The following is a 172,676-nucleotide window of genomic DNA, read 5'->3' as shown; positions in this document are numbered from 1 at the left end:
GCCGGTATGAGGACAAGTATCAGGCTGCGCGAGACGCTTTCTGGTTCGCGGCAGTCGTTGCAAGCTTCGTCAGAAGCTGGTCGGTCTTGCCTTCTTCCTGCAGCGTCTGATCGAGAAGCGTGACGGCTTCCTTGAAGCCCAGCGTCTGCGCCCAGGTCTTCAGTGTCCCGTAGCGAGCGATTTCATAATGCTCGACGGCCTGAGCCGAGGAGATCAGGCCTGCATCAATCGCGGCAGTACCTTTGAAATCCTCGATGATTTCCTCGCCTTCGGCAATGATGCCCTGGATCGCCTCACAGGTCTTGCCCTGGGCGCGCTTGCCGATGATTTCGAAGACCTGCTGCAGCCGCTCGACATGACCTTCGGTTTCTTCGCGATGCTTCTCGAAACCCGCCTTCAGTTCCTGGGACTGGGCAGCGCGCGCCATCTTCGGCAGGGCGCGCAATATCTGCCGTTCGGCGAAATAGATGTCCTTGAGCGTATCGTAAAACAGATCTTCCAGTGTCTTTTCCTTGGCCATTGTTCCGTTCCTTCGTTGGGGGATTCGCGCCCTTTCGGCGACACTCTTAGAAGCGAATACCGCGCTAATTGTTCCCGGCGCATTTCGGGTGGAACGGCTCCATTTTCCGGGCAATGATGTCTGGAGCAATCGGGGAGGACAGTGCATGAAGAAACCGGGATCGATGAAGGGACTGGAGGATCTCGGTCGGGTGCGCCTGTCTCGGAACTTCTTCTTCCGCGATTTCCTCCATTCAGAGATCGCCGATTTCTATCGCATCCCGAACATCCCCGACGATCCCGATCTTGCCGTCGAAACGGGCCGGCGTCTCTGCGAGGAATTGCTGGAGCCGTTGGAAGCGACGTTCGGGCGCCTTCATATCCGCTCCGGCTACCGCTCGCCTGCGGTCAATCGCTTCGGCAATGAGAACAACCTGAACTGCTCGACCAATGCCGCCACCGCCGCCCATCATATCTGGGACATGCGCGACTTCGACGGCTGCATGGGAGCGGCCGCTTGCATCGCCGTTCCCTGGGTGGTCGATCGTTATAGTGACGAAAGCGATTGGCAGAGGCTCGCCTGGTGGATCCATGACCACCTACCCTATGCCTCGCTCTGCTTCTTCCCGAAACTATGGGCCTTCAACATCCAGTGGCATGAGCGGCCGAAGCGGGTGATCCAGAGCTATGTGCGCCCGCGCGGCATCCTGACCAAGCCGGGCATGGCCAATTGGGAAGGTGATCATTCCGAATGGTATGAGGGCTTTCCGCAACTCAAAAATTGATGCGGTAGCGGATGTGGCCGTCACTCTTGACGTATGTATCGTAGAGCGCGCGGGCCGTCTTGTTCTGCTCGCTCGTATGCCAGTAGAGCCGCGACCATCCGTTCTTCTTGCAGAGGGCCACGAGGTCGTCCATCAGCGCCCGGCCGACACCCTTGCCGCGCACATTTTCTGATACGAACAGGTCTTCGAGATAGCAGTCCCTACCGCGGATCCATGTGCCTTCATGTGTCAGGCAGAGTGTAAAGCCCACGACTTCGCCGTCGAGTTCCGCCACCCGCATGAAGATTGCCGACGCCGGATCGAAGACCCGGCGCCAGGTGGAATCGGTAATATCCGCATCGACGGTGACCTCGTAGAAAGCGAGATAGTCCGCCCAGAGAGCACGCCAGCGCGTCTCGTCTTCGGGTCTCGCATCGCGGATTGTCACGGTCACGTCATCACCTCGTTTTAGGCACCGGCCTCGTCGAGCAGCGCCATTGCCTCGTCGGAGAGCTTGAGCGTGGCCGATTTCACCAGGCTTTCAAGCTGGGAAAGGCTCGTAGCACTGGCGATCGGCGCCGTCACGCCCTTCTTGCGCAGGAGCCAGGCGAGCGAGATTTCCGCCGGCATGGCGCCCGTCTCGGCCGAGACCGTGTCGAGTGCTGCGAGAATGCGCATGCCCTTGTCATTGAGATACTGGGAAACACGGCCTTCGCGGGCCCGGCCCTCCGTATCCGCCTTGCTGCGGTACTTGCCCGACAGGAAGCCGGCTGCGAGGCTGAAATAGGTGATAACGCCGATATCCTCCTTCACGCAGAGATCGGCAAGCGGGCCTTCAAAGCTCGAACGCTCATAGAGGTTATATTCCGGCTGCAGCGCCTGATAGCGCGGCAGGCCTGCCTTGTCGGCGGCATCGAAGGAGGCCTGCAGCAGGCTCGCATCATAGTTCGAGCAGCCCACGGAGCGGATCTTGCCCTGTTCGAGCAGCTTGGCATAGGCGCCAAGCGATTCCTCATGCGGCGTATCGGCATCGGGCCAGTGCGACAGATAGAGGTCGATATAGTCGGTCTGCAGCCGGCGCAGCGAGTCCTCAACTGCCTTCAGAATATAGTTGGCCTTCAGCGTCTTGCCCTGACCCATGTCGGAGCCGACCTTGGTGATGATCACGGCCCTGTCGCGGGAGACCTTTCCCTTCTTCAGCCACTTGCCGATGATCTCTTCAGAGTCGCCGCCCTTATTGCCCGGCACCCAGGCGGAATAGACGTCGGCGGTGTCGATCGTGTTGAGACCCGCATCGAAGAAGCCGTCCAGAATATCGAAGGACGTTTTCTCGTCGGCCGTCCAGCCGAAGACATTGCCGCCGAAGACGATCGGCGAGATCGAAAGACCTGTTTTTCCAAGTCGGCGCATTTCCATGGCGCTCTCCCAAAATGCTGAAGTGATTGAAATCTGAAACGGTAGAACGCCGTCCATCGGTAACCTAGCGCGGAGTGTCCTGGAAGGAAACCAAACTTCCGTGATCGGCCGTCGCGCCATTGCGCCGCAAGAGAGGGCTGAATAAGGTGCGCCCGATGGATTTCAGGAGGACCTTTCATGTTGCGTTTCGGTATACTTTCAACGGCCAAGATCGGCCGGGACAATGTCGTTCCCGCCATTCAGGACGCGGAAAACTGCGTTATTTCCGCCATTGCCAGCCGTGATTTTGCGCGCGCCCGTGACATGGCGGACCGCTTCTCCGTGCCGCATGCCTTCGGCTCCTACGAGGAAATGCTGGCGTCCGACGTGATCGATGCCGTCTATATTCCGCTGCCGACCTCCCAGCATATCGAATGGTCGATCAAGGCTGCGGATGCCGGCAAGCATGTACTCTGCGAAAAGCCGATTGCGCTCAAGGCCTCCGAGATCGACGATCTCATCGCCGCCCGCAACCGCAACAAGGTCATTATCAGCGAAGCCTTCATGGTCACCTATTCGCCGGTCTGGCGGAAGGTCCGTTCCTTGTTGCAAGATGGTGCGATCGGCGAACTTCGGCATGTGCAGGGCGCCTTCACCTATTACAACCGCGACCCCGGCAACATGCGCAACATCCCGGCGCTTGGTGGCGGCGGCCTGCCTGACATCGGCGTCTATCCCGTCATCAGCACCCGCTTCTCCACCGGCAAAGAGCCGTCCTGGGTCCAGGCGATCACCGAGCGCGATGCCGAGTTCGGCACCGATATCTATTCCAGCGTGAAGGCCGATTTCGGCGATTTCGAGCTGAGCTTCTATATTTCCACCCAGATGGCCGGCCGCCAGATCATGGTCTTCCACGGCACCGACGGCTATATCGAGGTCAAGTCGCCCTTCAACGCCAATCGCTGGGGCCCTGAGGAGATCGAAGTGACCAATCGTGGTCATAACGAATCCCAGATCATCCGCTTCCAGGACAGCCGCCAGTACAGGTGCCAGGCGGAAGCTTTTGCCCGCGCTGCTGCAGGCGAAAAGGAAGAGATCGTTACGCTGGAAGATTCCAAGCTCAACCAGAAGGTCATCGACGCCATCTACCGCGCCAGCGAGCAGGATGGTTGGGAAGCCGTTTAATTTTTCTCGGCTTTGCCGCGGAAGACGAAGCGGGAATAGCCGAAGAAGCTGAAGAACATCGACGCTGCGGTCGCGAGCACCATCGCGACAAGCGGCTGCAGCGCCGGTAGCGATAGAAGCAGCGCCGAGTAGAGCCCATAATTGACGAGGGCGGCCGTCACGCCGACCGACCCGTAGCGGAAGCCTTCTGCGGCCAGCGACCGGCCTGATCGGTCGAACGTGAAAGTCCGGTTGAAGGCCCATGTCGTCGCCATCGCGAGCGCAATGGCAAACAGCCGGGCGATGAAGGGACCGAGTGGCGTCACGTGCAGAAGCAGCGCAAGCACGCCCGCATCGACGATAAAACCCAGCCCACCGGCGATCGCGAAACGAACGAGCTTCTTCATGCGGCATCCGCTTTCTTGCCATCAAGCGTTATGGCTGAGGTTTTATCCTTTACCGAAACCGGTGCCGCAAGGCTCATATAATGGATGCGCAACTGCTCAGCCCGCGATCGCGCAACGGAATCGAGGATTACACCGGCAGTAAACAGCATGATGGAGATCATCGCCAGTGCCGTCGAAAGCACCCAGGTCGGCATGCGGCTGACGAGGCCGGTTGCAAAATATTCTGCCAGCACCGGCCCCATGAAGCCGAGACTTGCCAGCATGAAGAGGGCGCTGATCGTGCCGAAGAAAGCGAAGGGCCGCGTTTCCTTCATCAGCATGGCAAACATCCAGAGGATCTTGCCGCCGTCGCGGAAGGTCGACAGCTTCGAATGCGAGCCTTCCGGGCGCCTGCCGTAATGCAGTTCCAGTTCACTGACAGGCAATTTCAGCCGCGACGCATGCACCGACATTTCCGTCTCGATCTCGAAGCCGCCGGAAACCGCGGGGAAACTCTTGACGAAACGGCGTGAGAAGGCTCGATAGCCGGAGAAGATGTCGGTGAAGTCAGGCCCGAAGATCGCGCGATAGAGGATGTTGAACAGCCGGTTCCCGAGGGCATGTCCCTGCCGGCCCGCATCGTCATGCACGCCGCGCCGCGTGCCGACCACCATATCGGCCCGTTCCGTCAGCAGCGTCCGCACCAGCTCTTCGGCATCCTCGGGCGCATAGGTCCCGTCGCCGTCGGCGATGATGTAGATGTCGGCATCGATATCGGCGAACATGCGCCGCACCACATGACCCTTGCCCTGGCGCCGCTCGCGCACGACATGCGCGCCGGCGAGCATGGCATGCAACGCCGTGCCATCGGTGGAATTGTTGTCGTAGACATGGATATGCGCATCGGGCAGTGCCGCCCGGAAACCCCTGACGACAGCCCCGATCGTCGCCGCTTCGTTGTAGCAGGGAAGCAGAACGGCAATATCAGGACTTTCGCTGAGCGATCGCGCCATGGGGTTACACTCGTTACAAAGAAACCGCGGCGAATTTACGCCATGCAGCGTTAACAAGCCCCTATAAGAAACGAAAGCTGTCACGTCCCGTGGTTTACACTTTCTTGACAAGCCAAGGCTAAGGTTTGCCCATCACGCAACGACCTGGCTATCATGATGAACGCAGTGCAGCCGATCGCCAAGGCGCAATCCGCATCAGCCAGGACTGGATTCGTCGGCAGTATCCGGCAGATGCTGACGCGTCTCCTGCCATCCGCTCTCATCTACACCGTTATCCTGATCGGCATTATCACCGTCATGAAATATGCCGGAGGTCCGGTCGATTATGTCGGCCCCGATAATGACGACGGCATGCGCTTGGTGGAGGTCAGGGATTTCCTGAACGGGCAGGGCTGGTTCGATCTGATGCAGTATCGGCTCGGTCTGGGGGAAGGCACGCTCATGCACTGGTCGCGGCTGATCGACCTGCCGATCGCTGCGCTCATTCGCTTCTTCGGCCTCCTCCTCGGCCATGATGCTGCGGAAGCTGCTGCACTCGTAGTCTGGCCCCTGTCGCTCGTTTTTCCTGCCATGCTTGCCATGGGCCTTGCCGGCCGTCGTGTCGGCGGCCTTGCCGGCATGCACCTGTCTTTCTGCTTTGCCGGCATGGCGATCTATACTGGCAATCGTTTTGCGCCCGGCGCCATCGATCATCACAACGCCCAGCTCGCGCTCGTCGCGACCATGGTGGCGATGCTCTTCGATGAAAAACAGCGCGCCTGGAACTACGCCGTCGCTGGCGTGTCAGCCGCATTGGCGATTGCGATCGGTGCGGAAACCACGCCCTTCGTTGCCATCTATTGCTTGGTCGTGGCATTTCTCTGGGTCTGGGAAGGCGAGCCGTTCGCCGCCGCCACCAGGGCTTTCGGCCTTAGCCTCGCTGTTGCGATCAGCATCCTCTTCTTTGCAACGGTGCCGCCACAGCACTATTCGGCGGTGACTTGCGACAATCTCTCGCTCGGCTTCTACAGCCTGGCGACGATCGGTGGCGGCCTGCTGCTCGCCTCCGCCGTCTTTGCCAGCCGTCTCGGCCGCGGCTTGCGTTTCGCCATGCTTGCGGCGGTCGGCGCCGCCGTTTTCGATTCGGCTATGGTCATTGCGCCTGAATGCCTGCGCAATCCGCTTGCCGATCTCGATCCTATGCTGGTCGAGCTCTGGCTGCGCAATGTCTCGGAAGCGCAATCCATTCTCGCGCTCAGCCGGACAGATCCCTTTTCCATCGGCGCATTCTATGCGCCTGGCCTGCTCGCGATCGCCGTCTGCATTTTCCGCTCCGTGCAGGGCGATCGCGTGCAGGTCCATCTCGTCCTTCTGGCGCTCTTGAGCGTCAGCTGGGCCGTCGCACTGGTACAGGTCCGTGGAGCCGTCTTCTCAAACCTCCTGTCCATCCTGCCGCTTGCCTTGCTGATTATTGACGTGCGCCGCATGTCGAACGGCGACAGCGAAAATGCCGCAGCTGCCCTCGTCTATATCGTGACGGTTCTGGCAAGCGTGCCGGCGGTATGGGCCGTCGGCGGCGCACTCGTCGAGATGCAAGTCAACAAGACAAAGAATGCCGACGAGGCAGAGAGGCCTTCATGTTCCTCCCGGCAGGCGCTCGCGCCGCTCGGCGGCCTGCCTGCCGGTCTCGTCTCGGCGCCGTCGGAGATGGGTGTGCCAATCCTGCGCTACACCGCCAACCGTGTTTTGTCGGCGCCCTATCATCGCAACCAGGGCGGCATGCTGACCGAGATGCATATCGGTCTGGCCGAGCCGCAGGAAGCAGAGGCATTTCTGAAGGGAGCGGGCGTCACTGTGCTTGCCTTCTGCCCGGATGATCTGCAGACAAGTGAAATCGCCAGATTGAAGCCCGACGGGCTCTATGCGCAGCTGGGGAAGGGCAATATTCCTGCGTATCTTGACCCGCTGCCGAAAGCTGCGGGCAGCGGCGTCCAGTTCTTCCGTTACCGGCCGGCGTCGGACTGACGTCCTATCTTTCAGGAGTGGACGAGCACAGCCCGCAGGCGATCGGTGGTAAAGAGGCCGCCGAGATAAAGCAGCAGGCCGGCATTGTAACCGATGATCGTGTAGAAAAGCGCCAGGAATGAAACCGCACCGCCCGAGACAATCGCGGCGATGGCAAAGGTTACAGCAATCAGCATGGCGACGATTGCAATGACGCCGGCTGAGCGCATAAGGCCAGCGGTGAGGCCCAGAGTGGTTGCTGTCAGGATGATCATGTCGTCACCTCTTCTTCAGGTCGTTTGCGAGGAGCCTAGGGGCCCTCCGCTAACAAAAGTTTATTGGCCACCCTTAATGAAAGCTGCAATTGCAGCCATGGTTACGGATGCGTTCACCTGACGGCATTTCCTCCGGCTTGCGCCGGGCATGCGTTTCGATATAAGTCAACTCTGTTACAGGCTGAAAAGTTCCGTTACTTTCTCATTTACGTAAACGGAACCCTCCCAACGGCAACGACGTAGAGCGAAGCAGCATCACGCTGACAATTCGATCGGCGCCTGATCGACTGGTTGTTCGGAAAGAGGGCGAGCCGATACCTATAATGGTTGAACATAGCGGCGATGAAAGAAGCGATCCCTCCCGCGCCTTCCATCGGCGGGGAATACTCACTGTCACCAGCATGCTCATTTTTCGGGTCGGTGTTCGCCACTCCCTACGAACGTGAATGATACTAAGATTTTTTTTGGAGTAGCGATATCCCTATTTCTTGGGTCTCCCACCGATTTTTGTATAAAAATTCGCCCTTCTCCTACCCCGACCTTTCCGTTTAGGGGCGATCAAAATAGAAAGGGGGGATGAGCAATGTCTTTGACGGCGATTCGCCTACTAACCTTGCGGAATATTCGGTCTCGGAGCTCTCCGGTTCCATCAAGCGGACCGTCGAGACGGCCTTCGATCAGGTGCGTGTACGCGGCGAGATTTCGGGTTACCGCGGCCCGCATTCCTCGGGCCACGCTTACTTCTCGCTGAAGGACGACCGCGCGCGTATCGATGCAGTCATCTGGAAAGGCACTTTTTCTCGCCTGAAGTTCCGCCCGGAAGAGGGCATGGAGGTGATCGCGACCGGCAAGGTCACGACCTTCCCCGGCTCATCCAAATACCAGATCGTCATCGAGACGCTGGAGCCTGCCGGCGCCGGCGCATTGATGGCGCTGATCGAGGAGCGCAAGCGTAGGTTGGGCGCCGAGGGCCTTTTCGATCCCTCACGCAAGAAGCGCCTGCCTTTCATGCCTAAGGTAATCGGCGTCGTGACCTCGCCGACGGGCGCCGTCATCCGCGATATCCTGCATCGTATCTCCGATCGTTTCCCCGTCCATGTCATCGTCTGGCCGGTCAAGGTTCAGGGCGAAGGCTCTGGCGAGGAGGTGGAAAACGCTATCAACGGCTTCAACGCCCTGGAGCCTGGCGGCGATGTTCCACGCCCAGATGTGCTGATCGTCGCCCGCGGCGGCGGCAGTCTCGAAGATCTCTGGAGCTTCAACGACGAAATCGTCGTGCGGGCTGCAGCCGATAGCCGGATTCCGTTGATCTCCGCTGTCGGCCACGAGACCGACTGGACGCTGATCGATTACGCCGCCGATGTCCGCGCCCCGACACCGACCGGTGCTGCCGAAATGGCCGTGCCCGTCAAGGCCGAGCTTGAGGCCCAGGGTGCAGGTCTCACTGCCCGCCTGCAGGGCTGCATGAGCCGACAGATGGATCAGCGACGCCAGTCCGTCCGTGCTCTGATGCGCGCCCTGCCGTCGCTCGATCAGCTTCTGGCGCTGCCCCGCCGCCGCTTCGATGAGGCGGCCGCTGGCCTTGGCCGCGGGTTGGAGCTCAACACCATCAACAAGCGCCGCGGTTTCGAACGCGTCGCCTCGCATCTGCGGCCGGATGTGCTGTCCAACCGCATCACAGAGCGTCGTCAGCTTCTGAACGAACGCATGGCCCGGGCCGAACGTACCGTCGAGCGCCTGCTCGACCGCTCGAAGTCCCGCATCGAACGCGCAGAGGCTATCTTCGCCTCGCTTCCGGCTCGGCTGAAGACACAGACCGACCGCGGTCGTGAGCGCCTCGGCAATCTGTCGCGTCATGCCGATACGGCAATCCGTCATCAGCTGACGCGTGCCCGCGCCGAGCTTTCCGCGCAGGACCGCATTCTTCAGTCTCTCTCCTACAAGAACGTGCTGAAGCGCGGCTATGCCGTCATCCGTGATGAGGAAAACAGGCCGGTCTCGCAGGCATCAGCACTCTCTGCCGGCATGGGCATCGCCATTGAGTTCGCCGACGGCCGCGTCGGCGCCATGACGACGGAAGGCGGCGCTGCGCCATCAGGAGCCAGGAAGCGCACAGTCAGGGCCGGCGAGCCACCGAAGCAGGGAAGCCTGTTCTAGCAATGCACATTCTGCTGGTTCTCGCCCATCCGCTGTCGGAAAGCTTTGCCGCTTCTGTGGCGCGGACAGCCCGCGAGGCACTCGAAGCCTCCGGCCATACTGTCGATCTTCTGGATCTCTATGAAGAGGATTTTGACCCGCGGCTGTCCAAGGCAGAGCGGGGCGGCTATTTCGATGTGCCTTACGATACGTCCGCCGTCGCCGGTATCGTTGCACGGCTGAAAGCGGCTGACGGTCTCATTCTGGTTTTTCCGCAGTGGTGGTTCAACTTCCCGGCCATATTGAAGGGTTTCATCGATCGCGTCTTTGCGCCGGGCGTCGCCTTCACCCATGATGCTGCCGGCGGCCGTATCGTGCCGCGGCTCACCAATATCAAGCTGCTCTACGCGCTGACGACAACTGGTTCGCCCTGGTGGCTGGTGCATGTCTACATGGGCAATCCCGTCTGTCGCCTGCTGAAGCGCGGCATCGCCAATTTCTGCGCCAAGCGGTTGAAGTTCCGGATGCTGGGCCTGCACGACATGGACCGCGCGACGGATGCCAGGCGCAAGGCTTATCTGGAGCGCGTCCGCAAGGCGCTCGCCGCCGTCTGATTATTCGAAATCCGACAGGAATTTTTTGAGCAGCCGGTCGAGCTCGGCTTTGTCGTCGGCCGTCAGGTTGCGCGTCAGCCGTTGCTGGTTTGCGACATGCGCGCCGACCGCTTCTTCCACCGTTGCCAGACCCTTCTCGGTCAGCGCAATCAGCACGCTGCGCCGGTCTTCGGGGTTAAACAGGCGCTCCACGAAGCCGGCCTTTTCCAGCTGGTCGATCCGGTTCGTCATCGTGCCGGAACTCACCATCGTCATGCCGAGCAGCTCTCCGGGCGACAGCCGGTAGGGCGCGCCGGAGCGGCGAAGCGTGGCCAGCACATCGAAAGCGGAGGAGGAGAGGCCGTGCTTGAGCAGAACCGCTTCTACTTCGCGGCCGATATGCGTCGTCAGCCGCTTCAGCCGGCCGAAGATCCCCATGGGTTCGACATCCAGCTCCGGCCGCTCGCGCCGCCACTGAGCCAGGATCCTGTCGACGTGATCTGATTTCTCCTTATCCATGCTGCATCGATATCAGCAGGTATCTTGACGTCAAGATAAAACACGCTATTCTGAATTTATCTTGAAGTCGAGATTCTTGAAATGAAGACAAATACCCGATATGTCGCCGATGTGTTGATGACTGCGATTGCGCCCGCCATCTGGGGCAGTACCTATTTCGTCACCACATCCTTCCTGCCGCAGGACTACCCGCTGACGGTCGCGATGTTACGGGCGCTGCCGACAGGGCTGCTTCTGCTGCTGATTGTCCGGAAATTGCCGACAGGCATCTGGTGGAGCCGCGCCTTCATTCTCGGCGCACTGAACTTCTCGTTCTTCTGGGCGATGCTTTTCGTTTCGGCCTATCGCCTGCCGGGCGGCGTGGCCGCAACGGTCGGCGCCGTGCAGCCGCTGATCGTCATTGCGCTCTCGCGTCTCTTTCTCGGTAAGCCGATCCGCTTCATTGCCGTTATTGCCGGCCTGATCGGCATGGCGGGTGTGTCGCTTCTGGTGCTGACCCCGAAGGCGGCTCTCGATCCTGTTGGTGTTACCGCAGGTCTCGCCGGCGCGGTCTCTATGGCCTTCGGCACGGTGCTGACCCGCCATTGGCAGCCGCCCGTCTCCAGCCTCACCTTTACGTCCTGGCAATTGACCGCAGGCGGCATTCTGCTCGTGCCAGTGGCCATCTTCCTGGAACCGGCGCTTCCTGTGCCGACGACAGGCAATATCCTCGGCATTGCCTATCTTGGCCTCGTCGGTGCTGCCTTCACCTATCTGCTGTGGTTCCGCGGCCTCTCGCGCATAGAGCCATCGGCTGCGGCGTCGCTTGGCTTCCTGAGCCCCGTTGTCGCGACCCTGCTCGGTTGGCTGGCGCTCGGCCAGAGCCTGACACCAACCCAGCTTTCAGGCTTTGCCATGGTGCTGGTCAGCGTCTGGCTCAGCCAGCGCAGCCTGATGCCGAAGGCGGGCGTTGTTACGCCCACTCGCCCTGTCGCATTACCGGCACCCGCGAGCCATCAGGCTTGATACCGTCAATATCGACCTTGTCGGATCCGATCATCCAGTCGATGTGGATCAGGCTGGAATTGCCACCCTGCGCCTTGATCTGCTCCTGGCTCAGCGAAGCGCCGTCGAGGAAGCATTTCGAATAGCACTGGCCGAGTGCGATATGGCAGGAGGCATTCTCGTCGAGCAGCGTATTATAGAAGAGGATGCCGCTTGCCGAGATCGGCGAGGAATGCGGCACCAGCGCAACTTCACCCAGCCGGCGCGCGCCTTCATCCGTATCGAGTACCTTGTTCAACACTTCCTCGCCGCGCGAGGCCTTGGCCTCGATGATACGGCCGCCTTCGAAGCGGACCCGGATATTGTCGATCAGCGTGCCCTGATGTGAGAGTGGCTTGGTGCTGGACACATGGCCTTCCACGCGCAGCGCATGCGGCGTGGTGAAGACTTCCTCGGTCGGAATATTCGGATTGCAGGTAATGCCGTTCTTCGCCGTCGAGGCGCCGCCATGCCATTCATGGCCGTCTGCGAGACCGACGGTCAGATCCGTGCCTGGCCCGGTGAAATGCAGCGAGGCGAAACGCTCTCCGTTCAGCCAGGACGAGCGCTTGCGCAGGTTGGCATTGTGCTCGGACCAGGCGGCAATCGGATCAGGCACGTCGACGCGCGACGCCGCAAAGATCGCCTTGGCGAGTTTGGCAACGGCGATCGCCTCCGGATCGTCGGGGAAGACGACCTTCGCCCAGGAGGGGTTGGGGTAGGAGACGATGTTCCAGTTGATGTCGAAGTTGGAGATCTTCTCCAGCGCCGGCTTATAGGCCGTGGAATTGGCGCGATTGGCGCGGCCGACCTTGCTGGGATCCTGCTCAGAAAGCAACATCGGATTGTCGCCAGCAATGGCGAGGCGGGCGGCACCCTTTTCGTAGGCTTTCGCCATGCCGTCATAAAGCCAGCCGGAAGCCCGATCGAAGCTTTCGTCGCTGCCATACTGGTAGCGGGCAAGCGTCGTCTCCTCGTCGGAATAGAAGGTCGAAACCAAGCCAGCGCCTGAGAGATAGGCGTGTTTGGTGATCAATCGCACCAGCGGCAGCGCCACGACGGGTGCAGTAATGACGAGATCCTGCCCTTGCTGAAGCTGCAGGCCAACCTTGATGGCGACTTCCGCAAGTTTCTCGAGTTTGCCGGGATCGACGGAGCTGTGGCTCTGGGGCATAAACGTCATGGGTCAACCTGCCTTCTGATATCTGCGACGGGAGGTGAAAGACTTAGACCCCTTTACGGCGAAAATGAAGCGCGCCGAATCCGATTTGAAGGCGGCCGGATGCATGCCGGCCGCTTGTGCGTGCGCGTCAAGCAGCGGCGGGCAGCCTGAGCAGGATCGAGTCATGCTTCTCGAGGAATTCCATCAGGCGCTGCGGATAGTCTTTGCCAACGGCGCCCCGGACGCTTGCCCGCTCCGACAGCGCCTTGCGCCAGCGATTGACCCGCTCGAGCCCGTCAAAGATGGGGCTGTCGCCGAGTGTATCGAACAGATCGAAGTACCGAAAGATCGGCCCAAAGACCGCGTCGACGAGGCTGAAGTTAGCCCCGGCGAAATAGGGTCCCTCCGACAGCGCGCCCTCGATCGTCGCGAATTTGGCGACAAGCGCCTTGTGCTTGGCTTCCAGTTGCGCAGCATCCTGCGCCATCTCATAACCCCAGAGATCGGAAAGCACGGAAGAGCCGAATTCCATCCATCCGCGGTGGCGAGCGCGGGTCAGCGCGTCGGTGGGATGCAGGGCAGCACCCGCCTGCGTTTCCTCCAGATATTCGCAGATGACGCTGCTTTCGAATAACACCTCTTCGCGGCCATCGTCCTCATGTATCCGGAGCAGCGGCACCTTGCCGAGGGGTGAGATTTTCAGGAACCAATCCGGCTTGTCGGCAAGATCGATGTTGATGCGCTCGAATGGCACGCCCTTTTCAAGGAGTGCGATCGCTGCGCGCTGCACGTAGGGGCAGAGGTGATGACTGATGAGGGTGAGCCTGCTCATGAAAGTCTCCTGGTGGTTTGCAAGGATCGGCCGGTTTAATATGAATGCAGATGCATCTAATAACGCTTGCGATGAGATTCAAGATAGATGTAGTTGCATTTATGTCTGAGAATATGAAGAAGCCGAGCGAAGCCGTCGTCTCAGCCTGGACGCGCCTCATGCGCGCCCGCGAGCGACTGCTTGGCATGATCGAAGCTGATCTGAAGGCGGCCGGCATGCCGCCGCTTGCCTGGTACGATGTGCTTTGGGAATTGGCACGCTCGCAATCAGGAAAGCTGCGCCCCTATGAGATCGAGGAGCGGACATTGTTGGCGCAGTATAATCTTTCCCGCCTGATCGACCGGCTTGAAAGAGAGGGCTTGGTCGGCCGCGAGATCTTCGCACAGGATGGGCGCGGCCGCTGGGTGGTGATCACTGATGCCGGCCGGCAGCTTCGGGAGCGCATGTGGACCGTCTATGGCAAAGCGATCGAAACTCATATCGGCCGCAAGCTTGCCGAAGGCGAGGCGAAGACGATTGCCGGCCTGCTGGACCGCTTCCTCTGATCAGGCGATCAGCGGCGCTGCGGCGGCCTTCAGTGCCTTCAACGCTTCCTTCGGATCGAGCCGCACCTGCAGCCCGCGTTGCCCGCCATTGATATAGACGAGCGGTTCGGCAAGGGCGGCTTCCTCGATCGCTGTCGGCACGATCTTTTTCTGCCCGAACGGGCTGATGCCGCCGACATGGTAGCCCGTCAGCCGCTCGGCGTCGGCCGGTTTCATCATATTGGCCGATTTGCCATGAAAGGCGCTCGCGAGTTTCTTCATGCTGACCTCGCGGTCGGAGGGCACGACCACGCAGACCGGTTTTCCGTCCACCTCCGCCATCAGCGTCTTCAACACGCGATGCGGCTCCTCGCCCAGCGCTTCGGCCGCCTGCAGCCCGACTCGCTCGGCGTTTGGATCATAGTCATAGGCATGAACCGTAAAGGTGACGCCGGCCTGCGTGAGAACCTGGGTGGCACGGGTGGTCTTGGACATGGCTCAGCCCTCGAATGTCCGCGCGTAAATCTCCGGCTTGAAGCCGATCAGCAGCTTGCCGCCGGTTTCCAGTACCGGTCGCTTGATCATCGATGGCTGGTCGAGCATCAGGGCGATCGCCCTTTCGCGGTCGAGATTTTCGCGCGCGGCGTCAGGCAGATTGCGGAAGGTCGTGCCGGCGCGATTCAGCACCGTTTCCCAGCCTGTCTCGTCGATCCATCGTTCCAGATGCGCCCGGTCGATGCCGACGGCCTTGTAATCGTGAAAGTCGTAGGCGACGCCGTGTTCGTCCAGCCAGTTGCGGGCCTTCTTCATCGTGTCGCAGTTCTTGATACCGTAGATGGTGATGGCCATGCCGGTTCGATCTCCCTATTTCTCAGGGGAGATATCACGCTGGATGAAAGCTGCAAACGCCGTCTGGCCCTTATCCCTCGAGCTCTTCGATGAGTGCTGGCAGGTCGGCCACGGTCTCGATGACGTAGTCGGCGCCGGCAGCAATCAGCTTCTCGCCGATCCGCTTGTGCAACTCGGCTCGCGCCTCCGGCGAAAGTGCATCCACCTCTTCAGGCGTCAGACCCGCCTCATTGCCGGAGAGCGTCACGCCAACGGTAACGCAGCCTGCGGCGGCACCCTCGGCAATGCCGGGTTCGGTATCATCGACCTTCAGGACGGCAGAGGCCGGATAGACCATCAGGTCGAGGAAGCATTTGTACATGCCGATCGGCGTCGGCCGGCCAAGCGGCAGATCGTCGGCACAGATCAGATTATCGGGTGCATAACCCTGTTCAGCGGCAAGCGGCAGCACGCGCTCCATAATCGAGCGCGTATAGCCTGTCGTCGAGCCGATCTTCATCTGCCGTTCGCGCAGGTATTCGATCGTCTTGATCGCACCGGGCACCAGCGCGCAGTAATCGGTCACGACAGCTTCGTTGAGCGGCACGAAGAGGTCGTAAACGCGGTCGATGGCCGCCTCGTCCGGAAGCGCGCCTTGTGCCGCCTGCCAGCGGGCGGCGATATGCGGTTCGGCCAACATCGCTGCGATATGCGCACGCTTCGGGAGCCCCATCGGCTTGCGTGCGTCGGCAATCGTCACCTCGACGCCGAACTTGCCGAAGGTGTCTACAAAGGCGCCCATCGGTGCGAAGGAGCCGAAATCGATGACCGTGCCGGCCCAGTCGAAGACCACTGCCTTGAATTGCGTCATGCTGCGCTCCCGTAAAGATCTTCGATGGTTTCCTCGCCGATACCGAAGGCGGTCGAGGCACCGCAGCCTGCCGTCACCACGACGATGCGCAGCGCATCGGAAGGCTTGTCGGTGAACCGCCAGCGGTCCGGGGCGGAGGCATAGGTGCCGATCCAGCGTTCGGTGATGAAGCGGCCCGGCAGATTGAGCACGGCATCCATCTCGTCGAGGGTCAGCCGGTCGACCCGCTCCAGCCCAAAGGGATCGGGCGTTTCGGAATAATGGTGGCTGTCGCCGACGATCAGCGACCCGTCTTCCGATTGCGTAACGATCAGGTGGATGCCGTTTTCCCGCTCCGGCTTGAATTCGCGGTCAAGCCGCGCCTTCAAGGCAGTCGCCTCAGGCAGTTCGGCATAACCGAGATAACGCCCGAGGCCGAGGTCGGACATGACGGCGGTGCTGAGCGAAACACGCTGAGCCGGCACGACACGCATCATCTGCAGTTTGCAGCGTGTGACGTTATACGCAGCGATCCGATCCGCATACAGGCTCTTGAAATCGTCGCCGGGGCAAACAACCACCGTCTCCGCCTCGATCAGGCCGGCTGACGTCTCGATCCGCGGCGGCTCGATGGCGCTCACTGCTGTCGAGCGGCGGAACTCGATGCCATATTTGACTTCGAGATAGCGGGCGAGCAGCGGAATGGCTGTGCGGGATTCGACCCGCAGTTCATGTGGGCTATAGAGTGTGAAGCGCCCCGCTTCCGGCCGCAGTGCCGGCACAAGCCGCCGCGCCTCCTCGATCGTCAGTCTTTCGCAGCCTTCTCCCATCTCTGTGCGCAGGAAGGCGTCGATCACGGCTTCGGATTCATCGAGCCTTGCGGCAAGGAGCAGCCCGCGCTGCAGGACGTCGATGCCGGCGTCGTCGACAATTTCAGCCCAGATATCGCGGGCCTGGCGTGCCTTGTCCCAGCAGTCGCCAGCCTGCTGGCCGGTCACCGTCACGAAGCCGAAATTGCGCACCGAGGCGCCATTTGCCTGTGCGTCGCGGTCGACAACGACGACCCGTTTGCCGCGCTTTGCCGCCGCCAGCGCATGCGCCAGCCCGACAATTCCCGCGCCGACGATCGCAATGTCGTAATACGGCATGAAAGCTCCTTCGCAACATGTCTGCAACGGCTTGGCGGATTTTCTTGAAGCCTGTGTGACAGTTGCGCGGAGCCTTACATCCGCGTGTGGAAAAGAACGCCGGTTCAGTCTTCCAGGGTGCCGGCCTTTCGTGTTGCCTTGCTCGGCTTGTCGGCGGCAATCTTCATCAGGTCGCCGCGCCGGCGCACCAGCCGGTCGGAAGTGCGGGTGAGAAATAGCCCGTCCTGCGGCGCCCGGATGTCGATATCGCCCTCGGTAAAACCGGGCCGGGTGACGATCGTCGCCAGAAGCTCTCCTTCCGAGACACGCTCGCCGATATTGCGGTGGAAGAGCACGGTACCGCCCTGCGGCGCACGCAGGATCTCGACATTGTCGAGCGGCACGGCTGGTCCGGAGAAGGTCTTGTCTCCGGCTGCCCCGCCGTTGACGACACCGCGCCCGATCAGGAATTGCAGCAGGCCTTCGGCATCTTTCTCGGCCATATCGGGATAGACGTCGCGGCGACCGCGCAGTTCCACGGTCACCGAAAGCTTGCCCGGAAGCTTGGCCTTACGCTCGCCCGGCACCTGATATTTCCAGGCAAAACCGACCGCTTCTTCGAAGGCGGAGCTTTCGCCATCCGAAAGCAGCACCGCTTCCATGTCGAGCACATTGGCAAGGTCCGCTGCCTCCGGCCAGAAGGCTTCGTCGATATAGGCATATTGCAGCGATTCATCATCGCAATGCAGATCGAGCACCAGATCGGCTCCGAGCGCCATATGAATTAGCTCTCGCTTCAATCGATCCGTAGCCGGATAATCATCAAGACCGTCAAGCAACCCCTCCCGGTCGCGGACCGAGATCAGCGGAAAGTCCCGATTGAAATTGGTCCGCGATCCCAAATCGAACCGACCCTGTAGCTCGCCGAAATGCGATTGCGCCGCACCAATCGGATTTGCCTGCGGCACGAGCGTGATATCGCCGGCGATCCGTCTTTCGCTTTCTGCTTGCCTGAGTTGAAGGCAGAGAAAATGCGCAAGCGCGGTTCCCGGCAGTTCATTGGAATGCAATGCGGCCTGGATATAGACCTTGGGCGCCGCCAGATCGCTTCCCTTGAAACGCATGACCGGCAACCGCCATTCGATGCCGGGCGTATCGCCGGGGATGATGACCTCTGAAACGTCCACTATCTTGCTCCGCATGTGCATATTGAGTGGGGAGTTTTATGCGCATCCCCACCCGCGGTGCAAGCGCAGTTCAGCCAAGCAGAGGCCAGCGGTTGATGACGTGATGCTCGCTCTTCCCGTAGATGCTGTGGATCAACAGGAACTCCTGGACTGTCCAGCGAACGGGTCGGTCAAGCTTTTCAGGCGGAACGGTCTCGCGATCATAGAGCATCGTCATGTGCGGCGTCAGATGTCCGCCGACATTATAGGGTAGTCCAGCCTCGTAGAGACCTTCTTGAATTTGGTTGCGAAGATCCAGCAGGCCTTCGTTTTCTTGCCTGCCGCAGATGACGAAGGCTTGCGGCTGGCCGGGATGCTTGAAGCTCATGGCTTCGTCGAGCAAAATTTCGAACGGCTGGGCACGCACTGCCGCGGCGACTTGTTCAGCGCCGAACACGATATCATCCGGGAGCCGACGGTAGGCGCCGATGCCGTTCAGCGTGACATGAAGCACTGCGTTCGGCCGCGAGGGGCCGGTCAGAGAATGTCCATTGCGATACACTTGCGCGATGTCCAGCGCCTCGGATGCAGCTTCGATGGTTGGGCGAAGCGCGAAGAAAATCCTGTCGTGAAATTCCCCGCCAAGATTGGATTTCTTCTGGGGGCCTGCGCTATTCGGATCGAGTGGAAAATGAGGCATTTGAACTACGGACTACATCGCCCGCCTCCTTGTTTCGACAAGGAGGAGCATACCAGGATTGGCATTTTAGTCAAGAACAAAACATGAACAAATAGCTTTGTGAGGATATTCAAAACAGAAACGGCTACCTTTTCGGCAGCCGTTTGCTGGCGTCAATCAAGCGCTGAGGAATGCCTTACGCGGCGTTCTTGAGGACCTCAGCCGCCTTTTTGGAAGACTTGGCGCGGGCTGCCTTCGGCGGTGCGAGACGAAGAACATCGTCTGCCAACAAGCGGGCATTGTCTTGCGCCTTGTCGAGATTGCTGACACGGGCAGGATCCATCGTATAGAGGCTGCCGCCGGAAACGAACATATCGCGATAGGCGGCGCGCTCGATCAGCGCCGTGTCGATGACATTGACCTGCTGCTTTGCGAGCAGACCCTTGACCGCCAGCAATGCACGCGTGGTGATGATCGAACTGATGCGCGTCAGCACGACCGAATGCGGGATGCGGATATCATGCTGGGCAGCAAGCTGCTTCATGATCTCAAGCACCTGCGCGCCACCGACGGCATCCATGGCGCAGCCCTGCACCGGAACCATCACATGATCGGAAAAGCCGATGGCCTTCGCCATCAGCGAGCTCAGACCGGCCGGCAAGTCGATGATGATATAACCACCGCGCTTCTTGAGGTCCTTGATCTGCTGTTCGATAGTATCTTCGCTGACACCGGAGATGACGGCGAATTCGGCTGCGTCGCCGGTCAGACGATGCCAGCGGCCGGCCCACTGCTGGGGATCGGCATCCAGAACGGAAACGCGATGGCCACGGCGAGCCAGTTCTGTGGCAAGAACGAGAGCGACCGTTGTCTTGCCGGCCCCTCCTTTCGTATTCGCAAATGTAATGATTGGCATCGATTACCTCGGGTTGATGAGTTGGCGGCAGTCATCCCTGGGAGAGACGCGTCTCGGGCTTTAAGGAACAGCGACTTTCACAGTGATGAGATGAAAAGGTCAAACAGCAACCTTGCGTGGCGCTGTTTAGCCATGCTGTCTGAGGTTGATTTTTCTGGGTGCAATCATTGAGGGGCGGGCGATAGGGCGGCCGGGCCTCGGAGTTCTCCGCAAAAGCGGCGTCTCCATCCTGCCAAAAAGACCGTCAGCGATGGTGAAGTCCGTCGCCGTCAGTAGTGTGGCCCTCGCGTCGGTTGTGACACGGCGTAACAGCGCGGATTGAACGACGGCGCTTCAAGCGTCGCGAGGCGACCTGCGGGCAGTCAGTCGCGCGATATGGATAGCCCCCCGAGAAGCGGAGCGTACGCGGCGAGCCTGCCTGATACGAACTCCGTGAAGAGCCGCACGCGCTTCGTCTTGCGTGTCTCCCCCTGTGTGAGAAGGAAGAGCGTTCCGTACATGTGCAGGTCGGTACCCGGCACCCTCACCAGCAGGGGGTCGGCATCTCCGACGAAGCACGGCAGCGTCGTGATCCCGAGCCCTTGCCGCACCGCGACGATCTGCGCCTCACCGTCCGTGACCCTGAACGGAACCTCGGCGGTGCGAACCTCACCCTCGTGGGCCCAGTCCGGGATTCCATGAATGCTTATGACGATCCACCGGATGGGATCAGGCGCGCCCGCACGCCACGCGGCTAGTCGATCGCGGGATATGTAGACGCCGCCGAACAGCTCCGGTCCCTTCAGGCCGTGAAGATTGAGCGGCAGGGTTTTGCGGTCGTAGACGACGCGGATCGCGACGTCGGCTTCTCGGTTGGTCAGATTTACCAGCTCGCCGGACGACAAGATTTCCATCTCGATGTCCGGATACAGACGCGCGAAATCGGAGAAGTCCGGCATGAGCAGGTGTGTCGCGAGGGGCGGTGCCAGTGTCACGCGCAGAAGCCCGCGCACGCTCTGGTCGCGGCCAAAGACGCGCGTCTCCAACTGGTGCGACGATGCCTCCATCTGGTCAGCGAGCTCGAGGACCTCCTCCCCTGCAGCCGTCAGGCGGTAGCCCGAAGGCAGCTTTTCGAACATCTGGGCTCCGAGCCGTTCCTCCAGTTGGGCGACGCGCCGCGCACGGTCGAGTGGTTCACCCCGAGGCGCTCGGCGGCGGCCCGCACCGAGCCTCCGCGCGCGATGGCAAGAAAGTAGCGAACGTCATCCCAGTCGATCATGGTGCAATCCAGCACCGCTGGGGTGCGCCTTCTAAAGCCCGTGTCCAATACGTCGAACAGCATCTCGTATGTGAGTAGCACGGGCGGTCATCATAGCCCATGCCGACAAGCGGGGCGCAATTCCGAACGGCGGACACCGATATGCGGGCTGGCGTCAGTCATCCAGCCGGATCGATTTCGCACCACCGATATGCGCGCTTCCGCACTCAACGCCCGACGCCCGCAGACCCATTTCGAGGGTCTCGGGGGTCTCCCCGAAGGACCAAATACGGAGTCTGAAAGGAAAAGTCATGGGAAAGCTTGAGGGTAAGGTTGCAGTCATCACGGGTGGATCGAGCGGCATGGCGCTGGCGAGCGCCAAGCGGTTCGTTGAAGAAGGCGCCTATGTTTTCATCACGGGCCGGAGACAGGAGTCGCTGGACGAGGCCGTCAAGCTGATCGGCCGGAACGTGACCGGCGTGCGCGGCGACGCGTCCAATCTCGACGACCTCGACCGTCTGTTCGACACGGTCAAGCGGGAAAAGGGCAGGATCGACGTCCTGTACGCGAGCGCCGGCATGGGCGAAGCCGTCCCACTGGGCGAGATTACCGAGCAGCATTTCGATGCGGCCTTCGGCCTGAATACGCGCGGCACGCTGTTTACGGTTCAGAAGGCCTTGCCGCTGTTCAACGATGGCGGATCGATCTTCATGACCGGGTCAGTTGCTTCGGTGAAAGGTTTTCCTGGTTACGGCGTGTATTCGGCGAGCAAAGCGGCGTTGCGCTCATTCGCACGCACTTGGCTCAACGAACTGAAGGGCAGGAATATCCGGGTGAACGTGCTGAGCCCGGGGCCGATCGCCACACCGATGCAGGACCAAGTTCTCACAGAGGAGGCGAAGCAGATGTTCGAATCTCTGATCCCGCGGGGAAAGATGGGTCGTCCTGAGGAAATTGCGGCGGTCGCGCTGTTTCTTGCTTCAGACGATTCAAGCTTCGTGAATGGGGTGGAGTTGTCTGTCGACGGCGGCTTCTCGGCCATCTGAAATCGCGTCGGATCGCGGGAATGGTAGAACGACTTCGGCGCTGAACGGCCGGGCCGGCCGCGCGAAGTCGTTCACGGCGTGACGCCTACGCGAAGGTCGCCATGCAGCCAAACGGATAACCCAGTGCCGTTGAGGCCGGGGAATCAATATCAACACAGATCGGAGAAACATTATGAGCTATGCGATTGTAGGATTCGGTAAGATAGGCCAGGCCCTCGCCCACGCCTTCGCCCGTAAAAACATCGAGGTGACCGTCGCGAGCCGCCGGACGCCTGAGGCGTTGGCGCCGCAGGCTCGGGCGATTGGACCCACGGTCGTCGCCAAGTCGCTGCGGGATGCACTCGAAGCCGACACGATCATCTTGGCGGTCCCGTTCGGGGAACATCGCGAGGTTGCGAAGATCCTGCCGAGCTGGAAAGGCAAGACGGTCATCGACGCGATGAACGCCTTGGTTCCCCTTGAGGAGCTGGACGGTCTCCTGTCCTCCGCCTTCGCTGCGAAGGCGTTCACCGGCGCCAAGCTCGTGAAGGGTTTCAATCACCTGATTGCGGCCACTCTGGCTGCCGATCCGATCGTTGAGGGCGGGCACCGGGTGGTCTTTCTGTCGAGCGACGACGAGGACGCGATCGCTCCCGTGGCGGCCTTGGCCAAACAACTCGGGTTCGCACCAGTCACGCTGGGAAAGCTCAACGAGGGTGGCGCGCTGGTGCACGCACGCGGCAGCACTTGGGGCCAGCTCATCTTCCAGGATTTGTTCAGGAAGGAGCAGTAATCGATCTACGACCGTGTGATCGACGCCGACGACTGGTCGCGCGCGCTAACTTCTTCGAGCGGCGCGCGACCAAATATTTGAAGGCTAAAAACTCGCGAAGGTTGGGCCGGGCCTGACGGCGTATGAGCGCCGCACGAAGAGCGGGGAGAACCCCGACAGAGCTGCAGATCTGCGGGTCGCCTAGAATCTATCGACTGCGCTATCCGATACTACTCCACGGTACTTCCCGTCACTCCCACTCGATCGTGCCGGGCGGCTTGCTCGTCACATCATAAACGACACGGTTGATGCCGCGCACTTCGTTGATGATGCGGGTCGCGGCGCGGCCGAGGAATTCCATGTCGTAATGGTAGAAATCCGCGGTCATGCCGTCGACCGAGGTGACGGCACGCAGCGCACAGACGAATTCATAGGTGCGGCCGTCGCCCATGACGCCGACGGTCTGGACGGGCAGCAGCACGGCAAAAGCCTGCCAGATCGCATCATAGAGACCAGCCTTGCGGATCTCGTCGAGATAGATCGCATCGGCTTCGCGCAAAATCTCGAGCTTCTCGCGGGTGATGCCGCCGGGGCAGCGAATGGCAAGGCCCGGACCCGGGAAGGGGTGGCGGCCGATGAAGCTGTCGGGCAGGCCGAGTTCCTTGCCGAGGGCGCGAACCTCATCCTTGAAGAGTTCGCGCAGCGGCTCGACGAGCTGCATCTTCATGCGCTCCGGCAGGCCGCCGACATTGTGGTGCGACTTGATGGTGACCGAGGGGCCGCCGGTGAAGGAAACGGACTCGATGACGTCAGGATAGAGCGTGCCCTGGCCGAGGAAATCGGCGCCGCCGAGCTTCTTCGCTTCGTCCTCGAATGTCTCGATGAACAGGCGTCCGATGATCTTGCGCTTGGTTTCCGGGTCGGAAACGCCTTCGAGCTCGCCGATGAAGCGGTCAGAGGCATCGACGTGGATCAGGTGCAGGTTGTAATGCTCGCGGAACATGGCGACGACGCCTGCTGCCTCGTCCTTGCGCATCAGGCCATGGTCGACGAGGATACAGGTCAGCTGGTCACCAACAGCCTCGTGAATGAGCAGAGCCGCGACTGAGGAGTCGACGCCGCCCGAAAGGGCGCAGATGACGCGCTTGTCACCGACTTGGCGGCGAATGTCCTCGACCGCCTTCTGACGGTACGCCGACATGGTCCAGTCGCCCTTGATACCGGCGATGTTGTGGATGAAGTTCGCGATCAGCTTGGCGCCATCGGGCGTATGCACGACCTCAGGATGGAACTGCACGCCGTAATATTTGCGCTTCTCGTCGGCGATGAAGGCGTAAGGCGCGTTGGAGGATGTCGCCACGACTTTGAAACCGTCGGGCAGCTTCGTCACGCGGTCGCCATGGCTCATCCAGACCTGATGGCGCGAACCTTTGGACCAGAGGTCTTCGAAGAGGACGCAGTCCTCGTCGACTTCCAGGAAGGCGCGGCCGAATTCGCGGTGATGACCGCTTTCCACCAAGCCGCCGAGCTGCATGCACATCGTCTGCTGGCCGTAGCAGATGCCGAACACCGGAAGGCCGCTGTCGAAGATGATCTGCGGTGCCCTCGGCGATCCTTCATCGACCGTCGAAGCCGGGCTGCCGGACAGGATCACGGCTTTCGGCTGGAGGCGCTTGAAGCCTTCTTCGGCGGACTGGAAGGGAACGATCTCGCAATAGACGCCGGCTTCACGCACTCGTCGTGCGATGAGCTGGGTCACCTGGCTGCCGAAATCGACGATGAGAACGCTGTCGGGATGTGCTGTCTGGGTCATGGCGAGCCTTTAATGAAAAGCGCCTCTTCTTGCAATGCGGGAATTCGGCCGCAGCCGGGTTTTATTGTCCCGATTGTCCCTGTTTTCAGCCCTCAGAACCAGAAAACGCCGTCCTCCAGGGCGGTGAAAAGGCTGTCCACGGCATAGGAAAGCTTGCGGTCGACGATATGCAGATATTCGGTCCAGCCGGAAATATGCTGCAGCTCGACCGCACCGTCGGAAATGCCGCGAAGGCCGATCAGCGGCAGCTTGTAGCCCTGGCAGGCGCGCAGCACCGCATAGGTTTCCATGTCGACCATGTCGGCTGCGATATTGGCATAAGCGGCACCGGAAACGACATTGCCGCCGGTCGAAAGGGTGGCTTCGGGAATGCCGGGAATGCGCAGCGGCAGGTCGAGGTCCGCCGGCAGGTCGAGGAAGGGAGTCTTGCCCTTTTCGAAGCCGAGCGGCGAGGCATCCATGTCACGGTAGGAAACGGAGGTGACCTGATAGACTTCGGTCTGCTGCAGGCGTGCCGAACCGGCTGAGCCGAGCGAAACCACGAGATCGGGCAGGTCGTCTGATGCATCGAGACGGGAGAGCGACTTGGTGATCGCGATTGCTGCCTCGACCGGGCCGACGCCGGTCATCAGCGGCTCGATGCGCGAGCGCAGGAACGGGCCGTATTCGGCCTCCGCGGCCATGACGAACAGGATGGACTTGCCTGCGACCGACTTCAGTTCGAATTTCATCCCGTAATTCCCTCTCTTCCGCGAATGACCATCATCGTCCCGGTCATGGACGCGATGAGCTTGGCAGGCCCGTCGCTGATCGCATAACCTCGCCCATCGGCGACTATGATGTTGGAGCCGGGCTTGGTGATCTCGCCTCTGAAGAGGAAGCGTTCGCCGCGCCCCGGCGACATGAGGTTGACCTTGAACTCGATCGTGAGGATCGAGGCTTCGGCATCGATAACACTATAGGCCGCAAAACCGCAGGCCGAATCGAGCGCTGCGGAAATGATGCCCGCGTGCAAAATGCCGTGCTGCTGTGTCAGTTTGACGTCGAAGGGAAGCTCGATTTCCACCATGCCGTGCTCGACACGCGTCAACTCCGCGCCGATGGTGTGCATGGCCGCCTGGCGGGAAAAACTCTGGCTGATCCGCTCGCGGAAATCGCCCCTGTCGGTGTCGTTCATCATGGTCCCTCTTGCGATCGCGAAAGTGGCATGGCCGGCTGGATTCGACAAGGTTTCAATCCGGCTGACGAAGGTTTTGTCTTTCGATACAAGTTTTCGATCACGCGGCGCCGAGCTGTGTTGCTTGCGGGAATAAGGAATTATTCGTCCCGACTACTTCGCGTCCGGGGCTTCTTTGACGATGTCGCTGATCAGTGTCCGCAGCCAGCGATGCGCGGGGTCATTGCGGTAGCGGACATGCCAGGCCATCTCGACCGGGAATGTGCCGAGATCGACAGGCGTCGGCAGGACTTTCAGACGACGGTCTGCGGCGAGACGCTGGCAGATCCTGTTCGGCAGTGTCGCGCAATAATCCGTCACCGCAATCATCTCCGGCACCGCCAGAAAATGGGTAACGGAGACTGCAACCTCGCGCTTGATCCCCTGTTGTTCCAGTGCTGTAAACAGGCCGACGCGCAGCCGCCCGGGCGGAAGTACGTTGACGTGCCGCACGTGCTCATACTGCTCTCGGGAAATGCTGTCCCCGACCTCAGGGTGATCGGCACGCACCACGCAGGCAAGGCCTTCATCCATCAGATGCTGCACGACCAGATTGTCAGGCGGATCGATGATGCGGCCGAACACCATCGCCGTGGTGCCGGACATCACACCGGTCTCGCCGAGATCGGTGCCGAAGGGCGTGAGGCGAAGCCGGATGCCCGGCGCAACCTCGCGAAGCCGCGCGACGATCGCCGGCACCAGCACGAACTCCACATAGCTGTTCGGCGCAATCGTCATCAGCCGCTCAGCCTGCCTTGGATCAAAATCCTGTTGGCCGAGGATGGCGTCATCGATCCTTGCCAATGCCGCGGCGATGACCGGCGCCAGCTCTAACGCCATCGGCGTCGGCTGAATGCCGTAGCGCTCACGGATGAAGAGCTGGTCCTGCATCATCTCGCGCAGACGGGCCAATGCATTGGAGAGCGCCGGCTGCGTAATGCCCAGCCGATCGGCGGCGCGGGTGACGCTGCGCTCCTCCATCAGCGTGATGAAGACGGGTAGCAGATTGAGGTCATATCGCATGACTTATAATGTCACATGAATATCTGAAATCATAGAAATAAACTTCTGGAATATGTTGTCCCGGAGCATGATCAGGCCATCCAAAAGGATGCCAACCACAGCAAACGGAGATGACAATGAGCAAGGCAAAAGTACTTCTGATCGGCTCCAACGCTACCCGCATCGAAATCCAGGGCGGCCGCACGGGAGCCACCGGCCAGTATCTCAACGAGACTGTCGTGCCGGCGCTGGCAATCGTCGAGGCTGGCTACGAAATCGTTCTGGCAACGCCTGACGGCACCAAGCCCCATATCGACGAGGCCTCGGACACGCCGGATCATTTCGGCGGCGACAAGGCTGCCTACGAACGCGCCAAGACCTTCTATGCAAATGACCCCGCCATGAATGAGGTTCGCGCGCTGCGTTCCATCGTTGAAGAGGGTCTCGACAATTACGCCGGTGTCTTTGTGCCGGGCGGTCAGGCGCCGGTAGTCGATCTGATGCAGGATCCGGATATGGGTGAAGTCCTGCGCCATTTCCATGAGCGCTCCAAGCCGACCGCACTTCTCTGCCACGGCCCGATAGCTGTCGCAGCCGCGATGCCGCATGCCCGCGAGTTCCGTGCCGCTCTGATTGCCGGAGTACCTGCCAAGGCCGCGGAATGGGCCAAAGACTGGCAATACGCTGGATACAGGATGACCGTCTTTTCCAACAGCGAAGAAAAGGTCGTCGAGGACTACATCCTGCACGCCAAGCTCTATTTCAACGTGGTCGACGCGCTGCAGACCGCCGGCGGCAAGGTCATCACGACAGCGACCGACTTCGAGCCGTATGTGGTTGAAGACCGTGAGCTCATAACCGGCCAGAATCCGCGCTCGGACCGTGCGCTCGCAGGAAAATTCGTGGCAGCGCTCGAACGTTCGCTAGCCATGGCATGATCTGAAGAAATCCGTGGGGTGCGACCATTCCGTATCCCGCGGGAACCCGATCTGAGGAAGGAAAAGCAATCATGTCCAATCCCATAAAGATCGTGGCGATCCTGACCGCCCGACCGGGCAAGACCGATGAATTGAAGGCGCTTCTCACCGGCATGATCGGCCCCAGCAGGGCAGAACCCGGTAATATGCGCTGGGATATCTGGCAAGATCAGGCCAATGCTGACATCTTGATCTTGGATGAGCTTTACGCGGACAACGCCGCCGTGGCCGCCCATCGCGAGACGCCGCATTTCCGGGATTATTTCGCTGTCATCAATGACCTCGCCGAACGCAGGGCGCTGGTGCTCGATCCCGTACAGATTGCCTGACAGGTCGATGAACGTTCCCAACTATCTCGAGGACTAGACAATGACACTCAAAGACATTCTCCCGGGCAAGCTCGGCTTCGGCGCCGCTCCGCTCGGCAACATGTTCCGTGATATTCCGGAGCAGGAAGCATTGGCAACCGTGGAAGCCGCCTGGAACGATGGTATCCGCTATTTCGACAACGCGCCCTTCTATGGCGCAGGACTTGCCGAACTCCGCATGGGCGAGGCGCTCGCTGGTAAGCCCAGGGATCAATATGCGATCAGCACCAAGGTTGGGCGTGTGATCCTTGATGAGATCGAAGACGTCAGCACCCGCGATCTCGGCGAGAAGGGCGAAGTCTTCAAATACGGCCGCCCCAACAAGATCGTCAACGATTACTCGGAAGATGCGACCCTGCGCTCGATCGAGGACAGCCTGAAACGCTTGAAGACCGACCATATCGAAATCGCCTGGGTCCACGATGTGGCACAGGATTTTTACGGTGACGAGTGGCTGGCTATCTTCGAAAGCGCACGCAAGGGCGCCTTCAAGGCACTGGATCGTCTGCGCGACGAAAGGGTCATCAAGGCCTGGGGTCTTGGCGTCAATCGCGTGGAACCGATCGAACTGCTGCTGGCCCTGCAAGAACCGCGGCCGGATGGTTTTCTGCTGGCCGGCCGCTACACGCTGCTCGATCATGATCGGGCGCTGCAGCGCGTGATGCCGATGGTTGCCGAACGTGGTCTCGGCGTCGTCGTCGGCGGCCCCTACAGTTCCGGCGCTTTGGTCGGCGGTCCGAACTTCGAATATGCGCCCGCCACACCCGCGATCCTCGACAAGGTCGCGCGTATCAAGTCAATCGCCGATCGTTACGGCATCAGCATGAAAGCGGCCGGGCTGCAATTCTCGCTCGCCAATCCCGCTGTCGCCGCCGTCATCCCCGGCGCAAGCAAACCGGACCGCATAGCGGAGGATCGGGCCGCACTCGACGAGGTGGTCCCAGGTGATTTCTGGCGAGAGCTTCGCAAGGCGGATCTCGTAAACGCCGAAGCTCCGCTTCCCGTATGATCACATTGATCGGCGCGGTTCATCTTAGCATGGTGAGCCGTGTCGCATCCGTCTTGGGATCATCCTAAAACCTCTTCTGAATAAGGCTCCGCAGGATTATGATCAATCAAACCTGAGGGCGAGCCGATGAAGAGATTTTCTCAATCTATGAGCGACTACGAGGCGTGGCTGGCACACGAGCTGCAGGGCGAGCTCGTACAGGAGGGTATCGACGAGAAACACCGGAAGATGCGCGAGGAGGCATTCTCCTTCTTGCGCGCTACCTACTGGCGCTGGGCGGAGATCATCTACGACGTCAGGCCGGAGCTTGCGGACATGCCGCAAGTGCTGTCGATCGGCGATACGCATCTGGAGAACTTCGGCACCTGGCGGGATATCGAGGGGCGGCTCGTCTGGGGCGCCAATGATTTCGACGATGCAGCGATTATGCCCTACGGGCTGGATCTCGTGCGGCTGGTGGCAAGCGCCATTCTCGCTCAGCCGGACGCCGGGGTTTCTGGCAGGGCGATCGCCGAGCTCATTCTCGCAGGATATGTGCGCGGCCTTGAGCATGCGAATCCCATCGTCCTGGAGCGTGATCATCCCTGGCTGCGCGACAAGCTGCTGCTTTCGGAGGATGAGCGGAAGGAGTTCTGGAAGAAATGGGAGAAGCGTAAACCCGATGAAAAGCCGGCTCCCGGCCGTTTCGTTGATGCTCTGAGGAATGCCCTGCCGAGGGGTGCAGGAAGTTTTACGCCCCTACCAGTCAAAAAGAAGGGAACGGGCAGCCTCGGGCGGCCACGTTTCGTCGCCTATGTGAAGGAGTGGCGCGGTGGGCCTGTGCTGCGTGAAGCAAAGGCGCTTGTGCCCTCGGCCTGGTCGCTGGCAAGATCAGGAGATCGCGTCATCAGAACCGGTGTCATCGCCGCCGGGCGGATGCGCAGCCCAGATCCTCATTTCGCAGTGTCGGGCCGCATTCTTGTTCGCCGGCTTTCGCCGAACAGCCGCAAGATCGAGATCGCGACCGATGCGAAGACGCTCCTGGACGGCGCCATGCTGGAACTGATGGGTTTCGAGATCGCCAATTGCCATTCAGACGACGCGGCAGGTGCTGCGGCAATTCGCAATGACCTGCACTCCCGCAGTGAGGACTGGCTCTATGAGGCGGCGCGGGCAGCCGCCGAAGTCATTGAAAAGGAATGGAAAGACTACCGCATCAGCACCGGCTGAGTGATCCGCACGATATGCTGATCCCAGGAGACATCGCTATGAGCCGACAGGAAATCGCCATCATAGGAGGAAACGGCAAAGCCGCGGGGAGCAGGCGCAATGCCTGCGGCATCGCGAACGCTGTCCTCACGCAGCACCTTGCCCGTTTTCGCATCGATGGCGACAGATGCGCCGCCGATCGGCGAGGTGACGCCGACCAGACCTTCCTTTCGGTTGACTGCGATCGCTCCGACATAATTGGCAAGTCGTCGGGTCGTCTCCTCAGGCAGGTCGATGAAGCTTAAGTCTTCGCCCTTGGCGAAATGGCCGACGAGTGGCGGCAGGTCCTTGCGGTGGCCTTCATATTGGCAGGCGAACCAGATGCGGCCACCGGCATCGACATCGACATGGCGTGTCGAGACGGATGACCATTGCGGCGGCAGGGTATGTTTTTCGATCAGCACGCCGGTCGCCGCATCGATAAGCGCCAGCGACGGCTGCATATTGCCGAGATTGAGCTTTGTGCGGCCGAAATCCGGATGTGTCTCGATGCCGCCATTGGCAACAACGAGCATGCGGCCGTCATCGGAAACCGTCATGTCATGCGGGCCGACACCATAGGTCTCATATTCGCCGATACGGACAAAGCGGTTCGTCGCATCATAGAGGCCGATCATGCCCCTACCATTGTCGAAGTCGTTCTCGCTGGCATAGAGCAGCCGGCCATCCGGGGAAAAAGCGCCGTGGCCGTAGAAATGCCGGCCCTCCGGCGAGGTGATGACGACGGGTTCGCCCTTGTTCCAGGGGTCGAAGATCATAGCGAAGGTGCCCGGCCGGCGGGCGAAGGCGACGGTGCGCCCTGTTGCGCTGCTATGGGCCATGCCATGGGCGCGAGCGGGCAGCGGCACCTGATCGACGATCTCCCCACGCTCGGTGACCGTCGCCACGGCAAAGGAGCCGTTGGCGGTGCGGATACCGGAGGCGTAGACAGCATCGGCGCGGGTGAGCGCCAGCAGCGCTTCAGGTTTCAGCGCTGCCAGAAAGCCGATACCGGCGGCCTTGATGAAGCCGCGTCGGTCGATGGCGGCGCTGCGCCACATCGGCTCAGTCTCCGTCCGAGAAGGAGAAGCCGGCCGACAGGCCGATTGCCGCTCCATACTGATCGCTGATCGTGGTGATGAGATCGCGGCTTTCGGTCAGCAACGTATCGAGCTTGGCCCTTTCCGCATCGCTGACCGCGACTTCGATATCCGGGTTCAGCTTCGAGACGCCGTCGATGATCGTCTTCAGCTTAGCGTCGATTGAATCGGCAACCGCCTTCTTCTCTGGCGGCAGCAGTTCGGCCATGCCGGCCTTCTGCCAGAGCGTACGGATGCCCTCGAGATTGGCGGCCATCGATTTCCAGGTGTTCTTCGAACGCCAGTAAATCGCCATGCGCGGGCGAGCGGGCGTATCCTTGCCCTTGTAGAACTGCTCCAACCGCTGGTCGCGGACATTCTCGGCGCCGTGGACGAGGATGCCGAGCAGCGCGGTGACGGCTTCCTTGTTGTCCATGAAATCGTCGCTCTGCGGGCCGGGATGTTTCCAGCTCGCCTGCACACCGTCAGGCTTCTCCCAGGCGGCGACCACCTCGCCGGCCTCGCGCTGGATATTACCGGCGACGGCCTGGCCGTAGAGGCAGCGGAAGCCGCCCTTCTGCTTGATGAGGTCGTCGGAGCCGTTGCCATATAGCACATATTCGAGTGCGGTCAGGCCCTGCAGCGCCACACTCTTGCCGGCAATGGCATCGACGGTCGCGTCCTTCGGATCGGCCTTGGCGATCAGCGCCTGAACCTGCTTGAGGCCGACGCCCTTGCGATCGGGATAGAAGAGGATGTGTTCGAAGAGATTGTCTTGGATGACCGGGCCGGTCTGCACGATCTCGATCGTCGACCAGTAACGGATCACATCGTCGAATGCTGACTTGGCGCGGTCGAGCGTCTGCTGCGTCCCGGAGGCGCAGAGATCGTTCATGGCCGTCGTCAGGCGCGCGGATGATTGCTGCATATTGCGATAGCCGGGGCGGATGACCTCGTCGACAGCGCGCTGCATGACTGAAGGCACAGCATCCTCGTTGAGGCCCGAAGCGGGTGGTGCGGCGCTCTGGGCGGCAGCCGATGTGGCAAGGCCGGTCAAAGCGAGGCAAAGCAGGGTGTGCCAGGGGCGCATCAAAGTGACTCCAGGAATGTAATCAGGGCCTCTCTATCGTCTTTTGACAGCGAGGAGAATGCGCTACGGGCTTTTTCAGCTTCGCCGCCGTGCCAGAGAATTGCTTCGGTGAGATTTCTGGCGCGGCCGTCATGCAGGAAGAAGCTGTGTCCGCTGACAGTCCGGGTCAGTCCTATACCCCATAGCGGCGGCGTGCGCCATTCACGTCCACCGGCCAGTCCTACTTGCTGTCCGTCGGCCAGGCCATCGCCCATGTCGTGCAGCAGGAAATCGGAATAGGGCCAGATGAGCTGGAAGGATTGGGCCTTCTCAGCCGTATCGCGGCGGGTGACGAACTTCGGCACGTGGCAGGAAATACAGCCGGATTCGTAGAAAAGCTGCTTGCCGCGCAGGGTCCCGGCAAAACTTGCTTTGCGGCGCGCCGGCACGGCGAGGTTCTCGGAATAGAAGGTAACGAGATCGAGCACCGGGCCTGGCGCCTCCTCATTGCCGAGCCGTTTTTGCACGCCATCAGGCATGGCGAGGCACTTTGTCTCGGCCGCGGTGCAGTCGCCATCAGCGTTCGGCGCATCCGGCGTCGAGATGCCGATATCGGTAGAGAAGGCATCCGCACTCTGGTCGCGCACTGTGGCATTTTGCGCTTTCCAGCCGAAACGGCCGAGTGCGATCTGGCCGGTGCGATGATCGCGCACGATCGCGGCCCTACCGGAAATGCCATGATGATAGAGATCATCAGGATCGGCATGGGCCAGAATATCTGCCTCGGGAATTGCTTCGATCAGCCCGAGGCCGATCATCGGCGGGGCGACGCGCGCCGAGATCGTTGTCGCCGGGTCGAGCGGGCCGTAGGCGAGGTCTTTGACGGAATAGGCCGGCTTGCGCAGCTTCACCGTCGCGCCGCCGGCAAGAGTGATCGTCTCTTCGGTGTAGGTAACCGCGACCTTGCCCTCGGCGGCAAGCCCGGGAACGGCGAGATCCTGAAGCTGATGGCCGTAAACCGGATCGGGGAAATTGACGACATCGGCGTCGGCGATCGCTTTTTCTTCCTCTGGTGTCTTTGCCGCACGGGCCACGCGAAGGACAATCGAGGTAGCGCTCGGACCGCCATCCGGTGGTTTGCCGCGGCCGTCATTGGCGTGACAACTCATGCAGGAGCGGGCATTGAAGAGCGGACCAAGCCCATCGGATGCCTGCGTCGAGGAGGGCGCGGAAACCCAGAGCTTGCGGAAGAGCGCATTGCCGAGCCGAAAATTCTGCTCTTCCTCGAAAGGGATATTGGCCGAGATGTGCGAGAAACTGTCTTCGGTGACCGGATCGATAGAGGTTGCCGCACCCGCCTGCATCGCCTCGTAGGGTTCGGCCTTGGTGAAATCGCCGGTCGGCCGCGTGACATCGACGACGCGCTTCAAATCCGCATCGGAAAGATCGGTACGTCCCGTCGGAAGATCGAAACTACCGGCAATAGCGACGGGAAGTCCGGCGAGCAGAGCGCAGAAAGCTGCGCTGACAAAAAGACGTCTGGCCGGGTTATGCGACATTTCAAGGGTCCGGGCCACTCCGGTTTCGGAGCGGCCCGCCTTTTTGCTTATTTGAAGACGGCGTTAGGATTATCCAGGCTGTCGGAACCTTCAAGCTCGACGGTGCCGAGGTCAAGTGCGGCAATAACGCGCTGGACCGACTTCGTCTGGTCGATGAGACCGTCGATGGCGGCCTGAACGACGGCGTTGCCTTCCTTGTTGCCCTCGCCGATCATCTGATCGTACTTCTCGACCGTCTCGCCGCGCTTGGCCATAGCGTGCATGGCATCCAGCGTCTTGTTGAGCTTGCCGGTCATCTCGGCGTCCAGAGCCTTATCCTTGGCGGCGACGAGGTCGTGCAGTGACGGGCCGGTCAGCTTGGTGCCGTCGACGCGGGTATATTCGCCCGTATAGGCAGCAGCGATGCCGATCGCGTCGTTCAGATGCGAATTGTAGGTATTGTCCGAGAAGCAATCATGTTCTTCTTCCGGATCGTGCAGCAGCAGGCCGAGCTTCATGCGCTCGCCGGCCAGTTCACCATAGGAGAGCGAACCCATACCCGTCAGGATGGCGACGAGGCCAGCCTTCGGATCGGCTTCGACGTGCTTCGTCGCTTCTCCGTCAGGCGCCCAGTCATCGGTCATTTCCTGCAGGTCGGAAACAAGCAGCGTGGAAGCCGACTTCAGATATTCGGCGCGACGGTCGCAATTGCCGTGCGTGCAATTCTTGAGATCATAGTCAGTAGCAGGACGCTCGCCGGCGCCTGGTCCCGTGCCATGCAGATCCTGGCCCCAGAGCAGGAATTCGATGGCGTGGTAGCCGGTCGCGACGTTGGCTTCGATACCGCCGGCCTCGGCAAGCGTACCGGAGAGGAATTCCGGCGTCAGCTTGGAGGCGTCGACATCCTTGCCGTCAATCTTGATCGTCTTGTTGGCGATGACGTTTGCGACATAGAGGGAGTTCTCGTCGCTTTCCGTACCATAGGAGGGATCGACGTAGTCGATCAGGCCTTCGTCGAGCGGCCATGCGTTGACCTTGCCTTCCCAGTCGTCGACAACAGGGTTGCCGAAGCGATAGACTTCGGTCTGCTGATAGGGAACGCGTGCCTTGATCCAGGCATCCCTGGCGGCCTTCAGCGTCGCATCATCAGGCGACTTCAGAAACGCGTCGATGGCCGCGTCGAGCGCCTTGGCTGTTGTCAGCGAATCTTCATACTTGGCATGCGCGACCTCGGCGTAATGCTTCACGACAGCGGCTGCGTCGGTTGCCGCATACGCGGGAAGGGCGAGCAGGGCGGCGGGGGCAATCGCCAGCGCAGCTGCTCGGAATGTGCGGTTGAGCTTCATAATCCTCTCCTGTGACGGATTTCCGTCTGAATCCGGCATTCGTCTCTTCGCCCAAAAGCAAACTGGTGTCAAACACTCTAGTTTGGAATGGTTTTAAGGATGGATTTCCGCGAGGAGCCTGTCTATTTGAAAAGCATTTGCTTGAAAATTCAGCAAGAGGCGCGCTATTAATTGCGCACCCTGCTTAATTCTTCATCCGATCCTCCTGAACACCTCATCCGACCGGCCTTCATGCGTCATCACATCAGGCATTTCATTCATCGCCACGAGCCGAAGGGCGCGTTCCATGCGCATCTGAAGTCCGGAATTGGTGCCGTCATCGGCATGGTTTCGGTCGGCATCCTTGCTGTTACGACAGGCATTCCGCTGCTGATTGCGCCCTTCGGCGCAACGGCGGTGCTGATCTTTGGGCAGCCGAAGAGCCCGCTCGCCCAGCCGGCAAATGTCATTGGTGGTTACGTTCTTGCTGCGGCGGTCGGCGCCGCAGCCGCTTTCTTCTTTCCGGGTCTCTGGTGGGTCGCGGCAATCGCCGTCGGTATCGCAATCGCCGGCATGCTGGCGCTGAGGGTCACGCATCCGCCGGCAGGCGCCGTGCCGCTTGTTGCTCTCGGCTCGCATCTCGGCGGATTGACGCTTTTTGCAGTCGTCCTGTTCGGCGGCGTCCTGCTGGTCGCGATCGCCGTCGTGCATCACTTCATCCCACCGCGGCATCAATATCCGCTGCGGGCGCCGTCGCCGTAAGGCTCAGCCTGTTCTTTTGAGGCGGCAGAAGAAGAAGCCGTCCGTATCCGTCGAGGCCGGCGTCAGCGTGATCGTCTTGCCGTCGGAAGAGCGTGGGCGCGTCCCATCCTTGCCGAACAGGCTGTCCCAGGCGGGCAGGGCGCTGACGATTTCGAAGTCGCTGTTGTCGGTGGCAAAGCGCCGCACCTGCTCTTCGTTCTCCTGCGGTAGCACTGAGCAGGTAACGTAGATCAGTTCGCCGCCGGGGCGCACGAAGCTGCGCGCCTGCGTCAGCGCGTCCTGCTGCTGGGCAGTGCGCTCGTCGAGGTTCTTGGCCGTCAGTCGCCATTTCGTATCCGGGCGCCGGCGCCACGTGCCTGTGCCGGTGCAGGGCGCGTCGACCAGCACCTTATCGCAGCGGTCGCGCAGGCTGGTCAGGCCTCTGATATCGTCATGGACCTGGACATTGCGTGTGCCGGCGCGCTTCAGCCGCTCGATGATCGGCGCAAGCCGCTTGCGGTCGGCATCATAGGCATGGACCTGGCCCTTGTTATGCATCGCAGCCGCCATGGCGAGCGTCTTGCCGCCGCCGCCGGCACAATAATCCAGCACCTGCTCGCCATCCCCAGGCAAAACCAGATCCGCAACGATCTGCGATCCCTCGTCCTGAACTTCAAACCAGCCTTTCTGGAATGAAAGCTCGGCCGTCACGTTGGGCAAACGTGAGGCACCCTCGCCGGCGGGAATCCGGATGCCGTAGCGTGCGATCTTCGCCTCATTGGCGCCGGCGCGTTCCAGCGCCTTGACGGCCTTTTCGCGGGTGGCCTTCAGGATATTGGCACGCAGATCAAGCGTCGGGCGTCCAGCGAGCGCCTGGGCCTCGGAAAGCCATTCGCCGCCGAAAGCCTGTTCGAAGGAGGATTGCACCCATTCTGGAATATCGCCCTGAACATGCGGGGCTGCGTCGGAAAGAGAGCGGCTCGTAAAGGCCGCGAGTGCGTCGGCCGAAAGCGGCGTCGGCGCGAACTTGTCGTCAGCAAGTTCGGCGGCCAGCGTTTCCGGCGTGAAACCCCATTGGCGGAACATGACGGCATGGGCAATGGCAACGGCGCTGTCGTCGTCCATCAGATAGGCATGGGACAGTCGCATGCGCAGCGCATCGTAGACGATGTTGCCGATCGCCGCCCTGTCGCCGGAACCGGCGAAACGGTGAGCGAGGCCCCAGTCCTTCAGCGCATCGGCGACAGGCCTTTTACGGGCATCGATATCAGCCAGAACCGAAATCGCCCCTTCGAGGCGGCCGCCCAAACGCATTCAAACTTCTCCTGTTGCCTTGGCTAGTGAACGATCCGCGCGGAAAGAGCCTCAGGAAGCCTGATGGCGGGGCAGATTGTTTACAAGTCTCAACCGCGTGGTTACCCGCGATTGACGGCAAGAGCAAGCGCCGCATCCGGCGCAGGGATTTTGCGGAGGACGTAGCCTCAGCTCATGACTTCGTAGCAAACCTTCGCAGTACCTGTAGAGACCATGCCGATATTCTGGGCAGCAGCGCGTGACAGGTCGAGTACGCGACCGCGGATGAACGGACCACGATCATTGATGCGAACGACGACGCTGCGGCCGTTGTTGCGGTTGGTGACCTTCACCTTGGTGCCGAACGCCAGAGAGCGATGTGCGGCAGTATAGATGGCCGGGTTCATGCGTTCCCCGGAAGCAGTTTTGGAGCGAAGTGCGTACCACGAAGCACCGCCACATCCGTTAGCAGCAAATCCTTCCGCCGGGAGGATGAAAGAGCAGGCTGCAATGGCTGCGGTAGTGATTAGAGAACGGCAGATTTTCTTCAAAACGGATTGTCCCTCAACTATTGAACTTGCGCCTTCACAGGCGGTGGGGCTTCAATCCGGGGAAAAGTGGCGAAAAAGTGCCGATCGAGATCACGGAACGTTACAGCTTGTAACATTTGTGATTCCGGTAACATTGCGGTAGCAGGACACCGCTTTGACGAATTGTGGAAAAAACCTAATGAAATCAGCTAAAATCCGAACGATTTTTTCGGGAAAGCGGTAAACATTTGATGGCCGCCGGAAATCACAAAAAATTTTTGCTCATACCGCCATATTTGCTGCCACATTTGCGCAAATTTAGAGGCCGTTAACCATAATGCGGAGCGAAATTCGCGTCGCTAAAATAAGAAAGTAGGAAATTTCTACTCTTTTTGAATTATAGCCCTCTCACCCGAATGGGAGGGTATCGTCAGCCCCGCCACCCCTCATTTTGCCAGAGCTGGGCGAGCGACATCGGATAGTTCGGGAAGGCAAAACGGAAGCCCGTGGCCTTCAGTTTGGCATTGGAAACCCGCTTATTCTCTCCATAAAAGGAGCGGGCCATGGGCGTCATCTCGACCGTCTCGAAAGATTGCTCTGGCGGCGGTGCGACGCCCATCAGGCGGGCGGCTTCGACGATGACATCCTGCGGCGGGCCGGGCTGGTCGTCGGTGACATTATAGATGCCACCGAGCGCATGCTCTGACAAAAAGCGGGTGGAAGCGCCGATGTCCTCCACTCGGATGCGGTTGAAGACCTGGTCCTTCTTGATGATGCGGCGCGCCGTGCCGCGATCCAGATTAATGAAGGCGTTGCGTCCTGGTCCGTAAATGCCGGAAAGACGCAATATTGCGGCCGGTACGTCGCGGGCACGTCCGAGCGCAAGCCAGGCGTCCTCAGCGTCCAGACGTTCCTTGGAGCGGCCGGAGACCGGCACACAAGGGGTTTCCTCGGTCACCCAGGAGCCTTTGTGGTCGCCATAGACGCCGACCGTGGAGAGATAGCCGATCCATTGCAGCTTCGGCAGAAGCACCGTGCTGTCTTTGCCGAGCAATGCAAGCAGCGGATCGGCATCGCGCGGAGCGATCGACTGCACGAGATGCGTAACGCCGGCCATCGCCGCACGCAGATCGTCGCTCAGGGTTTCGCCGTCGAAGATGAAGGCTTCGATCCCGGATCTCCGCAGCTCTTCCGCCTTTTCCTCCGAACGGGTCGTGCCGGAGATGCGCATGCCGCTGTCACCAAAAGCTCTGGCGATCGCCGTACCGGAATAACCGCAGCCAAAGATCATCACATGCATCAGCTTACCCCCGCCAGTCGCCATTCGTTGAGGACTTCTTCGTCCGACTCATTTTCCCTTTGTGCGGCAAAGGCTTCGAATTCACCAGCCTCCATGAGCCGCGACAGTGCCCAAACTGCCATGCCGCGCACGACAGGAGAGGCATCGGCGGCGAGCGCACGACATTGCTCGATCAGGCTACGATCGCCGGAATTGCCGGCAGCGATCAGCACATTACGAATGAAGCGGTCACGCCCGATGCGCTTGACCGGAGAACCGCTGAAGAACGTACGGAAGGTTGGGTCGTCGAGGGTCAAAAGGAAGACGATCGAAGGTTCCTTCAGATCCTCACGCGCCTTCAGCTTCATTTCCGACGCTTCGTTTGCGAACTTGTTCCAGGGGCATGCGGCAAGACAATCGTCGCAGCCGTAAATGCGGTTGCCGATCAGCGGCCTGAACTCGGGATCGATCGGCCCCTTATGCTCGATCGTCAGATACGAAATGCAGCGGCGCGCATCGATCTGGTAGGGCGCAGGAAAGGCAGCCGTCGGGCAGGCATCGAGGCAGGCGCGGCAGGAGCCGCAATGATCGGCCTCCGAGGCATCTATATTGAGATCGGCAGTCGTGAACATCGAGCCGAGGAAAAGCCAGGAGCCATGCTCGCGGCTGACGAGATTGGTGTGTTTGCCCTGCCAGCCGAGACCGGCCGCCGCGGCCAGCGGCTTTTCCATGACGGGTGCGGTATCGACGAAGACCTTCACGTCTGCGCCAGCCTTGGCTGCGAAGCGCGTGGCGATCTCTTTCAGTCGGCCCTTCATGACGTCATGATAGTCGCGGTTGCGGGCGTAGACGGAGATTGCCGCCCTATCCTTCCTGTCGAGAATGCCGCGAGGATCCTCGTCCGGCCCGTAATTGAGGCCGAAGACGGCAACAGAGCGCACATCGCTCCAGAGCGTGCGCGGATCGCCGCGACGCTCGCGCGTTTCCGCCATCCATTCCATTGTTCCATGCCGGCCGGCATCGATGAATTGGCCGAGTCGCTGTTTTGCGTCAGGGATCGAATCCGGACCGGTGACACGACAGAGATCGAAGCCGAGAGCGGCCGATTCCCTCTTCAGGAAGGCGGTCAAATTGTCGCGGCGCTTCCGCTCCTTAATATCTTCGGTTTTCGGTTCGGGCATCAAACGCCCTCGTCAGAAATCCAGGTCGGCGTAATGGGAAACCGGCGTCAGACCGCGCACGCGCTCGGTGAGCAGCGGACGGAAGGAGGGGCGCGATTTCAGCCGCTGGTACCAGTCCTTGGCGAGCGGCGATTCCGACCAGTCGATCTCGCCGAGATAATCGAGAATAGAGATCGAGGCTGCAGCGGCAAGATCGGCATAGCTCATCCGCTCGCCGGCGAGCCATTGGCGCGAGCCGGCGAGCCAGGTGAGATAACGCATGTGTTGGCGGATATTCGCGCGTGCCGTGCGTAACATCTTGGAATCCGGGGCGCCGCCGCCCTGGTCGGCCGTCATTTGCAGCTTGTAGACGCGCTCGCGCGCCAGCGGCTTGGTGACGTCGTTTTCCATCTTTTGCATGAACCATTCCGTCAGGCGACGGATTTCCGCGCGCTGGAACGGATCTTCGGCGAGCAGCCTGCGGTCGCGCTTCAGCACGCCATGCGTCTCGTCGAGATATTCCGAAATCACCGTCGCGCCGCAGAGTGCACGCATGCTGTCGTCCACATAGACGGGCAGCGTGCCAGCCGGGTTGAGCGCCAGGAAGTCGCGGCGTTTCTCCCAGGTCTGTTCTTCGATCAGCTCTGCCTGATAGCCGTATTCCGCCAGAATGAGCCTGACGAAGCGAGACGCGGACGACATGGGATGATGATAAAGCGTGGGCATCGATACTCGGACTTTTGATTGTTGTGCATGGGTTCAGGGGCGCCCCGATTATACCGCCCTAGTCATGACTCATTAGTTGAAGCTATAGGAGCTTGGCCCCTTCAATACAAGCGAATCGGGTCACACCTGCCTGACAAGGGACAAAACATGGCTGCCTGAACGATCGCAACTCCCCGCTCGCCTTTTCTTGCCTCCCGCTCTGGCGAATGATGATTGTGCAGTGCAATATAGCCTGACCGCCATTCCAGTCCGACCGAACCCCAAACCGGAGACACTTTATGGACTACATAAACTCTATAATTCTGGGCATTATAGAAGGGATCACAGAGTTCCTGCCGATTTCGAGCACCGGCCATCTGATCATTGCGGAGCAGTGGCTCGGCGCCCGTAGCGACACCTTCAACATCGTCATTCAGGCAGGAGCGATCCTCGCCGTTACGATCATCTACTGGCGTCGTCTGCTCGATCTGCTGCTTGGCTGGCGCGATCCGCAAAACCGCGATTATGCCTTTAAGCTGATTGTCGCCTTTCTGATAACGGCGGTTCTCGGACTGTTGGTCAAGAAGCTCGGTTTCGAACTGCCTGAGAACGCAACGCCGGTTGCCTGGGCGCTGATCATCGGCGGTATCTGGATGATCTTTGCCGAATGGGCTGCCGCCCGCCGCCCGCCGAGCACTCAGATCACCTGGCTCGTCGCCATTCTTGTGGGCATTGCCCAGGTCGTTGCCGGCGTCTTCCCCGGAACGTCCCGCTCGGGTGCCACGATTTTCGTCGCCATGCTGGCGGGTACGGCTAACCGCGCCGCGGCAACCGAATTTGCCTTCCTCGTCGGCATTCCGACCATGTATGCGGCAAGCGCCTTTTCGCTGCTGAAAACCTTCAAGGATGGCGGTGCGGCAAACGAGGACTGGACCGCGCTCGGTATTGCCTTCGTCGTTTCCACAATTGTCGCCTTCGTCGCCGTCAAGTGGCTGCTGGCCTATATCAGGAGCAACCGTTTCACGGTATTTGCGATCTATCGCATCATTCTGGGTGTTGTGCTGCTCGGCATGGCGATGGCCGGCATGATCAACTGAATGACCGGACACGCGAGTGAGCGATATATATCGCTCACCCCGAGAGAAAAAATGAAGCCGGTTCGAAAGGACCGGCTTTTCTGTTAGTGGGTGATGGAGGCCGTTGAGCAGGGATCGACGCCGTAAGCCGGCGAGCAACTGCCCTTCACCGCTGCGACGGAGCCCGGCGCAATGAAGGAGCCTGCGAGGATTACCAGTGCCGCACACGCAAAAAGAAGCGCGATTGACTTACCCATCAGAAATAGCCTTTCACAGTGATTGCCGCACGCCTGCGAGGCGCCTTGAGTCTGTCTGGAGACGCGCGGGGGTGTTTAGTCAGTGGAATAGCAAATAGCAATAAATGTTCCTGCTAAATTTGGTGTTAATTCCACTAAATTTCCTATGCGTCTTTTATGCAACGTCACACAACATGAGATGCAGCGTAACACGCCAGGCTTGTGCCGGATTGGCGCCTCGCGAAAATGGAAAACGCCGCCCGCGAAAGCTCGCGAACGGCGTTTGAATTGTCTTCTATCGATTGATCAGGCAGCTTTGCCGGAGCCGGTATACTGGCCGTGCGGACGATACTGCACGAGGTAGGAGTCGAGCACCGAAGTCGCCATCGTCGGCGTGATGCCAAGGCCCTTCAGCGTGCGGCCCTCGGCTTCGGCTTCATTGGAAACGACGTTGTCGTGCTTGAGAAGCTTGACCTGGTCCGGCGTGATCGGCGGCGCGATGAACGGCACGAGCGAGGCGATGCTGCCAATCAGCGATGCGATGCTGAAGGGCAGGGAAACGAGCCGATTCTTGCGTACCGTAACCTTGAGTATGGTTTCGAGACATTCGCGGAAGGTAAGGACCTCAGGACCGCCGAGCTCATAGATCTTGCCGCCTTCGACCTTGCCGTCGACGGCACGGGCAACGGCCTCTGCGACATCCTCGACATACACGGGCTGGAACTTCGTCTTGCCGCCGCCGACGAGCGGAAGGACCGGGAACGTACGCGCCATATCGGCGAACTTGTTGAAGAAGCTGTCCTCCGGGCCGAAGACGACAGACGGACGGAAGATCACCGCATCCGGCTTGATCGACAGGATGGCGGCTTCCGCGCGGCCTTTGGTACGGCCGTAGTTGGAGTTCGAACCGGCGTTGGCGCCAATGGCGGAAATGTGGGTCAACGTTGCGCCGGCATTGCGGGCGGCTTCCGCCACAGCACGACCGCCGAACTCCTGCACGGCGTCGAAGGTGTTGCGGCCGCTCTCGAAGAGAATACCAACGCAGTTGATGACATGGTCGGCGCCTTCGACAGCCCGGTCGATCGAGTTGCGGTAGCGCAGGTTGGCCTGGACCAAAGAGATCTGGCCGACATTGCCGAGCGGCTGCAGGAAGCCGGCAAGGTCAGGGCGGCGCACGGCAACGCGGATGCGATAGCCACGCTTGGCGAGCACACGCACGACATGTCTGCCGATGAAGCCGGACCCTCCGAACACGGTAACGAGCGGCGGCAGGTTGGCAAGGGTCATGGCAGGCTCCTCGAAAGGCTTTGGAATGCTGTGATTGTTTTCGTCTTAGCCGAATACCGACGCGACGAAAAGGGCCATCGCGCCGCAGTTCTTACCCGTTCGAAACTGGCTCAGACGCCTTCGACCACGACCATTTCCGCATCAGCCACCTCATGGCGGATTTTTGCGGCGGCCTGGTATTCCGGCGAATTATAGCAGTCGACGGCATGCTGCATCGAGGGAAATTCGATAACGACGTTGCGGGCGCGCGCCTTGCCTTCAAGCTCGGTGATCGCGCCGCCGCGGGCGAGGAAGTTCGCGCCGTACTTCTCGAAGGCAGGCTTTGCGGTTGCAACGTAATCCTTGTAGCGCTCGAGGTCGCGCACATCGACGCGAGCAATCCAGTATCCCTTGGGCATTTTTATCTCCCCTTCAGCGGATGTGTCAGCGGTTCGCCGGCCAGAGCGCGGCGACCATTTCATTGAGGATTGCGCGAGCCGCTTCCCGCGGCTCCGGCGCCTTGACGATCGGCCGGGCGACGACGAGATGGGTGGAACCGGCCTTCAGTGCATCCGAAGGCGTCATGACCCGCTTCTGATCGCCCCTCTCGGCGCCTGCCGGGCGGATGCCTGGGGTGACGATCGCCATGTCAGGTCCGACAATCTCGCGGACGCTGGCGGACTCCTCGGCAGAGCAGACGATACCGCCCATCCCGGCAATGCGCGCCTGTTCCGCACGCCGCGCGACCAATGTTTTCGGATCGTACTGATAGCCGGCCTGGACGAGGTCATCGGCGTCCATCGAGGTCAGCACCGTAACGCCAAGCAGACAGAGGCTGGAGCCCTTGGCCGCTTCGACGGCGGCCTTCATCGCTTTCGGATAGGCATGCAGCGTCAGCATCGACATGCCCATCTTGGCGATGTTCTCGACACCGGATGCGACCGTGTTGTCGATGTCGAGCAGCTTCATGTCGAGGAAGATCTTCTTGCCGCTGGCCGCGAGATCGCGGGCAAATTCCAGCCCGCCGGCAAAAACGAGCTGATAGCCGATCTTGTAGAAGAGAATGTCGTCGCCGAGCGTGGAAACCAATCTTTCCGCTTCGCCAATCGTTGGAACATCAAGCCCGACGATCAACCGCTCGCGTGCGTCCATCTCAATCATCCCCGCCAGTCTTCAATGGGTGTCCAGTCGCATGATAAGCGCCGATCCGCAAGGCCGAAAGCATAGAGATTGCCACCACCGCCTGGCTGGTCGCGATCACGCGCAATCGGTGCGCCCATCAGATGGCACTTGAGCAGCGTTCCGACGCCACCATGCCCGACGAAGGCGATCGGCGCATTTGCCTTATGCGAGGATAGGACGGTCTCGACGGCGGAGACGATGCGGGCCTGCGCATCGGCGGCCCGCTCCCAGCCTCTGAAGCTCTCCAGCGGGTGGGCGAAGAACCAGTTGGCCGCCTCCTCGAATTTGTCGGGCGGCAGGAAACCAGTGGCGGAGCGGTCGTTCTCGTGCATGCCATGCACGATCTCGATTTTCACGCCTGAGGCCGCAGCAAGGATTTCCGCCGTCTCGATCGCCTTCGTCTCATCGCTGGAGACGACGCGGGTCAGCCGCTTCGCCCAGTCGCTCGAGGCAGCCTTGCGGGCGCGTTCGGCGCCGATCTCGGAAAGACCCCACTTGGGAACGGGAACCTGCGGGTCGATCTTGACCTGAGGGTGGGTGATATAAAGTCCAAACATTTATCCGCGCCGATAGATCCAGAGTTGAGCAGGAGGAATATTGCGCACGATGAAATCAAAATGATGAATGCTGTAACGATCGGCATTGGCAACGATCGGCGAGACCGCGCCATAGGAGATCTGTACCATCGGCCGGCCTGCCGGCATGCGGTCGAGCAGGCTTTCCAAGAGCGCAATACGCGCCTGCATGGGGAAGTTCAGGAGCGGTATACCCGAAATAACGGAATCGAATTCCTGATCCTTGAGTGAGCCGAGCGTTTTGTCGAGATCGAAGGCATCGCCGTTGATGAAGCTCACGCCGGGGTAAAGCCGCATAAGGTGTTCGTAGAAGTCCGTCGAATATTCGATAGCGACGAGCTTTTCCGGCTTCACGCCATGGGCAAGGATCGCCTTGGTGATGGCGCCGGTGCCGGGACCAAGTTCAAGCACGGGCAGGTCCGAATGCGGATTTGCGACGCTTGCCATCTTGCGGGCAGTGATCGAGGAAGTCGGAACGATGGAGCCGACGGTCTTCGGCCCCTGCATCATGCCCTTGAAGAAGCGGATCTCCTCGTCAAACTTCCTGCCGAGCCGTTCCTTGAGCCGCAATGCCATGCCGTCCTCCCATGCCTGCCGGTCAACTTTCCCTTAATTGCAGGAGGGTGAAGCAAAAACAAGAGGCGATGTCGCGATCAGGAAAGTTTCAACTGCAAAAGCGACGCGCGTTTAAACGCGCATCGGCATCAGCACGTAAAGCGCGTCATCGCCGGCGGTGTCACGCACAAGTGTCGGCGAACCCGCATCGGCCAGAAGGAAGATCGCCTCGTCGCCGGAAAGCTGCGCGGTGATGTCGAGCAGGTACTTGGCATTGAAGCCGATTTCCATCGGATCGGTGTCGTAGCCGACGGCAACTTCTTCCGTCGCGCTGCCGGAATCCGGATTGTTGACGGTGAGTAGAAGCTGACCATCGGAGAGCGCGAGCTTCACGGCGCGACCGCGCTCGGATGAAATGGTCGAAACGCGGTCGACGGCCTGGGCAAAGCTCGTGCAGTCGACGCGCATTTCCTTGTCGTTATTGGTCGGGATGACGCGCTGGTAGTCCGGGAAGGTGCCGTCGATCAGCTTCGAGGTCATGACGATGGAGCTGAGGGTGACCCGGATCTTGGCATCGGAAACTTCGACGGTGACGATCGCATCAGGCGTATCGACCAGCTTCTGCAATTCGCCAACCGTCTTGCGCGGAATGATGATGCCGGGCATGCCTTCCGAGCCGGAGGGGGCGTCGACATCGGCGCGGGCCAGACGGTGGCCGTCGGTCGCAACGGCGCGAAGCTTCAGGTCGCCGCTGCTCTCGATCGTGTGGAAGAAGATGCCGTTCAGATAGTAGCGGGTTTCCTCGGTCGAGATCGCAAACTGCGTGCGGTCGATCAGCATCTTTAGATCGCTTGCCTTCAGCTTGAAGGAATGCGTGAAGGTGCCGGCGGTCAGATCCGGGAAGTCGGATTCCGGCAGGCACTGCAGCGAGAACTTCGAACGGCCGGACTGAACGGTCATCGAGCCGCCATCCTGAGAGGTGGCAAGCAGCACTTCCGCGCCATCGGGAAGCTTGCGCACGATGTCGTAAAGAAGATGGGCGGGAACGGTGGTGGCACCCGCCTGCTCGACATTGGCAGGCGTCGCTTCGGTGATTTCGAGATCGAGGTCGGTCGCCTTCATGTCGAGGCTCTGGCCATCGGCCTTCAGCAGCACGTTGGACAGGATCGGGATCGTGTTGCGGCGTTCGACCACGCGGTGCACGTGGTTCAGCGACTTCAAAAGGTTTGACCGCTCAATAGTAATACGCATGGGATGCTACCGCTTTCGACCTTTATTGTCCGGGCGCCAGGAAGCGCCGCGTCACTGCTTTCCCCTTCGGGAGAGGGGAGTGGACGGGCAAAATGGCAGAACTTTGCCGGCGATTGCAAGAGGCATGGCCACCCACAGGCTCGCAAATGCCGTTTTGCAGTGCAATGCTCACAGAAATTGCGGGCTCTTGTCGAAGCCGCACCGCTCGCCCATAAAGGGAAAAGCCCGGCGGAATGAAAGCGAATGACATGACGGAAGAGACGACAGCGGAAACCGGCGCCCGGCGCGGTTTTCGCCTGCACAATATCGCGGTGCCGGCGCGCCCGCTCGAACCGGCTCTCTATCTCGTCGCAACGCCGATCGGCAATCTCGGCGATATCACGCTGCGGGCGCTGGAAACGCTTGCCGGTGCGGATGTCCTCGCCTGCGAGGATACACGCGTTACCCGCGTCCTGCTCGATCGCTACGGCATTCAGAACCGCCCCTTTGCCTATCATGAACACAATGCCGATGAGGCCGGGCCGCGGCTCCTGCAGGCGCTCGAAGCCGGCAAGTCGGTGGCGCTGGTTTCCGATGCCGGCACGCCGCTCGTCTCCGATCCCGGCTATCGCCTGGCGCAGCAGGCGATCGAAGCAGGTTACCGCGTCATTCCCATTCCCGGCGCTTCCGCACCGCTTGCGGCCCTCGTCGGCTCAGGGCTGCCGAACGATGCTTTTCTATTTGCCGGTTTTCTGCCGACCAAGGACAAGGCCCGTCGCGACCGTCTCGCAGAATTCGCAAACGCACCGGCCACACTGATCTTCTTTGAATCGCCCCATCGCATCGGCGCAACGCTGGTGGCCGCTGCCGATATGCTCGGTGCTGAACGCGAGGCGTCGGTCTGCCGCGAACTGACCAAGACCTATGAGGAATTCCGCCGCGGCACGCTCTCCGAGCTCGCCACCTATTATGAAGAGCATGACAATGTGAAGGGTGAGATCGTTCTCGTCATCGGCCCGCCGAAGGACGAGCCGGCAACCGCGGCGGATGTCGACGCCATTCTCGCCGATCTCTCAAAATCGCTGCCAACCGCCGGGGCCGCGACCGAGGCTGCCCGCTTGACCGGCCTGCCGCGCAAGGTGCTCTACCAGAAGCTTCTCGACATGAAGGCGGCGAATGGCTGACGGCGAAGCCACGCTCCGCAGGAGAAAGGCGCTGCGTCGCGGCTCGGCGGCAGAATATATTGCCGCCATTTTCCTGATGCTGAAAGGCTATCGCATTCTCGCTATGCGCTACAAAACGAAGCTCGGCGAGATCGATATTGTCGCTCGCAAGCGAGACTTGGCCGTCTTTGTCGAGGTCAAGGCGCGCGCTGACGAAATGGGCGCCGTGGATGCGGTGTCCTACGCCTCCCAAAAACGCATCCGGGCTGCGAGCGATCTCTGGCTCGCCCGCCAGAGGGACTATGCCCGGCTCTCGCAGCGCTATGACATCGTTGCGATATTGCCGGGCAAACTGCCTCGTCATTTCCCGGATGCTTTCTAGGGGTTCGCTAAATTCCACAGGCACCTAAAAACTGACGAATAAGCTTTCGTTAAAATTTTAGCGTCTGCTTGAACGGGCTTTTACGACTCTTTTGTTATCCACGGCTCAGCTAGGGGTAGCAAACTGGGGGTAATACATGGCCTTGAAGATGATGCTTGCAACCGCCGTCGCCATGGCTGCGCGGTCCGTGCCTTACGCCGCGTTGAAAACGGCCGGCAAATCTTTCGTCGCGCAGGCAAGCGACCGCATGGTGCTGAAGTCGACGCCGATCAATCCGGACTGGGTCATCAGCGGCAATCCGCAGGCGCGCACGGCAGAACATTCCCGCGGCCATGACGAAGCATCGCTGACGGCGATCTGGGATTGCACATCAGGCGAATTCCGCTGGCGTTTCGGCTGGGACGAGACGGTCATGATCCTCGAAGGCGAAGTGCACGTCACCACCGAAGATGGCCTGGAGCGCACGCTGCAGGTGGGCGATGTCGCTTTCTTTGCCGGCGGCACCTGGGCGAACTGGCGGGTCGACAATTATGTCCGCAAGGTCGCCTTCCTGCGCAAGCCTTTCCCGAAGCCGCTCGCCATTGCCTATCGCCTGCGCAACCTCTTGCGCAACGGCGGCGGTACCGGCATCGCGGCCTGAAAATTGCGCCGGCGGAGGCGCGCGAAGCCATTGATTGCCGTTGCGTTTGACGCCTGACCGACCTACATCTGGGCGGCATCAGCTCAAGGGACGGAAATGGCCAAGATCAAGAACGTAGCGGTCCAGATGGACCATGTCTCCGGCATCAATATCGCGGGCGATTCCACCTTCGCCATGAGCCTTGAGGCTCAGGCGCGTGGCTACAAGCTCTTCCATTACACGCCCGATCGCCTGAGCTTCCGCGATGACAAGCTCTATGCCGCCGTCGAGCCGATGGTGCTGCGCGACGTCAAGGGCGATCACTATGAACTCGGCGCCCCTGAGCGCATCGACCTGTCGACCATGGACGTCGTCCTGCTGCGCCAGGACCCGCCTTTCGACATGTCCTACATCACCTCGACGCATCTTCTGGAGCGCATCCATCCGAAGACGCTCGTCGTTAATGATCCGGCCTGGGTGCGCAACTCACCGGAAAAGATCTTCGTCACCGAATTTTCCGACTTGATGCCGAAGACGCTGATCACCAAGGATCCGGGCGAGATCCGCCGCTTCCGCGACGAGATGGGCGATATCATCCTGAAGCCGCTCTACGGCAATGGCGGCGCCGGCGTTTTCCATTCCACCAAGGACGATCGCAACCTGTCCTCGCTGCTCGAAATGTTCGGCCAGCTCTTCCGCGAGCCTTTCATCGCTCAGCAATACCTGCCTGACGTGCGCAAGGGCGACAAGCGCATCATCCTCGTCGACGGCGAATTTGCCGGCGCCATCAATCGCGTCCCGGCCGAGCATGACAGTCGCTCCAACATGCATGTCGGCGGCCGCGCCGAGCCGACCGAACTGACGGCGCGCGAAAAGGAAATCTGCGAGCGCATCGGCCCGGCTCTGCGCGAACGCGGCTTCCTGCTCGTCGGCATCGACGTCATCGGCGATTATATGACAGAGATCAACGTAACCTCGCCGACAGGCATTCGGGAAGTGAAGAAGTTCGGTGGCGCCGATATCGCAAGCCTGTTGTGGGATGCGATCGAGCGCAAGCGCGGCTAAAGCAATACCAGCAAAAGTGCAATGCCAACAAAAGTGCATAGTGGTTTTGCGTTCGGAATTGCGGCAAAACTGCGCAGAGATTTTTTTGTGAAAACAAAGAGATAGAGAATTTTCGTGTTTCGAAGAAAAACGGAAATGCTCCAAGTGTTCCGCCTTTGATCGCCTTCGTTCCGGCTTTGCAACCTGCTGCAATTTGATTGCAGCGGATAGCTGAATTCGTTCGCTTATCGTTCTTGTTTTATTCCAGATTCCATGCCAGATTGTGACCGCCTTCATAGGTTGGGGTTCAGGGTTACGGGGCAGGGGCATGGTCGCGCGCGTCAGCACGGTTGCATTTCAGGGCATTGAAGGTGTGCCGGTCGAGGTCCAGGTCATGGTCGCTCCCGGTAAAATGGGAATCCAGATCGTCGGGCTTCCTGACAAGGCGGTGGCGGAAAGTCGCGAGCGGGTGCAGGCAGCCTTGCACGCTTCCGGCCTAGCGCTGCCATCCAAGCGTGTGACGGTCAATCTTGCGCCCGCCGATCTTCCCAAAGAAGGCAGTCATTTCGATCTCCCCATCGCACTTGGTCTGATGGCTGCGCTCGGCGCCATCCCGGCGGATGCTTTGTCAGACTATGTCGTCGTCGGCGAACTCAATCTCGACGGTACAATTGCCGCAATCGCTGGCGCTCTGCCGGCCGCAATCGGTGCCAACGCGAGTGGAAAAGGCCTGATCTGCCCGGCCGAAAGCGGATCGGAAGCCGCATGGGCAGGGTCCGGGGTCGACATTCTGGCGCCGCGCAGCCTGATCGCACTCGCCAATCATTTCCGCGGCACGCAGATCCTTTCGCGCCCGGAACCGTCCATTCGCCCGAATGCCGCCAATCTGCCTGATCTCGCCGAGATCAAGGGACAGGAAAGCGCCAAGCGGGCGCTGGAGGTGGCTGCTGCCGGCGGCCATAACCTCCTGATGGTCGGGCCGCCCGGTTCCGGCAAGTCGATGCTGGCTTCGAGACTGCCATCGATCCTGCCACCGCTTTCGGCTGCGGAGTTGCTTGAGGTCTCGATGATCCATTCCATCGCCGGCCAGCTGTCCGGCGGCAAGCTTTCCGACCGCAGGCCCTACCGCACGCCGCACCATTCGGCGACGATGGCCGCCCTCATCGGCGGCGGTCTGCGTGCCAGGCCGGGAGAGGCTTCGCTTGCCCATCATGGTGTGCTGTTCCTTGATGAGTTTCCGGAATTCGCGCCGCAAGTGCTCGATGCCTTGCGTCAGCCGTTGGAAAGCGGCGAATGCGTCATCGCGCGCGCCAATCACCGCGTCTCCTATCCGGCGCGGATCCAGCTTATTGCGGCGATGAACCCCTGCCGCTGCGGTATGGCTGGCGAGCCCGGCCACACCTGTGCCCGAGGGCCGCGCTGCATGACGGATTATCAGGCCCGGATTTCCGGTCCGTTGATGGACCGCATCGATATCCGCATCGACGTGCCAGCCGTTTCCGCCGCCGACCTGATCCGGCCGACGGTAGCCGAAGCGAGTGCCGATGTTGCCCGGCGCGTTGCGCGTGCCCGTGACATCCAGCGTGAACGCTATGCTGCTGCAGGCGCTGTGGGTATTTCCACCAATGCCGGATGTTCGACCGCAATGATCGAGAAATTCGCAGAGCCGGATGCCGCAGGATTGCAGCTGTTGCGAGATGCCGCGGACAAGATGAAGTTTTCGGCGCGTGGCTACCACCGAGTCCTCAAGGTCGCCCGCACGCTTGCCGATCTCGACGGCAAGGAAATGGTCGGCCGCATTCATCTCGCGGAGGCGATTTCCTACCGTGTTGCCGGCGAGAGGCTTACCGCTGCGGCATGATAAAGGGGCGCCGAAGCGCCCCAGGTACCGGGCGAGAGGAAGAACCCGGGAAGGTTCGATCAGCTTCCAAGGCCTTCAAACAATGCCGTCGAAAGATACCGTTCCGCGAAGGACGGGATGATGACGACGATGTTCTTGCCGGCGTTTTCCGGACGGCGGCCGACCTCGATCGCGGCCGTCAATGCTGCACCCGAGGAGATGCCGACCGGCACGCCTTCGAGCTTGGCGACGAGGCGCGCCTGCTGAAATGCGTCGTCATTGCTGACGGTGACGACTTCGTCATAGATGCTGGTATCGAGAATCTTCGGTGCGAAGCCGGCGCCGATGCCCTGGATCTTGTGCGGGCCGGGCGTGCCGCCTGACAGTACCGGCGAGTCCGCCGGCTCGACGGCCACGACCCGGATACCCGGTTTGCGGCTCTTCAGCACTTGGCCGACGCCGGTAATCGTGCCGCCGGTGCCGATGCCGGCAACGAAGATATCGACCGTGCCATCGGTATCGTTCCAGATTTCCTCGGCGGTCGTCTTGCGGTGGATTTCAGGGTTGGCCGGGTTTTCGAACTGCTGCGGGATGACGGCGTCGGGCAGTGAGGCGGCGAGTTCTTCCGCCTTGGCGATCGCCCCCTTCATGCCCTTCGGTCCTTCGGTCAGCACCAACTCGGCGCCGAGCAGCGCCAGCATCTTACGGCGCTCGACGGACATGGTTTCCGGCATGGTAAGGATCAGCCGGTAGCCTTTGGCAGCGGCGGCGAAAGCGAGCGCGATACCCGTATTGCCCGAGGTCGGCTCGATCAGCACGGTCTTGCCGGGCGAGATCTTGCCCTGCGTTTCCAGGCTATCGATCATGGCAACGCCGATACGGTCCTTCACCGAGGCGATTGGGTTAAAGAACTCCAGCTTGGCAAGGATGTTGGCCACCACGCCCTTTTCCTTGGCGAGTTTATCGAGGCGAACGAGCGGCGTGTCGCCGATTGTGTCCGTTATCGAGGAATAGATGCGGCCGCGGCCCGGTTTGTGCGACATGGTGCTCTCCCTTTGAAATCCATTCTGAAATCTGTGGAGAGAATAGGGTCAAAGTGGTGATGAGACCAGAGTGGCTTCACCCGTCGGCCGCTTGAGCCGGAGAAAAAATCCTTTGAGAACCGTCCGTTGCCGAATGTTTATTTCAGGCTGCACGCGTGGCGATGAAGGCTGCCGTACCCGCCAGGATGCTTGCGGCGACGCGGTTCAGCGCCTGCAATGCACGCGGCTGCTTCAGCATCGTGCGGGCGCGCGACGCAAGCATCATGTAGGGGATGAGCACGATCATAAGCACCACGAAAGTGACGGCGAGCAGGATGAGATACTCACGCATGCCGATGCTGCCGAGATCGATCAAGGTCGGCACCAGCGCCACGTAGAACAACATGGTCTTCGGATTGCCGAGTGTCACAAGCAGGCCGGACAGGAAGGACATGCCGGCACTGCTGGATTTCTTCGCGGCGATATCCTGCGGCAGCAGGCCGGCAGTCCAGAGCTTCCAGGCGATGTATCCGAGATAGAGAGCACCGGCGATCTTGATGACGAGGAATATCTCAGTGAAGGTCTGCGCCACGAAGGCAAGACCGAGAATGACAGCGGTGAGATAGGTCATGTCGCCGAGCACGAGGCCGAGACCCATGAAGAAGGTCTCGCGGAAGTTCGAACCGAGTGCACGCGCCACGATTGCCGTGATCCCCGGGCCGGGAATTGCGGCGGCGATGAACAGGGCTCCAGCATAGGCGATCAGGACGGTAAGGCTCATCTTCGTATCCACTGACTTGCGCAGCCTCTCTATAGGCGCGCAAGCCAGGCCTCATCAATCGCCTGGCGCTGATCTGTCCATAACCATAAAGAATAGGTCGGCTGAACCATGATCTACTTGGAAACCAATCCGGCCTTGCTATTTTCCCTTGCAAGCGGCCGCAGACACGGCCCGCCGCGGCTTCCCGAGGCTGTCGGCGCAGAAGGTTTTCATCACCAAGGAGAGAATGCATGTCGACTACCTCAGCCGAAGCCCGCAGACGTTCACCGCTCAAGACCCCTTCCGACCTGCCGACCAACGCGATCACCGATATTTCGGCCGCGTTGACCGCGCTGCTCGCCGATGTGTTTGCGCTTTATGTGAAGACCAAGAACTTCCATTGGCACATGTCTGGCCCGCACTTCCGCGATTACCATCTGCTGCTCGATGAGCAGGCGGAACAGATCTTCGATATGACGGACGAGGTTGCCGAACGCGCTCGCAAGATCGGCGGCACGACACTGCGCTCGATCGGCCAGATCGCCCGCCAGCAGCGCATTCCGGACAATGATGCTGACTACGTCACCCCCGAGGATATGCTCTCCGAGCTACGCGAAGACAACCTTCACCTCGTTTCAATCCTGCGCGAAGTGCACGAAGTCTGCGACGAGCATAACGACGTCGCAACCGCAAGCCTGATCGAGAACTGGATCGACCAGAGCGAGCGCCGTACCTGGTTCCTGTTCGAAACGACGCGCCAAGCGAAGTAACAGGTAAGCCGAAGTAATGGCTCAGCGTCTGGCCGCCGGCAGGCGAATAAGTCTCGCCGGCGACCAGCCCAGATTCATGCCGGCGGCGGCGAGCAGAATAACTGCCGCCCCGGCAATCTGCATCGGCTGCAGTGCGTGGCCGAAAGCGAAGCGGTCGACCAAGATCGCTGCGACCGGATAGATGAAAGACAAAGCGCCGGTCAGATGCGTCGGCAGCTTCTGGATCGCGCCATAAAGCAGCACATACATGAGACCTGTATGGACGACGCCGACGGCGATCAGGATCATCCAGGAACTGGTATCGGCGGGAAGGTTCGAAAAATCGGTCATCGGCGCCAGCATGACGATGCCGGTGGAAACCTGGATTAGAGCAATCAGATGCGGCGGCGTGCCTTTCAGCCATTTGGCGGCAAGCGCTGCCAGCGCATAAAAGAAGGCGGCACCCAGCGCCATCAGGATGCCGAGACCGTAGCTGCCGGAGACGGCATCAGTATTTGGTTTCGCCTCGACGATAACAGCCATGCCGGCAAAGGAAAGCCCGAGCCAGAAGAGCTTGGTGCCTGTGATCTTCTCCCCCAGAAAGAGTGCGCCGAGCGCAAGCAGCATGAAGGGCTGGGTGTTGTAGACTGTTGTCGCGATCGAGATCGAGGCGTGCGAATAGGAGGCGAACAGCAGCAGCCAGTTGGAGACGATCGCTATGCCGCCGAAGACAGCGATAGCGAGCGACCGCAGGCTGATGATGCCAGGCCTCAGCAGGCCGAGCGCAGTGCAGACAACAAGCAGGGTCAGTGCGCCGAAGAAGCAGCGCCAGAAGACCACGCCACTGACCGGCTGACCTGACATGACGACGAACCAGCCGATCGTTCCCGAGATCAGCATCGCTGCCGTCATCTCTGCTGTGCCTCTTCTGATGTCACTCTGCATCGCCATCTCCATTCGTTAGCGGGAAATTGTATTGCGGCATCGCAGCATTTTCTATAAGCTGAAAAAGGGAAAGGCTGGATAAACCTAATCTTGTTAGGAGTTTTTGCCATGTTGGCTAACGAGATGCAGGCAGTCGACGATATTGACCGCGCAATGATAGAGGCGCTGGCAGGAAATTCGCGTATTTCCCTAAAAGAGCTCGCCCAGGCTGTAGGACTTTCTTCGCCGAGCGCGGCAGAGCGTCTGCGTCGGCTTGAGGATCGCGGCGTCGTGACGCTCTTCACCATCGATCTTGATCCGGCGGCGATCGGTTATCCCTTGCAGGCGATCGTGCGGGTGCGCCCGCTGCCCGGCCAGCTCCACATCGTCGAGCGTATTATCCAGGACACGCCGGAATTCATCGAATGTGATAAGGTGACTGGAGACGATTGTTTCATCGCCCGCCTCGTCGTCCGCTCCATGGGAGAGCTTGACAACATTCTCGACAAGGTCGCCGAGCGCGCGGAAACCAATACCTCGATGATCAAATCCTCGCCGGTCAAGCGACGCCTGCCGCCCCTGATACGGAAAAAATAGCCTCAGAAATCCGCCATTGGCGACAGCATTGCGGGATGATCGAGGCTCATCTCCTCCAGTCCACGCAGCATGAGCCGTGTTCCGCCTCCGTAAGGCGTCGCCTCGCCGGACCAGCCGAGCCTGTCCGGCCGGAACAGCGTTTCGACTGACGTTGCCTGGATGCCGAGACCGGCAAGGATGGCGGCGAGGGACGGGATTTCACGCGCGACCACATCGAGGAGAACGACGTGGCCGGGTGCCGGCATCTTCCATGCGATGACGGCCTCGCTCTCTTCCAGATAGCTCAAGCGCACGTCGGAATCGAGCTGCGCGTTGATGAGGAACATCGCAGAGCTGCTGGCGACAGCAAGCGTCTCCGAAACTGGCTTGCGGTTCCTCAGCAGGCCCTGAAGCAGGGCGAGATCATCGGCATCGGGCGGCTGAAGAGGCCGTGAGGTGGCGGCAGCTTCAGACATTGGTGCAGCGCCGACATACTTGTGAAGCGGAAGCGAGCGGAAGCCGTAGGGCTCATAAAGCGCCGGCTTGTCCGTGTAGAGGATGATGGCCTCGAAATCCCGCGCCTCACACCAGGCAACCGCCTTGCCCGTCACATCGCGGTAAAGGCCGCGGCCGCGCCATGGCGGACGGACTGCGCCGGACTGAAAGGCGGCGGCATTGACGAGCCTGCCGTTGAGGACAAAAGGCATAGCGAAGGCGGAGAGATTGGCGGCGAGCAGGCCTTCATCCGTAAACCAGCCGAACGGCATACTGGCCGGGTCTGGGCCGCCAAGTTCGCGCAGCGGATCAATATCGATGCCGAACGTATCATCGAGAAGAGAAACGAGAGCGCTCCAGGCCGCCGGATCGCTGAAATAATCCTGTCGGAAGGTAAGCCCGTCTGAATCGGCGACGCTCATACCCCGGTCGAGCCGAAGCCACCGGCGCCGCGCGCGGTTTCGGTCGTTTCCGAGACTTCGGCGATGCGGATCTGGATGAATGGTGCAATCACCATCTGCGCGATGCGCATGCCGCGCGTGATGGTGAAATCCTCCTCGCCATGATTGATGAGAATGACCTTCACTTCGCCGCGATAATCGCAGTCGACGGTGCCGGGCGCATTGAGGCAGGTGACGCCGTTCTTGGCTGCAAGGCCGGAGCGCGGGCGCACCTGGCCCTCGAAACCCTCAGGGATTTCAAAGACGAAGCCCGTTGGAACGAGCGCGCGTTTGCCAGGCGCCAGCACCAGCGGCTTGTCCTCGTCGATCGCCGCGCGCAGGTCCATGCCGGCTGCACCACGCGTTTCATAGGCGGGCAGATCCAGGCCCTGGCCGTTCGGCAGGCGGATCAAATTGAGGGTGGGGCGAGTATCTGTGTGAATGGTCATGCGGCATTACTTCGTGCCTCGTGCCGCAAGGTCAATTGCAATGGCGCGCTTTAATCGCTAGATACGCGGCAATTCCACAGGATTTACATCATGGCCGAAAGTCTCGCCGAGGCGGTCTCCCGCCGCCGCACATTCGCTATTATCGCGCACCCGGACGCGGGTAAGACGACGCTCACTGAAAAGCTGCTGCTGTTCGGCGGCGCCATTCAGCTCGCCGGTGAAGTGAAGGCGAAGAAGGACCGCATTCAGACCCGCTCGGACTGGATGAAGATCGAGCGCGAACGCGGCATCTCGGTCGTCACCTCGGTCATGACCTTCGAATATGAAGGCAATGTCTTCAACATTCTCGACACGCCCGGTCACGAAGACTTCGCCGACGATACCTACCGTACGCTCACGGCAGTCGATGCCGCCGTCATGGTCATCGACGCGGCCAAGGGTATCGAGCCGCGCACGCTGAAGCTTTTCGAAGTCTGCCGCATGCGCGACATTCCGATCATCACCTTCATCAACAAGATGGACCGCGAAAGCCGCGATCCCTTCGAGATCCTGGATGAGGTCGAGGAAAAGCTGGCGCTTGATACGGCCCCGGTCACCTGGCCGATCGGTCGCGCCAAGACCTTCTGCGGTTCCTATCACCTGAAGGAAAACACCGTTCGCGGCTCCGATACGGAAATCGCCGTCACCGCCGTCAATGGTCCGCAGAGTGTTGCCGATCGCCTGCCGGAAAACGAGCGGGATGCCTTCATCGAAGAAGTCGAGTTGGCAATCGAGGCCTGCCGTCCCTTCGATCGGGAATCTTTCCTCGAAGGTCATATGACGCCGGTTTTCTTCGGCTCGGCGCTCCGCAACTTCGGTGTCCGCGATCTCATCAATGCGCTCGGTGATTTTGCTCCGCCACCGCGTGACCAGATAGCCGATATCCGCACCGTACATGCCGCCGAAGACAGGATGACGGCCTTCGTCTTCAAGATTCAGGCGAACATGGACCCGAACCATCGCGACCGTATCGCCTTCGCCCGCATCTGCTCCGGCAAACTGGAGCGCGGCATGAAGGCGCGGCTGGCACGTACCGGCAAGCAGCTTGGCCTCACCGCGCCGCAGTTCTTCTTCGCCTCGCAGCGCCAGCTCGCCGATACGGCCTTCGCCGGTGATGTGGTCGGCATTCCGAACCATGGCACGCTGCGTATCGGCGATACGCTGACGGAAGGCGAAAGCCTGGTTTTCCAGGGCGTGCCGAATTTCTCGCCGGAAATCCTGCGCCGCGTGCGCCTGGAAGACGCCATGAAGGCCAAGAAGCTGAAGGAAGCCCTGCAGCAGATGGCTGAAGAAGGTGTCGTTCAGCTCTTCCAGCCGGAGGATGGTTCGCCTGCCATCGTCGGTGTCGTCGGCGCGCTGCAGCTCGATGTCCTGAAGGAGCGCCTGATGGCCGAATATGGCCTGCCGGTCTCCTTCGAAATGTCGCGCTTCTCCGTCTGCCGCTGGATTTCGTCCGACCAAGCTGCTGAACTCGACAAGTTTCTCACCGTCAAGCGCGGCGATATCGCCCGCGATCTCGATGGCGACCCGGTCTTCCTGGCACAGGATGGCTTCTCGCTGCGCTACGAGGCGGAGCGCTATCCGGCGATCAAGATGGTGGCAATCAAGGAATATCACGCGGCCAAGGCCGCCTGATCACCCCGCCAGCCGTTCGGCAAGGAACTCGACGACCGCGCGCACGGAGGGCAATTGTCCTCGTCGGTGCGGCATCAGGATCGTCGTGGTGATACTGCCCGCCGTCCAGCCGGGAAGCAGGCGCACGAGTTGGCCGTTCTTCAAAGCGTCGTTGCAGACCGAGGTCGGCAGAATGGTAATGCCCATGCCTGCCGCAGCCGCTTTCAGCAGCACCATCGGCTCGTCTGCCGCCATGATGGGCTGAGGCGTTACCACAGTCTCAGCGCCGTTATCCGAGGTGAGACGCCACTGCTCCTCGGAGAGACTGGGCATGATTGCCCTGTGGCCGGCGATGTCCTCGGCCCGCTCGGGCTTCCCATATTGCGCTATGTAATCGGGCGAAGCGACGAGTAGGAACGGATGAACCGCGATCCGGCGCTGCACGAGCGTCGAATCCCCGAGTGGAAAGCGGTGGCTGCGCAGCGCAATGTCGAAGCCTTCCTGAACGATATCGACGAAGCGATCCGTTACATGCAGTGACACCTTCAGCTTTGGATAGCGTGCTGTCAGTTCGGCCAGATGGTCGGCAAGCGTGAATTGTGCCGTCGGCACCGCTGCGGTCAGCCTGACGATACCGCTCGGCTCTCCCAGGCGGTTGCGCACGATACTCTCGGCCATTTCCGCTTCGATGATCGAGGCCTGCGCATGGTCGAAGAAATCCCTGCCGATATCCGTCAGCGCAAAGCTGCGCGACGTGCGCTGGATCAGCCGCACGCCGAGCCTCTCCTCCAGTTCCGCCACGCGCTTGCTGATGGTCGATTTCGGAATGCCGAGATGATGTCCTGCCGCCGTGAAGCTGCCGCTTTCCACCGCTTGTACGAAGAGATGGAGGTCGTTGAGGTTGAAGGCGGTCACATTCATCTTCCATGCTTGTGGACTTTAAGATGCATTATCGCCATCTACTGCCTCATCGTCCACGAAATCATATTGGCCGGGTCAACAATTCCTATGGAAAGGACCCGATAATGTCCCTCATATTGTTTTACGGCGTGCCGGAAGGTTGTTCCTTCGGTTCGATCGTTGCGCTGGAATGGTCCGGCCTGCCGTACTGCCTGTGCCGCGTTCAGATGCCGGAAGTCGTCTCCTGTGACGAATACAGGCGCATCAATACCGTCGGCGAAACGCCGTCATTGCTCCTGCCCGATGGCCGGCTGATCAGCGAAAGCATGGCGATCCTGAATTACATAGGCGCGCAATCGATCGATAAAGGATTGGGCTTTGCGCAGGGTACCGCGGATTTCGACCGCCTGAACCAGATGCTCGCCTATTTGAACACCAGCTTCTTCAACGCCTTCAGCTCGCTGTGGCACGCTGTCGAGCATGAACTGGAACCGGCCGAGAAAGACGTTCTTGTCGCCTACGGCGCGGCCAAGGTGGAAAAGGCGCACCGTATGCTGGAGGGTCTGCTTGCCGGCCGGAAATGGCTGCTCGGCAACAGGCCCGGCATTGCGGATGCCTATTTCACCGGCATCGCCCGCTGGAACGAATTCCACAAGGTCGTCGATATCAGCCAGTTTCCTGCGCTGAGTGATCTCTATCAGCGCATGCTGCAGGAGCCGGCCGTTCGCTTCGCGCATGCGACCGAGCACCAGGAAAAGGCGGAAAGCACCGGTCGCTTTCTGGGAGAAATCGATCTGGAAGAAGCGCTCGGCCTGCTGCGCCAGGCTGCCTGAAAATCCTATAGTGCCGCCTTGTCCAGACAGGGCGGCCTTTCACGCGGCAGCGATGATTTCGATTTCCACCAGCCAGTCTTTCTGAAGCGTTTGAACGACGATGGCGGTGGTCGGTACGATATGATCGCCGAGCGCTGCCAGCCGCGCATTCTGGTTTGCTTCGGCATAGTCAGCGTCCTGTAAATAGCTGGTCAGCCGCACGATATTGCCGACGTCCATATCGGCATCCGCAAGGATCGCCCGCAGGTTCGACCAGATGAGGTCGAGCTGGACCGACAGATCTCTGCCCGGCGCACCCTCCGCGTCGAGGCCCATTGTGCCGCTCACGAACAGAAAGCGGGCGGGATTCCTGACCTCCATCGCATGGACATAATCTGACGTTGCCGCGTAGATGCCGCTGCTCGGACTGTGCTTCACCAGTTCCATTTGAAAGTCCCTCCCTCGAATATCTGAAAGCTTGGCGCTATTATCACCGAATATTCTTTGGCGATAAGGCGAGTTTTCCGAATGATAAAAGAAATGAATGGCATTCGACGCCGCAGGCGAGAGGCCGAGCAACTGGACCTTTTCGACCGAAAAATATTAGGCGCGCTGGCAGAGGATGCCCTGCAGAGCTATGCGGCGCTTGGCAAAGCCGTCAATCTGTCGCCGCCCGCCGTGCATGAGCGCGTCAAGCGGCTGCGCCGATCCGGCGTCATGAAAGGCGCGCACGCTGCGCTCGATGGCACGGCGCTCGGCAAGCCGCTGCTGGCCTTCGTGCATGTCGAGGCTGCGGGCTGGGGCAAAAGCGAAAGGCTGACGCAGCTTTGCCGCTTTCCCGAGGTAGAGGAGATGCACTCGGTTGCTGGCGACGCCAGTGTCATCTTCAAGGTGCGGACCGAAAGCCCGCGCGCACTGGAAGCCTTTCTCTCGCAAGTTCATGCCGTTCCCGGCGTGACGGCTACCAAAAGCTATGTTGCGCTTTCCACCTATCTGGAGCGGCCTGTCCAGGCGAACATGACGGCGGACTGGCCGGAGAACCCGTTGCCGGCCTGAAGTGCCGAAACGCTGCATCCCAACTGCTATAGTGCTGTTCTTCCAGAGGGAGCGACCCATGGTGCCGCGCCCGTCAAATTGCTCAGGCGGCGAGATCGCCGAGGAAGTCATCGCACCAGCGCGAGACGTCGTGCTCCAGCAGATGGTCCATCATCCGCTGCCAGCGGTCGCGGCGCTCCTCAAGCGGCATGTTGAGGCCGCGCGCCAGCGCATTGGACGTACCGACGATGTCGTAGGGGTTGACAAGCAGCGCGCCGTTCAGCTCGCGCGCCGCGCCGGCAAAACGGGAAAGGACCAGCACGCCCGGATCATCAGGGTTCTGTGCGGCAACATATTCCTTGGCGACGAGGTTCATGCCGTCGCGCAACGGCGTCACGAGCCCGACTTTGGCAAGCCGATAGAGGCCGGCAAGCACCGGCCGGCTCACCGAGCGGTTGATATAGCGGATCGGCACCCAGTCGACCGTGCCGAGTGCACCGTTCACGCGGCCGGCCTGTTCTGCGACCGTGCGCTGCATTGCCTCGTATTCAGGCACTTCAGAGCGCGATTTTGGTGTGATTTGCAGATAGGTGACCTGGCGCTGATGTGCCGGATTGTTGGTGACGAAATGCTCGAAGGCATCGATACGCTGGGTAATGCCCTTGGAATAATCCAGTCTGTCCACGCCGATAATAAGGCTGCGGTCTTCGATACTATGGCGTGCCTTCAGCACCATGCTGTGCGTGCCGGCCTTCCTGGCGAATTCGGCGAAGGCGGCCGTCTCAATGGCGATCGGATAGGCGCCGCCGCGGAACGTGCGCTCGCCGGCGACGAAACGCCCTTCGCTGATCATGTCGCCCATCTCCTCGCGGCGCAGGCAGCCCGCAAAATTTTCAAGGTCGTGATCGGTCTGAAAGCCGACGAGATCGTAGGCGGCAAGCCCCCGCATGATTTCCTCATGGACGGGCATGGCGAAGAGTACGTCGGCCGGCGGCCAGGGAATATGCAGGAAGAAGCCGATCTTGTTCTTGAGGCCCATCTGCCGAAGTTCGGCGGCAAGCGGGATCAGGTGATAATCGTGGACCCAGATGATGTCATCAGGCTTGATCAGCGGCGCCAGCCGATGGGCAAAGAAGCGGTTGACCCGGAAATAGCCGGCCATCTCGGTGCGCCCGTATTCTGCGAGATCCAGCCGGTAATGACAGATCGGCCAGAGCATGCGGTTGGCGAAGCCGAAGTAATATTCGTCGACATCCTTGGATGTCAGGTCGGTCAGCGCATAGGTGATGTTGCCGCGCTGCTCGATCGCAAGTGGGCCTGGTTCGCCTTCGTCGTTGACGTTGCCTGACCAGCCCATCCAGACGCCCCCCCGTTTCCCGAGGGCGGCCTCCAGTGCCACAGCGAGCCCGCCGGCAGACGCCGCCCCTTTCTTCTCCGGAACGGGCACGCGGTTTGAAACGACGACAAGGCGGCTCATGGCAAATTCCTTTCATTAGAAATAACTGCAAAAATACAATCAGCCGGCAAAACGCGCGACGATCTCGCGGACCGCTTCCGCGGAAGGCAGAGTGCCGCGGGCGGCAGTGTCTGCAGACGGCGGGCCGACGCGGATGGAGTAACCGCCAAGCCGGTTCGCCATGTCGAACATCGCCTCATCTGTGACATCGTCACCGATGGCGATCGGATGACGACCGCGGAAGGCTGGAGTTGCGAGAAAGCTTTCCAATGCATCGCCCTTGTTGGCTCTGGCGGGCCGGATTTCGAGAACCATCTTGCCGTGCTGCAAGGCCCAATCCGGTCCTGCACGGTTCAGGAAACGCTGCATCAGTTTCGTCAGTTCCGCCTGCCGCGCCGGCGCAAGACGGAAATGGGCGGCGACGGCCGCGCCCTTATCCTCGATGAGGATGCCGGTCCAGCCCGCCGTTTCTGCCCGAAGTTCAATCTTCAGCCTCTCGAACTCGGCCGTTGGCTCCGCCTTGAAGATGCTGCCGTCGGGGTTGCGGCGTTCGGCTCCGTGTAGTCCGGCGATGGGAAACTGATAGGGGGTGAAGAGACGGTCGGCATAGGTAAGACCTCGCCCGGTCACCAGAGCCAGTGCCCCGCCGATCCTCTGCGACAGCGTGTCGAGCTGCGCAGGAAGCGACGGCGGCACGAATATCTCATCCGGCGTCGGCGCAAGATCGAGGAGCGTGCCGTCGATATCGAGGAAGAGTGCGCCGTTTTGAAGATAGGAAGAGAGTGTAGAGAGGGTTTCGTCCTGCCGGGAAGCGCTGCCGGATGGCGGAGCTTCTGGTAGCTGATTGCTGTTTGCCATGCCGGAGAAATAGGTCAGCACGCCCCTCCGGCAACCCTTGATCGTCTTCAATCCGCCGGCGGGTTGGCGGGATGCTCGGCATAAAAGGCCTTTGCATCCGCCGTGAATGCGGCGCGCTGGCCGGCGGTCGTGTAGAACATATGCCCGCCGCGATAGAGCTTCAGCGATACACGATTTCCCGCTAGGGACGGCGGCAAGTGATCCACCACATAACGGCTGACGCCGTAGGGCGTCACGAGATCGCTGTAGCCATGAGCGATCAGCAGATGGAAAGATGGGTTGGAGGCGAGCATCTGCCTGATATCATCGGTGGCGCTCGCCTGGAAACGTGAACCGCCGCCACGGCCGCTGCCCCACTCCCAGCGCTGGCTGACATCATTTTCGAGCAGCGTATAGGTCATCTCGGTCTTGAAGCCGAGCTCGTTGCGGGCGTAGTCGGCGAAGGCGCCGCCATAGGCGCGGGTAAAGCCGTCAAGGATCGCATCGTCGCCTCGGTCGTAATCGGATTCCGGATAAGGGTCCGGCGTGGCGAAGGCAGCGTCGTATGGGCTCATCACCTCTCCCGCCTGCTTGCCGGAATGCTTGGCGTAAGCATCGCCGAGGAAGCCGCGATTGCGGGTAACGACATCCTGCGGAATGCCCGTAAGACCGGAGATCTTGTTGTAGAAGGCTGTTGCCGCATCGCCCGTCGGCGTCGGGCCGGCAAGCGTCGTGAGATATTCGCCAAGCGCGAAACTCTCGGCATCGCGCTGGCCGGATTCGCTGAAGCTTTTGCGCCGGTCGGCTTCGGCGGCTGCCAATGAGGGAAATTCCAGCGCAGCACCCAGCGCGAACTGGTCGGCATTGAACATCAGCTGACCTTCGAGCAGCGGTGAGAGCATGACGGTGCCGGCGATGATGATGCCCTGGCTCTGCTGCAGGGCCGAAGCGACCTTGGCGGCGCGGAAGCCGCCATAGCTTTCGCCGAGCAGATATTTCGGTGAATTGCCGCGGTTGTTATGCGCCACGTAGAGGGCGATCGTCTTCGCCATCGACTGCGCGTCGGCACCGACATTATAGTAGTTCGAGGCGTCGTCGGCCTTCACCGTGCGGCTCCAGCCGGTGCCGATTGGATCGATCAGCACGAGATCGGTAAAATCGAGCCAGCTATGCGTGTTATCGACGAGCTTCGCATTGGCGCCGTCGCGGCCATCGGGCCCGAAGTCGAGTATCTTCGGCCCCACAAGGCCGAGATGCAGGAAGGCGGAAGCCGCACCAGGCCCGCCATTGAAGGCGAAGGTGACCGGCCGGTCCGGCCCGGCATCCTTGGCAACATAGGCGGTGTAGAAGATCGCAGCGTTCTGCCCGCCATCCTGACCGAAGAGATCAAGTGTGCCTGCCGTGGCCGTATAGGCGATCTTGCGTCCATCGGCCGTCGTCAACTCGTGCTCGGTAACGGAATCGCCCGGCAGCAGCTTGAGGACGCCCTCTCGGGACGAACCCTGTGCTGCAGGGGCACGGCGTTCGCCAGCCTCCTGCGCAAAGGAGAAGGTGGGTGCGAGCGTAGCGGTCAGCGCGGCGAGCAGAAGCAGGGATCGGAAGCGCAAAGGATTTTCCTCCGGTGGACCAGAATGCGGCTGAGATAGGGTAGCAGCCGCATTCCTTCGATGGAGATCAAGAGATGGTGATACGCAAGTGAGCCTGGCTCATTCATCCTTCTCGATCGTGCGTGCATTCACATGCAGCGCTCGACCGGCCCGCCACCCATTGAAGGCGGCACCAAGGCCAAGCGCGACGAAAAGCACTGCGCACCAGGCGAAGCTTCCCGTCCAGCCTCGGATCAGACCGACGATGAACGGGCCGATGGCGGCAAGCAGATAGCCCACGCACTGCGCCATGCCGGAAAGGTGAGCGGCGACATGCGGATCGCGCGAACGCAGCACGATGGCTGTCATCGCCGCGGCGATCAGCCCGCCCTGACCGATACCCTGTAGCACGGCCCAGACCCAGACGGTGGAAAGCGGCGCAAAGAGCAGGCCGAGAAGTGCGACGACGGCGAAGGCACAGAGCGTCACGTTGATGAGGCGCTGATCCTTGCCGCGTACCGCTATATGCGGCACGACGAGACAGGCGGCGGCCTGTACCATGACGGAGACCGAGACGATGCCGCCGGCCACAACACCGTCAAGACCGCGTTCACGCAGGATCGGCACCAGCCAGCCGAAGACGCAATAGGCAAGCGCCGATTGCAGGCCCATGAAAAGTGTGACCTGCCAGGCGAGCTTGTCCCGCCACAGACCTTCGACACGGAAACCGCTGCGCCGCGCCTGTCGACTGCTCGCAAAGACCTGCGGCAGCCAGATCAGCCCGACGACGAGGGCAGGCAGTGCCCAGATGGCGAGCGCGCCTTCCAGCGAGCCGCCGAGCGCATGTTCGATCGGTAGTGTCAGGCCGGCGGCACTGGCAGCGCCCGCGCAGAGCGCCATCGTATAGAAGCCGGTCATCAGAGCCGTATTCGCGGCGAAGTCGCGTTTCACCAGTCCGGGCAGCAACACGTTGCCGACGGCGATCGCAGCACCGGCAAGCGCGGTGCCGAAAAAGAGCAAAGGGACGGAGGAAAGACCGCGTAGCGCTGTACCGAACGTCAGCAGCAGGAGCACGCCGAGCAGTGTCCGCTCCGAGCCGATGCGCTGGGCAAGTCGCGGCGCCAGCGGCGAGAAGGCGCCAAGGCAGACGACGGGCAGGGTCGTCAGCAGACTGGCGCCGAGCGGCGACAGGCCGAGTTCGGTACGAATTTCCGGCAGCAGGGCGGAAGCGCTGGAAAACACGGGTCGCAGATTGAAGGCGATCAGTACGAGGCTGGCACCGAGCAGGAAGCGAGCCGTCGGGCTCTGCTTCTGCGGCGGCAGTGGCACAGGCACGCTGTCGATTTCGGCATCAATCATCGTCTCGTCGACGGCGTCGAACGAGGATGTGACATTCTGTATGGGCATCCTCATGAAAGAAGCATCCGGTCGAGCGCGGAAAGGATGGGTGCCATGAAGTCGCGCACGGCTGCATCGGCCTTGTCAGGGCTGCCGGTTTCGATGGCGTCGACGATCGACTGGTGCGCCTGCATGTCAGGCTCGGGAATCGCCTTGTCGAGTGTGGCGGCAATCGTCTCCGCGATCGAGGTGGAGAAGAAATCATAGATCTCGATCATCGCCCGGTTGTTGGAGGCGGCGATGACGGCCTTGTGGAAGGCAAGGTCGCGTTCGATGAAGCCTGCCGGATCGCCGCCTTCATAATTGCCACGTTCGTCAAGCAATGCGCGAAGCCCGGCGATGAGGCCGGGTGTCTTGCGGAGGGCGACGAGCCGCGCGCCTTCCACATCGAGCGCGCAGCGCGCCTCGAACTGGTCGCGCAGGCTGGCGCGCCGCGCCATGGTGAGCGGTCGGCTGCTATCGGTGGTCGAAAGCACATAGGTGCCGGAGCCCTGCCGCGTTTCCAAAAAGCCTTGCGAGACGAGAACGCGCACGGCCTCACGCACAGTGCCTCGACTGACCGACAGCATAGCCGAAAGCGAGGCCTCATTCGGCAGTTTCTCGCCGACAGCCCAGCGCTTGGCGAGTATCTCGCTGCGGATCTCTTCAGTGGCCGTATCGGCAAGATTGGTCTTGTTGAGAGGGTGCATGAGCATTATTCATAAAGTCATCAGATGACTTTATGAATAATGCTCTTCCGCTCGAGCGTCAACGGGGCAAAGAAAGCAATAAAAAAGGGCCGCTTTCGCGACCCTTTCCATGAGGTTTGGCCTGTAACTGGCCCGGACCGTCTTGTGCGATCCTAGGAAGGTGGGGTTTTAGAGCGAGGGCTGCCTCGCTTTCATCACCACTTCCATGCCCATTACGAGGTCCGAAAACTCATTAGACATTGGATCACCTTCCTTTCGTTACGTTGACGATAGGTCAAAAGTAGCCCGATTCCTCCGAGATGCAAGAGGAAAACGCATGGCTGTTTTTTAGCCGACGTCTGGTTATCTCATTCAATTACCTGATTTTCTGCCGCTGCGATCACGCAAATCCATATCGTTTTTGCGGAAAGTGATCTCGGTCGGCGTCAAGAATTTGTCATCTTCGCCTTGCAAATCGGGTGGGCGTTAAGTCGTTGTTAGCCGTAGCATCAGACTATCCAAGATGTTTTCAGCATTCCTGCCGCAGCAGGCGGTGGGCCGGAGCAAGAGCATGTGTCGCTGGGCTGCCTATCGCGGAGACCCCCTCTATCTGGAGGAGCTGGTATCTTCGCCCGCCCATTCCCTGATCGAGCAATCCCATTGCGCCACCCGCGCCAAGACGGCGACGAATGGCGATGGTTTCGGCATCGCCTGGTATGGTGACCGGCCTGAGCCGGGCCGCTACCGCGATATCCTGCCGGCATGGTCCGACTGTAATCTGAAGAGTCTGGCGCGGCAGATCCGTTCGCCACTATTCCTCGCCCATGTGCGGGCAGCGACCGGCGGCGGCACACGGCGCGACAACTGCCATCCTTTCACGCATGAAACCTGGTCTTTTATGCATAACGGCCAGATCTCCGGCTTCGAGCGGCTGCGTCGGCCGATGGAGACCATGCTGGATGACGAACTCTTCAATGCCCGCAGTGGCACGACGGATTCCGAGCTTCTGTTCCTGCTCGCTCTGCAGTTCGGCCTGCGGGATGCGCCGATCGCCGCTGTGGCCCAGACCATCGCCTTCGTCGAAGGCCTGGCGGAAAATATTCTCGGCTCCGTGCTGCTGCGCTTCACCGCGGCCTTCTCGGACGGCAAGTCTCTTTACGCGGTCCGCTATGCCACCGACCAGAAGGCGCCGACACTCTATGCCTCGCCGCTTGCCGAGGGTTACTGCCTCGTGTCCGAGCCGCTGAATGACGATGGTGATGCCTGGCAGGAAATACCCGATGGCAGTGCTGTGATTGTCAGCGCCGATGGTCTTGAGATCACGTCCTTCCGGCCTGAAAAGCGCGCGTCCGCAAGGCCAGAGCCTGTCTCTATTCCTGCTTAAGTCGTTCGGCGATCATCGCCGCCAGCCGATCCGCTACCTCGTCCTTGGAAAGATCGGGCCATTGCTCGATGCTGTCGCGGCGGATGAGTTTTACGCTGTTGCGCGTGCCCCCCATGATGCCGGTTGAAGGCGATACGTCATTGGCCACGATCACGTCAGCACCCTTGCGTTCCAGCTTCAGCTTGGCATTGGCCTCGACATCCTGCGTCTCTGCTGCAAAGCCGATCACCAGTTTAGGACGCATTGTGTGATGGCCGACGGTCTTGAGAATATCCGGGTTTTCCGTTAGCGCCAGCGTTGGAATGGATTCGCCCGGATGCTTCTTGAGCTTCTGGTCGGCGGCCGAAGCCACCCGCCAGTCGGCGACCGCAGCCACCATGACGGCGACATCGGCGGGAAGGGCAGCGAGCACGGCATCGCGCATCTCTTCGGCTCGCTCGACATGCACCATCCTGACGCCGGTAGGATCAGGAATGGTTACCGGGCCGGACACCAGCGTCACATCCGCGCCGAGCCGCGCCAGCGCTGCGGCAATGGCATGGCCCTGCCGGCCGGAGGAGCGGTTGGCGATGTAGCGCACTGGATCGATCGGCTCATGCGTCGGACCTGAGGTGACGATCGCTTTTTTGCCGGCAAGTGGTTTCGGACCATCATCGAGTAGGGCGTCGGCGGCCGCGGCGATTTCCAGCGGTTCGGCCATACGGCCTGTGCCGGTCTCCCGGCTTTCCGCCATCTCGCCAGAGACGGGACCGATGAAGCGGATGCCGTCGCGCCGCAATGTCTCGATATTGCGTTTCGTCGCCGGATGCGCCCACATTTTCGGGTTCATGGCAGGGGCGGCAAGCACCGGCCGATCGGTGGCGAGCAGCACCGTGGAAGCGAGGTCATCGGCAAGCCCATGCGCCATCTTCGCCATGAGATCGGCGGTGGCGGGCGCGATCAGCACCAGATCGCAGTCGCGCGCCAGCCGGATATGGCCGACATCCTGCTCGTCCTGCCGCGAAAAGAGATCGGTGAAGACATGGTCGGCCGCGAGCGCGCCGACGGCAAGCGAGGTCACGAATTCCTGCGAACCCTTCGTCATGATCGGCCGCACGGAAGCGCCGCGTTCCCGCAGGCGTCGGATAAGATCGAGGCTCTTGTAGGCGGCGATGCCGCCCGAGATGATGAGGAGGATGCGTTTGCCGCTGAGAGCCATGGTTTTTCCCGCCGCTTCTTTGACCGGACAAAACCCTAAGCCTTTGGCGGAAAACATGCAATCGCGGCACTCAGGCTTGTTTGACCCGCTTCGGCGTGAAGATCGCAATCGCCATGCCGACGCCGATCAGCTGGAGGACCGCACCGCCGGCTTCGGGCACGGTCGGCATGCGCTGTTCGAACAGAAAGCCGTAAAACAGCCCGAAGACGGTTTCCGCGACGATCAGCTGGGCGGCAAGCGCAAGCGGCAGAAGGCGCGAGGCAATCATCCAGCACAGCGTGGCAAGCCACGAGCCGGCAATGCCCATGATTGTCGCCCAGAGCACGAAGTGAAAGGTCTGCGTGCCGGTGAAGCTGACAGTCTCCCCGAGCGAGGTGAAGGGCAGGAGAACGAGTGCGCCGATGCCGGCGCCGATCCCCTGCAAGGCGGTCCAATGCATGGCGCTTGGCGCATCCTGCGACTGCATGACCGCAGCGCTCATCATCCCATAGGCGACCCAGAGCGCCAGTCCGATCAGCGCAGCGACGATGCCGAGCAGGATCTCCGGCTGATCGCTGGCGGATGTCGTGGCGAAGATCGAGACATTCACCCAGCCGATGCCGGCAGCTATCAGGATCAGCGGTAGTGCCAGTGTTCTCCAGTCGATGGATCGGTCCTTGAGATTGGCGATGATGGCAAGCAGTACAGGCATCGTGCCGATGACGAGCGGTGGAATGGCGGTGCCTGCGTAACGCACGGCATAGGAAATACTCATGAAATAACCGACATAACCGATGCTGCCGAGCGCAATGCCGGTCAGAACAAGCGACCGCCGCAATCCCACCGGACGAAAGCGCGGATTGATCATCAGGATAAGGCTGACGACGGCAAAAAGCCCGTAGCGTGCCACGGTCAGGTCGATCGCCGTATAGGGCGCAACGACGCGCGGGGCGACAAAGCTTAGCCCCCATAGCGCACAGGTGGCCAGACCGCAGAGGATGCCGATCAGCATGTGAAACTCCGAAGAGATGGGACTGGGCTCCGGCAGGAAAGGGATGTGGAGCGGTCGCGAAGAGATATCGCCTAGCCGATAGGCCCTATCGCGGGTGGAAACAAGAGTCTGCCTGCGACATCGCGGAGACAGGCTTGGCAAAAACGAGTCCAAATTGCTGCCTTCATGTCATCAATCATATGACGTAAGCGCACTTCAGTCAAAGATTGTGCGGCAGCATAGTGGGCCAACCCAAATAAAGGAGTTGCCCCATGTTTGCTGTAACCGGAATGACAGGCCAGGTCGGCGCCGCCGTTGCCGATCATCTGCTGAAGAATGGCGCCACGGTCCGTGCCGTCGTGAGAAATCCGGAAAAGGCCGCCGGCTGGAAAGAGCGGGGCTGCGAGATCGCTGTCGCCGATATGAACGACGCTGTATCGCTGACATCAGCGTTCAGAGGCGCGGAAGGTGTTTTTCTCGTCATCCCGCCGCTTTTTGATCCCGCACCGGGCTTCCCGGAGGCGAAAGGCATGCTGGCAGCACTGAAGACCGCGCTTGAGGCTGCAAGGCCCGGAAAGCTCGTCTGCCTGTCGACGGTCGGCGCACAGTCCACGCAGCCGAACTTGTTAAGCCAGCTCGGCATCGTCGAGAAGGAGCTTTCGACACTCTCCATCCCGGTCGCTTTCCTGCGCGCCGCCTGGTTCATGGAAAACGCCGCCTGGGATGTAGCGCCTGCACGCGAAACCGGCGTCATCCCGAGCTTCCTTCAGCCGCTCGACCGTGCCGTGCCGATGATTGCCGTGGATGATATCGGCGCGCTCGGTGCGAAGATGCTGCGCGAGAACTGGCAGGGTGCGCGCGTGGCGGAATTGGAAGCGCAGGAGCGCGTCAGCCCGGCCATGATTGCCGCCGCCTTCGCCAAGGTGGTCGGCGAGCCGGTGACGGCGGAAGTCGTGCCGCAGGAAAGCTGGGAAGAGCTGTTCCGTGCCCAGGGCATGAAGAACCCCGAGCCTCGCATGCGCATGCTCGACGGCTTCAACGAAGGCTGGATCGACTTTGAGGCCGGGCGTGAGAAATCGCTGAAGGGTACGACCAGCATCGAAACAGTGATCCGCGGCCTCGTTGCTGGCGCATAAGCGAAAAGGCCGCGGTCAAAAGAAACCGCGGCCATTGCTTGAGACCCTGATATCAAGGGGCTTAGAGGTTGCTCATGCCGCCGTCGATGATCAGTTCGCTGCCGACGATATAGGCAGCCTCATCCGAGGCGAAAAAGACGATGGTCTTGGCGACTTCGCTAGCATCACCGAAGCGGCCGACCGGGATCTGCGACTGGATCTGAGACGCCATCGCCTTGGAATCGGCTTCCGACATGCCGAGCTTGCCATAGAGCGGCGTGGCGATCGGGCCGGGGCTGACGGCGTTGACCCGGATGCCGCGACCGATCAGCTCGCCGGAAAGCGTCTTGGCAAGCGTCAGCAGCGCACCCTTCGTCAGCGAATAGACGCTCGAATTCGGCATGCCGATATGGGCATTGATCGAGGTATTAAGCACGATCGAAGCCTTCTTGGAGAAGATCGGCAGCAAGGCCTGGATCAGGAAGTAGGGGCCTTTGACATTGATTGCGAAAGACTTGTCGAAAGCAGCTTCGCTCCAGCCCTCGACAGGGCCGAATTCGGCGATGCCGGCATTGACGAAGAGGATGTCGAGCGTGCCGAAGGCGTTCTTCACCGTTTCGGCGACGGCGGCCTGACCGGCGACATTGCCGGCATCGGCCTGGATGACTAGAACCTTGTCGCCGAGTTCGGCGCGAGCGGCTTCCACGCTCTTTGCACTGCTGCCGGTAATAGCCACACGTGCGCCTTCGGCGATGAACTGGCGGGCGGTTTCAAGGCCGATGCCGCTGGTGCCGCCGGTAATCAGGGCTGTCTTGTTTGCGAGGCGAGTCATTGTCGTATTCCTTCTGTGTCCGTTTGGCGCTGGGCGCTTTTGATGCTGAGAGAATGCAGGAAGAAGGTCGGCGCGATAACCTGCTTGTTTCAGTAGGGATCATCAACCTGTGGCGGATAATCGCGCTTTAGTTGTCAGGTGCGGGTGATCGAGGCGCCGCCGTCGACCAATGTCGCCGTGCCGGTGACGAAGCTTGCATCGTCGGAGGCGAGGTACAGCACCGACCGGGCGAGCTCTTCCGGTGCAGCAACACGCTTCAGCGCATGCAGGTTGGTAATAAAGGCCTGCTTGTCTGACGTATCATTCATTTCGCGATACATGTCCGTATCGACAGCACCTGGCAGGATCGCGTTGACGCGGACGTTCTGCGGGCCGTATTCGGCGGCGAGCGCCTGCGTCAGGCCGATGAGGCAGGACTTGCTGGCGGCATAGGCGGCAACACCCGGGAAGGCGAAGCTGTAGCCGACGAAAGTCGAGGTGAAGACAACAGAGCCGCCGCCATGCTTGACCATTTCGGCGATCTGATGCTTGGCGGCAAGGAAGGAGGCCGTCAGGTTGATTGCCAGGGCGTCGCTGAAGCCTGCTTCGGAGACTTCGGTGCTTGGGCCGGCTTCGCCGAGCGTGCCGGCATTGTTGAAGGCGATGTCGAGCTTGCCGTAATTTTCAACGGCGGCTGCGACCAGTGCCTTGTGATAGTCTTCCGAGCGGACATCGCCGGCAACGGCCACGGCATCGCCGCCGGCAGCCTTGATTTCGGCAACGAGGCTTTCAAGCTCGGCCTGGCGGCGGGCACCGACCACGACCTTGGCTCCTTCGGCGGCAAAGAGCTTGGCGGTAACACGCCCGATGCCCGAGCTTGCGCCGGTGATAATTGCGACTTTGTTGATCAGACGATTCATTGTTCCATCTCCTGAATTTGATTGGATCGGCATTGCCGTCCCGTTTCGATGACTGGAAGATGGCATTCTTCTTTCGTTCGGATTAGTCTCCTGATCGCGGAGTTCGAATTCGGAAAAGCCGAACGATGATGAAAATCGAAGGGATCGCGGCTTTTGTTGCCGTAGTCGAGGCGGGCTCGGTGAGCGAAGCCGCGAGGCGGCTGCGTCTGTCGAAATCGGTCGTCAGCGAAAGACTGGCGGAGCTCGAAAAGACATTGGGCGCCATGCTCGTCCATCGCACTACACGCAAGCTGACCTTGACGGAGGATGGAGCCGCCTTTTTGGAGCGCGCTGGGCGCATCGTCCGCGAGATGGAAGACGCCGTGGCCGATATGGCCGAGCGCCGCGGCACGCTTTCAGGCCCGTTGCGCATTGCAGCCCCCGTCACCTTCGGTCGCCTGCATCTCGGGCCTGCCCTCTATCCGTTTTTAAAGGCGCATGCGCAGATCGCGCTGACGCTCGACATGGATGACAGGCGTGTCGATCCGGCTTCGGACGGCTATGATGCCATCATCCGCCACGGCGCCATCGCGGATACAAGGCTCGTCGCCTGGAAGCTCGCTCGCAGCCGCAGGCTGCTGGTCGCCTCGCCCGATTATATCGAGCGTCAGGGCAAGCCTGCCTCATTGTCCGATCTCAACGATCATCGTGGCGTCTTCTATACCAACCGCGGCGCAGCCGACTGGCGATTCCAGACGGATGAGGGCACGGTCATCATCCGCGCGATGCTCGGCCTCGGCATCAACAATGGCGACATGCTGCATGATGCGGCGATCGAAGGCCTCGGCATCGCACTCCTGCCGGCCTTCATTGCCGGCCCCACCGTTCGCGCAGGTCGCCTGATGGAGATCGATGTCGGCGCAAAGCCGGAGCCGGAATTCATCTACATGGCCCATCCCGAAGGCCGAAACCCCTCCGCCAAGCTGCGCGCCATCGCCGATCATCTGAAAAAGACCTTCGGTGATCCGCCCTATTGGGATCCGGACTGCTAACTCAGAAGGCCCATCAGGTTTTCGGTCACCGGAGAGCGCTGGCTGCGCAGTACCGCAAGCGCCAGCCGCGCCACGGCCGGCGGCCCCTCGATCGGGCGATAGGCGACACCGGAAAGTTTGATCTGCGAAATCGATGCAGGCACGATCGAGACACCGAGATCGGCGGCAACGAGGTTGACAACCGAAGAGATCTGCGGCGCCTCCTGAGCGACCTTCAAGTCGAAACCCGCCTCGCGGCAGGCGCGCACCACGTCGTCATAGAGACTGAGGCCGACAAGGCGCGGGAACAGGATGAAAGGTTCCTTCGCCAGCAGGGCAAGCGGCAGCGTCTTCTGCTTGGCCAGTGGATGGCTGGCCGGTAGGGCGACGACCATCGGCTCGTCCGGCAGGCGTTTCAGCCTGATGCCATCGGGATCGTTGAGGCCGGGCCGCATGAAGGTCGCATCCAATTCGCCGCGTTCCAGCTTCTGCATCAGGCCGAGTGTGTTCATCTCCGTCAGCGACAGCTGCACATCCGGCCATCGGGCCTGAAAGCGACGGATCGTCGTGCTGACGATGGGATTGAAGGCGGAGGAGGCGGTGAAGCCAAGCGACAGCCGGCCGGTCTCGCCACGATTGGCGCTTTGCGCCGCAAGCCGTGCCTTTTCGGCAGCTGCGAGCGCGGCCTTGGTTTCCGGCAGAAAGGCCGTGCCGGCCGCCGTCAGCTCCGCCCCGTGCGGCACGCGATGAAAGAGCATGGCGCCGATTTCAGTTTCGAGATCGCGGATCTGCTGGCTGAGCGGTGGCTGGCCGATGCCGAGGCGCGCGGCCGCCCGCGTGAAATTGCCCTCTTCGGCCACTGCCAGAAAATACCTCAGATGCCGCAGCTCCATTGCTATCTCCAAAACCTATCAAGATCGCCTGTTTCATATATTGGACAAATAGAGGCGTCCTGACTAAATCGGAGGGCAGGAAGGAATTGAGAATGTCCGACACTGCAATCCAAGACGTTGCCGACCTGAAAACGGCCGACAGGAAACAGTCCAAGGAATATCTGACCCGCGGCACCGGGGCCTATCGCCGCGCCAGCCTGGCGCTCTTCCTCTCGGGCTTTGCCACCTTCTCGTTGCTCTATTGCGTGCAGCCGCTGCTACCGATCTTCGCGCAGGAATTTGCCGTCAGCCCTGCCGTAAGCTCGTTGGCACTGTCGCTGTGCACCGGTTTCCTGGCGATCGCCATCGTCTGCGCCGCCGCTGTCTCGGAAGGGCTTGGCCGTCGCAGCCTCATGTCGATCTCGCTGGTCTGCGCTGCCGTATTGACGATCGCCACCGCCTTTGCGCCGAACTGGCATCTGATGCTGGTCATCCGCGCCCTGCAGGGCTTCGTGCTCGGCGGCGTTCCGGCCGTCGCTATGGCCTATCTCGCGGAGGAAATCGACCCGCGCGGCCTTGGCGCCACCATGGGCCTCTATGTCGGCGGCACGGCCTTCGGCGGCATGTCGGGGCGGGTGCTGACGGGCATTTTCGCCGAATATCTCTCCTGGCGGCCGGCTCTGTTCCTGATCGGCGCAATCGGCCTTGCCGCCGCGATCGGCTTTATCGCGCTGCTGCCGCCCTCGCGCAATTTCGTGCGCCGCGCCGGCTTTGACCCTCAGTTCCACTTGAAGGCATGGATGAGGCATCTCAGTAATCCGGCGCTACCCTTCATCTTCGCCATTGCCTTCTTCGCGATGGGATCCTTCGTGACAATCTACAACTACGCCGGCTTTCGCCTCGTCGCGCCGCCCTATGAGCTGAACCAGACCGAACTCGGCCTGATCTTCACCGTGTACTTGTTCGGTATCGGCGCCTCCTCCGTCGGTGGCATTCTGGGCGATCGGCTCGGCCATTTTACCGTGCTCCTGGCCGGTATCGTCATCACTGCCGCAGGCTGCGCTCTGACGTTGGCGGCCTCCCTGCCGCTCATCATCCTCGGCATCGTCGTGCTGACCAGCGGTTTCTTCATGAGCCATTCGGTAGCAAGTGGTCTGGTCGGTAAACTCGCCGCCGGCACCAAGGGCCACGCCTCCTCGCTTTACATGCTTGCCTATTACGTCGGCTCCAGCGTCATGGGCTCGGCCGGCGGCTGGTTTTGGGCGATGGAGGGATGGGCGGCGATCGTGATCTTCACGCTGGTCATGATGGCATTCGCTCTCCTGTCAGCACTCGCCGCTCGCCGGCTCGCTCGACGCCCGTCTTGACTTCCGGCCTGTGACGATTAATTTAACTTTTAGGTTAAATAAGAGTCGGAGGAGCATTGTGAAGAAGATCTATCATGGAAGCTGCCATTGCGGCGCCGTCGCCTATGAGGCCGGGCTCGACCTTTCGGCTGGCACTTTCAAGTGCAATTGCTCTGTTTGCCGCAAGAAACGCAGCTGGCTGGCGATCGCTCAGCCCGCTGACTTCCGGCTGGTGTCGGGCAGGGACGGGTTGCGTGAATATCTTTTCGGCTCCGGCTCGATCCATCATCTTTTCTGCGAGAATTGCGGCGTGGCTTCCTTTGCCCGCAACGACAACGAGACGATCGGCCCCTTCATCGCCATCGCCGTCAGTTGCCTCGACGATGCCAGCGCCGAAGAGCTTGCCGCCGCCCCGGTCGCCTATTTTGATGGCATGCACGATCGCTATGACGCCGCGCCGGCCGAAACGCGGCATCTGTGACGACGGCGATCAGTCAAGCCGGATATAGGGCACGTCCTTCTTCGTCACCTCGTCCAGCGCTTCGTCATAACCAGCATCGGCATAACGCATGACGCCGAGAGCCGTATCGTTGGTCAGCGCATGGTTTAAGCGCTCGTCGGCGGCTTCCGAGCCGTCGGCCACGACCGTGACGCCGCAGCTCGTCATGTAACCGGCATAACCGCCGCCGCCGGAATGGACGACGACGAGATCGGCCATCGAGGAGCATAGCAACATCGCATCGATGAGCGGCCAGTCGGCGATGGCATCCGAACCATCCTTCATCCGCTCGGTCATGATGTTCGGATGCGCCATGGCGCCAGCATCGAGATGGTCGCGCGAGAAGGCGACCGGACCCTTGAGCTCGCCATTGGCGACCAGCTCGTTGACTCGCCGCGCCAGCGCCGTTCGCTCGCCGTGGCCGAGCCAGGCGATACGGGCCGGCAGTCCCTCGAAGGGAATATGCTCGCGCGCCAGCCGGATCCAGTTAGTGATGATCTTGTTGTCGGGAAACATCTCGAGCAGCAGATCGTCGATACGGGCGATATCGCTCTCCTCGCCCGAAAGTGCCATCCACCGGAACGGGCCGATGGCGCGGGCAAAAAGCGGGCGCAGATAGGCTTCCGTGAAGATCGGAATGTCGAAGGCATTGGCGACGCCGCCCTCGCGCGCCTGGGTGCGGATGAGATTGCCGTTGTCGAAGACCTCGGCACCGCGCTTCTGGAATTCCAGCATCGCGGTAACATGTTCGACGATCGAGGCGCGGCTGGCGGCCATCAGCTGGCCCTGGCCGTCATCGCGCAGGCCCTTCGCCTGATCGATACTCATGCCCTTCGGTACATAGCCATAGACGAGATCATGCGCCGAGGTCTGGTCGGTGACGACATCGGGCACGATGCCGCGCCGGGCAATTTCCGGATAGATCTCGGCCGCATTGCCGACGAGACCGACGGAGAGTGCCCGCTTTTCCTTGACCGCGGCATCGATCATCGCAAGCGCGCTGTCGAGATCGGGCGCAATCTCCTGCAGGTAACCGATCTGCTGGCGCTTGCGGGCGCGTTCCGGATCGATGTCGATGCAGAGGATCGCTGCCCCCGCCATGCGGCCAGCAAGCGGCTGCGCGCCGCCCATGCCGCCAAGCCCGGCCGTCAGCACGAAGCGGCCGGCGAGATCGCCGCCGAAACGACGCTCGGCGATGCGCATGAAGATCTCATAGGTACCCTGGATGACGCCCTGGCTGCCGATATATTGCCAGGCGCCGGCCGTCAGCCCGCCCCAGCAGATCAGGCCCTTGCGTTGCAGCTCGTAGAAGACCTCGGCCTTCGCCCATTGGCCGACGATGTTGCAATTCGCCATGATGACGAGCGGCGCCTTGGCATGGGTCTTCACGAGGCCGATAGGCTTGCCGGACTGGATGAGCAGCGTCTGGTCCTCATCCATTTCGGTGAGCGCCTTGACGATGCCCCGATGCGCCGCCCAGTTGCGCGCCGCCTTGCCGAGAGCGGCATAGACGACAAGATTATCAGGATCTTCGCCGACCGAGAGCACGTTTTCCAGAAGCCGCAGCAGCGCTTCCTGCCGCCAGCCCTTGGCGCGCAGCTCCGGCCCGCCGGGAATCGGAAATTTCGGATGGCGTGGATTGGCCTTCGGCATCTTGGGTTCCTCGTCGTTTCGTCATCGGCGCCTTGAAGGCACCGGTTCATTTACTTGGCGGGCATCGGTTCCACGTAGGCAAGCGCCGCATCGATGAGCCGCCGCCGCATGGCATCGTCGCCATAGACATCGGCGTTGGCGCGTACCCAGCCATGCATGATCCGCTCACCCGACAGCATCTGGATCACGCCCGGCAGAGCCAGTGCCCAATCGTCATTTCCCTTGCCGAGACGCAGCAACATGCCATCCTGACGCGCGCAGCAGAGCAGGTTGCCGTTGAGCATAAAGGCCCAGCCGCCGAACATGGATTTTTCGGTAAGCCCCGGTCGGTCGCCGAGTTCCTCGCGCATCAGTTCTTCCAGGCCGGGATCGCGCGCCATGGCTCAGGCCCTCATCTCCAGTGCATAGCGTGCTATCTCGATGCCCATCGCCTTTTCGACAGACGGATAGACGGTCGGATCGAGCACGCTGGCCGACAGCGGAATGATGTCCTTCGGCACGTGCAGGATAAACACATGCATGCCACCCTTGAGCTGCCCGACGGAGAGCGGCTCGCCCTCCTCGGAAAGCGTGGTGATGACGGCGGGGAAGGTTGCGACGCGCCTGCCGTCGGCATCGTCGACCGCCATATATTCGTTCATCACATGCAGGGTCACGGCCTTGTCACCGGCGCCGACCGTGATCGTGCCGATGTCGAAGGCCTCCTTGGTATAGACCACATCCTTCTCGGTGATTGTACCCTCGGCGAGGATATGGCCGCCCGTCGTCTTGCAGATCGCATCGATGATCGCCGATCCGCCTTTCTTTTCCGCTTCAATGATCGCTTCGCCGAGCTTCAGCGCCATCGAGACGCCGCCGAGCGCGGCATTCTTGCGGACATAGGAGGCGCGCAGCGGATTGCGGCAGCTGGCAATGAAGCCGCCGGACTGGTCGGCCGCCGCCCGCAGCACCGGCGAGATCTTCGCCGTCGCGCCTTTGACGACCAGTTCGATATAGCGGTTTTCAGCCCGGTTGCCGCCAACGGCGGTCTGGATCATCTGTTCCGGCGACCCTGCCATGCCGATCGATCCCATGTCGCCGGTCGGATGGGCGCGGATATCGCCGACGGCATCCACGACCTTGGTGCCGAGGATGGCCGAAGGCAGCCAGCCGTTCAGTGTCGAGGATTTGCCGTTCTGGCCGATGATGAGACCGGAGAGCTTTTCGCCGAGCGCCTCCTGCAGAAGCTGCACGGCTTTCACATAGTCGATGCCCTGCATTTCCCAGGGCGTGGTCGAGGCCGGTGCGCCGATAGCCGCGGCCGTCGCGATCCAGTCGTTGTCGCCGAGTTCCTCAATGGAGACGAGTTCGGGCTTGCCGACATTAACGGCGGCATAACCGAGCATGCGGCCGTGATCGGCCCAGCCACCACCGCCGGCGGCATAGACGGAACCGCCCTTGACGGCGGCTTCCACGTCCTTCTCAACCAGTATGCGTCCCATTATCCTTCTCCGTCGTAAGTGTCCTGTCCATCTCGCGCACCGCCTCGAAAAGCACGGCCGCCCCGAGCGCTATGTCGTCATTTTCAGCCCATTCATCCGGGGAGTGGCTGCGGCCTTCCCGGCAAGGCACGAAGATCATCGCAGCCGGCGCCACGCGGGCGATCCAGGCAGTATCGTGACCCGCACCCGAGGCCATGAAGCGGTGTTTGGCGCCGACAGTCTCGCAGGCCCGTTCCAGAGTCGAGAGCAGGCCCTTGTCGCTCGGTGTCGGAAAATTGTCGGAGATGCGGTTCGGGGGCGCGATCGTCACGCCAAAGGCCAGAGCGAGCTTTTCCGTATGGCCGTCCAGCCAGCGGCAGAAGGCTTCCATGTCGGCGCGGATTTCGGCCCGCCCGTCGATCAGCAACACGACACGCGACGGCACGACATTGGCGGCATTCGGCTCGATGCGAAATTCGCCGACGGTCGCTGCAAAATGGCCGGGCGTCTTGGCAAGCTCGCTTGCGGCATTGCGGATATCGAGCACGATTTGCGAAGCGGCAACCAGCGCATCTGCGCGCGAATCCATCGGCGTCGTGCCGGCATGGTCGGCCCGACCCTCGACGGTGATTTCGATGCGGGTGATGCCCGAGATCGCCGTGACGATGCCTATATCCTTGCGCTCGTTTTCAAGCACAGGACCTTGCTCGATATGCAGTTCCAGAAAACCGGCAATATCGGGCTTGTTCTCATGAGTAAGCACACCCGGCGATCCGCCGACCTCGGCAATCGCTTCGGCGAGATCGCGACCTTCGACTGTGCGAGAGAGCCATGCTTGCGGCAATTGGCCGGTCATGCCACGGCTGCCGATGCAGGAAACGCCGAAAATGCTGACCTCCTCGGCCAGGAAATCGACGATCTCCAGATCATGGTCGAGATGGATCTCCTGTTCGCGCAGCGCCCTCGCAACTTCGAGTGCCGCCGCAACACCGGCAATACCATCGAAGCGCCCACCGTCGGGGACAGTGTCGGAATGCGAGCCGAGCATGATGATGCCCGAGCCTGGCTTTGCGCCTTCGCGCCGGCCGATCAGATTACCTGATGGGTCGATGCGGGTATCGAGACCGATCGCCCGCATGCGTGCCTCAAGATAGGCGCGGCCTTCGAGGAAAAGCGGCGAAAAAGCCCGTCGTGTCCAGGGATGCCCCGGCTCGGTGATGGCGGAAAGGGCTTCGATATCGGCGGAGATCCGGCCGGGATTGACGGGCAGGTTGCGGCTCATGCCAGCACCTGTCGTGGAAGCGGGCGCACGAAGCGGCCGGCGCCGGGCTCGGCCAGAACCTTCGACCCCTCGGTGATCTTTTCGCCGCGCAGCCAGGCGGCAGAAATCGTCCACGGTAGGCGGATGCCGTTATAAGGGCTCCAACCGACGACATTGTTGCCGCTGGACGAGGCGTCGTAGACCATCTCTCTCGGCTCCAGCACGACGATGTCGGCATCCTTGCCCGGCGTCAATGCGCCCTTGATATGGTCGAGACGGAAGTGCTTCGCCGGATTTTCGGCCATAAGCGTCGCTGCCCAGGTCAGGGGAACGCCCCGTTCCAGCGCGCCCTTGACGAAAAGCGGCACCATGACTTCCAGACCCGGAACACCTGATGCATTCACCAGCATGTCGGGATTGGTCTTGCGGTTTTCCGACCAGCTCACGTGATCGGTCGACACCAGCCAGACATTGCCTTCGGCGACCTTGCGCCAGAGCGTCTCGACTTCGGCGCGCGGCCGCACCGGCGGATTGATCTTCGCCTTGCCGCCGAGCCGCTTCACATCGTTTTCTTCATCGAGCGTCAGATAGTGAATGCAGCATTCCACCGTCGCCGCAAAGCCGTCGCGGCGGTAGGCCCGCGCGATATCATAACCGCGTCCGAGCGAGCAATGCACGACATGGGACGGGCAGCCGGTATTGGCGCCGGTCTCGAAGATCGTGTGCATGGCAAGCAGCTCGGTGATCGGCGGGCGCGACAGGCCATGGGCGCGCCAGTCGGTAATGCCGCTTGCCTTCACCTGCTCCATATAGGTGCGGACAGCCTCGTCATCCTCGTTGTGCACGCCGGCCGTCAGCCCGGTCGGGGCAATGGCCGCAAAGCAGGCGTCGAGCAGGGCGGGCGGAATGCGCGGGAAACGTTTGGGGTCGGTGCCGAAGGTCGAGAACTTGAAGGCGGCAACGCCTGCCTCCACCATCTCGGCGATGCGGGCAGCACCTTCTTCGGGATCGACGGTACCGTAAAGTGCGAAATCGACCCGCGCCTGCGGGCCGGCATGATCGACCTTCTTCTTCACCGCAGCAGCCGAGCAGACGAGATTGCCCTCATCATAAGGCATGTCGACGATGGTGGTGATGCCGCCGGCAGCGGCCGAGCGAGTCGACCAGATGAAATCCTCCTGGTCCTTCTGGGAGAGCGAGTGGACCTGAGCATCGATGGCGCCCGGCAGGATCAGTGCCTTGCCGAGCATGTGCCGTTCTTTGGCCGCAGGCGGAACGCCGATACCGACTTCGGCGATCTTTCCGTCGTAAACGGCGACATACCCGCCCTCGACAATGCGCTCCGGCAGCACCACCGTGCCCTGCAGAACGAGATCGAAATCCATGCCGCGTCTCCCTCGATAGGTCGAAATTCAGATGATGGCCGGTTCCCGCGTCAGCCGTTCCTCGATGCGCTCGAGCGACCCAAGTGCAAAGAAATCGTCGAAGGAGGCAATCGGTACCTGCTCGATCAGCTTGGAGAGGAATGCATCCGAGCCGAGTTCCTCTTCGATCGCCTCGACCTCGGCCGAAAGCGGCCGGTCGACCGTATAGAAGGCCGCATGTTTGCGCACGACCTCATAGAGCATGCCAGCAACGCCCTTCGGCGTATCGCCGATAATATCGATCGCCTGTGCCGAAAGCAGGGCTTCCAGTGCGGCGAGACGCTTCAGCGCCCGCATCTGCCGGTCGAAGCGTTCGATGACGAGTGGCAGGAAGGCTGCCTCGTCCTCAAGGCCCGCCGCAACGACGAGCGATTGCGCCGAAACCGGGTTCGACATGGAGAGTACGCGCGAAAAGATTTCGCCCGCAAGCTTGATGATTGGTCCGAAGCCGGTGGCGATACGGCCCGGAGGCACGAGATTGACCGGCAGGCCGCGCCGCTGCCCGTTGCCGAGCAGGACACAGCGGTTGAAGGCGTTGCGCGCCGCATGCGCCATGCAGAGTGCCGCGGATTCCAGCAGGATGGTCACGTCGAGCGGCAGCGATCCGCCAGATGTCATCACCCGTCCCTCGACGACGACGGGATTGTCGTCGGAGCGGCCGGTGGCGGCGAGAATCTTATGGCCCGTCGAAAGCAGGTTCTCGATAACGGCACCAAAGACTTGGGCGATCATGCGGAGACTCAGCGCATCCTGCACATGGGTCGCGACCGGCCATTCCCATTCGTCAGAAGCATTGCACAGCCAGGCGCCGATCAGCGCCTCTCGCGCGGTGCCGACATGGCGCACGGCCCGCCAGGGATCGCGCGATGCTCCAAGCGCACCTGAGGCCATCATGCCGGTTGCCAGCAGCACACGGATTGATGCGGCGGCATTGCGTGTCGTTTCCGCGGCGGCGGCAAAACTGACGGCATTGACGCTGAGCGAGGCGAGGCTGTCGCGCGGCGCCATCCTCACCGGCTCCATGCCGGCGGCCTGGAAGGCTTCAGCGGCCTGCATGCGGTTGCCGCGATAGATCGCCTCGCCGACGCCCGTCAGCACTGCGCCGATCTGGCCCATCAGGCCGATATCGGCACAGCCGATCGAGCCGGTGCGGCGCACGACCGGAATGAGATCTGCCTTCAGCATGCGCATATAGGCGTCGATGAGATCGGGCGTGCAGCCGACCTGGCCGGTCAGGGCCGTGTTGACGCGCATCGCCATGGCATTGCGCACGACATTGCAGGAAAAAGGTGTGCCGGTGCCGAAGTGGTGGGCGCGCACCAGGCCGAGATTGAAGACCTCGAGATCTTCGGGCGACCATTCGACATCCTTCATGGCGCCCACGCCCGTGGTCGCGCCGTAAACCGGCATGCCGGATTCGATGGCATCCTCGACGATCGAACGCGCGATCTTCACGCGCTGCATACCGATCTCCGAGGCCGAAAGCGCAACCTTGCCGGAGCCGATCCTCATCATCTCGGCAAAGCTGAAGGGCTGGCCGCTCAGTTCGATTCCGGGGCGTTCATGCTTCATGTGCTCATCTCCATGGAGGCGAGACTAAGCGAGCCTCATGTCTGGCGGGATATCCCAAATGCCGAACACATCATGCTTTTGTTACTTCCCGATCAGCTCAGTATCCAGGCAATATAGAGAAGCGTGAGCGCAATGATCCAGAGGGCCGCTTTGGCCGAGCGGTTGTGGCGCGCTTCCGCCTTGCCGATGGCCTCGGCCGTCTGCTCATCGAAGCGCAATCCGTGTTCGCTCATATGCAGAAGCTGATGGTGGAATTTCTCTGTCTGGGCGGCGATTTCGGGCGCGGTTTCGGCGAGCTTCACGGCAGCCTTAAGCCCGTCCTTGAGATCGGTGACAATGCGCTTGGGCCCGAGATTGTTCTTGATCCAGTCGCCGACGACCGGCTCGGACGCCTTCCACATGTTGAAGCGCGGATTGAGCATGCGCGAGACACCTTCGACGACGACCATCGTCTTCTGCAGCATGACGAGCTCGGGCCGTGTCTGCATGTCGAAGAGTTCGGTGACCTCGAAAAGCAGCGTCAGCAGCTTGCCCATCGAGATCGTCTCGGCCGGCTGGCCGTGGATCGGCTCGCCGATCGCCCGGATCGCCTGGGCAAAACTCTCGACATTGTGGTGGCCGGGCACATAGCCCGCCTCAAAATGCACTTCCGCCACCCGGATATAGTCGCGGGTGATGAAGCCGTAGAGGATTTCGGCAAGGAAGCGGCGCTCCTTCTTCCCGAGACGCCCGACAATGCCCATGTCGACAGCGACGATCATACCGTCGGAATCGACGAAGAGGTTGCCCGGATGCATGTCGGCATGGAAGAAGCCATCGCGCAGTGTATGGCGCAGGAATGATTGGATCAGCGTGTCCGCAAGCTCATTGAGATCGTGGCCGGCAGCCCGCAGCCCTTCGACATCGGACATTTTGACGCCGTCGATCCACTCCATGGTGATGACGTCGCGGCCGGTGCGCTCCCAGTCAACCTTCGGCACGCGGAAGCCAGGATCCTTTTCGGTATTCTCGGCAATCTCAGAAAGGGCAGCCGCCTCAAGGCGCAGGTCCATCTCTACCTTGGTGGTCTGTTCCAGGGTTTTCGTCACCTCGACCGGCCGCAGGCGTCGGCTGGCCGGCATGAAGCGTTCCTGCATATGGGCGACGAGATACATCGCCTCGATATCATGGGCAAACCGCGCCCGGACACCGGGCCGCACGACCTTTACGGCGACCTTCTTGGGTCCTGTCGGCGTATCGACCTCGGCTGGATGCACCTGCGCAATGGAGGCCGCTGCAATCGGATCGCCGAAGCTCGCGTAGAGATCAGTGATCGATCGCCCGAGCGAGCCTTCGATATTGGCCTTGGCGGCTGCCGCCGGGAAAAAGGCCATCCGGTCCTGAAGCTGTGACAGGTCGTCGGCAAACTCGACGCCGACGACATCAGGGCGCGTCGCAAGGAACTGGCCGATCTTCACATAGGATGGACCAAGCCGCTCGACGGCCTGCGCCAGCCGGTCGCTGCGCTTCTGATACTTGCTGCGATTGCGCGCAAACATGCCGACAAAGGATTTTGCCAGGCTCACGGATGGCGGCAGGCCTTCCGAAGGCAGCGCCGAAATGACGCCTTCACGCACCAGAATCCAGCCGACCCTTACGAGCCTGAAATATGCCCCGAAAGCACTCATGCGGATCAGAGCTTCCAGCCGGAATGCAGCGCTGCTATGCCGCCGGTATAATTGGTATAGGTCACGCGCGAGAAGCCGGCGGTGCGGATCATCGCCGCGAAATTCTCCTGGTTCGGGAACTTGCGGATCGATTCCACGAGATACTGGTAAGGCTCGGCATCACCGGTGATCGCCTTGCCGAACTTCGGAATGGCATTGAAGGACCAGGCCTCATAGACCTTGTCGAGAAGCGGCAGTTCCACTTCCGAAAATTCGAGCACCAACAGACGGCCGCCGCGTTTCAAGACGCGATAGGCTTCCGAGAGCGCCACTTCGATCCGCGGCACGTTGCGGATGCCGAAGGCGATCGTATAGGCATCGAAGCTGTTTGCCTCGAAAGGAAGGTCCTCGGCATTGGCTTCCACGAAGGTAAGGTTGTCCGAAAGCTTCTTCTTTTCCGCCCGCTCGGCGCCGACGCCAAGCATCGAGCCGTTGATGTCGAGCACGGTCGCATGTGCCTGGCGGTTCGAGGCTTCAACGATGCGGAAGGCGATGTCGCCAGTGCCACCGGCCACGTCGAGCACCTTGTAGCCCGGCTCCTTGCGAGGGTTCAGCGCCGTAATCATCGCATCCTTCCAGGCGCGATGCATGCCCATGGACATGACGTCGTTCATGATGTCGTAGCGTTTGGCGACCTTGTGGAAGACCTCGTTGACGAGGCCCTGCTTTTCACCGGTCGGCACTTCGCGGAAGCCGTAGGACGTTTCCATGCCGCCATCGGCGGAGGTCCGGCTGTCTGACATCAAGCTACTCCGTTCACATCAAGAATTCGGCGCGGCGACCATAGCGAAAGCGTGGCTGCGGCGCTATCTGTGGGCCACGGTCCGCCCGCGGCACGTTGGCGCTATAGCGCACATCGCGGGCGGTTGAAACACGTTAGATATAGATGGGTTAAGATGCCGGAATTGCCAGAAGTCGAAACCGTGAAGCGTGGCCTGACGCCGGCAATGGAAGGCGCGCGCATTCAGAGGCTGGAATTGCGCCGCGGCGACCTGCGGTTTCCCTTTCCTCAGGATTTCGAGCAGCAGGTGTCCGGCCGCAAGATCATCGGCCTCGGACGGCGCGCCAAGTACCTGCTCATTGATCTCGACAGCGGCAAGACGATCATTTCCCATCTCGGCATGTCCGGCTCCTTCCGGATCGAACAGGGGCCACTGACTGCCACGCCGGGCGATTTTCACCACGAGCGCTCCAAGGACGAGAAACACGATCACGCCATCTTCCATCTGGACGGCGAGGGTGGCCCGCGCCGCGTTATCTACAATGACCCGCGCCGCTTCGGCTTCATGGATATTGCCGACCGTTCCGAGCTCGATGCCAACCCTTTCCTGTTCGGCCTGGGGCCGGAGCCGACCGGCAACGAACTGTCAGCCGCCTATCTGGCCGAGCGTTTCGACGGCAAGACCCAGCCACTAAAGAGCGCGCTCCTGGATCAGAAGACCATCGCCGGGCTCGGCAATATATATGTCTGCGAGGCATTGTGGCGGGCGCATCTGTCGCCCGTGCGCGCTGCCGGCACGCTGGTGACGAAGACGGGCAAGCCGAAGCAGGCGCTGAACCTGCTTGTGACCTCCATCCGCGATGTCATCGCCGATGCGATCGCCGCCGGCGGATCGTCGCTGCGCGACCATATCCAGACGGATGGCTCGCTCGGCTACTTCCAGCATTCCTTTTCCGTCTATGATCGCGAAGGTCTAGCTTGCCGCACGCCGGGCTGTGGCGGTACGGTCTCGCGCATCGTGCAGGCTGGCCGTTCCACCTTCTATTGCGCCACCTGCCAGAAATAGGAGAGCGCCATGGCCTATGAAACTCTTGTTGTCGAAACCCGCGGCAATGTCGGCCTGATCACACTGAACCGGCCGCAGGCGCTGAACGCCTTGAATTCGACCGTGCTCAAGGAATTGAAATTGGCCTATGCGGCCTTTCATGCGGATGATGCCATCGGCGCGATCGTGCTGACCGGTTCCGAGCGAGCCTTTGCCGCGGGCGCCGATATCAAGGAAATGCAGCCGCTCGATTTCGCCGAAGTCTATAAGAGCGATTTCATCAGCGGCTGGGACGAGATCGCCAAGGCCCGCAAGCCGATCATCGCCGCCGTCAGCGGCTTTGCGCTCGGTGGTGGGTGCGAGCTTGCCATGCTCTGCGACTTCATCATTGCTTCCGAGACTGCAAAGTTCGGCCAGCCGGAGATCACACTCGGCGTCATTCCTGGCATCGGCGGCTCGCAGCGCCTGACGCGGGCGGTTGGCAAGGCCAAGGCGATGGACCTGATCCTGACCGGCCGGATGATGGATGCGGCGGAAGCCGAGCGCGCGGGACTCGTTTCGCGTGTGGTGGCCCCTGAGCGGCTTCTGGACGAAGCGATGGAGGCCGCTACCAGGATCGCATCGCTGTCGCGCCCCTCGGTGCTGATGGCCAAGGAGGCGGTCAGCCGCGCCTTCGAGACGACGCTGGAAGAGGGCCTGCGTTTCGAGCGCCGTCTGTTCCAGAGCCTCTTTGCGACCGAGGACCAGAAAGAGGGCATGGCCGCCTTCATCGAGAAGCGCAAACCGGCCTTCAAGAACAGGTGAGCGGACGGCGGCGGGAAAGGGGCTTTTCCTTGAAAATGCGCGTTGACGTGGCGCGGCTTTAGCGTTATATGCCCGCCCACGGTTCGGAAAGCCGCTCAGGTTTTCCGCTAATGCTCCCGCATTGCTGAATTGAGTGGCCGCAGGGCCAGCGCGGCAATGGCGGAGTTTTGTTCGAATTCTTGAGAGAGGCATCCATGGCCAATACAACTTCGGCGAAAAAGGCGACCCGCAAGATCGCACGCCGCACCGCAGTCAACAAGGCTCGCCGTTCGCGCGTTCGCACCTACGTTCGCCAGGTCGAAGAGGCACTCGCCGCTGGTGATGCCGCCAAGGCAAAGGAAGCCTTCATCGCCGCTGAGCCCGAGCTGGCGCGCGCCGCAAGCAAGGGCGTCGTGCATGCCAACACGGCATCCCGCAAGGTCTCGCGCCTCGCTGCTCGTGTGAAGGCGCTTTCGGCTTCTGCGAACGCCTAAATATCTCATTAACGAATTGCTCGTTATGATTAGCCCGGTAATTTTACCGGGCTTTTTCGATTCCGCCGCCCGCCGTGGGTATGGTTAATCCTGCGACGATTTCGTGTCAGGGGCATGACAGGAAAAATTGTTTTAAAACAATAGTTTACGCAAGGATCTTTTTAAGGCTTGCGACTCTGGTCACGCAACCCGTGGCCTCAAATGAGTCAAGAAGATTTTTTCTTTTTTCTTTTTATGCGTGTCCAAAATAACCCGGTCGGGGAATCTCCTTGATTCAAAAGCGATTCTTTTTTGACGTTGGTGTGACGCCCTAAAGGCCCCGCCGGAGTCAATGGCCGCGTCTTAATTTTGCGTAAAATTCATCGTTGATCTTGCCTTTTGATCCTGCCTAAATGGCGTCCAGCAAAGGGCGCGGACATCACCTGCAGAAGTCAGTCCAAACTGCCAAGTCGGCAGGATGATGGCTCTGTGTCATTTGCAACGGAGCGGACAGCTTCCGTTTTCTCACGCACTCGACGGCATTGTACCGTGACGTGGCTGTCACGGGACGGGGACGTTTTGTGCGCTCCGCGGCCACACGTTTTGCGTGAGGCCAGGAGAAGGGCAGGGGAAAGTGTAGCATTGCGTTCGGGCTTGCGGGCGAAAAACGAGGATCGGCCGCCAGCCTGACATAGAGGCCTTGAGACGGTTGTCGCATGATCGCGACCACCGCAGGGTTTCTTTGTCAGTCCCAAAAGGGACAGTGTTTGAGTGAACCGGCATGCGAGAGCGGCTCATGAAGATGCCGCCGGCTTTGTCAAAGCGGGGAATGATCGGGCGGCTGTCAACGAATGACCGCCCGAGGAAATGAAAGGCGGCATTATGCAGATGAATTCGATGACGACGGGTGCACTGGATAACGGGGAAGCTGCACAGCAGTCTTTCGGTTCCATTCACCTGAGCGCAACGGAAGAAAAGGGCGAGATGAAGCATGGTGTTCTCTTCGAACGCGTCAGCGCGCGTCTGAAGGCACAAGTCGGTCCTGACGTCTATGCAAGTTGGTTTGCACGGCTCAAGCTTCATTCGGTTTCCAAGAGTGTCGTCCGTCTCACCGTTCCCACGACCTTTCTGAAGTCGTGGATCAACAACCGGTATCTCGATCTCATTGTCGGCCTGTTCCAGGCTGAAGACCCCGAAATCCTGAAAGTCGAGATCCTTGTGCGCACGGCAACGCGCGCCGGCACGAAGGCGCTGGACGATGCAGTCTCCGTCGAGCCGGTCACCCAACCCACCCAGCTTCGCCGCCCGGCATCTGCCCAGCCGGCGGGGCAGATCGTCCAGCAGGCTGTTTCGGCCGCCGCTGCGGCGCGCCCGGCAAGTGTCGGTTCGCCGCTCTTTGGCTCGCCGCTGGATTCCCGCTTCACCTTCGACACTTTCGTTGAGGGCAGCTCCAACCGCGTGGCGCTCGCCGCCGCAAAGACCATTGCGGAAGCAGGTCAGGGCGCCGTGCGCTTCAACCCGCTCTTCGTCCATGCGACCGTCGGCCTCGGCAAGACCCATCTGCTGCAGGCGATCGCCAATGCCGCGGTGCAGAACCCGCGTGGCCTGCGCGTCGTCTATCTGACGGCCGAATATTTCATGTGGCGTTTCGCGACAGCGATCCGCGACAATGACGCGCTGACGCTGAAGGACTCGCTGCGCAACATCGACCTTCTGATCATCGACGACATGCAGTTCCTGCAGGGCAAGATGATCCAGCACGAATTCTGCCACCTGCTGAACATGCTGCTCGACAGCGCCAAGCAGGTCGTCGTCGCGGCCGACCGAGCGCCGTGGGAACTGGAATCGCTCGATCCGCGCGTCCGTTCGCGTCTGCAGGGCGGCGTTGCGATCGAACTCGATGGTCCCGACTATGAGATGCGTCTCGAAATCTTGAAGCGCCGCCTTGCTGCTGCCCGCTTGGAAGATCCGTCACTGGAGATCCCGGCCGAGCTGATGCAGCATGTGGCCCGCAACATCACGGCAAGCGGTCGCGAACTGGAAGGCGCTTTCAACCAGTTGGTCTTCCGCCGCTCCTTCGAGCCGAACCTCTCGATCGAGCGCGTGGATGAGCTGCTGGCCCATCTCGTCGGTTCCGGCGAGCCGCGTCGTGTGCGTATCGAGGATATCCAGCGTATCGTCGCGCGTCACTACAATGTCTCGCGTCAGGAACTGGTCTCGAACCGCCGCACGCGCGTCATCGTCAAGCCGCGCCAGATCGCCATGTATCTGTCGAAGACGCTGACGCCGCGCTCCTTTCCGGAGATCGGCCGCCGCTTCGGCGGACGCGATCACACAACGGTTCTGCACGCCGTGCGCAAGATCGAGGAACTGATCTCGGGAGACACGAAGCTGTCGCATGAGATCGAGCTTTTGAAGCGCCTCATCAACGAATAAGCAGTGCACATCCACCGCGTTTCAGCAGCCGGGAGCAATCCCGGCTGTTTTCTTTTATAAGCTTTTTATTCTATACAGCCCCCACGTGAGAAAAATGCGCCGGTGAAGAACGTCGGCGTTCGGGAGGACATCAATGAGTTTTGAACGGATTGCCGTGATCGGCCTCGGCAAGGTCGGACGGCTGGCGGCGACGCTTTTGCATGAGGGCGGCTTCGAGGTCATCGGCGTCGATGCACAACTGCCCGTGGGCGACCTGCCCTTCAAATGCCGGGCCGGCGATATCACGGATACCTCTGTCATCGGCGAGCTGCTGTCGAGCGTCGAGGCGGTGCTGTCCTGCCTGCCCTATCATTTGAATATCGAGTTGGCGCGGGCGGCCCATCTCGCCGGCATCCATTATTTCGATCTGACCGAGGATGTGCCGACCACCAATTTCATCATCGAGCTTTCCAAGACCGCCCGCGGGCTGATGGCGCCGCAATGCGGTTTGGCGCCTGGCTTCGTCGGCATCGTCGGTGCAAGCCTTGCCGATGGTTTTGACCGCTGCCGCTCGATCCGCATGCGCGTCGGCGCTCTGCCACAGCATCCGACCGGGCTTCTGGGCTATGCCTTCAACTGGTCGCCGGAAGGTGTGGTCAATGAATATCTGAACGATTGCGAGGTCATCGAGGGGGGGGTTCGTAAGCTCGTCTCGCCGATGGAATGGCACGAAACGATCTATGTCGGCGGCGTCAAGCTGGAGGCCTTTACGACCTCGGGCGGCCTCGGCACCATGTGCGACACCATGCTCGGCAAGGTCGATAATCTCGATTACAAGACGATGCGTTATCCCGGCCACATGGAGCTGATGAATTTCTTCTTCCATGAGCTTCTGATGCGTGACAAACGCCAGCTCGCCGGCGAAATCCTGACCAACGCCAAGCCGCCGGTCGATGATGATGTCGTCTATGTGCATGTCGCGGCCGAAGGCACGATCAACGGCTCCTTGCGCCGGAAGGAGTTTGTCCGCGCCTATTATCCGATCGAGATTGCCGGCGCTCGGCGTACGGCAATCGCCTGGACGACGTCTGCCTCGGTGGTTGCTGTCATCGAAATGGTCCGCGACAGCCTGCTGCCCGCCAATGGCTTCCTGCATCAGGAGCACATTCCACTGGACATGTTCTTGAAGACACCGACGGGCAGCCTGTTCAAGGCGGGTGCTACGAGCAGGGATTAGAGCAATTCCAGCAAAAGTGTGCAGCGGTTTTGCGTCCGGAATTGCGTTAGAACAAAAAGATAGAGCCTTTCCGTATTTCGAAGAAAAACGGAAAGGCTCTAAGTTTTAGCCTCCGAAAGCAGCCAGCGCCGGAAGGCCGCGACCGCCGGCCGTTCCAGCGCTGTGCCCGGATAGACGAGATGGTAGGCAAGTTTGCTTGTCAGCCCCAGCGGAAACGGAGCGATGAGCCGGCCTTCGGCAAGTTCCTTCTCGATGAAGGAACGGCGCATCAGCGCCACGCCGAAACCTGATTTCATCGCCTCGAAGGCGCCGTTGCCATCACTGAAGATCGGGCCACGGGAGGCATCCACCTTGGTGGCGCCCGCTGCGGCCAGCCAGAGCTGCCAGTCGCGGCGGTAGACGTCATGGATGAGCTGATATCCTGCGAGCAGATCAGGCGAAGGATCGGCGCCAAGGGTCGCCGCAAGCGCCGGCGTGCAGATCGGCACCAGTTCGTCATCCACCAGCCGCTCGCTGATCAATCCCTCATAACCGCCAAGCCCGTGGCGGATGGCGAGATCGATCCCATCGCGCTCGAAATCGAACATGCGATGGGAGGCGCTGATGCGCACATCGATATCAGGATGCATGTCCTCGAACCGCTGAAGCCGTGGCAGTAGCCAGTGCGTTGCAAAACCTGCCGTACAGGTGAGCGCCAGCGCATTGCCGCGCCGCCGTGCGGTCAGCGATGCCGTCGCCTCGCGTACGAGTTGGAAGGCGGTGCGCAGTGTCGCGAAATAGTCCCGGCCTTCGGCCGTCAGCAGAATCTGCCGGGTTCGCCGCTCGAACAGCGACACGCCAAGCGAGGCTTCGAGATCGCGGATCTGCAGGCTGACGGCGCCTGGCGTGACGTGCAATTCGTGCGCCGCCTGCGTCATGCTCAGATGACGCGCCGTCGCCTCAAAGGCGCGCAGCGCCGACAGTGAGGGCAGAGGATCAATCATGCATTAGCTCAACTCAATCATGCGGCCAGAAATGCTCGTTTGTCAGATGCAGGGAATACTAATAAAAACTGATACATCTGGCAAATCGATACGGGTGAGCTGGAAATGACACTTTAGCAAAAATCGACAAAGGAGACTGTCATGTCCATTCAGAAGTCCATGGGAGCTGCAGAATGGGCCATGTTGATCGTGCTGTCGCTTCTCTGGGGCGGCTCCTTCTTCTTCAACGGCATTCTCGTAAAGGCGCTGCCACCTTTCACCATCGTGACCGGGCGCGTGCTGCTTGCCGCTATCGCACTCAATCTGATCGTGCGCGCCATGGGCCACACCATGCCGCGCGACAGGCAGAGCTGGATCGCTTTCTTCGGCATGGGACTTCTGAACAATATGATTCCCTTCTGCCTGATCGTCTGGGGCCAGACACATATTGCGAGCGGTCTCGCCTCGATCCTCAACGCCACGACGCCGCTCTTTGCCGTGGTCGTTGCCCATGTGCTGACGGCGGATGAAAAGCTGACGGCAAACCGTCTCGTCGGCGTGGTCGTCGGGTTTGCCGGCGTGGCCTATATGATCGGTTTTGACGCCTTGAAGGATCTCGGATCGAACGTGCTTGCCCAGCTCGCGGTCCTCGGTGCGGCCTTCTCCTATTCGCTGGCCGGCATCTGGGGACGGCGATTCCGCCGGATGGGCCTTGCGCCACTCATTCCGGCCGCCGGACAGGTGACTGCTTCCACCGTGCTGATGCTGCCGATCGCGCTGATTGTTGACCAGCCCTGGACGCTCGCCATGCCCTCCGCCGAAACTTGGCTGGCGCTATCAGGCCTTGCGATCCTCTCGACTGCCGTGGCCTATGTGCTCTTCTTCCGCATCCTGGCGGCGGCGGGCGCTACGAATCTGATGCTTGTGACCTTTCTGATCCCCGTCAGCGCGATCCTGCTTGGCGCTGCAGCACTCGGCGAGCAACTGCAGTTCAAGCATCTGATCGGCATGGCCTTAATCGCGGTCGGCCTTGCGGCGATCGATGGAAGGCTCGTCAATTTCAGAAAGAGGCGCGCTGCTTGACGCGGCTTAGAGAATTCCAGCAAAAGTGCGCTGCGGTTTTTCGCCCGGAATTGTGTAAAAACAAAGAGATAGAGCATTCCTGTTTCGAAGAATAACGGGAATGCTCTAGCAGGCGAGGTCCGCGACGACGGAATCAAGGATCAGCATGCCTGCCGGCGTACAGCGCAGGCGGGAATTACCGATCCGCTCGATGAAGCCGTGTTCCAGTAAAAATTCTTCGCGCTTCGGATCGAGATCGCGGCCGGAAAGCTGCTGCCAGCGGGCAAGATCGACGCCTTCCTTCAGGCGCAGTCCCATCAGCAGCAATTCATCGGCCTGCTCGTCGAAACCGAGGCGCTCTTGCTCGATGATACCGTGCCCGTCGCTTTCGACGAGGTCCAGCCAGGTTTCCGGCTTGCGCTCCGTAGCGGTCGCGATCTTTTCTGGCCCGCGCGTCAGGCGCCCATGTGCGCCGGGGCCAATGCCGGCATAATCGCCATAGCGCCAGTAGGTGAGGTTGTGGCGGCTCTCGGCGCCGGGCCGGGCATGGTTGGATACCTCATAGGCCGGCAATCCTTCACGCTCGGTGATTTCCTGCGTGGCCTCATAGAGTGCGGCGGACTGGTCCCCATCGGGCACGATCAGCTTTCCGGCCTTGTGGAGGCCGTAGAAGGGTGTGCCTTCCTCGATGGTAAGCTGGTAGAGCGAAAGGTGATCGACTGCATAGGAGATCGCTTCTTTCAGCTCGCTCTCCCATTCCTCAACCGTCTGGTTCGGCCTGGCATAGATCAGATCGAAGGACATGCGCGGGAAGATGTCGCGCGCCAGCCTGATCGCCTTCAGCGCGTCGGCAACGTCATGCAGTCGTCCGAGGAATTTGAGATCGCGATCGTTCAGCGCCTGCACACCGAGCGAGACGCGGTTGACTCCGGCGGCGCGATAGCCGCGGAAGCGTTCGGCCTCAACGCTCGAGGGGTTGGCTTCCATCGTGATCTCGATACCGTCGGGCACATGCCAGTGTCGAGAAATGCCGTTCATGATCGCGTCGACCGTTTCCGGCTTCATCAACGAGGGCGTGCCGCCGCCGAGGAAGACGCTGGTCACCGTCTTCGGCCCGCTCATCTGGCGGGCCGTGGCTATCTCCTTCAGGAAAGCTGCGACGTAGCGCTCCTGATCGACCGGCTGATGGCGGACATGGCTGTTGAAATCGCAATAGGGACACTTCGCCGCACAAAAAGGCCAATGCACATAGATCCCGAAACCGGGTTCGCCGGTATCAGGCAGAAGCTTTGTGTCGGACATCAGCGCAGGCGAATCGATCATGTTCTAAGCTTGGCCTTATGCTTCCAGGCAGGTTTCGACAAAGAGCTTGAAGGCGCGAGCGCGGTGCGACAGCGCCTGCGGCTTGCCGATATTCCAGCCATGCTTTTCCTCCGCACTCATCTCGCCGAAGGTCACATCATAGCCTTCTGGCTGGAAGACCGGATCATAGCCGAAACCCTGCGTTCCACGCGGCGGCCAGGCAACGGTGCCTTCCACTTCGCCGCGGAAAAGCTCCGTGTGGCCATCCGGCCAGGCAAGGCAGAGCACGCTGACGAAACGCGCGGTGCGCTGCTCCGGCTTCGTGGCACCTGCCTTTTCCAGTGCCTTCTCGACCTTTTCCATGGCCATGTTGAAATCACGGGGGCCGTTGCCTGTCTCCGCCCAGTCGGCCGTGTAGACGCCGGGATCACCGCCGAGGGCATCGACGACGAGTCCGGAATCGTCAGAAAGCGCGGGCATGCCGGAGGCCTTGGCCGAGGCGATTGCCTTGATCGTGGCATTTTCCTCGAAGGTCGTCCCGGTTTCCTTGGGCTCGATGAAATTGAGCTCGGCAGCCGATTTGGCGGTGAAGCCAAGCGGCCCGATCAGATCCTGGATTTCGCGGATCTTGCCCTGATTATGGCTGGCGACGACAATAGTCTTGGTTTCAAGCTTACGCATAAAGTATCCTTATCCCATGCCCCAGATTTTCGCCTCCGCGCATTCCAGGCTATTGCCATCAGGATCGCGGAAATAAATCGATCGGCCGCCCTGCGGCCAGTGAACCTCGGATTCGATGCCGATGCCGGCAGCTTTCAGCTTCTCCGCCATCGCATCGAGATTATCTCCCGAAACCCTGAAGCAGGCGTGGCCTTTTCCGATGGTGCCATGTGGCGGAACCTGCAGGCTGTCAGGTGCCGGTGGCTTCACCGTTTCCTCCGGGTTAAAGATCAGGAGCACGCCCGGTCCGCAGCGGAAGAATACATGGCGGTTGCCCGAACGTGCGATCTTCTCAAGGCCCAGCACAGTTCCGTAGAAGCCTTCGGCCGCATCAAGATCGGTTGCGTAGAGCGCGGTCTCAAGAATGCCTTCGATGGGTTGCGCCATTGCCCGCCCCTTGTCCGGCCCTGCCCCCGGGAGCAGGGACAAGGAAATTCAATAGCGAGGCTTGAATAGGCCTCAGGCGATCGCCTGCTTCTGCAGATCCACCAGTTCGGCAATGCCTGCTTTCGCAAGGCCCATCAGCGAGGAGAATTCTTCCTCGGTGAAAGGCGTGCCTTCTGCCGTGCCTTGAATCTCCACAATGCCGCCGGCGCCCGTCATGACGAAATTGGCATCGGTCTCAGCCGAGGAATCCTCGAGATAGTCGAGGTCGATCACCGGCTGATTGGCGAAGATACCGCAGGAGATCGCCGCGACATGATCCTTCAGCACGCGGTCGGCCTTGATCATGTTGCGGGTTTCCATCCAGCGCAGGCAGTCGTACAGCGCAATCCAGCCGCCGGTGATCGAGGCCGTGCGCGTGCCGCCATCCGCCTGGATGACATCGCAGTCGAGCGTGATCTGGCGTTCGCCGAGCGCGGTCAGATCGACCACGGCACGCAGCGAGCGGCCGATGAGGCGCTGGATTTCCTGCGTGCGGCCGCCCTGCTTGCCGGCAGCAGCTTCGCGCTTCATGCGCTCGCCGGTTGCGCGCGGCAGCATGCCATACTCGGCGGTGACCCAGCCCTTGCCGGTGTTGCGCAGCCACGGCGGGGTCTTGTCTTCGAGGCTTGCCGTGCAGAGCACGTGTGTGTCGCCGAACTTTACCAGGCAGGAACCTTCCGCGTGCTTGGAAAAATTGCGCTCGAAGGAGACCTTGCGCATCTGGTCTGTTTTTCTGCCTGAAGGCCGCATTCTCTTCTCCTGAAACATGATGCCGAAAAGCGTAAGCGCTTCTCGGGCAATGTCATGCATGCATTGTATCGTCGCCCGCTTCTACGATTGGCTGCGTGCATTTGCAAATTCCCTTTTGCCACGGGGATCATATTGGCTATATTTCCCTGACATCATTCAGTGCGGGTGCGAAAAGTTCATGAGCTACAGGTCGACATCAATTTCGGATGCCGTGGCTGCGCTGGATGAACGGTCGAAGGAAATTTTCCGGCGCATCGTCGAAGGCTACCTGGAGCATGGCGAGCCCCTGGGCTCCCGCAATCTCTCGCGTCTTCTGCCCATGTCCCTGTCGCCTGCCTCCGTTCGCAATGTCATGAGCGATCTGGAGGAGCTCGGGCTTATCTATTCTCCGCATGTCAGCGCCGGCCGTCTGCCGACTCAGATCGGCCTGCGCTTCTTCGTCGATGCCTTCATGCAGGTCGGCGATCTCTCCGTCGAGGAGCGTGCCAGCATCGACCGTCAGGTCCGGGCCGGAAGCCGCGACAATCCGGTGGAATCGATGATGAACGAGGCAAGCCGCATGCTCTCGGGCATTTCGCGCGGTGCCGGCCTCGTTATCACGTCCAAGAGCGACCCGGTTCTGAAACATGTCGAGTTCATCCGCCTGGAGCCTACCAAGGCGCTGGCCGTGCTCGTCGGCGATCATGATCAGATAGAAAACCGCATCATCGAGCTGCCTGCGGGCGTTACCTCCTCGCAGCTCACCGAAGCCGCCAATTTTCTCAACGCGCACATGACCGGCCAGACGCTGCCGGAATTGCGCTTGCAATTGAGCCGGCTGAAAGATGAAGTTCGCCACGAGCTTGATGCGCTGTCACGAGATCTCGTGGAGCGCGGCATCGCCGTATGGGCCGGCAGCTCGGACGAGACCAAGCCGGCACAGCTCATCATCCGCGGCCGAGCAAACCTGCTGGAAGGCGTAGGTGGGGCGGAAGACCTCGACCGGCTGCGCCTGCTCTTCGATGACCTCGAGAAGAAGGACAGCTTGATCGAACTCCTGAACCTTGCCGAAAGCGGGCCGGGCGTGCGCATCTTCATCGGTTCGGAAAACAAGCTCTTCTCACTTTCCGGCTCCTCGCTCATTGTGGCGCCCTATCGTGATGACGACGACCGTATCGTCGGCGCGGTGGGCGTGATCGGTCCCACGCGGCTCAATTATTCCCGCATCGTGCCGATGGTGGACTATACGGCCCAGCTCGTGTCGCGCCTTTCGCGCGGATCTCTCTGATCCCTTGCGCGAAACCGGCGGAATTTTAGCTTCTTCGTCACGCAGACTTGATTTTTTCCGGCCAAACATCGATATCGGGCGCATCTGAGAATACACGAACCGGAGACCGTCATGACTGATGAAACGACGAAGAACGGACCTGACGCGGCTGCGGCGGAAGCCACAGCCGACGCCGCCGCAAACGTCGAGAATGAAGCCGTGAAGGAAGCAGCTGCAGGCGAACCGGATGCGCTTGAGCTTCTGAAGGCCGAGAATACCGAATTGCGCGACCGCTATCTGCGGCTTGCCGCTGAAATGGATAATCTGCGACGCCGTACAGAGCGCGAGGTCAAGGACGCCAAGTCCTATTCCGTCGCAGGCTTCGCCCGCGACATGCTGGCCGTCTCGGACAATCTGCGCCGTGCGATCGACGCCATTCCGCCCGAGGTCAAGGCTGCCGCCGACGCTGGCCTGACGACGCTGATCGAGGGTGTCGAGATGACCGAGCGTTCCATGCTCTCGGCTCTCGAGCGCCACGGCGTTCGCAAGCTGGAGCCGGTCGGCCAGAAGTTCGACCCGAACTTCCATCAGGCAATGTTTGAAGTGCCGAATACCGAAGTGCCGAACAATACGGTCGTGCAGGTCGTACAGGCCGGTTTCTCCATCGGTGAGCGCGTGCTTCGCCCGGCCATGGTCGGCGTCGCCAAGGGTGGTCCGAAACTCGTGGAAGCCGAGGCCAACTCGGTTCTGGACGAGAAGGACGCCTAAGACAATAAGAATGCTGGACAATTAAGAAAGGCCGCGCGAGCGGCCTTTCTGGCTCCTGTCTAATTTTGGCGGATCATATCCGCGCAAAGCGCTCGATCAGCAGATCGAAAAAGCCGTCGGCATCGACGTAGCGCATGACCTTCGCATTGCGCTTGCGCTCGGTCACATGCCACCAGTCGACAACGGTCATGCCGACGGTCAGCTCCGACGCTACCTCGATCTCGACATTGCAGTCCCGGCCCTTGAAGAGCTCAGGCTTCAGAAGGTAGGCGACCGTCGTCGGGTCGTGTAGCGGGCCGCCATCCGAGCCATATTTTTCGATGTCGAAGCGCTCGAAGAATTCCAGCATCTCCACCATCGCCTTGGCGGGCGCCGTGCCGATTTCGGCCATGCGCTTGACGCGGTCCTTGCGGGTCAGAAGCTGATGCGTCACGTCGAGCGGCATCGTGACGACGGGCACGCCCGAGCGGAACACGATATCGGCGGCTTCCGGATCGACATAGATGTTGAATTCAGCAGCCGGCGTGATGTTGCCGCCTTCAAAGAAGCCGCCGCCCATCATGACAAGTTCGCGGATACGCGGCACGATGTCGGGCGCCTTCTGGAAGGCCAGGCCGATATTGGTCAGCGGTCCGAGCGTGCAGAGCGTAACGGTGCCTTCCGGCTCGCGTCGCAGCGTTTCGATGATGAAGTCGACGGAATGCTGTGCCTGCAGCGGCATCGTCGGCTCTGGAAGGGTAGGGCCGTCGAGACCTGTCTTGCCATGCACGTGCTCGGCGGTGACGAGCTTGCGGGCGATCGGCCGGTCGGCGCCGGCAAAGACCTTGATATCGGTCCGCTCGCAAAGCTCGCAGATGATGCGCGCATTGCGGCTTGTCAGAGACAGCGGCACGTTACCGGCGACAGTGGTGATGCCCAGGACATCAAGCTCTCCCGGACTGCCGAAGGCCAGCATGATCGCGGCAGCATCGTCCTGGCCGGGATCGGTGTCGATAATGATTTTTCTCGGTTCTGCCATCCGGGTAGTTCCATCCTCTGGTGCGTGTCGCTCTAGCATGCACCTTTTCATTGTCTTCACGCTCCCGTCGCAAATCAACACAGTGCACCGGGGCATGTTTTGATGCGGGGCACTGCGTCCTTTGTCAAGGAAGCGGTCCTACGAAGCTTTACCTTACAATGCGGGAGGCCTGGCCGGCGGCCATCACGCCTTGCAGCGAGCAACTGTCGTTCCCATATTAGCGGTACCCGGATGCTGCGTGTTGAGGTCCGGAGAGGTCGCTTGCATCAAGGACTTTGGAATATGAGCCGTATCACCCCTTTCGCCAGCCCGCTGCTTCTGGGCTTTGATGCCATGGAAAAGACGCTCGAGCGGATTTCCAAGGCGAGCGATGGTTATCCACCCTATAATATCGAACGCATCGCCGCAGGCCACGACGCGCCTGAGCGGCTTCGCATTACGCTTGCCGTAGCCGGTTTCAGCGAAGAAGAGCTCGATGTGTCGACCGAGGAAAACCAGCTTCTGATCCGTGGCCGGCAGATCGATCAGGGCGAGCGCGATTATCTCTATCGTGGCATTGCGGCGAGACAGTTCCAGCGGACTTTCGTTCTCGCGGATGGCATGCAGGTCTTAGGCGCAAGCCTCAAGAACGGTCTGCTCTCGGTGGATCTAATTCGCCCGGAACCGGCGCGCATGGTCAAGAAAATTAACATTTCGGTTTCACAGTAGCACAACGGTTTGTTGAACCGTTGGTCCCTTCTCTCGGAGGAACAGGAATGTTGATGAAAGAAGCTACGTCGCGTCTGACCAAGTCCGAACTTGCCGGCATCGGCAATGGCGAGGTCGCCTATATCCGCAAAATACGCAATGAAGAGGTTGCCAGGTGCTTCCCCGAGGCGCCGGATATCGATCCAAGCGTTGATCTCTGGGCATTGTTCGGCGCTGATGGTACACCGATCCTGCTTACGGATAACCGCTCCAGCACCTTCTTCAAGGCTGCCGAAGACGAGCTGAAGACAGTCAGCCTGCATTGATCACGACCGGACTGCCGCAAGGCCGACCGTAAGAATGCATGTGTGAAGAATGATAATGGGCGATGCGAGGGACTCATGCTAGTCCCTTGCCCATGCGTATAGCCGCCTTCCAGCGTTTTCCCATTTTCGACGACACGGAGGCCGCGGCCGAAGTCATATTGAGCGACCTGCTCTGGGCCGATGCACATGGTGTCGATCTCGCTCTTTTTTCGGAATCCTACCTTCAGGGACATAGCTACCGGCAGCATCGCGTTGAACGACGGGCGCTCTCGCTTGACAGCCCTGCATTTCGTTCAATTCTGGAAAAGCTCGCGCCGACAAGGGCAACCGCCGTCATAGGCTGTTTCGAACGCCGTGGCGAAGCGGTCTTCAACAGTGCTGTCGTGATCGAAGCCGGCGTGCTGCGTGGCACCTATGCCAAGGCTTACCCCATCGAGAGCGGCTGTGCTCCGGGAACGGACTTCCCTGTCTGGAGCCGCGCCGGCCGCACCTTCGGCATCAATATCTGTAACGACAACAACTATCCCGATGCCGCTGACAGGCTCGTTGCACAGGGCGCGGATCTGATCTGCTGCCCGATCAATATGGTACTGCGGCCCCTCAAGGCCGAGATCTGGCGTGAGGAATCACTGGAGCATATGCGCTCCTGCGCGCGGCGGACGAAGCGCTGGTACATGTGTTGCGACGCCGTAGGCGCAGTCGACGAAGGCCCAGACCGGTGGTTCGGCTATGGCTGCACAGCCATCATCGCGCCCGACGGCTCCGTCATCGGCCAAGCCGTCGAAGGCGTCGAGGATGTCGTGATGGCTGATCTGCCCTGAAAGCTCACACCTAGGTAGGTCAGACACACTTGAAGGTGAGATAGGCCGAGGAGCGACCTTCGCGGCGAGCCTTGGCTTCATAGCGGGTGCTCGGCCAGCCCTCATAGGGCGTCAGCCAGTCGGCGGCATTCTGCGCCATCCATTCGAAGCCGCCATGGTCGCGGCATTTCAGCAGCGTCCAGTTCACATAGGTGTCGATGTCTGAGGCGAAGCAGAACAGCCCGCCTGGCTTCAGCACCCGGTGAAAACGGTCGAGATTGGTCTTGGAGACGAAGCGACGCTTCCAGTGCTTCCGCTTCGGCCAGGGGTCCGGATAGAGCAGGTCGATCTGATCGAGGCAATGATCGGGAAGCCAGTCGAGAAGCTGCGTCGCGTCATCGTTATAGACACGCACGTTGCGCGCACCCGTTTCGTCGACGCGTGCAAGCAGCTTCTGCATGGAGTTTACAAAAGGCTCCACGCCAATAAAGCCCGTCGAAGGCGTTTCCAGCGCGCGGTGGATGAGATGTTCTCCACCGCCGAAGCCGATCTCCAGCCGCATTTTCTCGACCGGAACAGCGAAAATGTCCTTCGGCGGCTTCGGGGGAGCCGCCGAGAGATCGATGATGAATGCCGGAAGCAGTGTAGCAAGCCGATCGGCCTGCTGTTCACGCAGGGCTTTTCCCTTGCGGCGACCGAAAAACGCTTCGGTCGCCCGGCCCCGGCGTTCCATATCCGTCATGCAGCAGCCTTGGTCTTGACCGCGTCCTTGAGACCCTTCACGAGATCCGTGCGCTCCCAGGAGAACGAGCCGTCGCGGCCAGCCTTGCGGCCGAAATGGCCGTAAGCGGAGGTCTTGGCATAGATCGGCTTGTTGAGGTCGAGGTGGCGGCGGATGCCCGACGGCGACAGGTCCATGTTCTGGCGGATCGCGGCTTCGACCTGATCTTCGGTCACACCCTTGCCGGTGCCGTGCAGGTCGACATAGATCGACAGCGGCTGGGCAACACCGATGGCGTAGGAGAGCTGGATCGTGCAACGGTCGGCAAGGCCGGCAGCTACGACGTTCTTGGCGAGGTAGCGGGCAGCATAGGCAGCCGAACGGTCGACCTTCGTCGTGTCCTTGCCGGAGAATGCGCCACCGCCATGCGGAGCAGCACCGCCATAGGTGTCGACGATGATCTTGCGGCCAGTGAGGCCGGCGTCACCATCCGGGCCGCCGATGACGAACTTGCCGGTGGGGTTGATGTACCACTTGCAATCGTCGGCGATCTTCAGGTCGCCGAGAGCTTCGCGGATATAGGGCTCGACGACGCTGCGAACCTTCTTCGAATCCCAGCTGTCGTCCAGATGCTGAGTGGAAAGAACGATCGAGGTGGCTTCCGCCGGCTTGCCGTCGACATAGCGGACGGTCACCTGGCTCTTGGCGTCGGGGCCGAGCTTGGCGACTTCGCCTTCGCCCTTCTTGCGGGCGACAGCGAGCAGCTGAAGGATCTTGTGGGAATAGTAGATTGGCGCCGGCATGAGATCAGGCGTTTCCTTGCAGGCGTAGCCGAACATGATGCCCTGGTCGCCGGCGCCTTCGTCACCCTGCTGGTCGGCGGCGCTGTCCACGCCCTGGGCGATGTCGGCCGACTGTGAGTGCAGCAGCACGTCGATCTTGGCCTTCTTCCAGTGGAAGCCGTCCTGTTCGTAACCGATGTCCTTGATGGCGCGACGGGCCGCAGCCTTGAACTTCGACGGGTTGATGACGTCCTTGCCGTCCTTGTCCTTCTTCATCAGGCTCGGCGGCAGGCGAACTTCACCGGCGATGACGACGCGGTTGGTCGTCGCGAGGGTTTCGCAGGCAATGCGCACGCCCCACGGATTGATGCCGGTCTTTGCCGCTTCGCGGTAGACCAGATCGACGATCTCGTCGGAGATGCGGTCACACACCTTGTCCGGGTGACCTTCGGCAACAGATTCGCTGGTAAAGAGATAGTTCGCGCGCATTCCGGGATTCCCCTCAAAGAATAAAAGCGGTCTAGTAGGTACTCACTTCGTGCCCCGATGACAAGCACAGAAGGACATAAATATATCTTTATATCTGCGGCGAAATGACAAATTTTGCCCCAAAAACGCAAAAAGGCGGCCTTTTGAGCCGCCTTAAGCTTTTCCGAGCGTGGGGACGCTCAGTCGGAGTCGGCTTCCGCCGCCAGTGCCTTCACCAGTTCGACGACTTTGCGACGAACCTTGGGATCGGTGATCTTCACAAATGCGCGGTTGAGCTGGAGTCCTTCCGAAGAGGAGAGGAAATCGACGACGTAGTTCGAACTCGAGGCTTCCGACATGCCGGTCAAGGCACCGGAATGTTCGCCGGGAGCGTCTTCGAAGAAGAAGGAAACGGGAACGTTGAGGATGCTTGAAATGTTCTGGAGGCGGCTGGCACCAACGCGGTTGGTACCTTTCTCGTATTTCTGGATTTGCTGAAAGGTGATGCCGAGGCTTTCGCCAAGCTTCTCCTGGCTCATGCCCAACATAGTACGGCGAAGCCGGATGCGGCTACCGACATGGATGTCGATAGGATTCGGCTTCTTCTTATTTTCAATCATGGTCGTGCCCTAGCAAAGAAAAATTCAACTCTGTTCTAACCGGCATGCCCTGACCTCATTCCGTAACGCCACGTTGCAAGTCGCGATAACCCACCTTGAAGCATACGTTACTAACGCCGATTGCGACCACTATGCAATTTTAGGGGTTTTCGGTCAATTCAACCTGAAAATAAAACCCCTGCGTGAAATTAGCGCAATGATCATCAGTAACGTTTCAGTCAACCAGAAGTACGTTTGGCGGGGGTATGGGCTTCCCGTGTTTTTTCCGAATCCATCGAGGGTTGCATCAATAAAGCCCATTTCGTCTAATTTTAGACCTGAAACGATTTCGCCGCGCGCGTCTACAACCGCCGAAATTCCACTATTCGCATCGCGAATCAGCGGCAAACCGGTCTCAACCGCCCGTACGCGAGCCTGCTGAAAATGCTGGTAGGGACCCGGTGTTGAGCCGAACCAGCTGTCATTCGTGATGTTGAGAATGGCGTTCGCTTGGCCGATGTCGCCGGTCATTTCGTCTGGGAAGATGATCTCGTAGCAGACGAGCGGGTAGAATTTCAGCCCGCTCGGAAGCTCGAGCAAATGACGGCTGGCGGCCGCCGAAAAGCCGCCCGGCATCTCCACTACATTCTGGATGCCGAGTTCGTTGAGCATGTCCTCGAACGGAAGATATTCGCCGAAGGGAACGAGATGCACCTTGTCGGAGGCGGCGACGATCTGCCCCCGTCCGTCGATCACATAGATCGAATTATAATAGCGGGTGGGATAGCCGGGGCCGAGTTCTTCGGCGCGCACCGCGCCTGCGATCAGGATCTGGTCGTCGTCGAGCGTATCGGCAATCCGCGTCAGCGCATCCTTGTTGTCGGCGAGGATGAAGGGGATCGAGGTTTCCGGCCAGACGATGATGTCAGGTTTCTTGCCGCCTTCCTTGGGAGGCTCCGTCGAAAGCTTGAGATGTGTCTCGAAGATCGCCTCGCGATCCGCATCATTGTCCATCTTGACGGATTGATCGATCGCCGGCTGGACCAGGCGAACCACAGGCCGCTTGTCCTCGGGTAACGCTTCGGGCTTCGGCGTGAGATAAAGGATATAGGCGCCGTAACCGAGATGCGCCGCAAAGAGGATTGCCGCGAGGCTGACGCCGAGTTTCGCTCCCTGCCGCGTTCCAAGTAGGGCAGGGGCAGAAAAGACGAAGACCGAGAGAGCCGTCACCCCCATGGTGCCGATCACATGCGCGGACTGCATCATGACAGGCATGGGCATCATGGCGTAGCCGATGGCGTTCCACGGAAAACCGGTGAAGATGAAGCTGCGTACCCACTCAAGCAGGCCGAAGCTGGCAGCAAGTGCTGCAATCCGCCCCATGCCATCGGACCAGAAGATACGGGCAAGCGCCGCAGCCAAGCCGTAGAAGGTCGCAAGGCAGGCCGGAAGGCCGAGGATCGCGAGCGGCAAGGCCCAGGCAAACTCCTCTGAATCGATCAGCAGCGCATGCCCAACCCACCAGAGCCCCGCAACGAAGTAACCGAAGCCGAACAGCCAGCCCGTGGCAAATGCCGGCCAGAGCCTGCCGGGAAGGCTGCTTTCCGGCGAGGCGGCCGCCCCATCGATCAGCCAGACGAGCAGCGTGAAGGAAACGAACATCGCGGCGAAGAAGCCGATGGGAGGCAGCGCCAGGACGCCAAAGGCGCCTGCTGCGATCGCAAGCAATGACCGTTTGAAACCCCAGACGAGGATAATCCTGTCCGCAAGCCGCTCCATGCGCACTCCCATCAAAGCCGCGAATCAATCCAATCGCAGTCTTTCAAAAAAGCGTGCGCTTGTCGTCTTACGGAAAGGTCAGTTTGCGGTCGATTCCGCCGACCGATCATCGTTTCCGTCGCCGATGGGCGGCCCGTCACCATCCGCCTTGGCGCGGCGGCGGATTGCCTGGCGCTTGCGCGTGATGCGCACTCGCTTGATGCGGCGCGGATCGGCATCGAGGATGTGGAATTCGAAATCCGACAGGGCCTGAACGACTTCTCCGCGCACGGGGATGCGCCCCAGTGCCGAGAAGATCAGGCCTCCCAGCGTATCGACCTCATCAATCTGCTCGCTGATGTCGAAATCCGGACCAATGGCTTCGGCAATCTCCTCGAGCTCGACGCGGGCGTCGGCAACGAAGACGTCCTCCGAAATGCGTTTGAACATGACTTCCTCATCGTCATGTTCGTCGTCGATATCGCCGATCACCATCTCCACAATATCTTCGTGCGAGGCGAGGCCGTCAGTGCCGCCATATTCGTCGATGACCAGCGCCATCTGTGTGCGGTTCACCTGCATGCGGCGCAGAAGATCGGATGCCAGCATGGAAGGCGGCACGAAGAGGATCTGTCTGATGATGCCGGTTTCGGCGAGCGTCTTCTGCAGGTCGACGCGTCCGAGATCGAAGTTCGGCTTGGCCGAGCGCGGCGCCTTCTGGATATTTTCCGGAGAGACCTCGATTGCGGGCGTGCTTGCCGCAGGCTTTGTGCCGCTGCGGCGCTTGTTGCGCGCCTGCTTGGCGACGTAGGAAAGAAGATCGCGGATATGCACCATGCCGCGCGGGTCGTCGAGCGTTTCGGCATAGACCGGCATGCGCGAACGGCCGCTTTCCTCGAAGAGGATCATCAGTTCGCCGATCGTGATGTTCTGGTCGACCGCCTCGATATCGGCGCGCGGCACCATCACGTCGGCAACGCGCACTTCGCGGAAGCGCAGGATATTGTGGAGCATCGCCCGCTCGTCGGGCGAAAAGGCGTCGGCTGCAGCCGGGTCGGTCATCAGCGCGTCGGCGATGTCTTCGCGCAGGCGCGAGCCTTGTTGCGGTCTCAAGATGCGCGCGGCGCGTGACCAGAAGGATTGCGGTCGGTGTCGACTACTGCCACCCTCATCGGAAGAGGAGGATTGCTCGGAGTCCCTGGCGTCTGACGCCGGCTTCGTTGAAAAGTCGCTCATGGTTCCATTTTAAGGTCTTGACCCTCGTAGGGGTCAGATAGGCCGAGTACTGCCAAAATGCGAGTCTCCAGCCCCTCCATAATTTCGGCTTCGTCATTATTCATATGGTCGTAGCCGAGCAGATGCAAGAAACCATGCACCATAAGATGGGTCAGATGATCGTCAAAGCTCTTTTCGAGCTCTTGCGCCTCGCGCTCGACCGTTTCCAGGGCAATGATGATGTCGCCGAGCATCGGACCGGGCATTTTGCCGGGTTTGACCGGAAAGGCCGGAAACGACAGCACGTTGGTCGGCTTGTCCTTACCGCGCCATTCCGCATTGATGTCCTGGATGGAGGCATCGTCGGTGAAGACGAGCGAAACTTCCGGCGGCATCTTCGGGAAGGGTTGCTGTTCCTCTTCCCGCAGGTAAGTGACAGCCGCACCCAACACGCGTTCGCCAAGAGCATGCAATACATCTTCGGCGGGCCAGCCCGTGTCCTCGATGCTGATCTGTATGTCGAGCTCGGCCATCAGTCCTGCCGGCTGGCCTCTTCGTTTGCTGCGGTATAGGTCGCGTCATAGGCCTTGACGATGCGGCCGACGAGCGGATGGCGAACGACGTCGACATCCTTGAAGCGCACGATCGAAATACCCTCGACGTCGTTCAAGAGATGCAGCGCCTCTACAAGGCCGGATTTGACGCCACGCGGCAAGTCGATCTGGCTCGGGTCGCCGGTAATGATCATCCGCGAGTTCTCGCCAAGGCGCGTCAGGAACATCTTCATTTGCATCGCCGTGGTGTTCTGCGCCTCATCGAGGATGACGGCGGCATTGGCGAGCGTGCGTCCACGCATGAAGGCAAGCGGCGCGATTTCGATGACGCCGGCGGTAATCGCCCGTTCCACCTTATCGCCGGGCATCATGTCGTAGAGCGCGTCATAAAGCGGGCGCAGATAGGGATCGACCTTCTCCTTCATATCACCCGGCAGGAAGCCCAGGCGTTCGCCGGCTTCGACGGCCGGTCTGGAGAGAATGATCTTTTCGACCGCGCCGCGCTCCAGCAGCTGGGCCGCATGGGCGACGGCGAGATAGGTCTTGCCGGTACCGGCCGGACCAACGCCGAACACCATCTCTGAGCGCTCGAGCGCCCGCATATAGGCATCCTGTGTTGGCGTGCGCGCGATGATCGTCTTCTTGCGCGTCGAAATCTGCGCCATCGTCAATTTGGCTTTTTTCTCCATCGTCGGTAATGTGAGCTGGTCGTCGGCGGCAACCGCCATGCGAATTGCGCCTTCAACGTCTGAACGCTCCACACTGCCGCCTTTCTGGAGTTTTTCATAGAGGTAATCGAGTGTGCGCCGCGCCTGATTGGTGGCCAGCACATCGCCGGTGATGACAACAGAGTTGCCGCGCGCCCGCGCATCGATATGGAGCCGCTGTTCCAGCAGCTTCAGATTCTGATCGAACTGTCCGAAAAGTTCGCTGGCGAACCGGTTGTTCTCGAACGTCAGGACGAAGTGATTGGCGTCGCTCGCAATGCGTGGGTGGCGCGGTGAAGTGGAAACCAATTCCTGTCCGTTCAAGCGGTCGAGCTCCTTGGGTTAGACCTCAGCCTCTGCGCGTTCGGCAAACAGGCTGTTGGTTCCGGTTCCTGTGATTCGCACTTTAATAATGTCACCGATTTGCGATGCTTTTGCATCAACATTCACGGACTGCAGCCACGGTGAGCGGCCAATAAGTTGGCCGGGCATACGGCCGGGCTTTTCCAGGAGAAGATCGATTTCCTTGCCGATGCAAGACTCGTTGAATTCCTGCGTCTGCTTGAGAAGCAGCGCCTGCAGGCGTTCCAGCCGTTCTGCCTTGATGTCTTCCGGCACCTGGTCCTTCAATTCCGCTCCGGGCGTACCGGGCCGCGTCGAATATTTGAACGAGAAGGCCTGTGCATAACGAACCTCCTCAACGAGTTTTAGTGTATCCTCAAATTCCCGGTCTGTCTCCCCCGGAAAGCCGGTAATGAAGTCGCCTGAGAGTGCGATATCGGGGCGGGCTTTGCGGATGCGCTCGATGAGGGAAAGATATTCGGCTGCCGTGTGCCGGCGGTTCATGGCCTTTAGAATGCGGTCCGAACCGGCCTGAACCGGAAGGTGCAGATAAGGCATCAGCGTGCGAAGGTCGCGATGGGCCTCGATCAGCCGGTCGTCCATGTCGCGCGGATGGCTGGTCGTGTAGCGAAGCCGCGCAAGGCGCGGGATTTCGGCAAGCCGGTAGAGCAGGTCGCCAAGGCTCCACTCTTCGCCCTTCGGGCCGACGCCATGCCAGGCATTGACGTTCTGCCCAAGCAGGGTGATTTCGCGCACGCCGCCATCAACGAGCTTCATCGCCTCCTCGACGATTTGTGCGACTGGCCGCGACACTTCGGAGCCGCGCGTATAGGGCACGACGCAGAAGGTGCAGAACTTGTCGCAGCCTTCCTGAACCGTCAGGAAGGCGGTCACGCCACGGGCACGGATCTTCGGTGCCTCGGCGATCGGCAGGTGCTCGAACTTGTCCTCGATTGCATATTCCGTATCGATGACGCGGTGGCCTTCCTTGGCGCGGCGCAGCGCCTCCGGCAGGCGGTGATAGGTCTGTGGGCCGATGACCACATCGACAGCCGGCGCACGGCGCAGGATTTCCTCGCCTTCCGCCTGCGCTACGCAACCGGCAACACCGATCATCATCTCGCGGCCGTTGGCGGCCTTGCGCTTCTTCATCTCGCGCAGGCGCCCAAGCGCAGAATAGACCTTCTCGGCCGCCTTCTCGCGGATGTGGCAGGTGTTGAGCAAGACGAGGTCGGCCTCTTCCATATCCTCGGTCGTCTCATAGCCGTCGCGGGCAAGAGCATCGCTCATGCGCGTCGAGTCGTAGACGTTCATCTGGCAGCCATAGGTCTTGATGAAAACCTTGCGGCTGTTGGAGCCATCGCGGAGAGAAGCCTCCGGGGCCTGAAGAAGGGCGCTGTCCTGGGTCATGGCCCGTTATCTAGTGGTTTTTGACGCGGGAGAAAAGGGTATCTCGGATCAGTCGATCGCGCGACCGCGCAGGCTGCGGTTCAGCAGGTTGCGGATGCGGGCAGCGATCGTCGCGCTGACTTCCTTGCGATTGGTCTTTTCGCCATATTCGATCGCCTCGCCGAAGGAGACTTCGGCATCGATCGCGCCGCATTTCATGATGTCGGTCAGATGAGGTAGGAGCTCGATATCGCCGGGCCATGCCGCAAGCGGGCGGTGATAGCGGCCCATGGCGATACCATGCACCTGCGTATAGGCGATAGAAACCGGCTGGACCATGACGCCGCCGGTCGGGGAATGGGGCACGGCCATTGCGGCAGCGCCGAAGAGCGACGATTTGACCTCCAGCAGTCGATTACCATCCGAGGTCGTTCCCTCGGGAAAAAGCACGACGATTTCACCGTCTGCCATGCGGCCGGCGATCTCGCTCGCCTGATGGCCGGTGCGGCGCTTTTCCTCCCGCACCACGAAGACGCTTTTCTGCAGCTTGGCGAGCGTGCCGAAAATCGGCCAGTCGCGCACCTCGATCTTGGCGATGAAGGCGACGTCGGCCACGGCCGACATGACCATGATGTCCATCCACGAAGAATGGTTGGAACAGAGCATCAGCGGCCGGCGGCTCTCAAGCGTGCCGCGCACCTGAATGCGGATGCCGAGACAATAGCAGACGATACGATGCCAGCGCCGGGGCAGGGTACGCCTGAGTCTCCAATCGAAACGCAGCGCCAGCACCTGTAGCGGCATGAGCAGGATGCTGACGACAATGATGACGGTAGTGGCGAAGGCGATGCGCAGCCAGACGATCAAATGCGGCGCTCCCGGACTGCCATGATATCAGATTTCGTCTTTCTTCAGCGGGATGCCGTAGAGTTCCAGGCGGTGATCCACCAGCTTGAAGCCATGCTCGCGGGCGATCCGCTCCTGCAGCGCCTCGATCTCCGGCGAACGGAACTCGATGACGACGCCTGTCTTCAGATCGATCAGATGGTCGTGATGCTCTTCAGGCACCGTCTCGTAGCGGGAACGGCCGTCACGGAAATCGTGGCGGGCGATGATACCTGCATCTTCGAATAGCTTCACCGTACGATAAACCGTCGAAATCGAAATCTTGGCATCGACCTTGACGGAGCGGCGATAGAGTTCCTCGACATCGGGGTGATCTTCGGAGTCCTCGAGAATGCGCGCGATCACCCGGCGCTGCTCGGTCATGCGCATGCCGCGTTCAGCGCAAAGCTCCTCAAGGGTTTTGGCTACCTCAGTCATGGCTGCCTTCTCGCTATTCCTGCCGAGAAGGGAACTACCGAAGAACGCGCTTCATGACAAGCGCCGTGGAGGTAGCCCCATTGGCATCCTTATAATAGCCCTTGCGCTCACCAGCCACCTCGAAGCCAAGCTTGCGGTAAAGGCAGAGGGCGGCGGTATTGCCGTTATCGACTTCCAGGAACATGCTTTCGCCGCCACGAAGGCGTGCTTCGCGCATGGCGGCCTGCATCAGCCGCCAGCCGAGGCCGGAACGCGCGACCTTCGCCTGCACGGCGACCGTCAGGATTTCCGCCTCGCCCGCCACCTCGCGTGCCAGGATGAAGCCCGGCAGCGTCTTTTTCAGGATGGCATTGGTCTGGCGGGCGACAAAGCCGAAGACGGTGTTCTGCGAAAGCAGGCTGTGAAATTCGCCGTCACCCCAAGGGCGGGCGAAGCGCTCGCCATGCAGGACGGAAACATCGAGGCAATCCTCCGGCTCCATGGCGACGATTTCGAATTCCGGTTTCAGCGTCAGATAGGCTTCCAGCATCGTCATACTCTTGCAATCGCATACCCGGCCTGCGGTTTGGCATCGGGTCCGCGCAGATAAAGGGGCTTCGGCTTTCCGGTATTCGGGTTCGCGGCAGCACCGAGACGCGCCACGATGGAGATCGGGAAGGAGTTGGCGTATTCGCCCGTTGCATCCGGCTTCAGGATCGGGGTCGCCGAACCGGTGATCTCGCCGTCGAAACCGGCAGCGAAAACCTGCGCTTCGGCAATGCTGACCGCCCGGGGCTCATCAAGCGGTGAGCCGTCGGCTGTAAAAGACTGGAGATAGATTTCGTCCCGCTTGGCATCCATCGCCGCGAGCACTGCGTGACCAGGCGTCTTTTCGCGCTGGGCGGCCGCCATCACTTCCAGCGTGGTGATGCCGACGGCGGGAATATTGAGGGAAAGCGCAAAGCCGCGGGCTGCGGCAACGCCGACGCGGATACCGGTAAAGGAGCCGGGGCCGATGGTGACCGCAAGGCGGTCGACATCCGAAAGTGCGACGCCCGCCTGATCCAGCGCGCGGTCGACGATACCCATCAGATGTTCAGCATGCCCCTTGCCGATCATGTCCGATGCCTCCCCCAGCACCGTATTCCTGCCGCTATCATAAATGGCGGCAGCGCAATCCACACCTGCCGTGTCGAGCGCCAGAACGATCATGCCATCAATTTCCGAATAAACTATTGTCGCCTATCCATAAATCCGTCTGGCCGAACCCTAAATGAACGGCCGGACGTATCAAAGATTTTTAAGCGGCAATCACTTCCTGCACTTCCGGAACGAAATGGCGCAGCAGGTTCTGGACGCCGTGCTTCAGCGTTGCCGTCGAAGACGGGCAACCGGAGCAGGAACCCTTCATATTGAGGTAAACCTTGCCGTCCTTGAAGCCGCGGAAGGTGATGTCGCCGCCATCCTGGGCAACAGCCGGACGCACCCGGGTCTCCAGCAGTTCCTTGATGGTCAGCACGATCGATTCGTCACCTTCATCGAAGAATTCATCGCCGGCATCAATGTCTTCCGAGAGGATGGAGGCATCGCCCATGACCGGCTTGCCCGACATGAAATGCTCCATGATCGAGCCGAGAATAGCCGGCTTCAGATGCTGCCACTCGGCATCGTCCTTGGAGACGGAGATGAAATCGTAGCCGAAATAGACGCCGGTCACGCCTGGAATCTCGAAAAGGCGAGCGGCGAGCGGCGAAGCCTGGGCTTCATCGGCATTGCGGAATTCGGCCGTGCCGTTTTCCATTACGACCTTGCCGGGAAGGAACTTCTGCGTTGCTGGGTTCGGTGTGGCTTCGGTCTGAATGAACATCTCGCTCTCCATGCGGCGGGCCGTGGCCTCTGCCGTCTTTAGAATTCTTCAAAAGAAAATAAGCCTATTGCCCGACCGATTCAAGAGACTGATACTCAAGAAATGGCTTAACAGAGGGCGTCGATTTCTTCATTCGTCAGCGTGTCGGGAAGCACGGTGACGGGAATGGGAAAGGCAGCTCCACGTCCTGCGACGGACGAAACCAGCGGTCCCGGTCCCTCCTTAGCGGAGCCTGCGGCAAGCACGAGGATGGCGACGTCCCTGTCTTCCTCGATCACCGCATTGATCTGCTCAGCCGAATTACCCTCGCGGATGACGATCTCAGGCTCGATGCCGATCGTCTCGCGCACGATTTGTGCGATCTTGGCGACAGTGGCTTCCGCCTCCTCGCGGGCTTCCGCCCGCATAATCTCCTCGACGCCAAGCCATTGCTGAAAATCGCCTTCCGGGATCACATAGAGAAGAACGAGGCCGCCATTGGAATTCTTGGCGCGCCGTCCGGCATAATGGACGGCGCGTTGGCATTCGGGTGTCCCGTCTATCACCGCCATAAATTTGCGGCGATGACCTTCGAGCCGTGAGAGTCGCTTTGATACCATGATGCGAACTCTGACACCTGAGACCAAAAATTTGCAAGCCCCCGTTTTGCACGGGAGCTCTGCATGTCGATCGGACTAGTAGAGGAAACCGATGATCTCGCGAAGTTCGCGCATCGTCACGTCGGCGCGTGCCCTTGCGCGTTCATTGCCGTTGCGCAGAATCGCGTCGATATGGCTCGTGTCGTTCATCAGGCGGCGCATTTCGCCTGTTATCGGCGACAGCACCTGGACAGCGAGATCGATCAGCGCCGGCTTGAAGACGGAGAACTGCTGGCCGCCAAATTCAGCGAGCACCTGTTCCCTCGTCTTGTCGGCGAGTGCGGCATAGATCGAGACGAGGTTTTCAGCCTCCGGGCGGTTTTCGAGACCGGCGATTTCGCTCGGCAAGCCATCTGGATCGGTCTTGGCCTTGCGGATCTTCTTGGAGATCGCCTCCTCATCGTCCATCAGGTTGATGCGCGAAAGATCCGACGGATCGGACTTCGACATCTTCTTCGTGCCGTCGCGCAGCGACATGACGCGCGGTGCCGGTCCGCCGATCAGCGGTTCGACCATCGGGAAATAGGCATGTACCGGCTCGTTGCCGACGGTGATGTCGATCCCGTAATTCGTCTTGTGGATATGCGAGGCGTAATCGAGATTGAACTTCATCGCGATGTCGCGCGTCAGCTCGAGGTGCTGCTTCTGATCCTCGCCGACGGGCACATGCGTGGCGCGGTAGACGAGAATGTCGGCAGCCATCAGGCTCGGATAGGCGTAGAGACCGAGCGAGGCCTGCTCGCGGTCCTTGCCGGCCTTGTCCTTGAACTGCGTCATGCGGTTCATCCAGCCGAGGCGGGCGACACAATTGAAGATCCAGGCGAGTTCGGCGTGTTGTGGTACGGCGGACTGATTGAAGACGATATGCTTTTCAGCGTCGATGCCGGAAGCGATGAAGGCGGCTGCGATCGAGCGCGTCTGCGACAGCATGTCCTCGTGGACGAGCTGCGCGGTCAGCGCATGAAGATCGACGACGCAATAGATGCAGTCGTTGCCGTCCTGGAGTTGCACGAAGCGGCGGATCGCGCCGAGATAATTGCCGAGATGCAGATTGCCCGTCGGCTGAACGCCGGAGAATACGAGCTTCTTGAATTCGCCCATGATGTTGTCCTCGATTAGGCTGGTGGAGGGCCCCAGGGCCAAAGGCCCATGTTGCTAACGCGGGCGCTTATGCACGCGCTCCCGGTCGCAATCAAGAGGCGGTGGGTGCAGCGTGTTGAATGAGGTCGAAGGTGTTGCCGTAAGGATCCGAAAAGACCGCAACGGTGCCGTAAACCTCGTGTCGCGGCTCCTCCAGAAAGTGAACGCCGGCATCAAGCATCGCTGCGTGATCGCGCTCAAAATCGTCGGTCTTGAGGAAGAAGCCGACACGCCCGCCGGTCTGATTTCCGACAGCAGCTCGCTGCGCTTCATTTGCCGCCTGCGCCAGTAGAAAGGCCGCGCCATCCCCGCCCTTTGGCTTGACGACAAGCCAGCGCTTGCCTTCCGGCTGTACTTCGTCTTGAAGGCATTCGAAGCCGAGGACCTCACAATAGAAGGCCTTGGCGCGGTCATAATCATCGACAACGAGGGTGACGAGAAACAGAGATTGGATCATGAGATCTCCAGATTCGGACGTTTATTCCATTTATATGCAGAAAAGTGCCCGGTTTTACGCCAAATTGATCAGTGTGTTTAGCTAAAACTGAGTATAAAATTTCACAGAAAAGCTTTCTTTGAACTGAAAATCCTCTCGCCGGGCTGGCGGCCCAAGGGGCCGTCGGGATAACCGATCGGAGGGACCATGCAGAACGCTAGTTTGCTCGCCATGGCAGGCCTTTTCGCCCTACAATCAGCAACGACGGCCGTCGGTCAAGATAATCGACGGCAGACCAGTCAGCTTCCCAAATACGAGACGCGTATTGCTTACACGATGCAGACCGTCAGCGTTCGCGCCGGCTGCTTCCCGGAGCGATTGCGGGTGGTCTTGTCGCACATCGCGGCAAAGACCGGACGACGGCCGATGATAACTTCGGGCTTCCGGCCACATCCCCGCCGCCACGGTTCCATGCACGGGAAATGCCTTGCGGCTGATATCCGGATTCCCGGCGTGTCAGAGCGTACGATCGTCGCCGCTGCGAAAACCGCACCCGGCATCGGAGGGATCGGCACCTATTGCAATGGCATCGTCCACGTCGATGTCGGGCCGCAGCGACGATGGGTGGATTGCTAAAGCAATTCCAGCAAAAGTGCGCAGCGGTTTTGCGTCCGGAATTGCGAAAAAAGGGCGCTAGGCATCTTTCGCCGGCGCCGGCTTGCGGTTGAGGTTGCGGCGGATCATGCCGAGGTCCGCCCCGCCGATGAGGAAGGCGGTCGCGAAATAGACGACCATCGAAATCGCAATCAGCAGACCAAGCGTGCCGGCCTTGGTCAGAAGCGGTGCGCCCGAGGCAAGCCAGGGCGCCCAGTGCTGCTTGAGGTAGAAGATGACCGCGCCCATGACGGCAGAGGCGACGACCAGCAGGACGGCGCGTTTGGCAAGCGCCCATTCCCATGTGAGATGGCCGCGGCGCAGAAGTGTCGTGAAGAGCAGGACGGTGCTGATCCAGCCGGCCGTGGCTTCGGCCACCGCGATGCCGGGCGCGCCGATATAGGGAAAGAGCGTCAGCGCCGTTGCACAGTTGACCGCGACGGCAACCGCAGAGAAACGCATGGGCGTCTTGGTGTCCTCGCGGGCATAAAAGCCCGGCTGCAGTGCCTTGATCAGCACGAAAGCCGGCAGGCCGATGCCGTAGATGGCGAGAATCGAGCCGACGATGAACGTGTTCTCCTGGTGGAAGGCGCCACGCTCATAGAGCACGCGGATGATCTCGTCGGAGAGAATCCAGAGCGCGAAGGCGGCAGGAATCGTCATGAACAGGACGAATTCGATCGAGCGGTTCTGCAGATAGCCCGCTTCGCGCAACGCCCCGCCCTTGAGTGCGCGGGCGAGTTCGGGCAGCAGCACCACACCGACGGCGACGCCGACGACGCCGAGGGGAAGCTGGTAGATTCGGTCGGCATATTGCAGGGCTGCAATAGCGCCTTCGCGCGAAGAGGCGATTGCCTGGCCGATGAGCTGGTTGATCTGCGTAATACCGCCTGTGACGGCCGCTGGGACGGCAAGGATCAGCAGCCGCTTGACGTTCGGTGTCATCTTCGGGAAGCGGAAGCCGATGCTCATGCCGGCATGCAGGACACCGAGATAGACGACGGCGAGCTGCAGAACGCCGGCTGCCAGCACGCCCCAGGAAAGATACCAGGCCGTCGTCAACGGTTCGGCGCCGGTATAGAGCGCGTAGAACAGCGCGCCGATCATCACCACATTGAGGAAGATAGGCGCGACGGCCGCGGCGAAGAAGTGATGCAGCGAATTTAGCATGCCGCTCATCATCGCAGTCAGAGACATGCACATGAGATAAGGGAACATCACTGCCGCCATGCGGATGGTGATGTCGAATTTCTCGGGGTCATCAGCAAAACCGGGCGCGATGACGAAGCGCACAAGCAGCGGCATGGAAAGCTCCATCACGATGGTGATGAGCAGCAGGACGGAGAACAGAACACCGAAGACTTCTTCCGAAAAGCGCTTGGCACCATCAGTGCCGTTCGCCTCGATCTCCTTGGCGAAGAGCGGCACGAAGGCGGCGTTGAAAGCGCCTTCGGCAAAGAGCCGGCGGAAGAGGTTAGGGAAGCGGAAGGCGGCATAGAAGACGTCGGCCATCGGCCCGGTGCCGAGAGCGGCGGCCATCAGCGTTTCGCGGGCAAAACCGAAGATGCGGCTTCCGAGCGTGGCGCCGCCGACCGTGGCGAATTTCTTGACGAGGCTCATGCGGGGAAATCGGCTTTCTTTTCGGCGGCGGTAGCGGCAGGGGCGATGATCCCTGATGGCATGCGTTCGCGCAGTTCGTCCTGCTCCTCGGCCATGACCGCTTTCATACGGGCAGTGATATTGGCGCGCTTGCTGTCACCGGAGATCTTCTGGCCGACAAGATCGGTGACGTAGAAAGTATCGATCACTTTTTCACCGAAGGTGGTGATGCGGGCCGACTGGATGTCGAGCGACAGATCGGACAGGACGGCAGTCATTTCCGACAGCAGGCCGGGCCGATCGAGGCATTCCACCTCGATGACCGTGAACTTGTTCGACAGGCTATTGGTGATCGCCACCGACGGCGGAATGATGAAGGCCTTGCTCTTCTTGCGGTTCTTCGCGCGGGTTGCGATCACATCGGGCAGGCGCTTGCGGCCTGACAGCACGTCCTCGATCATCCGGCCGATCGTGCCGGCGCGGCGAAGCTCGTCCTCGTCGTTCGGAAACTCGCGGCTGACATGGATCGTATCGAGCGCCCGGCCATCCGAGGTCGTGAAGATCTGCGCATCGACGATGTTGGCGCCGGCTGCCGCACAGGCTCCGGCAATGACGGCGAGCAGGCGCGGATGGTCGGGCGAGAGAACGGTGATTTCGGTGATCGCGTGGAAGCTGTCAGTGCGCACCGTGGTTGCCAGCGCCTGGCCGGCTTTGTCCGCCTGGCGAATGAAATGCGCATGGCGGATCTGGTCTTCCAACGGCACGGAGAGCAGGTAGGGCTGGTAATGCAGCTTGGCATAGGTGCGCCGGTCCTTCTGGCTCCAGTCGGCAAGCGCCGCATAAAGCGCTTCGGCGGCAGCCTGGGCGCGCTCCTTACGCGACACTTCGGAGAAGCCGCCGGCAAGCAGCAGTTCCGTCTCGTAATAGAGCGTGCGCAGCAGCTGGCCCTTCCAGCCGTTCCACACACCCGGTCCGACGGCGCGGATGTCGCAAATCGTCAGGATCATCAGCATCTTCAGGCGGTCGAGAGACTGAACACGGTCGGCAAAGTCGGTGATCGTCTTGCGGTCCGTCAGGTCGCGCGTCTGGGCGACCATCGACATCGTCAGATGTTCTTCGATCAGCCAGACGACGATCTCGGTCTGCTTCTGCGACAGGCCAAAGCGGGCACTGAGCTTGCGGGCGACGCGCGCGCCGGCGATCGAATGGTCTTCCTGGCGGCCCTTGGCGATATCGTGCAGCAGCACGGCGACATAAAGCGCCTCGCGATCCTCGATATGCGGCATCAGCTTGTTGGCGAGCGGATGCAGCTCCTCCGCCTTGCCCTTATCGATCTCAGTGAGAACATCGATGGCGCGGATCAGGTGCTCGTCGACTGTGTAGTGATGATACATGTTGAACTGCATCATCGCGACGATCTTGCCGAATTCGGGAATGAAGCGGCCAAGCACGCCGGCCTCGTTCATCCGCCGCAGGATGAGTGCGGGGTCGCGCTTGGAGGTGAGGATCGACAGGAAAAGCCGGTTGGCCTCGTCATTCTCGCGCAGGTCGTTGTTGATGAGGCCGAGCGAACGCGTGACGCGCTTCAGCGCATCGGGATGGAATTCCAGCCCATTGATATCGGCCACATGGAACAGGCGGATGATGCTGACCGGATCGCGCTTGAAGACATCGGGATTGGCAAGCGTAATGCGGCCGCGATCTTCGACGAACTCGACGCTGCCGGGGATCTTGCGATTGCGGTGGGTAAAGCGGTTGATGACGCCCGTCAGACCGGGGATCGACTTCGCCTGCTGGTCTTCGAGCGCGGCGCAGAGGATGCGCGTCAGGTCGCCGACATCTTTAGCCACCAGAAAGTAGTGTTTCATGAAACGCTCGACGGCCGAAAGGCCGGGGCGGGAATGATAGCCGAGCGCCTCGGCGATCTCGCGCTGGATATCGAAGGAAAGACGTTCCTCCGCTTTCCCGGTCAGGAAATGCATGTGGCAGCGCACGGCCCAGAGAAAGTCGTCGGCCTTCTCCAGAAGCCGGTATTCCTGCTTCGACAGCACGCCGAGCGGCACCAGATCCGCCGGGTCGCGAACATGATAATAATATTTCGAAATCCAGAAGAGCGTATGCAAGTCGCGAAGGCCACCTTTGCCCTCCTTGACGTTCGGCTCGACGAGATAGCGCGTGTCGCCGGCCTTGCGGTGGCGTTCGTCGCGTTCGGCAAGCTTGGCGGCAATGAATTCCGGCCCCGTGCCGGTGACGATTTCCTTGTCGAAGCGGGCTTCCAGCTCCGTCTCCAGCGACTTCAGGCCGCAGATGTAGCGCATCTCCAGGATGGCGGTGCGGATCGTCATGTCGGATTTGGAAAGCGCGATACATTCCTCGATGGTGCGGGTCGCGTGGCCGACCTTGAAGCCCATGTCCCACAGCATGTAGAGCATGAACTCGACGGCTTTATGCGTCTCTTCCGCTGGCTTCGGCAGGAAGAGAAAGAGCAGATCGATATCGGAACCCGGTGCCAGTGTGTCGCGCCCGTAGCCGCCGACTGCGGTGACCGCGAATTTGTCCTTCTGCTTCGGAAAGACATGCGCCGTGGCGAAATTGTAGAGAATGGTGATGATCTGGTCCTGCAGCCAGGAAATGCGGTGGGCACAATCAAGCCCGCCGCCCTGGGCGTCAAGCAGTTCGCGCGCCTTCTTGCGTCCTTCGACGCTGGCTTTCTTCAGAGCGGCAAGAAGATCGTTCCGCATCACGTCGGGACGGTTGCGGTTGGCTTCGGCAATGGCGTCACATTGCCCCTGCAGCAATTCCACATCGAGGATTTCAGAGAAATCGATGTCGTGCGTCGCCATCGGCCGGGGGCTTACCTCTTCGGTCCGGGTCGCTTGCTCATGGCGCGCCTCTTGTTTGATCTGCATGCGCTATAGCCTCTTTGCCCGCGGATTGACACAGGCCTCCATATTCCATGAACCTTTAAATTTGGCGAAATGGTGTTGGCAAGCCGTCGGCCGCGGACGCTTTGCCGCAAGTCCTTAGGCTGAAGCCTGCGTCAGCAGCGTATCGAGAACCTGCCGCGTTTCACTCATGATGCCATTGAGCGTCGCCTTGTCGCATTCGCGGTATCCAGCGTCAATGATTGCACCGCTGAGCTCGCCTATCTTCAAGCAGGAGCCGGTAATCTTCGCCATGCCGATCGGCGTATTCCAGCCGCGCGCCTCCAGATTAGCATCAGATTGTTTCATAATCTCCAGCATCGAGACGATGACGGAGAGGCGCTGGGTTTCCTGAAGCAGTTTTTCCATGAACATCGGGGAATTCCTACTTCATCTTTTTCTTGAGATCGTAGAGCGCATCGAGCGCCTCGCGCGGTGTCATATCGTCGAGGCTCATCGCCTTCAGGGCTTCCTCGACCTTGGACGGCCCGCGGGTCGCCTCCTCGCGGCGCACTGCGACCTGGAAGAGCGGCAAGTCGTCGATCAGCTGGCTTGCCGGGTTCTTGCGGTCGGCATCTTCAAGACGGGTCAGCACGTCGCGCGCCCGCGCCACGACCGAAGCTGGCAGACCGGCGAGCCGCGCGACCTGAATGCCGTAGGACCGGTCGGCTGCCCCTGGACCGACCTCATGCAGGAAGATCACGTCGCCGTCCCATTCCTTCACGCGCATCGTTGCGTTCGATAGCCGGGCAAGCTTTTCGGAAAGCACGGTCAGCTCATGGAAATGCGTCGCGAAAAGCCCGCGGCAGCGGTTGGCTTCATGCAGATGCTCGACAGCAGCCCAGGCGATGGAAAGACCGTCGAAGGTCGCAGTACCCCGGCCAATCTCGTCGAGAATAACCAGCGAGTGCTCGCTCGCCTGATTGAGGATCGCCGCAGTCTCGACCATCTCCACCATGAAGGTGGAACGCCCGCGCGCCAGATCGTCGGATGCGCCGACGCGCGAGAACAGCCGGTCGACGATGCCGATATGCGCTGACGTCGCCGGCACGAAGGAGCCCATCTGCGCAAGAATGGCGATCAGCGCATTCTGGCGCAGGAACGTCGATTTACCGCCCATGTTCGGGCCGGTCAGCAGCCAGATCGCGCCATCCTTACCATCGGAGACGGGCGACAGATCGCAATTATTGGCGACGAAAGGACCGATGGACTGGCGCCGCAGGGCCTGTTCGACGACGGGATGGCGCCCACCCTCGATCGCAAACATCTTCGAGCCGTCGACCAGCGGCCGGCAATAGGCCTGCTCTTCGGCAAGGAGTGCCAGACCTGCAGCGACATCGATGACGGCAAGCGCCCGTGCGCCAGCCTTGATCGCTTCAGCCTCGGCAACGGTCGCTTCCCTCATCCGGTCGAAAGCTTCGAGCTCGATCTGCAGCGCGCGGTCGGCGGCGTTAGCGATGCGGCTTTCGAGATCGGCAAGCTCCGTCGTGGTGAACCGCATGGCATTTGCCATCGTCTGGCGGTGGATGAAGCGGGCCTTCGCCTCCGCCGTATCGGTCATCGGTCCGGCATTGCCGGCGGTGACCTCGATGAAGTAACCGAGGATATTGTTGTGTTTGATCTTCAGCGATTTGATGCCGGTCTCTTCGGCATATTGCAGCTGCAGGCCTGCAATGACCCGGCGCGACTGGTCGCGCAGCGCCCGAACCTCGTCGAGGTCGGCATTGGCACCGTCGCGCAGGAAGCCGCCATCGCGTTTTAAGAGCGGCAGTTCCTCGGCGAGGTTTTCGGCAAGCAAGGTTTCGAGCTCGCACGGTAGAGCCTGCAGTCCCGTACGCGCCTGTTCCAGCTCCTCCGGCAGCATCGCGCTTCCCAGCAGATCGGCAATATGCGCCGCAGCGCCAAGCCCTTGGCGGATCGCCCAGAGATCACGCGGACCGCCGCGGTCGAGCGCCAGGCGGGAGAGCGCCCGCGGCATGTCGGGTACGTGTTTCAATGCATCGCGCAGGTCGCCACAGAGCGAGGGTTCCTGCATCAGGAAGCCTATCGAATCCAGGCGCTCGTTGACGCGGGCGGGATCGGTGAGCGGCGACATCAGTCGTTCGGCAAGCAGCCGCGCTCCGCCACCGGTGGTCGTGCGGTCGATCGCCTTCAGCAGCGCACCGTTGCGATCACCGGAGAGTGTACGCACAAGTTCCAGATTGGCGCGTGTGGCCGGATCGATGAACAGCGTCGAGGCGCCGCTCTCCCGTTCCGGTCTGCCGAGCGGCGGCCGTTCGGCAATCTGCGTCTTCTCCACATAGGCGATGGCGGCTGCCGCGGCTGCAAGCTCGGCGCGTGAGAAACTTCCAAAACCGTCGAGCGTCGAAACGTCGAAGTAGCGCGCTATACGGGTTTCTGCCGTCGCGCTGTCGAAAAGCACAGCCGGTTGTGGAACGGCGGTGCGGCCGAGTACATCGAAGACCGATTTCAGTTCGCCGTCATAAAACATCGTATCCGGTACGATGAGTTCGCGCGGATCGATGCGCAGGATATCGGCGAGCAGTCGCGATGCATCGGTTTCCGCCAGCCGGAAGACGCCGGTGGAAATATCGATCCAGGCAAGCGCCAGCACCGGCTCGGAAGAACCGCGGATACGCGACAGCGTCATCAGATAGTTCGATTCCGAGGGCGAAAGCAGCTTCTCCTCGGTAATGGTGCCCGGCGTGACGAGGCGGACGACATCGCGCTTGACGACGGATTTCGCCCCCCGCTTCTTGGCTTCCGCCGGGTCTTCCACCTGCTCGCAGACGGCGACGCGATAGCCGAGCGCAATCAGCTTCTGCAGATAATCGTCGGCCGCATGCACAGGCACGCCGCACATCGCAATATCCTGCCCCATATGCTGGCCGCGCTTGGTGAGCGTGATGCCGAGCGCGCGCGAAGCCTCGAGCGCATCCTCGAAGAACAGCTCGTAGAAATCGCCCATGCGATAGAAGAGCAGCGAATCCGGATTGTTCGCCTTGATCTCGATAAACTGTTCCATCATCGGCGTCGCCGAGGCGCGGCTTTCTTCAGTCGCGAGCTCGGCTGCCGAGAAGGCTTCGTTTCTGATGTCTATTCGTGCGTTCACGGAGGTGCAGTTTTTCCCAAAAAAACAGGTGCCAACCCTATCCGCGCGCCGCTATAGATGACAACAGCAATTGGGGAAGAGGAAAACGTCACCCACAGACGTTTGGAGGAGGCATGTCCCAGATGGAGAAGAAAGAACGGCCGGTGACCTCTGTTACCGATCAGGAAGCGCTCGAATTTCACGCGATGGGTCGGCCCGGCAAGCTGGAGATCAACCCGACCAAGCCGATGGCGACGCAGCGCGACCTCTCGCTGGCCTATTCTCCCGGTGTCGCGGTGCCGGTCAAAGCCATCGCCACCGATCCGGCCACGGCCTATGATTATACGACCCGCGGCAATATGGTTGCCGTCATTTCCAATGGCACGGCCATTCTCGGTCTCGGCAATCTCGGCGCGCTTGCCTCCAAGCCGGTCATGGAAGGCAAGTCCGTACTCTTCAAGCGTTTCGCCGATGTCGATTCCATCGACCTTGAAGTCGATACGGAAAATGTCGACGAATTCATCAACTGCGTGCGTTTCCTCGGTCCGTCCTTCGGTGGCATCAATCTGGAAGACATCAAGGCGCCGGACTGTTTCGTCATCGAAAGCCGTCTGCGCGAGCTGATGGATATTCCTGTTTTCCATGACGATCAGCACGGCACCGCGATCATTGCCGCCGCCGGCCTCATAAACGCGCTGGAACTGACCGGCCGCGATCTCAAGACCACCAAGCTCGTCTGCAACGGTGCTGGCGCTGCCGCCATCGCCTGCGTAGAGCTCATCAAGTCGATGGGCTTTGCGCCTGAGAATATCATCCTCTGCGATACCAAGGGCGTCATCTATCAGGGTCGTACCGAAGGCATGAATCAGTGGAAATCGGCGCATGCGGCAAAGACCGATACACGCACGCTCGAAGAAGCCATGAAGGGCGCAGACGTCGTTTTCGGCCTGTCGCAGAAGGGCGCCTTCTCCGAGGAGATGATCCGCTCCATGGCCGACCGGCCAATCATCTTCGCCATGGCCAACCCCGACCCGGAAATTACGCCCGAGGAAGTTGCTCGTGTTCGTGATGACGCCATTATGGCGACCGGCCGTTCGGACTATCCGAACCAGGTCAACAACGTGCTGGGTTTTCCCTATATCTTCCGCGGCGCCCTCGATGTCCGCGCCTCGACCATCAATGATGCGATGAAGATTGCCGCTGTGAAGGCACTCGCCAGCCTTGCCCGTGAAGACGTGCCCGATGATGTTGCGGCTGCCTATCAGGGCAATCGTCCGCGTTTTGGTGCGCAATACATCATCCCGGTTCCCTTCGATCCGCGCCTGATATCCGCCATTCCGGCCGCCGTTGCCGAAGCGGCGATCGAAAGCGGCGTCGCCCGCAAGATCATCACCGACATGGCTGGCTACAAGCGAGAGCTGTCGGCCCGCCGCGACCCGATCGCCTCCACACTCGCCAGCCTCTATGAGCGCGTGCGCCGCCATCCGAAGCGCGTGGTCTTTGCCGAGGCCGAAGAAGAGCAGGTGATGCGCGCCGCCATGTCTTACGCCAATCAGCAGCTTGGCACCGCGATCCTGCTCGGCCGCGAGGATCTGATCCGTGCAACGGCCGAACGCGCAGGCATCGACCTCGATCGTCCAGGCCTCGAGATCGTCAACGCCCGTATCTCGACCCGCGTCGAGGCCTATATCGATTATCTCTATGCCCGCCTGCAGCGGAAGGGCTATTTGCACCGCGACGCGCAGCGCCTGATCCATAATGACCGCAACCATTTCGCTGCCACCATGGTGGCGCTTGGCGATGCCGATGGCATGGTGACGGGCATCACCCGCAACTATTCGACGGCACTCGAAGATGTGCGCCGCTGCATCGACCATAAGCCGGGCCATCGAGTGATCGGCGTGTCGATCGCGCTTTGCCGCGGCCGCACGGTCTTCGTTGCCGACACTGCGGTTCACGATATGCCGACGGCCGAGGAGCTTGCCGATATTGCCGAGGAGGCTGCAGGTCTCGCACGCCGCATGGGCTACCAGCCGCGCGTCGCGTTGCTCGCCTATTCCACCTTCGGCCATCCCTCGGGTGAGCGTTCCGAGCGTGTCCGCGAAGCTGTGAAGATCCTCGACAAGCGTCGCGTCGATTTCGAGTATGACGGTGAAATGGCTGCCGACGTTGCCCTGAACCGTAAGGTGATGGAGCAATATCCTTTCTGCCGCCTCTCCGGTCCGGCCAACGTCCTCGTCATGCCGGCATTCCACTCGGCATCGATCTCGACGAAGATGCTGCAGGAACTCGGCGGCTCGACAGTCATCGGACCCATCCTCGTCGGCCTCGACAAGGCGGTGCAGATCACCTCGATGGGCGCCAAGGACAGCGATATCGTCAACATGGCTGCGATTGCGGCCTATGCTGCCGGTTCCTGATAAGTAATAGAGGCGGACCGCTAGTGTGGTCCGCCTCAGACGAGCTTAGCCTGCAAAAGCGATCAGATTTCCATCCGGATCGCATATGATGAATGTTCGCGCGCCCCAGGGTTCCAGCCTCAGCGGCTGATGAAACGGAACGCCGTTTGCGGTGTATTCGAGAAAAAGCGCCTTCACGTCATCAAGCGTAATCGTCGCCGAGAGGATATCCCTGTCGCGCTGGCGAAGCTCCGGATGGAAGGCCGGCATGTCAACGTGCCGGAGATTGAGCCTCGCCGCACCGCGAACGACCTGTGCGTAGAAGGGCGGTTCGCCATAAATGAAGGCGAGGGCGAAGCCGAGCTTCTGTGTGTAGAAATCGCAGGCGGCCTGGATATCGCTCACGAAAAGCTGCGGCTGGGCATCGAGCAGCGTCGGTTGGGATGTGGATTTTTGTTCGGCTGTTCCACTCATGTCGGCGAGTTCCTTTTTCAGCGCCGCCCAGCTTTCGAACCCCTCCTGCGCCGCCACCAGTTCCTGCGCATCCGCAAGCTTGAACTCAAGCTCGAGGATTTGCCGGTCACTGAGATGGCGGTAGCGGGCAAGCCAATAGCGGATTTCCGCTGCAACAGGATAATAACGATCCTGATGCCACCGTTTGAACCGCTTAGCTTTCTTCCTGAGATTTTCGAAATTCGGCATGGCGCAAGGTTTTGATGTTGTAGGCGGGCATAGCCCAGCCGGCACCATTGCCGATGCGCCCTACTGAAAACGCCGAAAGAGAATGAATTGGCGAGGCACCGCCGTCAAGCGGCAGCCATCAGCTTGCAAAACGGCCTGCATCCGCACCGTAATAATTGAGATACCGGTCGGAAATGCTTGATATCGGCAGCACGATCAGCACGTCGGTCGTGTTGAACGCCTGATCGACGACAGCGTGGGAGCCGACCATTGCACCGAGGCGCAGGTAACCCTTGATGAGCGGCGGCAGCGCCATCAGCGCTCTTTTCGGGTTGACACCTTCAGCCGGCATCAGGTCCATGTCGCGCGCCAGATGCGGCAGCGCGCTGACGGCCCATTCATCCTTGGCGAGGACGCTGTGATAGAGGAAGGAGAGAGCCAGCGCATGACTTTCCGGGTAAACGCCCGGGAAGGAAGCGCAGCCGAACATGGCGCTCATGCCGTGCTTCAGCGCATAGGCCCAATTGCCCTGCCATAGCAGTTCGACGATGCGCTTTGTGCGGTATTCCGGCAGCACGCAGGAGCGGCCGAGCTCCATGAAGCGCTTGTCGGGGTGGCGGGCAATGAGCTCGTTGATCGCAAATTCCGAAGCCGAGTAAAAACCGCCATTGGACATGGCGACGTCCTGTCTGAGCAGGCGGTAGGTACCGACGATCTGGTCTTCGGCATCGCCCTCGATCGAGCGGTCGAGAACGAGGAGATGGTCGCAGAAGGCGTCATAGGCATCGAAGTCCCGCTCGCGGCGCATGGCGTCCGCTGGCAGCTGAGCCTTCATTTCCTCGACGAAAACGCGGTAGCGCACGGCCTGCGCGGCATCGATCTCACGCGCGCTGCGGGCAAGGCGGGTCTCTAAATTGCCGATGCGGCCGAGAATGTCGCCTTCCTTCGGGGCGGCGGCCGTCGATGGCCGAGCGGCCTCGGCAGTGGCGTCACAATTAAGGATGTCAACAGACATGGCGATTCTCCCGTCTCCGGCCTATCACACGCCATAAAACACTTATGTACGACAGGAAAGTGACATACCGAAATTGTGCACGCAAGAAACGTGCCGTTTTCCCCAGCTTTAGCGCGCCTCAGCCCGGCGGGCTGAAAGAGCAACAACCGCCTGTACTTCGGTGAGCAGCCTGACCGGATCCACCGGTTTCACCATGACGCGATTGGCGCCGTTGAGCAAGACCTGTCGCCGCGATTCGTCGCTCTTGTCCGCAGTCAAAACGATGACCGGAATCGGTTGAAGATCGAGCCGACGTTCGTGTCCGCGCAGGCGTCCGAGCATGTCGATACCGTTGCCGCCGGGCATGGAAAGATCGCTGATGATGATGTCGGGCCTGTCGTCACCAAGCGCACAATCGAGCAGGGTTTCGAAATCATCCACATGCCTGACGGAATGGCCGCCTTTTTCCAGCATGACGCGCACCAGCACGGCGTTGATCGGATCGTCCTCGCCGAGGAGGACGGAAAGGCCGTCGCCCACCGCCGTCCGTTCTGCAATGGACGGGCCGAGGCCGGGCTGGTTGTCGTTCAGAGCATCGCGCTTCTCCATGCCACGCATGCGTCCGCGCAGCACGTCGATCAGCGACTGCTCGCGCAGCGGTCGGATCAGCCACGCATCGAAGAGGTCGAGCGAATAGGAGTTACGCTCTTCCGGATTGACGAGCAGCACCTTGCGCAGGCCGAGTGCCGCGATCTCCGTGCGGTCGGCGATATGCAGCGAGAATTCCTCGGACATGCGGTGATCGACGATGATATCGGTCGGCCGCTCGCCGCTGCGGGCGAGCGACAGCAGGCTCTCGCGCGCCGCCTCGCCGCCAGCGACGAGGTGGCAGCGCCCGCCGAGCGTCGTGATCGTCTCGGCAATCGCCGTGCGCGCTGCACCCGCCGGGGCAAGCAGCACGATACTGTTTCCCGCCAGCAGTGCATTCCTGGTGGCTTTATCCTCTTCCGAAAGTTCGACGGGGAAGCGAATGGTGAACTGGCTGCCCTTGCCCCTCTCGCTTGCAACTGTCAGCGAACCGCCGAATTCACGCATGATGCGGGCGGAGATTGCAAGGCCGAGGCCTGTGCCGTTGCTCTTCTGGGCAAGCGGGCCGCCCTGTTCGAATTCCCCGAATATGCGCGCCTGTTCCTCCGCCGTCATGCCAGGCCCGGTATCGTTGACGGTAATCGACAGCTCGCCAGCCGCCCTGGAGACACGAATGAAGACGCCGCCGGTCTGCGTGAATTTCACCGCATTGCCGATGACATTGAAAAGCACCTGCCGCAGCCGCGCCGGATCGAAGCTCATCAGCTCCGGCACATCGGCAGAGACCGTAGCGCCGATCTCGATACCCTTTTCATGGGCGCGGTGCGCCAGCATTTCCACGACGCTTTCGACGAGCTTGCGCAGCGATTCCGATCTCGGGCGGAGTTCGAAACGGCCGACCTCGATGGTGGAGAAGTCAAGCAGATCCTCGACCAGCTGCGTCAGCGCATGGCCGGACTGGCGGATGCTGGTCAGATAGTTCTGCTGTTCCTGCGTCAGCTTCGTTTCAGAAATCAGATGCGCCATGCCGAGAATGCCTGACAGAGGCGTGCGGATTTCGTGGCTGACCGTGGCGAGCAGCCGCGATTTGGCGGCGCTGTTATATTCTGCCTTCTGCCGTGCCTCCTCGCGGCTTTCGGCGGCAAGCCGCTCTTCGGTCACGTCGCGCGCGATGCTCTGCAGAAGCAGGCGTCCGTTTGCCGGATCACGGGTCACGACATCGTGCCAGAGAAAGATGCGCTGTCCTGCCGGTGTCGAAATCTCCACATCGTATCGATGCGGCTGCGGGCCGGGACGGAAGGCAAGGCCGATCTCCTCACAGGTCTGGCCTTCGGGTTTGGCGCGCCCGGTAAGGCTGCGGAACGTCTCGTTGGTGCCGATGATGCGCCGGTCCATCATGCGGGTGACGACGATATCGCCGAGCACGTCATGGACCGTGCCGAGCAGGCCGGTTGCATCGACGCGTTCCGTCGTCTCCGGGCTACGGCCGCCGGGCCGGTTTCCGTTCCTGAAAAGAAGGGCAAGATAGCCTGCAATCGCGGCGATCAGGATGAGGCCGAGGACTGCCATGAGCGGACTGCCCCAATGAGAAAGCAATAGCAGCAGGATCGCCGAAATGAGACCTGCTCCGCCGAGCCAATGAAAGAGCAATGGATGCAGGGAGCGAAGGGTAGCCGGCGACGTCAATTCACCCGCCGTCCGGCCTCGATAGGCCCTAACGGCGGCTCCGCCAAACGCGGCGGACAATCGTTCCTGTAGCTGCGCCATACTCTGCATGCAGTTCAGCTAACATATTGCCCGTTCCGAATGTTTTCAGGAATCCGCTAAAAATTTAGTGATCCGCCTTTTTCGGCTTCTGCAGCATCTCATCGAGAATGACGCAGCCGGCGCCGACAGTGATGAAACTGTCAGCGAGATTGAACACGGCGAAAGACCAGGTTTCCGTGTGGAAGAGGATGTAGTCGATCACATGGCCATAGGTGAAACGGTCGATGAGATTGCCGATCGCCCCCGCAATGATGAGCGCATATCCGAGATGCGCCAGCCAGCGGTCCTTGGCGGTGCGATGCCAGAGATAAAGCACGAAAGCGACGATGATCAGACGCATCCCCACGATGAACCAGCCGTCCATACCCGACAGCATCGAGAAGGCGACGCCGAGATTGTAGGTGCGGTAGAGCGCCAGCATCGGAATGACGGGAATCGCTTCCTGCAGCGGCAGGTAATGATCGACGGCGATCTTGACGATCTGGTCGAGGATGACGGCGATCACGATGAAGATCAGGATCGGCAGCGGTCGCGAGAAGAGCGCCGGGCGTGCGGTCGCAAGATCAGTCATTTGCCCTCGGACAGTGAGAGGAGATGGCGGCGTGCCTCGAAAAGCATGACGGCGGTGGCAACGGCGAGATTGAGGGAATCGGCGCGGCCCTGCTGGGGAATGCGGGCAAGCGCATCGGCTTCCTTGGCAAGCTGGTCCGGCAGGCCGGATTGTTCGTTGCCCATCAACAGCACGACCGGTTTTTTCTTGTAATCGATCGTGCGGTAATCGACCGAGCCGGCAAGGTGGGTCGCAACAACGGAAACGCCGGCATGCTTCTTCCAGGCGGTGAATTCCTCTGCCGTCGCATGGGCAACCGGAACGGCAAAGACCGAGCCCATGGTGGCCCGCACCGTTTCCAGCGAGAAGGGATCGGTCGTCTCGCCGACAAGGATGACGCCAGAAGCCCCGGCCGCATCGGCCGTGCGGATGATCGTTCCTAGATTGCCGGGATCGCGCACGCGGTCGAGCGCTACCCAGGTTTCGCCATCCTTCGGCCTGATATCCCTAAGCTTCGCCCAGCGTGTTTCGAAAATGCCGACCACCATCTGCGGATTGTCGCGCCGAGTGATGGAGGAAATCACCTTTTCGTTGACCTCGAGCACGAGCCCACCGGATGCGACGGTCTTTGCTGCCATCTGTTCGACCAGCGGCTTGCCCTTGGCGGCCTTGGCATAGACGAGTGTACGGATCGTCCAGCCGAGCTCGATCGCATCGATGACGAGCTTCAGCCCTTCGGCCATGAAGGTGCCGCTCTCTTCGCGCGACTTCTTGTTGGTCAGCGCCTTGATGTCCTTGATGATCGGATTGGCAAGCGAGGTGACTTCCTTCACCTGCCCGACCTTGCGAGGGCCGCGATCGTGGAATTCGTTCATTTCGGCACCCAGCGGGAAAAGAGAGATGTGGAGAGTGCGCGGCCCGGCGTCTTGCCGTCGAGGCCACCCTCGCGGATGACGAGTTCCCCTGACTCGACGACGCCGCCTGCGCCGCGCATCGTCTCGCGCATCAGTTCATGGATGGAATAGAAGCTTGCCCGGATCGAATAGGCCGTCAGCACGAGGCCAACCGCCTTCGGCGACAGGATCTCGCGGCAGATATCCAGCATCAACGGCAGGTGCTCGAAAAGGTGCCAGACCTCGCCATTCGGACCGCGGCCGAATTTCGGCGGGTCGGTGAGGATAATGTCGTACTGGCTGCCGCGCCGTTCCTCACGAAGGATGAATTTCATCGCATCTTCGCAGATCCAGCGGATCGGCAGCTTTTCCATGCGTCCCAACGCCTGGTTCTCACGCGCCCAGCCGATCGCCTTTTTCGAGGCATCGACATGGGTGACTTCCGCACCGGCAGCCGCGGCGACCAGCGAGGCAACGCCCGTATAACCGAAAAGGTTCAGCACCTTCAGCGGCCGTCCGGCGCTTTCCACCTGTTGTTTCATCCAGCTCCAGTGAACGATCTGCTCTGGAAAGACCCCGACATGCCGGAAAGAGGTGAAGCGGCCGAAGAAATCGACGCCGAGCAGGTTGAGCGGCCAGGTTTCGCCAAGCGCTTCCTTCGGAAAACGCCAGCGGCCGGTGCCTTCTTCATCCGTATCGCCGGTGAAGGCAGCATCGACCTTCTCCCAGACATGGGCGGGCAGCGACGGCTGCCAAAGTGCCTGTCCCTCGGGCCGCACGATCCGATAGGGGCCGTATTGTTCAAGCTTCTGACCGTTGCCGCTGTCGATCAGATGGAAATCGCCGGCACCCGTCGATTCGAGGATGACAGGCACGCGCTCTGCAGGCCGCTCGCCGTGGCGCGCGGTCAGCGGGCGTTCTATTACCGCTGGAACGGCTGCCGGTGGGCGCTGTTCGCGCGCTGGTGTCGCCTTAGCGGGCGTCTTTTCCGGCTTTGCAGGCCGCACATCGGAGCGGCGTCCGCCGGAAGGGCCTGTCGCTACCTTCGCGCCAGGCCGGCGTTCTCTTTGTTTCAACGTGGTCTTCCGCGTCTTAATTCAATTGAGCCAGTGCAAATAGCATTCCGCCCGACCTTGGCAAAGCGCTTTCCCGCTATGATATGGTCAGACCATGGAAATGGGGAATTGCTGATGGATCTGATCGGGGAGGAACGCATCGCCGCGCGGCGGGATGTTGTATGGGCGGCCATGAACGATCCTGATATCATCAGGCAATGCATTCCCGGCTGCCAGAGCGTAGAAAAGCTGTCGCCCACGCAATTCCTCGCAACCGTCAAAGTCGGCTTCGGCCTGTTTTCTGTGACGTTCCACGGCGAGATCAAGCTTTCGAATGTCGATGCGCCGCGCAGTTACACCATCGCCGCGGAAGGGCGGGGCGGCATTGCTGGCTTTGCCAGGGGCGAAGCCGATGTCACCTTGGTGGATGAGGGGCTGCACACCCTGCTGCGTTATAGTGCGGACGGCGATACGGGTGGCCGGATTGCCGAGCTCGGCGGCCGGCTGATCCGCACCACGCTGGAAAAGCTCGCGCGACGCTTCTGGGGGAGCTTCAATGCGGCCGTCATCGAAAAGGCCGCAGGCTAGGCACATGGGCTTGGCATCCTCCTTAATCCCTTTTACGCAAGACCGATGACCTGGAAAATCCGACCCAATTGCGCCGAAGACGTGACGCAGCTTGCCGACATCTACCTGTCTGTCCGGCGCCAGACCTTCACCTGGGTTGATCCCGGCAAGTTTCATCGGGAGGATTTTGCCGCCCATACCAACGGCGAGGTCGTTTCCGTCTGCGAGGCACTCGACGGGAAGATCGCCGGTTTTATCTCGATCTGGGCGGCGGATGATTTCATCCACATGCTCTATATCCTGCCCGAATTCCAGGGCAAAGGCGCGGGAACCGCCCTGCTGCAATCGCTCCCCGGCTGGCCAGAGCATAACTATCGGCTGAAATGTCTCGTCAACAACCGCGACGCCAAGGCCTTCTATCTGGCACATGGCTTTCAGGTCACCGGCAGAGGCGCCTCACCCGAAGGCGATTATGAAGAGCTGAGTTTCACCCCGGCGCCAGTGGAATAACGGCAATCATCGCGAGGGCAACTGCCCGACGATCTCTTCCGCGCGCGTCTTGTGACGATCTGCTTCGCCCTGCCAGCGGATAGCCTCCTTGGCTTCGACGCGTGCGCGCTTGCGGTGCTTGCCCTGGTTGAACCAGGTCGCAGCAGAGCCCACCAGCATGCCGATGATGAAAGCGATCAGCAGGAAAACGAAGAAAGGCGCGGCCAGGGAAAGAACCTGATCCTCCGGCCGGAACGGATTGAAGGCAAGCGTTACGCTCTGCCGGTTGGCGACGCAGAAGATGATCAGGATGACGCCAAGCGGCAGCAAAATCAAAAGGTTGATGATCTTCTTGGTCATGTCGGTCTCCGCGCCGGTTTAGCGAAGGCAAGCTTCGTTGACGCCAGAATAGAAGTGCGGCGGAGAAGTTCAAGTGCGGCTTGATGCCTGATGCCGAGGATCAATCCTCTTCGTCGGCTTGTCCGGGGTTCAGGCGCTCGCGCAGTTCCTTGCCGGTCTTGAAGAAGGGGACCCACTTCTCCTCGACGAAGACCGTATCGCCGGTGCGCGGGTTGCGGCCGGAACGGGAAGGGCGGTTCTTTACGGAAAATGCACCGAAGCCGCGCAGTTCGACGCGGTTGCCGGCGGCAAGCGCATCAGTGATCTCGTCGAGGACCGCATTGACGATATTTTCAACATCGCGGTGGTAGAGATGCGGATTGCGTGCCGCAACAATCTGCACCAATTCGGACTTGATCACGGTCGCCCCCTTAAATTATTGATTTCTTGTTCAATCCTGGCCAACCTGCCAAACTGAAAGCAGCCCGTCAAGAAGCAACTTTGGGGGCAGGATGCCGTTGAGATCCTGACTTTTGACAAGATCACCATAACCAAGGATCGTAATCAACCGGGAAACAGCTCCAGCGAGTAAGAAGGGCGTATTGCTCTTCTTGTCCCAGTCGACGACCGGCAGTTTGTCGCTGACGTTTCGGGAGGTCAGATAGGCGCGAATTTCCGGCTGTCCACCGACCGCATCGATGAGTTTCACCTTCAGCGCTTGCCGGCCCGTGTAGATCGTTCCGTCGGCAAGCTTCAGCACTTCGTCATGCGGCAATTTGCGCCGGTCGGCAACGAGGTTGACGAACCAGTCGTAACTGTCGAGAACCATGTTGCGGATCATGGCCTTGGCTTCTTCACTGGTGTCGTGGAACGGCGAGGGCTCGGCCTTGAGCGGAGAGGATTTGATCTCCTGCAACGAGACGCCGAGTTTGTCGAGCAGTGGCTGGATCTGCGGGTATTGGAAGATGACGCCGATCGAGCCAGTGATCGAGCTTTCGCCCGCGATGATCGTATCGCCGGCCGTCGCAATCATATAGCCTGCGGAGGCTGCAAGCGTCCTGACGTCGGAGACGACGGGCTTCTTTTCCGCAATCGCCCGGATCGCCTTGAAGATCTTTTCGCCGCCATAGGTCGTGCCGCCCGGCGAGGAGATCGAGATCACGACTGCCTTGACCTGATCATTGTCCTTGATCTTTTCCAGTCGCTCGAGCAACTCGTCATCATCGGTGATCAGGCCGGAGATCGTCACATGGGCGATATGGGGCCGCGCGGTGCTGCCTTCGCTGAAGGCAAAATTATAAAGCGCAAAGCCGAGCGCGACGAGCAGCACGACCGCGGCAAGGCGCCAGAAGCCAAGCCTGCGGCGCAGCAGCCGGCGGTCTGCGATGATCGAGCTGTCCATTCCAACCTCCAGAGACGAAACCCAACGGCGGTACTCCGCCGCTGGGGAGATAAGGCGCACGCTGCCGCGAGAAAATGCCTCGGGAACCTGCTATTTTCGGTTTAGTTGCTTGTTGCAGAAAAAAATCCATATTGGCAAGCCAATGTAATAATGCGAAACGAACTGTGATTGGCGCCCGGCATTGCTATATAAGCGGCACGATCATCACACACGGACCAGGCATATGCTCGATACCCTCAGGAACAACGGGAAGCCCGCATACGCGGGGCCAAAGGACAGTGCCTATGGCCTTGCCCGGTTCCATTCCGCGCGTGTCCGCCGCCTGAAGTTCTTGCTGCCGGGCGCAGCCCTCATCATTTCCCTCATCTTCATCGCCGTCTCGGTGATCCGCACTTACCTGCCGGAAACCATCAAGATCGAGGGCGCCAAAATTGAGAACGGTAAGGTCGTGATGGAAAAGCCGGCAATCGCCGGCCGCAACTCCGATGGCATCAACTATTCGATGCTCGCCGAACGCGCGCTGCAGGATATCCGCAATCCCGACTTCATCACGCTGGAGACGATCAAGGCTGCCGTGCCGATGAATGACGGCTTGATGGCCCGCGTTACCGCGGCGACGGCGGATTTCAATCGTGCCACGGATAGCCTGCATATGACGGCGCCGTTCACGCTTGTTCTGAGCAGCGGTCTCGTTGCGAATTTTCAGTCTGCACACCTTGATATCAAGGGTGGAAACATGACGACGGATGATCCCGTCAGAATTACCAAGGACAATGCTTCGATTGTTGCGCGGTCGATGAATATAACCGATAAGGGGCGCGTGATCACATTCGAGGGGAACGTTCGCATGAATGTTGATTCATCCACCATCCATAAACAGGGCACCTAAAGAGCCGGGTCACATGACAAAAGATTGTCGCATTTCAACTCGCAAGACTGGCGTAGCTTTTATCACAGGCGCGCTTGCCTTCGTCCTGTCGGTCGCGGGGGCGGCCGCCCAGTCGACGACGATGCCTGGCATGAAGCTTTCCAGCGATCAGCCGATCCAGATTGAAAGCAACAAGCTGGAAATCCATGACCAGGAACACACGGCGCTCTTCACTGGCGACGTCAAGGTTGTTCAGGGCACGACGACGTTGCAGGCCGGCAAGATGACGGTCTATTACAAAGACAAGGCGAAGCAGCCGGCAGCGGGCGATGCTGCCACCAAGCCGGCACCTGCTGCCGAGACGGCTCCGGTCGCTGCAGAACAGTCGAGCTCGCTTGCCTCGGGTAGTGCCGATATCGATAAGATCCTGGTGACCGACAAGGTTTACCTGACGTCGGGTACGCAGACGGCGACCGCCGATGATGGCAATTTCGATATGACCTCGCAGGTCTTTATCCTCACGGGCAAGAAGGTCGTGCTGACCGATGGCCCGAACGTCTTTACCGGCTGCCAGCTCACGGTTCACATGGCGACCGGTCAGGCGGAGCTTGAAAGCTGCGGTGGTCGTGTCCAGATTCAGCTCGATCCAAAATCGCAGCCGAGTCAGCAGCCAAAGCAGAACTGAGAAGTCGGCCTTTCACGTGAAGCTATTCTCTCTATCCACCAAGTCCGGCAGAGCCGCGACGGAAGCCGCGGCTCCTGTCGACAAGGCTCGTTATCAGGGAACGCTGATCGCACGCGGTCTGACCAAGACCTATGCGACGCGGCGTGTCGTCAATGGCGTCTCGCTAGTCGTGCGGCGTGGTGAGGCTGTGGGCCTGCTGGGGCCTAACGGTGCCGGTAAGACGACCTGTTTCTACATGATCACCGGCCTCGTGCCTGTTGATGAGGGAACGATCGAAATCGACGGCAACGACGTGACGACGATGCCGATGTATCGTCGCTCCCGCCTCGGCGTCGGCTACTTGCCGCAGGAAGCCTCGATCTTCCGTGGGCTGACGGTGGAGGAGAATATCCGCGCCGTCCTTGAGGTGCATGAAAAGGACAAGACGGCGCGTGAGCGCAAGCTCGACGAACTGCTTGAGGAGTTTCACATCGCGAAGCTCCGCAAGAGTGCCGCCGTGGCTCTCTCGGGCGGTGAACGCCGACGCCTGGAAATTGCCCGCGCACTTGCGACCGACCCGACCTTCATGCTGCTCGACGAGCCCTTTGCAGGTGTCGACCCGATCTCGGTTGCCGATATTCAGAACCTCGTGCATCATTTGACGGCACGCGGCATTGGCGTTCTCATCACCGACCACAATGTGCGTGAGACGTTGGGGCTGATCGACCGGGCCTATATTATCCATGCTGGCGAAGTGCTGACCCATGGACGCGCGAACGACATCGTCAACAATCCGGAAGTGCGCCGGCTTTACTTGGGCGACAATTTCAGTCTCTGAACCGGTCCTGGACGACAGAAAATTGCGGCTGCGGCATAGGTTCCGCTTGACCAAGTAGGATAAAAAAGCAATTTTTGGGCCAACTCGGAATTCCGTGGCCTGAAATCTTCATCAGACGCGGTTTCCTGGAGGAGTCGAGGGAGTTTCGCGTCCGCCATGGCCCTGTCTGCCAATCTTTTTCTGCGACAGAACCAGTCCCTGGTGATGACACCGCAACTGATGCAATCCATCCAGTTGCTGCAGATGACGCATGTCGAACTCACTCAGTTCATCGCCCAGGAAGTGGAGAAGAACCCACTTCTGGAACTTCCGTCGGACGAGGGCGAGGCCGGGGAACGCGGCGAGGCTGCGGACGAACCATACCCGCAGCAAACGGATGGTGCGGGGGACGGCGAATATGAGGATCGCGGCGAAACGCTGTCCGGCGACTGGTACGATAATGGCAGCTCAAGCCGGCTGAGTGACGAGCTGGATGCCAATTACACCAATGTCTTCCCCGATGACGGCGCACCGCAGCGCCTCGACGCCCCCGAACTCATCAGCCAGTGGAAATCCATGCCGGGCAGCGCCGAAGGTGCTGACAGCAATTACGATCTCGATGAGTTCGTCGCCGGTCAGGTCTCTTTGCGCGACCACCTTGCCCAGCAGATACCCTTCATATTGCCCGATATGGCCGATCGCCTGATTGCCCAGAATCTGGTCGATCAGCTCGACGATGCCGGCTATCTGCAGGCCGATGTCGCGGAAGCCGGCGAGCGTCTCGGTACCGATGCAGATGACATCGAGCGCGTGCTCTCAGCGCTGCAGACGCTCGATCCGCCCGGCGTGTTCGCCCGTAGCCTTGCCGAATGCCTGGCGATCCAGCTTCGCCAGAAGGATCGTTTCGATCCCGCCATGCAGGCGCTGGTCGAAAATCTCGAATTGCTGGCGCGCCGCGACTTCGTCACCCTGAAACGCCTCTGCGGCGTCGATGAGGAAGACCTGCTCGACATGCTCGCCGAAATCCGCCAACTCAATCCGAAGCCCGGCAGCGGTTTCGAGGCTGGCGTTTCAGAGGCGATCATGCCTGACGTCGTGGTCCGCCCCTCCTCGGATGGCGCCTGGCTGGTCGAGCTCAACCCGGATACGCTGCCGCGGGTCCTCGTCAATCAGTCCTATTTTTCGCGCGTCGCGAAGAACGGCGAGGATCACGCCTTCCTCTCCGAATGTCTGCAGACCGCCAACTGGCTGACGCGCAGCCTGGATCAGCGCGCCAAGACCATCATGAAGGTCGCAAGCGAGATCGTGCGCCAGCAGGATGCCTTCCTCTTGCACGGCGTCGATCATCTGCGGCCGCTGAACCTGAAGACGGTGGCCGAGGCGATCAAGATGCATGAATCGACGGTCAGCCGTGTCACGTCGAATAAATACATGCTGACGCCGCGCGGCCTCTTCGAACTGAAATACTTTTTCACGGTTTCGATTAGCGCCGTCGAGGGCGGTGACAGTCATTCGGCTGAAGCAGTTCGCCACAAGATCCGGACGCTGATCCTGCAGGAAAGCCCGGATGCGGTACTCTCCGATGATGATATCGTCGATATGCTCAAAAAGGGCGGCATCGATCTCGCTCGTCGTACGGTCGCCAAATACCGCGAGGCGATGAACATCGCCTCTTCCGTCCAGCGCCGCAGGGAAAAGCGCGCACTGGCCAAGGTCGCCGGTTTCTGACTTGCAACGTCGGGGCGAGCCAATGATCGCCGCCTGGAACCGTTGATGGCGGAGACATCCCAATTTCAGGGGATTTTCAGTGCACGTTTTCCGCGTATGCTAGACCTCGCTGTGCCGGGCTATTGACTTTCCGGGAGGCTGTCGCTAGAAGCCCGCCGCAATCGGAGCAGCGAAGGGCATCCGGGCATTATCCCCATCATCCTCAAGGCACCAAGGACACGCAGACTTGAGCTCATCTTGCTTGAGATTGCGCGAAGTGCTTGGATGAGGTTGAGGCTTGGCGTAAACTGATACTCGCAAACTACCATAAGAAGGGAAACTCCATGAGTGTGCGTGTATCCGGTAAACATATGGAAATTGGTGACTCCTTCCGTCAAAAGATCGAGGACCAAATCGGTTTGGCCGTCACGAAATACTTCGACGGGGGATATTCCGGTCAGGTGATCGTGGAGAAGTCGAACTCCCGTTTTTCCGCCGATTGCAAGCTTCATCTCGATAGCGGCGTCGTGCTGCATGCGGCAGGCGAGGCCATGGATCCGCAGATTGCCTTTGATGCGGCATCCGAGCGTATCGAGAAGCGGCTGCGCCGCTACAAACGGAAGCTCAAGGATCACCACGCCGGAAATCATCTGAACGGTAACGGCTTTGCAGAAGTTGCCTATACCGTCATGGACGCGGTTCCCGATCATGAAGACGAGGTTCCGGACGATTTCGCTCCGGCCATCGTCGCCGAAAGCACCAAGCAGCTCAAGACGATGTCTGTTGCAACCGCCGTCATGGCGCTCGACATGACCGACGAGCCGCTTCTCCTGTTCCGCAGCCCCGGCAAGGAACAGCTCAACATCGTTTACCGTCGTCACGACGGAAATATTGGCTGGATCGATTCGGCCAATATCAAAGGCTGAGATCAGGGCGGGGGAGCGGCGCCGGGCGCCGCTCCCCCGGACCCGTGCTCTCGGCGACAGAAGGAAAAAGAAATGGCATTGGCAGATTTGCTGCACCAGGATGCGATCATTCCCGCCCTCAGGGTAAATTCCAAGAAACAGTTGCTTCAGGAATTGGCAGCAAAAGCCTCCAGGACTACGGGGCTTTCCGAACGGGAAATCTTCGATGTGATCCTGCAGCGCGAACGCTTGGGCTCGACCGGTGTCGGCAACGGCATCGCCATTCCCCACGGCAAGCTCGTCAATATCCACTCCATCGTCGGCATTTTCGCCCGGCTGGAACAGCCCGTCGATTTCGAAGCGCTGGACGACCAGCCGGTCGATCTGGTGTTTCTGCTTCTGGCGCCGGAAGGCGCCGGTGCCGATCACCTCAAGGCGCTTTCGCGCATCGCCCGTGTCCTGCGCGACCACGATCTGGTCGCCAAGCTGCGCGCGACCGATTCCGCTTCGGCGATTTATGCCTTCCTCAATGAAGAGCAGACGTCGAACGCTGCCTGACGATCTACCCGGAATGCAAAAAAAGGCGCCTGATCGCTCAGGCGCCTTTTTCTTGTCATGCGATCAGCGATCAGAACTCTTCCCAATTGTCCTGGGCAACAGCGGCTGAGCCGCGAGACTGTGCAACGGCCCGACGCGGTGCCGGAGCAGCCGCGCGTGGCGCCGGCGCAGCCGGTGCGCGCATCTGCTGTGCGGTGGAGCGCAGTGCTGTCGCGGCATTTCGCTGGCCGGAGACGCGGAAGCGGGTGACCAGTGTCTTCAGCGTCTGGGCCTCGTCGTTCAGCGTCACGCTGGCAGCAGTGGTTTCTTCCACCATCGCGGCGTTCTGCTGCGTGACCTGGTCCATCTGGTTCACGGCCTGGTTGATCTCCTTCAGGCCGATGGCTTGTTCGCTGGCCGAGGCCGAGATCTGACGGATAAGGCCGTTGATGCCCATCACCTGCTCGGCAATCTTGTGCAGCGTGTCGCCGGCGCGGCCGACGAGATCGACGCCTTCCTTGACTTGGACGGCCGAGGTGTTGATGAGTGTCTTGATCTCCTTGGCGGCATTCGCCGAACGCTGAGCGAGCTCCCGGACTTCCTGTGCGACGACTGCAAAGCCCTTGCCTGCTTCACCGGCGCGGGCCGCTTCGACACCGGCGTTCAGAGCCAGAAGATTCGTCTGGAAGGCGATCTCGTCGATAACACCGATGATGCGCGAAACTTCCGTCGAGGACTGTTCGATACCGTGCATGGAGGCAATCGCCTTCTGCACCACTTCACCTGATTTCTCGGCGTCTTCGCAAGCGAGATTGACGTTGTCAGCTGCGGTGCGGGCGTTCTCGGCGCTGGAATTGACCTGGGCGGTCAGCTCGTTGAGCGCCGCTGCCGTCTCTTCCAGACTTGCCGCCTGCTGCTCGGTGCGCTTGGCAAGGTCGGAGGCGCTGTTGCTGATTTCGCCCGTACCCGAACCGATATTGATGACGCTGAGGCTCATCGTGTTGATGGTTTCCTCGAGGCTTGCCAGAGCGGCATTGAAGTCCTGCTTCAACTTGCCGTATTCGCCGGGGAATTCCTCTGTAATGCGGTGGCCGAGATTGCCCTGTGACAATTCGGAAAGGCCTGCACCGACGATCGAGACGATGTGACGCTGCAGGTTGACCGATTGTTGGCGTTCCGATTCCGAGCGACCGCGTTCGGTTTCGGCGGCAAGGCGCTGGTTGTCGGCCTCGGCTTCGAGACGCCGCGTATCGGCAAGCGCGAAGCGGAAGCCTTCGAGAGCCTTGGCGACCGAGCCGATTTCATCGGCACGGTTCTGGCCGGCAACCGTTTCGTCGTATTTTCCGTCGCTCAGCGCCTTGACGCTGGAAACGAGGCCAGCGAGCGGACGCTGAACAAGCGCGCGGACGGCGAAGTAGAGGGCGAGCAGCACGGCGCCGAGGACGATGATGCCGTTGATGACCATCATGAAGGTCTGGTCCTGAACCGGAGCATTGATCGCCGTGTGCGGGACGTCGACCAGCACGACCCAGTTGGCGTTCAGGCCGGGAACTGCGAAGGGATAGACGACGCGGTCGAAGGGATCGAGGCCGTCGAAGCTGAGGTTCTTGACGAGGCCGACCTTCATGGACGAAAGCGCAGCCTTTACGTCAGCCGAGCCAGGATTGTCGCCATAAGGCTTCGACATTAGGTCGGGGGTCGGAGCGACGATCCAGTTGCCGTTCTGGGCGATCAGCGTTACACGGCCGGAGCCGAAGGGGCGCAGCGCCTGCACCTTGTCGGTGAGCGACTTCAGCGAGATATCGACGCCTTCCACACCGATCATCTTGCCACCGGACATGATCGGATAGGCAATCGAAGTCAGCAGGGTCGGAACGTCGGTGCCTTCGGCGAGGTAGGGCGCCGTGATCGCACCCTTGCCGCTGTCGGCGGCGAGCTTCCACCACTCTGCGGTATAGTCATTGTCGAAGGTCGAGAACTGGATGTCACCGGTCCTGTTCTTCGACCAGTAAGGCGTGAAGGCGCCGACCTTGTTGGTGCCTTCATCATTGTTGTTGGCGATTTCCGTGGTCTTGCCGTCGAAGGCGCCAAGCTGCTCGCAGAACCAGCTGCCGAAGGCGAAAGCGTTCTGTTCGAGATTGGCCTTCAGAATGCTGATGATGCCCTTGCGATCGAGGATCTTGCCTTCATGTCCGCGTCCGACGACGCCCGACATGGTGCGGGCAGCACTCGCAAGCTCGCCGACATTGGCTGCAATCTCGTTGGCGATCGACTTGGCTTCCGAATTGGCCTGATCCAGCGTCAGGGTCTGGACGCGGTTACGGGTCTGGTCGATGAGGAAGAGGTTCGAAACGACAAGCACCAGTGCAATGGCGGCACCGGTAATGACGATGAGCTTCGCCGCAAGCGATTTCATTCTGAAAATGAACATAGATTCCTCGGGGCAAGGAGGCACCGAAGGGCCATTCTCCGGCGCAGCGGGTAAGGCACGCTCTATCATGGAGCAGCCGTGGGGTTGACCGCCTCGAAGATGAACGAGGTGGCGATCGCCCGAAGGATCGCCAGAAACCTCTTAAATTTGAATGAAATTCGCTATGTTTCGGCAGCAAATCCGGAAAGCCACCCCAAAACTAGGGGTGGCTTTTTATCGATTGTTCGCGGCTGGACTGGACTATATTCTGTCTGCGACTTCGGCTGCGAGCGGAATGGAGGGTTGTGCCCCCGGCTTCAGGCAGGCGAGTGAGCCGGCGACCGCTGCACGGCGCAGCGCCGAGTCGAAATCCAGCCCCTCATCGAGGCTTGCTGCGAAGTAACCGCAGAACGTATCGCCGGCGCCGACAGTATCGACGGGTTCGATGACGAGGCCCTGCGCCCGGGAAATCTGGCCATCCCGGATCGCGATGACGCCATCGCCGCCGAGCGTGACGATCAGCGTCTGGCCGGTCTCGGCATGCAGGCGCTCCAACGCCGCCTCGCGGTCACCGGCACTCATGTTTTCCTGTCCCGCCAGCCGCTCGAACTCGGTTTCATTGGCAATGACGATATCGGCCAGCCGGCCGAGGCGCGGCGCATCCGGAATAAGCGGCGCGAGATTGAGAATGCTAGTGATGCCCTTGGCGCGAGAGGCAGCAAGCGCGCGCTCGACCGCCTCGACGGGAACTTCGAGCTGCAGCATGAGTATATCGCCCTCGTTCATGGCGTTGACGGCGGCCTCTGCATTGTCGCCGCTCACCTTGCCGTTCGCGCCGGGAATGACCGCGATCATGTTCTCGCCGTCGCCGCCGACGAGAATGAGAGCTGTGCCCGTCGGCCCCTCGACATGGCTGACGCGGGAAAGGTCGGTGCCTGCGCCGTCGAGCAGTTCAAGGGCGCCCTGGGCAAAGGCATCCTTGCCGACAGCGCCCGCCATATGGACATAGCGGCCTGCTCGCCGGGCGGCGAGCGCCTGATTGGCGCCTTTGCCACCGGCAGCCGTTGCGAAGCTGTTGCCGGCAACTGTTTCGCCGGGCTTCGGCAGGCGCTCGGTGGTGGCGATAAGGTCCATATTGATGGAGCCGAAAACTGTGATCATGGCATGTCCGTCCCTTGCTTCGGGCCGCGACACTGCCGAAGCGATCACTCCTCGTCAACCACCCTGAGCTTGAGCAAACCAGTTCGGCTTTCGACGGATTTCGCCGCCGGCTCGTTCTCGCGGGTTGGCTTGCCGTCGCCGCCTGCTTCGAATTCCAGCGCCTCGATCTTCGCGCCGCGCTTGGTGAGCTTGTCCGCTGAGGTAATGATCTGGTCCACGTCGCGCTGCGTCTGGGAAAAATGTCCCTGCAGCTTGCGTACGCGCTCGTCGAGCCGGCCGAGATCGTCCATGAGGAGGGCGACTTCTCCCTGGATGACATGCGCCTGCGCCCGCATGCGCTGGTCTTTGAGCACGGCCTGAATGACCTGGATTGACAGCATCAAGAGCGAAGGCGAGACGATAACGATGCGTGCGCGGTGCGCCTTCTGCACGATCCCTTCGAAATTTTCGTGAATTTCAGCGAAGATCGATTCTGAGGGAACGAAAAGGAAAGCCGTCTCCTGCGTCTCGCCCTGGATCAGATATTTCTCGGAAATATCCTTGATGTGAACTTCCATGTCACGGCGAAACTGCTGACCAGCAAGCTTACCGGCGTCCGCGCCGCCTGCATCGCGGATCGCGTTCCATGCCTCAAGCGGAAATTTGGCATCGATGACGAGCGGCGGTGCCCCATTCGGCATCCTGATCGTGCAGTCCGGGCGCGAGCCGTTGGAAAGCGTCTGCTGGAAGGCATAGGCGCCCATCGGCAGGCCATCGGCGACGATCGTTTCCATGCGCGACTGGCCGAAAGCCCCACGCGTCTGCTTGTTGGAAAGAATGGCCTGCAGCCCGACGACATCCTTGGCGAGCGTCTGGATATTGTTCTGGGCGACATCGATCACCGCCAGGCGCTCCTGCAGTTTCTGCAGGTTGTCGTGCGTTGATTTCGTCTGCTCGGTCAGCGTCGAGCTCATGCGCTGTGACATGCCGTCGAGCCGCTGGTTGATCGCGTGATTGAGCTCGGCCTGCCGTGCACCGAAGACTTCCGTCATGGTCGAGATGCGTCCCTGCATCTCCGCCTGTATTTTCAGAAGCTCAGCCATGCGCGCCTCGCTTTCCGCGGCGCGAAGATTGGCTTCTTCGGCTTGCTCGCGACGGATGCCGGCATTGCGCAAGGCAAACACGATTGTCACCAGAATGAGAACGGCGAGTGCGCCGCCGGCAAGTGCAAGCACGCCGGGGCTCAGTATCGGCAGGGAAATAGTGAGTGAGTCGGATGTCATGGTCATGCTGCACCATAACAAAATAAGCGGCGATATCCAGATCAAAACGTGAACAATCCACACCGTATCACCAATACGAACGACGCTAATTTGCTGTAACGGAAGAAAAATCAGCCGCCCACTTAACGATTGCTAAACCATATTCGCCAAATCTGGCGCTGCAATTTCCCTCCGCATTCGCGCCAGATAGAGATCCCCCATGACTTCCCACCAGACCGACAATGCCCTCAGGCAGCGCCTTGACTTCATTGAGCTTGACGATGAGGCGCGCAAGAACCTGCGGGAGCTACGGCCGGCGATCTCGGAGCTTCTCGGCGGCGCACTCGACAAGTTCTACAGCAAGCTCGCAAAGACCCCGGCGGTCGCAGGCTTCTTCTCCAACAAGGCCCATATGGGCCACGCCAAGAAGCGCCAGCAGGAACATTGGGGCAATCTTTCGGGTGGCAATTTCGACGAAAGCTATGTGAATGGTGTTACTGCCGTCGGCCGCACCCATGCCCGCATCGGCCTGGAGCCGCGCTGGTATATCGGCGGCTATGCGCTTGTCATGTCTGAGCTCGTCCGGGGCCTGATGGAAAAGCAGTGGCCATCGCTCTTTGCCCGTCAGCAGGGAAAGGCGCTTGCCGAAAAGCTGACCGCCGTCATCAAGGCGGCGATGCTCGACATGGATTATTCCATCTCCGTCTATCTGGAAGCGCTCGAGGAAAAGCGCCACGCGCTGGAAGAAGAACGCGCCCGCTCAGAAGCCGATCAGGCGTTGGCACTGGAACATCTGCGCCGCGGCCTCGAAGCACTCTCGCGTGGCGATCTCGAAGCGACCCTTCCTGCCGATCTGCCCGGGAATTTTCGCCAAATGGCTGAAGACTATAACAGGGCCGTCAACGCTCTTCGCGAATCTTTCACATCTGTCCGCACCACGTCCGGCCACATTCTCGAAGGTGCCGATGTGATGTCCAAGGCAACGGACGATCTCGCCTTGCGCACCGCGCAGCAGGCAGCCGGCGTCGAAGAGAGCTCGGCTGCGCTGCAACAGCTCTCCGTCAGCGTCAGCCAGACCGCCGCCAACGCCGAAAAGGCGTCCGGCGCCGTGCGCGAAACGCAGGAGAAAGCCAAGAATTCCGGCGAACTCGTCACCAGCGCCGTTTCGGCCATGGCGGGCATCGAAAAGTCCTCCACCGAAATCGCCAAGATCATCGGCGTCATCGATGAGATTGCTTTCCAGACCAACCTGCTGGCACTGAATGCCGGCGTCGAAGCTGCGCGTGCCGGTGATGCCGGCAAGGGCTTTGCGGTCGTCGCACAGGAAGTCCGTCAGCTTGCCCAGCGCACGGCCGATGCCGCCAAAGCGATCAAGAATCTGATCTCCGAAAGCTCGACGCAGGTGAACGAGGGCGTCAACATCGTCAGCAGCACTGGTGAGGCGCTGAGCGACATGATCAGCCGTATCGACATCATCAACAGCTTCGTCGCCGATATTGCGGCTGCCGCCCGCGATCAGGCGACTGGCGTCAACGAGGTGAGCGTGGCGATCCGCAACATGGACACCATCACTCAGCAGAATTCCGGCATGGTCGAGCGTACGTCTGCCGAAACCCGCAGGCTGAAGGATGGGGTCGAGAACCTCATCGAACTGCTGCAGCGTTTCCGCGCTCGTACTGAAGGTCGGCAGGTTGCCGGTACCGCCCGCCGCGCAGCCTGAATAATCCAGGCAAAATCCGGGCAGGCGCTGCAAAAAACCGCAATCCCTGCCCGGCGGATAATTCCCTAGTTTGAAAAGATGGGTTATGGGAACGCCATGACCATCAAGCCACTCATCATTCTTCCCGATCCCGTTCTCCGTCAGGTTTCCAAGCCGATCGAGCGGGTCGACGCCGATCTCCAGCGCCTTACGGACGATATGCTGGAAACAATGTATGACGCGCCGGGCATCGGCCTTGCCGCAATCCAGGTCGGCGTTCCACGCCGCATGCTCGTCATCGATCTTTCGAAGGAAGGCGAGGAAAAACAGCCGCTCGTCTTCATCAATCCGGAGATCGTCAGCTCCTCGGATGACCGTTCCGTCTATGAGGAAGGCTGCCTTTCCATTCCCGACTATTATGCGGAAGTGGAGCGGCCAGCGCAGGTCACCGTCAAATATCTCGACCGTGAAGGCAAAGAACAGAGTGTGGTGGCCGACGGTCTGCTCGCTACCTGTCTCCAGCATGAGATCGATCATCTGAACGGCGTGCTCTTCATCGATCACATCTCGCGGCTGAAGCGCGAAATGGTCATCAAGAAGTTCACCAAGGCTTCCAAGTCCAAGGCGCTCTGAGTTGCAGCATTGAAAATGTTGCGGCCGCGCCTTATGATATCGATGATATCATAGGAGCTGTTAATGGGTGATCTTCTGATCCGAAACTTGGATGATGCCCTGAAGCACGAGCTTCAAAATCGCGCGCGGGAGAACGGACGCAGCCTTTCGGAGGAAGCGATCATCCATCTGCGTCGCTCACTCAGCACCTTGCGCGAAGATCGGCAGCCGGCAGGAGAATGGCTGCGTGGTCTTCTCGGGGCTGAACGCTGGACCGATGACGAGCTATCAGCGATAGAAACTGCACGGCATGAAGCGGACCGTGCTCCACCGAAATTCCACGAATGAGCGTCGTTCTAGATACGAACGTCATCTCCGAGTTGGAAGGCAGTAAATATAGCGAGCGATTGCTGCATTGGTTGAACGGCTTTGACAGAGCCGACCTTTATCTGACGACTATCAGTGTTGCAGAAATCCACTACGGTTTGTCTCTCTTGCCAGAAGGCAAGCGGCGAGAGGCGCTGATGCAGGACTATCTTCGTCTTGAGGAGGCATTTTCGGGCAGGATAATTCCGTTCACCCTGGCCGCAGCGCATCGTTACGGTGCACTCAGGGCGGCGCGTGAAAAGCGCGGTCGAAGAATGGAGACGAAAGACGCCGTGATCGCGGCCATCTGCCTTGTGCACGGTGCGACGCTTGCAACCCGCAACACAAAAGATTTCGAAGGGCTTGATCTCAAGCTCGTAAACCCGTTTGAAGACGGTTGATCCTCAATTGGCGAGATAGAATGTCTCTTCGTATCGTTTTCATGGGAACGCCCGACTTCTCCGTCCCGACGCTGCGCCTGCTCGTCGACGCCGGCCATCAGATCGTGGCTGTCTATACTCAACCGCCACGGCCGGGCGGACGGCGCGGGCTCGATCTCCAGAAATCGCCGGTGCACCAGGCGGCCGAGCTGCTTGGCCTCCCGGTCTTCACGCCGGTCAATTTTAAGGATCCTCAAGAGCGTGAGCGCTTCCGTGCCTTGGGTGCCGATGTCGGCGTCGTCGTTGCCTATGGCCTGCTGCTGCCCGAGGCTATCCTGACCGGCACGCGTTACGGCTGTTATAATGGCCATGCCTCGCTGTTGCCGCGCTGGCGCGGTGCTGCGCCCATCCAGCGGGCGATCATGGCCGGCGACGAGAAGACCGGCATGATGGTCATGAAGATGGACAAGGGCCTCGATACAGGCGATGTCGCGCTGACTCGTGAAGTCGAGATCGGCCCGAACATGACGGCTGGCGAACTGCACGACCGCCTGATGCAAACAGGCGCGAAGGCGATGGCCGAGGCCATGGTCAAGCTGGAGATGGACGATCTGCCGCTGACGCCTCAGCAGGCCGAAGGCGTGCTCTATGCCACCAAGATCGACAAGGCGGAAACGCGTATCGATTTCAGCCGCGACGCCAAAGATGTTCACAATCATATCCGCGGCCTCGCACCTTTCCCGGGCGCCTGGTTCGAGCTTGAGAGCAATGGCAAGGCGGAGCGCATCAAGGTTCTCGGCTCCGAACTTGCGGCGGGTGAGGGCGCAGCCGGCGCACTTCTGACCGATGATCTTGTGGTTGCCTGCGGGGCGGGCGCCGTCCGCCTCACGAAGCTTCAGAAGGCCGGCGGCAAACCGCTCGCCGCTGCCGATTTCCTGCGCGGCACACCGCTTGCTGCGGGCACGAGGCTCGTCTGATGCCGCGATACCGCATGATCGTCGAATATGACGGCGGCCCCTATGTCGGATGGCAGCGACAGGACAATGGACCTTCGGTGCAGGGCGCGATCGAAAAGGCGATCTTCTCGGCAAGCGGCGATACCGTGTCAGCTCGCGGCGCGGGCCGCACCGATTCCGGCGTCCACGCCATGGGGCAGGTCATCCATGCCGATCTTTCGAAGGACTGGTCGCCCTTCAAGCTGCAGAATGCACTGAATGCCCATCTGAAGCTTGCGGGTGAGAAAGTGGCGATCCTTGATGTCGAGGCCGCGAGCGAATTCTTCGACGCGCGCTTCTCCGCGCTCCGCCGGCATTATCTCTACCGCATCATCAGCCGTCGCGCGCCGTTGGCGCTGGAGGCGGGCAAGGCATGGTGGGTGCCGAAGACGCTCGATCATGAAGTCATGCATGCAGCAGCCCAGACCCTCGTCGGCAGGAATGATTTCTCGACTTTCCGTTCGGCTCACTGCCAGGCAAACAGCCCCGTGCGCACGCTCGACCGGCTGGATGTGACCCGTAATGGCGAACTGGTTGAGATCCGTGCCACCGCCCAGAGTTTCCTGCACAATCAGATCCGTTCCTTTGCAGGAACTCTGAAGCTTGCAGGCGAAGGCAAGTGGACGCCTGACGATGTGCGGGCAGCACTTGAGGCGCGTGACCGCAAGGCCTGCGGCCCCGTGGCTCCGCCGGATGGGCTCTATTTCATGCAGGTGGATTATCCCCAGGTGATCACGGATCGCCGCAAAGCGGTGGATGAAAACGGCGATGGTGACGATCTATCGTAATCCGGCCCGCTGCACGTTGCACAACACGCTGGCTATGATCCGCTAGGCCGGCGAAGTCCCCGAAGTCATCGAATATCTCAAGACGCCGCCGAGGTGATGGCGAAGTCGTCAATCCACGCAGATCAAGCCGGATAGATGCCGAGGAAGTTCTGCAGATATTCCGACAGCACCATCGATGGCACCAGAAGCACGAGCGTCAGGGCGCCGACCATAACGGCATGACCATGGCAGATCATCCTGAGGATGCGCGCCAGCACGAAGACCTGTGCCAGCATGAAGACGAGAAGCAGCATCGACACGAGGCCGACCGAGCCCGGCAGGAAGAAGACGAGCGCCAGCAGCAGCCCGTTGATATAGGCAAGCGGCACGCCGAGCCAGTTGACGCTGACGATAACGGGCGCAAAGCGCTCGCCCATACGAACGGCAAGCAGCAGCAGCCCGGCAAAAACCAGCGGCACGAACCAGTTCGCAAGCTCCACGAGCCCAAGTCGGAAGTAAAAGGGAAGTCCGACGTCCGTCTCCGGCGGCATGGAGCGCAGATAGGCATTGCGCCACCAAAGCCAGGAAATGCCTGTCGGCGGCAAGCACCAGATGATCGCCCAGAAGGATCGGTTGACGCCGCGATCCGATATGTCGAGGAAGCGGAAACCGCGCGGATCGAGCTTGATCAGCAACCAGATGCCGGCGAGATAATACTGAACCTCTCTAAAGCCCGGCATTTTCAAACCAACGTTCGATGAAAGTCTCGTAGATCACCGTCAGCGTCTCCAGATCCGCAACGGCGACCCGTTCGTCGACCATGTGCATGGTCTGGCCGACAAGGCCGAATTCCACGACCGGGCAATAATCCTTGATGAAGCGCGCATCCGATGTGCCGCCCGTCGTCGACAGCGCCGGCGATGCGCCGGTAACGGTCTCGACCGCCGACGACAGCGAGGCGATCAGCGCATTGTTGCGCGTCAGAAAAACATGGCTCGGGCGGTCGGCCCAGATGATCTCGTATTTCACCGGCTCGCGGCCCGGCCGTAATGTGCCGTCAGTGGCAGCTGCATCAAGGCGCCGGACAATTTCGGCTCGGAGTGTATCGGCCGTCCAGGTGTCGTTGAAGCGAATGTTGAAGCTCGCCGAAGCCCTGGCCGGAATGACGTTCGTTGCCGGATTGCCGACATCGATAGTCGTTACTTCGAGGTTGGACGGCTGGAAATTGTCCGTGCCGGCGTCGAAAGGCGGATCCATCAGCGCCTGGGTGAGTTGCAGCATGCCGCGCACCGGATTGTCGGCAAGATGCGGATAGGCCGCATGCCCTTGCACGCCGTGCACGACGATCTTGCCGGACAGCGAACCGCGCCGGCCGATCTTGATCATGTCGCCGAGCTTGTTCGGGTTGGTTGGCTCGCCGACGACGCAGGCATCCCATGTCTCGCCGCGTTCCGCCGCCCACTGCAACAGCTTGATCGTCCCGTTGATCGACGGGCCTTCCTCGTCACCTGTGATCAGGAAGGAAATCGAGCCCTTCGGTGCGCCGTGCTTTTCGACATGCCGGGCAACGGCCGCAGCAAAACAGGCAATGCCGCCCTTCATGTCGACTGCGCCACGGCCGAAAAGCTCGCCATTGGCAATCTCGGAGGCAAAGGGCGGATGCGTCCAGGCGGCTTCGTCACCGACGGGCACCACATCGGTATGGCCTGCAAACATCAGATGCGGTCCCTCGGTGCCGAGGCGAGCATAGAGGTTTTCGACATCAGGCGTGCCAGCTTCCTTCGCAACCACTCGGTCGACCTTGAAACCGAGCGGGGCCAGCATCGCTTCCAGCGCGGAAAGCGCGCCGCCTTCTGCTGGCGTCACGGACGGGCAGCGGATCAGGGTCTGAAGATTGGCAACAGGATTCGTGGCGGTCATGGCGGTCGAATTATCCGGTGGGAATGGCAAAGGCGTGGCAAGGCGTGAGGCGGCCTCGCCTAAAAGACGCCGATTGTTTACCGAATCAATATCGGGCTGTCATCAATCTCGGAGCAGTTCGTTGATGCCCGTCTTGGAACGGGTCTGCTCGTCGACACGCTTGACGATCACGGCGCAATAGAGGTTAGGCGCTTGCTGGCCGTTTGCCATCGTCTTGTCTGATGGCAGCGAGCCCGCAACGACGACCGAATAGGGCGGGACTTCGCCATAGCTGATCTCGCCGGTAGCGCGGTCGACGATCTTGGTCGACTTGCCGATGAAGACGCCCATGCCGAGCACCGAGCCTTCACGCACGATGCAGCCTTCGACGACTTCCGAACGCGCACCGATAAAGCAATTGTCCTCGATGATCGTCGGTCCGGCCTGCATGGGCTCCAGAACGCCGCCGATGCCGACGCCGCCGGAGAGATGCACATGCTTGCCGATCTGCGCGCAGGAACCGACGGTGGCCCAGGTGTCGACCATCGTGCCTTCGCCGACATAGGCGCCGAGGTTGACGAAGGACGGCATCAGGATGGCGTTCGGAGCGATATAGGCCGAGCGGCGCACGACCGCACTAGGCACGGCGCGGAAGCCGGCGGCGCGGAACTGGTTCTCGCCCCAGCCTTCGAATTTCGAGGGCACCTTGTCCCACCAGGTCGACTGGCCGGGACCGCCCTTGACCACTTCCATATCGTTGAGGCGGAAGGAGAGCAGCACGGCCTTCTTCAGCCACTGATTGACCTTCCAGACGCCATCGGTGCCGCGCTCGGCCACGCGTGCCTTGCCCCCGTCGAGCAGGTTTAGAGCGGCCTCGACTGCATCGCGCACTTCGCCTTTCGTCGACGTGTTCACATTGTCGCGATTGTCGAAAGCGGTTTCGATGGTCTTTTCAAGGGATACGAGGTCGGTGGCGCTCATGGGAATTCCTTAAACTTCGATCTTTATCGTGGAGACGGCAGGTCTCCGGAATTGCGATTGGCGGGTTGTCACCCGATCTATAGCATGCACCCGTAAAATGGAATGATTTTTCGGACAAGATCATATCTGGATTCAAGGCGTTATAGCGACATATCCGGTCATTCGTGGCCGGTGATACTGAAAGGCATTTCGATATGGCAAAGGCAAGAAACGGTGGCGGACGACGCAAGGACGGTGTCTGGGATCCGTTGAAGAGCAGTTCGAGCGACAGGCAGCGCGCGGAAGCGGTTCCGAAGACGCCGCAGACGCTCTCGCCGGCCTATCGCCTTGCCTATGTGGATGAGGATTTCCTCTGCCGCGAGGAACTGCGACCGATCCGCCTGCAGCTCGAACTTCTGAAGGTCGAGATGATGATGGCCGAGCGCGGCATCAAATCGACCGTCGTCATGTTCGGCGGCGCCCGCATTCCGGCCCCCGGCCAGAGCGCCTGGGCAGCCCGCAACGAGACCCAGCGTGCAAACCTCGAAGCCGCATCGGTCTATTATGACGAAGCTCGCAAATTCGCCCGCCTCTGCTCGCGTTATGCAGCCGGTTTCGATTTCCACGAATATGTCGTCGTCACCGGCGGTGGCCCGGGCGTCATGGAAGCTGGAAACCGTGGTGCGGCGGATGAGGGAGCCCCTTCGATCGGCCTCAACATCGTGCTGCCGCACGAGCAGGCGCCGAATGCCTATGTGACGCCCGAGCTCAGCTTCAACTTCCACTATTTCGCGATCCGCAAGATGCATTTCATGGTCCGCGCCAAGGCGGTCGCAGTCTTCCCCGGCGGCTTCGGCACGCTGGACGAATTCTTCGAATGCCTGACGCTGATCCAGACTGGCCGCATGGAGCGCATCCCGCTGTTGCTCTTCGGCTCGAAATTCTGGCACAGCATTATCAATTTCGATGCGCTCGCCGAATTCGGAACGATCGCGCCTGAGGACGTAAACCTGATCAGCTTCGTCGATACTGCCGATGAGGCCTGGAAGATCGTGCAGGACTTTTACGAACACCGCGAATAGAGCAGTTCAAGCCAAACTGGTCAGCGGCTTTACGCCCGGTACAAACGAAAAACCCTCCTCCCGTGTACGGGAAGAGGGCTTCGGGTGAGGGGCAAACCCCTCGCGATATCCAGGGAACGCTTTGTTATTCCCTTCAAAGGAAGGGCTGGTCCGGCATATCGTCGATCGAGATCACGCCGTCCTTGTTGCGGTCCATGCGATCGAAGAATTTGTTGAAGGCGGTTTCCGCTTCCTGCTTGCTGATCTGGCCGTTCTGGTCAGTGTCGATGCGGCCCATCATCATGGTGATTGCCATGAAGCGGGCATTGCCATGCATCCAATGGTGACCGTCGTGGCCGTGACGGCCATGGTCCTTGTCGTCGCCTGCCTGCGGCGCCGCATTCTGATCCGCATCGCCCTGCTTGGCCGATACCGCTTCACGACGCGCCTTGAACTGTGCTTCGCGGTACGCGCGGATTTCGCCTGGCGTCAGCGAGCCGTCGTGGTTGGTGTCGATGGCGGCGAAGATCTTCTCCATGCCATCGGTCGCCTCCTGCTTGGTAATCTGCCCATCCTTGTTCGTGTCGAACTGTTTCAGCATGCGCACGAAGAGGATTTCGCGGAAGGCCGCGCCACGCGGACCGCCCATCATGCCATGCTCCATTTTTCCATGGTGGCCTGGATGATCAGCCTGATCGCCTGGTGCTGCGAAGCTGGCCCCGGCGGCTGCGCCGAGAAGAAGAACAGAGGAAAGCGCCGTCAGGATAAGCTTGTTGCGGTACATGTCAGTGCGTCCTTTCGTAGGATGTCCCTCGATACGAAAGGTAGGACCGAACCCTGCCACGGCCCAGTTAAACATCTGTAAGATGGATGAAACTTTGGTAAGTTAGGTCGTAATCTTCTTCAGGAAATCAGCGAGATCGTCGGTGACGAAATCGATGTGGTCGTCCTCGCCGCTCGTTCTCTCCCACCATTCGACGACAGTCTCTTCCAGATTGCGCGGCACGAGCAGAACGGTCTGCATGCCGAGCGCTTTCGGTACGGTGAGATTGCGCGGCAGGTCCTCGAACATCGCAGCCTTGCCCGTCTCGACCTTCTTCAGCGCCGTGAACTTGTCGTAGGTCGCCTGTGCCGGCTTCGGCAGATAGTCGGCCGCGACGATATCGAAGATGTCGTCGAAATGGTCGAGGATACCGAGCGCGCCGGCCGTCGCCTGTGCATGCTGGACGCTGCCATTGGTGAAGATGAACTTGCGGCCCGGCAGGGATTTGATGGCTTCGGCAAGCTCCGGCTGCGGGGTCAGTGCCGAATAATCGATCGCATGCGCCTTTTCGAGAAAGTCGTTGGGATCGACCCCGTGATGGATCATCAGCCCCTGCAGCGTCGTACCGTGATCGTAGTAGTACTGCTTCTGCAGCTTGCGGGCCTCTTCCTGCTCCATTTGCAGGAGCGCCGAGACATAGGCCGTCATGTTCTTGTCGATCTGCGCGAAGAGATTGACATGATGCGGATAGAGCGTGTTGTCGAGGTCGAAGACCCATTCGGTCACATGCTCGAAATCGTTCTTGGTAGGCGTGCGGTCGATCTTTGTCATAGCCGCCCTTATGACATGGTCGCGGCGGGAAACCAAAGGCTTTTGCTTGCAGGTCCGGCTTGCCAAGGCTCTCCCAAAAATGCCGCCAGATTTTCACAACTTCAGAGAGATTTTGGCTGACTTTCGCCATTGATCGCTGGTGACCTCTGCCTGCGTCAGACAGGGGGACCCGCAAGGGTGAAGTCGCATGAAGATCGTTCTGATAAACCCGCCGCATACGGCGATCGGCAGTCGTATTCCCGATGATCATCTTCCACCGCTCGGGCTTCTTTCGGTTGGAGGTCCGCTGATCGACGATGGTCATGCCGTCAGCCTCATCGATGCAGAATTCGGACCGATGACGGTTGCAGACATTGTCAGCCGGGTGATGGCTGACAGTCCCGATCTGGTGCTGATCGGCCATTCCGGCTCGACATCGGCGCATCCGACTGCCCGCGTGATCGCAGAAGCGATCAAGCGCGGCGATCCCAAAATCTCCATCATCTACGGCGGCGTGTTCCCCACCTATCATTGGCGGGAGGTGCTGGCAGAGACTGAGGCATTCGACATCCTCGTGCGCGGCGAGGGCGAGGAAACCATGCGGCGCCTAGCCGATGCCCTGGCGACGAACCGCCCGCTCGCGACCATCCCCGGAATCGCCTTTCGCGATGGCCATGGCGAAATCCTGGCAACGCAGCCGGCACAGGCGATCGCCGATCTCGATGCCTATCGTGTCGGCTGGGAACTGATCGACCATCGCAACTATAGCTACTGGGGCGGCAAGCGCGCCGTCGTCATGCAGTTTTCCCGCGGCTGCCCGCATCTCTGCAATTATTGCGGCCAGCGGGGTTTCTGGACCCGCTGGCGTCACCGCTCGCCGGAGCTTTTCGCGCAGGAGATCGCCAGGCTCTACCGCGAAGAGGGCATCGAGCTCATCAATCTCGCCGACGAGAACCCGACATCCTCGCGAAAAGCCTGGCTTGCCTTTCTCGAAGCGATGATCGCCGAGAACGTGCCGGTGCAGATCGTCGGCTCGACGCGAGCGGATGATATCGTCCGCGATGCCGATATCATCCACCTCTACCGAAAGGCGGGTGTCGTGCGCTGGCTGCTCGGCATGGAAAACACCGATGAGGCGACGCTTGCCCTGATCAAGAAGGGCGGCGCCAAGACGACCGATCGCGAGGCTATCCGCCTCCTGCGCCAGCACGACATCCTTTCCATGGCGACCTGGGTGGTTGGTTTCGAGGAGGAGAAGCTGAGCGATCTCTGGCGCGGCTTCCGGCAGCTGCTCTCCTATGATCCTGATCAGATCCAAGCGCTCTATGTGACGCCGCATCGCTGGACGCCCTTCTTCCGTATCGCCCGCGAACGGCAGGTAATCGAGACCGATATCCGCAAATGGGACTACAAACATCAGGTCCTGAAGATGCGGTATCTCAACCCGATCGTGCTGGTCGCCTGCGTCAAGCTGATCGAGGTCGCGGTCCAGGCGCGGCCGAAGGCGCTGCTGCGCGTCCTCTTTCATCGCGATCCGGAACAGCGCCATTCCATGCGCTGGTACACGCAGATGGGCCGCCGCGTCTGGTTTCACGAGATCCTCGAATTCCTCTTCCGCCGCCGCCATCTCAAGGAAGGTCCGACGCTTGAGACATTCTGGGGTGCGCCCCAGGATGCGGAGGAGGAATCGATGCTGCGCCCGCAACGGCATGTGAAGAGCCTCGACGCTGCGGAATAAAATAGACGCCCGATTTTCGGCGGACGACACAGGCGTGGAGTGCTAGAAAGCGAACATGCTTTTCGAACGCCCCGATGATGACACGCTCTATGATGCCCTGATCACGCGCAGCGCCGATTATGAGGGCCAGGCCTATGTCTGCGTGAAGACGACAGGCATCTTCTGCCGTCTGACCTGCCCGGCGCGCAAGCCGAAGCGGGAAAACACCATCTTCTTCGACACGATCGCCGCCTGCATGCATTCGGGCTTCCGCCCGTGCCAGCGCTGCAAGCCGCTGGAGCAGCCGGGCCGCGAGCCGATCGTCGACATGCTCTTGGCGCGGCTCGACAGCGAACCGGAAGTGCGCTGGACCGAAGATGAGCTGGTGTGCCGGGGCTATGATCCATCGACCGTCCGCCGCGCTTTCAAGCGAGCGCTCGGCATGACCTTCCACGATATTGTCCGCTATCGCCGGCTGGGCGAGGCCGCGCGGCAGCTCGCCGATGGTGCGCGTGTCATCGATGCGCAGCTCGACGCGGGATATGAATCCCCGAGCGGTTTTCGAGCCGCCTTTCAGCGATTGATCGGCAAGGCCCCGGCGCTCTCGCAAAACCGCGAACTGCTCTTTGCCGACTGGTTCGATACACCGCTCGGGCCGATGATAGCAGTCGCCGACAAGTCGCATGTGCATCTCCTCGAATTTCACGACCGCAGGGCCTTGCCGACCGAACTCGAAGCGCTACAGAAGCGCGTCCGCTCCTCGGTCGCGATCGGTCGCACGCCTGTTATCGACCAGATCGAAACGGAGATCAGGGACTATTTCGAAGGGGGGCTAACCACGTTCAAGACGCCGCTGGCGCTTGGCGGCACGCCCTTCGAAAAGCATGTCTGGGCAAAGCTCATCGAAATCCCTGTCGGCCAGACGCGCGCCTATGGCGAGCTCGCAAGAGAGATGGAAAGGCCGGAGGTGGTGCGTGCCGTCGGCCGCGCCAACGGCGCCAACCAGCTCGCGATCATCGTGCCCTGCCATCGCGTCCTCGGCGCGGACGGCTCATTGACGGGTTATGGCGGCGGGCTCTGGCGCAAGCAATGGCTGCTTCGGCACGAGGAAAAATCAGTGCGCATAAGATGGAGAGGACAGCATGAACCAGATTGAAAAGGCCGAGTTTTTCGGCACGCTGCATCGCAAGGGCAATCCCGTTATTCTCTACAACATCTGGGATGCCGGAACGGCCAAGGCTGTGACGGAGGCCGGTGCGAAGGCACTTGCGACCGGAAGCTGGTCCGTCGCGGCCGCCAATGGTTATGGCGACGGCCAGAAGCTGCCGATGGATGTGCTTATCGAGACGGCGCGCTCGATCACGGCCGTCAACGACCTGCCGCTCTCGGTGGATTTCGAAGGTGGCTATTCCACGGAACCCGCCGGCGCCGCAGCCAATGTCGCAAAGCTCATCGAGGCCGGCGCCGTTGGGGTCAATTTCGAGGACCAGCGCGTCGGCGAGACCGGCCTTCATCCCATCGAAGCGCAAGCAGCACGCATCCGCGCGATCAGGGAAATGGCCAAGGCACGGGGTATCGATTTCTTCATCAACGCCCGCACCGATCTCTTCCTTCAGGAAGGTGACGGCTCCAGGCATGCAGGGTTGGTCGATGCGGCGATCGAGCGTGGCAAGGCTTATGCGGCGGCAGGCGCCAGCGGCTTCTTCGTGCCGGGCCTGATCGAGCCGGCCTTGATCGAAAAAGTCTGCGCGGGATCCACGCTGCCGGTCAATATCATGATGAAGCCGGGTGCACCCGATCCGGCTGATCTCGCAAGGCTCGGTGTTTCGCGCATCAGCTACGGTCCCGGACCGTATCGGGCCATGATGGAAAAGCTGAAGGAAGCCGCGGCCGCGATCTATTCGGCGATCTGATTGTTGTTGGCGAAGCTTTTCTGTGTGGCGATGGCCTGAGCTATGAAATTTCGAATGATGGAAGAGCGCTCGTTGCGTCGGGTGGCGAGCGCCAATCGTGCTGTCGGTGCTTCGCCCGCTATTGCAATGTAGCGAACGCCGGGAACATTGATCTTCGCCATGTCCGCCGGCACGATCGAGACGCCGAGACCGACTGCGATCAGGCTGGCGATCGACGTGATCTGCGGCGCCGACTGGCCGAGCCGTGGTTCAAATCCCGCTCGCCGGCATGCGGCCATGATATCGTCGAAGAAGCCGGCACCCGCCTCGCGCGGAAAGAGGACGAAGCTCTCTCCGGCCAGCGCGTCGAGGCGCAATGTCTGCGCCTCTGACAGCGGGTGCCTTGCTGGAAACACGATGACCATGGGGTCTTCGGCCAGCAGCTGGCATCGGGCCTGCAGCTCATCACCACTACCCGGGCGGATAAAGACGGCGTCGAGCTCTTCCCCATCGAGCCGCTCCAGCAGTTGCGTGGTAGGCGCTTCCTCCAGGTTGAATTCGACGGCTGCATATTTCTCGCGAAAGGCGTTCACGATGGCGGGCACGAGCGGATTGAACATCGCCGAGCCGGTGAAGCCAACCCGCAGCCGCCCGCTCTGGCCGCGCGCCGCCCGGATGGCGGATTGCTTGGCCTGTTCCGCCTGATGCAAAATCGCCCGGGCTTCCGGCAGGAAAGCCTTGCCTGCCTCCGTCAGTTCAGCACCGTTCGACAGGCGGCGGAAAAGGGCCGCGCCAATCTCGTTTTCAAGATCACGTATCTGGTTGCTGAGTGGCGGCTGGCCGATGCCAACCTTCCGTGCTGCGCGCGTGAAATTGAGTTCTTCTGCGACGGCAACGAAATAGCGAAGATGACGAAGCTCCATGTGATACTTTTAAAGTATCGTATTCACCCGTGCAATATATTGGAACTACCTCTCCTGCGCCGCCACATGACGGAACGAGCCGCCTTTATGTGACGGTTGCGCTAGGACAGGAGTTCAAGATGAGTTCAATCGAAAAGCAGTTTCTCATTACCGGCGTCAGCTCGGGCTTTGGCCGCGCCTTTGCGCAAGCCGCATTGGAGAAGGGGCATCGCGTGGTGGGAACCGTGAGGGATGAGGAAGCTGCAGCTCTGTTCGAGAGCTTGGCGCCGGGTCGTGCAATGGCGGTCCGCCTGGACGTGACCGATATCGAAGCAATCGAACCGGCCGTTGCTGGTATCGAGAGAACAATCGGCCCGGTGGACGTTCTCATCAACAATGCCGGCTACGGGCACGAGGGGACATTGGAGGAATCGCCGATCGAGGAGATGCGCCGGCAATTCGAGGTCAATGTCTTCGGCGCCGTCGGAATGATGAAGGCCGTTCTGCCGTTCATGCGCCGACGGCGGGCCGGTCACATCACCAACATCACATCGATGGGCGGGTTCATCACCATGCCGGGCATCGCTTATTATTGCGGCAGCAAATTTGCGCTCGAAGGCATCAGCGAGGTTTTGGCGAAGGAAGTGAAGGCGTTCGGCATCGCAGTCACGGCGGTCGCTCCCGGCTCATTCCGCACCGACTGGGCCGGACGATCGATGATCCGCACCGACAGGAGCATCGCCGACTATGATTCGCTCTTCGATCCCATCCGCAGGGCCCGCGAGGAAAAGAGCGGCAAACAGGCAGGCGATCCTCGCAAAGCGGCCGCCGCCGTATTGGCGCTGGTCGAGGCTGAAAACCCGCCCGTGCATCTCTTGCTCGGCGCCGATGCGCTGGCGCTTGTTCGCGACAAGCTGAAGAGCCTGAGCGCTGAAATCGATGCCTGGGAAGATCTGACGCTCTCGACGAGCTTTGCCGAAGCATGAGAAAAAGGCGCCCGGAAGGGCGCCTTTCTCAATCAGGGAACGATCAGCGTGCCGACGCCGTGCTCGGTGAAGATTTCGAGCAGCACGGAATGGGCCGTCTTGCCGTTCAGGATGACGACGCCCTGCACGCCCGCCTTGATGGCGTCGATGCAGGTTTCGACCTTCGGGATCATGCCGCCGGAAATCGTGCCGTCGGCAATCAGCGCATGCGCTTCGGCGACGGAAAGCTCCTTGATGAGCTTGCCCTGCTTGTCGAGCACGCCGGGCACATCCGTCAGGAACAGCAGCCTGGTGGCGTTCAGCGCGCCGGCGATGGCCCCTGCGAATGTGTCGGCGTTGATGTTGTAGGTCGCGCCGTCGCGGCCGGGAGCAACCGGCGCGATGACCGGGATCATCTCGGAGCGGGCAAGAAGGTCGAGCAGCGTGCGGTCGACTTCCACGACTTCGCCCACGAAGCCGAGATCGAGCACGCGCTCGATGTTGGAATCGGGATCCTTGACGGTCTTGCGAGCCTTTTCGGCGAAGACCATGTTGCCATCTTTGCCGCAGAGGCCGATCGCCCATTCGCCGGTCTGGTTGATCAGCGCGACGATTTCCTTGTTGATCGAGCCGGCAAGCACCATTTCGACGATCTCGACCGTCTTCTGGTCGGTAACGCGCAGGCCGCCTTCGAATTTGGATTCGATACCCATCTTCGTCAGCATCGCGCCGATCTGCGGACCGCCGCCATGCACGACGATCGGGTTGACGCCGGATTGCTTCAAAAGTGCGATATCGCTGGCGAAGGCCTTGCCGAGCTCGGGATTGCCCATGGCATGGCCACCGTACTTCACGACGATCGTCTTGTTTTCGTAGCGCTGCATGAAGGGCAGCGCCTGCGCGAGAAGACGCGCCTGGATTTCGCTTTCGGACTCGTTCATGGGGGACCCCGCGGAATTGATCGCGGCCTTTTATCTCAAGTTTTTGACAGATGGAATAATCCGGCACGCAATAGTTTTTCGTATCTAAGGCTGACCTGGGAACCTGCCAGCTCATATTGAAACTATCGAATCGGAAATCGTTCATTCGAGGGCGACATGACTGGGGATTTTGCAGATTTAATCGGCCGCGTAGCGCTCGGCGACCGCAAGGCCTTCGCCGCACTCTATAACCAGACCAGTCCGAAACTTCTGGCGATCTGCCTTCGTATTCTGGGAAGCAGGAACGAGGCGGAAGAGGTGCTGCAAGAGGTCTACATCAAGATATGGCAGCGCGCCGGTGCCTTTACTGCTGGCTCCTCGACATCGGTCGCTTGGCTTGCGGCAATTGCCCGCAATCAGTCGATCGATGCGTTGCGGGCGCGCAAGCCGGTAGCCGACGAAATCGACAAAGCGCTCGATCTTGCCGATGCCGGTCCCGATCCTGAAGCGCAAGTCGTGATTAAGGATGAAGGAAGGCGGATTGACACCTGCATGGAAGAGTTGGAAGCTGATCGTGCGGTCGCGGTGAAACGGGCTTATGTCGAAGGGCTGAGCTATCAGGAACTGGCCGATCAGTTTGGTGTCCCGCTGAACACGGTGAGGACATGGCTAAGACGCAGCCTGCTGAAACTGAGAGAGTGCATGGAACGATGACATCGCCCGACAAAAGCAAGGGAGACCGCTCCCGGGATGAGGTTCTCGCCGGCGAGTATGTGCTGGGCGTCCTCTCTCTTCACGATCGCAGGATCGTTGAGGAGCGCATGCGTCGCGACCGGCAGTTTGCTGCCATCGTCAGCCGCTGGGAGGTCAACCTCTCCAGCTTCAACGACGAATATGGCACGGCTGCTCCGAGCAGCGAGACCTTCAAGCAGATCGAGGCGCGCCTCTTCGCCAATGCAGAAAGTGAACCGCGCTTTTCGCACGGCCTCTGGAATTCCGCCGGTTTCTGGCGCTCGCTGACATTTGCCTCGCTTGCGGTCACCTTGGGCGTCATCGCCTTTGCCTCCGGTCTCGTGCCCCAGCCCCCGGCATCGCCGCCGCTGGTGGCGGACCTCTCGGGACAGAACAATCAGGTCAATCTGACGGCCTCCTACGATATCCAGAGTGGGCGATTGAAGATCATACCGGTTGCGGCCGGCAAGCCGGAGGAGAAATCCCTGGAGCTCTGGCTCGTGCCGGGTAGCGGGACGCCCCGTTCTCTCGGCGTTTTCCAACCGGGTATGAACGGTGCATTGCTGATCCCGACCGATATGCGCAGCCAGATTTCCGATGGCACGACGCTGGCCGTCAGCCTGGAGCCATTCGGCGGTTCGCCCACACATCAGCCGTCAGGCCCCGTCATAGCCAGCGGTTCGATCCACAGGCCGTAAAACAAAATCATTTTCTGAAACTCTTCTGCAGCGCCTTCCGTAGTTGCTGATATCCGGGCGGCGCAGGGCATAAAGCCGGCGGCTGCGACCGGGTGCAGAGGAGAAAACCATGATCAAGTCCGCACTGCGTGCCGCAGCGCTCACCGCCGCCTTTTCCGCTATCGCCTTCGCCGCTCAGGCAAAGAACCCGATGGTCGGCGGCGCCGCGATGTATGCTAACAAGAACATCGTCGAGAATGCCGTCAATTCCAAGGATCACACCACCCTGGTTGCTGCCGTGAAGGCAGCCGGCCTCGTCAGCACGCTGGAAGGCAAGGGGCCTTTCACCGTCTTCGCGCCGACCAATGAAGCCTTCGCTGCCCTGCCGAAAGGCACTGTCGATACGTTGCTGAAGCCAGAAAACAAGGGCAAGCTTGTCAAGGTTCTGACCTGCCATGTCGTTGCCGCAGATGCCATGTCGAAGACCGTCGCCAAGATGATCAAGGACGATGGCGGCGAGCACGACATCAAAACGGTCGGCGGCTGCGTGCTCAAGGCAAAGGAAAGCATGGGCAAGATCACGCTGACGGATGAAAATGGCGGTGTCGCCCACGTCACCATCGCCGACGTCAAACAGTCGAACGGCGTCATCCACGTCGTCGACGAAGTGCTGCTGCCGAAGATGTAAATTCAAATACAGGCTGTCGGGGGCGCCCTTCTGGGCGCCTCTTTTTATTTCCAGTTGCTGACGCCGACCGTTTCGGCAATCGCCTGCCGCAGCTCGTCCAATCCTTCGTTCTTTTCCGAGGAGGTGGAAAGCACGCCCGGATAGGCGGCGGGGCGCTTGCGGATCTTCTCCGATGTTTCAGCCAGCAGCTTTGGCACGGCAGGCGCTTTGATCTTGTCCGTCTTGGTCAGCACGATCTGGTAGGAGACGGCCGCCTTGTCGAGCAGCGTCAGGACGTCATCGTCGTTCTTCTTAATGCCGTGGCGGCTGTCGATCAGCACATAGACGCGCTTCAGCGTCGAGCGGCCGCGCAAATAGTCGAAGACGAGCTTTGTCCAGTTATCCACCTGCTCCTTCGGCGCCTGTGCATAGCCATAGCCCGGCATATCGACCAGCGCCATCGGCGGCAGGTCGTTGCCCTCGCCGGAATAGCCGTCCGGAACGAAGTAGTTAAGCTCCTGCGTGCGGCCCGGCGTATTGGAGGTGCGCGCCAGACCTTTCTGACCGACCAGCGCGTTGATCAGCGACGATTTGCCGACATTCGACCGGCCGGCGAAAGCGACTTCCAAGGGGCCTTCCGGCGGAAGGAATTTCATGGAAGGCACGCCGCGGATGAATATCCAGGGGTGGCCGAAGAGCGGCTTTGCGATTTCAGTCATATGAATTCTGCAATCTCCGGGTTCGGTAATGAAACCGGCTTCATGTTTTTAAGACCTATTGTCAAGGTTCGCACGGTTGAGCGCTTCTGTGGCCCGAAACAAAAAGCCCCGCCGAAGCAGGGCTTTTCGACTATTTCGATGGCGCCGGTTTTCGCTTGAACAGGCCCTTCAGATTGTCGAAGAGCTCGATCTTCACGCCGTGACGCTTCATGATCACCGACTGCTGCAGCACCGAGAGCGTGTTGTTCCAGGCCCAGTAGATGACGAGGCCGGCCGGGAAGCTTGCCAGCATGAACATGAACACCAGCGGCATCCAGTTGAAGATCATTGCCTGCGTCGGGTCGGGCGGGGTCGGGTTCATGCGCATCTGCACGAACATGGTGACGCCCATGATCAGCGGCCAGACGCCGAGATGCAGCAAGGCCGGTGCCTCGAAAGGCAGCAGGCCGAACAGGTTGACGATCGTCGTCGGGTCGGGCGCCGAAAGATCGCGGATCCAGCCGAAGAACGGCGCGTGCCGCATTTCGATGGTGATGTAGATCACCTTGTAGAGCGAGAAGAAGATCGGGATCTGCAGCGCAACCGGCCAGCAGCCGGCGATCGGATTGATCTTTTCTTCCTTGTAGAGCTGCATCGTCGCCTGCTGCAGGCCCATGCGGTCGTCGCCGAATTTTGCCTTCAGCTCTTCCATCTTCGGCTGCATGCGCTTCATGTTCGCCATCGAAGCGTACTGCTTGCTGGCGAGCGGGAAGAACAGCGCCTTGACGACGATGGTCGTGCAGAGGATCGCCACGCCGAAATTGCCGAAGTAGCGGAAGAAGAAGTCCATCAGCTTGAACATCGGCTGCGTGAGGAACCAGAACCAGCCCCAGTCGATCAGGCGATCGAAATTCGGGATGGAATATTTCGTTTCATATTCATCGACGACAGGCACTTCCTTGGCGCCGGCAAAGACGAGGTTCTTGACGTCGACCGTCGCTCCGGGAGCGATCGACAGGCCTTCACCCTTGAAATCGGCCTGGTAGCGCGGCTGACCGTCCGTGAAATGCGAGAAGCGGGAATCGAAGGGAATGGTCTGGCTCGGAATGAGAGCCGCGGCCCAATACTTGTCGGTAATGCCGATCCAGCCGCCGGTGACCGTCGGGTTGGACTGGTTTTCCTTTTCGATCGCCGTGTACTTGCTCTCGGAAATGCCGCTGCCGGCGCCGAGCACGCCGAGGAAGCCCTCATGCAGCACGTAGACCGAAGGCGTGGTCGGCTTGTTATAGCGCGTCACGCGGCCATAATTGGACAGCGATACGGCGGCATCGCCGCTATTGGTGATCTTGTCGACGACCGTGAACATGTATCGGTCATCGACGGAAATCGTCCGGGTAAAGGTCAGGCCCTTGTCATTGGTATAGGTCAGCGTCACCGGCGTCTTTTCGGTGAGCTTCGCACCCTCGGGCGCGGTCCAGATGGTAGACGGGCCGGGAACGGCGCCTGTCGCATCAGTGCCGATATAGCCGAACTCGGTGAAATAGCCGTCCTTGGTCTCAGCCGGCGAGAACAGAGTGATGATCGGGCTCGAGTTGTCGACGGTCTCGTGATAGCCCTTCAGCCTCAGGTCGTCGAGGCGCGCACCGGCGAGGTTGATGGAGCCGGAAAGGGCAGCCGTATCGATGGCAACACGCGGCGATTTTGCCAGAGCTTCCTCGCGGGTAGCCGTCGCCGTGGCCTGCCCGGTGGGAGCTGCGCCGTTCGGCTGCGCGCTCTGGCCGCCGGCGGCAGGCTGTTGCGTCTGCTCGGTCTGCTGCTGTGCCTTCTGGGCTTCCTGAGCCTTGCGCTGAGCCTCGATGCGCGGGTTCATATAGAGGAACTGCCAGCCAAGGACGATCAGCACCGAGAGAGCGATCGCAATGAAATAATTGCGGTTGTTTTGCATCATACGTTCCTGGGGCGCTCGTCTTTCGGGCGCCTGTGTTTCGGCCTGGTTTCCACGCGGGCTTTCAGTTCCGCGGCCAGTTCATCGAAGGACGCTGTCAAGACGTCCCTGCGGGCGACAACCACATAGTCGTGTCCGGGCTGCATTGCAAACCCTGCATGAAGCCGCACCGCCTCTTTCAGGCGTCGCCGCATGCGGTTTCTTTCGACCGCGTTGCCATGTTTTTTGGTGACTGTGAAGCCGACGCGGGCTTCGCTTTCTTCTTCCTTGCGGTTCAGGACCTCGAGAAGGAAGAGAGGGCCGCGGCGCTTTTCGCCTTCGCGGACTGCAAGAAATTGCGGGCGGCTCAAGAGCCGCCCGACAATCTGTTTGTCTTCTTTGGTCTTCAAGTCGCCCGTCATTTGCTATCGGGCAATTCCGGCCTTAGGCCGAAAGACGCTTGCGGCCGCGTGCGCGGCGAGCAACGATGACCTTGCGGCCGCCCTTAGTGGCCATACGCGCACGGAAACCGTGGCGGCGCTTGCGAACAAGCTTCGAGGGCTGATAGGTACGCTTCATTTATTTAAACACCGCGGAGTGCGGCCCTTCTTGAATTTGCATAATGCAAGGAGCGTGGTTTTTCGAACGGGCGAGGTCGCAAAAGACCTGAAACGACCGGACGTGCGGCGGCTTATACAAATGAAGCCTGCCAAAGTCAATTATGACAGGCAGATTCCCCGGAGCTGCGTGGCGGATGGCAAGATTTCGCACTCTGGCGTTAACGAATTTGGTTCTTCACTATATGGTTGTATATTTCATCCATAAGCTTCCGAAAGCTCTCAGCCGCAACTTTTATTCCTTGAAGATGCTCGGCCCGAGACAAAGCATAATGCGCGCAACAGTAAATATGGGTAATTTCTTGTAGTCGATATTGTTAATATTCGAAATACAACATTAACGAATTTACCCGATCTTTCAGTACATCGGCTGGGAATTTGCTTTCCAGCCATTGTGCGAAGCGAGGGAGCGTTCAGTGAAAATTCGCGGCAAAATCAATCTTCTTGTCTCCGTCATGGGTGGCGTTGCGCTTCTGATCGGCGCCACCGCGCTGTCGGCGATGAGCGAGTACAACGCGAACCTGACTGCTTATGAGCATGCTGCGGCCCGCGCCTACGCCGGTGAACGCCTCAACCGCTTCGTCACCGCCGTCGTCATGGAATCGCGCGGCATCTATGCTGCAAAGAGCCTGGAACAGACGCCGGCCTTCGCCAAGGGCCTGATGGCCGGTCTGGATGAGATCGACAAGGTCATCGCCGGTTGGGCGCCGCTTGTGCCTGACAGCGAGAAGGATACTTTCGCCAAGCTCATCGACCGCGCCAAGGAATTCCGCACCTTCCGCAGCGAGACAGCCCGTCTCGGCACGGAGGTGAGCCCGCAGGCCGCCAACGAGCAGGGCAACAACGACGCCAACCGCGCCAACCGCAAGGCTTTCCAGGCCGAGATCGACGCGATCGTCAACACTGACAAGGCCGCACTGACGGCCGTCGACGACCAGATCGAGAGCTTCCGCAGCTGGATCCTGATGCTGGTGCTCAGCATCACCGGCATCGGTATCGCAGTCGGCGTTGGCATGGGCTTTTACATCGGCACCAGCCACCTGAGCCGGCCGATCAAGAAGGTGACTCAGGCGATCAAGGACGTCGCAGACGGCAATTTCCAGGCGGAAGTGCCCTTCGCCGGTCGCAAGGACGAAATCGGTGAGATGGCCGCTGCCGTCGCCATCTTTAAGGAAAACGGCCTCGTCATTCAGCGCATGAACGCACAGGAAGCGGCAATGCGTGCAAAGAGCGACGACCTGCAGTCCAGCATGTCCGTCGTCGTTGCAGCTGCTGCTGCCGGCGATTTCAGCCACCGCATCAACAAGGATTATCAGGACGAAAGCCTCAACCAGTTCGCCGGCAATATCAACACGCTGCTGTCGAGCGTCGATGCCGGCGTCGACGAAACCCGCCGCGTCATAGCAAGCCTTGCTGAAGGCGACCTGACGCAGACTATGCGCGGTCAATTCCAGGGCGCCTTTGCCGAATTGCAGAAAAACGTCAACAGCACGTTCGTGACGCTGCAGACGACCATGCGCGAAGTGCGCGAGACGACCGAAGCGATCAACGGAAATACCAACGAACTCAGGAACGCCAGCGACGATCTTTCCAAGCGCACGGAACAGCAGGCTGCCGCACTTGAGGAAACCTCTGCTGCTCTCGATGAGATCACAGCCGTTGTGCAGAACTCGACGGAACGCGCCCAGGAAGCGACCGTCATGGTCTCCGAGGCGAAGGACAATGCCGGTCGTTCCGGGGTCGTGGTCCGCAACGCCGTCGATGCCATGGGTCGTATCGAGCAGGCCTCCCGCGAAATCAGTCAGATCATCAATGTCATCGATGAGATCGCCTTCCAGACCAACCTGCTGGCGCTGAATGCCGGCGTCGAGGCCGCACGCGCTGGTGAAGCCGGCAAGGGCTTCGCTGTGGTCGCCCAGGAAGTGCGCGAACTCGCCCAGCGCTCGGCAACGGCCGCCAAGGATATCAAGGCGCTCATCAACAAGTCGGGCGACGAAGTGCAGGTCGGCGTCAAGCTGGTCCAAGCGACCGGCAATGCGCTCTCGGAGATCGAGACGCGGGTCATCGCCATCAACGACCATATCCATTCGATCGCAACGGCGGCAAAGGAACAGTCGACCGGCCTCAAGGAGGTCAACACGGCCGTCAACCAGATGGACCAGGTGACTCAGCAGAACGCCGCAATGGTGGAAGAAACCTCGGCTGCGACCCACAAGCTGTCAGCCGAAGCCGATGGCCTCGTGCGCCTCATCTCCCGCTTCAAGGTTTCCAACGAGGCGCCCGTTGCCGTTGCCCGCCAGCAGCATCACCAGCCAGTCGCCTCTCCGGCGCGCCGCGCTATCGGCCGCGTCGCCCGCGCCTTCAG

At 60.6% G+C, this 172,676-nt stretch carries 176 protein-coding genes and 1 pseudogene (1 of these 177 only partly in view); 66 read left to right on the top strand and 111 right to left on the bottom strand.

All coding sequences use genetic code 11. The features are described 5' to 3' along the window. Positions 1–19: 19 nt before the first annotated feature. The gene (locus AC1DTN_RS02775; RefSeq protein ID WP_113325694.1) at positions 20–520 is read right to left on the bottom strand and encodes a YciE/YciF ferroxidase family protein; all 501 of its coding nucleotides are present in this window, start codon (positions 518–520) and stop codon (positions 20–22) included. 145 nt (positions 521–665) lie between these two features. Here AC1DTN_RS02775 and AC1DTN_RS02770 point away from each other — a divergent pair, with 145 nt between their 5' ends. Then, entirely contained in the window at positions 666–1,283 is a 618-nt protein-coding gene (locus AC1DTN_RS02770; RefSeq protein WP_113325695.1) for a hypothetical protein, read from the top strand. On the opposite strand, the gene AC1DTN_RS02765 is transcribed toward AC1DTN_RS02770, so the two are convergent. Then, entirely contained in the window at positions 1,273–1,716 is a 444-nt protein-coding gene (locus AC1DTN_RS02765) for a GNAT family N-acetyltransferase (RefSeq protein WP_439017084.1), read from the bottom strand. The two genes, AC1DTN_RS02770 and AC1DTN_RS02765, sit on opposite strands and share 11 nt — an antisense overlap. Before the next feature lie 14 nt (positions 1,717–1,730). Then, positions 1,731–2,678: an aldo/keto reductase gene (locus AC1DTN_RS02760; RefSeq protein ID WP_113325697.1), complete on the bottom strand. Its 948-nt coding sequence runs from the start codon at positions 2,676–2,678 to the stop codon at positions 1,731–1,733. A gap of 177 nt (positions 2,679–2,855) precedes the next feature. On the opposite strand from AC1DTN_RS02760, the gene AC1DTN_RS02755 reads away from it, so the two are divergent. Continuing rightward, entirely contained in the window at positions 2,856–3,842 is a 987-nt protein-coding gene (locus tag AC1DTN_RS02755) for a Gfo/Idh/MocA family protein (protein WP_477919875.1), read from the top strand. Here the strand turns inward: AC1DTN_RS02755 and AC1DTN_RS02750 are convergent. Both AC1DTN_RS02750 and AC1DTN_RS02745 read right to left on the bottom strand, forming a co-directional pair. Next, positions 3,839–4,228, bottom strand: a complete 390-nt coding sequence (locus tag AC1DTN_RS02750; RefSeq protein WP_310379637.1) for a GtrA family protein — start codon at positions 4,226–4,228, stop codon at positions 3,839–3,841. The two genes, AC1DTN_RS02755 and AC1DTN_RS02750, sit on opposite strands and share 4 nt — an antisense overlap. After that, positions 4,225–5,220, bottom strand: coding sequence for a glycosyltransferase (locus AC1DTN_RS02745; RefSeq protein ID WP_310379635.1), 996 nt, complete (start codon positions 5,218–5,220; stop codon positions 4,225–4,227). Before AC1DTN_RS02745 ends, AC1DTN_RS02750 begins: the two co-directional genes overlap by 4 nt. 156 nt (positions 5,221–5,376) lie before the next feature. On the opposite strand from AC1DTN_RS02745, the gene AC1DTN_RS02740 reads away from it, so the two are divergent. Beyond that, the gene (locus tag AC1DTN_RS02740) at positions 5,377–7,224 is read left to right on the top strand and encodes a hypothetical protein (RefSeq protein WP_477919896.1); all 1,848 of its coding nucleotides are present in this window, start codon (positions 5,377–5,379) and stop codon (positions 7,222–7,224) included. 11 nt (positions 7,225–7,235) lie between these two features. On the opposite strand, the gene AC1DTN_RS02735 is transcribed toward AC1DTN_RS02740, so the two are convergent. After that, complete coding sequence (locus tag AC1DTN_RS02735) at positions 7,236–7,478, bottom strand: hypothetical protein (protein ID WP_112541918.1); 243 nt, start codon at positions 7,476–7,478, stop codon at positions 7,236–7,238. 576 nt (positions 7,479–8,054) lie between these two features. Between AC1DTN_RS02735 and xseA the strand changes: the two genes are divergently transcribed. After that, positions 8,055–9,635, top strand: coding sequence for an exodeoxyribonuclease VII large subunit (xseA, locus tag AC1DTN_RS02730; protein ID WP_477919874.1), 1,581 nt, complete (start codon positions 8,055–8,057; stop codon positions 9,633–9,635). A gap of 2 nt (positions 9,636–9,637) precedes the next feature. Next, the gene (locus tag AC1DTN_RS02725) at positions 9,638–10,228 is read left to right on the top strand and encodes an NAD(P)H-dependent oxidoreductase (protein WP_477919873.1); all 591 of its coding nucleotides are present in this window, start codon (positions 9,638–9,640) and stop codon (positions 10,226–10,228) included. Here the strand turns inward: AC1DTN_RS02725 and AC1DTN_RS02720 are convergent, their stop codons facing one another. Next, the gene (locus AC1DTN_RS02720) at positions 10,229–10,726 is read right to left on the bottom strand and encodes a MarR family winged helix-turn-helix transcriptional regulator (protein ID WP_007813326.1); all 498 of its coding nucleotides are present in this window, start codon (positions 10,724–10,726) and stop codon (positions 10,229–10,231) included. An 81-nt stretch (positions 10,727–10,807) separates the two neighbouring features. Here AC1DTN_RS02720 and AC1DTN_RS02715 point away from each other — a divergent pair, with 81 nt between their 5' ends. Further along, positions 10,808–11,731, top strand: coding sequence for an EamA family transporter (locus AC1DTN_RS02715; RefSeq protein ID WP_477919871.1), 924 nt, complete (start codon positions 10,808–10,810; stop codon positions 11,729–11,731). On the opposite strand, the gene AC1DTN_RS02710 is transcribed toward AC1DTN_RS02715, so the two are convergent. Beyond that, entirely contained in the window at positions 11,679–12,932 is a 1,254-nt protein-coding gene (locus AC1DTN_RS02710; protein ID WP_477919870.1) for an aminopeptidase, read from the bottom strand. The two genes, AC1DTN_RS02715 and AC1DTN_RS02710, sit on opposite strands and share 53 nt — an antisense overlap. Positions 12,933–13,059: 127 nt before the next feature. After that, the gene (locus tag AC1DTN_RS02705; RefSeq protein ID WP_477919869.1) at positions 13,060–13,743 is read right to left on the bottom strand and encodes a glutathione S-transferase family protein; all 684 of its coding nucleotides are present in this window, start codon (positions 13,741–13,743) and stop codon (positions 13,060–13,062) included. Between the two features lie 101 nt (positions 13,744–13,844). Between AC1DTN_RS02705 and AC1DTN_RS02700 the strand changes: the two genes are divergently transcribed. Next, complete coding sequence (locus AC1DTN_RS02700) at positions 13,845–14,288, top strand: MarR family winged helix-turn-helix transcriptional regulator (RefSeq protein WP_477919867.1); 444 nt, start codon at positions 13,845–13,847, stop codon at positions 14,286–14,288. Here AC1DTN_RS02700 and ybaK read toward each other — a convergent pair whose 3' ends face one another. The 8 genes and pseudogenes from ybaK to AC1DTN_RS02660 form a co-directional block, all read right to left on the bottom strand. Beyond that, positions 14,289–14,762, bottom strand: coding sequence for a Cys-tRNA(Pro) deacylase (ybaK, locus tag AC1DTN_RS02695; RefSeq protein ID WP_477919866.1), 474 nt, complete (start codon positions 14,760–14,762; stop codon positions 14,289–14,291). A 3-nt stretch (positions 14,763–14,765) separates the two neighbouring features. Beyond that, the gene (locus AC1DTN_RS02690) at positions 14,766–15,116 is read right to left on the bottom strand and encodes an ArsC family reductase (RefSeq protein ID WP_439017094.1); all 351 of its coding nucleotides are present in this window, start codon (positions 15,114–15,116) and stop codon (positions 14,766–14,768) included. 70 nt (positions 15,117–15,186) lie between these two features. Beyond that, entirely contained in the window at positions 15,187–15,966 is a 780-nt protein-coding gene (gene phnX / locus AC1DTN_RS02685; protein ID WP_439017095.1) for a phosphonoacetaldehyde hydrolase, read from the bottom strand. Continuing rightward, positions 15,963–17,093, bottom strand: coding sequence for a TIGR03364 family FAD-dependent oxidoreductase (locus tag AC1DTN_RS02680; RefSeq protein ID WP_477919865.1), 1,131 nt, complete (start codon positions 17,091–17,093; stop codon positions 15,963–15,965). Before AC1DTN_RS02680 ends, phnX begins: the two co-directional genes overlap by 4 nt. 104 nt (positions 17,094–17,197) lie before the next feature. After that, positions 17,198–18,259 carry a M14 family metallopeptidase gene (locus AC1DTN_RS02675; protein ID WP_477919864.1) on the bottom strand — a complete coding sequence of 354 codons (1,062 nt, stop codon included), beginning with the start codon at positions 18,257–18,259 and terminating at the stop codon, positions 17,198–17,200. A 70-nt stretch (positions 18,260–18,329) separates the two neighbouring features. Beyond that, on the bottom strand, positions 18,330–18,938 hold the full coding sequence (locus AC1DTN_RS02670; protein WP_477919863.1) for a 2'-5' RNA ligase family protein: 609 nt from the start codon (positions 18,936–18,938) through the stop codon (positions 18,330–18,332). Positions 18,939–19,113: 175 nt separating this feature from the next. After that, positions 19,114–19,833: an AAA family ATPase gene (locus AC1DTN_RS02665; RefSeq protein ID WP_477919861.1), complete on the bottom strand. Its 720-nt coding sequence runs from the start codon at positions 19,831–19,833 to the stop codon at positions 19,114–19,116. Positions 19,834–20,195: 362 nt separating this feature from the next. Next, a pseudogene (locus AC1DTN_RS02660) lies at positions 20,196–21,091 on the bottom strand (LysR family transcriptional regulator). 290 nt (positions 21,092–21,381) lie between these two features. Here AC1DTN_RS02660 and AC1DTN_RS02655 point away from each other — a divergent pair. Both AC1DTN_RS02655 and AC1DTN_RS02650 read left to right on the top strand, forming a co-directional pair. Continuing rightward, positions 21,382–22,116 carry an SDR family NAD(P)-dependent oxidoreductase gene (locus tag AC1DTN_RS02655; RefSeq protein ID WP_113321762.1) on the top strand — a complete coding sequence of 245 codons (735 nt, stop codon included), beginning with the start codon at positions 21,382–21,384 and terminating at the stop codon, positions 22,114–22,116. Between the two features lie 172 nt (positions 22,117–22,288). Continuing rightward, a complete protein-coding gene (locus AC1DTN_RS02650) occupies positions 22,289–22,888 on the top strand; it encodes an NADPH-dependent F420 reductase (protein WP_477919860.1) in 600 nt (199 codons plus the stop codon). A 229-nt stretch (positions 22,889–23,117) separates the two neighbouring features. On the opposite strand, the gene guaA is transcribed toward AC1DTN_RS02650, so the two are convergent. The 4 genes from guaA to AC1DTN_RS02630 form a co-directional block, all read right to left on the bottom strand. Next, a complete protein-coding gene (guaA, locus tag AC1DTN_RS02645) occupies positions 23,118–24,680 on the bottom strand; it encodes a glutamine-hydrolyzing GMP synthase (RefSeq protein ID WP_113321760.1) in 1,563 nt (520 codons plus the stop codon). A 92-nt stretch (positions 24,681–24,772) separates the two neighbouring features. Then, the gene (locus AC1DTN_RS02640) at positions 24,773–25,411 is read right to left on the bottom strand and encodes a 5'-methylthioadenosine/S-adenosylhomocysteine nucleosidase (RefSeq protein ID WP_007813385.1); all 639 of its coding nucleotides are present in this window, start codon (positions 25,409–25,411) and stop codon (positions 24,773–24,775) included. Next, complete coding sequence (locus AC1DTN_RS02635) at positions 25,408–25,857, bottom strand: PaaI family thioesterase (RefSeq protein ID WP_113321776.1); 450 nt, start codon at positions 25,855–25,857, stop codon at positions 25,408–25,410. Before AC1DTN_RS02635 ends, AC1DTN_RS02640 begins: the two co-directional genes overlap by 4 nt. A gap of 153 nt (positions 25,858–26,010) precedes the next feature. Then, complete coding sequence (locus AC1DTN_RS02630) at positions 26,011–26,919, bottom strand: LysR family transcriptional regulator (RefSeq protein ID WP_477919859.1); 909 nt, start codon at positions 26,917–26,919, stop codon at positions 26,011–26,013. Between the two features lie 116 nt (positions 26,920–27,035). Here AC1DTN_RS02630 and AC1DTN_RS02625 point away from each other — a divergent pair, with 116 nt between their 5' ends. From AC1DTN_RS02625 to AC1DTN_RS02610, 4 genes are all read left to right on the top strand, one after another. Next, a complete protein-coding gene (locus AC1DTN_RS02625; RefSeq protein ID WP_477919858.1) occupies positions 27,036–27,836 on the top strand; it encodes a type 1 glutamine amidotransferase domain-containing protein in 801 nt (266 codons plus the stop codon). Positions 27,837–27,907: 71 nt separating this feature from the next. Then, positions 27,908–28,204, top strand: coding sequence for a putative quinol monooxygenase (locus AC1DTN_RS02620; RefSeq protein ID WP_310379589.1), 297 nt, complete (start codon positions 27,908–27,910; stop codon positions 28,202–28,204). A gap of 40 nt (positions 28,205–28,244) precedes the next feature. Next, positions 28,245–29,252 carry an aldo/keto reductase gene (locus tag AC1DTN_RS02615; RefSeq protein ID WP_477919857.1) on the top strand — a complete coding sequence of 336 codons (1,008 nt, stop codon included), beginning with the start codon at positions 28,245–28,247 and terminating at the stop codon, positions 29,250–29,252. 126 nt (positions 29,253–29,378) lie between these two features. Beyond that, positions 29,379–30,461 (top strand): DUF2252 family protein, encoded by a 1,083-nt coding sequence (locus AC1DTN_RS02610; RefSeq protein ID WP_439017106.1) that lies wholly within the window; start codon positions 29,379–29,381, stop codon positions 30,459–30,461. On the opposite strand, the gene AC1DTN_RS02605 is transcribed toward AC1DTN_RS02610, so the two are convergent. Genes AC1DTN_RS02605 through AC1DTN_RS02590 form a run of 4 tightly spaced genes read right to left on the bottom strand, consistent with a single transcriptional unit; the run spans position 30,440 to position 35,511 of the window. Beyond that, entirely contained in the window at positions 30,440–31,540 is a 1,101-nt protein-coding gene (locus tag AC1DTN_RS02605; RefSeq protein ID WP_477919856.1) for a DUF1513 domain-containing protein, read from the bottom strand. The two genes, AC1DTN_RS02610 and AC1DTN_RS02605, sit on opposite strands and share 22 nt — an antisense overlap. A gap of 4 nt (positions 31,541–31,544) precedes the next feature. Further along, positions 31,545–32,648: an imelysin family protein gene (locus tag AC1DTN_RS02600; RefSeq protein ID WP_439017108.1), complete on the bottom strand. Its 1,104-nt coding sequence runs from the start codon at positions 32,646–32,648 to the stop codon at positions 31,545–31,547. Further along, positions 32,648–34,186, bottom strand: a complete 1,539-nt coding sequence (locus AC1DTN_RS02595; RefSeq protein WP_477919855.1) for a di-heme oxidoreductase family protein — start codon at positions 34,184–34,186, stop codon at positions 32,648–32,650. Before AC1DTN_RS02595 ends, AC1DTN_RS02600 begins: the two co-directional genes overlap by 1 nt. A gap of 47 nt (positions 34,187–34,233) precedes the next feature. Then, a complete protein-coding gene (locus AC1DTN_RS02590) occupies positions 34,234–35,511 on the bottom strand; it encodes an imelysin family protein (RefSeq protein WP_477919854.1) in 1,278 nt (425 codons plus the stop codon). A gap of 231 nt (positions 35,512–35,742) precedes the next feature. Here AC1DTN_RS02590 and AC1DTN_RS02585 point away from each other — a divergent pair, with 231 nt between their 5' ends. Further along, complete coding sequence (locus AC1DTN_RS02585) at positions 35,743–36,252, top strand: HPP family protein (protein WP_113321750.1); 510 nt, start codon at positions 35,743–35,745, stop codon at positions 36,250–36,252. Between the two features lie 3 nt (positions 36,253–36,255). Here the strand turns inward: AC1DTN_RS02585 and AC1DTN_RS02580 are convergent, their stop codons facing one another. The 5 genes from AC1DTN_RS02580 to AC1DTN_RS02560 all read right to left on the bottom strand — a co-directional run bounded on the left by AC1DTN_RS02580 (position 36,256) and on the right by AC1DTN_RS02560 (position 41,219). Next, complete coding sequence (locus tag AC1DTN_RS02580) at positions 36,256–37,545, bottom strand: RsmB/NOP family class I SAM-dependent RNA methyltransferase (RefSeq protein WP_310379575.1); 1,290 nt, start codon at positions 37,543–37,545, stop codon at positions 36,256–36,258. Positions 37,546–37,712: 167 nt separating this feature from the next. After that, positions 37,713–38,075, bottom strand: a complete 363-nt coding sequence (locus AC1DTN_RS02575; protein WP_037070615.1) for a septal ring lytic transglycosylase RlpA family protein — start codon at positions 38,073–38,075, stop codon at positions 37,713–37,715. 409 nt (positions 38,076–38,484) lie between these two features. Continuing rightward, complete coding sequence (locus AC1DTN_RS02570) at positions 38,485–39,354, bottom strand: SDR family oxidoreductase (protein ID WP_477919895.1); 870 nt, start codon at positions 39,352–39,354, stop codon at positions 38,485–38,487. Beyond that, positions 39,354–40,514, bottom strand: coding sequence for a tRNA epoxyqueuosine(34) reductase QueG (queG, locus tag AC1DTN_RS02565; RefSeq protein ID WP_477919853.1), 1,161 nt, complete (start codon positions 40,512–40,514; stop codon positions 39,354–39,356). Before queG ends, AC1DTN_RS02570 begins: the two co-directional genes overlap by 1 nt. 12 nt (positions 40,515–40,526) lie before the next feature. Then, positions 40,527–41,219 (bottom strand): glutathione S-transferase family protein, encoded by a 693-nt coding sequence (locus AC1DTN_RS02560; RefSeq protein ID WP_192728435.1) that lies wholly within the window; start codon positions 41,217–41,219, stop codon positions 40,527–40,529. A gap of 278 nt (positions 41,220–41,497) precedes the next feature. Here AC1DTN_RS02560 and AC1DTN_RS02555 point away from each other — a divergent pair, with 278 nt between their 5' ends. Continuing rightward, a complete protein-coding gene (locus AC1DTN_RS02555; protein WP_439017113.1) occupies positions 41,498–42,295 on the top strand; it encodes an undecaprenyl-diphosphate phosphatase in 798 nt (265 codons plus the stop codon). 83 nt (positions 42,296–42,378) lie between these two features. Here AC1DTN_RS02555 and AC1DTN_RS02550 read toward each other — a convergent pair whose 3' ends face one another. The 7 genes from AC1DTN_RS02550 to dnaN form a co-directional block, all read right to left on the bottom strand. After that, on the bottom strand, positions 42,379–42,531 hold the full coding sequence (locus AC1DTN_RS02550) for a hypothetical protein (protein ID WP_007813451.1): 153 nt from the start codon (positions 42,529–42,531) through the stop codon (positions 42,379–42,381). A gap of 285 nt (positions 42,532–42,816) precedes the next feature. Further along, positions 42,817–43,797, bottom strand: a complete 981-nt coding sequence (locus AC1DTN_RS02545) for a complex I NDUFA9 subunit family protein (RefSeq protein ID WP_113324392.1) — start codon at positions 43,795–43,797, stop codon at positions 42,817–42,819. A 110-nt stretch (positions 43,798–43,907) separates the two neighbouring features. Next, the gene (locus AC1DTN_RS02540; protein ID WP_007813455.1) at positions 43,908–44,195 is read right to left on the bottom strand and encodes a DUF1330 domain-containing protein; all 288 of its coding nucleotides are present in this window, start codon (positions 44,193–44,195) and stop codon (positions 43,908–43,910) included. A 25-nt stretch (positions 44,196–44,220) separates the two neighbouring features. After that, complete coding sequence (pyrF, locus tag AC1DTN_RS02535) at positions 44,221–44,928, bottom strand: orotidine-5'-phosphate decarboxylase (protein WP_477919852.1); 708 nt, start codon at positions 44,926–44,928, stop codon at positions 44,221–44,223. A gap of 5 nt (positions 44,929–44,933) precedes the next feature. Continuing rightward, complete coding sequence (locus AC1DTN_RS02530; protein ID WP_477919851.1) at positions 44,934–45,515, bottom strand: histidine phosphatase family protein; 582 nt, start codon at positions 45,513–45,515, stop codon at positions 44,934–44,936. Continuing rightward, a complete protein-coding gene (gene pmtA, locus AC1DTN_RS02525) occupies positions 45,516–46,109 on the bottom strand; it encodes a phospholipid N-methyltransferase PmtA (RefSeq protein WP_310379558.1) in 594 nt (197 codons plus the stop codon). A gap of 111 nt (positions 46,110–46,220) precedes the next feature. Further along, positions 46,221–47,339, bottom strand: coding sequence for a DNA polymerase III subunit beta (gene dnaN / locus AC1DTN_RS02520; RefSeq protein ID WP_113324395.1), 1,119 nt, complete (start codon positions 47,337–47,339; stop codon positions 46,221–46,223). 248 nt (positions 47,340–47,587) lie between these two features. Between dnaN and rsmI the strand changes: the two genes are divergently transcribed. The 5 genes from rsmI to AC1DTN_RS02495 all read left to right on the top strand — a co-directional run bounded on the left by rsmI (position 47,588) and on the right by AC1DTN_RS02495 (position 52,387). Further along, positions 47,588–48,502: a 16S rRNA (cytidine(1402)-2'-O)-methyltransferase gene (gene rsmI, locus AC1DTN_RS02515; RefSeq protein ID WP_113324412.1), complete on the top strand. Its 915-nt coding sequence runs from the start codon at positions 47,588–47,590 to the stop codon at positions 48,500–48,502. Beyond that, a complete protein-coding gene (locus AC1DTN_RS02510) occupies positions 48,495–48,863 on the top strand; it encodes a YraN family protein (protein WP_477919850.1) in 369 nt (122 codons plus the stop codon). The genes rsmI and AC1DTN_RS02510 overlap by 8 nt, the downstream gene beginning before the upstream one ends. A gap of 136 nt (positions 48,864–48,999) precedes the next feature. Then, entirely contained in the window at positions 49,000–49,503 is a 504-nt protein-coding gene (locus AC1DTN_RS02505) for a cupin domain-containing protein (protein ID WP_113324397.1), read from the top strand. Between the two features lie 96 nt (positions 49,504–49,599). Beyond that, a complete protein-coding gene (gene gshB / locus AC1DTN_RS02500) occupies positions 49,600–50,547 on the top strand; it encodes a glutathione synthase (protein ID WP_113324398.1) in 948 nt (315 codons plus the stop codon). A gap of 307 nt (positions 50,548–50,854) precedes the next feature. Further along, positions 50,855–52,387: a YifB family Mg chelatase-like AAA ATPase gene (locus tag AC1DTN_RS02495; protein WP_113324400.1), complete on the top strand. Its 1,533-nt coding sequence runs from the start codon at positions 50,855–50,857 to the stop codon at positions 52,385–52,387. Between the two features lie 59 nt (positions 52,388–52,446). Here the strand turns inward: AC1DTN_RS02495 and cysK are convergent, their stop codons facing one another. Next, the gene (cysK, locus tag AC1DTN_RS02490; RefSeq protein ID WP_113324401.1) at positions 52,447–53,409 is read right to left on the bottom strand and encodes a cysteine synthase A; all 963 of its coding nucleotides are present in this window, start codon (positions 53,407–53,409) and stop codon (positions 52,447–52,449) included. A 142-nt stretch (positions 53,410–53,551) separates the two neighbouring features. Next, a complete protein-coding gene (locus AC1DTN_RS02485; RefSeq protein WP_113324402.1) occupies positions 53,552–54,169 on the bottom strand; it encodes a LysE family translocator in 618 nt (205 codons plus the stop codon). Positions 54,170–54,399: 230 nt separating this feature from the next. On the opposite strand from AC1DTN_RS02485, the gene AC1DTN_RS02480 reads away from it, so the two are divergent. Then, entirely contained in the window at positions 54,400–54,918 is a 519-nt protein-coding gene (locus tag AC1DTN_RS02480) for a Dps family protein (RefSeq protein ID WP_037100765.1), read from the top strand. A gap of 21 nt (positions 54,919–54,939) precedes the next feature. Here AC1DTN_RS02480 and AC1DTN_RS02475 read toward each other — a convergent pair whose 3' ends face one another. Next, on the bottom strand, positions 54,940–55,854 hold the full coding sequence (locus AC1DTN_RS02475) for a DMT family transporter (RefSeq protein WP_477919849.1): 915 nt from the start codon (positions 55,852–55,854) through the stop codon (positions 54,940–54,942). 96 nt (positions 55,855–55,950) lie between these two features. Between AC1DTN_RS02475 and AC1DTN_RS02470 the strand changes: the two genes are divergently transcribed. Next, a complete protein-coding gene (locus tag AC1DTN_RS02470) occupies positions 55,951–56,418 on the top strand; it encodes an Lrp/AsnC family transcriptional regulator (protein WP_007813484.1) in 468 nt (155 codons plus the stop codon). Between the two features lie 2 nt (positions 56,419–56,420). Here the strand turns inward: AC1DTN_RS02470 and AC1DTN_RS02465 are convergent, their stop codons facing one another. Together AC1DTN_RS02465 and dut are read right to left on the bottom strand one after the other, a co-directional pair. Next, the gene (locus AC1DTN_RS02465; RefSeq protein WP_477919848.1) at positions 56,421–57,314 is read right to left on the bottom strand and encodes a GNAT family N-acetyltransferase; all 894 of its coding nucleotides are present in this window, start codon (positions 57,312–57,314) and stop codon (positions 56,421–56,423) included. Next, positions 57,311–57,781 carry a dUTP diphosphatase gene (gene dut, locus AC1DTN_RS02460; protein ID WP_310379541.1) on the bottom strand — a complete coding sequence of 157 codons (471 nt, stop codon included), beginning with the start codon at positions 57,779–57,781 and terminating at the stop codon, positions 57,311–57,313. Before dut ends, AC1DTN_RS02465 begins: the two co-directional genes overlap by 4 nt. Before the next feature lie 90 nt (positions 57,782–57,871). Here dut and AC1DTN_RS02455 point away from each other — a divergent pair, with 90 nt between their 5' ends. Beyond that, a complete protein-coding gene (locus tag AC1DTN_RS02455) occupies positions 57,872–59,455 on the top strand; it encodes a peptide chain release factor 3 (protein WP_477919847.1) in 1,584 nt (527 codons plus the stop codon). Here AC1DTN_RS02455 and AC1DTN_RS02450 read toward each other — a convergent pair whose 3' ends face one another. Next, positions 59,456–60,349, bottom strand: coding sequence for a LysR substrate-binding domain-containing protein (locus tag AC1DTN_RS02450; RefSeq protein WP_113324413.1), 894 nt, complete (start codon positions 60,347–60,349; stop codon positions 59,456–59,458). A 110-nt stretch (positions 60,350–60,459) separates the two neighbouring features. On the opposite strand from AC1DTN_RS02450, the gene AC1DTN_RS02445 reads away from it, so the two are divergent. Next, positions 60,460–61,167: a glutathione S-transferase family protein gene (locus tag AC1DTN_RS02445; RefSeq protein ID WP_477919846.1), complete on the top strand. Its 708-nt coding sequence runs from the start codon at positions 60,460–60,462 to the stop codon at positions 61,165–61,167. 39 nt (positions 61,168–61,206) lie between these two features. Here the strand turns inward: AC1DTN_RS02445 and AC1DTN_RS02440 are convergent, their stop codons facing one another. Beyond that, a complete protein-coding gene (locus tag AC1DTN_RS02440) occupies positions 61,207–61,593 on the bottom strand; it encodes a RidA family protein (protein WP_477919845.1) in 387 nt (128 codons plus the stop codon). Between the two features lie 93 nt (positions 61,594–61,686). On the opposite strand from AC1DTN_RS02440, the gene AC1DTN_RS02435 reads away from it, so the two are divergent. Next, positions 61,687–62,202 (top strand): Lrp/AsnC family transcriptional regulator, encoded by a 516-nt coding sequence (locus tag AC1DTN_RS02435; protein ID WP_439017147.1) that lies wholly within the window; start codon positions 61,687–61,689, stop codon positions 62,200–62,202. Between the two features lie 82 nt (positions 62,203–62,284). Here the strand turns inward: AC1DTN_RS02435 and otsA are convergent, their stop codons facing one another. From otsA to AC1DTN_RS02410, 5 genes are all read right to left on the bottom strand, one after another. Beyond that, positions 62,285–63,658 carry an alpha,alpha-trehalose-phosphate synthase (UDP-forming) gene (otsA, locus tag AC1DTN_RS02430; protein ID WP_310379530.1) on the bottom strand — a complete coding sequence of 458 codons (1,374 nt, stop codon included), beginning with the start codon at positions 63,656–63,658 and terminating at the stop codon, positions 62,285–62,287. A gap of 39 nt (positions 63,659–63,697) precedes the next feature. Then, a complete protein-coding gene (otsB, locus tag AC1DTN_RS02425) occupies positions 63,698–64,495 on the bottom strand; it encodes a trehalose-phosphatase (RefSeq protein ID WP_477919893.1) in 798 nt (265 codons plus the stop codon). A 47-nt stretch (positions 64,496–64,542) separates the two neighbouring features. Next, a complete protein-coding gene (locus AC1DTN_RS02420; protein ID WP_477919843.1) occupies positions 64,543–66,081 on the bottom strand; it encodes a S10 family peptidase in 1,539 nt (512 codons plus the stop codon). 99 nt (positions 66,082–66,180) lie between these two features. Continuing rightward, complete coding sequence (locus AC1DTN_RS02415) at positions 66,181–67,473, bottom strand: CynX/NimT family MFS transporter (RefSeq protein ID WP_477919842.1); 1,293 nt, start codon at positions 67,471–67,473, stop codon at positions 66,181–66,183. After that, complete coding sequence (locus tag AC1DTN_RS02410) at positions 67,470–68,147, bottom strand: FadR/GntR family transcriptional regulator (RefSeq protein ID WP_477919840.1); 678 nt, start codon at positions 68,145–68,147, stop codon at positions 67,470–67,472. The genes AC1DTN_RS02415 and AC1DTN_RS02410 overlap by 4 nt, the downstream gene beginning before the upstream one ends. A 550-nt stretch (positions 68,148–68,697) precedes the next feature. On the opposite strand from AC1DTN_RS02410, the gene AC1DTN_RS02405 reads away from it, so the two are divergent. Next, a complete protein-coding gene (locus AC1DTN_RS02405; protein WP_477919839.1) occupies positions 68,698–69,510 on the top strand; it encodes a class II glutamine amidotransferase in 813 nt (270 codons plus the stop codon). Here AC1DTN_RS02405 and coaBC read toward each other — a convergent pair. Both coaBC and AC1DTN_RS02395 read right to left on the bottom strand, forming a co-directional pair. Then, the gene (gene coaBC, locus AC1DTN_RS02400) at positions 69,497–70,708 is read right to left on the bottom strand and encodes a bifunctional phosphopantothenoylcysteine decarboxylase/phosphopantothenate--cysteine ligase CoaBC (RefSeq protein ID WP_477919838.1); all 1,212 of its coding nucleotides are present in this window, start codon (positions 70,706–70,708) and stop codon (positions 69,497–69,499) included. The genes AC1DTN_RS02405 and coaBC overlap by 14 nt on opposite strands. A 70-nt stretch (positions 70,709–70,778) precedes the next feature. Next, the gene (locus AC1DTN_RS02395) at positions 70,779–71,699 is read right to left on the bottom strand and encodes a DMT family transporter (RefSeq protein WP_439017154.1); all 921 of its coding nucleotides are present in this window, start codon (positions 71,697–71,699) and stop codon (positions 70,779–70,781) included. Positions 71,700–71,950: 251 nt separating this feature from the next. Here AC1DTN_RS02395 and AC1DTN_RS02390 point away from each other — a divergent pair, with 251 nt between their 5' ends. Continuing rightward, positions 71,951–72,814 carry an NmrA family NAD(P)-binding protein gene (locus AC1DTN_RS02390; protein ID WP_477919837.1) on the top strand — a complete coding sequence of 288 codons (864 nt, stop codon included), beginning with the start codon at positions 71,951–71,953 and terminating at the stop codon, positions 72,812–72,814. A 61-nt stretch (positions 72,815–72,875) separates the two neighbouring features. Here the strand turns inward: AC1DTN_RS02390 and AC1DTN_RS02385 are convergent, their stop codons facing one another. Together AC1DTN_RS02385 and AC1DTN_RS02380 are read right to left on the bottom strand one after the other, a co-directional pair. After that, positions 72,876–73,625 (bottom strand): SDR family oxidoreductase, encoded by a 750-nt coding sequence (locus AC1DTN_RS02385; RefSeq protein ID WP_113182173.1) that lies wholly within the window; start codon positions 73,623–73,625, stop codon positions 72,876–72,878. Between the two features lie 134 nt (positions 73,626–73,759). Further along, a complete protein-coding gene (locus AC1DTN_RS02380; RefSeq protein WP_477919836.1) occupies positions 73,760–74,524 on the bottom strand; it encodes an SDR family oxidoreductase in 765 nt (254 codons plus the stop codon). 125 nt (positions 74,525–74,649) lie between these two features. Here AC1DTN_RS02380 and AC1DTN_RS02375 point away from each other — a divergent pair, with 125 nt between their 5' ends. After that, positions 74,650–75,555, top strand: a complete 906-nt coding sequence (locus AC1DTN_RS02375; RefSeq protein WP_477919835.1) for a LysR family transcriptional regulator — start codon at positions 74,650–74,652, stop codon at positions 75,553–75,555. On the opposite strand, the gene AC1DTN_RS02370 is transcribed toward AC1DTN_RS02375, so the two are convergent. Next, a complete protein-coding gene (locus AC1DTN_RS02370; protein WP_442205993.1) occupies positions 75,552–76,427 on the bottom strand; it encodes a LysR family transcriptional regulator in 876 nt (291 codons plus the stop codon). The two genes, AC1DTN_RS02375 and AC1DTN_RS02370, sit on opposite strands and share 4 nt — an antisense overlap. A 92-nt stretch (positions 76,428–76,519) precedes the next feature. On the opposite strand from AC1DTN_RS02370, the gene AC1DTN_RS02365 reads away from it, so the two are divergent. Together AC1DTN_RS02365 and AC1DTN_RS02360 are read left to right on the top strand one after the other, a co-directional pair. Further along, entirely contained in the window at positions 76,520–77,773 is a 1,254-nt protein-coding gene (locus AC1DTN_RS02365; RefSeq protein ID WP_477919834.1) for an MFS transporter, read from the top strand. A 58-nt stretch (positions 77,774–77,831) separates the two neighbouring features. Further along, positions 77,832–78,233 carry a GFA family protein gene (locus AC1DTN_RS02360; protein ID WP_442205995.1) on the top strand — a complete coding sequence of 134 codons (402 nt, stop codon included), beginning with the start codon at positions 77,832–77,834 and terminating at the stop codon, positions 78,231–78,233. 9 nt (positions 78,234–78,242) lie between these two features. On the opposite strand, the gene AC1DTN_RS02355 is transcribed toward AC1DTN_RS02360, so the two are convergent. From AC1DTN_RS02355 to ubiE, 8 genes are all read right to left on the bottom strand, one after another. Next, positions 78,243–79,904: a urocanate hydratase gene (locus tag AC1DTN_RS02355; protein ID WP_477919833.1), complete on the bottom strand. Its 1,662-nt coding sequence runs from the start codon at positions 79,902–79,904 to the stop codon at positions 78,243–78,245. A 50-nt stretch (positions 79,905–79,954) separates the two neighbouring features. Then, the gene (locus AC1DTN_RS02350) at positions 79,955–80,284 is read right to left on the bottom strand and encodes a TfoX/Sxy family protein (protein ID WP_113324743.1); all 330 of its coding nucleotides are present in this window, start codon (positions 80,282–80,284) and stop codon (positions 79,955–79,957) included. 3 nt (positions 80,285–80,287) lie between these two features. After that, entirely contained in the window at positions 80,288–81,385 is a 1,098-nt protein-coding gene (locus AC1DTN_RS02345) for a DUF917 domain-containing protein (RefSeq protein ID WP_477919832.1), read from the bottom strand. Beyond that, a complete protein-coding gene (locus tag AC1DTN_RS02340; protein WP_477919831.1) occupies positions 81,366–82,646 on the bottom strand; it encodes a Zn-dependent hydrolase in 1,281 nt (426 codons plus the stop codon). The genes AC1DTN_RS02345 and AC1DTN_RS02340 overlap by 20 nt, the downstream gene beginning before the upstream one ends. Further along, entirely contained in the window at positions 82,643–84,010 is a 1,368-nt protein-coding gene (locus AC1DTN_RS02335) for a dihydroorotase (RefSeq protein ID WP_477919829.1), read from the bottom strand. The genes AC1DTN_RS02340 and AC1DTN_RS02335 overlap by 4 nt, the downstream gene beginning before the upstream one ends. A gap of 27 nt (positions 84,011–84,037) precedes the next feature. Then, a complete protein-coding gene (locus AC1DTN_RS02330) occupies positions 84,038–85,621 on the bottom strand; it encodes an aromatic amino acid lyase (RefSeq protein WP_113182162.1) in 1,584 nt (527 codons plus the stop codon). A 92-nt stretch (positions 85,622–85,713) separates the two neighbouring features. Then, positions 85,714–87,288 carry a 2-polyprenylphenol 6-hydroxylase gene (ubiB, locus tag AC1DTN_RS02325; protein ID WP_477919828.1) on the bottom strand — a complete coding sequence of 525 codons (1,575 nt, stop codon included), beginning with the start codon at positions 87,286–87,288 and terminating at the stop codon, positions 85,714–85,716. Between the two features lie 5 nt (positions 87,289–87,293). Beyond that, positions 87,294–88,070, bottom strand: coding sequence for a bifunctional demethylmenaquinone methyltransferase/2-methoxy-6-polyprenyl-1,4-benzoquinol methylase UbiE (gene ubiE, locus AC1DTN_RS02320; RefSeq protein WP_439017165.1), 777 nt, complete (start codon positions 88,068–88,070; stop codon positions 87,294–87,296). Positions 88,071–88,223: 153 nt separating this feature from the next. Here ubiE and mutM point away from each other — a divergent pair, with 153 nt between their 5' ends. The 5 genes from mutM (at position 88,224) to AC1DTN_RS02295 (ending at position 94,001) form a co-directional block, all read left to right on the top strand. Further along, on the top strand, positions 88,224–89,114 hold the full coding sequence (gene mutM / locus AC1DTN_RS02315) for a bifunctional DNA-formamidopyrimidine glycosylase/DNA-(apurinic or apyrimidinic site) lyase (protein WP_477919827.1): 891 nt from the start codon (positions 88,224–88,226) through the stop codon (positions 89,112–89,114). A 9-nt stretch (positions 89,115–89,123) separates the two neighbouring features. Continuing rightward, complete coding sequence (locus tag AC1DTN_RS02310) at positions 89,124–89,897, top strand: enoyl-CoA hydratase (protein ID WP_310379491.1); 774 nt, start codon at positions 89,124–89,126, stop codon at positions 89,895–89,897. A 194-nt stretch (positions 89,898–90,091) separates the two neighbouring features. Beyond that, positions 90,092–90,370: a 30S ribosomal protein S20 gene (gene rpsT / locus AC1DTN_RS02305; protein ID WP_113324735.1), complete on the top strand. Its 279-nt coding sequence runs from the start codon at positions 90,092–90,094 to the stop codon at positions 90,368–90,370. 861 nt (positions 90,371–91,231) lie between these two features. Further along, the gene (dnaA, locus tag AC1DTN_RS02300; RefSeq protein ID WP_113324749.1) at positions 91,232–92,785 is read left to right on the top strand and encodes a chromosomal replication initiator protein DnaA; all 1,554 of its coding nucleotides are present in this window, start codon (positions 91,232–91,234) and stop codon (positions 92,783–92,785) included. A gap of 133 nt (positions 92,786–92,918) precedes the next feature. After that, the gene (locus AC1DTN_RS02295) at positions 92,919–94,001 is read left to right on the top strand and encodes a saccharopine dehydrogenase family protein (RefSeq protein WP_477919826.1); all 1,083 of its coding nucleotides are present in this window, start codon (positions 92,919–92,921) and stop codon (positions 93,999–94,001) included. A 98-nt stretch (positions 94,002–94,099) separates the two neighbouring features. Here the strand turns inward: AC1DTN_RS02295 and gcvA are convergent, their stop codons facing one another. After that, positions 94,100–94,984 carry a transcriptional regulator GcvA gene (gcvA, locus tag AC1DTN_RS02290; RefSeq protein WP_477919825.1) on the bottom strand — a complete coding sequence of 295 codons (885 nt, stop codon included), beginning with the start codon at positions 94,982–94,984 and terminating at the stop codon, positions 94,100–94,102. A 141-nt stretch (positions 94,985–95,125) separates the two neighbouring features. Here gcvA and AC1DTN_RS02285 point away from each other — a divergent pair, with 141 nt between their 5' ends. After that, positions 95,126–96,046: a DMT family transporter gene (locus AC1DTN_RS02285; protein WP_477919823.1), complete on the top strand. Its 921-nt coding sequence runs from the start codon at positions 95,126–95,128 to the stop codon at positions 96,044–96,046. 105 nt (positions 96,047–96,151) lie between these two features. Here AC1DTN_RS02285 and hemW read toward each other — a convergent pair whose 3' ends face one another. From hemW to rph, 4 genes are all read right to left on the bottom strand, one after another. Beyond that, the gene (gene hemW / locus AC1DTN_RS02280) at positions 96,152–97,348 is read right to left on the bottom strand and encodes a radical SAM family heme chaperone HemW (RefSeq protein ID WP_439013930.1); all 1,197 of its coding nucleotides are present in this window, start codon (positions 97,346–97,348) and stop codon (positions 96,152–96,154) included. 15 nt (positions 97,349–97,363) lie between these two features. Beyond that, complete coding sequence (gene rdgB, locus AC1DTN_RS02275; protein ID WP_113323554.1) at positions 97,364–98,008, bottom strand: RdgB/HAM1 family non-canonical purine NTP pyrophosphatase; 645 nt, start codon at positions 98,006–98,008, stop codon at positions 97,364–97,366. Positions 98,009–98,017: 9 nt separating this feature from the next. Continuing rightward, a complete protein-coding gene (locus tag AC1DTN_RS02270) occupies positions 98,018–98,434 on the bottom strand; it encodes a VOC family protein (RefSeq protein WP_113323555.1) in 417 nt (138 codons plus the stop codon). 72 nt (positions 98,435–98,506) lie between these two features. Continuing rightward, positions 98,507–99,223, bottom strand: a complete 717-nt coding sequence (rph, locus tag AC1DTN_RS02265; RefSeq protein WP_310379476.1) for a ribonuclease PH — start codon at positions 99,221–99,223, stop codon at positions 98,507–98,509. 178 nt (positions 99,224–99,401) lie between these two features. On the opposite strand from rph, the gene hrcA reads away from it, so the two are divergent. Both hrcA and grpE read left to right on the top strand, forming a co-directional pair. Further along, a complete protein-coding gene (hrcA, locus tag AC1DTN_RS02260; RefSeq protein WP_037070837.1) occupies positions 99,402–100,490 on the top strand; it encodes a heat-inducible transcriptional repressor HrcA in 1,089 nt (362 codons plus the stop codon). Positions 100,491–100,601: 111 nt separating this feature from the next. After that, a complete protein-coding gene (grpE, locus tag AC1DTN_RS02255) occupies positions 100,602–101,237 on the top strand; it encodes a nucleotide exchange factor GrpE (protein ID WP_113323556.1) in 636 nt (211 codons plus the stop codon). 73 nt (positions 101,238–101,310) lie between these two features. On the opposite strand, the gene AC1DTN_RS02250 is transcribed toward grpE, so the two are convergent. Further along, the gene (locus AC1DTN_RS02250; protein ID WP_477919822.1) at positions 101,311–102,255 is read right to left on the bottom strand and encodes a nucleoside hydrolase; all 945 of its coding nucleotides are present in this window, start codon (positions 102,253–102,255) and stop codon (positions 101,311–101,313) included. Between the two features lie 282 nt (positions 102,256–102,537). Between AC1DTN_RS02250 and AC1DTN_RS02245 the strand changes: the two genes are divergently transcribed. The 3 genes from AC1DTN_RS02245 (at position 102,538) to AC1DTN_RS02235 (ending at position 104,089) form a co-directional block, all read left to right on the top strand. Further along, the gene (locus AC1DTN_RS02245; RefSeq protein WP_037100862.1) at positions 102,538–102,963 is read left to right on the top strand and encodes an Hsp20 family protein; all 426 of its coding nucleotides are present in this window, start codon (positions 102,538–102,540) and stop codon (positions 102,961–102,963) included. Positions 102,964–103,010: 47 nt separating this feature from the next. Next, positions 103,011–103,268 carry a BQ00720 family protein gene (locus AC1DTN_RS02240; protein WP_113298330.1) on the top strand — a complete coding sequence of 86 codons (258 nt, stop codon included), beginning with the start codon at positions 103,011–103,013 and terminating at the stop codon, positions 103,266–103,268. Between the two features lie 92 nt (positions 103,269–103,360). Next, complete coding sequence (locus AC1DTN_RS02235; protein WP_477919891.1) at positions 103,361–104,089, top strand: carbon-nitrogen hydrolase family protein; 729 nt, start codon at positions 103,361–103,363, stop codon at positions 104,087–104,089. Positions 104,090–104,108: 19 nt separating this feature from the next. On the opposite strand, the gene trmB is transcribed toward AC1DTN_RS02235, so the two are convergent. From trmB to AC1DTN_RS02155, 16 genes are all read right to left on the bottom strand, one after another. Then, positions 104,109–104,810: a tRNA (guanine(46)-N(7))-methyltransferase TrmB gene (gene trmB / locus AC1DTN_RS02230; protein WP_477919821.1), complete on the bottom strand. Its 702-nt coding sequence runs from the start codon at positions 104,808–104,810 to the stop codon at positions 104,109–104,111. Continuing rightward, the gene (gene metK, locus AC1DTN_RS02225) at positions 104,807–106,060 is read right to left on the bottom strand and encodes a methionine adenosyltransferase (RefSeq protein ID WP_310379463.1); all 1,254 of its coding nucleotides are present in this window, start codon (positions 106,058–106,060) and stop codon (positions 104,807–104,809) included. The genes trmB and metK overlap by 4 nt, the downstream gene beginning before the upstream one ends. 179 nt (positions 106,061–106,239) lie before the next feature. Continuing rightward, on the bottom strand, positions 106,240–106,659 hold the full coding sequence (locus AC1DTN_RS02220; RefSeq protein WP_007814904.1) for a helix-turn-helix domain-containing protein: 420 nt from the start codon (positions 106,657–106,659) through the stop codon (positions 106,240–106,242). Between the two features lie 153 nt (positions 106,660–106,812). Continuing rightward, the gene (gene lnt / locus AC1DTN_RS02215; protein WP_477919820.1) at positions 106,813–108,417 is read right to left on the bottom strand and encodes an apolipoprotein N-acyltransferase; all 1,605 of its coding nucleotides are present in this window, start codon (positions 108,415–108,417) and stop codon (positions 106,813–106,815) included. A 78-nt stretch (positions 108,418–108,495) separates the two neighbouring features. After that, on the bottom strand, positions 108,496–109,632 hold the full coding sequence (locus tag AC1DTN_RS02210) for a hemolysin family protein (protein WP_113323562.1): 1,137 nt from the start codon (positions 109,630–109,632) through the stop codon (positions 108,496–108,498). Then, positions 109,629–110,144: an rRNA maturation RNase YbeY gene (gene ybeY, locus AC1DTN_RS02205; RefSeq protein WP_113323563.1), complete on the bottom strand. Its 516-nt coding sequence runs from the start codon at positions 110,142–110,144 to the stop codon at positions 109,629–109,631. The genes AC1DTN_RS02210 and ybeY overlap by 4 nt, the downstream gene beginning before the upstream one ends. Then, positions 110,144–111,196 carry a PhoH family protein gene (locus tag AC1DTN_RS02200; protein WP_113323564.1) on the bottom strand — a complete coding sequence of 351 codons (1,053 nt, stop codon included), beginning with the start codon at positions 111,194–111,196 and terminating at the stop codon, positions 110,144–110,146. Before AC1DTN_RS02200 ends, ybeY begins: the two co-directional genes overlap by 1 nt. 18 nt (positions 111,197–111,214) lie before the next feature. Further along, positions 111,215–112,624 (bottom strand): tRNA (N6-isopentenyl adenosine(37)-C2)-methylthiotransferase MiaB, encoded by a 1,410-nt coding sequence (miaB, locus tag AC1DTN_RS02195; protein ID WP_477919818.1) that lies wholly within the window; start codon positions 112,622–112,624, stop codon positions 111,215–111,217. A 48-nt stretch (positions 112,625–112,672) separates the two neighbouring features. Further along, positions 112,673–113,470 carry a lyso-ornithine lipid O-acyltransferase gene (gene olsA, locus AC1DTN_RS02190; protein ID WP_477919817.1) on the bottom strand — a complete coding sequence of 266 codons (798 nt, stop codon included), beginning with the start codon at positions 113,468–113,470 and terminating at the stop codon, positions 112,673–112,675. A gap of 27 nt (positions 113,471–113,497) precedes the next feature. After that, positions 113,498–113,926 (bottom strand): Fur family transcriptional regulator, encoded by a 429-nt coding sequence (locus AC1DTN_RS02185; RefSeq protein WP_007814920.1) that lies wholly within the window; start codon positions 113,924–113,926, stop codon positions 113,498–113,500. A 34-nt stretch (positions 113,927–113,960) separates the two neighbouring features. Continuing rightward, positions 113,961–114,461, bottom strand: a complete 501-nt coding sequence (locus AC1DTN_RS02180) for a GNAT family N-acetyltransferase (RefSeq protein WP_477919815.1) — start codon at positions 114,459–114,461, stop codon at positions 113,961–113,963. Further along, the gene (gene tsaB / locus AC1DTN_RS02175; RefSeq protein ID WP_477919813.1) at positions 114,458–115,117 is read right to left on the bottom strand and encodes a tRNA (adenosine(37)-N6)-threonylcarbamoyltransferase complex dimerization subunit type 1 TsaB; all 660 of its coding nucleotides are present in this window, start codon (positions 115,115–115,117) and stop codon (positions 114,458–114,460) included. The genes AC1DTN_RS02180 and tsaB overlap by 4 nt, the downstream gene beginning before the upstream one ends. 88 nt (positions 115,118–115,205) lie before the next feature. Further along, positions 115,206–115,772 carry a NifU family protein gene (locus tag AC1DTN_RS02170; RefSeq protein ID WP_007814928.1) on the bottom strand — a complete coding sequence of 189 codons (567 nt, stop codon included), beginning with the start codon at positions 115,770–115,772 and terminating at the stop codon, positions 115,206–115,208. 107 nt (positions 115,773–115,879) lie between these two features. After that, positions 115,880–116,371, bottom strand: coding sequence for a universal stress protein (locus AC1DTN_RS02165; RefSeq protein ID WP_007814929.1), 492 nt, complete (start codon positions 116,369–116,371; stop codon positions 115,880–115,882). Positions 116,372–116,446: 75 nt separating this feature from the next. Next, positions 116,447–117,511 (bottom strand): tryptophan--tRNA ligase, encoded by a 1,065-nt coding sequence (gene trpS, locus AC1DTN_RS02160; RefSeq protein ID WP_477919812.1) that lies wholly within the window; start codon positions 117,509–117,511, stop codon positions 116,447–116,449. 91 nt (positions 117,512–117,602) lie between these two features. Further along, complete coding sequence (locus AC1DTN_RS02155; protein WP_477919811.1) at positions 117,603–118,007, bottom strand: VOC family protein; 405 nt, start codon at positions 118,005–118,007, stop codon at positions 117,603–117,605. A 186-nt stretch (positions 118,008–118,193) separates the two neighbouring features. On the opposite strand from AC1DTN_RS02155, the gene AC1DTN_RS02150 reads away from it, so the two are divergent. Next, positions 118,194–118,622, top strand: coding sequence for a YcbK family protein (locus AC1DTN_RS02150; RefSeq protein ID WP_113323570.1), 429 nt, complete (start codon positions 118,194–118,196; stop codon positions 118,620–118,622). 57 nt (positions 118,623–118,679) lie between these two features. On the opposite strand, the gene murJ is transcribed toward AC1DTN_RS02150, so the two are convergent. The 4 genes from murJ to mutS all read right to left on the bottom strand — a co-directional run bounded on the left by murJ (position 118,680) and on the right by mutS (position 126,275). Further along, positions 118,680–120,260, bottom strand: coding sequence for a murein biosynthesis integral membrane protein MurJ (gene murJ / locus AC1DTN_RS02145; RefSeq protein ID WP_439013939.1), 1,581 nt, complete (start codon positions 120,258–120,260; stop codon positions 118,680–118,682). Next, positions 120,257–123,148 carry a [protein-PII] uridylyltransferase gene (locus tag AC1DTN_RS02140; RefSeq protein WP_477919809.1) on the bottom strand — a complete coding sequence of 964 codons (2,892 nt, stop codon included), beginning with the start codon at positions 123,146–123,148 and terminating at the stop codon, positions 120,257–120,259. The genes murJ and AC1DTN_RS02140 overlap by 4 nt, the downstream gene beginning before the upstream one ends. A gap of 114 nt (positions 123,149–123,262) precedes the next feature. Beyond that, complete coding sequence (locus AC1DTN_RS02135) at positions 123,263–123,538, bottom strand: hypothetical protein (RefSeq protein WP_477819092.1); 276 nt, start codon at positions 123,536–123,538, stop codon at positions 123,263–123,265. A 10-nt stretch (positions 123,539–123,548) separates the two neighbouring features. Further along, positions 123,549–126,275: a DNA mismatch repair protein MutS gene (mutS, locus tag AC1DTN_RS02130; protein ID WP_477919807.1), complete on the bottom strand. Its 2,727-nt coding sequence runs from the start codon at positions 126,273–126,275 to the stop codon at positions 123,549–123,551. A gap of 113 nt (positions 126,276–126,388) precedes the next feature. Here mutS and AC1DTN_RS02125 point away from each other — a divergent pair, with 113 nt between their 5' ends. After that, entirely contained in the window at positions 126,389–128,674 is a 2,286-nt protein-coding gene (locus AC1DTN_RS02125; RefSeq protein WP_477919805.1) for an NADP-dependent malic enzyme, read from the top strand. A gap of 45 nt (positions 128,675–128,719) precedes the next feature. Here AC1DTN_RS02125 and AC1DTN_RS02120 read toward each other — a convergent pair whose 3' ends face one another. The 6 genes from AC1DTN_RS02120 to AC1DTN_RS02095 all read right to left on the bottom strand — a co-directional run bounded on the left by AC1DTN_RS02120 (position 128,720) and on the right by AC1DTN_RS02095 (position 135,202). Further along, on the bottom strand, positions 128,720–129,355 hold the full coding sequence (locus AC1DTN_RS02120; protein WP_477919804.1) for a bleomycin resistance protein: 636 nt from the start codon (positions 129,353–129,355) through the stop codon (positions 128,720–128,722). A gap of 118 nt (positions 129,356–129,473) precedes the next feature. Next, positions 129,474–130,349, bottom strand: a complete 876-nt coding sequence (olsB, locus tag AC1DTN_RS02115; protein WP_477919802.1) for a l-ornithine N(alpha)-acyltransferase — start codon at positions 130,347–130,349, stop codon at positions 129,474–129,476. Positions 130,350–130,457: 108 nt separating this feature from the next. Next, positions 130,458–132,692 carry a hybrid sensor histidine kinase/response regulator gene (locus AC1DTN_RS02110; protein WP_477919801.1) on the bottom strand — a complete coding sequence of 745 codons (2,235 nt, stop codon included), beginning with the start codon at positions 132,690–132,692 and terminating at the stop codon, positions 130,458–130,460. 55 nt (positions 132,693–132,747) lie between these two features. Beyond that, positions 132,748–133,254 carry a signal peptidase II gene (gene lspA / locus AC1DTN_RS02105; protein WP_477919799.1) on the bottom strand — a complete coding sequence of 169 codons (507 nt, stop codon included), beginning with the start codon at positions 133,252–133,254 and terminating at the stop codon, positions 132,748–132,750. Then, positions 133,251–134,108: a TrmH family RNA methyltransferase gene (locus AC1DTN_RS02100; RefSeq protein WP_113325061.1), complete on the bottom strand. Its 858-nt coding sequence runs from the start codon at positions 134,106–134,108 to the stop codon at positions 133,251–133,253. The genes lspA and AC1DTN_RS02100 overlap by 4 nt, the downstream gene beginning before the upstream one ends. Continuing rightward, positions 134,105–135,202: a class I SAM-dependent methyltransferase gene (locus AC1DTN_RS02095; protein ID WP_477919798.1), complete on the bottom strand. Its 1,098-nt coding sequence runs from the start codon at positions 135,200–135,202 to the stop codon at positions 134,105–134,107. The genes AC1DTN_RS02100 and AC1DTN_RS02095 overlap by 4 nt, the downstream gene beginning before the upstream one ends. A 114-nt stretch (positions 135,203–135,316) precedes the next feature. Between AC1DTN_RS02095 and AC1DTN_RS02090 the strand changes: the two genes are divergently transcribed. Both AC1DTN_RS02090 and AC1DTN_RS02085 read left to right on the top strand, forming a co-directional pair. Then, positions 135,317–135,769, top strand: a complete 453-nt coding sequence (locus AC1DTN_RS02090) for an SRPBCC family protein (protein WP_113325063.1) — start codon at positions 135,317–135,319, stop codon at positions 135,767–135,769. Between the two features lie 45 nt (positions 135,770–135,814). After that, the gene (locus AC1DTN_RS02085; protein ID WP_113325064.1) at positions 135,815–136,258 is read left to right on the top strand and encodes a GNAT family N-acetyltransferase; all 444 of its coding nucleotides are present in this window, start codon (positions 135,815–135,817) and stop codon (positions 136,256–136,258) included. Positions 136,259–136,264: 6 nt separating this feature from the next. Here AC1DTN_RS02085 and AC1DTN_RS02080 read toward each other — a convergent pair whose 3' ends face one another. The 3 genes from AC1DTN_RS02080 to sppA form a co-directional block, all read right to left on the bottom strand. Continuing rightward, positions 136,265–136,597, bottom strand: coding sequence for a LapA family protein (locus AC1DTN_RS02080; protein ID WP_037100920.1), 333 nt, complete (start codon positions 136,595–136,597; stop codon positions 136,265–136,267). A gap of 100 nt (positions 136,598–136,697) precedes the next feature. Further along, positions 136,698–136,997, bottom strand: coding sequence for an integration host factor subunit beta (locus AC1DTN_RS02075; RefSeq protein ID WP_003544934.1), 300 nt, complete (start codon positions 136,995–136,997; stop codon positions 136,698–136,700). Positions 136,998–137,027: 30 nt separating this feature from the next. Continuing rightward, positions 137,028–137,978, bottom strand: a complete 951-nt coding sequence (gene sppA / locus AC1DTN_RS02070; RefSeq protein WP_113325065.1) for a signal peptide peptidase SppA — start codon at positions 137,976–137,978, stop codon at positions 137,028–137,030. A 223-nt stretch (positions 137,979–138,201) separates the two neighbouring features. Between sppA and lptC the strand changes: the two genes are divergently transcribed. The 6 genes from lptC to ptsN all read left to right on the top strand — a co-directional run bounded on the left by lptC (position 138,202) and on the right by ptsN (position 143,497). Then, on the top strand, positions 138,202–138,867 hold the full coding sequence (lptC, locus tag AC1DTN_RS02065) for an LPS export ABC transporter periplasmic protein LptC (RefSeq protein WP_477919796.1): 666 nt from the start codon (positions 138,202–138,204) through the stop codon (positions 138,865–138,867). 13 nt (positions 138,868–138,880) lie between these two features. Next, the gene (locus tag AC1DTN_RS02060) at positions 138,881–139,531 is read left to right on the top strand and encodes an LptA/OstA family protein (RefSeq protein ID WP_113325067.1); all 651 of its coding nucleotides are present in this window, start codon (positions 138,881–138,883) and stop codon (positions 139,529–139,531) included. 16 nt (positions 139,532–139,547) lie between these two features. After that, a complete protein-coding gene (gene lptB / locus AC1DTN_RS02055; protein ID WP_113325068.1) occupies positions 139,548–140,348 on the top strand; it encodes an LPS export ABC transporter ATP-binding protein in 801 nt (266 codons plus the stop codon). 156 nt (positions 140,349–140,504) lie between these two features. Continuing rightward, positions 140,505–142,055 (top strand): RNA polymerase factor sigma-54, encoded by a 1,551-nt coding sequence (gene rpoN, locus AC1DTN_RS02050; RefSeq protein WP_477919794.1) that lies wholly within the window; start codon positions 140,505–140,507, stop codon positions 142,053–142,055. A 323-nt stretch (positions 142,056–142,378) separates the two neighbouring features. Then, complete coding sequence (gene hpf, locus AC1DTN_RS02045) at positions 142,379–142,960, top strand: ribosome hibernation-promoting factor, HPF/YfiA family (RefSeq protein ID WP_007814977.1); 582 nt, start codon at positions 142,379–142,381, stop codon at positions 142,958–142,960. A gap of 72 nt (positions 142,961–143,032) precedes the next feature. Continuing rightward, positions 143,033–143,497 (top strand): PTS IIA-like nitrogen regulatory protein PtsN, encoded by a 465-nt coding sequence (gene ptsN / locus AC1DTN_RS02040; RefSeq protein WP_029868958.1) that lies wholly within the window; start codon positions 143,033–143,035, stop codon positions 143,495–143,497. 70 nt (positions 143,498–143,567) lie between these two features. Here the strand turns inward: ptsN and AC1DTN_RS02035 are convergent, their stop codons facing one another. The 3 genes from AC1DTN_RS02035 to AC1DTN_RS02025 form a co-directional block, all read right to left on the bottom strand. Beyond that, on the bottom strand, positions 143,568–145,907 hold the full coding sequence (locus AC1DTN_RS02035) for a methyl-accepting chemotaxis protein (protein ID WP_477919793.1): 2,340 nt from the start codon (positions 145,905–145,907) through the stop codon (positions 143,568–143,570). Positions 145,908–146,147: 240 nt separating this feature from the next. Further along, complete coding sequence (locus AC1DTN_RS02030) at positions 146,148–147,047, bottom strand: ribokinase (RefSeq protein ID WP_477919792.1); 900 nt, start codon at positions 147,045–147,047, stop codon at positions 146,148–146,150. Between the two features lie 44 nt (positions 147,048–147,091). Continuing rightward, the gene (locus tag AC1DTN_RS02025) at positions 147,092–148,315 is read right to left on the bottom strand and encodes a DNA recombination protein RmuC (protein WP_113325072.1); all 1,224 of its coding nucleotides are present in this window, start codon (positions 148,313–148,315) and stop codon (positions 147,092–147,094) included. A 193-nt stretch (positions 148,316–148,508) separates the two neighbouring features. Here AC1DTN_RS02025 and AC1DTN_RS02020 point away from each other — a divergent pair, with 193 nt between their 5' ends. The 6 genes from AC1DTN_RS02020 (at position 148,509) to truA (ending at position 153,128) form a co-directional block, all read left to right on the top strand. Continuing rightward, positions 148,509–150,008: a methyl-accepting chemotaxis protein gene (locus tag AC1DTN_RS02020; RefSeq protein WP_439013954.1), complete on the top strand. Its 1,500-nt coding sequence runs from the start codon at positions 148,509–148,511 to the stop codon at positions 150,006–150,008. A 96-nt stretch (positions 150,009–150,104) separates the two neighbouring features. Then, positions 150,105–150,620 carry a peptide deformylase gene (gene def, locus AC1DTN_RS02015; protein WP_113325084.1) on the top strand — a complete coding sequence of 172 codons (516 nt, stop codon included), beginning with the start codon at positions 150,105–150,107 and terminating at the stop codon, positions 150,618–150,620. Positions 150,621–150,683: 63 nt separating this feature from the next. After that, on the top strand, positions 150,684–150,947 hold the full coding sequence (locus AC1DTN_RS02010; protein ID WP_113325074.1) for a FitA-like ribbon-helix-helix domain-containing protein: 264 nt from the start codon (positions 150,684–150,686) through the stop codon (positions 150,945–150,947). Next, positions 150,944–151,366 carry a PIN domain-containing protein gene (locus AC1DTN_RS02005; RefSeq protein WP_477919791.1) on the top strand — a complete coding sequence of 141 codons (423 nt, stop codon included), beginning with the start codon at positions 150,944–150,946 and terminating at the stop codon, positions 151,364–151,366. The genes AC1DTN_RS02010 and AC1DTN_RS02005 overlap by 4 nt, the downstream gene beginning before the upstream one ends. A 20-nt stretch (positions 151,367–151,386) precedes the next feature. Further along, positions 151,387–152,322: a methionyl-tRNA formyltransferase gene (gene fmt / locus AC1DTN_RS02000; RefSeq protein WP_477919790.1), complete on the top strand. Its 936-nt coding sequence runs from the start codon at positions 151,387–151,389 to the stop codon at positions 152,320–152,322. Next, a complete protein-coding gene (truA, locus tag AC1DTN_RS01995; RefSeq protein ID WP_477919789.1) occupies positions 152,322–153,128 on the top strand; it encodes a tRNA pseudouridine(38-40) synthase TruA in 807 nt (268 codons plus the stop codon). The genes fmt and truA overlap by 1 nt, the downstream gene beginning before the upstream one ends. Before the next feature lie 122 nt (positions 153,129–153,250). On the opposite strand, the gene AC1DTN_RS01990 is transcribed toward truA, so the two are convergent. From AC1DTN_RS01990 to dapD, 3 genes are all read right to left on the bottom strand, one after another. Next, entirely contained in the window at positions 153,251–153,847 is a 597-nt protein-coding gene (locus AC1DTN_RS01990; protein WP_113325078.1) for a hypothetical protein, read from the bottom strand. Beyond that, on the bottom strand, positions 153,834–155,027 hold the full coding sequence (gene dapE, locus AC1DTN_RS01985) for a succinyl-diaminopimelate desuccinylase (protein ID WP_477919788.1): 1,194 nt from the start codon (positions 155,025–155,027) through the stop codon (positions 153,834–153,836). Before dapE ends, AC1DTN_RS01990 begins: the two co-directional genes overlap by 14 nt. A gap of 102 nt (positions 155,028–155,129) precedes the next feature. Continuing rightward, positions 155,130–155,987, bottom strand: a complete 858-nt coding sequence (gene dapD / locus AC1DTN_RS01980; RefSeq protein ID WP_113325080.1) for a 2,3,4,5-tetrahydropyridine-2,6-dicarboxylate N-succinyltransferase — start codon at positions 155,985–155,987, stop codon at positions 155,130–155,132. Between the two features lie 194 nt (positions 155,988–156,181). Between dapD and AC1DTN_RS01975 the strand changes: the two genes are divergently transcribed. Beyond that, positions 156,182–157,048 (top strand): LOG family protein, encoded by an 867-nt coding sequence (locus AC1DTN_RS01975; protein ID WP_113182119.1) that lies wholly within the window; start codon positions 156,182–156,184, stop codon positions 157,046–157,048. A 133-nt stretch (positions 157,049–157,181) separates the two neighbouring features. Here AC1DTN_RS01975 and AC1DTN_RS01970 read toward each other — a convergent pair whose 3' ends face one another. Then, on the bottom strand, positions 157,182–157,811 hold the full coding sequence (locus AC1DTN_RS01970) for an EF-hand domain-containing protein (protein ID WP_113325081.1): 630 nt from the start codon (positions 157,809–157,811) through the stop codon (positions 157,182–157,184). 102 nt (positions 157,812–157,913) lie between these two features. Beyond that, positions 157,914–158,621 (bottom strand): pyrimidine 5'-nucleotidase, encoded by a 708-nt coding sequence (locus AC1DTN_RS01965; RefSeq protein ID WP_439013961.1) that lies wholly within the window; start codon positions 158,619–158,621, stop codon positions 157,914–157,916. A 187-nt stretch (positions 158,622–158,808) separates the two neighbouring features. On the opposite strand from AC1DTN_RS01965, the gene bchE reads away from it, so the two are divergent. The 3 genes from bchE to AC1DTN_RS01950 are packed head-to-tail and all read left to right on the top strand — an operon-like array spanning position 158,809 to position 162,230. Next, entirely contained in the window at positions 158,809–160,338 is a 1,530-nt protein-coding gene (bchE, locus tag AC1DTN_RS01960; RefSeq protein ID WP_477919787.1) for a magnesium-protoporphyrin IX monomethyl ester anaerobic oxidative cyclase, read from the top strand. A gap of 55 nt (positions 160,339–160,393) precedes the next feature. Further along, a complete protein-coding gene (locus tag AC1DTN_RS01955; RefSeq protein WP_477919785.1) occupies positions 160,394–161,473 on the top strand; it encodes a bifunctional transcriptional activator/DNA repair enzyme AdaA in 1,080 nt (359 codons plus the stop codon). Further along, positions 161,460–162,230 carry an isocitrate lyase/PEP mutase family protein gene (locus tag AC1DTN_RS01950; RefSeq protein WP_477919783.1) on the top strand — a complete coding sequence of 257 codons (771 nt, stop codon included), beginning with the start codon at positions 161,460–161,462 and terminating at the stop codon, positions 162,228–162,230. The genes AC1DTN_RS01955 and AC1DTN_RS01950 overlap by 14 nt, the downstream gene beginning before the upstream one ends. On the opposite strand, the gene AC1DTN_RS01945 is transcribed toward AC1DTN_RS01950, so the two are convergent. Next, positions 162,215–163,132, bottom strand: a complete 918-nt coding sequence (locus AC1DTN_RS01945) for a LysR family transcriptional regulator (RefSeq protein ID WP_477919781.1) — start codon at positions 163,130–163,132, stop codon at positions 162,215–162,217. The genes AC1DTN_RS01950 and AC1DTN_RS01945 overlap by 16 nt on opposite strands. Before the next feature lie 119 nt (positions 163,133–163,251). On the opposite strand from AC1DTN_RS01945, the gene AC1DTN_RS01940 reads away from it, so the two are divergent. After that, complete coding sequence (locus AC1DTN_RS01940) at positions 163,252–164,097, top strand: oxidoreductase (protein ID WP_477919780.1); 846 nt, start codon at positions 163,252–163,254, stop codon at positions 164,095–164,097. Positions 164,098–164,129: 32 nt separating this feature from the next. Here AC1DTN_RS01940 and argB read toward each other — a convergent pair whose 3' ends face one another. Continuing rightward, on the bottom strand, positions 164,130–165,017 hold the full coding sequence (gene argB, locus AC1DTN_RS01935) for an acetylglutamate kinase (protein WP_037100983.1): 888 nt from the start codon (positions 165,015–165,017) through the stop codon (positions 164,130–164,132). Between the two features lie 156 nt (positions 165,018–165,173). Here argB and AC1DTN_RS01930 point away from each other — a divergent pair, with 156 nt between their 5' ends. The 3 genes from AC1DTN_RS01930 (at position 165,174) to AC1DTN_RS01920 (ending at position 167,093) form a co-directional block, all read left to right on the top strand. Further along, positions 165,174–165,710, top strand: a complete 537-nt coding sequence (locus tag AC1DTN_RS01930; RefSeq protein ID WP_439013967.1) for a sigma-70 family RNA polymerase sigma factor — start codon at positions 165,174–165,176, stop codon at positions 165,708–165,710. Continuing rightward, positions 165,707–166,426, top strand: coding sequence for an anti-sigma factor (locus AC1DTN_RS01925; protein WP_477919778.1), 720 nt, complete (start codon positions 165,707–165,709; stop codon positions 166,424–166,426). The genes AC1DTN_RS01930 and AC1DTN_RS01925 overlap by 4 nt, the downstream gene beginning before the upstream one ends. Positions 166,427–166,535: 109 nt before the next feature. After that, positions 166,536–167,093: a fasciclin domain-containing protein gene (locus AC1DTN_RS01920; protein ID WP_113322855.1), complete on the top strand. Its 558-nt coding sequence runs from the start codon at positions 166,536–166,538 to the stop codon at positions 167,091–167,093. Positions 167,094–167,137: 44 nt separating this feature from the next. Here the strand turns inward: AC1DTN_RS01920 and yihA are convergent, their stop codons facing one another. The 4 genes from yihA to rpmH form a co-directional block, all read right to left on the bottom strand. After that, entirely contained in the window at positions 167,138–167,791 is a 654-nt protein-coding gene (gene yihA / locus AC1DTN_RS01915) for a ribosome biogenesis GTP-binding protein YihA/YsxC (protein WP_113322856.1), read from the bottom strand. Positions 167,792–167,921: 130 nt separating this feature from the next. Next, positions 167,922–169,715 carry a membrane protein insertase YidC gene (yidC, locus tag AC1DTN_RS01910; protein ID WP_477919775.1) on the bottom strand — a complete coding sequence of 598 codons (1,794 nt, stop codon included), beginning with the start codon at positions 169,713–169,715 and terminating at the stop codon, positions 167,922–167,924. Continuing rightward, positions 169,715–170,116 (bottom strand): ribonuclease P protein component, encoded by a 402-nt coding sequence (gene rnpA / locus AC1DTN_RS01905; protein ID WP_007815037.1) that lies wholly within the window; start codon positions 170,114–170,116, stop codon positions 169,715–169,717. Before rnpA ends, yidC begins: the two co-directional genes overlap by 1 nt. Positions 170,117–170,138: 22 nt before the next feature. Then, positions 170,139–170,273, bottom strand: coding sequence for a 50S ribosomal protein L34 (gene rpmH / locus AC1DTN_RS01900; protein WP_016552555.1), 135 nt, complete (start codon positions 170,271–170,273; stop codon positions 170,139–170,141). Between the two features lie 454 nt (positions 170,274–170,727). On the opposite strand from rpmH, the gene AC1DTN_RS01895 reads away from it, so the two are divergent. Beyond that, positions 170,728–172,676 carry the 5' portion of a methyl-accepting chemotaxis protein gene (locus tag AC1DTN_RS01895; RefSeq protein WP_477919774.1) on the top strand. Its footprint extends 43 nt past the window's final position, so only the first 1,949 of its 1,992 coding nucleotides appear in the window; its start codon is at positions 170,728–170,730; the stop codon falls past the right edge of the window.

It is taken from the genome of Rhizobium sp. 01T444 (genome assembly GCF_056398305.1).
This window is presented reverse-complemented; position numbering and strand designations above follow the sequence as displayed.

Bases quoted from the DNA above. Each gene is read 5' to 3' on its own strand.
- AC1DTN_RS02395 (WP_439017154.1), bottom strand. From the start codon at position 71,699: ATGCTGATCGGCATCCTCTGCGGTCTGGCCACCTGTGCGCTATGGGGG.
- AC1DTN_RS02330 (WP_113182162.1), bottom strand. From the start codon at position 85,621: ATGAAGCATGAACGCCCCGGAATCGAACTGAGCGGCCAGCCCTTCAGC.
- AC1DTN_RS02580 (WP_310379575.1), bottom strand. From the start codon at position 37,545: ATGCGTTTGGGCGGCCGCCTCGAAGGGGCGATTTCGGTTCTGGCTGAT.
- AC1DTN_RS02020 (WP_439013954.1), top strand. From the start codon at position 148,509: ATGACTTCCCACCAGACCGACAATGCCCTCAGGCAGCGCCTTGACTTC.
- AC1DTN_RS02725 (WP_477919873.1), top strand. From the start codon at position 9,638: ATGCACATTCTGCTGGTTCTCGCCCATCCGCTGTCGGAAAGCTTTGCC.
- AC1DTN_RS02435 (WP_439017147.1), top strand. From the start codon at position 61,687: ATGAATGGCATTCGACGCCGCAGGCGAGAGGCCGAGCAACTGGACCTT.
- olsB (WP_477919802.1), bottom strand. From the start codon at position 130,349: ATGTCTGTTGACATCCTTAATTGTGACGCCACTGCCGAGGCCGCTCGG.
- AC1DTN_RS02455 (WP_477919847.1), top strand. From the start codon at position 57,872: ATGGCCGAAAGTCTCGCCGAGGCGGTCTCCCGCCGCCGCACATTCGCT.
- AC1DTN_RS02080 (WP_037100920.1), bottom strand. From the start codon at position 136,597: ATGACCAAGAAGATCATCAACCTTTTGATTTTGCTGCCGCTTGGCGTC.
- AC1DTN_RS02720 (WP_007813326.1), bottom strand. From the start codon at position 10,726: ATGGATAAGGAGAAATCAGATCACGTCGACAGGATCCTGGCTCAGTGG.
- AC1DTN_RS02530 (WP_477919851.1), bottom strand. From the start codon at position 45,515: ATGTTTGGACTTTATATCACCCACCCTCAGGTCAAGATCGACCCGCAG.
- rsmI (WP_113324412.1), top strand. From the start codon at position 47,588: ATGACGGAAGAGACGACAGCGGAAACCGGCGCCCGGCGCGGTTTTCGC.
- sppA (WP_113325065.1), bottom strand. From the start codon at position 137,978: ATGGACAGCTCGATCATCGCAGACCGCCGGCTGCTGCGCCGCAGGCTT.
- trpS (WP_477919812.1), bottom strand. From the start codon at position 117,511: ATGGGCGAATTCAAGAAGCTCGTATTCTCCGGCGTTCAGCCGACGGGC.
- AC1DTN_RS02380 (WP_477919836.1), bottom strand. From the start codon at position 74,524: ATGAATCGTCTGATCAACAAAGTCGCAATTATCACCGGCGCAAGCTCG.
- AC1DTN_RS02220 (WP_007814904.1), bottom strand. From the start codon at position 106,659: ATGATTGAAAATAAGAAGAAGCCGAATCCTATCGACATCCATGTCGGT.
- AC1DTN_RS02335 (WP_477919829.1), bottom strand. From the start codon at position 84,010: ATGGATTTCGATCTCGTTCTGCAGGGCACGGTGGTGCTGCCGGAGCGC.
- AC1DTN_RS02350 (WP_113324743.1), bottom strand. From the start codon at position 80,284: ATGGCGCGCGATCCCGGCCTGGAAGAACTGATGCGCGAGGAACTCGGC.
- miaB (WP_477919818.1), bottom strand. From the start codon at position 112,624: ATGACCCAGGACAGCGCCCTTCTTCAGGCCCCGGAGGCTTCTCTCCGC.
- AC1DTN_RS02510 (WP_477919850.1), top strand. From the start codon at position 48,495: ATGGCTGACGGCGAAGCCACGCTCCGCAGGAGAAAGGCGCTGCGTCGC.
- AC1DTN_RS02555 (WP_439017113.1), top strand. From the start codon at position 41,498: ATGGACTACATAAACTCTATAATTCTGGGCATTATAGAAGGGATCACA.
- AC1DTN_RS02650 (WP_477919860.1), top strand. From the start codon at position 22,289: ATGAGCTATGCGATTGTAGGATTCGGTAAGATAGGCCAGGCCCTCGCC.
- AC1DTN_RS01945 (WP_477919781.1), bottom strand. From the start codon at position 163,132: ATGGAGCTTCGTCATCTTCGCTATTTCGTTGCCGTCGCAGAAGAACTC.
- AC1DTN_RS02625 (WP_477919858.1), top strand. From the start codon at position 27,036: ATGAGCAAGGCAAAAGTACTTCTGATCGGCTCCAACGCTACCCGCATC.
- AC1DTN_RS02545 (WP_113324392.1), bottom strand. From the start codon at position 43,797: ATGACCCTTGCCAACCTGCCGCCGCTCGTTACCGTGTTCGGAGGGTCC.
- gcvA (WP_477919825.1), bottom strand. From the start codon at position 94,984: ATGATTGATCCTCTGCCCTCACTGTCGGCGCTGCGCGCCTTTGAGGCG.
- AC1DTN_RS02740 (WP_477919896.1), top strand. From the start codon at position 5,377: ATGAACGCAGTGCAGCCGATCGCCAAGGCGCAATCCGCATCAGCCAGG.
- AC1DTN_RS02010 (WP_113325074.1), top strand. From the start codon at position 150,684: ATGGGTGATCTTCTGATCCGAAACTTGGATGATGCCCTGAAGCACGAG.
- AC1DTN_RS02715 (WP_477919871.1), top strand. From the start codon at position 10,808: ATGAAGACAAATACCCGATATGTCGCCGATGTGTTGATGACTGCGATT.
- AC1DTN_RS02090 (WP_113325063.1), top strand. From the start codon at position 135,317: ATGGATCTGATCGGGGAGGAACGCATCGCCGCGCGGCGGGATGTTGTA.
- otsB (WP_477919893.1), bottom strand. From the start codon at position 64,495: ATGGCAAACAGCAATCAGCTACCAGAAGCTCCGCCATCCGGCAGCGCT.
- AC1DTN_RS02370 (WP_442205993.1), bottom strand. From the start codon at position 76,427: ATGGAGCTGCGGCATCTGAGGTATTTTCTGGCAGTGGCCGAAGAGGGC.
- truA (WP_477919789.1), top strand. From the start codon at position 152,322: ATGCCGCGATACCGCATGATCGTCGAATATGACGGCGGCCCCTATGTC.
- AC1DTN_RS02025 (WP_113325072.1), bottom strand. From the start codon at position 148,315: ATGACCATGACATCCGACTCACTCACTATTTCCCTGCCGATACTGAGC.
- grpE (WP_113323556.1), top strand. From the start codon at position 100,602: ATGACTGATGAAACGACGAAGAACGGACCTGACGCGGCTGCGGCGGAA.
- xseA (WP_477919874.1), top strand. From the start codon at position 8,055: ATGAGCAATGTCTTTGACGGCGATTCGCCTACTAACCTTGCGGAATAT.
- AC1DTN_RS02295 (WP_477919826.1), top strand. From the start codon at position 92,919: ATGAGTTTTGAACGGATTGCCGTGATCGGCCTCGGCAAGGTCGGACGG.
- rpoN (WP_477919794.1), top strand. From the start codon at position 140,505: ATGGCCCTGTCTGCCAATCTTTTTCTGCGACAGAACCAGTCCCTGGTG.
- AC1DTN_RS02250 (WP_477919822.1), bottom strand. From the start codon at position 102,255: ATGGCAGAACCGAGAAAAATCATTATCGACACCGATCCCGGCCAGGAC.
- rdgB (WP_113323554.1), bottom strand. From the start codon at position 98,008: ATGCGTAAGCTTGAAACCAAGACTATTGTCGTCGCCAGCCATAATCAG.
- AC1DTN_RS02340 (WP_477919831.1), bottom strand. From the start codon at position 82,646: ATGAGCCGCAACCTGCCCGTCAATCCCGGCCGGATCTCCGCCGATATC.
- AC1DTN_RS02100 (WP_113325061.1), bottom strand. From the start codon at position 134,108: ATGAACGAATTCCACGATCGCGGCCCTCGCAAGGTCGGGCAGGTGAAG.
- AC1DTN_RS02140 (WP_477919809.1), bottom strand. From the start codon at position 123,148: ATGCAGATCAAACAAGAGGCGCGCCATGAGCAAGCGACCCGGACCGAA.
- AC1DTN_RS02365 (WP_477919834.1), top strand. From the start codon at position 76,520: ATGTCCGACACTGCAATCCAAGACGTTGCCGACCTGAAAACGGCCGAC.
- AC1DTN_RS01990 (WP_113325078.1), bottom strand. From the start codon at position 153,847: ATGCCGGGCTTTAGAGAGGTTCAGTATTATCTCGCCGGCATCTGGTTG.
- AC1DTN_RS02690 (WP_439017094.1), bottom strand. From the start codon at position 15,116: ATGGCCATCACCATCTACGGTATCAAGAACTGCGACACGATGAAGAAG.
- AC1DTN_RS02180 (WP_477919815.1), bottom strand. From the start codon at position 114,461: ATGACGATGCTGGAAGCCTATCTGACGCTGAAACCGGAATTCGAAATC.
- yihA (WP_113322856.1), bottom strand. From the start codon at position 167,791: ATGACTGAAATCGCAAAGCCGCTCTTCGGCCACCCCTGGATATTCATC.
- AC1DTN_RS02155 (WP_477919811.1), bottom strand. From the start codon at position 118,007: ATGATCCAATCTCTGTTTCTCGTCACCCTCGTTGTCGATGATTATGAC.
- def (WP_113325084.1), top strand. From the start codon at position 150,105: ATGACCATCAAGCCACTCATCATTCTTCCCGATCCCGTTCTCCGTCAG.
- AC1DTN_RS02385 (WP_113182173.1), bottom strand. From the start codon at position 73,625: ATGACTCGCCTCGCAAACAAGACAGCCCTGATTACCGGCGGCACCAGC.
- AC1DTN_RS02620 (WP_310379589.1), top strand. From the start codon at position 27,908: ATGTCCAATCCCATAAAGATCGTGGCGATCCTGACCGCCCGACCGGGC.
- AC1DTN_RS02760 (WP_113325697.1), bottom strand. From the start codon at position 2,678: ATGGAAATGCGCCGACTTGGAAAAACAGGTCTTTCGATCTCGCCGATC.
- dapD (WP_113325080.1), bottom strand. From the start codon at position 155,987: ATGAGCGCCACCGACCTCGTATCCCTTGAAAAGACCATCGAAACCGCT.
- AC1DTN_RS02600 (WP_439017108.1), bottom strand. From the start codon at position 32,648: ATGCGCCCCTGGCACACCCTGCTTTGCCTCGCTTTGACCGGCCTTGCC.
- AC1DTN_RS01950 (WP_477919783.1), top strand. From the start codon at position 161,460: ATGAACCAGATTGAAAAGGCCGAGTTTTTCGGCACGCTGCATCGCAAG.
- AC1DTN_RS02445 (WP_477919846.1), top strand. From the start codon at position 60,460: ATGTCCCTCATATTGTTTTACGGCGTGCCGGAAGGTTGTTCCTTCGGT.
- AC1DTN_RS02750 (WP_310379637.1), bottom strand. From the start codon at position 4,228: ATGAAGAAGCTCGTTCGTTTCGCGATCGCCGGTGGGCTGGGTTTTATC.
- cysK (WP_113324401.1), bottom strand. From the start codon at position 53,409: ATGTCGCACAAACCGGGCCGCGGCCGCATCTATTCCTCGATAACGGAC.
- AC1DTN_RS02700 (WP_477919867.1), top strand. From the start codon at position 13,845: ATGTCTGAGAATATGAAGAAGCCGAGCGAAGCCGTCGTCTCAGCCTGG.
- AC1DTN_RS02735 (WP_112541918.1), bottom strand. From the start codon at position 7,478: ATGATCATCCTGACAGCAACCACTCTGGGCCTCACCGCTGGCCTTATG.
- AC1DTN_RS02135 (WP_477819092.1), bottom strand. From the start codon at position 123,538: ATGTTCATGGAAAAACTGCTTCAGGAAACCCAGCGCCTCTCCGTCATC.
- AC1DTN_RS02590 (WP_477919854.1), bottom strand. From the start codon at position 35,511: ATGAAGCTCAACCGCACATTCCGAGCAGCTGCGCTGGCGATTGCCCCC.
- phnX (WP_439017095.1), bottom strand. From the start codon at position 15,966: ATGACGCAATTCAAGGCAGTGGTCTTCGACTGGGCCGGCACGGTCATC.
- AC1DTN_RS02610 (WP_439017106.1), top strand. From the start codon at position 29,379: ATGAAGAGATTTTCTCAATCTATGAGCGACTACGAGGCGTGGCTGGCA.
- trmB (WP_477919821.1), bottom strand. From the start codon at position 104,810: ATGACGGATATGGAACGCCGGGGCCGGGCGACCGAAGCGTTTTTCGGT.
- AC1DTN_RS01965 (WP_439013961.1), bottom strand. From the start codon at position 158,621: ATGACAAAGATCGACCGCACGCCTACCAAGAACGATTTCGAGCATGTG.
- AC1DTN_RS02680 (WP_477919865.1), bottom strand. From the start codon at position 17,093: ATGCCGTATTACGACATTGCGATCGTCGGCGCGGGAATTGTCGGGCTG.
- hemW (WP_439013930.1), bottom strand. From the start codon at position 97,348: ATGATCGATTCGCCTGCGCTGATGTCCGACACAAAGCTTCTGCCTGAT.
- AC1DTN_RS02670 (WP_477919863.1), bottom strand. From the start codon at position 18,938: ATGCCTCATTTTCCACTCGATCCGAATAGCGCAGGCCCCCAGAAGAAA.
- guaA (WP_113321760.1), bottom strand. From the start codon at position 24,680: ATGACCCAGACAGCACATCCCGACAGCGTTCTCATCGTCGATTTCGGC.
- AC1DTN_RS02585 (WP_113321750.1), top strand. From the start codon at position 35,743: ATGCGTCATCACATCAGGCATTTCATTCATCGCCACGAGCCGAAGGGC.
- AC1DTN_RS02640 (WP_007813385.1), bottom strand. From the start codon at position 25,411: ATGAAATTCGAACTGAAGTCGGTCGCAGGCAAGTCCATCCTGTTCGTC.
- AC1DTN_RS02570 (WP_477919895.1), bottom strand. From the start codon at position 39,354: ATGCATGTGATGATCTTTGGCTGCGGTTATTCCGGTACGGCGATCGCC.
- gshB (WP_113324398.1), top strand. From the start codon at position 49,600: ATGGCCAAGATCAAGAACGTAGCGGTCCAGATGGACCATGTCTCCGGC.
- tsaB (WP_477919813.1), bottom strand. From the start codon at position 115,117: ATGATCGTTCTGGCGCTCGACACGGCAGGTGTGGATTGCGCTGCCGCC.
- dnaA (WP_113324749.1), top strand. From the start codon at position 91,232: ATGCAGATGAATTCGATGACGACGGGTGCACTGGATAACGGGGAAGCT.
- AC1DTN_RS02235 (WP_477919891.1), top strand. From the start codon at position 103,361: ATGCGTATAGCCGCCTTCCAGCGTTTTCCCATTTTCGACGACACGGAG.
- AC1DTN_RS02030 (WP_477919792.1), bottom strand. From the start codon at position 147,047: ATGATCACAGTTTTCGGCTCCATCAATATGGACCTTATCGCCACCACC.
- AC1DTN_RS01940 (WP_477919780.1), top strand. From the start codon at position 163,252: ATGAGTTCAATCGAAAAGCAGTTTCTCATTACCGGCGTCAGCTCGGGC.
- AC1DTN_RS02035 (WP_477919793.1), bottom strand. From the start codon at position 145,907: ATGTTCATTTTCAGAATGAAATCGCTTGCGGCGAAGCTCATCGTCATT.
- AC1DTN_RS02480 (WP_037100765.1), top strand. From the start codon at position 54,400: ATGTCGACTACCTCAGCCGAAGCCCGCAGACGTTCACCGCTCAAGACC.
- AC1DTN_RS02185 (WP_007814920.1), bottom strand. From the start codon at position 113,926: ATGACTGAGGTAGCCAAAACCCTTGAGGAGCTTTGCGCTGAACGCGGC.
- AC1DTN_RS02060 (WP_113325067.1), top strand. From the start codon at position 138,881: ATGACAAAAGATTGTCGCATTTCAACTCGCAAGACTGGCGTAGCTTTT.
- rnpA (WP_007815037.1), bottom strand. From the start codon at position 170,116: ATGACGGGCGACTTGAAGACCAAAGAAGACAAACAGATTGTCGGGCGG.
- AC1DTN_RS02540 (WP_007813455.1), bottom strand. From the start codon at position 44,195: ATGCCCAAGGGATACTGGATTGCTCGCGTCGATGTGCGCGACCTCGAG.
- ybaK (WP_477919866.1), bottom strand. From the start codon at position 14,762: ATGTCCAAGACCACCCGTGCCACCCAGGTTCTCACGCAGGCCGGCGTC.
- dut (WP_310379541.1), bottom strand. From the start codon at position 57,781: ATGACCATTCACACAGATACTCGCCCCACCCTCAATTTGATCCGCCTG.
- AC1DTN_RS02240 (WP_113298330.1), top strand. From the start codon at position 103,011: ATGTTGATGAAAGAAGCTACGTCGCGTCTGACCAAGTCCGAACTTGCC.
- AC1DTN_RS02410 (WP_477919840.1), bottom strand. From the start codon at position 68,147: ATGCACCCTCTCAACAAGACCAATCTTGCCGATACGGCCACTGAAGAG.
- AC1DTN_RS02170 (WP_007814928.1), bottom strand. From the start codon at position 115,772: ATGTTCATTCAGACCGAAGCCACACCGAACCCAGCAACGCAGAAGTTC.
- AC1DTN_RS02390 (WP_477919837.1), top strand. From the start codon at position 71,951: ATGTTTGCTGTAACCGGAATGACAGGCCAGGTCGGCGCCGCCGTTGCC.
- AC1DTN_RS02440 (WP_477919845.1), bottom strand. From the start codon at position 61,593: ATGGAACTGGTGAAGCACAGTCCGAGCAGCGGCATCTACGCGGCAACG.
- AC1DTN_RS02125 (WP_477919805.1), top strand. From the start codon at position 126,389: ATGTCCCAGATGGAGAAGAAAGAACGGCCGGTGACCTCTGTTACCGAT.
- AC1DTN_RS02465 (WP_477919848.1), bottom strand. From the start codon at position 57,314: ATGAGCGTCGCCGATTCAGACGGGCTTACCTTCCGACAGGATTATTTC.
- AC1DTN_RS02655 (WP_113321762.1), top strand. From the start codon at position 21,382: ATGGGAAAGCTTGAGGGTAAGGTTGCAGTCATCACGGGTGGATCGAGC.
- rph (WP_310379476.1), bottom strand. From the start codon at position 99,223: ATGCGGCCTTCAGGCAGAAAAACAGACCAGATGCGCAAGGTCTCCTTC.
- otsA (WP_310379530.1), bottom strand. From the start codon at position 63,658: ATGAGCCGCCTTGTCGTCGTTTCAAACCGCGTGCCCGTTCCGGAGAAG.
- AC1DTN_RS02165 (WP_007814929.1), bottom strand. From the start codon at position 116,371: ATGGTATCAAAGCGACTCTCACGGCTCGAAGGTCATCGCCGCAAATTT.
- murJ (WP_439013939.1), bottom strand. From the start codon at position 120,260: ATGAGCCTCGTCAAGAAATTCGCCACGGTCGGCGGCGCCACGCTCGGA.
- fmt (WP_477919790.1), top strand. From the start codon at position 151,387: ATGTCTCTTCGTATCGTTTTCATGGGAACGCCCGACTTCTCCGTCCCG.
- AC1DTN_RS02285 (WP_477919823.1), top strand. From the start codon at position 95,126: ATGTCCATTCAGAAGTCCATGGGAGCTGCAGAATGGGCCATGTTGATC.
- AC1DTN_RS02495 (WP_113324400.1), top strand. From the start codon at position 50,855: ATGGTCGCGCGCGTCAGCACGGTTGCATTTCAGGGCATTGAAGGTGTG.
- bchE (WP_477919787.1), top strand. From the start codon at position 158,809: ATGAAGATCGTTCTGATAAACCCGCCGCATACGGCGATCGGCAGTCGT.
- argB (WP_037100983.1), bottom strand. From the start codon at position 165,017: ATGAACGAGTCCGAAAGCGAAATCCAGGCGCGTCTTCTCGCGCAGGCG.
- AC1DTN_RS02110 (WP_477919801.1), bottom strand. From the start codon at position 132,692: ATGCAGAGTATGGCGCAGCTACAGGAACGATTGTCCGCCGCGTTTGGC.
- hpf (WP_007814977.1), top strand. From the start codon at position 142,379: ATGAGTGTGCGTGTATCCGGTAAACATATGGAAATTGGTGACTCCTTC.
- ptsN (WP_029868958.1), top strand. From the start codon at position 143,033: ATGGCATTGGCAGATTTGCTGCACCAGGATGCGATCATTCCCGCCCTC.
- AC1DTN_RS02345 (WP_477919832.1), bottom strand. From the start codon at position 81,385: ATGGGACGCATACTGGTTGAGAAGGACGTGGAAGCCGCCGTCAAGGGC.
- AC1DTN_RS02005 (WP_477919791.1), top strand. From the start codon at position 150,944: ATGAGCGTCGTTCTAGATACGAACGTCATCTCCGAGTTGGAAGGCAGT.
- AC1DTN_RS02485 (WP_113324402.1), bottom strand. From the start codon at position 54,169: ATGAGCCTTACCGTCCTGATCGCCTATGCTGGAGCCCTGTTCATCGCC.
- lspA (WP_477919799.1), bottom strand. From the start codon at position 133,254: ATGACTGATCTTGCGACCGCACGCCCGGCGCTCTTCTCGCGACCGCTG.
- coaBC (WP_477919838.1), bottom strand. From the start codon at position 70,708: ATGGCTCTCAGCGGCAAACGCATCCTCCTCATCATCTCGGGCGGCATC.
- AC1DTN_RS02550 (WP_007813451.1), bottom strand. From the start codon at position 42,531: ATGGGTAAGTCAATCGCGCTTCTTTTTGCGTGTGCGGCACTGGTAATC.
- AC1DTN_RS02475 (WP_477919849.1), bottom strand. From the start codon at position 55,854: ATGGAGATGGCGATGCAGAGTGACATCAGAAGAGGCACAGCAGAGATG.
- AC1DTN_RS02270 (WP_113323555.1), bottom strand. From the start codon at position 98,434: ATGGCGCAACCCATCGAAGGCATTCTTGAGACCGCGCTCTACGCAACC.
- rpsT (WP_113324735.1), top strand. From the start codon at position 90,092: ATGGCCAATACAACTTCGGCGAAAAAGGCGACCCGCAAGATCGCACGC.
- AC1DTN_RS02705 (WP_477919869.1), bottom strand. From the start codon at position 13,743: ATGAGCAGGCTCACCCTCATCAGTCATCACCTCTGCCCCTACGTGCAG.
- dapE (WP_477919788.1), bottom strand. From the start codon at position 155,027: ATGACCGCCACGAATCCTGTTGCCAATCTTCAGACCCTGATCCGCTGC.
- metK (WP_310379463.1), bottom strand. From the start codon at position 106,060: ATGCGCGCGAACTATCTCTTTACCAGCGAATCTGTTGCCGAAGGTCAC.
- AC1DTN_RS02405 (WP_477919839.1), top strand. From the start codon at position 68,698: ATGTGTCGCTGGGCTGCCTATCGCGGAGACCCCCTCTATCTGGAGGAG.
- mutM (WP_477919827.1), top strand. From the start codon at position 88,224: ATGCCGGAATTGCCAGAAGTCGAAACCGTGAAGCGTGGCCTGACGCCG.
- pmtA (WP_310379558.1), bottom strand. From the start codon at position 46,109: ATGGCATTGCGGCTCAAGGAACGGCTCGGCAGGAAGTTTGACGAGGAG.
- AC1DTN_RS02120 (WP_477919804.1), bottom strand. From the start codon at position 129,355: ATGCCGAATTTCGAAAATCTCAGGAAGAAAGCTAAGCGGTTCAAACGG.
- ubiE (WP_439017165.1), bottom strand. From the start codon at position 88,070: ATGTCAGACAGCCGGACCTCCGCCGATGGCGGCATGGAAACGTCCTAC.
- AC1DTN_RS02560 (WP_192728435.1), bottom strand. From the start codon at position 41,219: ATGCCCACGCTTTATCATCATCCCATGTCGTCCGCGTCTCGCTTCGTC.
- AC1DTN_RS02150 (WP_113323570.1), top strand. From the start codon at position 118,194: ATGCAGAACGCTAGTTTGCTCGCCATGGCAGGCCTTTTCGCCCTACAA.
- dnaN (WP_113324395.1), bottom strand. From the start codon at position 47,339: ATGCGTATTACTATTGAGCGGTCAAACCTTTTGAAGTCGCTGAACCAC.
- AC1DTN_RS02755 (WP_477919875.1), top strand. From the start codon at position 2,856: ATGTTGCGTTTCGGTATACTTTCAACGGCCAAGATCGGCCGGGACAAT.
- AC1DTN_RS02245 (WP_037100862.1), top strand. From the start codon at position 102,538: ATGAGCCGTATCACCCCTTTCGCCAGCCCGCTGCTTCTGGGCTTTGAT.
- AC1DTN_RS01970 (WP_113325081.1), bottom strand. From the start codon at position 157,811: ATGTACCGCAACAAGCTTATCCTGACGGCGCTTTCCTCTGTTCTTCTT.
- AC1DTN_RS02210 (WP_113323562.1), bottom strand. From the start codon at position 109,632: ATGAGCGACTTTTCAACGAAGCCGGCGTCAGACGCCAGGGACTCCGAG.
- yidC (WP_477919775.1), bottom strand. From the start codon at position 169,715: ATGCAAAACAACCGCAATTATTTCATTGCGATCGCTCTCTCGGTGCTG.
- AC1DTN_RS01925 (WP_477919778.1), top strand. From the start codon at position 165,707: ATGACATCGCCCGACAAAAGCAAGGGAGACCGCTCCCGGGATGAGGTT.
- AC1DTN_RS02505 (WP_113324397.1), top strand. From the start codon at position 49,000: ATGGCCTTGAAGATGATGCTTGCAACCGCCGTCGCCATGGCTGCGCGG.
- AC1DTN_RS02630 (WP_477919859.1), bottom strand. From the start codon at position 26,919: ATGCGATATGACCTCAATCTGCTACCCGTCTTCATCACGCTGATGGAG.
- AC1DTN_RS01920 (WP_113322855.1), top strand. From the start codon at position 166,536: ATGATCAAGTCCGCACTGCGTGCCGCAGCGCTCACCGCCGCCTTTTCC.
- AC1DTN_RS02595 (WP_477919855.1), bottom strand. From the start codon at position 34,186: ATGTCGCATAACCCGGCCAGACGTCTTTTTGTCAGCGCAGCTTTCTGC.
- AC1DTN_RS02085 (WP_113325064.1), top strand. From the start codon at position 135,815: ATGACCTGGAAAATCCGACCCAATTGCGCCGAAGACGTGACGCAGCTT.
- AC1DTN_RS01930 (WP_439013967.1), top strand. From the start codon at position 165,174: ATGACTGGGGATTTTGCAGATTTAATCGGCCGCGTAGCGCTCGGCGAC.
- AC1DTN_RS02615 (WP_477919857.1), top strand. From the start codon at position 28,245: ATGACACTCAAAGACATTCTCCCGGGCAAGCTCGGCTTCGGCGCCGCT.
- AC1DTN_RS02375 (WP_477919835.1), top strand. From the start codon at position 74,650: ATGATGAAAATCGAAGGGATCGCGGCTTTTGTTGCCGTAGTCGAGGCG.
- AC1DTN_RS02470 (WP_007813484.1), top strand. From the start codon at position 55,951: ATGTTGGCTAACGAGATGCAGGCAGTCGACGATATTGACCGCGCAATG.
- pyrF (WP_477919852.1), bottom strand. From the start codon at position 44,928: ATGGACGCACGCGAGCGGTTGATCGTCGGGCTTGATGTTCCAACGATT.
- lptC (WP_477919796.1), top strand. From the start codon at position 138,202: ATGCTCGATACCCTCAGGAACAACGGGAAGCCCGCATACGCGGGGCCA.
- AC1DTN_RS02635 (WP_113321776.1), bottom strand. From the start codon at position 25,857: ATGAACGACACCGACAGGGGCGATTTCCGCGAGCGGATCAGCCAGAGT.
- queG (WP_477919853.1), bottom strand. From the start codon at position 40,514: ATGCCCGAACCGAAAACCGAAGATATTAAGGAGCGGAAGCGCCGCGAC.
- ubiB (WP_477919828.1), bottom strand. From the start codon at position 87,288: ATGAGTGCTTTCGGGGCATATTTCAGGCTCGTAAGGGTCGGCTGGATT.
- hrcA (WP_037070837.1), top strand. From the start codon at position 99,402: ATGAGCTACAGGTCGACATCAATTTCGGATGCCGTGGCTGCGCTGGAT.
- ybeY (WP_113323563.1), bottom strand. From the start codon at position 110,144: ATGGCCGAGCTCGACATACAGATCAGCATCGAGGACACGGGCTGGCCC.
- AC1DTN_RS02605 (WP_477919856.1), bottom strand. From the start codon at position 31,540: ATGTGGCGCAGCGCCGCCATCGACCGACGCGGCTTCATCAAGGCCGCC.
- lnt (WP_477919820.1), bottom strand. From the start codon at position 108,417: ATGGAGCGGCTTGCGGACAGGATTATCCTCGTCTGGGGTTTCAAACGG.
- AC1DTN_RS01955 (WP_477919785.1), top strand. From the start codon at position 160,394: ATGCTTTTCGAACGCCCCGATGATGACACGCTCTATGATGCCCTGATC.
- rpmH (WP_016552555.1), bottom strand. From the start codon at position 170,273: ATGAAGCGTACCTATCAGCCCTCGAAGCTTGTTCGCAAGCGCCGCCAC.
- AC1DTN_RS02770 (WP_113325695.1), top strand. From the start codon at position 666: ATGAAGAAACCGGGATCGATGAAGGGACTGGAGGATCTCGGTCGGGTG.
- AC1DTN_RS02710 (WP_477919870.1), bottom strand. From the start codon at position 12,932: ATGACGTTTATGCCCCAGAGCCACAGCTCCGTCGATCCCGGCAAACTC.
- AC1DTN_RS02775 (WP_113325694.1), bottom strand. From the start codon at position 520: ATGGCCAAGGAAAAGACACTGGAAGATCTGTTTTACGATACGCTCAAG.
- AC1DTN_RS01975 (WP_113182119.1), top strand. From the start codon at position 156,182: ATGGCAAAGGCAAGAAACGGTGGCGGACGACGCAAGGACGGTGTCTGG.
- AC1DTN_RS02745 (WP_310379635.1), bottom strand. From the start codon at position 5,220: ATGGCGCGATCGCTCAGCGAAAGTCCTGATATTGCCGTTCTGCTTCCC.
- AC1DTN_RS02415 (WP_477919842.1), bottom strand. From the start codon at position 67,473: ATGAGGATGCCCATACAGAATGTCACATCCTCGTTCGACGCCGTCGAC.
- AC1DTN_RS02665 (WP_477919861.1), bottom strand. From the start codon at position 19,833: ATGCCAATCATTACATTTGCGAATACGAAAGGAGGGGCCGGCAAGACA.
- AC1DTN_RS02310 (WP_310379491.1), top strand. From the start codon at position 89,124: ATGGCCTATGAAACTCTTGTTGTCGAAACCCGCGGCAATGTCGGCCTG.
- AC1DTN_RS02355 (WP_477919833.1), bottom strand. From the start codon at position 79,904: ATGCCGAAGGCCAATCCACGCCATCCGAAATTTCCGATTCCCGGCGGG.